At 42.4% G+C, this 186384-nt stretch carries 174 protein-coding genes, 21 tRNA genes, 1 rRNA gene, 2 pseudogenes, 1 riboswitch and 4 other annotated features (1 of these 203 running past the window's edge); of the genes and pseudogenes, 166 read left to right on the top strand and 32 right to left on the bottom strand.

What is annotated here, in order from left to right; translation table 11 throughout:
* Window positions 1–233: 233 nt before the first annotated feature.
* The 27 genes from rrf to A3M5_RS0113010 all read left to right on the top strand — a co-directional run bounded on the left by rrf (window position 234) and on the right by A3M5_RS0113010 (window position 10952).
* Window positions 234–349: ribosomal RNA gene (gene rrf, locus A3M5_RS0113140) — 5S ribosomal RNA — on the top strand.
* 21 nt (window positions 350–370) lie between these two features.
* Window positions 371–446: transfer RNA gene (locus A3M5_RS0113135), tRNA-Val, on the top strand.
* Window positions 447–461: 15 nt separating this feature from the next.
* Window positions 462–537: transfer RNA gene (locus tag A3M5_RS0113130), tRNA-Thr, on the top strand.
* A gap of 7 nt (window positions 538–544) precedes the next feature.
* Window positions 545–620, top strand: a tRNA-Lys gene (locus A3M5_RS0113125).
* A 9-nt stretch (window positions 621–629) separates the two neighbouring features.
* Window positions 630–711, top strand: a tRNA-Leu gene (locus A3M5_RS0113120).
* A 4-nt stretch (window positions 712–715) separates the two neighbouring features.
* Window positions 716–790 (top strand) — tRNA-Gly (locus A3M5_RS0113115).
* Window positions 791–805: 15 nt separating this feature from the next.
* Window positions 806–894 (top strand) — tRNA-Leu (locus tag A3M5_RS0113110).
* Between the two features lie 135 nt (window positions 895–1029).
* Window positions 1030–1103 (top strand) — tRNA-Pro (locus tag A3M5_RS0113105).
* Window positions 1104–1126: 23 nt separating this feature from the next.
* Window positions 1127–1202, top strand: a tRNA-Ala gene (locus tag A3M5_RS0113100).
* Window positions 1203–1219: 17 nt separating this feature from the next.
* Window positions 1220–1293, top strand: a tRNA-Met gene (locus A3M5_RS0113095).
* A 7-nt stretch (window positions 1294–1300) separates the two neighbouring features.
* Window positions 1301–1377: transfer RNA gene (locus tag A3M5_RS0113090), tRNA-Ile, on the top strand.
* Between the two features lie 21 nt (window positions 1378–1398).
* Window positions 1399–1491: transfer RNA gene (locus A3M5_RS0113085), tRNA-Ser, on the top strand.
* Window positions 1492–1505: 14 nt separating this feature from the next.
* Window positions 1506–1579: transfer RNA gene (locus tag A3M5_RS0113080), tRNA-Met, on the top strand.
* A gap of 5 nt (window positions 1580–1584) precedes the next feature.
* Window positions 1585–1661 (top strand) — tRNA-Asp (locus A3M5_RS0113075).
* 12 nt (window positions 1662–1673) lie between these two features.
* Window positions 1674–1749: transfer RNA gene (locus A3M5_RS0113070), tRNA-Phe, on the top strand.
* Between the two features lie 12 nt (window positions 1750–1761).
* Window positions 1762–1837: transfer RNA gene (locus tag A3M5_RS0113065), tRNA-His, on the top strand.
* Between the two features lie 22 nt (window positions 1838–1859).
* A tRNA-Gly gene (locus tag A3M5_RS0113060) sits at window positions 1860–1933 on the top strand.
* 11 nt (window positions 1934–1944) lie between these two features.
* Window positions 1945–2018, top strand: a tRNA-Ile gene (locus A3M5_RS0113055).
* A gap of 9 nt (window positions 2019–2027) precedes the next feature.
* Window positions 2028–2102, top strand: a tRNA-Asn gene (locus tag A3M5_RS0113050).
* 9 nt (window positions 2103–2111) lie between these two features.
* Window positions 2112–2202: transfer RNA gene (locus tag A3M5_RS0113045), tRNA-Ser, on the top strand.
* A 4-nt stretch (window positions 2203–2206) separates the two neighbouring features.
* A tRNA-Glu gene (locus tag A3M5_RS0113040) sits at window positions 2207–2278 on the top strand.
* 473 nt (window positions 2279–2751) lie between these two features.
* On the top strand, window positions 2752–2928 hold the full coding sequence (locus A3M5_RS24800) for an aspartyl-phosphate phosphatase Spo0E family protein (protein WP_018394230.1): 177 nt from the start codon (window positions 2752–2754) through the stop codon (window positions 2926–2928).
* Window positions 2929–3077: 149 nt separating this feature from the next.
* Window positions 3078–4955 carry a 1,4-alpha-glucan branching protein GlgB gene (glgB, locus tag A3M5_RS0113030; protein ID WP_018394229.1) on the top strand — a complete coding sequence of 626 codons (1878 nt, stop codon included), beginning with the start codon at window positions 3078–3080 and terminating at the stop codon, window positions 4953–4955.
* A 1-nt stretch (window position 4956) separates the two neighbouring features.
* Window positions 4957–6120 carry a glucose-1-phosphate adenylyltransferase gene (locus tag A3M5_RS0113025; RefSeq protein ID WP_018394228.1) on the top strand — a complete coding sequence of 388 codons (1164 nt, stop codon included), beginning with the start codon at window positions 4957–4959 and terminating at the stop codon, window positions 6118–6120.
* Window positions 6120–7133: a GlgC family sugar phosphate nucleotidyltransferase gene (locus A3M5_RS0113020; RefSeq protein ID WP_018394227.1), complete on the top strand. Its 1014-nt coding sequence runs from the start codon at window positions 6120–6122 to the stop codon at window positions 7131–7133. The genes A3M5_RS0113025 and A3M5_RS0113020 overlap by 1 nt, the downstream gene beginning before the upstream one ends.
* Window positions 7130–8581 carry a glycogen synthase GlgA gene (gene glgA, locus A3M5_RS0113015; RefSeq protein WP_018394226.1) on the top strand — a complete coding sequence of 484 codons (1452 nt, stop codon included), beginning with the start codon at window positions 7130–7132 and terminating at the stop codon, window positions 8579–8581. Before A3M5_RS0113020 ends, glgA begins: the two co-directional genes overlap by 4 nt.
* On the top strand, window positions 8571–10952 hold the full coding sequence (locus tag A3M5_RS0113010; RefSeq protein ID WP_018394225.1) for a glycogen/starch/alpha-glucan phosphorylase: 2382 nt from the start codon (window positions 8571–8573) through the stop codon (window positions 10950–10952). Before glgA ends, A3M5_RS0113010 begins: the two co-directional genes overlap by 11 nt.
* Before the next feature lie 20 nt (window positions 10953–10972).
* Here the strand turns inward: A3M5_RS0113010 and A3M5_RS22985 are convergent, their stop codons facing one another.
* Together A3M5_RS22985 and A3M5_RS0113000 are read right to left on the bottom strand one after the other, a co-directional pair.
* Complete coding sequence (locus tag A3M5_RS22985) at window positions 10973–11494, bottom strand: TraR/DksA C4-type zinc finger protein (RefSeq protein ID WP_018394224.1); 522 nt, start codon at window positions 11492–11494, stop codon at window positions 10973–10975.
* Window positions 11495–11569: 75 nt separating this feature from the next.
* A complete protein-coding gene (locus A3M5_RS0113000) occupies window positions 11570–12481 on the bottom strand; it encodes a 1,4-dihydroxy-2-naphthoate polyprenyltransferase (RefSeq protein ID WP_018394223.1) in 912 nt (303 codons plus the stop codon).
* Between the two features lie 274 nt (window positions 12482–12755).
* Between A3M5_RS0113000 and A3M5_RS22980 the strand changes: the two genes are divergently transcribed.
* The 7 genes from A3M5_RS22980 (at window position 12756) to A3M5_RS0112965 (ending at window position 20771) form a co-directional block, all read left to right on the top strand.
* Window positions 12756–14150 carry an isochorismate synthase gene (locus A3M5_RS22980; protein ID WP_018394222.1) on the top strand — a complete coding sequence of 465 codons (1395 nt, stop codon included), beginning with the start codon at window positions 12756–12758 and terminating at the stop codon, window positions 14148–14150.
* The gene (gene menD, locus A3M5_RS0112990; protein WP_018394221.1) at window positions 14143–15855 is read left to right on the top strand and encodes a 2-succinyl-5-enolpyruvyl-6-hydroxy-3-cyclohexene-1-carboxylic-acid synthase; all 1713 of its coding nucleotides are present in this window, start codon (window positions 14143–14145) and stop codon (window positions 15853–15855) included. The genes A3M5_RS22980 and menD overlap by 8 nt, the downstream gene beginning before the upstream one ends.
* Window positions 15852–16649, top strand: coding sequence for a 2-succinyl-6-hydroxy-2,4-cyclohexadiene-1-carboxylate synthase (gene menH, locus A3M5_RS0112985; RefSeq protein ID WP_018394220.1), 798 nt, complete (start codon window positions 15852–15854; stop codon window positions 16647–16649). Before menD ends, menH begins: the two co-directional genes overlap by 4 nt.
* Window positions 16649–17467: a 1,4-dihydroxy-2-naphthoyl-CoA synthase gene (gene menB / locus A3M5_RS0112980; RefSeq protein WP_018394219.1), complete on the top strand. Its 819-nt coding sequence runs from the start codon at window positions 16649–16651 to the stop codon at window positions 17465–17467. Before menH ends, menB begins: the two co-directional genes overlap by 1 nt.
* 56 nt (window positions 17468–17523) lie before the next feature.
* Window positions 17524–18969: an o-succinylbenzoate--CoA ligase gene (locus tag A3M5_RS0112975; RefSeq protein WP_026221718.1), complete on the top strand. Its 1446-nt coding sequence runs from the start codon at window positions 17524–17526 to the stop codon at window positions 18967–18969.
* Window positions 18959–20059: an o-succinylbenzoate synthase gene (gene menC / locus A3M5_RS0112970; RefSeq protein ID WP_018394217.1), complete on the top strand. Its 1101-nt coding sequence runs from the start codon at window positions 18959–18961 to the stop codon at window positions 20057–20059. The genes A3M5_RS0112975 and menC overlap by 11 nt, the downstream gene beginning before the upstream one ends.
* Before the next feature lie 253 nt (window positions 20060–20312).
* A complete protein-coding gene (locus A3M5_RS0112965) occupies window positions 20313–20771 on the top strand; it encodes a LemA family protein (RefSeq protein ID WP_018394216.1) in 459 nt (152 codons plus the stop codon).
* Here the strand turns inward: A3M5_RS0112965 and yidD are convergent.
* Together yidD and ytzI are read right to left on the bottom strand one after the other, a co-directional pair.
* The gene (yidD, locus tag A3M5_RS0112960) at window positions 20768–21007 is read right to left on the bottom strand and encodes a membrane protein insertion efficiency factor YidD (RefSeq protein WP_018394215.1); all 240 of its coding nucleotides are present in this window, start codon (window positions 21005–21007) and stop codon (window positions 20768–20770) included. The genes A3M5_RS0112965 and yidD overlap by 4 nt on opposite strands.
* Window positions 21004–21150, bottom strand: a complete 147-nt coding sequence (gene ytzI / locus A3M5_RS24795) for a YtzI protein (protein ID WP_018394214.1) — start codon at window positions 21148–21150, stop codon at window positions 21004–21006. The genes yidD and ytzI overlap by 4 nt, the downstream gene beginning before the upstream one ends.
* Before the next feature lie 111 nt (window positions 21151–21261).
* On the opposite strand from ytzI, the gene A3M5_RS0112950 reads away from it, so the two are divergent.
* Window positions 21262–21702, top strand: coding sequence for a Dps family protein (locus tag A3M5_RS0112950; protein ID WP_018394213.1), 441 nt, complete (start codon window positions 21262–21264; stop codon window positions 21700–21702).
* Between the two features lie 62 nt (window positions 21703–21764).
* On the opposite strand, the gene A3M5_RS0112945 is transcribed toward A3M5_RS0112950, so the two are convergent.
* Window positions 21765–22007, bottom strand: coding sequence for a DUF6154 family protein (locus A3M5_RS0112945; protein WP_018394212.1), 243 nt, complete (start codon window positions 22005–22007; stop codon window positions 21765–21767).
* A gap of 122 nt (window positions 22008–22129) precedes the next feature.
* Between A3M5_RS0112945 and A3M5_RS0112940 the strand changes: the two genes are divergently transcribed.
* From A3M5_RS0112940 to A3M5_RS0112925, 4 genes are read left to right on the top strand one after another with little or no spacing between them, the layout of a single operon-like run.
* Window positions 22130–22438, top strand: a complete 309-nt coding sequence (locus tag A3M5_RS0112940) for a hypothetical protein (protein WP_018394211.1) — start codon at window positions 22130–22132, stop codon at window positions 22436–22438.
* Window positions 22439–22472: 34 nt separating this feature from the next.
* A complete protein-coding gene (gene ytkD, locus A3M5_RS0112935; protein ID WP_018394210.1) occupies window positions 22473–22946 on the top strand; it encodes an RNA deprotection pyrophosphohydrolase in 474 nt (157 codons plus the stop codon).
* Window positions 22943–23710: an alpha/beta hydrolase family protein gene (locus A3M5_RS0112930; protein ID WP_018394209.1), complete on the top strand. Its 768-nt coding sequence runs from the start codon at window positions 22943–22945 to the stop codon at window positions 23708–23710. The genes ytkD and A3M5_RS0112930 overlap by 4 nt, the downstream gene beginning before the upstream one ends.
* Window positions 23710–23952, top strand: coding sequence for a DUF2584 domain-containing protein (locus tag A3M5_RS0112925; RefSeq protein ID WP_018394208.1), 243 nt, complete (start codon window positions 23710–23712; stop codon window positions 23950–23952). The genes A3M5_RS0112930 and A3M5_RS0112925 overlap by 1 nt, the downstream gene beginning before the upstream one ends.
* Window positions 23953–23990: 38 nt before the next feature.
* Here the strand turns inward: A3M5_RS0112925 and pckA are convergent, their stop codons facing one another.
* Complete coding sequence (gene pckA / locus A3M5_RS0112920) at window positions 23991–25574, bottom strand: phosphoenolpyruvate carboxykinase (ATP) (protein ID WP_018394207.1); 1584 nt, start codon at window positions 25572–25574, stop codon at window positions 23991–23993.
* A gap of 330 nt (window positions 25575–25904) precedes the next feature.
* Window positions 25905–26015: riboswitch (SAM riboswitch) on the top strand.
* A gap of 120 nt (window positions 26016–26135) precedes the next feature.
* Here pckA and metK point away from each other — a divergent pair.
* Window positions 26136–27332 (top strand): methionine adenosyltransferase, encoded by a 1197-nt coding sequence (gene metK, locus A3M5_RS0112915; protein WP_018394206.1) that lies wholly within the window; start codon window positions 26136–26138, stop codon window positions 27330–27332.
* Between the two features lie 155 nt (window positions 27333–27487).
* Here the strand turns inward: metK and A3M5_RS0112910 are convergent, their stop codons facing one another.
* A complete protein-coding gene (locus tag A3M5_RS0112910; protein ID WP_018394205.1) occupies window positions 27488–28000 on the bottom strand; it encodes a gamma carbonic anhydrase in 513 nt (170 codons plus the stop codon).
* A 106-nt stretch (window positions 28001–28106) separates the two neighbouring features.
* Between A3M5_RS0112910 and A3M5_RS0112905 the strand changes: the two genes are divergently transcribed.
* Together A3M5_RS0112905 and A3M5_RS0112900 are read left to right on the top strand one after the other, a co-directional pair.
* Window positions 28107–28916 carry an alpha/beta hydrolase gene (locus A3M5_RS0112905; RefSeq protein WP_018394204.1) on the top strand — a complete coding sequence of 270 codons (810 nt, stop codon included), beginning with the start codon at window positions 28107–28109 and terminating at the stop codon, window positions 28914–28916.
* Between the two features lie 9 nt (window positions 28917–28925).
* Complete coding sequence (locus A3M5_RS0112900) at window positions 28926–29999, top strand: tetraprenyl-beta-curcumene synthase family protein (RefSeq protein ID WP_018394203.1); 1074 nt, start codon at window positions 28926–28928, stop codon at window positions 29997–29999.
* A gap of 154 nt (window positions 30000–30153) precedes the next feature.
* On the opposite strand, the pseudogene A3M5_RS26850 reads toward A3M5_RS0112900, so the two are convergent.
* From A3M5_RS26850 to mnmL, 3 genes and pseudogenes are all read right to left on the bottom strand, one after another.
* Window positions 30154–30255 (bottom strand): annotated as a pseudogene (locus tag A3M5_RS26850) (hypothetical protein); the annotation flags it as partial.
* A gap of 45 nt (window positions 30256–30300) precedes the next feature.
* The gene (gene mnmM, locus A3M5_RS0112890) at window positions 30301–30873 is read right to left on the bottom strand and encodes a tRNA 5-(aminomethyl)-2-thiouridylate-methyltransferase MnmM (RefSeq protein ID WP_018394201.1); all 573 of its coding nucleotides are present in this window, start codon (window positions 30871–30873) and stop codon (window positions 30301–30303) included.
* Window positions 30870–31832 carry a tRNA modification radical SAM protein MnmL/YtqA gene (gene mnmL, locus A3M5_RS0112885; protein WP_026221716.1) on the bottom strand — a complete coding sequence of 321 codons (963 nt, stop codon included), beginning with the start codon at window positions 31830–31832 and terminating at the stop codon, window positions 30870–30872. Before mnmL ends, mnmM begins: the two co-directional genes overlap by 4 nt.
* A 272-nt stretch (window positions 31833–32104) precedes the next feature.
* Here mnmL and leuS point away from each other — a divergent pair, with 272 nt between their 5' ends.
* Both leuS and A3M5_RS0112875 read left to right on the top strand, forming a co-directional pair.
* A complete protein-coding gene (leuS, locus tag A3M5_RS0112880; protein ID WP_018394199.1) occupies window positions 32105–34516 on the top strand; it encodes a leucine--tRNA ligase in 2412 nt (803 codons plus the stop codon).
* 12 nt (window positions 34517–34528) lie between these two features.
* Window positions 34529–34840, top strand: coding sequence for a rhodanese-like domain-containing protein (locus tag A3M5_RS0112875; RefSeq protein WP_018394198.1), 312 nt, complete (start codon window positions 34529–34531; stop codon window positions 34838–34840).
* A 53-nt stretch (window positions 34841–34893) separates the two neighbouring features.
* On the opposite strand, the gene A3M5_RS0112870 is transcribed toward A3M5_RS0112875, so the two are convergent.
* Window positions 34894–36162, bottom strand: a complete 1269-nt coding sequence (locus tag A3M5_RS0112870; RefSeq protein ID WP_018394197.1) for a BaiN/RdsA family NAD(P)/FAD-dependent oxidoreductase — start codon at window positions 36160–36162, stop codon at window positions 34894–34896.
* Window positions 36163–36282: 120 nt separating this feature from the next.
* Between A3M5_RS0112870 and A3M5_RS0112865 the strand changes: the two genes are divergently transcribed.
* Entirely contained in the window at window positions 36283–37908 is a 1626-nt protein-coding gene (locus A3M5_RS0112865; protein WP_018394196.1) for a putative polysaccharide biosynthesis protein, read from the top strand.
* Between the two features lie 20 nt (window positions 37909–37928).
* Window positions 37929–38639, top strand: a complete 711-nt coding sequence (locus A3M5_RS0112860; RefSeq protein WP_018394195.1) for a pseudouridine synthase — start codon at window positions 37929–37931, stop codon at window positions 38637–38639.
* A 50-nt stretch (window positions 38640–38689) separates the two neighbouring features.
* On the opposite strand, the gene A3M5_RS0112855 is transcribed toward A3M5_RS0112860, so the two are convergent.
* On the bottom strand, window positions 38690–38911 hold the full coding sequence (locus A3M5_RS0112855; RefSeq protein ID WP_018394194.1) for a DeoR family transcriptional regulator: 222 nt from the start codon (window positions 38909–38911) through the stop codon (window positions 38690–38692).
* 328 nt (window positions 38912–39239) lie between these two features.
* Here A3M5_RS0112855 and pepV point away from each other — a divergent pair, with 328 nt between their 5' ends.
* Complete coding sequence (gene pepV / locus A3M5_RS0112850) at window positions 39240–40661, top strand: dipeptidase PepV (protein ID WP_018394193.1); 1422 nt, start codon at window positions 39240–39242, stop codon at window positions 40659–40661.
* 48 nt (window positions 40662–40709) lie between these two features.
* On the opposite strand, the gene cysK is transcribed toward pepV, so the two are convergent.
* On the bottom strand, window positions 40710–41642 hold the full coding sequence (cysK, locus tag A3M5_RS0112845; RefSeq protein ID WP_018394192.1) for a cysteine synthase A: 933 nt from the start codon (window positions 41640–41642) through the stop codon (window positions 40710–40712).
* A 135-nt stretch (window positions 41643–41777) separates the two neighbouring features.
* Here cysK and thpR point away from each other — a divergent pair, with 135 nt between their 5' ends.
* From thpR to trmB, 5 genes are all read left to right on the top strand, one after another.
* Window positions 41778–42326, top strand: coding sequence for an RNA 2',3'-cyclic phosphodiesterase (thpR, locus tag A3M5_RS22975; protein WP_018394191.1), 549 nt, complete (start codon window positions 41778–41780; stop codon window positions 42324–42326).
* 4 nt (window positions 42327–42330) lie between these two features.
* Complete coding sequence (locus A3M5_RS0112835; RefSeq protein WP_018394190.1) at window positions 42331–43290, top strand: NERD domain-containing protein; 960 nt, start codon at window positions 42331–42333, stop codon at window positions 43288–43290.
* Window positions 43287–45422, top strand: coding sequence for a type I pullulanase (gene pulA, locus A3M5_RS0112830; RefSeq protein ID WP_018394189.1), 2136 nt, complete (start codon window positions 43287–43289; stop codon window positions 45420–45422). Before A3M5_RS0112835 ends, pulA begins: the two co-directional genes overlap by 4 nt.
* Before the next feature lie 144 nt (window positions 45423–45566).
* Entirely contained in the window at window positions 45567–46394 is an 828-nt protein-coding gene (locus tag A3M5_RS0112825) for a phosphotransferase family protein (protein ID WP_018394188.1), read from the top strand.
* The gene (gene trmB, locus A3M5_RS0112820; RefSeq protein ID WP_018394187.1) at window positions 46378–47025 is read left to right on the top strand and encodes a tRNA (guanosine(46)-N7)-methyltransferase TrmB; all 648 of its coding nucleotides are present in this window, start codon (window positions 46378–46380) and stop codon (window positions 47023–47025) included. Before A3M5_RS0112825 ends, trmB begins: the two co-directional genes overlap by 17 nt.
* 243 nt (window positions 47026–47268) lie before the next feature.
* Here the strand turns inward: trmB and A3M5_RS0112815 are convergent, their stop codons facing one another.
* On the bottom strand, window positions 47269–47592 hold the full coding sequence (locus A3M5_RS0112815; RefSeq protein ID WP_018394186.1) for a PepSY domain-containing protein: 324 nt from the start codon (window positions 47590–47592) through the stop codon (window positions 47269–47271).
* Window positions 47593–47737: 145 nt separating this feature from the next.
* On the opposite strand from A3M5_RS0112815, the gene A3M5_RS0112810 reads away from it, so the two are divergent.
* From A3M5_RS0112810 to murC, 4 genes are all read left to right on the top strand, one after another.
* On the top strand, window positions 47738–48808 hold the full coding sequence (locus tag A3M5_RS0112810; RefSeq protein ID WP_018394185.1) for a M42 family metallopeptidase: 1071 nt from the start codon (window positions 47738–47740) through the stop codon (window positions 48806–48808).
* A gap of 17 nt (window positions 48809–48825) precedes the next feature.
* Window positions 48826–49626 (top strand): DUF1444 domain-containing protein, encoded by an 801-nt coding sequence (locus A3M5_RS0112805; protein WP_018394184.1) that lies wholly within the window; start codon window positions 48826–48828, stop codon window positions 49624–49626.
* A gap of 154 nt (window positions 49627–49780) precedes the next feature.
* The gene (locus A3M5_RS0112800; protein ID WP_018394183.1) at window positions 49781–52003 is read left to right on the top strand and encodes a DNA translocase FtsK; all 2223 of its coding nucleotides are present in this window, start codon (window positions 49781–49783) and stop codon (window positions 52001–52003) included.
* 158 nt (window positions 52004–52161) lie between these two features.
* A complete protein-coding gene (murC, locus tag A3M5_RS0112795) occupies window positions 52162–53460 on the top strand; it encodes a UDP-N-acetylmuramate--L-alanine ligase (protein WP_018394182.1) in 1299 nt (432 codons plus the stop codon).
* A gap of 59 nt (window positions 53461–53519) precedes the next feature.
* On the opposite strand, the gene A3M5_RS0112790 is transcribed toward murC, so the two are convergent.
* Window positions 53520–54635, bottom strand: coding sequence for an aminopeptidase (locus tag A3M5_RS0112790; RefSeq protein WP_018394181.1), 1116 nt, complete (start codon window positions 54633–54635; stop codon window positions 53520–53522).
* Window positions 54636–54789: 154 nt separating this feature from the next.
* Between A3M5_RS0112790 and A3M5_RS0112785 the strand changes: the two genes are divergently transcribed.
* The 5 genes from A3M5_RS0112785 to ccpA all read left to right on the top strand — a co-directional run bounded on the left by A3M5_RS0112785 (window position 54790) and on the right by ccpA (window position 58725).
* Window positions 54790–55284 carry a DUF948 domain-containing protein gene (locus A3M5_RS0112785; protein ID WP_018394180.1) on the top strand — a complete coding sequence of 165 codons (495 nt, stop codon included), beginning with the start codon at window positions 54790–54792 and terminating at the stop codon, window positions 55282–55284.
* A 21-nt stretch (window positions 55285–55305) separates the two neighbouring features.
* Entirely contained in the window at window positions 55306–55986 is a 681-nt protein-coding gene (locus A3M5_RS23800) for a YtxH domain-containing protein (RefSeq protein ID WP_018394179.1), read from the top strand.
* A 51-nt stretch (window positions 55987–56037) separates the two neighbouring features.
* Complete coding sequence (gene ytxJ, locus A3M5_RS0112775; RefSeq protein WP_018394178.1) at window positions 56038–56358, top strand: bacillithiol system redox-active protein YtxJ; 321 nt, start codon at window positions 56038–56040, stop codon at window positions 56356–56358.
* Window positions 56359–56568: 210 nt separating this feature from the next.
* The gene (locus A3M5_RS0112770; RefSeq protein WP_018394177.1) at window positions 56569–57645 is read left to right on the top strand and encodes a bifunctional 3-deoxy-7-phosphoheptulonate synthase/chorismate mutase; all 1077 of its coding nucleotides are present in this window, start codon (window positions 56569–56571) and stop codon (window positions 57643–57645) included.
* A 78-nt stretch (window positions 57646–57723) separates the two neighbouring features.
* Window positions 57724–58725 carry a catabolite control protein A gene (ccpA, locus tag A3M5_RS0112765; RefSeq protein WP_018394176.1) on the top strand — a complete coding sequence of 334 codons (1002 nt, stop codon included), beginning with the start codon at window positions 57724–57726 and terminating at the stop codon, window positions 58723–58725.
* A 53-nt stretch (window positions 58726–58778) separates the two neighbouring features.
* On the opposite strand, the gene A3M5_RS0112760 is transcribed toward ccpA, so the two are convergent.
* The 3 genes from A3M5_RS0112760 to A3M5_RS0112750 are packed head-to-tail and all read right to left on the bottom strand — an operon-like array spanning window position 58779 to window position 61238.
* Window positions 58779–59939 carry an acetoin utilization protein AcuC gene (locus A3M5_RS0112760; RefSeq protein ID WP_018394175.1) on the bottom strand — a complete coding sequence of 387 codons (1161 nt, stop codon included), beginning with the start codon at window positions 59937–59939 and terminating at the stop codon, window positions 58779–58781.
* Complete coding sequence (locus tag A3M5_RS0112755) at window positions 59936–60583, bottom strand: acetoin utilization AcuB family protein (RefSeq protein ID WP_018394174.1); 648 nt, start codon at window positions 60581–60583, stop codon at window positions 59936–59938. Before A3M5_RS0112755 ends, A3M5_RS0112760 begins: the two co-directional genes overlap by 4 nt.
* Window positions 60584–60605: 22 nt before the next feature.
* Complete coding sequence (locus A3M5_RS0112750) at window positions 60606–61238, bottom strand: GNAT family N-acetyltransferase (RefSeq protein ID WP_018394173.1); 633 nt, start codon at window positions 61236–61238, stop codon at window positions 60606–60608.
* A 185-nt stretch (window positions 61239–61423) separates the two neighbouring features.
* Here A3M5_RS0112750 and acsA point away from each other — a divergent pair, with 185 nt between their 5' ends.
* Both acsA and tyrS read left to right on the top strand, forming a co-directional pair.
* A complete protein-coding gene (acsA, locus tag A3M5_RS0112745) occupies window positions 61424–63142 on the top strand; it encodes an acetate--CoA ligase (RefSeq protein WP_018394172.1) in 1719 nt (572 codons plus the stop codon).
* A 151-nt stretch (window positions 63143–63293) separates the two neighbouring features.
* Window positions 63294–63503 (top strand) — a binding site (T-box leader).
* A 45-nt stretch (window positions 63504–63548) separates the two neighbouring features.
* Window positions 63549–64808 (top strand): tyrosine--tRNA ligase, encoded by a 1260-nt coding sequence (tyrS, locus tag A3M5_RS0112740; protein WP_018394171.1) that lies wholly within the window; start codon window positions 63549–63551, stop codon window positions 64806–64808.
* Between the two features lie 91 nt (window positions 64809–64899).
* Here the strand turns inward: tyrS and rpsD are convergent, their stop codons facing one another.
* The 3 genes from rpsD to hisJ all read right to left on the bottom strand — a co-directional run bounded on the left by rpsD (window position 64900) and on the right by hisJ (window position 67035).
* Window positions 64900–65502: a 30S ribosomal protein S4 gene (gene rpsD / locus A3M5_RS0112735; protein ID WP_018394170.1), complete on the bottom strand. Its 603-nt coding sequence runs from the start codon at window positions 65500–65502 to the stop codon at window positions 64900–64902.
* A gap of 238 nt (window positions 65503–65740) precedes the next feature.
* The gene (gene msrC / locus A3M5_RS0112730) at window positions 65741–66220 is read right to left on the bottom strand and encodes a free L-methionine (R)-S-oxide reductase MsrC (RefSeq protein WP_018394169.1); all 480 of its coding nucleotides are present in this window, start codon (window positions 66218–66220) and stop codon (window positions 65741–65743) included.
* Window positions 66221–66222: 2 nt separating this feature from the next.
* The gene (hisJ, locus tag A3M5_RS0112725) at window positions 66223–67035 is read right to left on the bottom strand and encodes a histidinol-phosphatase HisJ (RefSeq protein ID WP_018394168.1); all 813 of its coding nucleotides are present in this window, start codon (window positions 67033–67035) and stop codon (window positions 66223–66225) included.
* 206 nt (window positions 67036–67241) lie between these two features.
* On the opposite strand from hisJ, the gene ezrA reads away from it, so the two are divergent.
* From ezrA to A3M5_RS0112690, 7 genes are all read left to right on the top strand, one after another.
* Window positions 67242–68945 (top strand): septation ring formation regulator EzrA, encoded by a 1704-nt coding sequence (ezrA, locus tag A3M5_RS0112720; RefSeq protein WP_082193912.1) that lies wholly within the window; start codon window positions 67242–67244, stop codon window positions 68943–68945.
* Window positions 68946–69035: 90 nt separating this feature from the next.
* Window positions 69036–70175: a cysteine desulfurase family protein gene (locus tag A3M5_RS0112715; RefSeq protein ID WP_018394166.1), complete on the top strand. Its 1140-nt coding sequence runs from the start codon at window positions 69036–69038 to the stop codon at window positions 70173–70175.
* The gene (gene thiI / locus A3M5_RS0112710) at window positions 70172–71365 is read left to right on the top strand and encodes a tRNA uracil 4-sulfurtransferase ThiI (protein WP_018394165.1); all 1194 of its coding nucleotides are present in this window, start codon (window positions 70172–70174) and stop codon (window positions 71363–71365) included. Before A3M5_RS0112715 ends, thiI begins: the two co-directional genes overlap by 4 nt.
* A 77-nt stretch (window positions 71366–71442) precedes the next feature.
* Window positions 71443–72348 carry an EamA family transporter RarD gene (rarD, locus tag A3M5_RS0112705; RefSeq protein WP_018394164.1) on the top strand — a complete coding sequence of 302 codons (906 nt, stop codon included), beginning with the start codon at window positions 71443–71445 and terminating at the stop codon, window positions 72346–72348.
* 74 nt (window positions 72349–72422) lie between these two features.
* Window positions 72423–72923, top strand: a complete 501-nt coding sequence (gene tpx / locus A3M5_RS0112700) for a thiol peroxidase (protein WP_018394163.1) — start codon at window positions 72423–72425, stop codon at window positions 72921–72923.
* An 86-nt stretch (window positions 72924–73009) separates the two neighbouring features.
* Window positions 73010–74008, top strand: a complete 999-nt coding sequence (locus tag A3M5_RS0112695; RefSeq protein ID WP_018394162.1) for a class I SAM-dependent methyltransferase — start codon at window positions 73010–73012, stop codon at window positions 74006–74008.
* 5 nt (window positions 74009–74013) lie between these two features.
* Window positions 74014–74859, top strand: a complete 846-nt coding sequence (locus tag A3M5_RS0112690; protein WP_018394161.1) for an EcsC family protein — start codon at window positions 74014–74016, stop codon at window positions 74857–74859.
* Between the two features lie 18 nt (window positions 74860–74877).
* Here A3M5_RS0112690 and A3M5_RS0112685 read toward each other — a convergent pair whose 3' ends face one another.
* Window positions 74878–75198, bottom strand: a complete 321-nt coding sequence (locus A3M5_RS0112685; protein WP_018394160.1) for a hypothetical protein — start codon at window positions 75196–75198, stop codon at window positions 74878–74880.
* Window positions 75199–75438: 240 nt separating this feature from the next.
* On the opposite strand from A3M5_RS0112685, the gene A3M5_RS0112680 reads away from it, so the two are divergent.
* Both A3M5_RS0112680 and argH read left to right on the top strand, forming a co-directional pair.
* Complete coding sequence (locus A3M5_RS0112680) at window positions 75439–76641, top strand: argininosuccinate synthase (RefSeq protein WP_018394159.1); 1203 nt, start codon at window positions 75439–75441, stop codon at window positions 76639–76641.
* A gap of 2 nt (window positions 76642–76643) precedes the next feature.
* Window positions 76644–78020, top strand: a complete 1377-nt coding sequence (gene argH / locus A3M5_RS0112675; RefSeq protein ID WP_018394158.1) for an argininosuccinate lyase — start codon at window positions 76644–76646, stop codon at window positions 78018–78020.
* A gap of 167 nt (window positions 78021–78187) precedes the next feature.
* Here argH and A3M5_RS0112670 read toward each other — a convergent pair whose 3' ends face one another.
* Window positions 78188–78637: a universal stress protein gene (locus A3M5_RS0112670; RefSeq protein ID WP_018394157.1), complete on the bottom strand. Its 450-nt coding sequence runs from the start codon at window positions 78635–78637 to the stop codon at window positions 78188–78190.
* A 192-nt stretch (window positions 78638–78829) separates the two neighbouring features.
* Here A3M5_RS0112670 and A3M5_RS0112665 point away from each other — a divergent pair, with 192 nt between their 5' ends.
* Both A3M5_RS0112665 and A3M5_RS0112660 read left to right on the top strand, forming a co-directional pair.
* Entirely contained in the window at window positions 78830–79510 is a 681-nt protein-coding gene (locus A3M5_RS0112665; RefSeq protein ID WP_018394156.1) for a metal-dependent hydrolase, read from the top strand.
* Between the two features lie 159 nt (window positions 79511–79669).
* On the top strand, window positions 79670–80983 hold the full coding sequence (locus A3M5_RS0112660) for a DRTGG domain-containing protein (RefSeq protein WP_018394155.1): 1314 nt from the start codon (window positions 79670–79672) through the stop codon (window positions 80981–80983).
* 39 nt (window positions 80984–81022) lie between these two features.
* Here the strand turns inward: A3M5_RS0112660 and A3M5_RS0112655 are convergent, their stop codons facing one another.
* Window positions 81023–81331 carry a YtpI family protein gene (locus A3M5_RS0112655; RefSeq protein ID WP_026221714.1) on the bottom strand — a complete coding sequence of 103 codons (309 nt, stop codon included), beginning with the start codon at window positions 81329–81331 and terminating at the stop codon, window positions 81023–81025.
* Window positions 81332–81426: 95 nt separating this feature from the next.
* Here A3M5_RS0112655 and A3M5_RS0112650 point away from each other — a divergent pair, with 95 nt between their 5' ends.
* From A3M5_RS0112650 to pyk, 8 genes are all read left to right on the top strand, one after another.
* Window positions 81427–82362 (top strand): DHH family phosphoesterase, encoded by a 936-nt coding sequence (locus A3M5_RS0112650; protein WP_018394153.1) that lies wholly within the window; start codon window positions 81427–81429, stop codon window positions 82360–82362.
* Between the two features lie 94 nt (window positions 82363–82456).
* Window positions 82457–85714, top strand: coding sequence for a DNA polymerase III subunit alpha (gene dnaE, locus A3M5_RS0112645; RefSeq protein ID WP_018394152.1), 3258 nt, complete (start codon window positions 82457–82459; stop codon window positions 85712–85714).
* A 96-nt stretch (window positions 85715–85810) separates the two neighbouring features.
* The gene (gene ystJ, locus A3M5_RS0112640; protein WP_018394151.1) at window positions 85811–87049 is read left to right on the top strand and encodes an NADP-dependent malic enzyme; all 1239 of its coding nucleotides are present in this window, start codon (window positions 85811–85813) and stop codon (window positions 87047–87049) included.
* On the top strand, window positions 87050–87589 hold the full coding sequence (locus A3M5_RS22965; protein WP_018394150.1) for a FadR/GntR family transcriptional regulator: 540 nt from the start codon (window positions 87050–87052) through the stop codon (window positions 87587–87589).
* A 37-nt stretch (window positions 87590–87626) separates the two neighbouring features.
* Window positions 87627–88487: an acetyl-CoA carboxylase, carboxyltransferase subunit beta gene (accD, locus tag A3M5_RS0112630; protein ID WP_034299315.1), complete on the top strand. Its 861-nt coding sequence runs from the start codon at window positions 87627–87629 to the stop codon at window positions 88485–88487.
* Complete coding sequence (gene accA / locus A3M5_RS0112625; RefSeq protein ID WP_018394148.1) at window positions 88484–89455, top strand: acetyl-CoA carboxylase carboxyl transferase subunit alpha; 972 nt, start codon at window positions 88484–88486, stop codon at window positions 89453–89455. The genes accD and accA overlap by 4 nt, the downstream gene beginning before the upstream one ends.
* A 173-nt stretch (window positions 89456–89628) precedes the next feature.
* On the top strand, window positions 89629–90588 hold the full coding sequence (gene pfkA, locus A3M5_RS0112620; RefSeq protein WP_018394147.1) for a 6-phosphofructokinase: 960 nt from the start codon (window positions 89629–89631) through the stop codon (window positions 90586–90588).
* Window positions 90589–90611: 23 nt separating this feature from the next.
* The gene (gene pyk / locus A3M5_RS0112615) at window positions 90612–92381 is read left to right on the top strand and encodes a pyruvate kinase (protein WP_018394146.1); all 1770 of its coding nucleotides are present in this window, start codon (window positions 90612–90614) and stop codon (window positions 92379–92381) included.
* On the opposite strand, the gene ytvI is transcribed toward pyk, so the two are convergent.
* Window positions 92368–93396: a sporulation integral membrane protein YtvI gene (ytvI, locus tag A3M5_RS0112610; protein ID WP_018394145.1), complete on the bottom strand. Its 1029-nt coding sequence runs from the start codon at window positions 93394–93396 to the stop codon at window positions 92368–92370. The two genes, pyk and ytvI, sit on opposite strands and share 14 nt — an antisense overlap.
* A gap of 69 nt (window positions 93397–93465) precedes the next feature.
* On the opposite strand from ytvI, the gene A3M5_RS0112605 reads away from it, so the two are divergent.
* The 22 genes from A3M5_RS0112605 to A3M5_RS0112500 all read left to right on the top strand — a co-directional run bounded on the left by A3M5_RS0112605 (window position 93466) and on the right by A3M5_RS0112500 (window position 115411).
* Entirely contained in the window at window positions 93466–93918 is a 453-nt protein-coding gene (locus A3M5_RS0112605; RefSeq protein ID WP_018394144.1) for a DUF441 domain-containing protein, read from the top strand.
* A gap of 94 nt (window positions 93919–94012) precedes the next feature.
* Window positions 94013–94243 (top strand): hypothetical protein, encoded by a 231-nt coding sequence (locus A3M5_RS0112600; protein ID WP_018394143.1) that lies wholly within the window; start codon window positions 94013–94015, stop codon window positions 94241–94243.
* A 304-nt stretch (window positions 94244–94547) separates the two neighbouring features.
* A complete protein-coding gene (gene citZ, locus A3M5_RS0112595; protein WP_018394142.1) occupies window positions 94548–95666 on the top strand; it encodes a citrate synthase in 1119 nt (372 codons plus the stop codon).
* Window positions 95667–95778: 112 nt separating this feature from the next.
* Window positions 95779–97047, top strand: coding sequence for an NADP-dependent isocitrate dehydrogenase (gene icd / locus A3M5_RS0112590; RefSeq protein WP_018394141.1), 1269 nt, complete (start codon window positions 95779–95781; stop codon window positions 97045–97047).
* A 65-nt stretch (window positions 97048–97112) separates the two neighbouring features.
* Window positions 97113–98054: a malate dehydrogenase gene (gene mdh / locus A3M5_RS0112585; RefSeq protein WP_018394140.1), complete on the top strand. Its 942-nt coding sequence runs from the start codon at window positions 97113–97115 to the stop codon at window positions 98052–98054.
* A 149-nt stretch (window positions 98055–98203) separates the two neighbouring features.
* Window positions 98204–98920, top strand: coding sequence for a response regulator transcription factor (locus A3M5_RS0112580; protein ID WP_018394139.1), 717 nt, complete (start codon window positions 98204–98206; stop codon window positions 98918–98920).
* Window positions 98917–100692 carry a two-component system histidine kinase PnpS gene (pnpS, locus tag A3M5_RS0112575; RefSeq protein WP_018394138.1) on the top strand — a complete coding sequence of 592 codons (1776 nt, stop codon included), beginning with the start codon at window positions 98917–98919 and terminating at the stop codon, window positions 100690–100692. The genes A3M5_RS0112580 and pnpS overlap by 4 nt, the downstream gene beginning before the upstream one ends.
* A 244-nt stretch (window positions 100693–100936) precedes the next feature.
* Window positions 100937–103558 (top strand): DNA polymerase I, encoded by a 2622-nt coding sequence (polA, locus tag A3M5_RS0112570; RefSeq protein ID WP_018394137.1) that lies wholly within the window; start codon window positions 100937–100939, stop codon window positions 103556–103558.
* 12 nt (window positions 103559–103570) lie between these two features.
* On the top strand, window positions 103571–104413 hold the full coding sequence (gene mutM / locus A3M5_RS0112565; protein ID WP_018394136.1) for a DNA-formamidopyrimidine glycosylase: 843 nt from the start codon (window positions 103571–103573) through the stop codon (window positions 104411–104413).
* The gene (gene coaE, locus A3M5_RS0112560) at window positions 104410–105006 is read left to right on the top strand and encodes a dephospho-CoA kinase (RefSeq protein WP_018394135.1); all 597 of its coding nucleotides are present in this window, start codon (window positions 104410–104412) and stop codon (window positions 105004–105006) included. Before mutM ends, coaE begins: the two co-directional genes overlap by 4 nt.
* Window positions 105007–105154: 148 nt before the next feature.
* Complete coding sequence (locus A3M5_RS0112555; protein WP_018394134.1) at window positions 105155–106186, top strand: glyceraldehyde-3-phosphate dehydrogenase; 1032 nt, start codon at window positions 105155–105157, stop codon at window positions 106184–106186.
* 218 nt (window positions 106187–106404) lie between these two features.
* The gene (speD, locus tag A3M5_RS0112550) at window positions 106405–106788 is read left to right on the top strand and encodes an adenosylmethionine decarboxylase (protein WP_018394133.1); all 384 of its coding nucleotides are present in this window, start codon (window positions 106405–106407) and stop codon (window positions 106786–106788) included.
* Window positions 106789–106891: 103 nt separating this feature from the next.
* Entirely contained in the window at window positions 106892–107350 is a 459-nt protein-coding gene (nrdR, locus tag A3M5_RS0112545; RefSeq protein ID WP_018394132.1) for a transcriptional regulator NrdR, read from the top strand.
* 54 nt (window positions 107351–107404) lie between these two features.
* Complete coding sequence (locus A3M5_RS0112540) at window positions 107405–108796, top strand: replication initiation and membrane attachment family protein (protein WP_018394131.1); 1392 nt, start codon at window positions 107405–107407, stop codon at window positions 108794–108796.
* Entirely contained in the window at window positions 108783–109712 is a 930-nt protein-coding gene (dnaI, locus tag A3M5_RS0112535) for a primosomal protein DnaI (RefSeq protein WP_018394130.1), read from the top strand. Before A3M5_RS0112540 ends, dnaI begins: the two co-directional genes overlap by 14 nt.
* 333 nt (window positions 109713–110045) lie before the next feature.
* Window positions 110046–111977: a threonine--tRNA ligase gene (gene thrS / locus A3M5_RS0112530; protein WP_018394129.1), complete on the top strand. Its 1932-nt coding sequence runs from the start codon at window positions 110046–110048 to the stop codon at window positions 111975–111977.
* 122 nt (window positions 111978–112099) lie between these two features.
* Window positions 112100–112234: a sequence feature (ribosomal protein L20 leader region), on the top strand.
* 76 nt (window positions 112235–112310) lie between these two features.
* Window positions 112311–112829 carry a translation initiation factor IF-3 gene (infC, locus tag A3M5_RS0112525; RefSeq protein WP_196803591.1) on the top strand — a complete coding sequence of 173 codons (519 nt, stop codon included), beginning with the start codon at window positions 112311–112313 and terminating at the stop codon, window positions 112827–112829.
* A 23-nt stretch (window positions 112830–112852) separates the two neighbouring features.
* Window positions 112853–113050, top strand: coding sequence for a 50S ribosomal protein L35 (gene rpmI, locus A3M5_RS0112520; RefSeq protein ID WP_018394127.1), 198 nt, complete (start codon window positions 112853–112855; stop codon window positions 113048–113050).
* 33 nt (window positions 113051–113083) lie between these two features.
* The gene (gene rplT, locus A3M5_RS0112515; RefSeq protein WP_018394126.1) at window positions 113084–113440 is read left to right on the top strand and encodes a 50S ribosomal protein L20; all 357 of its coding nucleotides are present in this window, start codon (window positions 113084–113086) and stop codon (window positions 113438–113440) included.
* Window positions 113441–113570: 130 nt separating this feature from the next.
* Window positions 113571–113822: a DUF1294 domain-containing protein gene (locus A3M5_RS0112510; RefSeq protein ID WP_034286817.1), complete on the top strand. Its 252-nt coding sequence runs from the start codon at window positions 113571–113573 to the stop codon at window positions 113820–113822.
* Window positions 113819–114304, top strand: coding sequence for a dUTP diphosphatase (locus A3M5_RS0112505; protein WP_018394124.1), 486 nt, complete (start codon window positions 113819–113821; stop codon window positions 114302–114304). Before A3M5_RS0112510 ends, A3M5_RS0112505 begins: the two co-directional genes overlap by 4 nt.
* An 18-nt stretch (window positions 114305–114322) precedes the next feature.
* The gene (locus A3M5_RS0112500; protein ID WP_018394123.1) at window positions 114323–115411 is read left to right on the top strand and encodes a M42 family metallopeptidase; all 1089 of its coding nucleotides are present in this window, start codon (window positions 114323–114325) and stop codon (window positions 115409–115411) included.
* A 10-nt stretch (window positions 115412–115421) separates the two neighbouring features.
* Here A3M5_RS0112500 and asnB read toward each other — a convergent pair whose 3' ends face one another.
* Together asnB and sspI are read right to left on the bottom strand one after the other, a co-directional pair.
* The gene (gene asnB, locus A3M5_RS0112495) at window positions 115422–117302 is read right to left on the bottom strand and encodes an asparagine synthase (glutamine-hydrolyzing) (RefSeq protein ID WP_026221713.1); all 1881 of its coding nucleotides are present in this window, start codon (window positions 117300–117302) and stop codon (window positions 115422–115424) included.
* A gap of 105 nt (window positions 117303–117407) precedes the next feature.
* On the bottom strand, window positions 117408–117611 hold the full coding sequence (gene sspI / locus A3M5_RS0112490) for a small acid-soluble spore protein SspI (protein WP_018394121.1): 204 nt from the start codon (window positions 117609–117611) through the stop codon (window positions 117408–117410).
* A gap of 92 nt (window positions 117612–117703) precedes the next feature.
* On the opposite strand from sspI, the gene A3M5_RS0112485 reads away from it, so the two are divergent.
* The 3 genes from A3M5_RS0112485 (at window position 117704) to pheT (ending at window position 122249) form a co-directional block, all read left to right on the top strand.
* Window positions 117704–118459 carry a TrmH family RNA methyltransferase gene (locus A3M5_RS0112485; RefSeq protein WP_018394120.1) on the top strand — a complete coding sequence of 252 codons (756 nt, stop codon included), beginning with the start codon at window positions 117704–117706 and terminating at the stop codon, window positions 118457–118459.
* A 45-nt stretch (window positions 118460–118504) separates the two neighbouring features.
* Window positions 118505–118736 (top strand) — a binding site (T-box leader).
* A gap of 45 nt (window positions 118737–118781) precedes the next feature.
* Complete coding sequence (gene pheS, locus A3M5_RS0112480; RefSeq protein WP_018394119.1) at window positions 118782–119816, top strand: phenylalanine--tRNA ligase subunit alpha; 1035 nt, start codon at window positions 118782–118784, stop codon at window positions 119814–119816.
* 18 nt (window positions 119817–119834) lie between these two features.
* Window positions 119835–122249 carry a phenylalanine--tRNA ligase subunit beta gene (gene pheT, locus A3M5_RS0112475; protein WP_018394118.1) on the top strand — a complete coding sequence of 805 codons (2415 nt, stop codon included), beginning with the start codon at window positions 119835–119837 and terminating at the stop codon, window positions 122247–122249.
* 52 nt (window positions 122250–122301) lie between these two features.
* Here pheT and rnhC read toward each other — a convergent pair whose 3' ends face one another.
* Window positions 122302–123219 (bottom strand): ribonuclease HIII, encoded by a 918-nt coding sequence (rnhC, locus tag A3M5_RS0112470; RefSeq protein ID WP_018394117.1) that lies wholly within the window; start codon window positions 123217–123219, stop codon window positions 122302–122304.
* 91 nt (window positions 123220–123310) lie between these two features.
* Between rnhC and zapA the strand changes: the two genes are divergently transcribed.
* The 11 genes from zapA to uvrC all read left to right on the top strand — a co-directional run bounded on the left by zapA (window position 123311) and on the right by uvrC (window position 135583).
* Window positions 123311–123589 carry a cell division protein ZapA gene (zapA, locus tag A3M5_RS0112465; protein ID WP_018394116.1) on the top strand — a complete coding sequence of 93 codons (279 nt, stop codon included), beginning with the start codon at window positions 123311–123313 and terminating at the stop codon, window positions 123587–123589.
* 70 nt (window positions 123590–123659) lie between these two features.
* Entirely contained in the window at window positions 123660–125366 is a 1707-nt protein-coding gene (gene polX / locus A3M5_RS0112460) for a DNA polymerase/3'-5' exonuclease PolX (protein WP_018394115.1), read from the top strand.
* Window positions 125367–125390: 24 nt separating this feature from the next.
* Window positions 125391–127745, top strand: a complete 2355-nt coding sequence (locus A3M5_RS0112455) for an endonuclease MutS2 (protein WP_018394114.1) — start codon at window positions 125391–125393, stop codon at window positions 127743–127745.
* An 18-nt stretch (window positions 127746–127763) separates the two neighbouring features.
* On the top strand, window positions 127764–128171 hold the full coding sequence (locus A3M5_RS0112450; protein ID WP_018394113.1) for a DUF350 domain-containing protein: 408 nt from the start codon (window positions 127764–127766) through the stop codon (window positions 128169–128171).
* A 201-nt stretch (window positions 128172–128372) separates the two neighbouring features.
* The gene (locus tag A3M5_RS0112440; RefSeq protein ID WP_018394112.1) at window positions 128373–130070 is read left to right on the top strand and encodes a long-chain-fatty-acid--CoA ligase; all 1698 of its coding nucleotides are present in this window, start codon (window positions 128373–128375) and stop codon (window positions 130068–130070) included.
* 95 nt (window positions 130071–130165) lie between these two features.
* Entirely contained in the window at window positions 130166–130759 is a 594-nt protein-coding gene (fadR, locus tag A3M5_RS0112435) for a fatty acid metabolism transcriptional regulator FadR (RefSeq protein ID WP_026221712.1), read from the top strand.
* A 1-nt stretch (window position 130760) separates the two neighbouring features.
* The gene (locus A3M5_RS0112430) at window positions 130761–131534 is read left to right on the top strand and encodes an enoyl-CoA hydratase (RefSeq protein WP_018394110.1); all 774 of its coding nucleotides are present in this window, start codon (window positions 130761–130763) and stop codon (window positions 131532–131534) included.
* A gap of 18 nt (window positions 131535–131552) precedes the next feature.
* Window positions 131553–132326, top strand: a complete 774-nt coding sequence (locus tag A3M5_RS0112425; RefSeq protein WP_018394109.1) for an electron transfer flavoprotein subunit beta/FixA family protein — start codon at window positions 131553–131555, stop codon at window positions 132324–132326.
* A gap of 28 nt (window positions 132327–132354) precedes the next feature.
* Window positions 132355–133335: an electron transfer flavoprotein subunit alpha/FixB family protein gene (locus tag A3M5_RS0112420; RefSeq protein ID WP_018394108.1), complete on the top strand. Its 981-nt coding sequence runs from the start codon at window positions 132355–132357 to the stop codon at window positions 133333–133335.
* Window positions 133336–133432: 97 nt separating this feature from the next.
* The gene (gene trxA, locus A3M5_RS0112415; RefSeq protein ID WP_018394107.1) at window positions 133433–133747 is read left to right on the top strand and encodes a thioredoxin; all 315 of its coding nucleotides are present in this window, start codon (window positions 133433–133435) and stop codon (window positions 133745–133747) included.
* 60 nt (window positions 133748–133807) lie between these two features.
* On the top strand, window positions 133808–135583 hold the full coding sequence (uvrC, locus tag A3M5_RS0112410; RefSeq protein ID WP_018394106.1) for an excinuclease ABC subunit UvrC: 1776 nt from the start codon (window positions 133808–133810) through the stop codon (window positions 135581–135583).
* A 73-nt stretch (window positions 135584–135656) separates the two neighbouring features.
* On the opposite strand, the gene A3M5_RS0112405 is transcribed toward uvrC, so the two are convergent.
* Window positions 135657–136091 (bottom strand): YslB family protein, encoded by a 435-nt coding sequence (locus A3M5_RS0112405; RefSeq protein WP_018394105.1) that lies wholly within the window; start codon window positions 136089–136091, stop codon window positions 135657–135659.
* A gap of 220 nt (window positions 136092–136311) precedes the next feature.
* Between A3M5_RS0112405 and A3M5_RS0112400 the strand changes: the two genes are divergently transcribed.
* From A3M5_RS0112400 to A3M5_RS0112345, 11 genes are all read left to right on the top strand, one after another.
* The gene (locus A3M5_RS0112400; RefSeq protein ID WP_018394104.1) at window positions 136312–136920 is read left to right on the top strand and encodes a succinate dehydrogenase cytochrome b558 subunit; all 609 of its coding nucleotides are present in this window, start codon (window positions 136312–136314) and stop codon (window positions 136918–136920) included.
* A gap of 76 nt (window positions 136921–136996) precedes the next feature.
* On the top strand, window positions 136997–138763 hold the full coding sequence (sdhA, locus tag A3M5_RS0112395) for a succinate dehydrogenase flavoprotein subunit (RefSeq protein ID WP_018394103.1): 1767 nt from the start codon (window positions 136997–136999) through the stop codon (window positions 138761–138763).
* Window positions 138763–139530, top strand: coding sequence for a succinate dehydrogenase iron-sulfur subunit (gene sdhB / locus A3M5_RS0112390; RefSeq protein ID WP_018394102.1), 768 nt, complete (start codon window positions 138763–138765; stop codon window positions 139528–139530). Before sdhA ends, sdhB begins: the two co-directional genes overlap by 1 nt.
* A gap of 212 nt (window positions 139531–139742) precedes the next feature.
* Complete coding sequence (locus A3M5_RS0112380; protein ID WP_018394100.1) at window positions 139743–139949, top strand: helix-turn-helix domain-containing protein; 207 nt, start codon at window positions 139743–139745, stop codon at window positions 139947–139949.
* 173 nt (window positions 139950–140122) lie between these two features.
* A complete protein-coding gene (gene racE / locus A3M5_RS0112375) occupies window positions 140123–140917 on the top strand; it encodes a glutamate racemase (RefSeq protein ID WP_018394099.1) in 795 nt (264 codons plus the stop codon).
* A gap of 77 nt (window positions 140918–140994) precedes the next feature.
* Window positions 140995–142014, top strand: a complete 1020-nt coding sequence (locus tag A3M5_RS22960) for a GerMN domain-containing protein (protein WP_018394098.1) — start codon at window positions 140995–140997, stop codon at window positions 142012–142014.
* A gap of 69 nt (window positions 142015–142083) precedes the next feature.
* Complete coding sequence (rph, locus tag A3M5_RS0112365; protein ID WP_026221710.1) at window positions 142084–142839, top strand: ribonuclease PH; 756 nt, start codon at window positions 142084–142086, stop codon at window positions 142837–142839.
* On the top strand, window positions 142836–143444 hold the full coding sequence (locus A3M5_RS0112360; protein WP_018394096.1) for an XTP/dITP diphosphatase: 609 nt from the start codon (window positions 142836–142838) through the stop codon (window positions 143442–143444). The genes rph and A3M5_RS0112360 overlap by 4 nt, the downstream gene beginning before the upstream one ends.
* Window positions 143441–143950 (top strand): metallophosphoesterase, encoded by a 510-nt coding sequence (locus A3M5_RS0112355; RefSeq protein WP_018394095.1) that lies wholly within the window; start codon window positions 143441–143443, stop codon window positions 143948–143950. The genes A3M5_RS0112360 and A3M5_RS0112355 overlap by 4 nt, the downstream gene beginning before the upstream one ends.
* Before the next feature lie 152 nt (window positions 143951–144102).
* Window positions 144103–144179 (top strand) — tRNA-Arg (locus tag A3M5_RS0112350).
* Window positions 144180–144337: 158 nt separating this feature from the next.
* The gene (locus A3M5_RS0112345) at window positions 144338–145336 is read left to right on the top strand and encodes a tyrosine-type recombinase/integrase (RefSeq protein WP_018394094.1); all 999 of its coding nucleotides are present in this window, start codon (window positions 144338–144340) and stop codon (window positions 145334–145336) included.
* A gap of 642 nt (window positions 145337–145978) precedes the next feature.
* Here the strand turns inward: A3M5_RS0112345 and cotR are convergent.
* Window positions 145979–146935, bottom strand: a complete 957-nt coding sequence (cotR, locus tag A3M5_RS0112340) for a sporulation hydrolase CotR (RefSeq protein WP_018394093.1) — start codon at window positions 146933–146935, stop codon at window positions 145979–145981.
* A gap of 1650 nt (window positions 146936–148585) precedes the next feature.
* Between cotR and A3M5_RS0112325 the strand changes: the two genes are divergently transcribed.
* The 11 genes from A3M5_RS0112325 (at window position 148586) to yihA (ending at window position 162445) form a co-directional block, all read left to right on the top strand.
* Window positions 148586–149623: a hypothetical protein gene (locus tag A3M5_RS0112325; RefSeq protein ID WP_155894711.1), complete on the top strand. Its 1038-nt coding sequence runs from the start codon at window positions 148586–148588 to the stop codon at window positions 149621–149623.
* A gap of 523 nt (window positions 149624–150146) precedes the next feature.
* Window positions 150147–150272, top strand: a complete 126-nt coding sequence (locus tag A3M5_RS26455) for a hypothetical protein (protein WP_018394089.1) — start codon at window positions 150147–150149, stop codon at window positions 150270–150272.
* Window positions 150273–150638: 366 nt separating this feature from the next.
* The gene (locus A3M5_RS0112315; protein ID WP_026221708.1) at window positions 150639–151001 is read left to right on the top strand and encodes a P-II family nitrogen regulator; all 363 of its coding nucleotides are present in this window, start codon (window positions 150639–150641) and stop codon (window positions 150999–151001) included.
* A 1-nt stretch (window position 151002) separates the two neighbouring features.
* Window positions 151003–152307, top strand: coding sequence for an ammonium transporter (locus A3M5_RS0112310; protein WP_018394087.1), 1305 nt, complete (start codon window positions 151003–151005; stop codon window positions 152305–152307).
* 661 nt (window positions 152308–152968) lie between these two features.
* Window positions 152969–154708 carry a GAF domain-containing protein gene (locus A3M5_RS23795; protein ID WP_018394086.1) on the top strand — a complete coding sequence of 580 codons (1740 nt, stop codon included), beginning with the start codon at window positions 152969–152971 and terminating at the stop codon, window positions 154706–154708.
* A 12-nt stretch (window positions 154709–154720) separates the two neighbouring features.
* A complete protein-coding gene (locus A3M5_RS26180; RefSeq protein WP_082193909.1) occupies window positions 154721–154903 on the top strand; it encodes a histidine kinase dimerization/phospho-acceptor domain-containing protein in 183 nt (60 codons plus the stop codon).
* Window positions 154904–155515: 612 nt separating this feature from the next.
* Complete coding sequence (locus tag A3M5_RS0112290) at window positions 155516–156475, top strand: hypothetical protein (RefSeq protein WP_018394083.1); 960 nt, start codon at window positions 155516–155518, stop codon at window positions 156473–156475.
* 120 nt (window positions 156476–156595) lie between these two features.
* Window positions 156596–157882, top strand: a complete 1287-nt coding sequence (tig, locus tag A3M5_RS0112285) for a trigger factor (RefSeq protein WP_018394082.1) — start codon at window positions 156596–156598, stop codon at window positions 157880–157882.
* Window positions 157883–158076: 194 nt separating this feature from the next.
* The gene (gene clpX, locus A3M5_RS0112280) at window positions 158077–159342 is read left to right on the top strand and encodes an ATP-dependent protease ATP-binding subunit ClpX (RefSeq protein WP_018394081.1); all 1266 of its coding nucleotides are present in this window, start codon (window positions 158077–158079) and stop codon (window positions 159340–159342) included.
* 155 nt (window positions 159343–159497) lie between these two features.
* A complete protein-coding gene (gene lon / locus A3M5_RS0112275; protein WP_018394080.1) occupies window positions 159498–161822 on the top strand; it encodes an endopeptidase La in 2325 nt (774 codons plus the stop codon).
* Window positions 161819–162445, top strand: coding sequence for a ribosome biogenesis GTP-binding protein YihA/YsxC (gene yihA / locus A3M5_RS0112270; protein WP_018394079.1), 627 nt, complete (start codon window positions 161819–161821; stop codon window positions 162443–162445). Before lon ends, yihA begins: the two co-directional genes overlap by 4 nt.
* 196 nt (window positions 162446–162641) lie before the next feature.
* Here yihA and A3M5_RS0112265 read toward each other — a convergent pair whose 3' ends face one another.
* On the bottom strand, window positions 162642–163148 hold the full coding sequence (locus A3M5_RS0112265) for a hypothetical protein (protein ID WP_018394078.1): 507 nt from the start codon (window positions 163146–163148) through the stop codon (window positions 162642–162644).
* Between the two features lie 190 nt (window positions 163149–163338).
* On the opposite strand from A3M5_RS0112265, the gene hemA reads away from it, so the two are divergent.
* The 7 genes from hemA (at window position 163339) to A3M5_RS0112230 (ending at window position 170384) form a co-directional block, all read left to right on the top strand.
* A complete protein-coding gene (gene hemA / locus A3M5_RS0112260; protein ID WP_018394077.1) occupies window positions 163339–164685 on the top strand; it encodes a glutamyl-tRNA reductase in 1347 nt (448 codons plus the stop codon).
* 13 nt (window positions 164686–164698) lie between these two features.
* Complete coding sequence (locus A3M5_RS0112255; RefSeq protein WP_018394076.1) at window positions 164699–165532, top strand: cytochrome C assembly family protein; 834 nt, start codon at window positions 164699–164701, stop codon at window positions 165530–165532.
* 31 nt (window positions 165533–165563) lie between these two features.
* Window positions 165564–166490: a hydroxymethylbilane synthase gene (hemC, locus tag A3M5_RS0112250; RefSeq protein ID WP_018394075.1), complete on the top strand. Its 927-nt coding sequence runs from the start codon at window positions 165564–165566 to the stop codon at window positions 166488–166490.
* Between the two features lie 2 nt (window positions 166491–166492).
* Entirely contained in the window at window positions 166493–167260 is a 768-nt protein-coding gene (locus tag A3M5_RS0112245; protein ID WP_034298600.1) for a uroporphyrinogen-III synthase, read from the top strand.
* Between the two features lie 5 nt (window positions 167261–167265).
* Window positions 167266–168240 carry a porphobilinogen synthase gene (hemB, locus tag A3M5_RS0112240; RefSeq protein WP_018394073.1) on the top strand — a complete coding sequence of 325 codons (975 nt, stop codon included), beginning with the start codon at window positions 167266–167268 and terminating at the stop codon, window positions 168238–168240.
* Window positions 168241–168261: 21 nt separating this feature from the next.
* Complete coding sequence (hemL, locus tag A3M5_RS0112235) at window positions 168262–169551, top strand: glutamate-1-semialdehyde 2,1-aminomutase (protein ID WP_018394072.1); 1290 nt, start codon at window positions 168262–168264, stop codon at window positions 169549–169551.
* A 179-nt stretch (window positions 169552–169730) separates the two neighbouring features.
* Window positions 169731–170384, top strand: coding sequence for a hypothetical protein (locus tag A3M5_RS0112230; protein WP_018394071.1), 654 nt, complete (start codon window positions 169731–169733; stop codon window positions 170382–170384).
* Here the strand turns inward: A3M5_RS0112230 and A3M5_RS26175 are convergent.
* Window positions 170344–170526, bottom strand: coding sequence for a YszA family small membrane protein (locus A3M5_RS26175; protein WP_081897985.1), 183 nt, complete (start codon window positions 170524–170526; stop codon window positions 170344–170346). The two genes, A3M5_RS0112230 and A3M5_RS26175, sit on opposite strands and share 41 nt — an antisense overlap.
* Before the next feature lie 202 nt (window positions 170527–170728).
* On the opposite strand from A3M5_RS26175, the gene A3M5_RS0112225 reads away from it, so the two are divergent.
* The 19 genes and pseudogenes from A3M5_RS0112225 to obgE form a co-directional block, all read left to right on the top strand.
* Window positions 170729–173374, top strand: coding sequence for a valine--tRNA ligase (locus A3M5_RS0112225; RefSeq protein WP_018394070.1), 2646 nt, complete (start codon window positions 170729–170731; stop codon window positions 173372–173374).
* 70 nt (window positions 173375–173444) lie between these two features.
* Window positions 173445–174746: a bifunctional folylpolyglutamate synthase/dihydrofolate synthase gene (locus A3M5_RS0112220; RefSeq protein ID WP_018394069.1), complete on the top strand. Its 1302-nt coding sequence runs from the start codon at window positions 173445–173447 to the stop codon at window positions 174744–174746.
* A 385-nt stretch (window positions 174747–175131) separates the two neighbouring features.
* Window positions 175132–175293: pseudogene (locus A3M5_RS24080) on the top strand (type II secretion system protein); the annotation flags it as partial.
* A gap of 8 nt (window positions 175294–175301) precedes the next feature.
* Window positions 175302–176045, top strand: coding sequence for a prepilin peptidase (locus A3M5_RS0112210; protein ID WP_034298596.1), 744 nt, complete (start codon window positions 175302–175304; stop codon window positions 176043–176045).
* 276 nt (window positions 176046–176321) lie between these two features.
* Entirely contained in the window at window positions 176322–176888 is a 567-nt protein-coding gene (locus A3M5_RS0112205; protein WP_018394066.1) for an SPOR domain-containing protein, read from the top strand.
* A 97-nt stretch (window positions 176889–176985) separates the two neighbouring features.
* Complete coding sequence (locus A3M5_RS0112200) at window positions 176986–177567, top strand: Maf family protein (protein WP_018394065.1); 582 nt, start codon at window positions 176986–176988, stop codon at window positions 177565–177567.
* Between the two features lie 21 nt (window positions 177568–177588).
* Window positions 177589–178296: a RadC family protein gene (gene radC / locus A3M5_RS0112195; RefSeq protein ID WP_018394064.1), complete on the top strand. Its 708-nt coding sequence runs from the start codon at window positions 177589–177591 to the stop codon at window positions 178294–178296.
* A 134-nt stretch (window positions 178297–178430) separates the two neighbouring features.
* Window positions 178431–179441, top strand: coding sequence for a rod shape-determining protein (locus A3M5_RS0112190; RefSeq protein ID WP_018394063.1), 1011 nt, complete (start codon window positions 178431–178433; stop codon window positions 179439–179441).
* A gap of 103 nt (window positions 179442–179544) precedes the next feature.
* Window positions 179545–180438, top strand: a complete 894-nt coding sequence (gene mreC, locus A3M5_RS0112185) for a rod shape-determining protein MreC (RefSeq protein WP_018394062.1) — start codon at window positions 179545–179547, stop codon at window positions 180436–180438.
* Window positions 180435–180947, top strand: a complete 513-nt coding sequence (gene mreD / locus A3M5_RS0112180) for a rod shape-determining protein MreD (RefSeq protein ID WP_018394061.1) — start codon at window positions 180435–180437, stop codon at window positions 180945–180947. The genes mreC and mreD overlap by 4 nt, the downstream gene beginning before the upstream one ends.
* Window positions 180948–181014: 67 nt before the next feature.
* A complete protein-coding gene (gene minC / locus A3M5_RS0112175) occupies window positions 181015–181692 on the top strand; it encodes a septum site-determining protein MinC (protein WP_018394060.1) in 678 nt (225 codons plus the stop codon).
* 1 nt (window position 181693) lies between these two features.
* Entirely contained in the window at window positions 181694–182500 is an 807-nt protein-coding gene (gene minD / locus A3M5_RS0112170) for a septum site-determining protein MinD (RefSeq protein ID WP_018394059.1), read from the top strand.
* An 84-nt stretch (window positions 182501–182584) separates the two neighbouring features.
* A complete protein-coding gene (locus A3M5_RS0112165) occupies window positions 182585–183034 on the top strand; it encodes a hypothetical protein (protein WP_018394058.1) in 450 nt (149 codons plus the stop codon).
* The gene (locus tag A3M5_RS0112160) at window positions 183027–183842 is read left to right on the top strand and encodes a M50 family metallopeptidase (protein WP_018394057.1); all 816 of its coding nucleotides are present in this window, start codon (window positions 183027–183029) and stop codon (window positions 183840–183842) included. Before A3M5_RS0112165 ends, A3M5_RS0112160 begins: the two co-directional genes overlap by 8 nt.
* 47 nt (window positions 183843–183889) lie before the next feature.
* Window positions 183890–183963: a sequence feature (ribosomal protein L21 leader region), on the top strand.
* Between the two features lie 12 nt (window positions 183964–183975).
* Window positions 183976–184284 (top strand): 50S ribosomal protein L21, encoded by a 309-nt coding sequence (gene rplU, locus A3M5_RS0112155; protein WP_018394056.1) that lies wholly within the window; start codon window positions 183976–183978, stop codon window positions 184282–184284.
* 12 nt (window positions 184285–184296) lie between these two features.
* Window positions 184297–184629, top strand: a complete 333-nt coding sequence (locus A3M5_RS0112150) for a ribosomal-processing cysteine protease Prp (RefSeq protein ID WP_018394055.1) — start codon at window positions 184297–184299, stop codon at window positions 184627–184629.
* A gap of 13 nt (window positions 184630–184642) precedes the next feature.
* Window positions 184643–184927 carry a 50S ribosomal protein L27 gene (rpmA, locus tag A3M5_RS0112145; protein ID WP_018394054.1) on the top strand — a complete coding sequence of 95 codons (285 nt, stop codon included), beginning with the start codon at window positions 184643–184645 and terminating at the stop codon, window positions 184925–184927.
* A gap of 164 nt (window positions 184928–185091) precedes the next feature.
* Complete coding sequence (locus tag A3M5_RS22950; protein WP_018394053.1) at window positions 185092–185628, top strand: Spo0B C-terminal domain-containing protein; 537 nt, start codon at window positions 185092–185094, stop codon at window positions 185626–185628.
* A gap of 15 nt (window positions 185629–185643) precedes the next feature.
* A protein-coding gene (gene obgE, locus A3M5_RS0112135; RefSeq protein WP_018394052.1) for a GTPase ObgE crosses the window boundary here: on the top strand, window positions 185644–186384 show its 5' portion. 549 nt of this gene lie beyond the right edge of the window; the window shows 741 of its 1290 coding nt (coding positions 1–741); the start codon lies at window positions 185644–185646; its stop codon lies off the right edge, out of view.

The following is a 186384-nucleotide window of genomic DNA, read 5'->3' as shown; positions in this document are numbered from 1 at the left end:
TTCGGGGTGGAAGTGTGGCGACACATGGAGCTGACGAATACTAATCGATCGAGGACTTAACCAATAACGAAAAGTGCCAGTTGGCCTATTTGGGCTGGCTGGGGCTGGACAACACGAAACAATACTTGGTGTTATACGTATCATACGAATCCCTTATATCCAGTTTTGAAAGAACAAAAAAAGTTCTTGCAATATCTGCTCAATATGTTATAATAATAAATGTCGTTAAATAGTCAGGTGGCATTAGCGAAGAGGTCACACCCGTTCCCATCCCGAACACGGCAGTTAAGCTCTTCAGCGCCGATGGTAGTTGGGGGTTTCCCCCTGTGAGAGCAGGACGCTGCCTGGCGATTTATAATTATACATATGTGGAGGATTAGCTCAGCTGGGAGAGCATCTGCCTTACAAGCAGAGGGTCGGCGGTTCGATCCCGTCATCCTCCACCATTTATTCTTTAAAATGCCGGTGTAGCTCAACTGGTAGAGCAACTGACTTGTAATCAGTAGGTTGGGGGTTCAAGTCCTCTTGCCGGCACCATTTTGAAGAGCCATTAGCTCAGTTGGTAGAGCATCTGACTTTTAATCAGAGGGTCGAAGGTTCGAATCCTTCATGGCTCACCATTTTATATTGCGGGTGTGGCGGAATTGGCAGACGCACCAGACTTAGGATCTGGCGCCGCGAGGCGTGGGGGTTCAAGTCCCTTCACCCGCACTTTGCGGAAGTAGTTCAGTGGTAGAACATCACCTTGCCAAGGTGGGGGTCGCGGGTTCGAATCCCGTCTTCCGCTCCAATAATTGAATGATGTGCCGGGGTGGCGGAACTGGCAGACGCACAGGACTTAAAATCCTGCGGTAGGTGACTACCGTACCGGTTCGATTCCGGTTCTCGGCACCATTTATTATTAAGAAAAGTGAATAGCTGTGAACATAGCCTAATTTTGATAGAGAATTTGGCTGATTTTCAAAAATTTAGGGATAATACATTTCTTGAGTGCGACAATACATGTTTGAAAAAAATCATTTTTAACATCGGGAAGTAGCTCAGCTTGGTAGAGCACTTGGTTTGGGACCAAGGGGTCGCAGGTTCGAATCCTGTCTTCCCGATCTTTTATTTAATATAACTAAATGGGGCCTTAGCTCAGCTGGGAGAGCGCCTGCTTTGCACGCAGGAGGTCAGCGGTTCGATCCCGCTAGGCTCCACCATTTTTAAATTTTACAGGGGCGGTGTAGCTCAGCTGGCTAGAGCGTACGGTTCATACCCGTGAGGTCGGGGGTTCGATCCCCTCCGCCGCTACTTTAAAGGACCTTTAGCTCAGTTGGTTAGAGCAGACGGCTCATAACCGTCCGGTCGCAGGTTCGAGTCCTGCAAGGTCCACCACTCGACTTAATTATATATTTCGGAGGGATACCCAAGTCCGGCTGAAGGGATCGGTCTTGAAAACCGACAGGGGAGTCAAATCCCGCAGGGGTTCGAATCCCCTTCCCTCCTCCATTTTTTATTATTATCGCGGGGTGGAGCAGTCCGGTAGCTCGTCGGGCTCATAACCCGAAGGTCACAGGTTCAAATCCTGTCCCCGCAATCGTTGGTCCGGTAGTTCAGTTGGTTAGAATGCCTGCCTGTCACGCAGGAGGTCGCGGGTTCGAGTCCCGTCCGGACCGCCATTTTTTTAAAAAGGCTCAGTAGCTCAGTTGGTAGAGCAAAGGACTGAAAATCCTTGTGTCGGCGGTTCGATTCCGTCCTGAGCCACCATTTATAATATTGGCGGCTATGGCGAAGTGGTTAACGCATCGGATTGTGGCTCCGACACTCGTGGGTTCGATTCCCATTAGTCGCCCCATCTGATTTAATTTACTAGCTTCGCGGGTGTAGTTTAATGGTAAAACCTCAGCCTTCCAAGCTGATGTCGTGGGTTCGATTCCCATCACCCGCTCCATTATATATAATGGGCCTGTAGCTCAGCTGGTTAGAGCGCACGCCTGATAAGCGTGAGGTCGATGGTTCGAGTCCATTCAGGCCCATTAGTTTATTCCGCAGTAGCTCAGTGGTAGAGCAATCGGCTGTTAACCGATCGGTCGCAAGTTCGAGTCTTGCCTGCGGAGCCATATTCATTTGGGGAAGTACTCAAGAGGCTGAAGAGGCGCCCCTGCTAAGGGTGTAGGTCGGGTAACCGGCGCGAGGGTTCAAATCCCTCCTTCTCCGCCAGTTTGGCCCCTTGGTCAAGCGGTTAAGACACCGCCCTTTCACGGCGGTAACACGGGTTCGAATCCCGTAGGGGTCATCAATTTAAAAAACGCTTTAAGGAATTGTAATAATTCCTTAAAGCGTTTTTTTGTTTCATATTATTAAATTCATAAAAACTTTACATGATTAAGATTGTTATTTAAATAGGAATTAGAGAATATAGTAATAGTTGGTCTTTCGAAGATGGCTTTTCTTGTGATGGAAGTAAGATTAATAGAATATTAATTTTAAAAAAACAGACAAATAGAAGAGACGATTTTTATGAGTAACGAAGGGAGAATTATATACTTAGCATACATAATAAAAACTTAACTTCACGAAAGATGCCCCTATTAGTTGCAAACACTAATTAACGGCTAGGTAGCACCCTGGCCTTTTATCCCTTCTTTAATTCCTCAAAAGAATGTAATGTTTTTAGAGTTTTTGTCGAACGTATGGTAATTCTTTTGAGATTATTTTATGATATTCCCTGTTGTGTTAGTGAAAATAAACTTACGCAGGGGAGATGTAATGGTATCTACTCAATTAAGTTTAGAAGACTTATCCGTTCAAATTAATGATATGCGTAAGTTACTGATAGCCGCTGGTTTAAAAAAGGGATTCACAGATAGTGAAACTCTTAAATATAGCGAAGAACTGGACAAGTTAATTATGCAATTTCAATTACAAAGATGCCTTTATTTTTAATTGGAAAAATAGATTTAAATAATTAATAAAATGAAGGAAGGAAATTTATCATTTATACAGAATACTAAAACTATTAGAAAAATACGGAATTATTCGAAATTTCCTCTTTTTCCACTTCATCAAGAATACATAACAAAAGGGTGTGGACCATGTCATCGAATTCATTTTATCCAAGCGATTTTGATCTTCATTTGTTTCATGAAGGAAATTTATTTAAAGCTTACAATTTATTTGGAGCACACGTTCGAAATGGAAAGACTGTTTTTGTTTTATGGGCGCCAAATGCAAAAAAAGTACGGGTAATAGGCGATTTTAACGAATGGAATGGACATACAGCAGAAATGAAGCGAACAACAAACGAAGGTGTGTGGTTTCTTGAGTTGCCAGAAAACCTAGAAGGATCTCTTTATAAGTATGAAATTGTTTCAGAAAGCGGAAGAGTAATTCATAAAACGGATCCATTTGCCTTTATGACGGAGTTACGTCCCAGAACAGCAGGTATTGTACATACACTTGACGGGTACATATGGCACGATGAAAAATGGCGCAGCCATCATCGTCCTTCTCATATATATGAAGAACCACTGGCTATATATGAAATGCATTTAGGTACATGGAAGAAAAAAGGTAAAGGAGAAGATGATCTTTATACGTATCGTGAATTAGCGGATATGCTGATCCCTCACGTAAAAGAGCAGGGTTTTACACATATTGAGGTAATGCCGGTCACAGAACATCCATTTGACCGTTCCTGGGGTTATCAAAGTACCGGCTATTTTGCAGCGACACGCCGATATGGAACACCCGAAGATTTTATGTACTTCGTCGATGAATGTCATCGCTATGGTCTTGGCGTTATTATGGACTGGGTGCCAGGTCATTTTTGTAAAGATTCGCATGGACTTCATAATTTCGATGGCGGATTTAGCTACGAATATGAAAACAATTGGGATCGTGAAAATTATGTATGGGGAACAGCAAATTTTGATTTGAGCAAAACGGAAGTGCATAGCTTTTTAATTTCAAATGCGCTTTTCTGGATGGATTATTATCATATAGACGGTTTTCGTGTCGATGCGGTATCAAATATTTTTTATTGGCCTAATCGGGATGGATTGGAACCAAATCCGCACGGTGTTTCTTTTTTACAGAAATTAAATAAAGCAGTGTTTGCATTTAAACCAGAAGCACTTATGATCGCGGAAGATTCAAGTGACTGGCCGCAAGTTACAGCCCCGGTACATCAAGGCGGCATTGGATTTAATTATAAGTGGAATATGGGCTGGATGAATGATGTACTTGATTACATGGAGACACACTGGAATGAACGTTCAGATAAGCATCATCTGATGACATTTTCCCTCATGTATGCATATTCGGAAAACTATATTTTACCTTTTTCACATGATGAAGTCGTTCATGGGAAAAAATCATTGCTTGATAAAATGCCAGGAGATTATTGGCAAAAATTTGCGCAGCTTAGGCTCTTGCACATGTTCATGATGGCGCATCCTGGTAAAAAACTGTTGTTCATGGGTACGGAGATAGCTCCTTTTTCCGAGTGGAAAGACCTTGAAGAAGTAGACTGGCACTTGATGGATTACGATATGCATCGCAGCTTTAATGATTATTTTAAACAGCTTATGCATGTATATAAAACAGTTCCTTCTTTATATGAATTGGACCATAGTCCAGATGGATTTCAATGGATTGATGTACACAATCAAGATCAAAGTGTTTTTTCCTTTGTACGAAAAGATAAAGAAGGAAATGCAGTTGTTGCCGTTTGTAATTTTGGAGATTACGGATACAGTGATTATAAAATAGGCGTACCTGAAATAGGTACCTATGAAGAACTATTAAACAGCGATGAAGCGGCTTTCGGCGGCTCAAACCAAGTGAATAATAAGAAGATTGAAGCGGTTGCGGAGGTAATGCATGGACAGCCTGCTTATGTCGATATAAATTTACCACCATTTGGCGCAGTATACTTACGACGTATAGAAGAAGATAAGGGGAGGAACTAATATGGCAAAACAAAAATGTGTAGCGATGCTTCTTGCTGGAGGGAAAGGCAGTCGTTTAAAAGAATTGACGGAGAACTTGGCAAAACCAGCTGTACCATATGGTGGAAAGTATCGTATTATTGATTTCCCACTTTCTAATTGTGCAAATTCTGGTATTCATACGGTCGGCGTACTGACTCAGTATCAACCGCTCGTCTTAAACTCATATATCGGTATTGGCAGCGCATGGGATCTGGACCGGAGAAGTGGCGGTGTGACGGTTTTACCTCCGTATAGTGAGTCATCGGAAGTGAAATGGTATTCTGGTACAGCAAGTGCGATATATCAAAACTTAAATTATATTAAACAGTATGATCCTGAGTATGTACTTATTCTGTCCGGAGATCATATTTATAAAATGAATTATGATATTATGCTAGATTATCACATTGAAAAACAGGCAGATGTGACTATATCGGTTATTGAAGTGCCATGGGTTGAAGCAAGCCGTTTTGGCATCATGAAAACGGATGAATCTTTCAATGTGACACGCTTTGATGAAAAACCAGAAAAGCCGGAAAGCAACCTAGCTTCAATGGGTATTTACATTTTTAAATGGTCGGTACTGAGCAAATATTTAGAAATGGATGAAAGTAATCCAGATTCATCGAACGATTTCGGGAAAGATGTCATTCCAGCGATGCTGTCAGATGAGTTGAAATTGGTGGCTTATCCATTTGAAGGCTACTGGAAAGACGTTGGAACGGTGAAAAGTTTGTGGGAAGCAAATATGGATTTACTGGATGATGAACAGGATTTGAATTTATTTGAACACTCGTGGCGCATTTATTCCGTTAATCCAAATCAGCCGCCACAAATTATCGGCAGCGATGCTGTTATCAAACATTCGCTTGTAAATGAAGGATGCGTCATTGACGGTGAAATTCAGAATTCGGTTATGTTCCAAGGTGTTGAAGTAGAGAAAGAAGCGGTTGTGAAAGAGTGCGTTGTGATGCCGAATGCACGTATTGGACGAGGATCTTTCATTGAACGGGCAATTGTCATGAGTGATCTTGAAGTGCCAGAAAATACGATTATTCACAATAAATCAGATGATATTTTACTCATTACAGAAGCTTTCTTAGTAGAGCATGCACAAGAACGGACGAAATTGGAGGAAGCTTAATGAAAAAATCAATGCTTGGCATTATAGATGTTACAATGTATCCGGGAGAATTGGGTAAGTTATCTGCTCATCGTTCACCGGCAGCAATTCCATTTGCGGGCCGATATCGGTTAGTAGATTTTATTATATCTAACATGGTTAATTCAGGGATTCAAAGTGTCGCTATTTTCCCACCTTCACCATCTCGTTCGTTAATGGATCATCTTGGATCAGGGAAAGACTGGGATTTAAACCGAAAGCGTGATGGATTATTTTTCTTTCCATCATTGTCCAAAGATGGACAATTAGGCCGCCTTGACGAGCACCGTGATTATTTTGAGCGAAGCGAACAAAAATACGTGCTCGTGTCAAACTGCACGACGGTTGCAAATATGGATTTTACACCGGCACTGGACCGTTTTATTAACCAGGAATGTGACTTACTTGAAATTACGCATAAAGGCAAGTCAGCGGAAATGTATATTATATCGCTTCCTTTACTGATGGAAATCATTGATAATCGTCATGAAACGGGTTATGAATCTGTAAAAGATGCAGCAGAAGATGAAAATTCGCCTTATACAAGATGCAAATATGAATATGATGGTCTTTTAAAGTGTATTAAAACGATCAAAGACTATTATCAAACGAGTATGAATTTGCTTGAAAAAGAAAAATGGAGCCAATTATTTAATGAATTCCAGCCTGTTTTTACAAAAGTAAAAGATGAACCACCGACAAAATACATAGATGGTTCACAAGTTACTAATTCAATGATTGCAAATGGCTGTAACATTGAAGGGGAAGTGGACCATAGCATTATTTTCCGTGCAGTGTATATTGGAAAAGAGTCGACAATTCAAAATAGTATTATCATGCAAAAAAGCAAAATCGGTAATAACTGTGTGCTTGAGCATGTCATTCTTGATAAAGATGTAGTCGTTGGAGACGGAGTTGTTTTGCGTGGAACAGCGGAAGAACCGCTTGTTGTGAAAAAAGGATCGGTTGTTGAGAATGCGGTGACAAGCTCATGAAGGTGATGTTTGTTGTATCTGAATGTGTACCGTTCATTAAATCGGGAGGGCTTGCCGACGTGGCAGGCGCCCTTCCGAAAGAATTGGCGAAGCTAGGTGCGGATGTCCGGGTCATTATGCCAAATTACAGTATGATACCGGAAAAATACCGAGATAAAATGAAAAAAGTTGCCGTGTTTACTGTGCCGGTTGGATGGCGTAATCAATATTGCGCTATTTTTGAGCTTGTACAGAATGGGATCACATATTATTTCATTGACAATCTTTATTATTTTAGACGAGATAGCTTATATGGTCATTATGATGATGGCGAGCGCTTTTCTTATTTGACACGTGCAGTGCTGGATTCACTATATCATCTTGATTTTTATCCGGACATTCTGCATTGTCATGACTGGCACACAGGAATGATTCCATTTATGCTCAAAGTTGAACATCAGCATCGTCCAGGATACGAAAAAATAAAGACTGTGTTTACGATTCATAATTTAATGTTCCAAGGGATTTTTCCTCCGCAAACTGTAACCGACTTGTTGAATTTACATAGCCAGCATTATCAAACAGGTCAGCTTGAATTTAACGGCAATACGAATTTCATGAAAGGTGGTATTGTAGCCTCTGATGAGATTACGACAGTAAGTCCAACGTATCGCAATGAAATTTTAAATCCGTATTATGGAGAACAAATGGATGGTATTTTGCAGGAGCGGCAAGGGAATTTAATAGGCATTTTAAATGGCATTGATTATTCGATTTATAGCCCAGAACAAGATGAGTCCATAGTACCATATAAAGTAGGTGACATGGCTGGAAAAGCAGAAAACAAACAGAAATTACAAGAATTTTTCCATTTGCCGGTTCGCGAAGATATACCCATTATCGGTTTAATTTCACGTTTGACAAAGCAAAAAGGACTGGACCTTATTACACGAGTGTTCCATCAAATAGTTGAAGACGATGTACAGTTTGTTTTACTTGGGAGCGGCGACACTGAATTTGAAAACTTTTTTAGAGAAATGGAATGGCGATATCCGGAAAAAGTTCGTTCGTATATTGGTTTTAATGAAAATTTGGCACATCAAGTATATGCAGGGACAGACCTCTTTTTAATGCCTTCGCAGTTTGAACCGTGTGGTCTTGGTCAAATGATTGCGATGAAATATGGTTCGCTTCCGATCGTTCGCGAAACAGGTGGCTTAAACGATACAGTCCGTTCCTATAATATGGAAACGGAATCAGGCAATGGATTTTCATTCAGCAACTTTAATGCGCATGATATGCTGCATACGATACGCCGTGCGATACACTTATATCAGAAAGAGCCGGATACTTGGGCGAAAATTGTCGAAGAGGCAATGAATGAGGATTACAGCTGGTCGCAGTCGGCTCGGGAGTATATGCGTTTGTATGAAAATGTATCGATTAGGAGGGAAAGCCATGTTTTCTGAAAAAAATGCGTTTCAGGAGTCGTTTAAAAAACGGCTTGAGCAATCGTACAGTATCAGTTTTAATGATTCAACCCGTGCCCAGCAGTTTGTGACGTTAAGCCAGATGGTTCGCGAGCATATTAGCAAGGAATGGATTGAAACAAATGAACGGTATCGCCAAGGTAAAAAACAAACGTATTACTTATCAATTGAATTTTTACTTGGGCGTTTGCTCGGTCAAAATTTAATTAATCTTGGCCTGTATGAAACGCTTGAAACGTGGCTTGGTGATATTGGCATACCTCTTGAAGAATTAGAAAATGTTGAGCCGGATGCGGGATTAGGGAATGGTGGACTTGGCCGCCTAGCTGCTTGTTTTCTTGATTCTCTTGCATCACTCGGCTTGCCTGGACACGGCTTCGGCATTCGCTATAAACATGGCTTATTTGAACAGAAAATGGTTGACGGCTTCCAGATGGAGCTTCCAGAAAATTGGCTTCGCTACGGATACGTATGGGAAGTGCGCAAATCAGACCTAGCTGTAGAAGTGCCATTTTGGGGAAGCGTTGATGTGGTTGAACGTAAAGAAGGCATGAAATTCCGCCATGTCGATGCAGAGTATGTAAAAGCAGTACCATACGATGTACCGGTTATTGGCTATGGCGGTGAGACGGTCAACACACTCCGTCTTTGGACTGCAGAGACATCAAGTTTTTCACTGAATCAAGATGTTCTAAAGTATAAAAAAGAGACAGAAGCCATTTCTGAATTTTTATATCCGGATGATTCAAATGATGACGGGAAAATTTTGCGTTTAAAGCAGCAATATTTCTTAGTATCAGCAAGTATTCGCTCGATTTTGCGCCAACATTTAAATAACGGAGGCGAGCTGCACAGTTTGCACGAGCGCGTGGCGATTCATATTAATGATACGCACCCGGTGCTGGCGATTCCAGAATTGATGCGTGTATTGATGGACGATTATCAGATGTCCTGGGAAGATGCGTGGCATGTAACGGAAAACACATTTGCTTATACGAATCATACAACATTATCAGAAGCGCTCGAACGCTGGCCTATTCGTATTTTCAGACCGCTGTTGCCGCGTATTTTCATGATTGTTGAAGAAATTAATGAACGTTTCTGTAAAAGCTTGTGGGAGCATTACCCAGGTGATTGGGAACGTATTGAGAAGATGGCGATTGTTGCAAAAGACGAAGTACGGATGGCGCATCTTGCTATTGCAGGCAGCCACAGTGTCAATGGAGTAGCATGGCTGCATACGGAAATTTTGAAAAACCGTGAAATGAACGATTTTTATCAATTTTATCCGGCGAAGTTTAATAATAAAACGAATGGGATTACGCACCGCCGTTGGCTCTTAAAAGCGAATCCGGAGTTGACTGCGCTCTTGACAGATACGATTGGCGACGGCTTTAAAAAGGATGCATCAGAATTATCAAAACTTGCGCCGTTTGCGGATGATTCAGCGTTTCTTGAAAAACTGTGGGATGTGAAGCTGAAGCGAAAAGAAATTTTAGCGAAACGCATTTTTGAACAAAACGGCATTAAAGTCGATCCGACATCGATTTTTGATGTACAGGTAAAACGGTTGCATGCGTATAAACGTCAACTCTTAAATGTCCTTCATATTTTGTCATTGTATAACAAAGTGAAAAATGAGCCATCGTATCATATGCCACCGCGCACGTTTATTTTCGGTGCCAAAGCATCGCCGGGTTATTTTTATGCAAAACGCATTATTAAATTAATTCATTCTGTTGCTGATCTTGTCAACAATGATCCGAATACGAAAGGCTTAATTACCGTCGTCTTTATGGAAAATTATCGTGTGTCGCTTGCAGAGGATATTATTCCGGCAGCAGACATTAGCGAACAAATTTCCACAGCAAGTAAAGAAGCCTCGGGTACAGGGAATATGAAGTTTATGATGAACGGTGCCGTGACGATGGGGACGCTGGACGGAGCAAATGTGGAGATTTTAGAGCAAACAGGACCGGATGATATTTTTATTTTCGGTTTGAAAGCAGAAGAAGTGATGGCTTATGATCGAGACGGAGGATACCGTTCGATGGATTATTACCATCATGGTCCGCTTATTCGCCGTACATTGGATCAACTTGTTGATGGCACACTTGATGATAAAGGATTATTCGGTGTTATTTATGACTCACTGCTAGCTGAAAACGATCAATATTTTGTCTTAAAAGACTTTGAAGCCTATCGTATAGCGCAGGAAGAAGCAGGACGCATTTATGAACAGGATCCTGAGCGCTGGCGCAAAATGATGGTCAAAAATATTAGCGGTTCAGGTATTTTCTCAAGTGATAGGACTATTAAAGAATACGCAAATGAAATCTGGAACATCTAATAAAAAAGCCGGTGCATACATTACCGGCTTTTTTGCTGTTTATCTTCGTCGTCTTTATAGAATTCATTGTAATTGTCTTTATCTTCTATAAAATCGGACGGTGTTTCCGATGTACCATAATTAGCTGCATCATTGAAACTGTCAATGCCGTCATCGGGGTGCGGCAAACGGTCTTCCAGGACGCGATCGGTTTCAAGTGTTTGGTCCGGTGTATGTTCGACCGAGTAAAGTGTTGTCGGTACAGCTTGAAGCCGTTCGAACGGAATGTCTTCACCGCTTTTTTTACAAACGCCATACGTACCTTCATTTATTGCATTAAGAGCGGCCACTACTTTTACGAGTTCATTGCGGCTATGTTCATCTAATGCAATATCCCGTTCATGTACATATAGTTCTGTTCCTATATCCGCAGGATGATTATCATACGAAGACAATTCACCTGTATCTTTACTGTCATCGTCCTGTTCAATATGTTTCGTTAATCGTTCTTTCTGACGGAGCAATTCTTTTTTTAATTCAGCTAATTGATCGGTTGTTAACATGAGTTCTCATCCTTTCATTATAGTATAGATATAACCGTTTTTGCCTATGAAAAAACCCGCTCATGTGAGAGCAGGTTAAAAAAGATAACTTAAACATAAGCCGATTGATAAAAGAAAACCGTACATCGTATTCGTTTGAGCCGTTGACTTCATCGCAGGCATCATCTCAATTGGATTCTTTTTTCCTTTAAATCCATTCACTGCTCTCATTGCTTTCGGAATGCTTAAATAGGTTAAAAACAGCAAGTAAGAACTGTAAACGCTGAAAAACAGTATGAACACCCATAGATAAGCGATAATAAACAATGTCGCAAGAAGCATGACAGCACGATCATGACCAATTAAAATGGCAATCGTTTTCCGTCCTGCTTCTTTGTCGCCAACACGGTCACGGATATTGTTGGCCAGATTGATTCCGCCAACTAAAAGAATGATCGGAATCGAAAATGAAATGACGGCATTTGAAATGAATCCGGTTTGAATATAAAACGAAATATAAATAATGACGCCACCCATTAAAAAACCGGATGCAAGTTCTCCAAAAGGTGTGTATGCAATCGGAAGAGGACCGCCTGTGTATAAATAACCGACTGCCATACAGATCACACCAACCAGACCAATCCACCAAGTTGTCACAGAACAAATAAAAATACCGAGCAAAAGCGCAATACCGAAAAACAAAAATGCCATATTTAATACGGTTTTTGGCTTAACACCATTACGCACAATGGCGCCGCCAATGCCGATCGATTCTTCGGTATCAAGCCCGCGCTTATAATCGAAATATTCATTGAACATGTTCGTCGCCGTTTGAATAAGTAGAGACGCAATCAACATTGCCAAAAATAAAAAGACATGTAATTCGGTATGCTCAAGTGCAAGCACAGTCCCGAGAAAAACAGGGACAAATGCAGCTGTCAGCGTATGAGGGCGCATAAGCTGCCACCATATTTGAAAGCCCGTATCCGCGGAAGGGATTTGTTTCATTATATAAGTCTCCCCTAATCAATCATTGTGAACAATTAAACATATGTCCTTTATCAAGTGTAGAAAACGAAATTAAAAGTGTCAATCTTTTTTCACAAATTAAAAGAGAAAGAAACCAATTTCGGAAAACTCGAACAATGTTATTCGAAATGAAAATCGATGTTAAGTGGTATATAATAAGGAAGAAGAATGCGAATCGTTGACACTCTGTTGAAAACAGGTGTATCTTAAAAGAAGTTTGACCGTTTTTGGTCTGCACAATGGAGGGATTTCATTGGCTAAGATAAAAGGGCATCCGCTAAAAGGGGCCTTTATTAATTTTATACAGGAAATAAACGGATCGACGCTGTTTAGCTACGTTGAAAAAGTGGAAGCAGCCGATCCTATTCGTTTTTATGAAAAAGGGAAAGAGTGGTATAAAGGCGAGCGGTTTTATTTTAAAGACCGTGATGGTGAAATGACGCTGGCCGGGCTTGGCAGTGTTCATACTATTCAGCATGGACCAAAAAATCGGTTTGCCGGAGTGGAGTCAGATTGGGATGCTTTAATGAAACAAGCGTCTGTCCATAATCCATATGACGTATATGGAACAGGTCCGGTTGCATTCGGTGGCTTTTCATTCGATCCAGCGCAACAAGAAGGAGAAGAATGGTCCCGCTTCGCTCCCTCTTTTTTTTATGTGCCAGAGATGATGATGACCGTGTATGGCGGAGAAACATATGTGACGGTAAACATGCTTTGTGATGGGGCAGAATCTGAGCCTTTGTTTGATTATATTGAAAAACGAAAGAAATGGATTTTAGCGCGAAATGATTTGCAGTTTGATAAAGAAGCCGTTTTGAAAAAAATTCTTTCTGGTGATTCAAGTGTATGGAAGAAATCTATTCAATCGGCCATTCAAGCTATTGAATCGGATAATGAATTAAAGAAAGTCGTTCTTGCCCGTAAAGTGACGGCCGTTTTTGATCAAGCGATTGAACCAGATCGTGTCCTGCGCCGTCTTGATGAAGGGCAGCCGGATAGCTTCATCTTTTCTATTGAAGCGATGGACAGTTGTTTTCTCGGGGCTTCTCCGGAGCGGCTCGTTAAAAAGCGCAACAGTACGTTATTGACGACGTGTCTAGCCGGTTCTACTGCACGCGGTAAGACGGAAGAAGAAGACCAACGTCTGGAAACGGCGTTATTAACGGACGATAAAAATCGAATTGAACATGATTATGTCGTTCAGATGATTCGCCGCGAAATGCAGTCGATGTGCGAAGAGGTAATGGTGCCGAATGAACCGATTATTATGAAAGTACGTGATATTCAACATTTGTATACACCGGTTATCGGAACAGCTGATGAACATGAATCGGTTTTACGATTCGTGGAGCGGTTTCACCCGACACCAGCACTTGGTGGATTGCCGGCGCAGAAAGCACTTCATGTCATCCGAAAACTAGAACCCATGGACCGCGGATTTTATGCGGCACCGATTGGCTGGATGGATTACCGGAAAAATGGTGAGTTTGCCGTTGCAATCCGTTCAGGTTTACTTGTGAAAAATGAAGCATTTTTATACGCAGGATGTGGAGTCGTACCCGATTCAAATCCAGAAACAGAGCTAGAGGAAACAAATATGAAACTTCGGCCGATGCTTCGGGCGATTGGAGGAAGCGATGAATAATCATCAAGAAAATATGACACAGTATAACGCTCATTTTATTGACAGCCTCAATCGTTCAGGCGTAGAGCATGCAGTCATCAGTCCAGGTTCTCGCTCGACACCGATGGCTATATTAATGGAAGAGCATCCAGATTTAACGACTTTTATTCAAGTAGACGAGCGGTCAGCCGGTTTTTTTGCATTAGGTCTAGCAAAATCAACACAAAAACCAGTGGCACTTCTTTGTACGTCAGGCACAGCAGCGGCTAATTACATGCCGGCAGTTGCTGAAGCGGCTATTTCGCGTGTACCGCTTATCGTCTTGACGTCAGATCGTCCCCCTGAACTGCGGGACGTCGGCGCACCACAGGCGATTGATCAAATTCATCTATACGGCCACACGGCAAAATGGTTTGCAGAGATGGCCATTCCGGAATCAACTGAAAATGCACTAAGATATGTCAGAACGCAAGGTGCACGTGCTGTGTTTGAAGCGACTGCAGCACCGGGGGGACCGGTTCATCTTAATTTTCCATACAGAGAACCGCTTTTGCCGGATTATGATGGGATTTATGAACGCATCCATATTCCTGCACCAATCCGGTTAATTACGGGGAAACAAATGCCGGATGAGCAGCAAATGAACGAAATTGCAGACACGATTCACGTTGAAAAAGGTGTCATTGTTGCCGGTGAATTAGTGAATATGAAAGCATTACCAGCTATTCTTTCACTTTCTGAAAAAAGTGGCTGGCCCATTATTGCCGATCCGCTTTCGCAGCTCCGTAAAAACGCGGATGTCATTGATAGCTATGATGCGTTTTTACGCGATGATGACATTAAAGATGCATTAAAGCCGGAAGTGATCATCCGGTTCGGAGCATTGCCTGTGTCAAAATCGCTCATGCTTTATATGGAGCGACACAGCAATGTTCCGCATGTCATTGTGGATACGGACGGCGGTTGGCGTGATCCATTTCATCTGGCAACGCATATGGTACGTGTCAATGAAGCCGCTTTTTGTATAGAAATGATGAAGCGGCTGCCCGAACAGTCATCGAACTGGACGACATGCTGGCAAAAAGTGAATGCAGCGGCACGGACTGTCATGAAAGAAGCGGATGGAATGGATGAAGGAGCTTTGTTCAGCCGGTTTTTACAGGCCGTTCCAGAGGGTGCCTCTATCTTCACAGGAAACAGCATGCCGATCCGCGATCTTGATTCATTTTTATTTGCGGGTGAACAGCATGTTCGTCTGTACGGAAACCGTGGTGCGAACGGCATTGATGGGCTTGTATCCACGGCGCTTGGTATTGCCGCAAGTGGTGAAAATGTGTATGCCGTCATAGGAGATCTTTCCTTTTTCCACGATGTGAACGGATTGCTTGGGGCGAAAATGAACAGGCTATCGATGACCGTTCTTGTCATGAATAATGACGGCGGTGGCATTTTCTCCTACTTACCGCAGTCAGGTGAAAAAAAGCACTTTGAGCGGCTGTTTGGCACACCGACAGGACTTAAGTTTGAACATGCAGCGGCATTGTATGACTGCCATTATGTGCGTATTGACAGTGGAGACCAACTTGTAAAAGAACTGAATGAGTCACGCGACGGTGTGACGATTTTAGAAGCGTTCACGGACCGGGCTGCAAATACATCGGTTCACCGGGCGTTATGGAAAGAAGCCATTCAACAGGCAAAACAGGCACTGGAGGAAATGAGATGAACGATTTTTCCTTCTACCGAATTGAGAAGAAAGGTGAGGGGGAACCCGTTTTATTTTTGCACGGTTTTACGGGTACAGGGGACACATGGAAAGAAATCGCATCGTCTATTCCCTGCCATGCGGTCATGCCGGATCTTGCCGGGCACGGACGAACGCTATCGGCTACATTTAATCTGGAAGCAGAAGCAAAAGCAATGAAACAAATCATGGACGATGCAGAAATCCTGTCTTTTCATGTCGTCGGTTATTCAATGGGTGGCCGGCTGGCGCTTGCATTGGCTATTTTATATCCAACATCTGTCCGCTCACTGGTCCTTGAAAGTGCTTCACCGGGATTTGATACAGAAGCAGAACGTGAATTACGCCGCCAGTCTGATGAGAAGCTTGCACAAAAAATTGAGCAGGACGGGATTGAAGCATTTGTAGACTTATGGGAAAATATACCTATGTTTGAAACGCAAAAATCATTGTCTGCTCCAATCCGTGAATCGATGCGCCGCGAGCGGTTGAGTCAGTCTAAATCAGGACTTGCTTCGTCGCTTCGTGGAATGGGTACCGGGGCACAGAAATCCTACTGGAATCGACTCCATGACCTAACGATGCCTGTTCTATTATTGACGGGTACGCTCGACCAAAAATTCACAAACATCGCCCGCCGTATGAAAACAAGCATACCAAACTGCAAATGGATTGAATTTGATGGGGCAGGCCATGCAGTTCATGTGGAGCAACGCGAAAAATTTGGTACAATAGTAAAGACGTTTTTGTTTGATATAAAAGGGAGGCAATTTTGATGGCTGTGAATTGGGTAACTGAACGTGAGTATGAAGATATTATGTATGAAACGTATAACGGCATTGCAAAAGTGACGATTAATCGTCCAGAGGTACATAACGCATTTCGTCCGAAAACGGTCATGGAAATGATCGATGCTTTCTCACGTGCGCGTGATGATTCTAAAGTAGGTGTCATCGTTCTTGCAGGTGCAGGCGGCAAAGCATTTTGCTCAGGCGGCGACCAATCTGTACGGGGTCACGGCGGCTATGTTGGTGATGATGAAATCCCGCGCTTAAATGTGCTTGATCTGCAGCGTTTAATCCGTGTGATTCCAAAACCCGTCATCGCGATGGTATCAGGCTATGCAATCGGCGGCGGCCACGTTCTGCATGTCGTCTGTGATTTAACGATTGCGGCAGATAATGCTGTATTCGGTCAAACAGGTCCGAAAGTCGGTTCGTTTGATGCAGGTTATGGTTCTGGTTACCTTGCTCGTATTGTTGGACATAAAAAAGCGCGCGAAATCTGGTTCCTTTGCCGTCAGTATAACGCACAGGAAGCACTCGATATGGGTCTCGTAAATACAGTCGTTCCGCTCGATAAACTAGAAGATGAAACGATAAAATGGGCGGAAGAAATGCTTGAAAAGAGCCCGACAGCGCTTCGTTTCATTAAAGCAGCGATGAATGCTGACACAGACGGTCTTGCTGGCCTTCAGCAATTCGCAGGTGATGCAACACTTCTTTATTACACAACAGACGAGGCAAAAGAAGGACGCGATTCATTTAAAGAAAAACGTGATCCAGACTTCGGTCAGTTCCCAAGATTTCCGTAAACATACGCAAAAAGGGTGTCCACTCAAACAGGACACTCTTTTTTTCAATTGAAAGGATGACTATTATGAACATGCCAAACTGGTTAAAACAGCGCGTGTTTTTAACACCGGATCGAAAAGCACTTGTTTTTGAAAACAAAACGTGGACATTTGCGGAGCTGTACAATGAAACGCTAAAAAAAGCATCAGTACTTAGCCTGTCGGGCATAAAAAAAGGGGATTTTTGCGGTGTGCTTGCTGCTAATCGTCCAGATATGATTTTCACGATTCAGGCACTTCAACAAATTGGAGCGGTTGCTGTTATGCTAAACAGTCGACTCACAGCGGAAGAAATCGAGTGGCAGCTGCGAGATGCCAATGCATCGCATTTATTATTCGACTCTTTACATGAAAAAAAAGCATCAGCCATTTCCAGCATTCCATCTATTTCTATTTCAAGTAATTCCACTAACGAACAATTTACACCGCGAGACCTATTTTCAATGGGTGAAATATGTTCGATTATGTACACATCTGGTACAACGGGACGTCCAAAAGGCGTTATACAAGCATATGGAAATCATTATGCTAGTGCGACTGCTTCAGCACTCAATCTCGGTCTTCACGTCGATGATTCATGGCTTTGTACCGTGCCGCTGTTTCATATTTCGGGTTACTCCATTTTAATGAAAAGTGTTCTGTATGGAATGGAAGTCCGTCTCGTTGAAAAATTTGACGCCTCAGTTATTAATGAATCGCTTCAAAATGGAGAAGCAACGATCATTTCCGTCGTGTCAGCGATGCTAAGCAATATGATAAACAGACTTTCGGGTACGTATAGTCCACGGTTTCGCTGCATGCTTCTCGGCGGCGGGCCGGCACCGGTATCGATTCTAGAGCAGTGCAAACAAAAAAACATACCTGTTTTTCAAACGTACGGGATGACAGAAACATCATCTCAAATTGTGACACTTGCACCTGAATATGCCATGGAGAAACTCGGTTCTGTCGGCAAACCGCTTTTCCCTTGTGCTGTGAAAATTGATGGAGAAAACGAAGGTGAAATACTCGTCTCCGGTCCAAATGTGACAACAGGTTATTTAAACCGCCAGGAAGTAAATGAATCGTCATTTCAAGACGGATGGTTCCGCACCGGGGACATCGGCCGTCTCGACGCAGATGGATTTTTGTACGTACTTGATCGACGTTCGGATTTAATCATTTCCGGCGGTGAAAACATTTATCCAGCTGAAATCGAGTCGGTGCTTACCTCGCATCATGCCATTCGTGAAGCCGGTGTGGCAGGTGTAGCAGACGAGAAATGGGGCAGTGTGCCGGCAGCTTTTTATGTCGCCAATCATCCAGTTACATCGGAAGAATTAGCCGCATTTTGTATAGAAAAGATGGCCCGCTACAAAGTGCCAGCTTATTTTATTGAGACGGCTGAATTGCCGCGCAATGCATCAAATAAATTGATGCGCCACGAACTCGCCGCAAGATGGAGAGATGATCATGCTTATTAAAAAGTTAACGATGCGCGTAATCGAAATGCCGCTGAAACAGCCCTTTTACACACATCTTGAAACAGTGTCCGTCCGTCAAGCGATTATCATTGAAGCGGAAGACGAACAAGGGATAACAGGGTGGGGAGAAGCGTCGGCTTTTTCCACACCGTGGTACACAGAAGAAACGGTACAGACAGAATGGCACATTATAAAAGATGTGCTCTTTCCCCTTTTACAAGGAAAAACAATTGATCATCCAAAAGACGTACATGCCCTCTTTAGAACGATTCGGGGCAATCGAATGGCAAAGGCAGGTGTGGAGTGTGCGATCTGGGATTTATATGCGAAACAGCAAAACAAACCGCTTCATGAACTACTCGGCGGAACACGCACATCGATCCCGGCCGGTGGGGTGGCAGCCGGCAAAACAACGGCGGATATGATCGCGAGAATAGAGACACTCGTTCAATCCGGGTACGAACGTATTAAAATTAAAATCAATCCGAAAACAGATCGAATCATGCTGACGGAGATTCGCCGTCAATTTCCCGACGCGCCCATCATGGCGGATGCAAATTCTGCGTATAGGCCGCAAGATATCGATCAATTAAAAAGTCTTGATGAATTTAAATTGCTGATGATTGAGCAGCCGTTTCACGTGGAGGATTTGTGGGAGCACTCGAAGCTGCAAAAGCAATTGAATACCGCTGTTTGTCTCGATGAAAGCATTCGGTCTGTGCATGATGCGAAGTGTGCGATTCAAATGGAGGCATGCCGGATCATCAATGTGAAATTCAGCCGGGTCAGCGGCTTGACAGAAGCTGTTCGCATTCATGACGAGTGTAAGGTTGCACGTACAGGGCTATGGGCAGGTGGAATGATTGAGTTCGGTATTTCTCGCGCTCATAATATGGCACTTGCTTCACTGCCAGGTTTTACGATCCCTGGCGACATTGTCTCATCGAATCATTACTGGGACGAGGACATTATTGAGCCGGAAATTTTGGTGGAAAACGGGCGAATCCAATTATCAAGCAAACCTGGAATCGGTTATGACGTCAATCGAAAAAGGCTTGAGATTGTAGGAAAAGAGATATATTTTATTTGAAATTTGGTTTAAGTGAAACTATTTAAGGGGAAAAAGAGTATAAAGCGGTAACGAATAAATAAGGGAACCATTCTTTATTCAGTGAAGTTTTCTTCATCCCAACGTAGTCTTTTTTTGCGAAGTTTTACTGCCCATTAATGTGGGGATAAAGCAGGAAAGAGGTGGAGCATTGGAAAACGGATTGTGGATCATTTGTGCGGGGGCCGGTCCCACTCTTCTTCTGTTTGTCATGACCCATAGGAGACTTAATGGTTTGCAAAAAAAAACAGATCGATCGTTTCAAGACGTGGATCGGTTCATGGCAGTTTGTGTCAACTTGTATGGGAAGTGGGCGGAAATCGTGGCGGCATATGATTTAAATGAGCAGGGAATGCTGGCTGAAATAATGACTATTCGCGACACGTTTGCAAAGATGACAGTGGAAGAAAAGCTGCGAGTATGTGGACAGCTCGACACCTTTTATGACAGAATGACGGCATCTGCTGTGAAGTGTCCACGTCTTCGAACGTCCTCGATGTATATTCGCCTTCATGCGCAAGTGAATGAAATGATCGAGCAAATGCCGAATGCATGCAGTCATTATAATGAACTTGCCGGGCAACTGAACGATGAAATCAGTCGTTTTCCAGCAAATATGACTGCTTTGCTGTTCGGATTTGAAAAAAAGGAACTGCTCACCGGGTCGGAAAAATCGGATATTTCTGCCATCTAGCAGTCCGATTTTCTCCTCGGCCATTGATCAGGTACGTAATCAACGCCGCCTGAATGAAACGGGTGACATTTACAAAGGCGGATGATGGTCATCAATCCGCCTTTTAATGTGCCGTGTTTTTGTATGGCTTCATATCCGTAATGAGAGCATGTCGGATAAAAGCGACACGTTGGCGGCTTAAGCGGTGAGATGCCTTTTTGATAAAAATGGATTAAACTGAGAAACAACTTTTTCACTTTGTCTCACGCGTTTCTTCCTGCTTTTCGCTAGCAGGTGGATCGATCGTATGTTTATGATCATAGCCTTTATTAATTGTCAGAACCGATAAGACAAGTATAATGAGAACGATAATGACGGAAATAATGATAATAGTTGTCAAAAAAACACCCCCCTTTACTTCTCTAGTTTATCACGATTATGTTTACTTTTGAACAGAGAGGGAAGTAATATAATATCAAGATTAATTACATATTTGGAGGTATTTTTTTTTATGGCAAAGAAATTAACAAGCAGCGTAAACAAGCAAATTGCAAACTGGACTATTTTATACACGAAGCTTCACAATTATCACTGGTATGTAAAAGGACATCAATTCTTTACACTGCATGCAAAGTTTGAAGAGCTTTACACTGAAGCAAGCCTTCACATTGATGAGCTGGCTGAACGCCTTCTTGCTCTTGACGGTAAGCCGATTGCGACACTTAGAGAATCACTTGATAAGGCAACGGTAAAAGAAGCGGAAGGAAAAGAGTCGGCGGAAGAAATGGTGAAATCGATTATCGATGACTTTTCAACCATGACAGCTGAATTGAAAGAAGCGATGGGTCTTGCCGATGAAGTAGGCGATGAAACAACAGGTGATATGCTTCTTGCTATTCATCAAAGCCTTGAGCAGCATATTTGGATGCTTAAATCATTTCTCGGAAAATAAGACAAAAATCGAGCCTACTCAAGGCTCGATTTTTGTTAGGTTTCTTCCTTCTTTTGTATGTATTAATGAAACTGGCTGTTTTTCCGTACAGGTATTTGATCCTGATTAAACTTTTCTTTCAAGCCTTCGTGCAAATAAACACGGAACAGCCAGGCCAGTTCTTCTTGTGGCATATCTTGAATGACTTTCAAAATATCCGCTTCAGACATTTCACCAAGTACCGTCAGCGTAATCATATCAAGATCATCTTCCGTCCCCTGCAGCCTTCCTCGGTACAATTCGAACAGCTCATCCACGAAATTCATCCCTGTCCCTCCTTAAATAGAATATATATATAGTTATACATGAAAACGCTATCATATTCCAACTTTTTTCAGTGGATGAAAAAAGTTTTAACGGGCATTCTACGGGAAAAGGAGGGATTCATATGGAAAAACAGGCCTATTATATACAGATGGCAAACGGTGAAATTCAGTCAAGATCGGATGTTTCACCATGGAACTTTCGTATTTTTGCAAATGAAAAAGAAATTCAAGGTTTACGTGAATTGTTTAACGAAATGAATGGAGCAGATTCTCGCACGTTCTGGCGGGCACATGTACCGTATATTCCGTATCATATGGACAAAGACAATGATCAATACGATAACAGAATGATGGAGGTGTATGATAAATTGTACGAACTCGGTGACGAGGATGCTCGTACACATATAAAAAAGCTGCGTAATGAAGTATAATAGAGTGATATGAAGCAGAGATGAGGGGTCATGGGTGCATACTTTTATAGACAAAAATGGATTTTCTGTAAATATGACATTTGAGCGCGGTGCTTTCAGGGAGTCACCGACGCATGTCTTTGTTATTTGTCGGTATATGGAGGGGTGGCTGTTAACGAAACATCGGAAGCGTGGTCTTGAATTTCCAGGTGGAAAAAAGGAACAAGATGAAACGTTGGAAGAGGCAGCGCGTCGGGAAATATGGGAAGAAACTGGTGCCCATGTTGCCGAATTGCACTTTATAGGTGAGTATTGTGTACACGTTCCAGAAAAACCGTTTCTAAAAGCGGTTTTTTTTGCACGTGTAACGGATATAGAAAAGAAAGAGGATTATTTGGAAACGGATGGTCCATACAATGAAACGGGCGATTTATTACACGTGCGTTTCCAAGAATCTTATTCATTTTTAATGAAAGACGATGTAATTGCCTGCTCGTTTCATGAGCTGGAAAGGAAAGGACTTTTATGATAGAGCGTACGCCTTATCCATCGCCAAATCCACATGTACGTCTGTATACAGTCGTATATAAATCAGGTGGACTACGCGTCAAAGGGTTTCTAGCGGAGCCTTTGGACGACGAACAGCATGATGGTCTCTTGTACTTGCGCGGTGGCATCAAAAGTGTTGGTATGGTGCGTCCGGCCCGTATTGCGGAGTTTGCAGCGGAAGGATTTATTGTCTTCGCACCATTTTACCGAGGCAACCGTGGTGGTGAAGGAAATGAAGATTTTGCCGGGGAGGATCGGGAAGATGCATTTTCTGGGTTTGACTTGTTACAAGACAATGAACGTGTAAGAAATGGACGTGTTCACGTATTCGGGTTTTCAAGAGGAGGGGTTATGGCGATATTAACGGCCATTTACAGGCCAGTTTCATCACTAGTGACATGGGGCGGCGTATCAGATATGATCCTCACCTATAAAGAACGAAGCGATATGCGTAGGATGATGAAACGTGTCATAGGCGGCAGTCCGAATAAAGTACCTGAGCAATATGATTGGCGTACGCCGTTAAACGAAGCAGCGATGATAACAGCTCCTGTGTTCATTATTCACGGGAGGCTTGATGACAACGTATCCGTAGAACATGCATATCGTCTTGAGAAAAAGTTGGATAAGGCAGATATATTATATTTTAACGAGTATGATCATTACATACCACCTGCTGTAAATCGCAAAATTGTCGGGAAAATTGCAGTATGGATGAAAGAAAAAGGGAAGGGGAATGTATGATGGGCATGCCAATGGAATTAAACACAATGATTGTCACGAAAGGAAATGAAACGAGAGAAGAAGAAAACAGATTTGTATTAACAAAGAACGGCTACCGTCTGTATCCAATAGGCATTCCGATTGCCGTATACAAAGTGAAAGACAGTGAGCAAAGCGGGATAGCAATTATTGAAAAAGTGGAGTGGCAAAATGATACGACAACCATTACGTATACACTTGTATCATTAAAATCAACGAATTAATATGAAAACCCTCCTGACGAACAGGAGGGTTTTCATATTTACATTTTAGGTCCGCCAAGTACTTCGATGTCAGAAGGAACACCGGTGAATTTTTTGAAATTAGCACGGAATTTAGCAGAAAGTTCCTGTGCTTTGACCATGAACGCTTCCTGATCAGCCCATGATTTACGTGGAATTAATACATCATCAGGCACGCCTGGTACTTGAACTGGAATATTGAGACCGAATACTTTTGTTGTGTATGTTTCAACGTTATTTAGTTCTCCTTCAAGTGCTGCTTGAATCATCGCACGTGTGTATGAAAGCTTCATACGTTGTCCTGTCCCGTATTCGCCGGCTGTCCAGCCTGTGTTCACAAGGAATACCTGCACGTTATGCTCGTCAATTTTTTTGCCAAGCATTTCTGCGTACACGGTTGCAGGAAGCGGAAGGAACGGTGAGCCAAAGCATGTTGAGAATGTAGCTTCCGGGCTTGTAATGCCGCGTTCTGTACCGGCAAGTTTTGATGTGTATCCACTCAAGAAATGGTACATAGCCTGCTCTTTTGATAACTTGCTGATTGGAGGCAAAACGCCGAATGCATCAGCTGTTAAAAAGATAATTGTATGTGGGTGACCCGCGATGCTTGGATCAATAATATTCTCAATTGATTGAATCGGGTAAGCCGCACGCGTATTTTCAGTTAACGAGTTATCAGCGTAATCTGGAATGCGTGTATCATGATCAAGGATAACGTTTTCGAGAACAGAGCCGAAACGGATCGCATCGTAAATTTGCGGTTCTTTTTCACGTGTCAAGCCAATTGTTTTTGCATAGCAGCCACCTTCAATATTGAACACACCGTTTGCAGACCAGCCATGCTCATCATCCCCAATCAAGCGTCGGTTCGGGTCAGCAGAAAGCGTCGTTTTGCCTGTGCCGGAAAGACCAAAGAACAGGGCGACATCACCTTCGTAGCCGACATTTGCCGAGCAGTGCATGGACAATACGTTGTTTTCTGGCAAAAGGTAGTTCATCACGGAGAAGATCGATTTTTTCATTTCTCCAGCATATTCTGTTCCACCGATTAACACGACGCGTTGTTCAAATGAAATAATGATGAACGTTTCAGAATTAGTGCCATCCACAAGAGGATCAGCCTGGAACGTCGGAGCAGATAAAACCGTGAATCCCGCTTCATGCGAGCGGAGCTCTTCTTCTGTCGGACGGATGAACAATTGGTGAGCAAACAGGTTGTGCCACGCGTATTCATTGATGACCTGAATGGGCAGGCGATGTTTATGATCTGCACCGGCAAAGCCATTGAAAACGAACAGTTCATCTTTTTCTTTTAAATGGCGTAGGACTTTATCGTACAAGTTATTAAACTTTTCTTCAGAGATCGGTTGGTTCGAGCCCCAATCGATTTTATCCTTTACGGCCGCTTCTTTGACGGTAAATTTGTCTTTTGGAGAGCGTCCTGTATATTTGCCTGTTTCGGCGCAAACCGCACCGGATGCGGTTAAAATACCTTCAGCGCGTTTGAGTACCTTTTCTACGAGTACAGGTACAGAAGGCTGTTGTAATACATTTGAGCCTTTCAGCAGCTCGACGATTTCGCTGGAAACAGTTAGAGAGTTCATATTTGTACAACCATCCTTTTCGAAATTTTTATATGTGTTGTGATTAAGATGAAATTAGTATAACACATTAATATTAATAATCTATACTAATTAAAGAGATTTTTATATTTTAATGAATTTTTTTGGTTTTTGGGGTTTAATCAGTGTACTATATTAATAAGAAAGGGTGATATTGGATCATATAAAGTTTCTCTTCCGTCCGATTCAATGGGAATTTACTGACCGTTCATCTGCGACAAATGATGCTGCACATATAACTTATCTTTTTTTCTAAGGAAAATCGGTTGACATGATGAATGATCTTTCGTAACATTGACACTTGAACGGATACTCTTATCCTGAGCCGGTGGAGGGACAGGCCCTGTGAAACCCAGCAACCTGCCGTATAAAACGCGGAAAAGGTGCTAAACCTGAGCAAGGATCAACCTTGGACGATAAGAGTGAAAGGCCCGAGTAAAAACAACCTTTCCTCTCTCTATGCCGGGAGAGTTTTTTTATTTTCCGGATCATCGGGGGAATATGAGTACCGTACCCATACTGATTTAAAGGAGGAATTTTTTCATGACAAAACAGCGTCGCCTGTTTACATCAGAATCTGTAACAGAAGGACATCCGGATAAAATCTGTGATCAAATTTCCGATGCGATACTTGATGCGATTCTTGACAAAGACCCGAATGCCCGAGTAGCAGCGGAAACATCTGTCACAACGGGGCTCGTACTCGTTGCCGGGGAAATTACCACTTCATCTTATGTGGATATTCCAAAAATCGTTCGTGAAACGATAAAAGAAATTGGGTATGTACGTGCAAAATATGGATTTGACTACGAAACAGCTGGTGTATTGACATCGATTGATGAACAGTCACCCGATATTGCAGCCGGTGTAAACGTAGCACTCGAAGCACGTGAAGGCCAGATGACGGATAAAGAAATCGACGAAATCGGTGCCGGTGACCAAGGCTTAATGTTCGGTTACGCATGCAATGAAACAGCGGAATTAATGCCGCTGCCCATTTCACTCGCACATAAACTTGCACGTCGTCTGACACAGGTACGTAAAGATGAAGTGCTTGAATACCTTCGTCCGGATGGTAAAACGCAAGTAACGGTTGAATACGATGAACATGGTCAGCCGGTTCGTGTGGATACAATCGTTATTTCAACTCAACATCATCCAGAAATTACACTTGAGCAAATTCAAAAAGAAGTTCGCGAACATGTCATTAATGAAGTCGTACCGGCTGAATTGATCGACAGTGAAACGAAATTTTTCATTAACCCGACAGGCCGCTTTGTGATCGGCGGACCACAGGGGGATGCAGGTTTAACAGGCCGCAAAATCATCGTTGATACGTATGGCGGATATGCTCGTCATGGCGGTGGGGCATTCTCTGGTAAAGATCCGACGAAAGTAGACCGTTCTGCGGCCTATGCAGCTCGTTACGTGGCAAAAAATATTGTGGCTGGGGGTCTTGCGGATAAATGTGAAGTTCAGCTTGCATACGCAATCGGTGTAGCACAGCCGGTATCGATTGCTGTTGACACATTTGAAACAGGTACAGTGTCAGAAGAAGTTCTTGTTGACCTAATTCGCAAAAACTTCGACCTTCGTCCAGCAGGAATTATTAACATGCTTGATCTGCGCCGTCCTATTTATCGTCAAACAGCGGCATACGGCCACTTTGGGCGTACGGACGTGGATCTTCCATGGGAACGTACGGACAAAGCTGAGCTTTTGAAATCAGAAGCAAAATAATAAAAAGCTGCCTGAAAGTTATTTGACTTTCAGGCAGTCTTTTTTTTATGATGGTATGCTTTTATGACAGCTGATGGGATCTACCAATAAATGATCGGATCACAGGTTAAAAACGCAACGTTCATTTCCATACTTTTGTTAGCATATCTTGTACATCATTTTTGAATGGATTTATAATATTGTCCTTTTTCCGCATACTCGCGGACGATTCGTTCCATATCTTTCCGGTCCTCTTCAGTAACATCGCGAATGACTTTAGCGGGACGCCCGAATGCCATTGTGTTCGGTGGGATGATTTTGCCAGGCGGAACGAGGCTGCCGGCACCAATGAACGCACCTTCACCAATTTCAGCATTATCTAAAATGATGGACCCCATGCCGATGAGTGCACCTTTTCTAATTTTGCAGCTATGTAAAAGAACTTGGTGGCCGATCGTCACATGATCTTCTAATACGAGCGGGTTGTTTGGACTTTGATGCAGGACGGAATTGTCTTGAACGTTGACTCGATTTCCAATAACAGTTGGGGCGACGTCGCCGCGAATCACGGTATTGTACCAAATGGTAGATTCCTCTCCGATGCTCACATCACCGGTAATTGTGACATGATCTGCAATAAAAGCAGACTCTGCAATCTCTGGTTCTTTGTCTTTATAAGGATAAATCATCTATGAAACTCCTTTCTTTTTTTATATGTACCGTTTTATTTTATCGAAAGCCAAAAGATTTGTATAATAGAAAAAACGATTGCCGTTTGTGAAGGAGAGAGCAACTATGTGGAAATGGGAGTGTGAAGGGCGACCAAAAGGTGTGATCGTCATCGTGCACGGTGCACTTGAACATCACGGACGTTACGGCTGGCTTATTGAAATGTGGCGGCAGAATGGGTTTAATGTCGTTATGGGCGACCTGCCAGGACAAGGAATGACATCACGTGCCAAGCGTGGTCATATTTCGTCCTTTACTGAATATACAAATGAAATTTCTGACTGGGTCAATGCAGCCTATCAGTTTGATGTGCCGGTTTTTTTACTCGGTCACAGCATGGGCGGACTGATTGTTACTCGTTATTTGCAGGAACAGAAGCCTGAACTTGCGGGTGTCATTTTATCATCACCACTATTTAAAATGAAACACGTGCCGCCAAAGCATTTAAACATGATGTCACACGGGCTTAATACTATGACGCCATCGCTAAAATTTGACTCGGGTATTACCGTCGATATGTCGACGCGGAATGAAGAGGTGCGGGCGTTCGACATGGAAGATACAATGTTTGTCCGAAAAGTGTCGGTCCGCTGGTATCGTGAAGTCATCCAGGCGATTAAAATGGTTGCTGCGGGGCCCGGTGAAATACCCGATATTCCTCATCTTATTATGCAGGCCGGCGATGATAAAATAGTTGACAGCAGTGCTGTCCGCTTATTCACGAAAAAAATCGACGTATCCGAGCTGCAGTATAAAGAATGGCCTAAATTGTATCATGAAATTTTTAATGAACCAGAGCGGGAAGATGTATTTCGCTATGCGATTGATTTTGTTCATAACCGATTGCGCGCACTCGGTTTTATTATTGAAAAGTGAGGTAACTTAATGAATGTCCCTAAAAATTCGCTATTATTAATGCGAAAAGCATATAAAAGCATTTATCCAGCAGTAAAGACGGAATGGAGTAAATGGAAAGGGATGGCGGAACGTATTCCGGATCCGGAGCTTCGTCAACAAGCGCTGGATGTATATGAAAAAAAATATTTTCATTGTGAAGCCGGTGGTATTATTTCCATGCTTGCAGGTGAGAAATCAGTAGATGCCATTGCATTTATTGTTCCGTATCAGCTCATTTGTGATTATCTTGATAATTTGTGCGATCAAACGAGGTCGTTTAATCCGGATGATTTTGCGGCGCTGCATGAAGCGCTGCACGACTGTTTCTTTCCCGGCGAGGCAAAAAGTGATTATTACCGCTTCCGCGAGACGAAAGACGATGGCGGCTATTTAAACGCGCTCGTTGATGGATGCCGGCGTATTGTTGCGAATACCCCATCATTTTCGGCCGCAAAGCCGCATGTGCTTGATTTAAGCCGGTATTACAGTGAATTGCAAATTCATAAGCATGTGCGAGAAGAAGAGCGGGAAGAGCGGCTGATCCGCTGGTTTGAAAGCTATAAAGCAGATTTGCCAGATATGACATGGTATGAATTTTCTGCTTGCACCGGTTCAACGGTTGGTGTGTACTGCTTAATGTCGTGTGCAATGGGATCAGCATTTACGCCGACATACGCTAAAATGGTGCGTGACTGCTACTTTCCATACGGTCAAGGCATTCATATTTTACTTGATTACTTTATCGATCAAGAAGAGGATCAAGAAGACGGCGAGCTGAATTTTTGTACTTATTATGAAAATGAATCGGTGATGATGGATCGCTTCTTACACTTTTTACAGCAAGCCAAAAAAGGAACAGAATCGCTTCCTCACGCAAAGTTTCATTCATTTTTAATTGAAGGTATCGTGGCGGTTTATTTGTCCGAAGAAAAAGCAACTGAGAAGAAAAGTGTACAAAACCAGTGCCGAAAGCTCGTTCATACAGCGGGATTTTCGAGTGTTTTCTTTTACTGGAATGGTCGAACGTATAAAACAATCCGGAAAATGTACAAAGCTGAGTAATAGATTTTTTTCGTGTTCCGAAATAAAGTGAGACTTCATTAAAAACAAGCTCGTAGACTTCATCGTCTCCGGGCTTTTCGATTTTTTAGCTTGTTCGCACACAACGTTACAAAAACAGGCAGCCTCCTCGTTGGAAGACTGCCTTTCACTTAAATTATGCTTTTTCCCTCATCCATTTCGATAGCGTTTCATATACAATGGGGACAATAACGAGCGTTAGTAACGTCCAGCCTGTCAATCCACCGATGACCGTCACGCTTCATCTTATCCTTTTAAAATCAATTCACATACTTGTTCACACTCACCGCTTCTCGATCGCGATGATAAATGGCGGATTGTTTGCTTGATTGATAAATTCGTAGCGCATGACGTGAGCGTGCTTTTGATCCAGCGTCTCTGTGAATAACACGACTGCTTCGCGTTCAGCAGCGCCTTCTTCGTGTCCGTGGTAAATGACGAGCACAATGACACCACCGGTTTTCAACATCGTAAATAATTGCTGCACCGCTTCGATCGTTGTATTGGGTTTTGTTACGATTGATTTGTCACCTTTTGGCAAATAGCCAAGATTGAAAATAGCAGCAGATAATCGGCCGTGATAGTCAGCCGGAATGAGCTTTGCTGCTTGCTCATGACCAGAATGATAAAGCGATACACGGTTTGAAACACTCGCCTGTTTCAAGCGTTCGCCTGTATTTTTAATTGCCTGCTCTTGCACATCGAATGAGAAAACGTGTCCAGATTCGCCAACAAGCTTCGCTAAAAAGAGTGTATCGTGGCCGTTGCCTGCTGTAGCATCGACAGCGAAACTGCCGGCAGACATTGTTTTTTCAAGCAGAATTCGTGCGAATGGTAAAATGCCGTCGAGTGTCATGGTTGCAACACGGCCTTTTTGTATAATTTCCCTTGCCAGCTGCTACGCCGGACGAGTTCGGCGTCAATAGCGTTCAACACTTTCCATTTGTTTACACTCCACATTGGGCCGACCATTAAGTTAATGGGACCGTCGCCTGTAAGGCGGTGAATGACCATTTCTGGCGGCAATATTTCAAGCTGATCGCACACGAGATGGACGTAGTCGTCAAATGATAAAAAGTTGAGCAGTCCTTTTTCATACTGTTTCACAAGAGGTGTCCCTTTTAATAAATGCAACAAATGAATTTTAATTCCCTGTACATCAAGATCAGCTATCGCTTGAGCCGTTTCCATCATCATCTCTGGCGTTTCGAGCGGGAGTCCATTTATAAGGTGGGAGCAGACACGGATATTATGTTTACGCAGTTTTTCAACACCTTCAACATACGTTTGGAAGTTATGTGCACGGTTGATCAATTGGGCCGTTTGTTCGTGCACCGTTTGCAGACCAAGCTCGACCCATAAATAAGTACGTTCATTTAGTTCGGCTAAATAGTCCACGACGTCATCTGGCAGGCAGTCTGGACGTGTTGCAATCGATAATGCAACAACATCATCTTGCTTCAATACCCGTTCGTATTTCGCGCGAAGCACATGAACGGGTGCATGTGTGTTTGTGTATGCTTGAAAATAGGCCATATATTTGCCATCTTTCCATTTTTGATGCATTTTGGCTTTTATGTCGTTAAACTGTTTTTCAAGTGGATCAACACGATCACCAGCGAAGTCACCGGAACCGGCCGCACTGCAAAATGTACAGCCGCCAAATGCCACAGTGCCATCACGGTTCGGGCAGTCAAAGCCTCCGTCAAGTGCTACTTTAAACACTTTATGACCAAAATGCTCACGTAAATGATAATTCCACGTAAGGTATCGCTTATCATCACTTGCGTAAGGAAATGGGTTTGTCATGATCATTCCTCCTTTCATGCTCCATCCAAGGTAAAATTTTAACATGAACGTGGTCCCGGGTAAAATGCGCTTGCATATTAACCGAAATTTTTTTACAATGAGTGTTAAAGGTTTATAATGAAGAGAGCCGGCGGATGGATGGTGCAGTCCGGTATACTCAACGCGTACAATCACAATTGGGTGGTACCACAGGAAGAGACAATTCTCTCCTGTCCCATATTTTGGGGCGGGGGTTTTTTCATTTGTAGATTACATAAGATGGAAGGCAGGTTCAACGAATGAATTTCGATCATAAGCAAATTGAACAGAAATGGCAGCAATACTGGGAGCAAAATAAAACATTTAAAACGAACGAAGAACCGGAAAAACCGAAATTTTACGCGCTTGATATGTTTCCATATCCATCTGGCGCAGGACTTCATGTCGGCCATCCAGAAGGCTACACAGCAACGGATATTTTAAGCCGTTTCAAACGTATGCAGGGCTACAACGTCCTTCATCCGATGGGCTGGGATGCATTCGGACTTCCTGCAGAACAGTACGCGCTTGATACAGGAAATGATCCCGCTGAATTTACGGAACAGAACATTAACAATTTCCGTCGTCAAATTAAATCACTTGGTTTCTCTTATGACTGGGACCGCGAAATTAACACGACAGATCCGAATTATTATAAATGGACGCAATGGATTTTCTTACAATTGTATAAAAAAGATCTCGCGTACGTTGATGAAGTGCCGGTTAACTGGTGCCCGGCGTTAGGTACAGTACTTGCGAATGAGGAAGTTATTGATGGAAAATCAGAGCGGGGCGGTCATCCCGTCGAGCGCCGTCCGATGCGTCAATGGATGCTGAAAATCACGAAATATGCGGATCGTTTACTTGAAGATTTAGACGAGCTTGATTGGCCGGAAAGCATTAAAGAAATGCAACGAAACTGGATTGGCCGCTCTGAAGGTGCTGAAGTAACGTTTGCGATTGATGGATACAATGAGACGTTCAAGGTCTTCACGACGCGTCCGGACACATTGTTTGGCGCAACGTATGCGGTACTCGCGCCTGAACACCCATTTGTCGATAAAATAACGACAGCGGAGCAAAAATCAAAGGTTGAAGCGTATGTGAATCAAGTGAAATCGAAAAGTGATCTGGAGCGTACGGACCTTTCGAAAGACAAAACGGGTGTGTTCACAGGGGCATATGCAGTCAATCCAGTCAACGGCGAAAAAATGCCGATCTGGATTGCCGATTATGTATTGATCACATACGGAACAGGTGCGATTATGGCCGTACCTGCACATGATGAACGAGACTATGAATTTGCGCAGAAATTTGAACTGCCGATTACAGAAGTTGTTGCTGGCGGAAATGTTGAAGAAGCAGCCTATACAGGCGACGGTAAGCATGTGAATTCTGGCTTTTTGAACGGATTAAATAAAGAAGACGGTATTCAAACGATGATTGAATGGCTTGAAAAAGAAGGAGTCGGCACGAAAAAAGTGACGTATCGTCTGCGCGATTGGCTGTTCAGCCGCCAGCGCTACTGGGGTGAGCCGATTCCAATTATTCACTGGGAAGATGGTACATCAACAGCCGTTCCAGAATCCGAACTGCCGCTCGTCTTGCCGAAAACGACGGAAATTCGTCCATCCGGTACAGGTGAATCACCACTTGCAATCATTGAAAACTGGGTGAATGTTGTCGATCCCGCCACCGGTAAAAAAGGACGCCGCGAGACAAATACAATGCCGCAATGGGCAGGAAGCTGCTGGTATTATCTCCGTTTTATCGATCCGGATAATACGGAAGCACTTGCTGATCCGGAAAAATTAAAACGATGGCTGCCAGTTGATATTTACATCGGCGGCGCAGAGCATGCCGTTCTTCATCTTCTGTATGCGCGTTTCTGGCATAAAGTGTTGTACGATCTCGGTGTGGTTCATACGAAAGAGCCTTTCCAAAAATTGTTTAACCAAGGAATGATTCTCGGTGAAAATAATGAAAAAATGAGTAAATCAAAAGGAAACGTTGTGAATCCGGATCAAATCGTTGAAAGCCATGGTGCAGATACACTGCGTCTATATGAAATGTTCATGGGGCCGTTAGACGCTTCTGTTGCGTGGAGTACAACCGGTATTGACGGCGCACGCCGATTCCTTGATCGAATTTGGCGCTTGTTCGTAACGGATGATGGATCGTTGACTAAAAAAGTGACAGAAAGTGGTACAGAGCTTGAAAAAGTGTATCATCAAACTGTGAAAAAAGTAACGGATGACTATGCCGGTCTTCATTTTAATACGGCGATTTCACAAATGATGGTGTTTGTGAATGAAGCGAATAAGGCGGAAACGATTCCAGCTGATTTTGCGTCCGGCTTTGTGAAATTATTGGCGCCGCTCGCACCGCATCTTGCAGAAGAATTGTGGGAAAAGCTTGGTCATAATGAAACGGTAACATATGAAGCGTGGCCAACATTTGATGAATCGAAGTTAATTGATGATGAAGTGGAGATTGTGATCCAGTTAAATGGAAAATTACGGACGAAATTAATGGTTTCAAAAGATGCAACGAAGGAACAGATGGAAGAGATCGCACTGGCGGATGAAAAGTTCAAGGAAGATCTTGCTGGCAAGACGATACGTAAAGTGATTGCCGTTCCAGGAAAACTTGTGAACGTGGTTGCTAATTAATTTGAAGGGATGATGAAAGTGATTCCAACGATTACAGCAGAAGAAGTAAGACAAAAGGTTGAAAGCGGGCAAAAGATTGAACTGATCGATGTACGTGAAGAAGAAGAAGTAGCAGAAGGTATGATTCCACAAGCTGAACATATTGTTATGGGCACAATTCCTGAAAATCTAGACCGTCTCGATAAAGAAACAGAATATATTATCATCTGCCGCTCCGGTAAACGTAGCGAAAATGTATCGCGCTATTTGATCGAAAATGGTTATAAAGCAACAAATATGACAGGCGGAATGCTTGACTATACAGGTGAGATAGTACCGAAATAAAAAAGAAAAAAAGAGACTGTGCGATTTTTCGTACAGTCTCTTTTTAGATTTCGTTACGATAAAAGAGATTTACTTATGCCAGCTGCATTTGTGCCAGCAATATGACCGGTAATCAGTGCGGAAGTAATGTTGTAGCCCCCCGTGTAGCCGTGAATGTCGATAATTTCCCCACAGAAAAAGAGGCCGGGTTTCTTTTTTGATGCCATTGTTTTTGGTTCGATTTCTTTTACAGATACGCCGCCGCCGGTGACAAATGCTTTTTCAAGTGGCAGCGTGCCATTGACGGCAATTCTAAATGATTTCATCAATGAAGCGAGTTCACGAATCGCGCTGTCTGCCACTTGATTACCGGGTGTTTCTAAATCAATGTTTGCACGTTCAAGCAAAAAGTGTAAATAACGTTCCGGAAGCAGGCCTTTCAAGCTATTTTTTATAGATTTTTTTGGCTCTTCTTTTAAGCATTTGCGAATTCGGACGCCTACTTCATGTTCATTGCCATCTGGCCATGCGTCAATGGACATGTAGACAGGGGATCCATTTTTCTTTAATTCTTTCACGACGAATTGGCTGCATCTAAGCGCTGCAGGCCCCGATAATCCGAAATGGGTAAAGAGCATATCCATCCGGTGCGTCACGAGTGTTTTGCCCTTTTTATTTAGCACGGATAAGCTGACGTCACGAAGCGCCAGTCCTTGCATCGAACGGTTGACGATAAATGGTTCTTTTGACGTAATCGGTACTTCTGTCGGAAAAAGTTCCGTTACCGTATGTCCAGCGCGTTCTGCCCACGGATACCCGTCGCCCGTTGATCCGGTTTGCGGAACCGCTTTGCCTCCGGTTGCGAGTACAATAGCCCCAGCGCGAATTTCTTCGCCAGATTTGAGCCGGACACCGATCATTCGGTCGTCACTCATCAATAATTTTTTCACAGGTGATTCAAGCCGCAAATCTACACGAAGACGTTTTAGTTCATCAAGCAGTGCTTCAACGACATCCTGCGCCCGATCGGACACGGGAAACATGCGGCCATGATCTTCTTCTTTTAATTTTACACCGAGATTTTCGAAAAAGCGGATAATGTCTTCGTTGCTGAAGACGGAAAAGGCACTGTACAAAAATCGTCCATTGCCCGGTATATGGCGAATGATTTCTTCCACTGGCAGCCGGTTCGTTACATTACATCGGCCGCCGCCAGAAATTTGCAGTTTGTTGCCTGGTTTTTTCCCTTTATCAATTAACAGTGTGCGTGCACCCGCGCGTCCAGCTGCAATAGCCGCCATCAGTCCAGCGGGCCCACCGCCTACAACGATTACGTCGTACATAACGTCATCTCCTAATTCAAACTTTGTTCATTATAGCAGACGTGAAAAAAATTGTCAGAAACAAATGAAAGAGTTACACTATTAATTGGTGCTCTATTTATAAGAATGAGGGATTAAACGATGTCATCCAATTTAATACGCGGAACGTTCATTTTAACGATCGGAACGTTCATCTCAAAGTTTCTTGGTCTTTTTTATGTTATTCCATTTTATAAAATTATAGGTGGAGAAGAAGCGGCTGCTTTGTATAGCTACGGCTACGTGCCATATACCATTTTTATTAGCATCGCAACTGCAGGTGTGCCACTTGCCGTATCCAAGTACATAGCGAAATATAATGCGATTGAAGAATATGCGGTTGGGCGAAAGCTTTTTAAGTCAGGTCTTTTATTGATGACATTGACGGGTTTTTCCGCTTTTCTTATTATGTATATATTTTCGCCATTTTTTGCAGAATTGTCTATTCCAGACAGTGAGCAAGTCTATACGGTTGAACAAGTGACGACCGTCATTCGCGCTGTGAGTTTTGCACTCATCATCGTCCCGTTCATGAGTTTAATGCGTGGCTTTTTCCAAGGGCATCAATCAATGGGACCATCCGCTGTATCAACGGTTGTGGAGCAAATTGCCCGCATAGCCTTTTTGCTTACTGGTGCATACATTGTGATTCATTTAATGGGTGGCTCCGTTGTCACAGCGATAAGTGTAGCAACATTCGCTGCCTTTATTGGAGCAATTTTCGGTCTTCTTGTTTTATTCTGGTATTTTTTCAAGCGGAAAAAGCAATTGGATGAACTGGTGAAAAAAGACAAAGGGCAGACAGATGTGTCCTTGTTCGGTATGTATTCAGAAATTGTGCTTTATGCGATTCCGTTTGTTTTTGTCGGCATAGCCATTCCGCTTTATCAGCTCATTGACCAAGTAACCTTTTCACGGGCCATGTCAGAAATTGGCCTAGCGGATCAGGCGGTCGTCGCGGCATTTGGTGTGTTGAACTTCAGTACACAAAAACTAGTCATTATTCCGGTTTCACTAGCGACTGCTTTTGCGATGACACTAGTGCCAATGATAACGAGTTCATTTGTAAAAGGTGATCAGCATACTGTGAAGCGGCAGCTTGATCAAACATTTGAAGTATTGCTTTTCTTAACGATACCGGCAGCGATCGGGATTGCGCTGCTGGCAGAGCCGCTTTATACGGTATTTTACGCTCATAGCGAGCTTGGAACGGACGTGCTGCGTGTCTACGCACCGGTGGCCATTTTATTTGCGCTCTTCTCGGTTACAGCAGCCATTATGCAGGGAATCAATGAGCAGCGATTTACCATATTAAGTTTGCTGACAGGTATTTTAGTGAAACTGTCGCTTAATATTCCGCTTATAAAAATGTTTGAAACAGAAGGAGCGGTCTATGCAACAGCACTCGGATTTGTGTCATCGATTACGATTAACTTATTTGTTATTCGTTACTTTGCTGGCTATTCACTCCGATCGATTGGAAAAAAAATCAGCTTGATTGTTTTGTTTAATGTCGTGATGTCCATTGTCGTGTTCGGTCTATATAGCTTGCTGTCACTCGTTCTTTCTCCAGCTTCATTGTGGCCGTCTTTCTTGACTATTATCATTTGCGCAGCTACGGGAGCGATTGTGTATTTTGCCTTGAGCAGTAAATCAGGGCTTTTAGATACTTTATTTGGCTCACGCTTGGATGGAATTAAACGAAAACTACGCTTGAAAAAAGCTTAATTTTAGAAAAGAGGAACGATATGCGTCTTGATAAAATGCTTGCGAATTCAGGGGTTGGCACTCGTAAAGAAGTGAAAAAACTGCTTAAAAGTGGCGGCGTAACGGTAAATGGAACGATGGTGAAAGATGCGAAAATCCATGTGGACCCGGTTGTGGATGATGTCCGTTTTTTCGATGAACCGGTTGAGTATCGTGAATTTATTTATTTAATGATGAATAAGCCGGATGGTGTCGTGTCGGCAACAGAAGATAAGCGCGATGAAACGGTCATTGACTTGCTCGATGAATCTCACAGACATTTCGAGCCGCATCCAGTTGGACGCCTTGATAAAGATACAGAAGGCATGCTTTTGCTAACGAATGATGGACAATTGTCTCATAGCTTGCTGTCACCGAAGCGACATGTGGGGAAAACGTATTTTGCTCAAATAAAAGGGAATGTAACGACGGAAGATGTGCAAGCTTTTGCTAAAGGTGTGACATTGGAAGATGGTTATTTAACGAAGCCAGCTGAACTCGTCATTTTATCAAACGGGGCTGAATCTGAAATCGAACTGACGATTACAGAAGGGAAGTTCCATCAAGTGAAACGCATGTTTATAGCGGTTGATAAAGAAGTGCTGTACTTGAAGCGTTTATCGATGGGGCCGCTTGCACTCGATGAATCACTTGAACTCGGTGAATACAGGGAACTGACGGAAGAAGAAGTAAATATCCTAAAAGAAAACTAAAAAAACGGCTGCCCGCATCGCGGACAGCCGTTTTTTTTAGTATGAAAGGGTTACGATGTCATTCTCACCTTTTTTTCTGTCGTTGTCCATTTTCCGCGTGTTGGACTAAAGACGAGCTCATTATAAGCTAGTACATTTAAATCGCGTTGAATGGTGCGCGGGGTGATGCCAAACTCATCTACAATATCCTGTGTTGTCACAGTACCATTTTCTTTAATATACATGTAGACGGATTTAATGCGATTTAGCATCCGATTTGTAGTCGGTTTCAAAAAACCACTCCCTCGTCTTTTTTCCCTGAGGCATAACAACAGACGGCAGCAAATGATCTTACCAATTATAATAAAGTGTCTCAGACATCTCCTTTGCAAAATAGTATAAAGTGTCTGACAACTAAAGTGTACTGTATTTATTCTTATTTAGCTAGAAAAAAAGGTTGAATTTACACTTTGTTTACCCTTTTTTAATGATATTATGCCTTTAATCGGAAAATAACACTGATTGTAAATTTATATTCAGAAAATTTACAATTTAGTGAATAAATATGAAGTTGGTTTGTCAACACGTTCCGTTGTAAAATAAAAACAAGGAGGAATCGCTATGAATAATATAAACTGGATGGGTGAAATACTGGAGCGGCGCGATGAATTTATAGCTGATCTTCAGAAACTCATTCAAATTCCAAGTGTTAAAACCGAACGGAGGACAAAAGAAGCACCGTTTGGAACTCACGTAAAAGAGGCACTCGATTATATGCTTTCACTCGGTGAAAAAGATGGATTCACAATAAAAAATACAGGAAATGTGGCTGGACACCTAGAAATAGGCTCAGGAGACGGACTTATTGGGGTATTATGCCACGTGGATGTTGTACCGGCAGGGGACGGCTGGACGCACGAACCGTTTGGTGGAGAACTCGAATCGGGTAAATTATTTGGCAGGGGAGCGATTGACGATAAAGGACCAACAATGGCGGCCTATTACGCGATGAAAATTGTAAAAGAGCTTGGCATCCCACTAGAAAAAAGGGTACGGATGATTATTGGCACCGATGAAGAAAGTGACTGGCAATGTGTCGAGCGTTATTTTGAAACGGAAGAAATGCCGGATATTGGATTTGCTCCAGATGCTGATTTTCCAATTATTTTTGCGGAAAAAGGAATTGCTGATGTCCAGATCAAGCTCTCATTGCCAGCGCCGGATGAGGCGGCTGTTACGATGATAGCATTTGAAAGTGGAGAAAGGTATAATATGGTACCTGATTTTGCCCGTGCATCTTTATTAATCGATCAAAATCATACACTTTTTTTACAAAACTACACAGAATATATAAATGAGTCCAATTTTGAAGGCAATTATCACATTGAAAACGGTGCTGTTGTTCTAGAAATGAAAGGAACATCTGCACACGCAATGGAGCCAGATTTCGGACAAAATGCGGCGCTCATGTTAGCTAGATTTTTGAGCAATCAGCGTCTTGATACAGCATCTATCGCTTATATTGATTTTATGATACGTTATTTCGATGGTGACACGCGCGGACGGGCATTAGGGATTGCGGCGACGGATCTTGAAATGGGTGACGTAACTGTGAATGCAGCGATTTTTCGTTATGAAAAAGGGAAGTCTGCTCAAATTGGCGTAAATGTGCGCTATCCGGTATCGTTTTCGTTTAATGAAGAAATACAAAAGCTGAAAAAGAGGATTCAAAAAGAAAAAGCGGAATTGTCTGTTATATCGAATAGTGAACCTCATTATGTGCAACCGGATGATCCACTTATTGAAACATTGAAGCGTGTATATGAAGAAGAGACGGGCAAAAAAGCAGATCTGCTGTCAATCGGTGGCGGGACGTATGCACGCGCTTTGAAAACAGGTGTTGCATTCGGTGCACTGTTCCCGGGACGTCCAGATGTCGCACATCAAAAAGATGAATATGCTTTTGTTGAAGACTTATTTCAAGCTGCGGCGATTTATGCACGGACAATAGTGGAACTGGCGGGCAAGAATGAGAAAGAATGACGTATATTAAAAGATCCCCCCTTTCTATTCAAAGGGGGATCCATCTTATTATTTATATTGAAAAACGTCTGTTGATAAGTATCGTTCACCGGTATCAGGTGCAATACAGATAACGATATCGTCTTTCGATAATGTTTTCGCCACTTCGATCGCTGCAAAACACGTCGCACCTCCGGAAGGGCCGACTAAAATGCCTTCCTCTGCGGCTAAGCGGCGTGTAATAGTATAGGCGTCATCATCTTCAATTTTAAAAATGGAGTCGTACACATCGATGTTTAGTGTTTTCGGAACGAAGCCAGGGCTCGTGCCGATGAGTTTATGTTTGCCCGGCTGGCCGCCTGATAATACAGGAGATCCCGCTGGCTCAACGACGTGTACCGTCAAATTGGGATACACCTTCTTTAACTCTTCACCTGTACCTGTAATGGTGCCACCTGTTCCGGAGCTGGCAATAAATGAGGCGAAGTTCTTCCCAATTTGATCAACTGCATCGATAATTTCAGCTGATGTTGTGCCGCGGTGGGCATCTGGATTTGCAGGATTATCAAATTGCATTGGAATATAACTGCCGGGAATTTCTTTTGCCAGTTCAATTGCTTTTTGGATCGACCCCATCATTTTTTTATCGCCTGGTGTTAACACGACCTTGGCGCCGTACGCTTTTAAAATATTGATACGCTCTTTCGTCATTGTATCGGGCATAACGAGAATCGTTTTGTAACCCCGGGCTGCGGCATTCATCGCAATGCCAATACCAGTGTTGCCGCTTGTTGGTTCGATAATGGTCGCACCAGGTGTCAGTTTTCCTGATTTTTCTGCTTCAATTATCATATTATAAGCGGCACGGTCTTTCACGCTTTTACTCGGGTTATAAAATTCTAATTTTACGTATACGTCCGCTCCATGTTTAGGCGACAGACGCTGCAATTTGACGACAGGCGTGTCGCCAATCAAATGTGCGATATTATGAACCACTTTCATTAAAAAGTCATCCTTTCTATACCTTTTATTAAATCACATCATTCAAATAAATCCAATCCATACACAATGATTTAAAAAACATAATAAATGATATATACTTTTTTGTTAAACTAAAGATAAACTCAGGGGGAGAAAATGAAACCGCATTATTTTTTCGCGATTGTAATACCCGATGATATGAAAAAGGCTATTTTTCATGAAATGAAGCAGCATCAATTACCATTTAAGAAATTTACACATCCAGAAGATTATCATATTACACTGGCGTTTATCGGTGATTCAGAAGAAAGGTTACTTGAAGAAGTATGCGCCCAGCTGGAAGAATCGTTAAAAGAGACACATTCATTTCCACTAAGGCTCACTTCTTTTTATACATTTGGTCTGCCAGCATCCCCACGTATTTTCTGGATAGGCACGGACGAACCAAGAGAATTGTACCAATTGCAGTCGATTACTGTGAATGTTTGCACAAAAGCGGGATTCAAACTTGATGAAAGACCATACCGTCCTCATTTGACAACGGCGAGAAAGTGGAAGGGGGATAAACCATATAAACCTGTTGTTGCACCAGAATGGAATAATATTACAATAAATGAAGTGGCGTTGTATGAAACAAATCGTTTAGAAGAGCCTAAATATACAAAAAAATGGTCATACTTGTTAAACGAAACGAGAGAGGACTAATCTCATGGCGCAGTTAATTAAATTACAAAATTACATATCCCGTTATGAAAATGATTTGTTTCATTATCCAGCTCGCTATGTCCGTTTGAAAAAACAGGAATGGAGAAGGTTTCAAGAGAAATGGGCGCATCATCAAGCGGTATCATTCATAGAGCCTATTCAATTAGAAGATGACTGGATGATTGAACCGGAAAAAGAACGAACCGGTTTTTTTCGTTCATTCTTTTCAAAAAAAGAGTGTCAACTATCGGGGGAAGAATCGATTCAGAAAGCGGAAGATACACCGATGTTTTCTATTAATGAGACAGAATCGACATTTTTACACACAGAAGAGGATGCGAAGAAGCTATTCGTTGAAAAAATGTATCAATTTCAGGTGAAATGGGCGAGTTCGACGCTGCTTCATAAATCACCTCTTGATCATAAATACTACGTTGATGAACGGTTGAAATTTTTATTGCAGCGTCTGCCAGATACATTTCTCGTCTTTTACGAACCTGTTTTACGTTTTCAAAAAGCAACTGTTGAACTTGATATCGTCATCATGACGCCGATTGAAGTGTGGTGTCTTACTTTTTTAGAAGAACAAAATGATGCCGTTTTTTCAGGAACTGCGGAGCGCTTCTGGACGAAACGATACGGCGAGGCCGAATCAAAGCTGCTTAGCCCGGTCGTATCGCTGTCGAGAACAGAGACGCTCGTCAACAAGCTTTTGCGATATGAACAGATTGATCTTCCAGTTCGAAAGGCGATTTTATCCCGCAATGGCTATATTGATTATCCCAGCGCGCCGGCAGGTATTGACTACATTGATAAACGTGCGTTTGACACTTGGTTTCACTATATGAGAAAGGTGTCATCGCCACTTAAGATGATTCAGCTAAAAGCCGCTAAAGCATTGCTGGATCATGCAGACACGATCAGCATCCGCCGCCCAGAATGGGAAGAGGAGGAATCAAAATGATGAACACCCGTCCATTTAATGCGTATTTAGATAAATTAAATGAAGTGACCATTTTGTTACCTAAGCACTACTACGATGGAAAATCTGCTTTTTTCTATATCGAAAGTGGGCATGACGTGACAAAAATGACGATTGTGGAAAAGCAGGAATTTGAGATGATGGTGAAATATGTTTGCCACATATCCGAGACTCCGGATTTTGGGTCCGTGCATATTATTCTCGATGAACGGTTGATGCGGACTGATTTGCAAATGGGATCTGTCATTCGAACAGAAGAGTTTGATCATTTATTTTATTACGATGGTGAGCTCGGGGCGATGTATAGTCCGGAAAAAACAAACTTTCGCGTATGGGCGCCAACGGCCACAGAAGCATTCGTGAAGTTTAAAGAACGATCTGACAGTCCGCTTCGCTACATTACGATGAAGCGAGGACCCCGCGGTACATTTGAAGCCACATTGCCTGAACAGGCAGAAGGTTACTATTACCAGTATCAAGTGCGTATTAATAATATTTGGCATGAAGCGGTAGACCCGTATGCGAAAATGGTGTCTGTCCATAGTGAATGGGCGCGTATTGTTGATGAAAATCATATGCATGTCCCACAAAACAAATTGCCGCCGTTTTCATCACCGATCGATGCGGTTATTTATGAAGCATCTATTCGGGATTTATCTGTTCAGCCAGAAAGCGGCATTAAACAGCGTGGAAAGTACCTTGGTTTAACGGAAGAAGGAACGCAAAGTCCAGACGGACAGCCGACAGGACTGGATTATGTAGCATCGCTCGGCGTGACACATATTGAATTTTTACCTTTTTTTGATTTTTTCGGTGTTTCGGATGTTGATGCATCTGTCAACTATAATTGGGGATACAACCCGCTTTATTTCAATGTTCCTGAGGGCAGTTTCAGTACGAATGCCGCTGATTTATATGCTCGTACAGTGGAACTGAAGAGGATGATTGAAGCGCTTCATAAAAAAGAACTACGCGTCATTATGGATGTCGTCTACAATCATGTATTTATTCGTGAAACGTCTTCATTTGAACGGCTTGTTCCTGGTTATTATTTCAGGCAAGGGCCAGATGGTATGCCATCAAACGGATCAGGATGCGGTAATGATTTTGCATCGGAGCGGAAAATGGCGAGGAAATTCATTCTCGATTCGCTTGAATACTGGTTAACGGCGTACAATCTTGATGGATTCCGATTTGATTTAATGGGACTGATCGACGTAGAAACGATGCAGGAAGCGGTAAAGCGGATACGTGCAAAGAAACCTGATGCGGTCATTCTCGGAGAAGGATGGGATTTAAACACAGCGCTTTCAGCAGAGAAAAAAGCAACGATTCAAAATGAACAGCAGCTGCCGGGCACGGCCTTTTTTAATGATCGGTTTCGAGATTCTATTAAAGGAAGCACGTTTCAATTATTTGAACCGGGCTTTGCTTTTGGGAATAGACAATTGATGGATCATGCCTTTGCGGCGTATACAGCAAATGTAGGGTGTGCAGGTATAGACCGTCTATTTCATTCACCCGCACAATCGGTGAATTATGTGGAATGCCATGATAATTACACACTTTGGGATAAACTTGAAGCTTGTTTTCCGGGAGATACTTTGCAAAATAAACGAAAACACCGGCTCGCAACCGCATTTGTCTTATTGTCGCAAGGTATTCCATTTTTACACGCTGGACAGGAATTTTGCCGGACGAAGCATGGTGTCGAAAATAGCTACACGAGTTCTGATATAATTAATCAAATCGACTGGCGCCGACGCGGGGAATACATTGATCAAGTGGAGTACGTGAAAGGTTTAATCAAGCTCCGTAAATCACACGGTGCATGGCGGATGCGGACAGAAGAAGAGATTTGTCATCATATTGTGAGATGGCCATCAAATGTCGATACATTGTCGATCTGGTTAAAAGATGTCGGCCTCTATGGTGCATGGCACGATATACTACTATCATTCAACACCGGTGCCTCCATCTCGAGCTTCATTCTTCCAGAAGGCGACCCATGGGATCAAATTGTATCCGGTTCAATTGTTGGTACTACACCAGTTGCAAAAGGGCTTGTAACCGGCTATATAGACGGATTTAGCTGTGCAGTCTTTGTTCGGTAGCTTTGTCTTGAAATGAACTGGTGGAAAGCGCGTATTCGTGATACAATACTTCAGACAATAAAGAGTACGATATTATAAATTAAAAAGACAGTAATTGTTTTTCAAAGCGGCTGCTGTCTTTTTCTGTGAAACAGGTGAGGCATTGTGGAACACTTTCTTGGTGGAGACTGGGAGATAACACCAGCAGGCGGCATAACCGGAAAAGCATTTTTTGCAAGACAGGGGGGACAAGAGCTGTTTTTAAAACGGAACTCATCTCCTTTTCTTGCTATGCTCTCGGCTGAAGGGGTCGTTCCGAAACTCGTCTGGACGAAGCGGCTTGAAAATGGGGATGTTATCTCAGCGCAGCATTGGATGAATGGTCGAGAGCTTACGCCGGAAGAAATGAAATTCGACCGTGTCGCAAAACTAATGGGAAAAATTCATTCTTCAGACCCGCTATTGTCCATGCTGAAGCGGCTTGGTAAAAAGCCTTTTTGGCCATCAATGATGCTCGATGAAGTTCATGCGACAATCGACGTGATGTATACGCACCCTGAGGTGGCAGCAGCAGTCCGATTCCTCGAAACACAGCTTCCATCAGTGCCGGAATCCCAGCTTGTCGTCTGTCATGGTGATGTAAATCATCACAACTGGCTTTTGTCTGATGAGGATGAACTGTTTTTAATCGATTGGGATGGAGCGATGATTGCCGATCCGGCAATTGACCTCGGTACCCTGCTGTTTGGCTACGTTGAACGGGAAAAATGGACAAGCTGGCTCACGCAGTATGGTATCAGATTAACACCGTCTTTTTTTCGGCGGATGAAATGGTATGCGACCGCGCAACTGTTATTGTCGATTGAATGGGATGGTGAAAAAGGCCGCTTCCACGACATGAACAAAAGCATTGCTGCGTTGCATCGGTTAATGATTGAAGAGAAGAATTTATACGGAAATGGAGAGACGAGGCACGATGCGTTTAAGAAATAAACCGTGGGCACGTGAGAAAATCGATGCTCATCCGCAGTACATTATTCCAGAATCGTCCAATGTGAAAGGACACTGGCATGACATTTTCGGCAACAATAATCCGATTCATATTGAAGTTGGCACAGGGAAAGGCCAATTTGTGACCGGTATGGCGAAACAAAATCCAGACATTAATTACATCGGCATTGAACTGTATGAAAGTGTCATTGTCTCTGCACTAGATTTATTAATGGAAGCAGAGGTACCGAATTTGAAATTATTAAATGTCGATGGTTCTGATCTTCTGAATTATTTTGAAAAAGGGGAAGTAAAGCAAGTGTACTTAAACTTCTCCGACCCGTGGCCAAAAACGCGCCATACGAAGCGTCGTTTAACGTATAAATCATTTTTAAACCTGTATGAAGAACTTATGCCAGAAGGCGGCGAAGTGCATTTCAAAACGGATAATCAAGGCCTTTTTGAATATTCACTGAAGAGTTTTTCAGAATACGGTATGATGCTTACATATGTCAGTCTAGACTTACACAACAGTGAGTTTGAAGGCAATGTGATGACGGAATATGAAGAAAAATTTTCAGCAAAAGGCCAGCGTATTTACCGGTCAGAAGCGAAATTTCAGCCGCGCCTATAAAGTGAAACTTCATTCAATGGGGGGCTTTATTCCCGCTGAATAAGGAGGAACACAGGTAAAAAGCGCCGCTTCCTGCAGCAATACTTGAGTGACCAGGCTCAGCCGGTCCAAACTAATCGGGCTTTTACGGGCAGTTGATCGCCAAGTGGAGCCTTCTTTTCATAGTCTTGAAGTAGAGGTCTTACTGTCCGTTACTGCGGGATAAAAAAGCTCAAACGGTGATGACCGTTTGAGCTTTTTATATTAATGAATGGAATGTACGTTTAAAAGTGTACCTGTTTTTGCATCAGCTGCAAATTCAAATTGTTCATTGCTAGTTTTACCTTGGCGGGAAATACCGCCTTTATACACTAAAACCTGAAAACCATTATGTGTGTAATCTTCCGGTTTCATTTGAATCCATGAGCCGTTGATCGGACCTTGCTGTTTAAATGTTTCTTTAATTTGTTTCAAGACTTTCTCAGGCGGTGCATTCTTCGACTCGGACGTTTGTTTTTGAATTAAAACGGCTGCGGCTGCTCCAGCGGCCACACCGATCAAAAAAGCTGTACGATCACACTTTATCATGTTTTATCCCCCCTGTCTCTCCATTTGTATACTTCTAAAGTATACAGGATTTCATCATTACGGAAAACTAAAAGGCACTTCATTCCAAACTGAGGACCATTTCCGGTATAATGAACGAAAAAGACGTGCCGGGAGGAGATCGATCATGAAACAGGAAACGAAAGATATGTTTAAAACTTTAACAGAATTGCCGGGTGCACCAGGAAATGAGCATGCAGTGCGTGCATTTATGAAGAAAGAAATGGAGCCATATGCAGACTCGATTATTCAAGACGGGCTCGGCAGCCTGTTCGGCGTAAAAGAAGGAGATGAAAATGGGCCGCATGTGATGGTAGCGGGTCATATGGATGAAGTTGCTTTTATGGTGATCGCTATTACCGATAACGGGATGATTCGTTTTCAAACGCTTGGCGGCTGGTGGGGCCAGACGATGCTTGCTCAGCGCGTTCACATTTTTACGAAAAAAGGGCCAGTAGAAGGTGTTATTTCATCGACACCACCGCATTTGCTGACAGAAGATCAGCGCAATAAACCGATGCAAATTAAAAATATGCAAATTGATATCGGTGCAGATGATAAAGCGGACGCTGAAGCGATTGGTATTAAGCCAGGTCAGTCTATCTTGCCTGTATCCGCCTTTACACGACTCGCTAACCCGAAGAAAATCATGGCAAAAGCATGGGATAATCGATATGGATGTGGGCTTGCGATTGAGCTTTTAAAAGAATTACATGGAAAAACTGTGCCGAACATGCTTTATTCAGGTGCGACTGTACAGGAAGAAGTTGGCTTGCGCGGTGCACAAACAGCTGCACACTTAATTAATCCTGATGTATTTTTTGCACTTGATGCGAGTCCAGCGAACGATACAACCGGCGATAAAAATGAATTTGGCCAGCTTGGCAAAGGAGTATTGCTGCGCATTCTTGACGGAACGATGGTGACGCATAGCGGCATGAGAGAGTTTGTTCTTGATACAGCCGAATCTAATAGTATTCCATATCAATATTTCGTCTCACCGGGTGGAACGGATGCCGGCCGCGTTCATACGACAGGAAACGGCGTACCGAGTGTAGTAATAGGCATTTGTTCCCGATATATTCATACGCATTCATCGATTATTCATACGGATGATTATGATGCGGCGAAAGAACTGCTCGTGAAACTTATCACAAAACTAGATAAGACGACGGTTGATACGATTAAAAATAGCTGAAAGAAGGAATTACGTATATGCAAACAAACAAATTGAGAAAAAAGCTGGAAGAAGAATTAAAGAGGGACAACCGGAGGATCGTGTTTGATCGTGAAAAAGAAGAAATGCGTTTTGAAAATAGTGATACAAAAAAAGGTGTAACGGTTACGCTTGGCGGTATCCTCGCTAAATTTGAAGGAAATGTAGAAAAAGCAGCGGAAGAAACGATTTATTATGTAAATGAAGCATTAAATGCATTTGACGGTTCTGGAAAAAAGGAAGAGAAAGAGAAACGTATCTATCCGGTTATTCGCGCGGCCTCGTTTACGAAAGAAGCAGAAGAAGGCGTACCACTTTTTTACGATGATCATACAGCGGAAACACGTATTTATTATGCCGTCGATCTCGGCACAACGTACCGGCTTATTGACGAAAAACTGATGACAAAGGAAAAATGGACAGCGGAGCAAATTCGGGAAATTGCTCGATTCAATCTGCGCTCACTTCCGCTAGAAATGAAGCAGGACACAGTTGCTGGCAACGTCTTTTATTTCTTGAATTCAAATGATGGCTACGATTCAAGCCGTATTTTAAACGATCGATTTTTAAAAGAGATGAGTGAAAAGGTGGAGGGAGATATGACCGTGTCTGTTCCTCATGGCGATGTGCTTATTATCGGGGATATTCGCAATGTGACGGGTTATGATATTCTCGCTCAGATGGCGATGAGCTTTTTCGCTGCAGGACGCGTTCCGATTACGGCTCTTTCGTTCATTTATGAAGATGGCCATCTTGAACCGATTTTTATTATGGCACAAAATCGTCCGCAAAAAGACTGATCTCTTTTTACGGGCGGTCTTTTTTTATCCGATAAAAGCCTAAATGAAGATTTACTTTATCCCCATCCAATTTCCCAAAATGCTGTTTTTCTGTTAACAAATTTCATAATGCTGTTACAATGGAGAAAACTTCAAGTGGAAAGAGTGGTCAAAAATGAACATGTTTAAAAAAATCCTCTCTTATTTTAGAGAAGAAATTTACATAATTGAAGAAGAAGAAGAAACTGAACAACTGAAGAGTAAAGAAATAAAACGCGATGAACAGGAAATGAAAAATGATGTAACCAAGCAGCGTTTGCTAGAGCCAGAAGCAAAATCAAAAAGGGAGCGGTATGTACCGTTGATCAATGCGGCACCATCTGCTCAGCAAATTTCAACGCGTGTCGCTTATCGCTATCCGACTGTAAAGCGCGGCGGTGAACAGGCACTGCCACGTAAAAGACAACGTGATCATGATATTAAAGCCGAAGTAGAAGAGTCTGTAAAGCGTTATGAACAATCGACGTCTGCACCAGCAGCGCGTATTACACCGAGGCCATTTAGGCCAACTGAAATTCCATCGCCGATTTATGGATTCCGCACGCGTCCTACCGAAGAAGATGTACGAATCGTTCGCGGTGAAGAACAGGAGGAGCATGAGAAGCCGCTTCTTTTATTTACGAAAGAAACCGCAAACCGTCCGCCCGAACTGGAAAAGCCGGCTCCGGTGAAAATGAAGCAGGAAGAAAAGCCGCTGGAAATAGTGAGTAAACGAGCGCCCGTTGATAACGAAGAGGGAAAACTGCCGTCAGCTGACCGTCGGGAACGATCGCGTGAAAGACGACACTCTCCGTTTAATGTTATCATGCTGAAAAAGGATCGTGAAAAAATAGCGGAATCAGCAATGAAACCAGTCTCGGCTGTAAAACCCGTCCCGGAAACAGTTGTGAAAAAGGCAGCACAAGTCGTTATCGAAGCAGCCATTGACCGTCCACCGCTGTCTATTTTGACACCGCCATCGAAAAAGCCAATCGATGATGAATGGGTTTCGGAAAAAACAAAGCGATTAAATGAAACGTTTAAAAGTTTCAATATTGATGCTAAAGTAACGGGTGTCACGACTGGACCAGCAATTACCCGATTCGAAGTCACACCGTCAATCGGTGTAAAAGTGAGTAAAATCTCCAGCTTAACAGACGATATAAAGCGCAGTCTGGCGGCGAGAACACTCCGGATTGAATCACCGATTTCGGGTACTGAAGTGGTCGGCATTGAACTGCCAAACGACAAAAGCCGCTCCGTTTTTATTAGTGAAATTATCAGTCATAGTAAATTTCAGTTAGCTAAATCTCCGCTTGCGTCCGCACTCGGCCTTGATATTGCAGGGGAACCCGTCGTATTGGACCTGCAAAAAATGCCACATGGTCTTATCGCCGGTGCAACGGGTTCAGGAAAAAGTGTGTGTATTAACTCGATATTAGTCAGTCTTTTGTATAAAGCAGCGCCGCACGAATTAAAGCTGCTTCTCATTGATCCGAAAATGGTCGAGTTGACGCCTTACAATGGTATCCCACATTTGGCTAGCCCCGTCATTACCGACGTTAAAGCGGCTACGGCGGCATTGAAGTGGGCCGTTGAAGAAATGGAGCGTCGCTATCAGCTGTTTGTTCATGCCGGTGTACGCGACATCACTTCCTATAATGTGAAAGTAGAGAAGTCGGAATTTAATGAACCGCATTTGCCGTATCTCGTAATTGTTATCGATGAACTCGCTGATTTAATGATGATGGCACCATCGGAAGTGGAAGAAGCCATTTGTCGAATTGCTCAAAAAGCGCGTGCATGCGGTATTCATTTAATCGTCGCCACTCAGCGTCCGTCGGTTGATGTTATTACCGGTCTTATTAAAGCAAATATTCCGACGCGAATCGCTTTCTCTGTATCATCGCAAATTGATTCTCGTACAATATTAGATAAAGTAGGGGCAGAAAAGCTGCTTGGCAAAGGCGATATGCTATTTTTAGACAACGGGGCCAGTGAAGCAGTTCGTTTGCAAGGAACATTTGTTACAAATGAAGAAATTGATGAAGTTGTCCGATTCGTCAAAGAACAGCAAAAACCAGATTATTTATTTAAACAAGAAGAACTTCTACAAAAAGCAGTCGTACAAGATGAAGAGGATGAATTGTTCCGAGAAGCTTGTGAATTTGTTGTCCGGCAGGGGGGGGCATCGACATCGATGCTGCAGCGAAAGTTAAAAGTTGGATATAACCGTGCAGCCAACTTGATTGAAATGATGGAAGAACAAGGACTCATCTCAGGTCAGCGTGCCGGACGTCCGCGCGAAGTGCTCGTATCTGAAGAAGAACTTTTTGCTTTTTTTAAGGAGACAAACTAAGAAACCGGTGCCTTAGCATCGGTTTTCAAGTGGCATAGTCACGTTTTGAAAAAAGTGCTATAATGTACAAATGCAATGATTTGACTGCCATTCGTTTCAAAATAAACGATGATACATATACTGTATGTAGCAGGCTAGAGAATGTTGGAGGTTTAATGATGACAACCTATCATTTTGTTGGAATAAAAGGCTCGGGAATGAGCGCCCTTGCGCATATTCTTCACGATAAAGGATACGCGGTACAGGGTTCAGATATCGAAAAAACGTTTTTTACACAAAAAGCACTTGAAGATGCAGGCATTTTAATTATGCCATTTAACGCAGATAATATTCAAGAAGGTATGACAGTGATTGCCGGCAATGCGTTCAGTGATGAGCACAAGGAAATTAAGCGTGCAGAGGAGATCGGGGTGCCGCTTATTCGCTATCACAAGTTCTTAGGAGACTTCATTCAAAATTTTACGAGTGTAGCAATTACCGGATCACATGGCAAAACATCAACGACTGGTTTAATGGCACATGTCATTAGCGGTGCAGCACCGACATCATACTTAATTGGAGATGGAACAGGATGCGGGGTAAAAGATGCACAGTATTTTGCATTTGAAGCGTGTGAATATCGCCGCCACTTTTTATCATATGCACCGGATTATACGGTTATGACGAATATTGACTTTGATCACCCGGATTATTTTGCTGATGTTGATGACGTATTTTCCGCTTTCCAGGAAATGGCGAAGCAGGTGAAAAAAGCGATTTTTGCATGTGGTGATGACGAATATTTACAAGGTATTCAAGCGAACGTACCGGTTGTATTTTACGGTTTTGGTGAAGAAAATGATTTTCAGGCCCGTAACGCTGCGTTTGACGAAAATGGTACAACATTTGATGTCTTTGTACGCAACGAATACTATGCAAATTTCCGAATTCAAGGGTATGGCGACCATAATATTTTAAATGCGCTCTCCGTCATTGGTCTCTGTCATTATGAAGAAATTGATACAAATATCGTAAAAGAACGTCTTCTAACATTCTCAGGTGTGAAACGGCGTTTTACTGAAAAGAAAATCGACGCTCAAGTGTTGATTGATGACTATGCACATCATCCAACCGAAATTCGGGCAACAATTAATGCGGCTCGTCAAAAATACCCAAACCGTGAAATTGTTGCCGTCTTCCAGCCGCATACATTCTCACGGACACAAACATTTCTTGATGAATTCGCGGATGCTTTAAATAAAGCAGATGCGGTTTATTTATGCGATATTTTCGGCTCAGCCCGTGAAAATCATGGCAAGCTGACGATTGAAGATTTGCAGAAGAAAATTCCGGGAGCAAGGTTGATCAAAGAAGATGGCACAGAAGTGCTTGAAAAGCATGAAACGAGCATTCTCATCTTCATGGGCGCCGGTGATATTCAAAAGTTCCAGGCTGCGTACGAACAACATAGTGTATAAAAGAAAAACGCCCTCGCCGGTTTTGGCGAAGGGCGTTTTTCACTGCCAGCTTCAAATATTTACTTCAAGTTGTCTGGATTCAAGCCATCTAGCTCAGGTAAAACGAACAATCCGTCTTTTCTGATCAAAACATCGTCAAACCAGATTTCACCGCCACCGTATTCTGGACGCTGAATGTTCACCATGTCCCAGTGAATATTTGAGTGATTGCCGTTGTATGCTTCTTCATAACATTCACCCGGTGTAAAATGGAAGCTGCCGGCGATTTTTTCATCAAATAAAATATCCTGCATCGGATGTAGTATGTGTGGATTGACGCCAATCGCAAATTCACCAACAAAACGAGCTCCCTCGTCCGTATCAAAAATCGTATTAATTCGTTTTACATCATTTGCATGGGCGTCAATAATTTTTCCGTTTTCAAACCGTAACTTCACATTTTCAAATGTAAAGCCGTTATAAGGAGACGGTGTGTTGTATGAAATAACGCCATTCACGGAATCGCGAACTGGTGCCGTATACACTTCGCCATCTGGAATGTTTAAACGGCCGGCACACTTAATCGCGGGAATATCTTTAATGGAAAACGTTAAATCGGTTCCCGGTCCTTTCAAATGAACTTGATCCGTCCGGTTCATTAACTCGACGAGCGGGTCCATCGCGGCCGCCATTTTCCGATAATCAAGATTGCACACGTCAAAATAAAAATCTTCGAATGCATCTGTGCTCATTTTGGCCAGCTGCGCCATTGATGTTGTAGGATACCTTAAAACGACCCATTTCGTTTTCGGCACACGAATATCACGATGTACTTTTTTGCCAACCGTATTCCCTTGAATTTTTATTTTTTCTGCTGGAACATCTGCGTGTTCATTAATATTATCGCCAGCACGCAGCCCGATGTATGCATCCATTTCTTTCATCACATTTGCTTCAAAATCCGCCATTAAATCAAACTGTTTGTCGATCGCTCCCATTAAAAGTGAACGATCGACACGGTGATCTTTCAATAGAACAAACGGCCATCCGCCTGCTTTGTACGTTTCTTCAACAAGTGCCGTTATAAGCTCACGCTGAAGACCAAAATTTTCAATTAACACTTTTTCACCCGGCTGAATCTCGCACGAGTAGTTGATTAAATTGGCTGCCAATGTTTGAATTCTTGCATCTTTCATAAAAAACGCCTCCTTTTCATCCATTTCATTGTACGACGATCGCTATTTTTGTGCAAAAGAAGGAAAAAAGAGTGTTTTAAAGAATTATATTAGTGTTTAGATTTAGCGAAACAGGGTAATTTTATTAAATATAACATGCAGGAGGTGTCACGGAGTGGAAATCATTCTTTACTTAAGCGCAGCCGTTGCGGCAATTGCGTTTCTTATTTTGGTCATCAATTTGTCCAAAACATTAAAATCAGTCGATAACACGCTCGACACGCTTTCCAGGACAGTAGACCGTCTAGAAGGACAATTGAAAGATGTAACAGCGGAAACAGCGGAACTGCTACATAAAACAAATGTATTAGCTGAAGATGTCCAACACAAAACGGAGCAGCTGAACACAGTGGTTTATGCAGTGAAAGATGTTGGTTCATCAGTTCATAATTTGAACCAATCTCTGAGAAAAGTAACGACAACAGTTGCTTCACAAGTCGAGAAAAATCAGTACAAAATTTCGCAGGCTGTTCAGTGGGGAAACGTTGTAAAACAAATGGTGGACAAGTTTAAAGAAGAGAAAGGACATGCGAAACAGGCTTCGCCTGCCAGTAGTAACGAAATACTTCCTGTCAGTACAAACACAAATCAGTATCAAAATAATCTATAAAACAAGAGGAGCGATTTATTTATGAGAAATAATAACACATATGATCAATTCAATATTAAAAAGAACGATGCAACCGCACCACAGCAAACACAATATGAAAATTTAGATTTGAATACAGACCGCTATAATTATAATGATTCAATTAACACAAAAGATTTTATCATCGGTGCATTGTGTGGTGCGTTCATTGGCGCGACGACGGCACTCATGGTCGCACCGAAATCAGGACGTGAACTGCGTGATGATTTGAACGTGCAGGCAGGTTCATTAAAGGAACGCGCAAGCTCCTTGACAGATACAGCTAAAGACAAAACATCTACTTTAACAAAAACAGTTCAGGAGCAGTCTACAGCGATCGTTGATAAAGTAAAATCGCTCAAACCAAGCGGAAGCTCAACAAATTCGGAAACAGCAGAAGGAAAAAAAGAAGAAGCAAAATCTGTTGTTGAAAATGTGTTAGACGCAGTGACGGACAAAGTGGACACAACAGCTGACACGGCAAAAACAAAACTGGATGAAGCGAAAAAAGCATTTGATAAAGTGGAAGAATCAACTAATTCACCATCTGTCACAGGCAATTCTTCTAAGCCGGCCTCTGAAGCTCCAGCAAACCCGGCTGATAAAGGCATCAATGAGAAGAAAAACGATGGTTTCAGCAGTAATACGAATAATAACATGAACAAAAAAACATATAATAAGTAATGAAAGAGCCGGGCTGATCCCGGTTTCTTTTTGACTAAAGGAGTTTTTACTATGGAAAAGATTGATGGGATTGTTCAATTTGAACAGCTGCTTGAAGAAAAAAAAGGCTTTTTTTTCTTCAAACATAGCATGACATGCCCAGTAAGCGCAGCGGCATTTGATGAGTATGAAGCATTTTTAAGTGCAGAAGAAACCGACCAAATAGGATATTACCTGACTGTACAGGATTCGCGTGAACTATCTAATCACATTGCAGAAACAGCAAACATTCGCCACGAGTCGCCACAAGTCATCTATTTTAAAGATGGCAAGCCGGAATGGACCGAATCTCACTGGAAAATCACGAAAAATAAATTAGCGTCGATTTATTAAAAACGTTATCCAGACGCAGTTTGTCTGGATTTTTTTAAACGAAAACACTTTAGTGCTTAAAAGCGTTTAATTAATAAAGCAAGTTTTCCGTGACATTTCGAAATGGATGATTTATAATAACGATAATAACTCGCATCGGCTTTTAAACGGTATTTTTTGCAGTCAAATGCGAGAATAATTTGAATTTCTACTTGCGGAAGGATGATAAATGTGAGCAATCAAGAACTGGACCAACTAAGAGGAAAAGTGGACGAGATGAATGTCCAAATTTTAAAGCTAATTAATGAGCGTGCTGAGCTTGTACAAGACATCGGCCGCATTAAAGAAAAACAGAGCGTGAATCGTTATGATCCAGTCCGCGAGCGTTCAATGCTTAACACTCTTTTAGAAAAAAATGACGGACCGTTTGAACGTTCAACGGTTGAACATATTTTTAAAGAAATTTTCAAAGCGAGTCTTGAATTGCAAGAAGATGATCATCGAAAAGCACTTCTCGTTTCTCGTAAAAAGAAACAGAGCGATACGATCGTTACTGTTCGCGGTCATCAGGTGGGCAATGGCACACCGACGTTCGTATTCGGTCCATGTTCAGTAGAGTCATACGAACAAGTTGCTGAAGTGGCAAAAGCGATTAAAGGCAAAGGCTTGAAAATGATGCGCGGTGGGGCTTTCAAACCACGTACATCACCATACGACTTCCAGGGTCTTGGTCTTGAAGGATTGAAAATCTTGAAACGTGTAGCCGATGAATTCGATCTTGCGGTTATCAGTGAAATCGTTAGTCCGGCTGATGTTGAAATGGCATGCGAATACATTGACGTCATTCAAATCGGCGCGCGTAACATGCAAAACTTTGAGCTTTTAAAAGCAGCAGGTTCTGTTAAAAAGCCGATTCTTTTGAAACGTGGTCTTGCTGCAACAATTGATGAGTTCATTAATGCAGCAGAATATATTTTAGCACAAGGCAATGATCAAGTTATTCTTTGTGAGCGCGGTATCCGTACGTACGAGCGTGCAACACGTAATACACTCGACATTACAGCTGTGCCGATCTTGAAGCAAGAAACACATCTTCCAGTCTTTGTTGATGTAACGCATTCAACAGGACGCCGTGATCTTCTTCTTCCGGCAGCGAAAGCAGGACTTGCGATTGGTGCAGATGGCATCATGGCAGAAGTTCATCCAGACCCAGCCGTAGCACTTTCAGATGCGGCTCAACAAATGAATTTACAACAATTTGATGAATTTTACACTGAAATTCTTAAATCCATGCCAGTAAAAGCGTAAAATTTAGACTCCTGTGTTTGCACAGGAGTCTTTTTTCGTTAATATAGAAAGAAAGAGACAAGAAGGAGTGAAAGCCACATGAATATTACCATTTATGATGTAGCACGTGAAGCAAGTGTATCGATGGCAACCGTATCGCGCGTAGTAAACGGAAATCCAAATGTAAAACCTGCAACGAGAAAGAAGGTCAATGAAGTTATTGAACGTCTTGGCTATCGTCCAAATGCAGTTGCGCGGGGACTTGCGAGTAAAAAAACAACGACAGTCGGGCTGATTATTCCAGATATCTCAAATATTTTTTATGCAGAACTTGCGCGCGGAATTGAAGACATTGCGACAATGTATAAGTACAATATTATTTTAAGCAACTCGGATCAAAATGAAGAGAAAGAAATGCGTCTTATTCAAACGATGCTTGGCAAACAAGTAGACGGCCTTATTTTCATGGGAAATCACATTAATGATGAGCATGTGAAAGAATTCGATCGTTCTCCCGTACCGATTGTACTGGCTGGATCAGTAGAACAGACAGGCAAGGCACCATCTGTTAATATCGACTATAAAGAAGCAGCGCGTGAAGCTGTTCAGCTTTTAATAGATAAGGGACATAAACGTATTGCATATGTGGCTAGCCCGTTTCATGATGTGATCAATACAGCATATGCGCTTGCTTCGTATAAAGAAGTTCTTAAAGGAGCAGGAATTTATGCAGAAGAGCTTATTATAGAAGGAGACTACACGTATGATTCCGGTATGGAGGCGTGGCAGAAGCTTAATGATGTGAACGATCGTCCGACAGCTGTTCTTGTCTATAACGATGAAATGGCGCTTGGTGTCGTCCATGGGGCACAGGATGATGGATTAAATATACCGAACGATTTGGAAGTGATCAGTTTTGATTCAACAAAACTATCGCTTATGGTACGTCCGCAGCTAACAGCGGTTGTGCAGCCATTGTATGATATTGGGGCTGTAGCGATGCGCCTATTGACGAAATTAATGAACAAGGAAGAAGTCGATAATCCGGTTGTTGTCTTACCGCACCGTATTGAAAAACGGGGTTCAACGAAAGCTGAATGAGGGAAAGAGGATGATGAGGCGCAGTCCCGGGTATAACCCGGGCTGCGCTGTCTTTATTTTTTATGATCGCGCAGCGGATACAATAGCTTTTCCACTGTTAGACGATTTTTCTCGTTAATCTCTTCTTTTCTTGGAATAACGGGATACATATTGTCCGGATCCGTCCAACTAACAGGAAGAGTATAAGGTGCTTTTGGTTGCCACTGTTTGGCCCAGTCCTCAGGAAAGCGATTTATCAAATGAGACTGACCGCTCATTTCCAACCAGAGAAGTGACCATGCACGAGGAACGACCCGCCATATATCATAACCGCCGCCACCGACTGCTATCCAGCGACCATCGCAATATTCATGTGCTAATTTGTGCGCCAGTTCCGGAATACGTTTATAAATATTCATCGATGCTGATAAATGAGTGAGTGGATCATAATAATGAGAATCGGCACCATTTTGCGTTAAGATAACATCAGGCTTAAAAAAGTGTGTCACTTCACTAAGGGTTGTTTCGTACGAATCGAGCCATGATTCATCCTCTGTAAACGCATCAAGAGGTACATTAAATGAATATCCATATCCTTGCCCATGGCCACGTTCATTTACGTTCCCTGTGCCAGGAAAAAGGTAGCGGCCTGTTTCATGAATAGAATATGTACATACATCGGGATCATCGTAAAAAGACCATTGAACGCCGTCACCGTGATGTGCATCTGTATCAACATACAGTACGCGCACTTTGTATTTATCCTGCAAGTATTTAATGGCCACTGAGCTATCGTTATAAATACAAAAGCCTGAAGCTTTGCCGCGGAAGCCGTGATGAAGTCCACCGCCTAAATGAACGGCGTGATTTGCCTTATCCTGCATGACTTGATCCACTGCGGTTAATGTACCGCCGACAAGGAGAGAGCTTGCTTCGTGCATTCCTTCAAACATCGGCGTATCTTCTGTACCAAGTCCATAACTTTCACCGTCTGATTCAGATAATTCACCTCGACTTGCTTTTTTGACTGCGTCCACGTACTCACGATCGTGGATAAGCGCTAATTCGTCATCCGTTGCGTTGTGAGGTTCAACGATATCGGTGTCATTTAGTGCACCCATTTTACGAAGCAAATCAATCGTCAACGTAAGCCGAAACTGATTGAAAGGGTGATTTTCTGAAAATCGATAGCTTAGTAATTGATCAGAATGTACGAAGACGGCATCATGTTTCATAAACAAACTCCAGGCATATTTGGCCAGAGAACATGATGTCCTGCTTTTTTCAAATCGTCGATCACCCCGACTGGATTCATCGTCCGGACACGAAATGCAATGACCTTATAGTTTTCATCATTTCGATCCGGATAAATGAGAACACTGTGAATATTCGCACGCCGTTGATTAAGTACTTGCAAAATTTCAAACAGCATACCGGCTTTATTCGGCACTTTTACTTCAACGCGTGAGCCGGGCAGATTAACGCCCGTTAGCTCAACAAATGTGTGCAATACGTCAGTTTCGGTTAAAATGCCAACCACGTCACCATTTTGAACGACTGGTATGCAGCTGATGTTATGTTCATAAAGCGTCGTAGCAGCATCTTCTACAAAATCGAGTGGGTGGCCGGTAATGACATTTTTCTTCATAATTAAACGGAGCGGTTTATTTAATTCGTCTTTGCCCGTTTCTTTTTGCAAAATCGAAGGCGTTGCATCTTTAATATCACGGTCGGTCACAAGCCCGACAAGTGCACCTTCTTCATTCGTAATGGGGATATGGCGAATTTTATGATCACGGCAAAGCTGAAGAGCTGTCGCGATCGTATCATCCGGTGAAAGCGTATGTACGTTTATTTGCATAATTTCCTCTACAACCATCTGTCATCCCTCCCTCATTCAATTAATACATAAACCGATTCATGAACCTTATTTGATCAAACTTTTGAATCGAGTCTTGATTAACACGCGCACCGATTCTCACCATTAAGCAGTTAGCAGGGTGGGAGCTGATTTCAGGATCATCGGTTGCATACCAAATAAGGCCGCCGGCGCCCATCATTTTTTCCATTATTTTTCTGTATTCCCACACATTCAAACCGGTACCCTTCAGGTCCCAGTGCCAGTAATATTCGGTTGTGATGACAATGTAATCTTCCATTTGATCATCCATCATGGCTACTCTAAGCATGTTTTGGCCGACACGTGCACCGCGAAATTCAGGAGCTACTTCAATCGCCCCAAGTTCGATCAAACTATCCAATTTCGCTTCAGCCCAGCGTTCAAGCGGGTCTGGGTATAAAAATGTCACATACCCGACAATGGTATTCCCGCTTCGTGTAATAATAATTCGTCCCTCGGGAAGTTCTGCAATTTCAACGAGTGCTTTGTGTTGTTGTTCGGGTTGACGAAATGCGACAAGTCCTTCATGAAAATCATATTGGGAAAGTGATTCTGGCGTGACAGGCCCTTCAATAAATAGCATTCCAGCCGGTGTCTCCACTTCTGTTGAATAATACGTTCTACTATGTTCCATTAAATCACCACCTTTACAATGATCTGCATTTAACATTATACTTCATTATTTATAAAAAAAAGCGTTATCAATAAATATTCAAAGAATCAACATAATCTTGACAAAAAGAATTTTGAAAAAATTGAGAAAAGATTAAAAGTATTATATAATATTTTTGTTAATCTATACATAAGGGGGAATCGATTATGAGATTGGAAGCGCTCCCAGCAGGCCAGGGGAATTATAATTTAAAAAGTTATGAAGATACATATGCTTCTTTTGATTGGAAAGAAGCAGAGAAGGCTTTTTCATGGTCTGAAACAGGAAAAGTAAATGCTGCTTATGAAGCGATTGACCGTCATGCTGAATCTGGCAAAAAAGACAAAGTGGCCCTTTATTATCGCGATGCAAATCGGAATGAGAAATACACATTTGCAGATATGAAAGCGAACTCAAACAAAGCAGCTAACGTGTTAAAAGAGTACGGAAATGTAGAAAAAGGAGACCGTGTTTTTGTTTTTATGCCGCGATCACCGGAACTTTATTTTGCCGTTATCGGAGCGATTAAAGCGGGTGCCATCGTAGGCCCATTATTTGAAGCGTTTATGGAAGGGGCTGTCCGTGACCGTCTGGAAGACAGCGAAGCGAAAGTGATCATTACGACACCAGATTTGCTTGAACGTATTCCAGTGAGCAAATTGCCGCATCTTGAAAAAGTATTTGTCGTGGCAGGTAGTGTAGAAGAAGACGACAAACATATTGATTTTCAATCGAAATGGAACGAAGCATCAGATGAGTTTGATATTGAATGGGTAGATCGTAACGACGGCTTGCTTCTTCATTACACATCAGGTTCAACAGGCAAGCCAAAAGGTGTTTTGCACGTACATAATGCAATGATTCAACAGTATCAATCAGCGAAATGGGTACTGGATTTACAGGAAAATGACGTCTATTGGTGTACAGCTGATCCGGGCTGGGTAACAGGGACAGCTTATGGCATCTTTGGACCATGGCTGACAGGTACAACAAACGTCATTGTTGGAGGACGCTTCAGTCCAGAAGCATGGTATGGAACAATTGAAGAATATAAAGTGACAGTCTGGTATAGCGCACCAACGGCATTCCGTATGCTAATGGGTGCAGGCGATGAAGTCGTGAAAAAATTTGATCTATCTTCACTGAGACACATTTTAAGCGTTGGCGAGCCGCTTAACCCGGAAGTCGTCCGCTGGGGCAAAAAAGTATTTGACTTGCGCATCCATGACACATGGTGGATGACTGAAACAGGCGCACAAGTTATTTGTAACTATCCGGCAATGGATATTCGTCCAGGTTCAATGGGTAAACCGATTCCAGGTGTGAAAGCAGCGATCGTTGATGATCAAGGAAACGAATTGCCGCCAAACCGGATGGGGAACCTCGCAATTAAAAAAGGCTGGCCATCTATGATGACGGCGATTTGGAACAACGAAGCGAAATATGAGTCCTATTTTATGCCGGGTGACTGGTACGTGTCAGGTGACTCTGCATACATGGATGAAGACGGCTACTTCTGGTTCCAAGGCCGTGTTGACGATGTCATTATGACAGCGGGTGAGCGCGTAGGACCGTTTGAAGTGGAAAGCAAACTCGTTGAACATCCTGCTATTCAAGAAGCAGGTGTGATCGGGAAACCAGATCCGGTTCGCGGTGAAATTATTAAAGCATTCATCGCGCTTCGTGACGGCTATGAGCAGTCAGATGAATTAAAAGAGGAAATTCGCCAATTTGTGAAAAATGGACTTGCAGCACACGCCGCACCACGTGAAATCGAATTCCGTGACAAGCTTCCAAAAACACGTTCCGGCAAAATTATGCGCCGTGTCTTGAAAGCGTGGGAACTCGATTTACCAACAGGTGACCTTTCTACAATGGAGGATTAATGAGTTTTTAGCTGCCCTGATTTTTGGGACAGCTTTTGTTTTTGTGAATGGTCAGAAAATACGCTGAACGGTCATAAATCAAGATGAGTGGTCGCAAATTCAGTTTGACAAACAGAAATAAGCCGGCTACAATGTTTCTGTGTATAAAATAAACAAAGCGTTGAACGGAATAAGTAGTCCGCTGTCACTGTTCTTAGAGAGCTTTCGGCCGGTGAAAGAAAGCACAAACAGATGGATGAATTACCTCCCGGAGCTTTCACCGTGAACTTTTAGTAGCGGTTGACGTAACCGTCGTTACCGGTTTAAGTGGAGAAATCAAATTTCTCAAGTTTGGGTGGTACCGCGCGTTAGCGTCCCTGCATAATGATGCAGGGACGTTTTTTGTTTGAAAAAAGGAGAGATAAACATGGAATTGTTAGAAGATTTAAAGTGGAGAGGCATCGTCTATCAGCAAACAGATGAAGAAGGTATTGAAAAATTACTTAAAAAAGAAAAAATTGCGCTATACTGTGGTGTCGATCCGACAGCTGACAGCATGCATATTGGCCATTTGCTCCCATTTTTAACGCTGCGCCGTTTTCAAAAGCACGGCCATAAACCAATTGTATTAGTCGGTGGGGCAACAGGTACGATCGGCGACCCGAGCGGTAAAAAAGAAGAGCGCACATTGCAGACGATGGAGCAAGTGCAAAAAAATGTTGATGGTTTGAGTATACAGCTGGAGAAAATTTTTTCGGTGGAAGGCGATAACGGTGCGCTCTTAGTGAACAACTATGACTGGATCGGTTCGATGGATGTTGTCACATTCCTTCGTGACTTCGGAAAAAATATTGGCGTCAATTACATGTTGGCGAAAGATACTGTATCATCACGCCTTGAGAGCGGCATTTCATTTACAGAATTTGCGTACACGATTTTGCAGGCGATGGATTTTTACTACTTGAATAAAAATCATAACTGTCGCATGCAAATTGGCGGAAGCGACCAATGGGGCAACATTACGACTGGACTTGAGATGATCCGGAAAATGAACCCGGAAGCGGAGCAGGCGTATGGATTTACAATTCCGCTTGTCACAAAATCAGACGGAACAAAATTTGGCAAAACAGAAAGCGGCGCAATCTGGCTCGACCCAGAAAAGACATCTCCGTACGAATTTTATCAATTCTGGATTAACACGGCAGACGCGGATGTGGTTCGATACTTGAAAATTTTCACCTTCTTGGAGCAGGCTGAAATTGAAGCGCTCGAAACATCTGTAAACGAAGAGCCGCACCTTCGCAAAGCGCAAAAAGCACTCGCAGAAGCAATGACGCGTCTTATTCATGGTGACGATGCATTAAAACAGGCAGAAAGTATTACGAAAGCGTTATTCAGCGGCGATATTAAATCATTATCAGCGAATGAAATTGAGCAAGGATTGAAAGATGTGCCGACATATGTGCAAGAGGGAGAAATTCCAGCCATCGTGGATCTTCTTGTTGCAGCGGGTATTTCACCATCAAAACGCCAGGCGCGTGAAGATGTGCAAAATGGCGCTGTTTCAATCAACGGAGAGAAAATGACAGATACAGCATATGTATTGTCGAAAGAGGACAAAGTGGATGGCCGTTTCACAGTCATCCGCCGTGGGAAAAAGAAATACTACTTAATTCAATATAAATAATGAAAAGAGCTGCTCAGAACATTGGGCAGTTTTTTTGTTACATAATAAAACCGCCAATCCTAAACGGAAAGGCGGTTTTATAAGCTTGCTATTAACGAGAGTAGAACTCAACGATAAGTGCTTCGTTAATTTCAGCAGGAAGTTCTGAACGCTCCGGAAGGCGCGTGAATGTACCTTCAAGTTTGTCAGCGTCAAACGTCAAGTAATCAGGTACGAAGTTGTTTACTTCTACTGCTTCTTTAACGATTGCGAAGTTGCTTGATTTTTCACGCACGCCGATTGTTTGACCAATTTTCACACGGTAAGATGGGATGTCAAGACGTTTTCCATCAACAACAACGTGACCATGGTTAACAAGTTGGCGGGCTTGACGACGAGTGCGAGCAAGACCAAGACGGTAAACAAGGTTATCAAGACGTGTTTCAAGAAGAATCATGAAGTTCTCGCCGTATACACCTTTCATTTTGCCAGCGCGATCGAACAAGTTACGGAATTGACGCTCAGTCACGCCGTACATGTGACGAAGTTTTTGCTTCTCTTGAAGCTGCATTCCATATTCAGACAATTTTTTACGCTGATTCGGACCGTGTGGACCTGGAGCGTAAGGGCGTTTTTCGATTTCTTTACCTGTACCACTTAGTGAAATGCCGAGTCGGCGGGATAATTTCCAGCTTGGACCTGTGTAACGAGCCATAATATGACTCCTCCTTTAATGTTTTTATTTTGTTGTAAAATAAAAACCGGTGTGAATTAACTGCCAGCACATTTTGTTTTCATGCACCATCGCCCTGCAGCAACGGGTTACACGATGCCCCTTTTCCGGATCATGCCGGACAAAGAAACAAAATGAAATCAAAACAGCATACACATAGGCTGCATTTATTTTACACAAAGAATAGTATATAACGCACAAATACTACTGTCAATCTTTTTTAAAGGAAACGAGTCAGCACGTTTGCAAAGTGCATCAGACCAATTTCATCATCTTCTTCGAATCGGTTCACTTCCGGACTGTCAATATCAAGTACACCGATCAGTTCACCATCTTTTACAAGAGGCACGACAATTTCCGAACGAGATGCCGCGTCGCACGCAATATGTCCGGGAAATTCATTCACATCAGCGACACGAATCGTTTTTTGTTCAAATGCAGCCGTTCCGCAGACCCCTTTTCCTAATGGAATACGGACGCAGGCAGGTAATCCTTGAAATGGGCCAAGGATAAGTTCATGGCCATCATGTAAATAAAATCCGACCCAGTTGATTCGGTCCAGAAATTGGCCGAGAAGTGCAGATGCATTGCTTAAATTCGCTATTTTGTTTGGCTCGCCTGCTAAGAGTGCTTCCAGCTGCTTCGTAACAAGTGCATATTGCTCCTGTTTTGTACTAGAATAGTGAATGTATTGAAACAAGATTAAACACTTCCTTCTATTAATGTAAGATCTATTTTGTCGAAACCTTGTCCGATTCCAGCTGCTGCATGCGCATCAGATCCATAAATAAGGGGGATACCGAGTGAACGGGCCGAGCGCGCAATGTGCTCGGGAGGATAGGATTCAAGACAAAGCGGTTTGACGGTGCCAGCTCCATTATAATCTAATGAATAGCCGTTTTTTTTCACTGCTTGTAAAATCGCCGTGATACGGTCATCAAATGATACATGGCACGGATACATACGCTGAAATTTATGAACAAGAGTCATATGTCCAATGCGGTCTGGTTTAAATGCGCCAAGATTTGCCTCGACTGATTGCAACAATGTGTCATAGTACGATGTATAGACTTCTTCAACTGATCCGAATCGTTCTACTATGATACGAAACTCATCTTCGCTAAAATCAACACAGTAATAGCGGTCTGCATGGCGCAAAAAATGCACCGATAAAATGCTATCATCAAGGTGTGGTCCATATTCATTAAGTAGATTAGTTGTATCTTGCTCAAAACCTTCGATAAAATCAACTTCAAGACCTGTTCGAATACGGATTGACGATTTATACTGTTTTTTCGCTAATTCGACATCTTTTAAATATGATTCCAAATCGATCCAGTCCATTGCACTGTCCCGTTCAGGTGCGGGATCGATGAAGTTTTTCGGAAGCGGCGCGTGCTCGGTGAAGGTAATATCGGTAAATCCGCACTCAATTGCGCGTTCAACATATTGATTAAGTGAATCTTTTGATCCATGCGGACAATAGATAGTATGAATATGTCCATCTCTAAACATATGCTAAATCTCCTTTTTAAAAAATTTGTTGGCCTTTTTGACATTTTTTTGCGAAAACTATGCGAAAAAACACAAGTTCCCATCCAAAAAATGTGTAGTCGTGCTATTATTAATACTAGTGAAATTATACGTAATTGAACTAAAGGACGCAATGTGTGGCGTCTATTTTACATATATCTTATTTATTCGTTGTTACGAGGGGGCTTATGATGGTGAAATTCGTCATTGGAGCGGTAGTTGTCGTATTGATTTTACTCACTTACATAATAATGACTAGGAAAAAAAATGCGACGGAAATTGATCGACTGGATATGAAAAAGACGGAGCTTCTGCATCGTCCTGTGAATGAAGAATTGACAAAAGTAAAACGGCTCAACATGACCGGACAGACGGAAGAACTGTTTGACAGATGGCGTGCAGAATGGGATGAAGTTGTAACGGTTGATATCCCTGCTATCGATGAAATGTTATTTGAATCTGAAGGAAAGATAGATCAATTTCGGTTCGGTACAGCAAAAAAGACGAATGCTGACATTGCCAGCCAACTCGATCAAATTGAGAAAAAAGTGGATGGGATTTTAACTGAACTTGACCAGCTTGTGGGCAGTGAAGAAAAAAACCGGGCTGAAGGGGAAGACATGCATGCGCGGCAGCGTGATGCTAGAAAGCGGCTTCTTGCTCATCGTCATACGTTTGGGAAAGCAGCATCTGTTCTTGAAGTGCAGTTAGATGTATTAACAGGGCGTTTTGAAAAATTTGCTGACTTAACAGAGGATGGGAATTATCTGGAAGCGCGTGAATTGTTGATGGAAATTCAAGTAGAAATGGATAAGATCCAGCATAAAATGGAACGAATTCCGGTATTGATGACAGAAGTAAATCACATATTGCCGGCACAATTGAATGAAATTGAAAACGGCTATAAAGAAATGAAGCAGGACGGTTATTTACTTGACCACTTGCAAATTGAAAAAGAATCGGCTGGGTTAAAAGAAGATCTTATCCGTTGTCGTGACTTTCTCGTAAAAACGGAAGTGGAAGAAACAGAACTCATCGTAACAGATGCGAGAGACAGCATTGAATTTTTCTATGATTTGCTTGAAAAGGAAGTCATAGCTCGGCACAATGTTATGAAAGATGAAGGGCAAACTGGTTTAATCATTGATGAGATAAGAGGATATAATAGCGATTTAATTGAAGAAACAGATGTTGTGAAACAAAGCTATCAGCTGGACGAGGAAGAGTCAAGCGTACCGCGCCATCTGGAAGAAGAAATTTATCATCTCGAAAAACAATATGAAATTTTACATGGACGGATTGTGGAAGAAAAAACGGCTTATTCGTTTTTATACGATGAATTGAAAGATATTCAAGCACGGATTAACGAAATGAAAAAAGAGCAGGAAGGATTTACAGCCTTTTTGCAAACGCTCCGAAAAGATGAAATAGAAGCAGGAAAAGAATTGCAGTCATTGAGGCTGCATGTACAACATATTACACGTAAAGTGAAGCAAAGCAATTTGCCTGGGCTGCCGGATTATTACCGTGATATGACGGAAGAAGCACGCCTTCGATTAAAGGAAACGAACACCTATTTAAATGAAAAGCCGCTTAATATGAAAGCGGTCCGTGAGAAACTGGATGCAGCGAAAGGCGCGATCGATCATTTGGCGAATAAAACAGATGAATTAATTGAGCAAGTTGCGCTGTCTGAGCGAATGATCCAGTTTGGCAACCGATACCGGCGGACACATCCATCAATCGAGTCAAAGCTAAATGAAGCAGAAATAGCTTTCCGTCATGCGGATTACGGAAAAGCACTTGAATTATGTGCCACGGCGATTGACAAAGTCGATTCAAAGGGATTAAAAAAATTCGATGCGCAATATAACGAAGAGCAAAAAAAATAAAGAAACAGCCGCCTCGAAATAAAAGAGGCGGTTTTTTTTTAGTTGATGTGCTAACATGGATAGGTGAAAAAAGATGAGGGGTCTTAAACAATGATTTATTATGATAATAGTGCGACGACGATGCCGGATGCGTCGGTCATGGACACGTTTATGAAAGCAGGCATTCGTTTTTTTGCAAATCCGTCTTCTTTGCATTCACCAGGGATGGAAGCGGAGCGATTAATAGAAAAAGCACGTGAACAAATTGCTCAATTAATGGGCGTGTCTGCAGATGAAATCATATTTACTTCCGGAGGCACAGAATCGAACAATCTGGCGATAAAAGGGGTTGCCTCTTTTTATAGAGGCCGCGGCCGCCATATCGTCACGACGATGATTGAGCACCCGTCTGTATTTGAAGCATGTCGTGACCTTGAAAAAGGCGGATACAGCGTTACATATGTAACGCCAGATGAAAATGGATTGGTCCGAAAGGAAGATATTGAACAGGCGATCACAGATGAGACGATTCTTGTATCCGTTATGCATGTGAATAACGAAACAGGTGCTGTACAGCCAGTCAAAGAGATTGGGGAGCTATTGAAAAAATATCCGTCTGTTCTATTTCATGTTGATGACGTACAAGGATTTGGGAAAGTGCCGCTTGATTTACAGGCAGCGGGTGTGGACTTATTGTCTGTATCTGGTCATAAATTACATGGCTTAAACGGAACAGGTTTTTTATTTAAGCGACATGGTGTACATGTTGCCCCTCTTTTTTCTGGTGGCGGACAGGAGCGGGGTGTTCGGAGCGGTACAGAAAATGCAGCGGGAATTGCATCACTAGCAAAAGCGATTCGTCTTCTGCAACAAAGTGATCCAGAAAAAATAAGAGTGCTGACGGAATTCATTCGCGGTCAGCTATTAAAGCGTGAATGGGTTGTTATTCATACACCGCTTCAGTCAGCCCCGCACATACTTCATTTTTCCATACCTGGTATAAAAGGAGAAGTGCTAGTTCATGCGCTTGAGAAGGAAGAAATTATTGTTTCTACAACGAGTGCATGTTCGTCAAAGCAAAATAAGCCAAGTCGGATACTTGAAGCGATGAATGTAAGTAGAGAACATGCCGCGTCTGCTATTCGAATCAGTCTTTCGCGGTATAATATAATCAAAGAAGCAACACAATTTATTGACGCATTGGACCGCATCGTGCCGGTTCTGGCGAAAAAAAGGAATGAACGAACATGAACTATGACCGCATTTTAATCCGTTACGGTGAAATGTCGACAAAAGGGCGCAATCGGAGCAAATTTACAAATAAAATGAAATCAAATATTAAGCGGCTGCTCGCGGATGACCGTATTCAAGTGGAGGCGCAGCGTGACCGCATGTTTATTTATTTAAATGGTGCCTCATTTCACGAGGTGAAAGAACAGCTTTTGCACGTGTCGGGCATTCAATCATTCAGTCCAGTTGTGAAAACGTCTCAGGACCTTGATGAAATGAAAGAAGCGGCACTTGAATTGATGAAAAGAGCAATGATCGGTACGACGACATTTAAAGTCGAAACACGCCGAGCTGATAAAACATTCCCGCTCGATACACACGCGTTAAATCATGAAATTGGCGGTCATGTATTACGAGGAACAGAAAATTTAACAGTCGATGTACATCATCCGGATCTCACACTTGTTGTTGAAGTACGTCAGGAAGCGGTCTATTTGTCTTGTGAATCGTATCCAGGAGCAGGCGGGTTGCCAGCAGGTGCTGCAGGTAAAGCAGTCTTGTTATTATCTGGCGGTCTCGATAGTCCTGTCGCAGGCTATATGATCATGAAACGTGGTGTCGAAATTGAAGCAGTCCATTTTTTTAGTCCACCGTATACGAGCGAACGGGCGAAGCAGAAAGTGATTGATTTAGCGGACGTATTAACGAAGTATGGCGGCCATGTACGCTTGCATATCGTCCCATTTACACACATTCAAGAAACGATACGTAAGCAAGTACCGGAAAATTATACGATGACGTCAACGCGCCGCATGATGATGCGAATTGCCGACCGTATTCGTGAACAGACAGGTGCACTTGCTATTGTGACGGGGGAAAGTCTTGGGCAAGTTGCAAGCCAGACGATGGAAAGCATGGCGGCGATTAATGATGTCACAAATACACCGGTCTTGCGTCCGCTTATTGCGTCAGATAAGCTTGATATTATGGAAGTGGCCCGTAAAATTGGTACGCATGATATTTCCATTTTACCGTATGAAGACTGTTGTACGATTTTCACACCGGCCGCACCAAAAACACGGCCAAGAACAGAGAAAGTCCAATATTTTGAAAGCTTTCTCGATTTTGAGCCGCTTATTGAGCAAGCTATACGTGATACAGAAACGATCATGTTGCCGAAAAAAGAAACAGAAATCGATGACTTATTATAAGATTAAATCCCGTCTGAAATATGGCGCGGATTTTTACTGAAAATGATTTTAAGTATGGAAGGAAATCAGGTGCAAATATGCAACATGAAATGAAAGCAGGTATTTTGTTTACAGCCGCTTCTTATGTGATGTGGGGGCTTATTCCAATTTACTGGAAAATGGTCACGCATGTGTCAGCATATGAAATACTGGCCAACCGAATAATCTGGTCGTTCGTTTTCATGATCGTCCTGCTTGTCGTCTTAAAAAAGTTAGCCCCATTGCAGAACGTATTAAAAGAAATAAAAATGTATCCGAAAAAAGCACTCGCTCTCGCCGCTGCTTCATTTTTAATTAGTATAAACTGGTTCGTTTATATATGGGCAGTAAACCATGATCAGATTATTGAAACGAGTATGGGGTATTATATTAACCCGCTTATGAGCGTGTTGCTTGGCATTGTTGTGTTAAAAGAAGCGCTGTCGAAAACGCAGATTTTGTCGTTTCTTCTTGCTGCAGGGGGTGTGCTTATTATGACATTTTCATATGGTTCTTTTCCATGGGTATCGCTTTCGCTGGCGACCTCATTTGCACTATATGGTCTCGTGAAAAAAATAATTAAAATGGATGCATCAGTCGGATTAACAATTGAAACGGCTGTTGTAACACCGCTAGCCCTTCTTTATCTTGTATACGAATCGATGCAAGGCAGTATTCACTTGTTTTCAGGTAATCTAAAAACGGATTTGTTTCTAATGGGCGGCGGGGTATTGACAGCTATTCCATTGTTGTTATTTGCAAATGGCGCGCAAAAGATACCGCTGTATATGATTGGATTTTTGCAATATATTGCCCCGACGATGACATTGTTACTTGGCGTGTTCGTGTACAAGGAGACGTTTACCCAATCACAAATGCTGTCATTTGTCTTTATATGGAGCGCGCTCGCTATGTTTACATACGCTCAAACGAAGGGAATACAAAAGAAAAAAGCAGTGGCTTAACCCTTTTCCGTTGCAATCGCTATAACATGTTCTGTATGATGTATGTATACTGCTGAATTTGGAGGGAATTATACATGGCAAAGGTAACATTTAAAGGAAATCCAATGACATTGATTGGCAACGAAGTGAAGGTAGGAGACAAAGCACCTGATTTTAACGTACTTGCAAACGATCTATCTTCAGTAACTCTTGCAGATACAACTGGCAAAGTCCGCTTGATCAGTGTTATACCTTCGATTGATACAGGTGTATGCAGTACTCAAACGCGCCGTTTCAACGAAGAAGCATCAAAGGTGGACAATGTTCAAGTATTAACCATCTCTGCTGATCTTCCATTTGCTCAAGCACGCTGGTGTGCAGCTGAAGGTCTTGAAAATGTAAAAACTTTGTCTGACCATCGCGATTTCTCTTTCGCTGAAGCATATGGTGTTGGCATGAAAGAACTTCGTCTGCTAGCACGTTCTGTATTCGTTGTCGACTCAAATGATACTGTTACATACGTAGAGTATGTCGGTGAAGGAACAGATCATCCAAACTACGATGCAGCGATCGAAGCAGCAAAAGCAGCAAACTAATTCAGTTCAGGCTCGTTTTCTTAGCCGGCTTTGACATTTTGTCGGAGCCGGCTGTTTTTTGCGAAAAGAAAGAGAGGATTTTAATTATGAATCAAGAAGTATCCATTGAACAATTATTTTCAGTGTTCGATGAATCGGCTGTACTACTGGGCCATGCACTGTCGATTACATACTTGGAGGCACTCGGTGAAACGGCAGAAAATTTGTTTCATGGCTATGTCATGCAGGAAGAATTAAACGATGTAGATGAAAAACGTCTTCAAAAATTATATGATAATGTGAATCTGGAACGCTATTCATATTCAAAAGAATTGATCCGTAAATCATATCAGCTGTCGATTTTAAAAGGTATGAAAGAGCATGTACAGCCGAACCATCAAATGACGCCTGATTCAATCGGTATATTCATTTCCTATTTAATGCGAAAAAGTAACGGCAGCAAAAGAACGTTTACACTTCTTGACCCGGCGGTTGGAACAGGTAATCTTGTGATGACTGTACTAAATGAATTTGATGAAATGGTGGAAGCGCATGGGATTGATCTTGACGATGTCTTATTAAAGCTTGCGTATGCAGGAGCGAATCTGCTGCAACATCCCATTACGCTTCACAATCAGGATGCACTTGAACCACTATTAATCGATCCAGTTGATGTTGTCGTCTGTGATTTGCCGATCGGCTATTATCCGAATGACGTGCGATCAGCGGCATATCGTTTAAAAGCAGATAACGGTCATTCGTATGCACATCATTTATTTATTGAGCAAAGCTTGAACCATATAAAGCCTGGCGGACAACTATTTTTTATTATCCCGAATGGACTATTTGAATCGGCAGAAGCAAAAAAACTGCAGTCATTTTTAACAGAAGAAGCGTACATTGAAGGAGTCATTCAGCTGCCGGAATCATTATTTAAAAACAAGCAGGCAGCTAAAAGTATTTTAATGATGCGTAAAAAAGCACCGGGGGTGAAAAAACCGAAAGAAGTACTGCTTGCGTCCATGCCATCTTTGACCGATAAAAAAGCGATAGCGAATATTATGCAAAAAATTGACCGCTGGTTTAGCGCTCAACAGAAAGGATGACGTCGATGTGGACAGAACGTGACCGTGCTTACTGGGACAGGCTTATGAGCTGGGAGCAGCAGCTTATTTCATATGAAGGAAATGATATTGAATATTCTACGGCCAGTGTAATTGAGCGACTTATGCAGGAAATTCCGGAAAACATGCGTGACCGGGTATTTTCACAAATAGACAATGTATTGTTTAATGTGCATTCTCTATTGCAAGGTTCGCAGTTGCAAACAGAAGCACGTGAACGCATTTTAACATCGGCGCGTATTTTTCGAGATGATATTGAAACGGTGGTGGATTTACGCAAGTTGACGATCGATCAACTTAGCTACATAAACCGCCAGCAAATGGCAAGAAACCGGTTTTATTCTGCGGTGCAAGGAGCGGTCACTGGAACAGGCGGCGTACTGCCTGTTGCTGCAGATTTTCTCGCAATGGCTGCAGTCAATTTACGTGCGGTGCAGCTCACAGCACTTTCATACGGCTATGACGTCGAGTATCCATTTGAAATGACGGCTTCATTAAATGTATTTCATGCTTCGATGCTGCCAGACCGTTTAAAAGCAGAAGGGTGGGCACAGTTAATAACAGACGTGGAGGATGGCAAAGAACCTTTTTATTTTTATGAAGGAACAGAACATATAGCGGATGAAACGTGGCTGGAAGAACCGCTCCGTCAAAGTGTGAAGCTCGCTGTGGTTATGGCGCTCCGCAATAAAAAAGTATCAGGTATTCCACTCCTGTCTGTGGCAATTGGTGCTGGCGTGAATTACCGTTTAACGAAAAAAGTGACCGAATTTGCGGAAAGCTATTATCAATACCGCTATTTAAATGAAAAAAAAGAAAGAACCGGGAGATAATGCCGGTTCTTTCTTCAGTTAGGAATGAATTTTTTGTCGTGCATCAACTCCATTTACATCTGGCACTGTACGAAACCAGAGCCATAGGTCATTAATGATGGAGGCAAGTTCGCTAATCTCCGTGTTCAACTGGCATGAAGCAGCAAAACTATCTTCATTATTTAATGCATCCTGTTTTTCGTTGATTGATCTTTCCAGCTCTTGAATCCGGTCAGGAATCGTTCCTCGTTCTGTTTCCCATTTATGCATAATCAGCTGCTGTTCTTCAAGTCGGTATTCGGTCCATTCACGTATCAGAATAGGAATGGAAATACCGAGCCGATCGTCATACTGAAACATCATATCACCTACTAAAATATTTCTTTCTATCTTAATAGATGTCACGGGAAATGGCAAAATCGGTGTTTATCCCGCTTATACATGGATTCTACATAAATACACAAAAAGGTGTATTTTTTTCTGAAAAGCACTTGAAAGGAAGGGGATAACATGATATTCTTTATACATGTTAACAGAATAAAAATAAAAATTAATGAATATTTATACTAGCTTTCGCAACTTAGAGGAGGAAAAAAGTAAATGAGTAATAAAGTCGTTCTGGCTTATTCAGGTGGTCTTGATACATCCGTCGCGATTCCGTGGCTGAAAGATAAAGGATATGACGTTGTGGCAGTATGCCTTGATGTTGGAGAAGGAAAAGATCTTGAATTTATTAAAAACAAAGCGCTTCAAGTTGGTGCTATTAAAAGCTATATGATCGACGCAAAAAAAGAGTTTGCAGAAGATTTCGCGCTTGTCGCTCTTCAAGGGCATACATGGTACGAAAACAAATATCCGGTTGTATCCGCATTGTCTCGTCCGCTTATCTCCAAAAAATTGGTTGAAATCGCGGAGCAAGAAAATGCAACAGCTGTTGCCCATGGCTGCACAGGAAAAGGAAACGACCAGGTTCGTTTTGAAGTAGCTATTCGCGCATTGAATCCGGATCTTGAAGTGTTAGCACCTGTTCGTGACTGGGCTTGGTCACGTGAAGAAGAAATTGAATACGCGAAGCAGCACAATGTTCCGGTTCCAATTGGAAAAGAAAGCCCATTCTCAATTGATCAAAATCTTTGGGGGCGCGCGAATGAGTGTGGCGCGTTGGAAGATCCGTGGGCAGCACCGCCGCTTGACGCATACGACTTAACGGCTCATTTAGAAGATACACCGAATACACCAGATATCATTGAAATCGACTTTGAAGAAGGCATTCCAACAGCTGTAAACGGTGAAAAAATGGAATTGGCCGAATTAATTCTTCATTTAAATGAAGTGGCAGGCAAACACGGTATTGGTCGTATTGACCACATTGAAAACCGTCTTATTGGTATTAAATCACGTGAAGTGTACGAAACGCCAGGCGCGACAACACTGATTACAGCACATAAAGAGCTTGAAGATATTACGCTTGTAAAAGAACTTGCTCACTTTAAACCAGTTATCGAAAAGCGTTTAACTGAAATCATTTATGATGGTCTTTGGTTCAACCCGATTCGTGAATCACTTGTGGCTTTCTTAAAAGATACGCAGAAATATGTAACAGGGACAGTGCGTGTGAAACTCTTTAAAGGCCACGCTATTGTTGAAGGAAGAAAATCGCCATATTCATTGTATGATGAAAGCTTGGCAACTTATTCTAAAGACGATGCGTTTGACCATGCATCAGCAGTTGGCTTTATCAACCTATATGGCCTTCCAACAGTTGTAAGCTCACGTGTTCATAAAGAGAAGGGGCTTAAGTAATCATGACGAAAAAGTTATGGGGCGGCCGGTTCCAAAAATCAGCGGAAGAGTGGGTAGACGAATTTGGAGCGTCCATCACATTTGACCAGGAGCTCGTTTTCGAAGATATCGAAGGCAGCATCGCCCACGTGACCATGCTTGGTGAAACAGGCATTTTAACAAAGGAAGAAATGGATCAAATCAAGACTGGACTTGAGGTTTTAAAGAAGAAAGCTGAAGCCGGTGAAATCGAATATTCGACTTCTCTTGAAGATATTCATTTAAATTTAGAAAAAGCATTGATTGATTCAATTGGTCCGGTAGGAGGAAAGCTTCACACTGGACGGAGCCGTAACGACCAGGTTGCAACCGATATGCATTTGTACTTGAAGAAGCAAGTCAAAGAGATTATCGGCCTTATCAGCCAGTTCCAGTCTGTTTTAGTGGAGAAAGCAGACAAACATAAAGAAACAATCGCGCCAGGCTACACTCATTTACAGCGTGCGCAGCCGATTTCATTTGGACATCATTTAATGACGTACTTCTGGATGCTGCAACGTGATAAAGAACGGTATCAAGAAGCGTTGAAACGTATCGATGTGTCTCCGCTCGGGGCAGGGGCACTTGCTGGTACAACGTTTCCTATTGATCGTAAACGTTCAGCTGAATTATTAGGCTTCTCTGCTGTGTATCAAAATAGCATTGATGCTGTCAGTGATCGTGATTTCATTTTAGAATTTTTAAGTGCTTCATCGATTTTAATGATGCATATGTCCCGTTTTGCGGAAGAGATTATTCTCTGGTCGAGTCAAGAGTTTCGCTTCGTCGAGATGGACGATACGTTCTCAACCGGTTCAAGTATTATGCCGCAAAAGAAAAATCCGGACATGGCGGAGCTTATCCGTGGCAAGACAGGACGTGTCTATGGCAACCTGTTCAGCTTGCTGACCATTTTAAAAGGCATTCCACTTGCATATAACAAAGATATGCAAGAGGATAAAGAAGGCATGTTTGATACCGTACATACGGTTCTTGGCTCTCTTAAAATTTTCACCGGCATGGTCGATACAATGACGGTAAATGAAGACCGCATGAAAGACGCTGTGAACAATGATTTCTCAAATGCGACTGAATTAGCGGATTATCTTGCTGCAAAAGGTATTCCGTTCCGCGAAGCGCATGAAATTACCGGCAAACTTGTCTTCACGTGCATTCAAAAGAACTGCTTCTTGCTCGATCTTTCAATGGAAGAGCTGAAAGACGCGTCCAATGTGATCGAAGAAGATATTTACGGTGTTCTATCTCCTTATGAAGCGGTTAAGAGAAGGAAGTCTCTTGGCGGCACTGGTTTCGATCAAGTCGAAAAACAGATTCAAGCGGCGAAAGAACTACTTAAATAAAACAAAAATCCGCCAAAGGAGTGGCGGATTTTTTTGATGCTGGAAATGATGGCGATTCGTTATATCCAGAGAGAATGGCTCAGGACTATTGGAATTTATTCACGCTCAATTCCAGTTATTCAGATAAAAAATCGCCGTCCATTTTGTGGACGACGATTTTTTTGCGGTTATTCAGCTGCTTCATCTGTACGAACGATTAGCACATCGCATTTTGCAGCACGTGTAATATGTTCAGAAACACTTCCAATTAAGAACCGTTCCATTGCATTCAAACCTGTTGCTCCACAGACGATGAGATCAGCTTGTACTTGTTTAGCTATATCTTTTGGAATAATGACTTTTGGGGAACCGAATTCTGTAAATGTATTGACTTGCTTGACACCGGCATCTGTAGCTTCTTTTTTGTACTCATCAAGAAGTTCTTTGCCGTATTTTGTTGCACGTTCTGCAATCGAGCGGTCATAGGCTTCAATTGCGGCGAATGAGCGTGTGTCGATGACGTGAACAAGATTTAAGGCAGCTTCATTCCGCTTGGCAATTTCAACGGACTTTTTAAATGCCCATTCTGCTTCTTTTGAACCATCAACCGCTACTAATACATTTTTGTACTTTAACATAAGTCATTCCCCCTTCTATCTTTATTGTACAATAAAACAGATAAATAGAAAGCAAAAACTACGAAAAGTTCCACAATTTTACTGATTCATTTACAGTTTTTTACCAAAAATAAAAAAGTGTGTGTCCGGTTTTATTGACTAAATAAAGGGAAAAAGAAAATGATAAGAGACAAACTAAAAGGGGATTGAAAAATGAAAATATCATTTCACGGACATTCAGTCGTTAAAATTAAATCAAACGGTAAAAAGATATTGATTGATCCGTTTATTACCGGCAATGAGCTGACCGATTTAAAGGCAGAAGAACAAAATCCGGATTTTATTATTTTGACACACGGTCATGGCGATCATGTCGGGGATACGGTTACGATTGCGAAACGAAGCGGTGCGCTCGTTATTGCAGTAAATGAGCTGGCACTTTATTTACGGCATCAGGGCTTAAATACGCATCCAATGCACATTGGCGGCAGCAGGGAGTTTGAATTTGGCAAAGTAAAATTTACACAGGCATTTCACGGTTCTGGTCTGGAGCAGGAAGACGGTACATTCTTATACATGGGCATGCCGGCGGGTGTCCTCGTTATGAATGATGGTAAAACGGTTTATCATGCAGGAGATACAAGTATATTTTTAGATATGAAATTAATTGGCGAGCTTCATCCAATTGATCTGGCATTCTTGCCAATTGGTGATAATTTCACGATGGGACCTGATGATGCGGCGCTCGCAGCAGAGTTTTTAAAGGCGAAAATGGTTGTGCCTGTTCATTATAATACGTTCCCACCAATTAAACAGGATCCAAACAAATTTATAGCAAAATTAAAAGCAAGTAATGGAAAAGTAATGAAACCAGGGGACTCTATTCAACTGTAAGGAGAAGGCTGTCTCATTTGAGGCGTCTTCTTTTTTTTGACGCTCTTTTGTTCTATAATAGAATATAAAGATCAAAGGCTATATTTGCGGCATCATGCCGCAACACCTTTGTGACCCATATCTTGTGGGCCCAAGTGCGGAAAGGGACGGGTGGATCAGTTGGTAACTAAACACGAACAAATTCTTCAACACATCGAGGAATTGCCGATCGGTGAAAAAATTTCCGTCAGGCAGATCGCGAAGGTACTTTCATTAAGTGAGGGGACAGCTTATCGAGCGATTAAAGACGCGGAGACAAAAGGGCTTGTCAGTTCAATAGAACGGGTCGGGACCATCCGGATTGAGCAAAAAAAGAAAGAAAATATTGAAAAGCTGACGTTTGCTGAAGTCGTCAATATTGTCGATGGACAAGTACTAGGCGGACGAAATGGATTACATAAAACATTGAATAAATTTGTCATTGGCGCGATGCAGCTCGAAGCGATGATGCGCTACACGGGACCTGGCAATTTACTGATTGTTGGAAACCGTGTAAAAGCACATGAGCTTGCTCTTCAGGCAGGGGCAGCTGTCCTTATTACAGGCGGATTTGAAGCAGGGGAGGAAGTAAAGAAACTTGCTGATGATCTTGAACTGCCAGTTATATCAACAAGCTACGATACGTTTACTGTTGCAGCAATGATTAACCGGGCGATTTACGATCAGCTCATCAAAAAAGAAATTGTCCTCGTCGGCGACATTTTTACACCGGTAGAAAGCAGTGTTTTTTTAGAACTCGGTGATACGGTTGGTCACTGGCTCGATAAAAACCAGGAAACGTCGCATAGTCGTTTTCCAGTTGTAGATGAAAATTTGAAGGTATTCGGCATCGTGACGGCGAAAGATATTATGGGAAATGGCCGTGAAATCATGATTGATAAAGTAATGACGAAGCATCCAATTACGGTCACGATGAAAACAAGTGTGGCGTCTGCTGCTCATATGATGATCTGGGAAGGCATTGAATTATTGCCGATTGTTGATGAGCAGAGCCGGCTGCAAGGTATCATTAGCCGCCAGGACGTGTTGAAAGCGATGCAAATGGCGCAACGTCAGCCGCAAACAGCGGAAACACTCGATGATACGATCGCGAAACAGCTTATCCTGCCCGAAGATCGAGAAGCAGGAAACATATATCAATTTGAAGTGACACCGCAAATGACGAATCATCTCGGGACGATATCCTATGGTGTTTTTACAACTATTGTGACAGAAGCAGCGAAAAGGGCGCTCCGGGCACATAAGCGCGGAGATCTCATTGTAGAAAATATCACCATATACTTTTTGAAGCCCGTGCAGATGGAATCAAAACTAGAAATTTATCCAAAAGTGATGGAAATTGGACGGAAATTTGGGAAAGTGGATGTAGAAGTGTACAATGCGGGTGTTCTTGCTGGCAAAGTCATGATGATGTGCCAGCTTATTGACAGATAAAAAAGCAGACTTTGAATCAGTCTGCTTTCAGAGCGAATATTAGCGGTCCAATTCATCTGCTTCAGATTGAGCAAATGGCAAGTAATGCTTGTACATTTTATATCCCGCAATCATGCTGGCAAATCCGTATAAAATGAAAACCGCGGCGACGATATAAGCAACGGTTGTTTGCTGAATGAGCAATGTGTTAATACCGAAAAAGCCGACGAACAGTCCGAGCGCCATGCTTGATTTGGCGGATAGCCATTTTCGCTCCATCGGGCGTCTGCTGCGGACATACTGTACTTTGTAAAAAAGGTAAAAAACAAACGCTAATACAATGATAACGACAAAAAAGAAATTGGGCATGAATAAAGTACCTCCGTTTTTAAACTCTTGTTCATTGTAACGGGAAAACAGAGGGATTTCCACCCAGAATCCACCTTTAGACAAGGAGAAATCACGTGAAACAACACATTATTGACAAAATTAAAGAGTACGATACGATCATACTTCACCGTCACGTGCGCCCAGACCCGGATGCATACGGCTCACAAGGAGGACTGGCGGAGATTATAAAAGCAACATTCCCGGAAAAAACAGTCTTTACAGTCGGTGAAGAAGAACCGACACTTTATTTCATGCGGCGTCTCGATCAAATTGATGACAGCGTATATGAAGGAGCACTGGTTATTGTGTGTGACACAGCAAATCAAGCGCGCATTTGCGACCAGCGTTTTAAACTAGGCAAAGAAGTGATTAAAATTGACCACCATCCGAACGAAGACCCTTACGGGGACCTGCTCTGGGTTGATACGGACGCCGCTGCGTGCAGCCAGATGGTTTACGAGTTATATAAAACATCTGACGGTCAGTTGAAAATGAGTAATGAAGCAGCCCGTCTTTTATATGCTGGTATTGTAAGTGATACAGGCCGTTTTCTATATTCTTCAACAACGATTGAAACGATGCAATATGCCGGTGAATTAATGCAATATGACTTTAATCGTCAAGAACTATTTAACGGTATGTATGAAAAAGAAGCACATGTACTGAAAATGGAAGGCTATATTTTGCAAAACTTTAATATGGATGAGTCGGGTGTAGCGGAAGTACGAATATCAAAAGAGCTGCTTGAAAAGTTCAATGCGACGCAAGCTGAAACATCGCAGCTCATTAGTATTTTAAATGGTGTAAAAGGCATTCGGGCATGGGTATTTTTCATTGAAGAGGATGATCAAATCCGTGTTCGCTTCCGTTCAAAAGGAACGGTTATTAACAGTCTTGCTGTGAAATATGGCGGCGGCGGTCATCCACTGGCAGCCGGTGCAAGTGTTTATTCATGGGAAGAAGCTACAAATATCTTAAACGATTTAAAAGCATTGATTATAGAAAGATAAAGTGAAACTTCATTCAAGTAAGGAGGATTCTGTCTCCTTCTTTTTTTACGAAAGCAAGAACGACATTCACTATATATGGAAAGGAGCGGAGGATGTGTTTATTCATCTTGAAACAGAAACAGCTTTTAGCTTTCGGTCATCGACCTTAATGCCTGAATCACTGGCTAGAAAAGCGAAACAATCCGGATGCAGTGCTGTCGCATTGACAGATTACAACACCCTTCACGCAGCCATTCCATTTTACCAAGCATGTTTAGCATTAGGCATTAAACCAATTCTTGGATTGAAAGCTATTATTCAATCGAAATCTAGGAGCGATCAGTCGTTTCCGCTCCTTTTATATGCGAAAAACGAAAAGGGATTTTCCCAACTTGTGAAAATATCGAGTGCCATTCAAACGAAGGCGAAAGATGGGCTCCCATTAAAATGGTTGGAGGCCTATGCTGATGGATTAGTAGCGGTACTCCCAGGAATAGACGGTGAAGTGACAGAAGATGCGGCGGCTTATTTCAATGAGTTATTTGAGCACTTTTATATCGGTATTCGCGGTCGTACATCTGAACAAAGAGTAAGAGAGATCGCGGCAACTTTTACGATCCCGCTTGTAGCGATCGGTGATGTTCAATATACAGAAAAAACAGGTGCATTCGCATCGAGCTGTTTGCAGGCTATCCGTGACAATAGACTGCTCGAAATAGAAGATGAAATAACAGAACCAGCCAATGCATTTGAATCATTTAATGAGATAAAAAGGAAGTTTCAGGACAATCCTGAAGCGATTAAAAATACAGAGGAAATTGCGCGGTTATGTGAAGTTAAGCTGTCATTTGATGAGCGACTTATTCCATCAATTCCACTCAAAAATGGAGAAACGGCAGATTCTGTACTAAAAAAATTATGTCTTGAAGGATTAAAACAGCGAGATGACGTGTACATGGACCGGATTAAATATGAACTGTCAGTCATTAGCGAGATGAAGTTCAGTGACTATTTTTTAATTGTTCATGACTTTATGTCATACGCAAAAAAACAAGGCATTTTAACTGGGCCGGGCCGTGGTTCTGCTGCGGGTTCACTTGTCGCTTATGCACTCGGGATTACAACGGTCGATCCGATTGAGTTCGGTCTTTTATTTGAACGGTTTTTAAATCCGGAGCGTGTGACGATGCCTGATATTGATATTGATTTTCCAGACAACCGGCGGGATGACGTGATTCAATACATTGTCGACAAGTATGGCGCGCTTCATGCAGCACAAATTGTCACGTTTGGCACATTATCGGCAAAAGCAGTCATGCGGGATGTGGCACGTGTATTTGGATTTGGGACAGCGGAACTCTCTCGTCTTTCGAAGCTCATCCCATCTACTTCGGGGACAAAGCTTTCGGATACGGACTTAACAGATTGGATAAATGAGTCACCTGTTCATGAACGTATTTATAGGACATCTTTACTGCTTGAAGGACTGCCACGCCATACGTCGACGCATGCAGCGGGTATGATTATATCGGAAGAACCGCTGACAAACCGCGTGCCGATCATGGATGGGCATGATGGTGTATATTTAACGCAATATGCGATGGACGCACTCGAATCAATCGGGCTCTTGAAAATTGATTTGCTTGGGCTGCGTAATTTAACCATTATCGAACGCATTCAATCGTCCATTAAACGTGCGACAGGGAAGTTAATTGATTTCAATTCGCTGCCGCTACATGATGAATTGGTGTTTAAACTGCTTGGTAAGGGGAAAACAGCAGGTATTTTTCAGTTTGAATCAGATGGTATGAAAAATGTACTTATGCAATTAAAACCGGACCGTTTTGAAGATATGGTGGCCGTCAATGCTTTGTACCGGCCGGGTCCAATGAGTCAAATCCCTGTTTATATAAAACGACGCCATGGTGCGGAGCAGGTCAGCTATATGCATCCAGTTTTAGAAACCATTTTGAAGCCAACGTACGGCATTATTGTATATCAAGAGCAAATTATTCAAATCGCGGTTGAACTGGCTGGTTTCACGCCCGGTGAAGCGGATATGCTTCGCCGGGCTGTCAGCAAAAAGAAAAAAGAAACGCTGGAAGAAGAGCGACGCCATTTCATTAACGGTGCACGCCAAAAAGGAATTGGAGAAAACATTGCATCCACTGTGTATGATTTCATTGTCCATTTTGCTGATTATGGATTTAATAGAAGCCATGCAGTCGCCTATAGTATGATCGCTTACTGGCTTGCCTGGCTGAAAGCACACTATCCTGCACATTTTCTGGCCGAGCTTTTACAATCTTCTGTTGGCAATGAAGATAAGTTTCGACAATATATGGCGGAAGCAGCTGAATATTCGATTCCGTTTCTCGCACCGTCTGTTAATAAAAGTGGCTATTCATTTCAAACGGCGAAAGAAGGAATCCGATTTGGACTTGTCCCGGTGAAAGGTATCGGTCAGTCTGCCGCCAAAGCTATTATTGATGCAAGACGAAACGAGTCGTTTAAAGATTTATTTGACTTTTGTCTGCGCGTACCGCTCCATATCGTCAACCGGAATGCCATCAAATCGCTTATTGTCTCCGGCGCAATGGATGAGTTTGGAAAAGATCGGGCTGTCTTGCTTGCGAGCATTGATGCGGCACTTGAACATGCGGCGCTTTTAAATCCGGATGAAGGGAGCTTGTTTGAAGGGCTGGACCTCTCGTTTAAACCAAAATATACGGAGGCAGACGAAATGCCAGTGGATGTGAAACTAGAAAAAGAGAAAGACGTGCTCGGCGTCTACATTTCTGATCACCCGATTGCAAGACGCCGGCCATCGTTAACAGCGGCTGGTGCAGTTCCGCTCATAACCATTCCAATAAACCGCCAGGTTCAAGCTGGCGGATTGATCGGTGCCATTCGTGAAATTCGGACGAAAAAGGGCGATAAAATGGCTTTTATAAACGTAATGGATGAGACAGGAGAGCGGGACGCGGTCCTATTTCCAGAAATGTATCGGAAATACGCAACGACTATTGAAAAAGGGACTGCCGTGTTCATTACTGGTTCAGCAGAAGAACGAAATCATACGGTGCAGCTTGTTGTCCAAATGATTCAGCCGCTGGACGAAGGTTTGAATCAAGCGCTTGAAGAGAGGCAGACATTGTACATTAAAGTGCCAGAAGGACCTGGAACGGATCAACTGGCAGAGCGAGTATATGAATTATTGCTCGATTCTCCGGGGCGTGCGTCTGTTGTCATTCATTATGAACGAACGAAAGAAACGGTGCGGCTCGGTAAAAAATATTTTGTTTCACCAGGAGAACATCTTGTGCATGCATTGAGTAAAGAATGTGGGACAGAAAATGTCGTGCTGAAGTAGCTGTAACTACTTTACAATTTTACGATAATCGTATAAAGTGTTATAGTAAATCATGTGGTCTGACCACTTGAATGAATATACGGGAGAGATGAGAAAATGTCCAATCGCGAAGATGCCCTGCACATGCACAGAGAGAACCAAGGGAAACTGTCCACAGGTATTAAAACACCAGTGAAAAATGCACATGATTTGAGTCTAGCATACTCACCAGGTGTGGCAGAACCATGTAAAGAAATTTATGAAAAACCAGAAACCGTGTATGATTATACGATGAAAGGTAACATGGTAGGGGTTGTTTCCAATGGGACAGCTGTACTTGGGCTAGGCAATATTGGTCCCGAAGCAGCTTTGCCGGTTATGGAAGGGAAAGCTGTTTTGTTTAAAAGCTTCGCGGGGGTAGATGCATTTCCAATCTGTTTAGATACGATAGATCCTGAAAAAATTATTGAAACAGTCAAATTGATGGAGCCAACATTTGGCGGTATTAATTTAGAAGATATTGCAGCACCGAACTGCTTTATTATTGAAGAGCGGTTGAAAAAAGAAACGAATATTCCTGTTTTCCATGATGATCAACATGGTACAGCGATTGTTACTACGGCAGGACTTATTAATGCGCTTAAAATAACGGGACGTAAATTGGCTGATATTAAAGTTGTTGCAAATGGTGCGGGAGCTGCAGGTATTGCGATTATTAAACTATTGACAGGTTATGGCGTGCAAAATATCATTATGTGTGATTCACGTGGAGCGATTTATGAAGGCCGTCCAGAAGGAATGAATCCTGTCAAAGAAGAAGTCGCAAAATTCACAAACCGTGAGAAGCAAGCAGGAAATCTGGCGGACGTTATTCAAGATGCAGATGTCTTTATCGGGGTATCGGTTGCCGGTGCGCTTACGAAAGAAATGATCGAAACGATGAACAAAGAACCAATTATTTTTGCCATGGCGAATCCGACGCCGGAAATTATGCCAGAAGAAGCAAAAAAGGCTGGTGCAAAAGTAATCGGAACAGGTCGTTCAGATTTTCCAAACCAAGTCAATAATGTACTCGCATTTCCAGGCATTTTCCGCGGTGCATTAGATGCACGCGCAACGCATATTAATGAAAAAATGAAGCAGGCGGCTGTCGAAGCAATCGCTGGACTTATTGAAGAACATGAACTTCATTCAGATTATGTCATTCCAAGTCCGTTCGATGCACGCGTGGCACCAGCTGTTGCAGCAGCAGTAGCAAAAGCCGCGATGGAGACGGGTGTCGCTCGTTTGAAAGTGGACCCAGAAGAAGTGCGTGAAAAAACGATTCAATTATCGTTAATTGGCAAAGGCGAATAAATGACGGAATCAAAGCGTCCGCCATCAAAGTTTGTGGCAGCTATTTCACATATTCAAGAGATAATTAAAGCGGATCGGATCAAACGGGGAGATAAACTCCCATCCGAGCGTGAATTATCAGAGCGGCTATCCATTGGCCGCTCTTCTGTTCGCGAAGCATTACGTGCACTTGAACTTCTCGGCTTGATTGAAACAAGACGAGGAGAAGGAACATACCTTCGTGATTTTAAAGACCATCAACTTGTTCCGTTAATCGGTACATTTATTTTTAACGATGATCAAAAAAAAGAACACATTCACGATATGAAAGCCATTTTAGAAATGGGTTGCCTCGCCCTATTGGCCGTGCAGCCTGATTTTAATCAAAATTCATTTAACTATACAGAGGCGGCATTTCATGAGTTGATGGATGCTTCGGGCAATAGCTTGCTGAAAAAAATGTGGCTGATCATTTCTGACTATGGCGGTGATAGCGGTGGACAAGCAGATGAACGTTTAACCAAGCTTTTATCAGGAATTAGACACATCAATCACTCATAAGGATTATTAAAGGGGTGGGACAGTGGCAATAAAAGATATGTTTACAAAACAAAAACCAAAAAAGAAAAAGTATGCAACAATTCCATCAGAGGCGGCCAAACAGGATGTACCTGAAGGCATTATGCAAAAATGCCCGAAGTGTAAAAAAATTATGTATAAGAAAGAATTGAAGAAAAATCATCAAGTTTGTCTCGGCTGTGGCTATCATTATCAAATGACTGCGTATGGGCGTATTGAATCACTTCTCGATGAAGGATCATTCCGTGAACTAGATAAGGACCTTTCAACAACCAATCCGCTTAATTTTCCAGGCTATGATGAAAAAATAGCAGGTGACCAGAAAAAAACGGGTATGAACGAAGCGATTGTGACCGGTGTCGGTTCGATTGACGGACGCGAAGCAGTATTTGCGATTATGGATGCGTCTTTCCGAATGGGCAGCATGGGTTCAGTCGTCGGTGAGAAAATTGCCCGCGCTGTTGAAGAAGCCATTTGTCTTCATATTCCATTTATTATTTTTACAGCTTCAGGCGGTGCACGTATGCAGGAAGGCATTTTGTCCTTGATGCAAATGGCAAAGACTGGTGCAGCATTAAAACGGTTCAGTGACCGCGGAGGACTTATTATTTCTGTTATGACTCATCCAACAACAGGTGGTGTGTCCGCAAGCTTTGCATCACTAGGTGATTATAACTTCGCAGAACCTGGTGCATTAATTGGCTTTGCCGGCCGCCGCATCATCGAACAGACGATTCGAGAAAAGCTGCCGGAAGACTTCCAAACAGCTGAATTTTTATTGAAATGTGGACAACTGGATGCGGTTCTTCACCGCAGAGATATGAAAGAAAAGTTATCCTTTTTACTCGACATTCATCAACCAGGCGGTGATAAAAAATGACGGGACTTGAATTTGAAAAACCGGTCCGTGATCTGCAAGAAAGAATTGCGGAACTCAAAAACTTTACTTCCACGACTGACATTGATTTGTCAGATGAAATTAACAAGCTTGAGCTCCGGTTAAAAAAGCTAGAAGATGATATTTATAACAGTATGACACCTTGGGATCGTGTTCAAATGGCGCGTCATCCAAATCGTCCGACAACACTTGATTACATATCGCACTTATTTGAAGATTTTTTTGAACTACATGGCGATCGGACGTATGGGGATGATGCAGCGATTGTCGCTGGTGTCGCCAAATACCATGGCATTCCTGTGACAGTGATTGGTCATCAGCGTGGGCGTGATACGAAGGAAAATATTAAACGTACATTTGGCATGCCTCACCCGGAAGGATACCGGAAAGCTTTGCGCTTGATGAAGCAGGCGGAGAAATTTAACCGTCCGATTATTTGTTTAATTGATACGAAAGGAGCGTATCCTGGTAAAGCAGCAGAAGAACGCGGACAAAGCGAAGCCATTGCCCGCAATATTTTTGAAATGGCCGGTTTCCGCGTTCCGATTATATGTATTGTTATTGGTGAAGGTGGAAGTGGCGGAGCGCTTGCGCTTGGTGTCGGAGACCGTTTGTTTATGCTTGAAAATTCCACGTATTCCGTGATTTCACCGGAAGGCGCAGCAGCTCTATTGTGGAAAGATGCATCACTTGCAAAACGAGCTGCGGAAACGATGAAAATTACTGCACTAGATTTGCATTCACTTGGTATTATCGATAAAATTATTCCTGAAGTGCGCGGTGGTGCACATCGAGATGCATTAGGCCAGGCCTTATTGATTGATGACGTGCTAAAGCCGGCGCTTCATTCGTTGCAGATAATTGATTCAGATACGCTTATCGAACAGCGATATGAAAAGTATAAGCAGATCGGCGGTTATGCCGAAGAAAAAACCGGCCCAAAAGGATAACCTTTTCGGGTCGGTTTTTTGGGTCTTAAAACGTCCCGAAAATTGTTTTTTTTTCGTTGTGAACGCTTACTTTTTGAGTAAAGATTGTGAAGCAGAAAACGTTCTGTTATCTTAAAAGAAGATGTGCATAAGAGAATTGTGACTGACAATAATGAACTAGAGGTGAAAGAGTGATGAAAAGAATTGGTGTATTAACAAGTGGCGGGGACGCTCCAGGAATGAATGCAGCCGTACGGGCGGTTGTTCGTAAAGCGATTTATCATGAAATGGAAGTGTTCGGTGTGTATCAAGGGTATCTTGGCTTGATGAATGGACAAATTCAACAATTGGACAGGGGTTCTGTTGGTGACATCATTCACCACGGTGGTACAGTACTTCGTTCTGCGCGCTGTCTCGAATTCAAGACGCTCGAAGGACAAAAAAAGGGAATTAAGCAACTTGAAAAGTATGGAATTGAAGGGCTTGTCGTGATCGGCGGTGATGGATCATACCGTGGCGCAAAAGCATTGACCGAGCACGGATTTCCGTGCGTAGGTGTTCCAGGTACAATTGATAATGATATTCCAGGAACAGAATTTACAATTGGTTTTGACACAGCACTCAATACCGTTATTGATGCGATTGATAAAATTCGAGATACAGCAAGTTCTCATGAACGTACGTTTGTTGTCGAAGTAATGGGCCGTCACGCCGGCGACCTTGCTCTTTGGAGCGGGCTTGCTGGAGGCGCAGAAACGATTTTAATTCCAGAAGCATCATACGACATTAATAGAATTGTTGCAAAGCTGAAGCGAGGACAGGAGCGAGGCAAGAAACATAGTATCATTGTCGTAGCAGAAGGGGTCACGGATGGTAGAGAACTTGGTAAAGTTATTGAAAAAATGACAAATTTCGATACGCGTGTATCTGTGCTTGGTCATATGCAACGCGGCGGTGCACCATCAGCAGCGGATCGTGTTCTTGCTAGCCGTCTCGGTGCCTATGCAGTAGAACTGCTTATGGAACATAAAGGCGGACGTGCTGTTGGCATAGAACGAAATCAAATTGTTGATTATGATATTATAGAAGCGTTAGCAAAACCACATAAAATTGATCAACGTATGTATGAGTTGTCGCAAGAACTGTCGATTTAATGAAAAAACAGGAGGAACTATCAATGCAAAAAACGAAAATTGTCTGTACGATCGGTCCGGCAAGTGAAAGTCTTGAAATGTTGCAATCGTTAATGGAAGCCGGCATGAATGTTGCCCGTTTGAATTTTTCACATGGCAGCCATGAAGAGCATGGAGCTCGCATCCAAAATATTCGCCAAGCAGCAAAAAACACAGGAAAATCAATTGGAATATTACTTGATACGAAAGGACCGGAAATCCGCACACATAATATGGAAAACGGTTCAATTGAAATGGTCAGCGGTACAAACGCCGTTATTTCGATGACAGAAGTGACGGGTACTCCGGAAAGATTTTCAATTACGTATCCAGGGCTTATTGATGATGTAGAACCAGGTTCAAGCATTTTGCTTGATGATGGGCTAATTGGTCTTTCAGTAACAAGTGTTAACCACGAAAAAGGCGAAATTGCGGTCCGTGTGTTAAACAGCGGCACATTGAAAAATAAAAAAGGCGTAAATGTACCAGGTGTATCTGTTAAATTGCCAGGTATTACGGAAAAAGATGCAGCAGATATCCTTTTTGGTGTTGAACAAGACGTTGATTTTATCGCAGCATCGTTCGTGCGCCGTGCATCAGACGTTCTTGATATTCGCCAACTTCTTGAAAAACATAATGCAACACATATTCAAATCATTCCGAAGATTGAAAACCAGGAAGGCGTCGACAATATTGATAGTATTTTAGAAATATCAGAAGGATTGATGGTTGCCCGTGGAGATCTCGGTGTAGAAATTCCAGCTGAGGAAGTACCAATTGTTCAAAAAAAGCTGATCAAAAAGTGTAATATGCTTGGGAAACCAGTTATTACAGCGACTCAAATGCTCGATTCAATGCAGCGAAACCCTCGTCCGACACGTGCGGAAGCAAGTGACGTCGCCAATGCTATTTTCGATGGAACGGATGCGATTATGCTTTCCGGTGAAACAGCAGCGGGTAACTATCCACTCGAGGCCGTTCAAACGATGCAGAACATTGCGATACGTGCAGAAGAAGAACTTCCAATGAAAAAAGACATACCGGCGCGCCGGCGCAACAATACAGGCCGCTTAACGGTAACAGATGCAATCGGTCAATCTGTTGCAAAAATAGCGGAAGCACTCGAAGTTCGTGCCATTATTGCACCGACAGAAAGTGGTCATACAGCACGAATGATTTCACGCTATCGTGCAAAAGCATCTGTTATTGCCGTTACAGAAAGCGAGCGTATATCTAGACGTTTATCACTTGCTTGGGGTGTATTTCCTGTGCTTAGTCCTAATAAAGTGAAATCAACAGATGAAATGCTTGAAATGGCCGTTGCACGCTGTCTAGAAGAGAAATTGATCAGCCGCAGTGACCTCGTAGTCATTACAGCAGGTGTACCAGTCGGTGAATCGGGTACAACGAACTTAATGAAAATCCACATTGTCGGTGATATTTTAGTGAAAGCACAAGGAATTGGCCGTCATTCCGCTTATGGTAAGGTCGTAACAGCAAAAACAGCAACAGAAGCACTGCAAAAAGTAGAACAGGGCGATATTCTTGTCACGTACGGAACAGACCGCGATATGATGCCTGCTATTGAAAAATGTGCAGCGATCATTACTGAAGAAGGCGGTTTAACAAGCCATGCAGCAGTTGTTGGAATCAGCCTCGGTATTCCAGTCATTATTGACTTGAAAGAGGCGCTTACAAAGCTTGAAGACGGTCAGGAAATTACGGTTGACGCAGCACGCGGTATTATTTATAACGGTCATGCTAACGTTTTGTAAAAAGCATATGCAATAAGCCGGAACGGTGAACGGACAGAATGGCTAAAAGTAAAAAGGGTCCAGCTGCCATGCCCGCTGCGCCAAAAAAGGTGAGCCCGGCAAACATAGAAAATAAAACGGCAAGTGGATGAAGACCGACAGCACCTGATACGAGCTTCGGCTCTAGCAGCTGACGCATGATCATCAGTACAGTGTAAAGAATGGCTAATAAGGCGGCGGAAACAGGTTGGCCGATTAAAAGAAAAAACGCGATCCATGGTAAAAAAATAAGACTGGATCCGACAATTGGAATAAATTCAGCCACCGCAGCTAAAAAAGCAACTTCAACTACATGTGGGGTTCGCAGAAGAAGCAGCCCGAGTGCTGCTGTCATAAACGTTGCCGAAAACAGGATGCATTGTGCCTTTATAAATGAACGGAAAGAGGATGAAAAGTCTGTAAACGTAAACAGAAGACGCTCGTGTACGGAAACCGGCAGCCTCTTTATCATGTGGCCTCCATCTTTTGCGATGAAAAAAGCAGAAAGGGCTGCGACAATGATTTCGGTGGCGGCGCCGGGAATGCTTAGCATAAAAGAAGTACCAGAGAGAATCCATGTTTCTGCATAATCACCGGTTATTTTCGATACAGATCCATTCAATGTTTGGATAAGTTGGATGATGGTTTCTTCCTGTGTATTTGACAGGCGTGCGGAAATGATATCCATTCCATGTTCAATATGAAAAGCGGCAATGTCCATATAGCTTGGAATAACAGCGATGAGATGAGAGACTGTTCGAGCGGCGATAAGCAGGACGATGAAACATCCGGCGCCAAAAAGAAAAGCGACAAAAATTAATGCTGAAACAATGGATAATGAAGATGAAAACCTGCCTTTTTTCTGAAGAAAGTGGGCCGGTTTTTGAGCAGCAGCGGCAAAAAATGCCCCTATAATAAATGGTTTTAAAACAGGCATGAACCAATAAAAGGCTAGTCCAATGGCCAATAACACGATGAAATGATGAATGAATCGCATGGCGTCCCCCCTTCTTTACTCGTATGAAGAAATGGAGATGGCCATGCGTCTTTTTTTTAGGAGGATAACATGCAGGCTTATTTATTTTTATTTTTATTGCTGGCGATCAGTCTTATCGCCAAAAATCAATCGCTCCTCATCGCGTCCGGACTGCTTATTGCATTAAAAGCAATCGGCCTTGATGCGAGGTGGTTTGATATTATGCAAAAAAATGGAATTAATTGGGGTGTAACCGTGATCACGATTGCCGTACTTGTACCGATTGCAACCGGTGCGATCGGGTTTAAGGATCTTAGTGCTGCGCTTAAGTCTCCTTATGCGTGGATTGCACTGACTGCGGGTATTCTTGTTGCGCTCATTGCAAAAAATGGAGTTGTGTTGCTTGCGGAAGATCCACACATTACAACTGCACTTGTTTTCGGAACGATTCTGGCCGTTGCTCTTTTCAACGGTGTGGCGGTTGGACCGCTTATCGGTGCCGGCATCGCATACTATGCGATGAAATTATTTTCTTTCTTTTAATGAAAAACAGATTTTTTATAAAGATTAATGAAACTATTACAATGATTTCGTCGTATAGTTATAGTGAGAAAACAGAGAAAGGAGCAATATGAATATGATGAAAAATCCTGGTATCGCTGCTGTGTTAAGCTTTTTCTGGGCAGGCGTTGGCCAAATTTATAATGGGCAGATTATGAAAGGACTTATCTTGATTGTTGTACAAATGATCAATGCAGCGCTTATGTTTGTACTAATCGGCTTCATTACGTATCCAATCGTCTGGATCTGGGGTATTTATGATGCGTATAAAACAGCCGAACGACATAATAAAAGTTCAAGTTTTTAGATGAAACTCCTTATAATAACATAAATCAAACACGTGTCGTGTTCGAAATTCAAACGATTCATAATAAAATTTCGAACTTTTTGACACGTTTTGATTCACAAACAGGTGCTTATTGTTTATAATAAGCAATGTAAGCGTACACTTTTTCAAACGTTACATCTATTTTTTTTCTTCAAAAAAGTGTATATAAAGAGCTAAGCTTTTTTATTTTTCAAAATGGTACTGAGCAGTTGCTCAGTTATGTGCATACATAAATAAAAAAGTGGATAATGGGGAAATTAAAAGGCGAAGGAGAGATAATCTTATGACAACTGCACGCGGACTCGAAGGAGTAGTTGCTACGACGTCATCTGTCAGCTCCATCATTGATGACACACTTACATATGCAGGCTATGATATTGATGATCTGGCCAAAAATGCGAGCTTTGAAGAAGTAATTTATTTACTTTGGCACCGCAGCCTTCCAACACAGGCACAGCTTGATGAGTTGAAACAACAACTTAAGGAAAGCTATGACATACCTCAAGAAATTATTGAACATTTCAAAATGTATCCTATTGAAAAAGTTCATCCAATGGCTGCTCTTCGTACAACTGTTTCACTACTCGGCCTTTATGACGACGAAGCAGATGTGATGACAGACGAAGCAAATTACCGGAAAGCCGTTCGTATTCAAGCTAAAATTCCAGCACTTGTTACAGCTTTTGCGCGCATTCGTAAAGGCCAAGAGCCCGTTGCGCCTAAAAAGGAATATGGCATCGCAGCAAACTTTTTATACATGTTGTCTGGCAAGGAGCCGACAGCTGTTGAAATTGAAGCATTTGACAAAGCGCTCGTTCTTCATGCAGATCATGAATTGAATGCATCTACATTTACAGCGCGTGTTTGCGTTGCAACTCTTTCTGACATTTATTCAGGTGTGACTGCAGCTCTTGGCGCATTGAAAGGCCCGCTTCATGGCGGCGCAAACGAGCAGGTGATGAAAATGTTGATTGAAATCGGTTCTCCGGATAATGTAGAACCGTATATTCTCGAAAAATTAAACAAAAAAGAAAAAATCATGGGATTCGGCCATCGCGTATATCGCCAGGGAGATCCACGTGCGAAGCATCTTCGTGAGATGTCGAAGCGTTTAACAGAACAGACAGGTGAGCCACAATTGTATGATATGTCTGTGGAAATTGAACGGCTTGTGACAGGACAAAAAGATCTTCCGCCAAATGTTGATTTTTATTCAGCTTCTGTTTACCACAGTCTCGGAATTGAACATGACTTGTTCACACCGATTTTCGCGGTAAGTCGTGCATCAGGCTGGCTCGCTCACATTATGGAGCAGTATACGAATAACAGACTGATCCGTCCGCGTGCTGAGTATACAGGTCCGGATATGCAAAAATACGTGCCGATCAACGAGCGAGGCTAATGAAGTAAGATTTGCAACTAAGCTGAAAATTAGTGTACTATAAATGTGGCAAACGAAGGTTAGAAAATGTAGTTTCTAACCTTTGATCATGGAACTTGGAGGGAATAGTAAGATGACTCAAGGCGCAAAAATTACTATGCAAAATGGAGAACTAAACGTACCAAACAATCCGGTCATTCCTTTTATCGAGGGAGATGGAATTGGTCCTGATATTTGGGCTGCAGCATCACGCGTATTAGATGCAGCAGTTGAAAAAGCATACAGTGGTGAAAAGAAAATCGTTTGGAAAGAAGTTCTTGCAGGCGAAAAAGCATTTAATCAAACAGGCGAGTGGCTTCCAAAAGCAACGCTAGAAGAGATTGATCAATATTTAATCGCAATTAAAGGTCCTCTAACAACTCCAGTTGGCGGTGGTATTCGTTCATTGAACGTAGCACTTCGTCAAGAATTGGATCTTTTTGTATGTCTTCGTCCAGTTCGCTACTTTGACGGTGTTCCTTCTCCTGTTAAGCGTCCTGAAGACACAGATATGGTTATTTTCCGTGAAAATACAGAAGATATTTATGCTGGTATCGAGTACGCAGAAGGCTCTGATGAAGTGAAAAAAATGATTGGTTTCCTTCAAAATGAAATGGGCGTAAGCAAGATCCGTTTCCCAGAAACATCCGGTATCGGTATTAAGCCTGTATCAAAAGAAGGAACTGAACGTCTTGTGCGCGCAGCGTTGAACTACGCGATTAAAGAAGGACGTAAATCGCTTACACTCGTCCATAAGGGCAACATTATGAAATTTACAGAAGGCGCGTTCAAAACATGGGGCTACGAGCTTGCTGAAAAAGAATTTGGCGATCAAGTATTTACATGGGCTCAGTACGATAAAATTAAAGCTGAACAAGGCACAGATGTGGCTAATAAAGCACAATCTGACGCTGAAGCAGCTGGCAAATTGATCGTGAAAGATTCAATTGCAGACATCTTCTTACAACAAATTTTGACTCGTCCAAAAGAGTTTGATGTTGTCGCAACAATGAACTTGAACGGCGACTACATTTCCGATGCCCTTGCCGCGCAAGTAGGCGGAATTGGTATCGCTCCTGGTGCGAACATTAACTATGAAACAGGTCATGCTATTTTCGAAGCAACTCATGGTACAGCTCCTAAATACGCAGGTCTTGATAAAGTAAATCCATCTTCTGTTCTTTTGTCAGGCGTTCTTCTTCTTGAGCACCTTGGATGGAACGAAGCAGCAAGCATGATCACAAAATCAGTTGAGAACACGATTTCTTCTAAAGTGGTAACATATGACTTTGCCCGTCTTATGGATGGTGCAACAGAAGTAAAATGCTCTGAGTTTGCTGACGAATTGATCAAAAATCTTTAATCATTAAAGCTCCCTTTTGAGGGAGCTGTTATACATATGCAAGCTAAATAAGGAGGATCTTTATTATGACAACATATAATCGTAAAAAAGTATCTGTAATCGGCGGCGGTTTCACTGGTGCAACAACAGCTTTCCTTCTTGCTCAAAAAGAACTTGGCGATGTTGTTCTCGTCGATATCCCACAAGCTGATGGACCAACGAAAGGAAAAGCGCTTGATATGCTAGAAGCAAGCCCTGTTCAAGGCTTTGATGCAAATATTACGGGTACATCTGATTATGCAGATACAGCCGGCTCTGATATCGTCATCATTACAGCGGGTATTGCGCGTAAACCAGGCATGAGCCGTGACGACCTTGTTCAAACGAACCAAAAAGTAATGAAATCTGTTACAGCTGAAATCGTCAAACATTCTCCGGACTGTATAATCATCGTATTGACAAACCCAGTTGATGCCATGACGTACACTGTATTGAAAGAATCAGGATTCCCGAAAAACCGTGTAATCGGTCAATCAGGTGTTCTAGATACTGCCCGCTTCCGCACATTCGTAGCGCAAGAATTGAAAGTGTCTGTGAAAGACGTAACTGGATTTGTTCTTGGCGGCCACGGTGACGACATGGTACCACTCGTACGCTACTCTTACGCAGGGGGTATTCCGCTTGAATCATTGATTTCGAAAGATCGTCTTGATGCAATTGTTGAACGTACACGTAAAGGCGGCGGCGAAATTGTTCAGCTTCTTGGAAACGGATCTGCTTACTACGCACCAGCTGCGTCACTTGTTGAAATGACAGAGGCTATCTTGAAAGATCAACGCCGTATTTTGCCGGTGATCGCTTACCTTGAAGGTGAGTATGGCTACAATGAATTGTACCTTGGTGTTCCAACTATTCTTGGCGCTAGTGGTATCGAAAAAATTATCGAGCTTGAATTGACTGCAGATGAAAAAGAAGGTCTTGATAAATCGGCTGAGGCTGTTCGCAATGTCATGTCTGTTCTTACATAAATATAAAATGTAATAGAAAAAGGGCCTGCCAATTTACTGGCAGGCCCTTCTTAGTGATGTAATTTCGGTATCGACAAGCAGAACGGCTCTTTCTCAAGCGAAACAAATTCGCTATAATAGAAGGTAGATATTTAACGAGGGAGGATGAAATGAAGAAAATTTTAGTCGTAGATGACGAGTCATCGATCGTTACGTTAATTAAATACAATTTAGAGCAATCTGGGTTTATGGTGGAAACAGCATTTGACGGGGAAGAAGCACTTCAGCGTGCAGAAGAAGTATCACCGGACTTGATTATTCTTGACTGGATGCTTCCGAAGTTTGATGGAATGGAAGTGTGTAAAGATTTACGGCAACGCCGTGTGACAACACCCATATTGATGTTAACGGCAAAAGATGAAGAGTTCGATAAAGTGCTTGGCCTTGAACTAGGTGCAGATGATTATATGACGAAGCCGTTTAGTCCGAGAGAATTAATTGCCCGTGTAAAAGCAATCTTACGCCGTGTGCAGCAGCCGTCATCTGAGCCAATTGAAGTGGAAAGTGAAACGGATCAATATATTGAAGTAGCAGATTTAACGTTATTTCCTGAAAAATACGAAGCGTATTACAAAAATAACTTGCTGGATTTGACGCCGAAAGAATTTGAGCTTCTTTTATTTTTAGCTGAAAATAAAACACGTGTCTTGACGAGAGATCAATTGCTTAGTGCGGTCTGGAAATACGACTTTGTCGGAGATACACGTATTGTCGACGTTCACATTAGTCATTTACGTGAAAAAATAGAGGAAAATACAAAAAAACCGCAATATATTAAAACAATTCGCGGTCTTGGATACAAGCTGGAAGAACCGAAAGACGCATGACCAATTCCCGGACGCGACTCTTTTTATCACTCGTTACACTTATTGTGATCGTGCTCCTGGCACTTGGTATATCGCTCGGTCAGTTATTTAAAATGTATTATTTAGAGACAATCAATGAACGGCTTGAAAAAGAAACCGCGCTGTTCGCAGATGTAATTGGAAATGCGGGAGGCATTGCCTTTACCAACCCCATCATACTTAATGAATGGGGTGAGCAAATGGGGACGCGATTAAGTGTAGCGGACAGTGATGGAACCATATTATATGACAGCGGCGGCATTGATAAGCGTAACAATGAAATACATCTGGATGTCGTCAAGCGAATCGCGAGATCGGTTAATCCGGAAACGTATCAAAATTCACTGCGTCGCAAAATGGATGTGCAGTACCATTGGCGAGACATTGTCAACGTAAATGGGGAAAAAGAAGGATACATCGTCACGAGTATGCGTGTAGATGCTCTAGATGGTCTATACAAACAAATATGGCTTATATTATTAGCCACTCTCGGCCTGTCACTTATATTAATCGCATTGATTGGAATGAAGATCACACGCAATTATATTAAACCTATTGAGTCTGCAACCGCTGTTGCCATTGAGCTGGCCAAGGGGAATTATCGGGCGCGTACGTATGAAATGCCGCCAGATGAAATTGGCATGCTGAATACGTCGGTTAATATCCTTGCACGAAACTTGCAGGAAATGATGCAGGCGCAGGAAGTTCATCAAAATCGGTTAACAACATTAATTGAAAATATTGAAAGCGGCCTGCTGCTTATTGATGACCGAGGCTATATTATTATGGCTAATCGCGCGTTTAAAAAAATGTTTGTCAACGGGCGGATTATCAAAAAACGGTATCATGAAGCGATAGCACAAAAAGAAGTGACAGGTATTGTGGAAGAAGTATTTATGACGGAAAAAAGTGTTCGCCGGCAAATGATGATTCCGTTGCAGTTAGAGCAAAAAGAATTTGAAGTGTCAGGGGCGCCCATCATCGGGACGAATGATGAATGGAAAGGTATTTTAGTTGTTTTTCATGATATTACCGAATTGAAGCACTTGGAACAAATGAGAAAAGATTTTGTCGCGAATGTATCACATGAACTGAAAACACCAATTACATCCATTAAAGGGTTTTCGGAAACATTGCTTGACGGTGCCTTAAATGATCCAGATGCAGCAAACTTGTTTCTTGATATTATTTGGAAGGAAAGCGGACGGATGGAAACACTCGTCGCCGACTTATTAGATTTGTCGAAAATTGAACAAAAAGGACTTGTACTGAATGTCTCCTCTATTTCGTTAAATAAACTGCTTGAAGAAGTTATTATGACGCTTGAGAATAGAATGGAAACAAAGCAAATTGACTTGCATGTTGAACTGAAAGAAGACTTGCTAATTCCAGGAGATGAATATCGTTTAAAACAAGTGTTTTTAAATTTAATTACGAATGCGATTTTGTACACACCGCAGGGCGGATCGATCATCATTAAAGGCTGCGATGCAGGGGAGACCGTCAATGTAACCATTTCTGATACAGGCATTGGTATTGAAAAAGTAGAACTGTCTCGTATATTTGAGCGCTTTTATCGCGTGGATAAAGCAAGAAGCCGTGATTCAGGTGGAACCGGACTTGGCCTTGCGATTGTGAAACACATTATGGAAGCACATCATGGGAAAGTTAGTGTGGAAAGTGAAGTAAGTAAAGGAACATCTTTTACCGTTTCTTTTCAAAAAAAATTCTCGAATGATTTTACAAAATATTAATGAAACGTTTATATTCCCTTTATAATTAACGGTTATAGTATAAATATCAACCCCCTTTATCCAGCTTTTTGTTGGAGAGGCCCCCTTTTTACAAACTTTTTGTTTGAAGGGGTCCCTCCCTTTTTTAATCGGGGCTGATGAAAGAAGCCGTTGTTTTCTTTTTTTGTTCTGCACATGGTAGAATAAGAAAAGAAAACAACGGCTTTTTTTGATGGGCACTTATCTAGAGTGCAAAGGAGGATCTATGGAAAAAAAACTTGTACTGATTGACGGAAACAGCATTGCGTACCGGGCGTTTTTCGCGCTGCCGCTTTTGAGCAATTCAAAAGGTGTGCACACGAATGCCGTATATGGATTTGCGATGATGTTAAATAAAATTGTGAAAGACGAACAGCCGACGCACATTCTCGTTGCATTTGATGCCGGCAAAACGACATTCCGTCATGAAACATATAAAGAATATAAAGGAACGCGTCAGAAAACGCCGCCGGAATTATCGGAGCAATTTTCATACGTACGCGAACTATTGAAAGCATATGGGATTCCGTATTACGAACTTGAAAATTACGAAGCAGATGACATTATCGGGACGCTGTCGCTTGAAGCAGAAAAAGAAGATTTTCTTGTAAAAGTGTACTCGGGCGATAAAGATTTAACGCAGCTGGCAACGGATAAGACGACAGTGTGCATAACGCGAAAAGGCATTACTGATATTGAAGAATATACACCAGAGCATGTACAGGAAAAATATGGACTGACACCTAATCAAATTATTGATATGAAAGGGCTGATGGGTGACACATCTGACAACATTCCAGGCGTGCCAGGCATTGGCGAAAAAACAGCCATTAAACTGCTAAAGCAATTTTACACAGTAGAAGCACTGCTTGAATCAATTGATGACGTGGGCGGTGCAAAATTACAAGAAAAATTGCATGAACATAAAGATTTGGCACGCTTAAGCAAAGAACTGGCGACGATTATGCGCACCGTGCCGCTTGATGTGACAATAGACAGGCTCATTTATAATGGGGCAGACGAAGATCAACTATACAACTTGTTCCGTGACCTTGAATTTAAAACACTTCTTGACGGGTTAAATCGATCAGAAGAAAAAGTAATGGAAGATGTTTCATTTGATATCATCCATTCACCGGAACCGGCTCATTTTGAACAGGTGAACGCAATATATGTCGAAATGATAGATGTAAACTATCATAAATCACCTGTCACAGCAGTCGCTGTTTCAGGACGGAATGGCACTTGTTTTATGTCAGCTAAGACAGCTATTGAATCTGATGTGTTTAAACAGTGGGCAGAGAATAAGTCCATCCGCAAAACGGTTTTCGATGCAAAGAGAACCATCATTGCCCTGCGTCGTCATGGAATTGAACTCGCAGGCATTGATTTTGACGTGTTTCTTGCTTCGTATTTAATCAATCCATCTGAGTCCCCAGAAGATTTTGCGGCCGTTGCCAAACTTCATGGTGAAACAGGAATCGCATTGGATGAAGCTGTTTATGGAAAAGGAGCTAAGCGAGCGCTGCCGGCTGAAGAGATATATGCCAAACACGTCAGCGCAAAAGCGGAAGCGCTCAGCCGGCTTGATGATACGTGCCGGAGAGAGCTATCTGAAAACAGTCAGAATAAATTGTTTGATGAGCTTGAGCTTCCACTCGCACTTATTTTAGCAGATATGGAATCAGAAGGCGTCCGAGTTGATATGAATCGTTTAGAGGAAATGGGTGTCGAACTGAAAAAACGACTCGCTGAAATGGAGCAGACAATTCATAGTCTTGCGGGCACTGACTTTAATATTAATTCACCAAAACAGCTCGGGGTCATTCTATTTGAAAAGCTTGGATTGCCGCCATTGAAAAAAACGAAAACAGGCTATTCTACATCAGCGGACGTACTAGAAAAACTGGCGCCGTCTCATGAAATCGTTCAGTATATTCTGGACTATCGCCAAATCGGCAAGTTGCAGTCGACCTATATCGAAGGGCTTTTGAAAGTGGCTGATCCAGATACAAATAAAATTCATACGCGTTTTAATCAAGCATTGACACAGACTGGCCGTCTAAGCTCGACAGAACCGAACTTGCAAAACATTCCAATCCGTTTAGAAGAAGGACGGAAAATTAGACAGGCATTCATTCCTGAAAAATCAGACTCTGTTATATTTGCAGCCGATTACTCACAAATTGAACTGCGCGTTCTCGCTCACATTTCCGGTGATGAAAAATTAATCGAGGCGTTTCGTCAAGATATGGATATTCATACCGCAACAGCAATGGAAGTATTTCATGTTGACAATGACGCTGTAACATCGAATATGCGCCGCCAGGCAAAAGCCGTCAATTTTGGCATCGTATACGGGATCAGTGATTACGGATTATCGCAAAATCTTGGCATTACGAGAAAAGAGGCGGCCGAATTTATTGAACGCTATTTAAAAACGTATCCGGGTGTAAAAGAATATATGAGCAATGTTATTCGTGAAGCGAAAGAAAACGGGTATGTGACGACGCTGTTAAATAGACGGCGCTATATTCCAGAAATGACGAGCCGCAACTTCAATTTGCGTTCATTTGGTGAACGGACGGCAATGAACACGCCCATTCAAGGAAGTGCAGCGGATATTATTAAAAAAGCGATGATTGATGTCGCAGCACGGCTTGAAAAAGAAAATTTAACGTCAAAACTTCTATTGCAGGTGCACGATGAATTAATTTTTGACGTACCAAAAGAAGAAATTGACAAAATGAAAAGCATTGTTCCAGACGTCATGGAGCATGCCTTTAAACTTGATGTACCGCTCAAAGTCGATTATTCATTTGGGCCGACATGGTACGATGCAAAGTAAGGAGTGAACAATATGCCGGAATTACCGGAAGTAGAAACAGTTCGGCGTACATTAATTGATCTGGCTGCGGGTAAAACAGTCGTTAAAACCGATGTCCGCTGGCCTAAAATCATTAAACGTCCTGAAGAACCGGCGCAGTTTCAAGACGCACTTGCCGGTGAGACAATTCAAAATATCACACGGCGCGGGAAGTTTTTAATTTTCCATCTGGATCATTACACACTCGTCTCCCATTTGCGAATGGAAGGGAAATTCAGTGTAAACGCACAGTCCGAACCGGAAGCACCGCATACGCATGTTGTGTTCACATTTACAGATGGAACACAGCTGCGCTACCGGGACGTACGCAAATTTGGCACGATGCATCTGTTTGAAAAGGGAACGGAAAATGACTTAGCGCCACTTAGCGGTCTGGGCCCCGAACCGTTTGATGTGACATTCACACCAGATTATCTGTACGAGCGGCTGCAGCGGACGTCGCGCCAGGTGAAAACGGCCTTGCTCGATCAAATCATCGTCACTGGGCTTGGCAATATTTATGTGGATGAAGTATTATTTCGTTCGCATATACATCCGCACCGTGTATCGTCTACGATTACAGAAGAAGAAGCGGAGCACATCCATCATTACACAAAAAGCGTGCTCGCTGAAGCGGTTGAACGTGGCGGAAGCACAATTCGAACATACGTGAACAGCCAGGGACAAAAAGGAACATTTCAGGAAGTATTAAACGTATATGGGCGCACCGGTGAAGCGTGTGTGGAATGCAGAGCGGAAATTGTCAAAATAAAAACAGGCGGACGAGGCACGCATATTTGTCTCCAATGTCAGCCGTTGCCGGAGGCTCTGTCATGATTATCGGACTGACTGGCGGCATTGCAAGCGGGAAGAGCACAGTGAGCAATCTATTGAAAGAAAAAGGATTTACAGTTATTGATGCAGATATAGCGGCACGCGTCGTTGTTGAGCCTGGACAACCAGTGCTAGAAAAAATTATTGAAGTGTTTGGTCCGGGTATACGAACATCAGACGGTGCCCTTGATCGTCCGGCATTAGGTAAAATGGTTTTCCGTGATGAGGAAAAACGAAAGCAGTTAAATGAAATCATTCATCCAGCAGTACGTGAATGGATGATTGATCAAAAAGAAAAAGCGATCATAGCCGGTAAAAAAACCATCATTTTAGATATCCCACTTTTATTTGAGAGTGACCTTACTTGGATGGTTGAAAAAACATTGCTCGTTTATGTAGATCCGGAAACACAGATGAAGCGGTTAATGGAGCGAAACAATTACCTAGAAGAGGAAGCGAAAGCGAGAATTCAATCGCAGATGCCAATTGATGAAAAAAGAGCACGGGCAGACGATATTATTAATAATAATGGAACGATAGATGAAACGGAAAATCAAGTAAATAAATGGATTACCCAATTAAGGATACAACCTTGATTGGGTCTTTTTTCGTCCTGATATGATGAAGATGAAAGAAATGATAAAATGGGTCATTTTATTGTTCCATTTTGCGATTAATATGTTATACTAATCTTAAATAATTCAAATATAGAGTATAACATTAAAGCGCAGGGGGACATGAGTTATGACAAAGACGAAAATAGCGATTAATGGATTTGGCCGTATTGGCCGTATGGTGTTCCGTAAGGCGATTTTGGACAATGAACTTGATATTGTAGCGGTAAACGCCAGCTATCCGGCGGAAACGCTTTCACATTTAATTAAATACGATACAAATCACGGGAAGTTTGAGGGAGAGGTACAAACAGAGGAGGACGCACTCATCGTTAATGGCAAACGTGTACAACTGCTTTCAAGCCGCGACCCTCTTGAACTTCCATGGAAGCAACTAGGCATTGACATTGTGATTGAAGCGACAGGTAAATTTAATGCGCGAGAAAAAGCAGCACTTCATCTGGAAGCGGGTGCAAAAAAAGTAGTGCTGACAGCCCCAGGTAAAAATGAAGATGTCACAATTGTCATGGGTGTGAATGAAAATGTACTAGATGTAGAACATCATGATATCATTTCTAACGCCTCATGCACAACAAATTGTTTAGCACCGGTAGTGAAAGTACTTGATGATCAATTTGGCATTGAAAACGGGTTAATGACAACCGTTCATGCTTATACAAATGATCAAAAAAATATTGATAATCCACATAAAGACTTGCGTCGTGCTCGTGCATGTGCACAATCAATTATACCAACATCAACAGGAGCGGCAAAAGCATTATCACTTGTGCTGCCGCATTTGGAAGGCAAACTTCATGGAATGGCACTTCGTGTACCTACGTCTAATGTTTCACTAGTGGACCTCGTTGTTGATGTGAAAAGTCCGGTAACAGTCGAAGAAGTAAATGCGGCATTTATTAGGGCATCACAAAATGAATTGAACGGCATTCTTGATTTCACGCTAGAACCGCTTGTATCGATTGATTATAATACAAATCCATACTCGGCTACGATTGATGGATTAACGACGATGGTAATGGGTGAAACGAAAGTGAAAGTGCTAGCTTGGTATGATAACGAATGGGGCTACTCGTGCCGCATTGTTGATCTTGTCCATTTCGTGGCAGATGAAATGAGAAAAAAAGTGAAGAACTTCGTATAATATAGACGTCGACGGACTCCGACAAATGTCGGGGTTTTTCTATTATATAAAAAATTAAAAGAAACCTGTTGCAAAATATGTCGGCAGATCGTATACTCAATTTTGTGAAATAAGTTCTGCTTAAAGGGTTAGGACCTCTTCGGACTAACTTTCCCCCGTGGCAGTGATCACTTTTACAATTTTTCCAAAAATTTACTTTGTAAAAGGGGGAAACGATCATGGAAACAATGGGTCGTCATGTTATATCAGAATTATGGGGCTGTAATTTTGACAAATTAAACGATATGGAAGTAATCGAGAGAATTTTTGTCGACGCCGCTCTTAAATCAGGTGCGGAAATCCGCGAAGTCGCGTTCCACAAATTTGCTCCGCAGGGAGTAAGTGGAGTCGTCATCATCTCCGAGTCACATTTAACGATTCACAGTTTTCCTGAACATGGATATGCTAGCATTGACGTATATACATGCGGGGATCTTGATCCGAATATTGCTGCGAACTATATTGCAGAAGCACTCGAAGCTGATACACGTGAAACAATTGAACTGCCGCGTGGTATGGGACCAGTGCGTTCACAACTTAAACAAACAGTAAGCGCTATGTAACAAAACGAGATGTATGATCTTCATACATCTCGTTTCTATTTTCATAGTGCCTTTTTTTTAGTATGATAAAGAGTAAAGACAGAAAAATCGGAGTTGATTTGACATGATTTGCCCTGATTGCCGCTATAACGGGACGAAAGTAGTTGATTCACGTCCTGCAGATGAAGGGCATTCCATCCGCCGCCGTCGAGAGTGTGAAGCGTGCGGTTACCGGTTTACGACATTCGAACGGGTAGAGCATATGCCGCTTATTGTCGTTAAAAAAGAAGGAATGCGCGAAGAGTTCAACCGTGACAAAATGCTGCATGGATTAATTAAAGCATGTGAAAAGAGGCCGGTTCCACTTAGCACGCTTGAAAAAATGACAGCTGATATTGAAAGAGATATACGAGCAAAAGGCATTTCGGAAATTCAATCAGAGTGTGTTGGCGAAATGGTGATGGACCGGCTGGCTGACATTGACGAAGTGGCATACGTCCGATTTGCGTCTGTATACCGCCAGTTTAAAGATATTAGCGTCTTTTTAGATGAGCTAAAAGATATTATTAACAAAGAAAAATAAGAACCCGGGAGAAACTACTCCGGGCTTTTTTTCTTCTAGCAGGGAGTGGACAGCATGAATAGACACTGGAATGAAATACAACCTTCAGATGCTTATACGATTTCGATCTCGGGATGCATTGATAGTTTGGAACGGAAAGTAATCACTCTTTTGTATCAACCACTTGTTGGTGCGCAAGCGCTTAGTCTGTACATAACGATGTGTGAGGAAGTAGAAGATGGCAAACTTTCGTCAGGCGGAGCGCCGCATTATCATTTAATGAATACGCTTTGCTGCAACTTGCAACAAATTTATGAAGACAGATTAAAGCTTGAAGGAATCGGTCTCTTAAAAACGTATGTGAAAAAGATAGATGAAAGCCGAGAATTTTTATATGAAATTCAGCAACCTCTTGCACCGGATCAATTTTTTTCGGATGGATTGCTTAATGTGTTTTTATACCGAAAAATTGGAAAACCGCATTTTCTTCGTTTAAAGCATATGTTTTGTGATAAAGAAGTAAAGACAGCTGAATTCCGTGATGTGACCCATGATTTTACGGAAGTGTTTTCAACGGGTTATACAGACAGTCAAGAAGCAGAGAAAGACAGCACCCCGCAGCAGGACAGCCGATTTGCGAGAAAAGGAGAAAGTAGTAGTCCTGTATTAACGGATTCATTTGATTTTTCAGAGCTTGAATTGACATTAAAAGATGCGCTCATTCCAAAGACAGCTTTAACGCCATTTTTAAAAGAAACGATTGAAAAGCTATCCTTTCTCTATGGCATTCAACCGTCCGAAATGAAAAATTTTGTGTTGTCCGCCATCAATGAACAGGACGAAATAGATGTCGAAGAATTACGAAAATCCGCGCGTGATGCGTATCAATTTGAATCAGGCGGACGTTTGCCGGATATGACACCGCGTATTCAAACGGCACCGTCTAGCACTGCTGCACCGGAGCTGAAAACGCAGGAAGAAAAACTTATACATTATTTGGAGACGGTATCGCCACGCCAATTGTTAATCGACATTTCTGGCAGTGTACCGTCAAAAGCGGATATGCAGATCGTGGAGCAAGTGATGCTGCAGTATAAATTAGCACCAGGTGTTGCCAATGTACTAATTCAATATGTTATGCTGAAAACAGATATGAAGCTTTCGAAAAGCTATGTTGATAAAATTGCTTCTCACTGGGCGCGTAAAAAAGTAGCGACAGTACTTGAGGCAATGAATTTGGCGAAAAGCGAGCAGCGTCAATACGACGATTGGGCCCAAAATAAAGATAAGCCGAAAACGACGAAACGAAAAACGACGCGACAGGAAAAATTGCCTGCGTGGTTTACGAATACGAACAAAAAAGAAGAGAAACAAACTGTCGATCAAAGCTTTGAAGAAGAAAAACGAAAACTGGAAGAAGCGTTGAAAAAACGTACAGAAAGGGCGTCCGCCGGTGAAAAAGATTAACGATGCACTTAGGAATATATCAACAGCACCCGGGTTCAATGAACGATATGAACAGATGAAGCGGGAATTGTTGGATGACCTGTTGATCCGTTCATTTATAAAAGAAAACGAATTAAGCAAAACGGACATCGAAAAAGCACTTGTTAAGCTGTATGAATATAAATCGCAAAGTCATAAGTGTGATAAATGCCCATCGCTTAAAGAATGCGTAAATGACGTGATGAATGGCTATGAACCGGAGCTTGTCTTTCGTCACGGAGCAGTAGAGCTTGATTACAAGCGCTGTCCGCGAAAAGTAAGAGATGATGAGATGAAGCATTTACACCGCCATGTAAAAAGTTTATACGTACCAAAAGATGTACTGCAGGCAACATTTACTGAAGTGGATCTCGACAACCGGAGCCGTCTTGATGCAGTGAAGGCGGCAAAAGATTTTGTCGATCAATATGACCTAGAAAATAAACCGAAAGGACTATACATATATGGGCCATTCGGTGTTGGGAAATCATTCTTATTTGGTGCGATTGCGAATGAACTGGCGGAAAAAAATATAGCATCATTGATCGTCTATTTCCCGGAATTTGTAAGAGAGATGAAGCAGTCACTCAATGATCAATCGACCGGTTCGAAAGTGGATGCGGTGAAGTCTGCACCTGTACTGATGATTGATGATATTGGTGCCGAAACGATGTCGAGCTGGATTCGTGATGATATTCTCGGAACCATTTTGCAATACCGCATGCTTGAAGGACTGCCGGTTTTGTTTACATCGAATTTTGACCATGCCGGACTTGAACATCATTTAACGTATTCGCAGCGGGGCGAATCAGAAGCTTTAAAAGCAGCACGCATTATGGAACGTATTAAATATTTGACTGTACCAGTTGAAATGAACGGCGTAAACCGCCGTAAGTAAATCACGCTTGATTTTAGCGTGGGGAGATACTATAATAACGTCATATGAAAAGTGATGACAGGGACACGTTTGATTTGGAACGTCTTCAGAGAGGGGAAGCATCTAGGCTGTAACTTTCCCGGCGCGAACAATCTATTCACCACCCTCGAGCTCTGTTTGTGAACGCAAATTTTTTTGCCAGTAATAAACGGCGGCACCAGACCGTTATCTGACTGCAATGAGCCGGGGAAAATTTCTCGGAAAGTCGGGTGGAACCGCGATTTAAACCTCGCCCCTTCGTAATAGAAGGAGCGGGGTTTTTTGACGTTTTTTAATAATAAGGAGGAAACAATCATGTCGATTCAATTAACATTTCCAGATGGCGCCATAAAGGAATTTCCATCGGGAACAACAATGGAAGATGTCGCGCAGTCGATCAGTCCGGGACTTCGCAAAAAAGCGCTTGCCGGTAAACTATCGGGTACACCGATTGATTTGAAAACACCGATCGAACAGGACGGAGCCATTGAAATTATTACGCCTGACCATGCGGATGCATTGGAAATTCTGCGTCACAGCACAGCGCATTTAATGGCCCAGGCGATTAAGCGTGTATACGGCGCAGACAAAGTAAAGCTTGGTGTAGGTCCGGTTATTGAAGGCGGGTTTTATTACGATATCGACATAGACGAGTCGATCACGCCGGAAGATTTGCCAGTGATTGAAAAAGAAATGAAAAAAATCATCAATGAAAATGTGCCAGTCATTCGTAAAGAAGTCACACGTGATGAAGCGAAGAAATTTTATGAAGAAATCGGCGATGAGTACAAAATTGAGCTTCTTGAGGCGATTCCGGCTGATGAAACGGTTACGCTTTATGAGCAAGGAGATTTCACTGACCTTTGCCGCGGTGTGCACGTACCGTCAACAGGCAAGCTGAAAGAATTTAAATTGTTGAACATTGCCGGTGCATACTGGCGCGGCAATTCCGACAATAAAATGCTTCAGCGCATTTATGGAACAGCCTTTTTCAAAAAGGAAGAGCTCGAGCATCATTTAAAAATGTTGGAAGAAGCAAAAGAGCGTGACCACCGCAAAATTGGGAAAGAACTCGATTTGTTTACAAACTCACAAAAAGTGGGCCAGGGACTTCCGCTTTGGCTGCCAAAAGGCGCGACGATTCGCCGCATTATTGAACGCTATATCGTCGACAAAGAAGTTAGCCTCGGCTATGATCATGTGTACACACCGGTACTTGGCAGCGTGGAGCTGTACAAAACAAGCGGCCACTGGGGGCATTACCAGGATGGCATGTTCCCACTCATGGAAATGGACAACGAGGACCTTGTTCTTCGTCCGATGAACTGCCCACATCATATGATGATTTATAAAAATGATATTCACAGCTATCGTGAGCTGCCGATCCGTATTGCTGAACTTGGCACGATGCACCGCTATGAAATGTCAGGCGCGCTTGCCGGCCTTCAGCGCGTTCGTGGCATGACGTTAAACGACGCACACATTTTCGTTCGTCCGGATCAAATTAAAGATGAACTAAAGCGTGTGGTTGAATTGGTTCTTGCTGTATATGAAGATTTTGATTTAACCGATTACTCATTCCGCTTGTCTTACCGTGACCCGCAGGATACAGAAAAATATTATGACGACGATCAAATGTGGGAGAAAGCGCAGGGCATGCTGAAAGAAGCAATGGATGAGATTGGCATTGACTATGTGGAAGCGGAAGGCGAAGCAGCGTTTTATGGACCAAAGCTTGATGTGCAGGTGAAAACAGCGCTTGGCAAAGAAGAAACACTTTCGACCGTTCAGCTGGATTTCCTCATGCCGGAGCGTTTTGACTTAACATATGTAGGAGAAGACGGCAAACAGCACCGCCCGGTCGTTATCCACCGCGGTGTCGTTTCCACAATGGAACGGTTTGTTGCGTTCTTGATTGAAGAATACAAAGGCGCATTTCCAACGTGGCTGGCACCTGTGCAGGTTCAAATTATTCCGGTATCAAATGAAGTTCATTATGATTATGCGAAACAATTAAAAGATCAATTGAAAGCAGCGGGTATTCGCGTTGAAATGGACAACCGTGAAGAAAAACTCGGCTACAAAATCCGCGAGTCGCAAATGAAGAAAATTCCGTACATGCTCGTTGTGGGCGACAAGGAATTGGAATCCGGTTCTGTCAACGTTCGCAAATATGGCGAACAAGATTCAGATACAATGTCATTTGATGACTTCCGTGACCATGTACAGCAAGAAGGCAAAAGATAAAAATAAAAGTTGTTTTTTTCAGCAGGTAATGGTATTATTTAAAACGTTGGTTCTTTCAATTGCTCTTCTAGACATTTGAGAGAATATATGATACAGTTACTTAGGTGAATAGAACACACGATAAAAGAAAGCAGAAGCGCCCGCTTCTCACCTCGTCTGACAAATTTGTTGGCAGGTTGACATGGTAAATGACAAAGCTATTTAAAAGCTTTTTACTGGCGGGGCATCTACTTCAGATGCCTCGTCTTTTTCATGCAGGCAGCGCTCTGTTTTCCCATGGGAACCCCGTTCTTTTAAAGATACGTGTTTTCTAAAATTACCTGGAGGTGGCTTATTATTAGCAAAGATATGAACTTAAACGAAGGCATCCGTGCCCGTGAAGTACGCCTGATTGATCAAAACGGCGAACAACTCGGCATTAAACAAAAACGTGACGCTCTTGACATTGCAGCACGTGTTAATCTTGATCTTGTGCTTGTTGCACCGAACGCGAAACCACCTGTAGCCCGTATCATGGATTACGGAAAGTTCAAGTTTGAACAGCAGAAGAAAGAGAAGGAAGCCCGCAAAAACCAAAAAATCATCCTATTGAAAGAAGTGCGTCTCAGTCCGACGATTGATGAGCATGATTTCAATACAAAACTTCGCAGTGCAATTAAGTTTTTGGAAAAGGGTGACAAAGTAAAAGCTTCGATCCGATTTAAAGGACGTGCGATTACGCATAAAGAAATCGGCCAACGTGTACTTGACCGCTTTGCAGAAGAGTGTAAGGAAGTTGCGACAGTTGAGTCTAAGCCGAAAATGGATGGCCGTAGTATGTTCCTAATTATGGCGCCGAAAAACGAAAAGTAAACCAGTTTGAGGAGGAAGTCGAAATGCCAAAAATGAAAACTCACCGTGGTTCTGCCAAACGTTTCAAGAAAACAGGTTCGGGTAACCTGAAACGTTCAAAAGCTTATACAAGCCACTTGTTCGCGAATAAATCTACGAAGCAAAAACGTAAATTGCGTAAAAGCACAATGGTTTCTAAAGGCGATTTCAAACGTATTCGTCACATGCTCGACAATCTGTAATAAAATTATGTAACATCATTAGGAGGGAATAGTATGCCACGCGTAAAAGGCGGTACTGTAACACGCAAACGTCGTAAAAAGGTTCTTAAGTTAGCAAAAGGTTATTTCGGTTCGAAACATCGTTTATATAAAGTTGCCAATCAACAAGTCATGAAATCCCTGCAATATGCATACCGGGATCGTCGTAACAAAAAACGTGACTTCCGTAAATTGTGGATTACACGTATTAACGCAGCTGCTCGTATGAACGGTCTTTCTTATAGCCGTTTAATGCACGGTTTGAAACTTGCTGGTATTGAAGTAAACCGCAAAATGCTTGCTGAACTCGCTGTTAGCGATGAAAAAGCATTCACGCAGCTTGCTGATGCAGCTAAAAAACAACTCGGTTAATTGTAACTAAAAAACTGTCCTGAATCTATTTCAGGGCAGTTTTTTAATTTATGTGAAGACTCTATTTTTTACCTTTTCCGTTTAATTTTGATAAAATAAGAAGAGAGGTGCATCGGTGTCGATTTTATTTATGTATTTTATAATGATCAACTTTGTCGCCTACATCGTGATGGCAGGGGATAAACGAAAAGCCCGGCAGAAGAAGTATCGGACGAGTGAACAGACACTCTGGCTGCTGGCGCTGCTAGGAGGTGCACCTGGCAGTTTTGTTGCGATGCAGACACATCGTCATAAAACGAAACATGTGTCGTTTAAATATGGAATACCGGTGCTTGCGGTCATTGATCTCGTCATATTGGGTATAATAGGGGGAGTAATGTGAATATTGAAAAGTTGTTTAATATGCAGCGAGGGCTCGATCGTTACATAGAAGAGGGGCATAATCTGGCAGGTAAAGATTTATTTGATCAAAAAACATTGGCGTTACTCGTTGAAATTGGCGAACTGGCAAATGAAACACGCTGCTTTAAATTTTGGAGTACGAAAGGGCCATCTGAGCGAAACATTATTTTAGAAGAGTTCGTTGATGGGGTCCATTTTATTTTATCGCTCGGGATTATGGCTGGCTTCGATCAAAATAAGCCGGTATTTAAAGCGGGAGCCGTGGATCAGACGAAACAATTCATCCTTGTGATAGAGTCAGTTCATGCGTTCCATAAAGAGAAAACAAAATCGAATTATGAGCAGTTAATGAACCGGTATTTTGCGCTTGGAGACCTGCTCGGATTTTCACCGGATGAAGTGGAAGCAGCGTATGTCGCAAAAAATGAAGTAAATTATGAACGGCAAAAATCAGGTTATTAAAAAAGGGGGCATATTAAAATGAAGAAACTTGATGAAACATTAACGATGTTAAAAGAATTGACAGATGCAAAAGGGATTGCAGGCAATGAGCGTGAAGTGCGTCAAGTCATGCAAAAATACATTGAACCGCACGCTGATGTTGTGACAACAGATGGATTAGGCAGTTTAATCGCGAAAAAAACTGGCAACGGGGACGGGCCGAAGATTATGGTCGCCGGTCACCTCGATGAAGTTGGATTTATGGTGACGCGTGTTGACGAAAAAGGATTTATCCGTTTTCAAACGGTAGGAGGCTGGTGGAGCCAGGTGATGCTGGCACAGCGCGTGACGATTGTGACGAAAAAAGGGGATGTAACAGGTGTCATTGGCTCAAAACCGCCGCATATTTTGCCTCCGGAAGCGCGTAAAAAGCCGGTTGATATAAAAGACATGTTCATTGATATAGGAGCATCAAGCCGTGAGGAAGTAACAGAATGGGGTGTACGTCCAGGCGATATGATCGTTCCCTATTTTGAATTTACGGTTATGAACAATGAGAAAATGCTTCTCGCTAAAGCATGGGACAACCGGATTGGCTGTGCCATTGCGATTGATGTGATGAAATATGTGAAAGATAAGAAGCATGAGAACATTGTATACGGTGTTGGAACGGTACAGGAAGAAGTCGGTTTGCGTGGTGCGAAAACGTCCGCTCATATGATCGAGCCGGATATCGCATTCGGTGTTGACGTCGGCATTGCGGGTGATACCCCGGGCGTGACTGAAAAAGAAGCAATGGGTAAAATGGGCAAAGGCCCGCAAATTATTTTGTATGATGCATCGATGGTATCACATAAAGGACTGCGTGATTTTGTAACAGATACAGCGGATGAACTCGATATTCCGTATCAGTTTGATGCGATGGCGGGCGGCGGAACGGATTCTGGAGAGATTCATAAATCAGCAAATGGTGTGCCAACATTGTCTGTGACAATCGCAACGCGCTATATTCATAGTCACGCGGCGATGCTCCATCGTGATGATTATGAAAATACGGTGAAATTACTCGGTGAAGTTATTCTTCGTCTCGATCGCAATACAGTGAACACGATCACATTTGAAGCATAAGAAAAGCCGCTCACGATACTGTGAGCGGTTCTTTTTTGACTTCTGTTGCAGATTCTTCAATAAATAGCTTGTGCCATTGCATAAAAATAAGCAGAGTCCACAATTTGCGGCTGTTATCTTCTTTTCCTTCAACATGATCGTCAAGTAACTGATGAACGTATGATTTGTTAATTAAATGATCGACTTCACTTTCTTGAATCATCGTACGTGCCCAGTCGTACAGTTCATTTTTCAACCAGACGCGGATTGGCACAGGAAAGCCAAGCTTTTTCCGTTCGAGCACATGATCAGGAACGATGCCTTCAGCAGCTCGTCGAAGTAAGTATTTCGTCGTTTTATTTGATGTTTTGTCTTTTGTGTTTAGGCGGCGGGCCACATCAAATACTTCTTTATCAAGAAATGGAACACGCAATTCAAGCGAATGCGCCATCGTCATTTTATCAGCTTTTAACAAAATATCTCCGCGCAGCCACGTTTGCATATCAATATATTGCATTTTTTCCACATCATCCGATGATTGGCAATCTTTATAATAAGGAGATGTGATATCCGTGTAAGGGACATTCGCGTTGTAATGCTGCATAAATTGCTTTTTTTCACGCTCTAAAAACATTTTCGCATTGCCGACATACCGTTCTTCAATCGATGTACAACCGCGCAATAAATAGTTGCGGCCTTTAAAACCGGCCGGCAGCTTTCGAAATGCTTCTTTCAAACTGGGTTTTAACCCATCCGGCAAGTAGCGGAAAACCGAGAGTGCCTGTGGTTCGCGGTAAATATTGTAGCCGCCAAACAGCTCGTCAGCCCCTTCTCCTGAGAGAACAACCGTTACGTGTTTTTTCGCTTCTCTTGCGACAAAATAAAGAGGAATGGCTGCAGCATCTGCAAGCGGATCATCCATATGCCAGACAATATTTGGAAGTTCTTGTAAGAATTCTTCTGGTGTAATGTTGTACGTATGGTGATGAACACCAATTTTATCCGCCGTCTCAGCTGCAACATCTATTTCACTGTAGCCATCAATCTTAAACCCAACAGAAAACGCATGAAGGTCTGGATTCATTTCTTTTGCAATGGCTGTCGTAATCGACGAATCAATCCCACCTGATAAAAAGCAACCGACCGGAACATCACTGCGCATATGATATTTTACGGAATCATATAAAACATCTTGAATCGCTTTGATCTTTTCCGACTCTGCCTGCATAACCGGCTGGAAAGATGGCTTCCAGTAGCGTTCAATATGCATCGGCTCATTTTTTCGCATTGTAAAACACGTGCCTGGCTCCAGTTTTTGAATCCCTGTGACCATTGTTGTAGGCTCTGGTACATATTGAAACGTTAAATAATGCTGAAATGAATGATCATCGACTTCTTTTTGAGGTAAAAATGCTTGGAAGCTTTTGCTTTCCGATCCAAACAGACAATAGCCATCCTGCTCACTATAGTAAAATGGTTTTATGCCAAACCGGTCACGTGCGCCAAATAATACCTCTTCGTGTTTGTCCCAAATTAAGAAAGAAAACATGCCACGGAGTTTTTCTACAGCGGCACTGCCCCAATGACAGTAAGCAACAAGAAGCACTTCTGTATCCGAGTGTGTATGAAACGTATAACCGAAATCTATCAACTCGTTGCGAAGTTCAATATAGTTATAAATTTCACCGTTAAAAATAATCCAGTAGCGCTCATTTTCATGTGAAAGCGGCTGATGGCCGTTTTCCGTATCAATAATGCTAAGGCGTCTGAAAGCAAATTTCACTGTATCATCACTAAAATATCCTTCATCATCCGGACCTCGATGGAAAATGGAATGATTTGCTTTTTGAATTGTTTCATCATTAAAGATCGTATTTTGATTATGGTGAAATACACCAACAAAACCACACATTATTTTCACCCCGTAGTATATTCGTTTATAAAGAACGAGTATACGCTTTTTTGGATGATTTTGCAAAAAAGTCCTCTTTTCTAAAATAGAAAAGAGGACAAAGTACTACGATTGAAGGGCAGAGGCCATTTTTTGAAGAACCGCTTGTTTTTCATCATTCTGGCTATTTTTCCAGAACAATTCAAACATCACACCGAGACCAGGCAGCGTCTTTTCTTCACCTTGCGCCACTGCATCTTGAATCGTGGCGGACAGCTGATTTTCATTTTGACCGTGTAAATTTTGAATAATCGCATTTCGTAAATTCATTTTATCCCCTCCTTGTTACTCTTATTTTGACCGGAGCGGCTTATGTTATACAGAAAAAATGCTATAATAAATCGACGAAAGGGGATTTGAACGTGAATTATATCCAATCGGCGAACAATCCACACATAAAACAGCTCAAAAAGTTACTGACAAAAAAAGAGCGCGACAAAACGGGGCAATACCTTTTAGAAGGTTTTCATCTCGTCGAAGAAGCGCTTTGTCATAAAGAAATGATCGATGAATTGATTTTTTCAGAAGCAGCAGTCATTCCATCCGCATGGAATACAGATGATCTCGAACTGACGATTGTGTCGCCGGAAGCGGCAGCAAAATTGTCTGATACAGAAAACGGACAGGGTGTCTTTGCAGTGTGCCGGAAATCGGATCAAACCGCACTGCCTGATGGAAGCATGTTTTTATTAATTGACGCTGTACAAGATCCAGGTAATATAGGCACAATGATCCGTACTGCCGATGCGGCAGGCGTTGATGCGGTTGTTCTCGGCGCTGGTACTGCCGATGTGTACAATCCAAAAGTACTCCGTTCTGCGCAGGGAAGCCATTTTCATGTGCCGGTCGTCAGCATAGATTTGGGTCAAGCAGTGCAGCAGCTGAGAGAGCGAGACATCCCCGTTTACGGAACAGCGCTTGATGGTGCATCTGATTACCGTAGTGAATCACCCGGCCCATTTGCGCTGTTAGTCGGCAATGAAGGAAGCGGTGTTCGATCTGAATTGCTGCAAGAAACGACGAAAAACGTGTACATTCCGATTTTTGGCCGAAGTGAATCGCTCAATGTAGCTGTTGCTGCCGGTATTCTTCTATATCATTTTCGGGAAAACAATTGAATTTCAAAAACGGGTTGTCTATAATAATGAGTGTGAATTTGATAATGAAAGGCGATGACGGAGAAAAGTACGCCGCGCCTCTTTTTTTTAGGAAGAAAATGCCTTGACTGAAAGCATTTTTAAAAAGAGACGGCAGAAGTTCACCTCCTGAGCCGGTGCCAGGACCGTTAGACGTAAAGGCACACCGGTTTTAAAAAGCCGTTATCCGAATGAAGTGAATGCGTATATTTATGCGTATTAAAAAGGGTGGTACCGCGATCAAAGCCTCGTCCCTTTCCGGGAACGGGGCTTTTTTTATTTGTCAAAAAAAGGAGGAGTAAACGTGGAACAACAGCTAAAAGAATTGCAAAGTCAGGCGCTTGAAAAAATTGCGGCTGCAGCAAACTTAAAAGAATTAAACGATGTGCGTGTCGCCTATCTCGGCAAAAAAGGGCCGGTGACAGAAGTATTAAAAGGAATGGGTAAGCTTTCGGCAGAAGAACGCCCGAAAATGGGGGCGCTTGTAAATGTAGTACGTGAAACCATTTCGAAAAGTATTGAAGAAAAACAAGAACTGCTTGAAGCAGCAGCGATTGAGCAGCAACTTGCGCAGGAATCAATCGACGTGACACTGCCAGGTCGTCCGGTGAAGCAAGGCAGTCATCATCCATTGACACGTGTTGCAGAAGAGATTGAAGACTTATTTATCGGTATGGGGTACACGGTAGCAGAAGGACCGGAAGTCGAACAGGATTTTTACAATTTTGAAGCGCTCAATTTGCCAAAAGACCATCCGGCACGCGATATGCAAGATACGTTTTACATTACACCGGAACTGTTAATGCGTACGCATACGTCACCGGTGCAAGTAAGAACGATGCAGAAGCACGAAGGCCGCGGCCCAGTCAAGATCATTTGCCCTGGTAAAGTGTATCGCCGTGACAGCGATGACGCGACACATTCACATCAATTCGCACAAATTGAAGGGCTTGTCGTTGGCGAAAACATCCGCATGAGCGACTTGAAGGGTACACTTGATGTGTTTGCGAAAAAAATGTTCGGCGAAGACCGTGAAATTCGTCTCCGTCCAAGCTTTTTCCCGTTCACGGAGCCATCTGTTGAAGTCGATGTGAGCTGCATGTGCGGCGGCAAAGGCTGCTCGATTTGTAAAGGAACAGGCTGGATTGAAGTACTTGGCGCAGGTATGGTGCACCCGAACGTGCTCGAAATGGCCGGTTTTGATTCAAATAAATATACAGGATTTGCATTCGGTATGGGACAGGAGCGCATTGCGATGCTGAAATACGGCATTGATGATATCCGCCATTTTTACACGAATGATCTTCGATTCTTAAAGCAATTTTCAGTACATGAATAAATAAGGAGGAGTATACACATGTTTGTTTCATATAAATGGCTCGCGCAATATGTCGATCTGTCAGGCCAAACTCCACAGGAACTGGCGGAAAAAATTACCCGTGCCGGTATTGAAGTCGAAGGAGTCGAAATCCCTGCTACTGAAATGAAAAATATTGTAGTTGGCTACGTAAAGACACGCGAACAGCATCCGAATGCTGACAAATTAAGCAAATGTCTTGTTGATGTTGGAGAGGAAGAACCTGTACAAATTATCTGTGGCGCGAAAAATGTCGGTGCAGGGCAATATGTTGCTGTGGCAAAAACAGGAGCAGTCCTTCCTGGAAACTTTAAAATTAAACGAGCGAAACTGCGCGGTGAAGAATCAAATGGCATGATCTGCTCGCTATCTGAACTTGGCATTGAAAGCCGTCTCACGCCGAAAGAATACGCAGAAGGTATTTTCAACTTCCCGAATGATGTTACACCAGGAGAAGATGCACTCGTAGCATTAAACCGTGACGATGCCATTCTTGAATTGTCATTGACACCAAACCGCTCTGACGCATTAAGTATGATTGGTGTTGCCTATGAAGTGGCGGCAATTTTAGACCGTGATGTGAATCTTCCTGCACCAAATCCGACTGAATCCGAGGAAAAAGCCTCTGACGCGATTCAAATTCGCATCGATACGCCGAAGGATAATCCGGTTTACATCGCACGCGTTGTGAAAAATATTAAAATTGGCCCATCGCCGATCTGGATGCAAACGTATTTAATGAATGCAGGCGTCCGCCCGCATAATAATGTCGTTGATATCACGAACTACGTCTTGATGGAATACGGTCAGCCGCTTCACGCATTTGACCTGGACCGTCTCGGCTCAAATGAAATCGTTGTTCGTCGCGCGTCTGAAGGCGAAAAATTTGTCACACTCGATGATACAGAACGCACATTGTCTGCCGATCAGCTTGTAATCACAAATGGCAAGGAGCCAGTTGCACTCGCAGGTGTGATGGGCGGAGCCAACTCGGAAGTACATGACGGCACTGTCAATGTGTTAATCGAATCGGCTTATTTTGAAGGCCAGATTGTTCGCACAGCATCGAAAGCACATAGCCTTCGCTCCGAAGCAAGCGCCCGCTTTGAAAAAGGGGTTGATCCGGCACGTATTCAAGCCGCATGTGACCGCGCTGCTGAATTAATGGTGGAACTAGCAAGCGGTACCGTCCTTTCGGGAAGGGTTATAGCCGGTGAATTAGCTATTGAACCAAAACGAGTGTCTATTACGCTTGAAAAATTAAATATGAGACTCGGCACGGATCTTCAAATGGGAGATGTGGAAGATATTTTCCGCCGTCTGCAATTTGAAACAGAAACGAATGGCAATGAGATTACGGTAACAGTGCCAACACGCCGTGGGGATATTACGATTGCCGAAGATTTGACGGAAGAAGTGGCGCGCCTCTACGGGTATGATCACATTCCGCTTACATTGCCGGAAGGAGCTGTGAAGCCAGGTTCGCTTACATCGTATCAATTAGGCCGCCGCGTCGTGCGCCATTATTTAGAAGGAACGGGATTCAATCAGGCAATTACGTATTCTCTTACATCGGCAAAACGCGCATCTGAATTTGCGCTTGAACACCGCGCTCCAGTGGCGCTATCCATGCCGATGAGTGAAGAACGTGCGTATTTGCGTCAAAGCTTGATTCCACATTTAATTGAAGCTGCGGCATACAATAACGCCCGCCAAATACCATCTGTTGCTTTGTATGAAACAGGCTCTATTTATTTAAATGAAGGCGAAAACGTTCAGCCGAAAGAAGAAGAGAGACTTGCGGGTATCGTAACGGGCGTGTGGCATGAACATTTGTGGCAAGGTGAAAAGAAAGCCGTTGATTTCTTTACGGTAAAAGGGATTGTTGAAGGACTTACGGAGCGGATTGGTCTTGCGGAGCGAATCACGTTCCAAAAAGCGGCACCTGTTGGGTTCCATCCGGGTCGTACAGCGGAAGTATTGCTCGACTCTGAATCAATCGGATTTGTCGGGCAGCTTCACCCAACAATCTCTAAAGAAGTGGATGTGAAAGAAGCGTATTTGTTTGAATTGAAGCTTGATGTTTTATTGAATGCATCGCGTGAAGATCTGGCATACACGGCCATTCCACGTCATCCATTTATTAGCCGCGACATCGCGCTTGTTGTCGACAGCACGGTTGAAGCTGCTGCTCTTGAGGCAGTCATTAAACAGGCAGGCGGTACACTTTTAACAAGTGTTCGGGTGTTTGATGTATACGAAGGCGAACGGATGGAAGAAGGCAAAAAATCGGTCGCATTTGCACTAACGTATGCCGACCCAGAGAAAACATTAACAGATGAAGAAGTGACCGCTGTACATGAAAAAGTACTTGCTGCACTAAAAGAACAAGCAGGCGCTGACCTGCGCGCATAATGAGAAAAAGGACTCGATCATGACGATAGGGTCCTTTTTTTGACGCGTTTTTTTACATTCCACGCAGTATATTTTTTGCTTTACCTGTATTGGCAAAATGAAGCTTTGTGAAATGACGCAGCACGCTTTCATCATACGTTTTCATCAATTGGGCAGCTGCTTTATCAACAATGGTCCCGGCGCCTTTCGGAATAGTAAAGCCAGCTTCTTCAGACAGCTTATCCATTTCCTTTAAAAAGGCATAGCGGGCTAGAATCGATGCCGCTGCAACGGCCAGGTGGACGCTTTCGCCTTTCGTACTGAAAAAAACATTTTCACGCACAATATTTTTTTGTTCGTTTAAATAACGATAATACACTGTTTTTTCAGCGAATTGATCGATAAGTACTGCATCTGGTTGTACCGGCGCTATTTTTTCATGCAGTTTGCCGAGTGCCTGATTGTGTAAAATGGCTTTTATTTTTCCTTGTGACATCCCGCTTTCCTGCAAATCGTTGTATTTTTCATTGCGTAAAATAAGCAAGCTGTACGGAATATCTTTCAGTAATTTTTTCGCCACTGACACAATTTCAGGATCTTTCATATCTTTTGAATCACGTACGCCAAGTTCTTTTAATTCCGCAATTCGGCTTTTTTCAACATAAGCAGCAACGACTGTGATCGGACCGAAATAATCACCTGTTCCGACTTCATCGCTGCCTATGATGGACATCGATGCAAATCCATCCGGCAGCACAGTGCTTGACACTGATTTTTTCTTTGGCTCAGCGGTTTTACCGTCCCATTTTGATGATTCTTGAGCGGCATTTTTCCCTTGAAATAGTACTTTTCCAGAACGGTAACCGGTCACAGAACAGCCGTCAACTTTTGCTGAAAAGATGGCACCAGCCGGTAATTTTGCCAAGACTCCATAATGATTTTTCATTTTTTTCAATATTTCATTTGTAACAATTAATACGGTATGACTCAATTCAACAACCTCCAGACTTTCTTCCTTTTCACACTAAAACAGTCGTGGTATGATTAATAACAGGATTTCATGAGAAATGGGGGCCGTACAATTGTCGGACGGACAAAAAACTCGCCTAACAGTTGACATCTACGGATATCAGTACACCATTGTGGGAACTGAATCAGAATACCATATTCGTCGTGTAACGGAAATGGTTGATGATAAAATGCGTGAAATCGGCAACCGTAACGCTACACTGGATACGCAAAAAATTGCGGTGCTGACCGCTGTCAATATGGTGAATGATTACTTGAAGATGGAAGAAGAACTGCACGAAATGAAAATGGAATTAAGCCGTTTGAAAAACAGAACAGCCGTCAATGGCTGAAAAAACTTCTCTCGATTTGGTAGAGAAGTTTTTTTCTGCTACTATTAATAAGGAAAAGCAGGTGACATAGATGGTCAATAAAAAAGATATTATTCGGTTACTTGAAAAAATTGCAGTCTATATGGAATTAAAGGGAGATAATCCGTTTAAAATATCCGCGTTTCGCAAAGCGGCAGCAGCACTAGAAACGGATGACCGCAGTTTGTCTGAAATTGATGATGTGACAAAATTATCAGGCATCGGCAAAGGCACAGCCGCGGTGATTACAGAATACATCGAAACCGGAGAATCAACAGTATTGACAGAACTTGCAGGCGAAGTACCAGAAGGACTTGTTGCGCTGCTAGGGCTGCCGGGACTCGGCGGAAAAAAGATTGCCAAACTATATAAAGAGCTCGGCATTACCAATATGGAAGAATTAAAAGAAGCATGCGAGCAGCATCGTGTACAGGAGCTTGCCGGATTCGGCGCGAAAACGGAAGAGAAAATTCTCGCAGCTGTTGAAAAAGCAGGTACACAGCCGGATCGTCTGCCAATTATGTATATGCTGCCGGTTGCCGAAAAAGTGGAAGCCTATTTAGCTGATCTGCCGCAAGTGACTAAATTCTCGCGTGCAGGCAGTTTGCGCCGCTTGCGTGAAACAGTGAAAGATCTTGATTTTATTATTGCGACAAAAGAACCGGAAAAAGTAAAAGAGAAGCTACTCTCGATTCCGAATAGGAAAGAAATCATTGCGGCCGGACCGACGAAAGTGTCGATCATCATTGACGGCGAGTTTGACGTGTCAATCGATTTTCGCATTGTTGCACCGCCACAGTATGCGAGTGCATTACATCATTTTACCGGTTCAAAAGATCATAACGTGAAAATTCGTCAGATCGCCAAAGAGCGCAATGAAAAGGTGAGCGAATATGGCGTTGAGCAGCGGGACGGTTCGGTAAAAACGTTTGATTCAGAAGAAGCGCTTTACAATCACTTCGACTTGCCTTGGTTTCCGCCTGAAATTCGTGAAGACGGAACGGAAACGGATAAGTATAAAAAAGGTACACTGATCGAGTTGTCTGATATTAAAGGCGATTTGCATATGCATACGGCCTGGTCAGATGGTGCATTTTCGATTGAAGAAATGATTGAAGCATGCCGTGCACGAGGATATGAGTACATGGCCATAACAGACCACTCGCAGTATTTAAAAGTAGCGAATGGGTTGACTGTTGATCGCCTCCTACGTCAAAATGCAGAAATAAAAGAGTGGAATGAAAAATACAGTGATATCGAAGTGTTATCAGGCATTGAAATGGACATTTTACCAGATGGAATGCTTGATTATGAGGACGATGTGCTAAAAGAGCTCGACTTTGTGATCGCATCGATTCATTCAAGTTTTTCACAGCCGCAAAAAAAGATTATGGACCGGTTAAAAACGGCCTTGAATAATCCATATGTAAAATTGATTGCTCACCCGACTGGCCGGATTATTGGCCGCCGTGATGGCTATTCAGTTGATATGGAAGAACTTGTGAAGATTGCTGCAGAAACGAATACAGCACTTGAATTGAATGCAAATCCACACCGTCTCGATTTATCCGCCGATCATTTGAGATGGGCACAGGATGCAGGTGTAAAGATATTCATTAATACAGATGCTCATGCGATTGAGCACCTTAATTTTATGGAAACTGGCGCAAGTGCAGGGCGAAAAGGATGGCTTCGGTCGGAAACGGTTGTGAATACGTGGCCGAAAGAGCGGTTTCTTTCTTTTATACGCGGCCAATGATGTCAATAGAGGAGTGAACCAGATTTGAATAAAAAGGTGCTGGCAACACTTGAATTTGATAAAATTATCCAACAGTTAGCACGTCATGCATCGTCGGATGTCGGGCGAAGCTTTGCAGAAGGTTTAAAGCCCTCTCTTCATGCAGAAGAAGTACAAGTTTGGCTTGATGAAACGGAAGAAGCGGCAGCGGTCCTCCGCATAAAAGGCAATGTACCGCTTGACGGTATTTATGACATCCGTCCGCATGCAAAGCGGGCTCAAATTGGCGGTGTATTAAGCGGCATCGAGCTTGTTCGAATTGCAAGTACGATTTTTGCGAGCCGGGTGATTCGTCAATTTATAGAGGATGTTCGTTTGGAAGGACAGGTGACGTTGCGCATCTTACCGGAGAAAACAGCGGTCATTCCAGTTTTGACAGATCTTGAACATAAAATTAAACGGACGGTTGATGAAAACGGACGAGTTCTTGATTCAGCGAGCGATGAACTACGGCATATTCGTCATGGCATTCGGTCAGCAGAATCGCGAATACGCTCCAAACTCGAAAGCTTGACGCGCGGGCAAAGCGCACAGAAAATGCTGTCGGACGCGATTGTGACGATCCGGAACGACCGTTACGTCATTCCGGTCAAGCAAGAATACCGCTCTCACTATGGCGGCATCGTTCATGATCAGTCTTCATCCGGACAGACGTTATTCGTCGAACCGGCTTCAGTTGTGAATTTAAACAATGAGCTGCGTGAATTGACGGTTAAAGAACAATATGAAGTGGAGAAAATTTTGGGTGAATTAACGATGGAAACAGCAGAACACGCGCCATCATTATTCACAATGACAAAAATGCTGTCGGAAATCGATTTTATTTTTACAAAAGGGAAATTTGCTCATTCGATGAAAGCGACAAAGCCACTCATTAATGAGAATGGTTACATACGTTACATCCAGGCGCGTCATCCACTTTTGCCGACTGATGAAGCGGTACCAAGCGATATTGAAATTGGTCAAGATTATACAGCGATCGTCATTACCGGACCGAATACAGGTGGTAAAACGGTAACGCTAAAAACGACGGGCTTATCCGTTTTAATGGCGCAGTCCGGCTTATTTATTCCGGCTGAATACGGCTCAGAGACGGCTATTTTCCAATCCGTTTTTGCTGACATTGGCGATGAGCAGTCGATTGAGCAAAATTTAAGTACGTTCTCGTCTCATATGGTGAACATTTCTGGTATTTTAAAAGAAGTCGACGATAAAAGCCTTGTGCTATTCGATGAACTCGGTTCTGGAACGGACCCGCAGGAAGGTTCAGCACTGGCCATCTCCATATTGGATGAGGTGATTGCCAGAGGAGCAAGGATTATTGCGACAACGCATTATCCGGAATTGAAAGCATACGGATACAATCGTGAACAGGTTATTAATGCAAGTGTAGAGTTCGATGTTGAAACGCTTAGTCCGACATACCGGTTATTAATCGGAATTCCAGGACGAAGCAACGCATTTGAAATTTCAAAACGAATCGGCCTTGACCCCGAAATTATTAAACGGGCACGTAGTTTAATCGGAGCGGATTCACATGAAGTCGACAATATGATTGCTGCACTTGATACAAGCCGCCGTCAGGCAGAAAAAGATGCACAAGATGCACGCGATTATTTACGCGAAACGGAGAAGCTACATCGTGATCTGCAAAAAGAAGTGATTGCTTATCATGAACAGAAAGAGAAAATGGAAGAAAAAGCGCGTGCTGAAGCGGCTACTATTATTGAAAAGGCAAAAGCAGAAGCGGAAGAAGTGATGCGTGACCTGCGCGCTATACGCTTAGCAGGCGGAGCGAACGTAAAAGAGCATGAACTGATTGAAGCGAGAAAGCGGCTCGAGGGGGCGATACCAGAACAAAAGCAGAAAAAACCGGTAATTGAACCGGCAAAGCGTTCATGGAAACCGGGCGATGAAGTGAAAGTAATCAGTTTCGGCCAAAAAGGCAACATTATTGAAAAAGCAACGGGTGACGAATGGGTTGTTCAAATGGGGATCATTAAAATGAAAGTCGCGGAAAGCGATATGCAATTTATTAAATCAGAAAAAAAGAAAGAGCCAAAACCAATTGCGACCATTCGTGGCAAAGGCCATCACGTATCATCGGAACTTGATTTACGAGGTGAACGATATGAAGATGCACTCAACCGTGTGGAGAAATATTTGGATGACGCACTGCTGGCGGGCTACCACCAAGTATCGATCATTCACGGAAAAGGAACGGGTGCGCTTATGAAAGGGGTGCGCGGTTATTTAACGAAGCACCGGATGGTCTCAAGCATTCGATTTGGCGGGTCTGGAGAAGGTGGACTTGGCGTCACGATCGCTGAATTGAAATAATGAGGAGGCCCCTACTACATGACTGGTTTTTGGGAAAATCAATTTGTACAGCTCGCCGGCTATTACAGCATCGCAACCATTTGTATCATTTTATGTCTGGCTGTTTTTGAACTTGTCACATCCTATCGCAACTGGGAAGAAATAAAGAGTGGCAATATGGCCGTCGCACTGGCAACCGGTGGGAAAATCTTTGGAATCGCGAACGTGTTTCGGCATTCGATCTTAAACAATGATTCGGTGCTGACGATGGCGGGGTGGGGCATTTTTGGATTTATTTTACTTCTCATCGGCTACTTTATGTTTGAATTTTTAACGCCAGGGTTTAATGTTGATAAAGAAATTGAGCGTGATAACCGGGCAGTCGGTTTTCTTTCGTTTATTATTTCAGCAGGGTTGTCGTATATGATTGGCGCGGCGCTTCTGTAAAGAGAAAAGAGGAATTTTCAAATGGAAACATTGGCAAAAGTACTGCTCGGTTTTTGCGCTGCTTTTTTGCTGGTTGGGATTCTATATATGTATTTAAATTAAAGCTGTCGCCACGGCAGCTTTAATTTTCTTGTATAATGAATCAGTATTCATTATACTGTAATGAGAGTACTAATTCTTCTGACAAAGGGGTGGATGAAGATGACTGAAAAACCGTGGCTTGCGCATTATCCGCCGGAAATCCCAGCGACGATTCATTATCCAGAACAGCCGCTTCCGCTTTTTTTAACGAAAGCTGCCGCTGAATATAGGGACAAAATAGCGATTGAATTCCTCGGGAAAAAACTGACCTATAAAGAATTGTATGATTCCGCATTAAAAATGGCTGCCTATTTAAAAAAAATTGGTATCAAAAAAGGAGATCGTGTAGCGATTATGCTGCCGAATAGTCCGCAGGCTGTCATTAGTTTTTACGGTGTTATGTATGCCGGTGCTGTTGTCGTACAATTTAATCCACTATACAAAGAACGGGAAATCGAATACCAGTTGAAAGACTGTGGCGCGAAAGTTATGATTGCGCTCGACCTGTTATATCCACGCATCCAACACATCATCAGCAATACTCAACTTGAACACACTATTGTAACCGCTATCAAAGATTACTTACCATTTCCGAAAAACATTCTGTATCCATTTATTCAAAAGAAACAAACCGGTATGGTTGTCCACATTGAAAACCGGAACAACAATCATCATTTCACCAAAATTATGGCGGGGCCAGCCGTAAAAGAAGAGCTACTAAATATAAATATTGAAAATGATCCTGCTGTTTTGCAGTATACAGGAGGGACGACGGGCTTTCCAAAAGGGGTTATACTGACGCATAAAAACCTTGTGGCGAATGCATCGATGTGTGTCGCGTGGATGTACAAATATCGTCCGGGTGCCGAAATTCTTCTTGGGATCATTCCATTTTTCCACGTGTACGGGATGACGACGGTGATGATTTTATCTGTTATGCAAGGCTATAAAATGGTTTTGCTTCCGAAGTTTGATTCAAAAACGACACTGAAAACGATTCAAAAACAAAAGCCGACGATTTTTCCGGGCGCGCCGACGATTTATATTGCACTTTTGAATGATCCGAACATGACAAAATACGATTTGTCTTCTATTGATGCCTGTATTAGCGGCTCTGCACCGCTTCCTGTAGATATACAGAAAAAGTTTGAGAACGTGACAGGCGGTAAGCTCGTTGAAGGATATGGATTAACGGAAACATCGCCGGTCACTCATGCAAATTTCATCTGGGGCGACCGGATAAAAGGAAGCGTCGGCGTTCCATGGCCGGATACAGATGCTGCTATTTATTCTATGCAAACGAATGAACTGGTGGAAAAACCCGGTGAATTAGGTGAAATTGTCGTGAAGGGTCCGCAAGTAATGAAAGGTTACTGGAACCGTCCTGAAGAAACAGAGCAGTCATTTAAAGACGGCTGGTTGTTAACCGGGGATATTGGCTATATGGATGAAAATGGATTTTTTTATGTCGTCGACCGAAAGAAAGACATAATTATAGCCGGCGGATTCAATATTTATCCACGTGATGTAGAAGAAGTGCTGTATGAGCATGAATCGATTCAAGAAGCCGTCGTTGCGGGTATACCAGATCCATATCGCGGAGAAACGGTAAAAGCGTACATTGTATTAAAAGAGGACCATCATGTTACAGAAAAAGAACTCGATGATTATTGCCGCAAAAATCTTGCTGTATACAAAGTGCCACATGTTTATGATTTCCGAGATGGACTGCCTAAAACAGCTGTCGGGAAAATTTTACGGCGCGTGCTTGTAGACGAAGAAAAGAAAAAACAGGAAGAGAAGGATAACCCTAACTGATGGTCTGCTTGACGAAGTGAAATATTGGTTGTAAGATAAGAACATGAATGAATAGTCATTCATTTCATTTCGGTCAGGAAGGCGACTTGTTTATTATGAAAAAAAACAAACCAAAATATCATCAAATCATCGATGCAGCTGTTATTGCCATTGCTGAAAATGGATACCATCAGACGCAAGTATCCAAAATTGCCAGGCAAGCTGGTGTAGCGGATGGAACGATTTATTTATATTTTAAAAATAAAGAAGACATTCTTATCTCTCTTTTTCAAGAAAAAGTGGGGACGTTCGCTGTAAAGATGAAAGAAAGTATTCAAATAAAAGCGAAAGCAGCTGAGCAATTGAGGATGCTTGTTGAAAATCATTTTACAATGCTGACAGAAGATCCGTATTTAGCCGTTGTGACACAGCTTGAACTGCGTCAGTCTAATAAAGAGCTTCGATTGAAAATTAATGAAGTGCTGAAAGAATATTTGCTGTTAATCGATCAGATTTTACAGGGAGGGATCGACGACGGTGAATTCCGAAGCAATTTAAATATTCGTCTTGCCCGGCAAATGATTTTTGGAACACTTGATGAAATGATTACAACATGGGTTATGAATGATCAAAAGTATGATTTGACTGCATCCGCATCGGACGTTGTAGAAATGCTTTTGAATGGATTTTCAGCTGAAAAGAGGAGATGACATGCTGTATATATCTGTAAGGAAGGAAAGGCGGGTAGCAGAAGTCGTCATGAACCATGCGCCGGCTAATGCACTTGCAAGTGTAGTCATCGCTGAAATGGAACAGGCACTGGATATAATCGAACATGATAATGACGTGCGGGCCGTTATTTTATACGGAGAAGGCCGTTTTTTCTCAGCCGGGGCCGATATAAAAGAATTTACCGCCGTTTCGTCCAAGGGAGAATTTGTAAAAATATCCACAAGAGGACAGCGTTTGATGGAGCGGATCGAAACCTTCCCGAAGCCGATAATTGCCGCGATTCACGGTGCTGCACTCGGCGGCGGATTGGAACTTGCAATGAGCTGTCATATTCGTTATGTCACAGAAAACACGAAACTCGGTTTGCCCGAACTACAGCTCGGTCTTGTGCCGGGCTTCGGCGGAACACAGCGGCTTACCCGATATGTTGGGATGGCGAAAGCGGCGGAAATGATGTTGACAAGTGAACCAATATTAGGTCGTGATGCTGTTCAGTGGGGCCTTGCGAATGCCGCATTTCTAGAAGAGGAATTACTTCAGGAAGCGAGAAGATTAGCACAGAAAATCGCAGCGAAAAGCCCAGTTAGTGTAAAAGCGGCCATGAGCTTACTTCATTATGCAAAACACACCGAATATTATAAGGGGATTGAAAAAGAAGCAGATGTTTTTGGAACCGTTTTTTTATCGGATGATGCGAAAGAAGGCATTAACGCGTTTATTGAAAAACGTTCACCTGACTTTAAAGGCCATTAATAAATGGGAGGGCTGACGATGAACATTTACGTTTTGATGAAAAGAACATTTGACACAGAAGAAAAAATTTCGATTAATGGCGGTCAAATTGAAGAGGATGGCGCTGAATTTATTATTAACCCGTATGATGAATATGCCGTGGAAGAAGCAATTCAAATTCGTGATGCGCATGAAGGTGAAGTAACGGTCGTCTCAGTCGGCAGTGAGGAAGCGGGAAAACAGCTGCGTATGGCTCTTGCGATGGGGGCTGATAAAGCCGTTTTAATCAATACAGAAGATGATCTTAAAGAAGGCGATCAATTTACGACGGCTAAAATTTTAGTGGAATACTTTAAGGATAAAGAAGTGGACCTCATTTTAGCCGGAAACGTCGCGATTGACGGCGGAAGCGGGCAAGTCGGGCCGCGTATAGCAGATATGCTAGGCATTCCATATGTGACGACAATTACGAACATCGATATCGATGGACCAAACGTCTTCGTCACGCGTGATGTTGAAGGTGATTCGGAAATGATTAAGACGTCACTGCCCTTGCTTGTCACATGTCAGCAAGGTTTAAATGATCCGCGTTATCCATCTCTCCCGGGCATTATGAAAGCGAAGAAAAAGCCACTCGAAGAATTGGAACTAGATGACTTGGATCTTGAAGAAGAAGACGTTGAATCGAAAACGAAGATATTGGATATTTTCCTACCTCCAGATAAAACAGCCGGGCGCGTTCTCGAAGGCGACTTGACCCATCAAGTACAGGAACTCGTCAGCTTACTTCGGTCAGAAGCAAAAGTCATTTAATGTTCACTTACAAGAGGGAGGGTTTTTCATGGGAAAGAAAGTACTCGTATTAGGTGAAACCCGTGATGGACAGTTGCGCAACGTGTCGTTTGAAGCTGTTGCTGCCGGCAAAAAAGTGGCGCAAGGCGGTGAAGTGATCGGTGTGTTAATTGGTGAATCTGTCAGTATGCTTGCAAACGAACTCATTCAATACGGTGCAGATCGTGTGCTAACAGTCGAAGATGCAAAACTGTCTCAATATACACCTGATGGCTATTCGCAGGCGTTTATGGCAGTGGTGGAGCAGGAACAGCCTGAAGGGATTGTGTTCGGCCATACGGCACTCGGAAAAGATCTATCACCCAAAATAGCAGCAAAACTTAATGCCGGTTTAATTTCCGATGCCACGTCTGTGGAAGAAGAAGACGGTGCAATTGTGTTTACGCGCCCAATTTATTCCGGAAAAGCATTTGAGAAAATCAATGTAAAAGACAGACTCATATTTGCGACTGTGCGTCCGAATAATATTCAATCGCTTGAAAAAGATGAATCACGTTCAGGTGACGCTACGAGCGTCTCTGTATCCATTACCGATTTGCGTACTGTCATTCAAGATGTCGTCCGTAAAGCAGCTGGCGGTGTGGATTTGTCGGAAGCAAAAGTAATTGTTGCCGGCGGACGTGGTGTGAAAAGCGATGAAGGATTTAAACCTCTCAAAGAACTGGCAGGCGTTCTAGGAGGAGCTGTCGGCGCCTCGAGGGGTGCGTGCGATGCGGGATACTGCGATTATTCCATGCAAATTGGTCAGACAGGTAAGGTTGTGACACCCGATTTATACATTGCATGCGGCATCTCTGGTGCGATTCAGCACCTTGCAGGTATGTCCAACTCCAAAGTGATCGTAGCAATCAACAAAGATCCGGATGCAAATATTTTTAATGTGGCGGATTACGGCATCGTCGGTGATTTGTTTGAAGTTGTGCCGATGTTGTCAGAAGAAATTAAAAAATTGAAAGCGGCTCAACTTTAAATAAAGGTTATTTTCTTCTGTAAGCAAATTAATAGCATCCACTAAAAAACGATGATATACTTTCCTTATTAGTTAGAAACATAGGAGGTATGTATACATGACAATCGTAAAAGCAACTGATCAAAACTTTGCAACTGAAACAGGCAGCGGCCTCGTGCTCGCTGATTTTTGGGCACCTTGGTGCGGGCCATGTAAAATGATCGCTCCGGTTCTTGAAGAATTGCATTCGGAACTTAGTGAAAAAGTGAAAATCGTTAAGCTTGATGTTGACGAAAATCAACAAACAGCAGGCGAATATGGCGTCATGAGTATCCCAACATTGATTCTTTTTAAAGATGGACAGCCAGTTGACAAAGTCATCGGTTACCAGCCAAAAGAAGCACTTGAAGAGCTTATAAATCGCAACGCATAATTAACATGAGGCGTCCCGCTTTAACGGGGGCGCTTTTTTTGTATGAAGGAGGTGATCGTAGTGAATGAACGAATCCGGCATAAATTATCTCTTTTGCCAGATGAACCAGGCTGTTATTTAATGAAAGATCGGCATGGTACGATTATTTATGTGGGCAAGGCAAAAGTATTGAAAAATCGTGTGCGATCCTATTTTACTGGCTCAAATGACGTGAAAACGACTCGTCTCGTCAGTGAAATTGTTGATTTTGAATATATTATAACGTCATCGGATTTAGAAGCGCTTATTTTAGAGCTAAATTTAATTAAAAAACATGATCCGAAATACAACATTATGTTGAAAGATGACAAAAGCTATCCGTTTATTAAGCTGACAGCTGAACGTCATCCGCGCTTAATGATTACACGAAAAGTTAAAAAAGATAAAGCGAAGTATTTTGGTCCTTATCCGAATGCGTATGCCGCAAATGAAACGAAAAAGCTGCTCGATCGCCTTTATCCGCTTAGAAAATGTTCGACGCTGCCAGATCGCGTCTGTCTTTATTACCATATGGGACAGTGTCTCGCACCATGTATAAAAGATGTACCAACCACGACGTACAAAGAAATGGCGGCAGAAATTACTCGGTTTTTAAATGGTGGCCATCATGATGTGAAAAAAACACTTACCGATAAAATGAATGAAGCAGCTGAAAAGCTGGAATTTGAGCGGGCAAAAGAATATCGTGACCAAATATCACACATCGATACGCTTATGGAAAAGCAGAAAATTAACATGGCTGATTTTACGGACCGTGACGTCTTTGGCTACACCGTTGATAAAGGTTGGATGTGTGTACAAGTGTTTTTTGTCAGGCAGGGAAGATTGATCGAGCGCGACGTGTCCACATTCCCTATTTACAGTGAACCGGAAGAAGAATTTTTAACATATCTTGGGCGTTTTTATGAAGCCCCGGAACATTTTAAACCGAAAGAAATTTTACTGCCAAATGCAGTAGACGAACACTTAGCGGAACAACTTATTGGAGTGCCGATGATCAAACCGCAAAGAGGGAAGAAAAAAGAGCTTGTGAAGCTTGCTGAAAATAATGCGAAAGCATCGCTGAGTGAAAAATTCGCATTGATCGACCGGGACGAAGAACGCACCATTAAAGCAGCTGAACAGCTCGGCGAAGTGATGAATATTCATGTACCTTTGCGCATCGAAGCATTTGATAATTCAAACATTCAAGGAACGGCCCCTGTTTCCGCAATGGTCGTATTCATCGACGGGAAGGCGGAGAAAAAAGAGTACCGAAAATATAAAGTTAAAACGGTGATAGGGCCGGATGATTACGGGTCAATGCGTGAAGTCATCCGCCGCCGTTACGCACGTGTTCTGCAGGAACATTTGCCGCTGCCTGATTTAATTATTATCGATGGTGGAAAAGGGCAGATTGAAGCAGCACGTGATATTTTGATGAATGAATTTGGACTCGATATTCCGATTGCCGGCCTTGCGAAAGATGACCGGCACCGTACATCGCAGCTATTATACGGAAACCCACTACAAATTGTACCGCTTAAACATAATAGCCAGGCGTTTTATTTGCTTCAGCGTATTCAAGACGAAGTGCATCGATTCGCGATTACCTTTCACAGACAAATCCGTGGGAAAAGTGCATTTCAGTCTATACTCGATGATATTGAAGGTGTTGGCCCACAGCGGAAAAAGCAGCTATTAAAAACATTCGGGTCATTAAAAAAGTTAAAAGAAGCAACGAAAGAAGAAATTGTTGCAGCGGGCATTCCGGACAAAACAGCGGATGCTGTGTTGAATGCATTGAGAGAAGAATAATGGCTTTCGTTTGGACAATCACGCTGTCGTATCATAGCAAAGCAGGCTGTCTATTGTGGACAGCCCGCTGTATTTATTCCCATTTCACAGTAATATCAACATGCTTACCGCGTTTATTTAAATGGCAGATCGCTTCCGCTGGAGCATCAAATCGTGCCGCAATCTGCTCAGCTAAGAATCCACTTTCAAGCGTAAAAGCAGGATCAGTTTGAACATCAAATCGTCGTTTCGTCAACCCACCGGATAAGCGATAAATCAATTCTTTTTTATTTTCTTTCACAAGTGCAATCTGTCCCCAACCGGCTTCTATAAAAAAAGCGGATAACTCGTCCACGTCTGCACAAGGAAAACGACGGGCTAGTGATTTGCCGCCCCAGTATAAAATATCAGCGGCATCGCTTCCTAAAATATCGCCGAGAAGCACATCGCGAATTAGTTCATAACCAAAAACGGAGACGGACGAATCCGGCTGTACAATCTGTTCCTGCTCTTCATTTTCTTTCGTCAAAATAAACTCCCCACTTTCTCTCTGATATTATATACAATTGCAAGACTTGAAAAAAGCAAATTCTGTTCCGGGGTATGGACAAAAATGTGCCCACCTTTCCTTGACGCTTATACTTTATGAGAGTAAAATGAAGCTTGTCACATCGTAATTTAAACATGTGAAGCAGTATACGAATAATGAAAATATTTGTGTTGTGCTTCAAGAATAAGGAGGGAAAATGATGGCTGACAATCGAGAGTTTTTTTACCGCAGGCTGCACTCATTGCTCGGTGTCATTCCGATTGGGTTGTTTATGACGCAGCACTTAGTCGTCAATCATTTTGCGACGAAAGGAGAAGATGAGTTTAATCAAGCAGCTGACTTTATGGCAAATTTGCCATTTGTTCTAATACTTGAGTCACTCGTCATCTTCTTGCCGCTGTTGTTCCACGCTATTTACGGTTTATACATTGCGTTTACAGCGAAAAATAATGTTGGAACACATGGCTATTTCCGAAACTGGATGTTCATGCTTCAACGTGTGTCAGGCGTTATTACACTCGTATTCATTGCATGGCACGTTTGGGAAACAAGAGTCCAGGCAGCACTCGGGGCAGATGTAGATTTTCAAATGATGGAGAATATTTTAAATAATCCATTCATGCTCGTATTTTACATAGTCGGTGTACTATCAGCTATTTTTCATTTTTCCAATGGTCTATGGTCGTTTTGTGTTGGCTGGGGAATTGCTGTATCACCACGTTCGCAACAAGTCGTTACATATGCAACACTAATTGTTTTTGTCGTTTTATCTATCATCGGTTTGCGTGCAATCTTCGCATTCGTTTAATTATATCGGCAATCAATCGGTTTCTGTAAATAGAAAAATATAATGCAGAACTGGAAAAAAGGGAGTGAATCTCACAATGAATAAAGGTAAAGTTATCATAGTCGGTGGAGGTCTCGCTGGGTTAATGGCTACGATTAAGGTGGCGGAAACGGGTACACCCGTTGAGCTGTTTTCAATTGTTCCGGTAAAACGATCTCACTCCGTTTGTGCACAGGGCGGTATTAACGGTGCTGTTAATACAAAAGGGGAAGGGGATTCTCCGGCGGTCCACTTTGATGATACAGTTTATGGCGGCGATTTTCTTGCCAATCAGCCACCTGTAAAAGCAATGGCAGAAGCTGCACCGGGAATTATTCACTTGCTTGACCGCATGGGTGTTATGTTTAATCGGACACCGGAAGGGCTTCTTGATTTCCGTCGTTTCGGCGGTACACAGCATCACCGGACAGCATTTGCTGGTGCGACAACGGGACAGCAGTTATTGTATGCGCTTGACGAGCAAGTGCGCCGTTACGAAGTAGAAGGTCTTGTGACGAAATATGAAGGCTGGGAATTTCTCGGTTCGATTATTGATGATGAAGGCATTTGCCGCGGGATCGTTGGACAAGACCTTTCAACGATGGATATTCAGTCATTCCCGGGCGACGCAGTTATTATGGCAACCGGCGGACCTGGCATCATATTCGGCAAATCAACGAACTCGATGATCAATACAGGTTCTGCGGCATCCATCGTTTATCAGCAAGGTGCTAGCTACGCAAATGGCGAGTTTATCCAAATTCATCCGACAGCGATTCCAGGCGATGACAAACTTCGTTTAATGAGTGAATCCGCGCGTGGTGAAGGCGGCCGTATTTGGACGTATAAAGATGGGAAGCCGTGGTATTTCCTTGAAGAAAAATATCCGGCATACGGAAACCTTGTGCCGCGTGATATCGCAACACGTGAGATTTTTGATGTGTGTATAAATCAAAAACTCGGTATTAATGGTGAAAACATGGTTTATCTTGATCTTTCTCATAAAGATCCGCATGAACTTGATATTAAACTGGGCGGTATTATTGAAATCTATGAAAAATTCATGGGAGACGATCCGCGTAAAGTGCCGATGAAAATTTTCCCTGCGGTCCATTATTCAATGGGCGGGCTATGGGTTGATTATGAACAGCAGACAAGCATTCCTGGTCTATTTGCAGCTGGTGAGTGTGACTATTCACAGCATGGAGCAAACCGTCTCGGTGCGAACTCGCTTCTTTCCGCTATTTATGGTGGTATGGTCGCAGGACCGAATGCAGTGCGTTATATTAGCGGTTTAGAGAAAAGTGCAGATTCCATCTCTTCTTCTATATTCGACAACCATGCGAAACAGCAAGAAGAAAAGTGGAACGACATTATGTCACTAAACAAAGGGTCAGAAAATGCATACGTTCTTCACAAGGAATTAGGTGAGTGGATGACGGCGAACGTAACGGTTGTCCGCTATAATGATAAACTGCAGAAAACAGACGATAAAATCGTCGAATTGCTTGAGCGTTACAAAAACATCGATATTAATGACACGGCAAAATGGAGCAATCAAGGTGCGATGTTTACGCGTCAGCTGAAGAATATGCTTCACCTTGCCCGCGTTATTACGATCGGTGCATTGAACCGGAATGAAAGCCGCGGCGCGCATTACAAGCCAGACTTCCCGGACCGTAACGATGATCAGTTCATGAAAACAACAATGGCAGCATTTACAGGTGAAAATACTGCGCCCGCTTTTCATTATGAAGACATTGATGTGTCGCTAATTCCGCCTCGTAAACGTGATTATACGAAGACTAAGGAGGAGAAAAAATAATGAACGAGCAAAAAACAGTCCGCTTCATAGTTACACGCCAGGATACGGCTGATTCTGCTCCGTACAATGAAGAGTTTGAAATACCTTACCGCCCGAATATGAATGTTATTTCCGCACTGATGGAAATTCGCCGTAATCCGGTCAATAAAAAAGGTGAAAAAACGACTCCAATTACATGGGATATGAACTGTCTTGAAGAAGTATGCGGCGCATGTTCAATGAATATTAATGGCAAACCGCGCCAGTCCTGTACGGCACTTGTCGATCAGCTCGAGCAGCCGATCCGTCTCGCACCGATGAATACATTCCCGGTTACGCGTGACTTGCAGGTCGACCGTAGCCGTATGTTTGACACGTTGAAACGCGTCAAAGCATGGGTGCCAATTGACGGGACATATGACCTCGGTCCCGGACCGCGTATGCCAGAGCGTAAACGCCAGTGGGCTTATGAATTGTCTAAGTGCATGACGTGTGGGGTGTGCCTTGAAGCGTGCCCGAACGTAAATAGCAAATCTAACTTTATCGGAGCTCAACCGCTTTCACAAGTAAGATTATTCAATGCTCATCCAACAGGTGCAATGAATCGCGATGAACGTCTGGAAACAATTATGAGTGAAGGCGGCCTTGAGGGCTGTGGTAACTCGCAAAATTGTGTGCAATCTTGTCCAAAAGGTATTCCATTAACAACATCGATTGCTGCACTAAACCGTGAAGCAACAGTTCATTCATTCCGTAGATTCTTTGGAAGTGACCATGCAGTTGATTAATGATCAAAAACCTTCAGCAAACGCTGAAGGTTTTTTGTATGTACAGCAGATTTATCTCATTTTAACGGGCAGTAAGACTCCTGTTTCAAAATTTTAAGAGACGCTCATAAGGATAAGTGGAAATGGCCGCGACCAATTTGAGACCATAAGCATATGATATGGTAGCGACGGCTAACCGATAAAGGCCGGCTTGTGAAAGGGTGACATTGTGTGTGGCTGCATCCATCTTAACGAAACGGGAAAAAGAGGTCTTTGACTGGCTTATTGTCGGAAAATCGACATATGATATTGCACAGCTTCTCGGAATTAGCGAAAAAACGGTGCGAAACCATATTTCGAATGGGATTCAAAAACTTGGTGTAAAAGGACGTGCACAGGCGATTGTAGAACTGCTGCGGCTTGGTGAAATTAATTTATGAGCAGTGCTGGTAACCAGCACTGCTTTTCCCTTTTTCCGTTCTCTTGCATTTTAGACGAAAAACAGGGAAAATATACGAGGAAAGATGAATTTTTTTTATGAAGAAGGGAACAGACTAAATTGTCTTCTTCGTAAAAGTATAAGTTGAAATGAAAGTGGAACGAGGCGGAATTGTTGAACAAACCAATTGGCGTAATTGATTCGGGTGTCGGAGGGCTGACAGTAGCGAAAGAAATGATGCGTCAGCTCCCGAAAGAAATGATTTATTATGTAGGTGATACGGCTCGTTGTCCGTATGGGCCGCGGCTGCCAGGTGAAGTACGGAAGTTCACGTGGGAAATGACGCGTTTTTTGGAACGTTACGATATAAAAATGCTTGTCATTGCCTGTAATACAGCGACAGCTGTTGTATTAGAAGAGATCAGAAGAGAAATGCCGATTCCGGTTGTCGGTGTCATTCAGCCGGGGGCACGTGCGGCGATTAAAGAGACGAAAAATCGCCATATAGCAGTCCTTGGAACGATAGGAACGATTAAAAGCGGTGCGTATGAAAAAGCAATTAACGCGACAGATTCAGATGCGAAAATTTATCCGCTTGCCTGTCCAGATTTTGTGCCGCTTGTTGAAAGCGGTGAGTATAGAAGTGAACGGGCAAAAGAAATTGTAGCCGCAACGTTGCAGCCACTGAAAAAAACGCCTGCTGATACGGTTATTTTAGGATGCACTCACTATCCACTATTAGAACCGATTATTGCTGAATTCATGGGACCAGATGTATCGGTCATTAGTTCTGGCGATGAAACAGCGTATGGTGTCAGTTCGATACTTGAATTTAATGATATGATGGCTGAAGGTGAAATGCCGGCACATCGTTTTTTTACAACAGGTCGTACAAAATCGTTTTATACAATTGCCTCTGACTGGCTCGGGGACACATCCATTCAAATTAAGAACATTCAGCTGGCGTAATGCCGGCTTTTTTTTTGTTCTGCGAAAAAAAGCGGTTCATATACATGTACCATTGCATATTCAGGAGGGCGATCTGTGTGCGTTTATTTCGGAAAGCAGCATTTGTTGCCACGATTATGGTCATGTCAGGCTGCAGTTATCCATTTGGACAGGACAGCGAAACAGATGAGTTGCCGAAGCGCGTTGTCTATTCAGAATCAGAAGTGGACAGTCCGGCATCGGCAGACGAGACGATCATGGCCGAACTGTATGTAATCGACGAGAATAATCTTGTTGTCCCACAGGCAGTGCCTATTGAACAGGCTGATAACGAAGAAAAAGCAGCCTTACAGTACATGGCTGCAGGAGAAATTGGGAATGGATTCCGCACACCGCTGCCTGAAGGGACGGTTATTGAAAATGTAGAAATAAAAGGGAAAGAAGCTGTTGTGAGCGTGTCGGGAGCGTTTGCGGATTATGCACCAGAAGATGAAGCGAATATTGCAGCAGCGATCACATGGACAGTGACAGGTTTCGGGAAAGCAGACCGCGTTCAAATTGAATTGGACGGAAAAAGATTGCAAACGATGCCGATCGGTGGAATGCCGATTGCAGCGTCGGGTATGCAGCGGGAAGATGGTATTAATATGGGGGCAAGCTATGCCAAAACAGGTGCAACGAAACCATTAACCGTCTATTTTTCTGCACAAAATGAACAGGGGCCGTATTATGTGCCGGTGACGCGTCGAATTTCAGCTGATACAAAGGATCTTGTTTCAGCAGCAGTAGCTGAACTATCAAAAGGACCAGATGCGGGAAGCGGCCTTGCTTCCGAGCTCATGCCAGGAACGAAACTCGTCGAGGCGCCTACTGTACAAAAAGGACTGGCTGTGTTGCATTTTAATGATGCCATTCTAGAAAACAACGGAGAAGCGCTTCTTTCCAGCCGTGTACTAAAGCCGCTTGCGTTAACACTTGCCGAATCAGCTGGCATTGAGAGCATGGCCATTCATGTAGATGGGAAATCAAATGTAAAGCTTGAAACGGGTGAACAAGTACCAGCTTCTATCACGGCTCCATTGTTTATCAATCAACAAAGTATTGTTTCAGCAGAATGAAGATTTGACAGATGCGCGCAAATTCCGGAAAATGGACAACGGACGAAGTAAAAACGGAGGTTATGAATGATGCGCATAGATGGACGAACGGAATATGAACTGAGACCAGTAACGATTGAACCCCATTTTCTAACACATCCGGAAGGATCGGTTTTAATTTCAGTCGGTCAAACGAAAGTGATCTGTACAGCGAGCATTGAAGATCGTGTACCTCCTTTTATGCGGGGGAGCGGCAAAGGATGGGTAACGGCCGAATATGCCATGATTCCTCGTGCGACAGGACAGCGCAACATGCGTGAATCGACGAAAGGAAAAGTAACCGGACGAACGATGGAAATTCAGCGTCTAATCGGCAGAGCGCTCCGGGCTGTCGTCGATCTTGACGTCATTGGCGAACGTACTGTGTGGATCGACTGTGATGTCATTCAAGCAGACGGTGGAACGAGAACAGCGGCCATTACCGGTGCATTTATAGCGATGACTTTGGCACTTCATAAACTTGCCATTGAAAAGGATTTTCAGGCGTATCCAATTACTGATTTTTTGGCAGCGACAAGTGTGGGAATCATCAAAGAGCACGGTGTCGTGGTAGATTTAAATTATGAAGAAGACAGCACGGCTGCAGTCGATATGAATGTCGTCATGACGGGATCAGGACAATTTGTCGAAGTGCAGGGAACCGGAGAAGAGGCGACATTTTCGATGAATGAACTACAGCAGCTACTCGAAGCCGCGCAATCTGGAATGAAAGAACTTTTCGAGACTCAGTCAGACGTTCTTGGCGTTGCGGCAGACCTTATTAATGAAAGGAAGGCCGAGCAGTGAACGAAGTTATAATTGCCACGAAAAACAGTGGAAAAGCAAAAGAATTTGTACAATTGTTCGAATCATATGGAATCACTGTCAAAACATTAATCGACTACCCAGAACTGCCGGACGTAGAAGAAACAGGCGAAACGTTTGAAGAAAACGCGCTCTTAAAAGCAGAATCAGCCGCCCGCTTAACTGGCCAGCCAGCCATTGCGGATGACTCCGGACTCGTCATCGATGCCTTAGACGGCAGACCAGGCGTCTATTCCGCTCGATATGCAGGGATTGATAAAGATGACAAAGCGAACAATAGGAAAGTTCTTAAGGAAATGGCTGGAGCAGTAGATGATCGCCGAAGCGCCCGTTTTAAATGTGTTCTCGCGGTTTCATTTCCAGACGATCGGGAACCTATAATAGTAGAAGGTAACTGTGAGGGCCGCATTGCTTATGAAGAAAGCGGCACAAATGGATTCGGATATGATCCGTTATTTATTCCAGATGGATTTGATCAAACAATGGCGCAACTTGAGCCAGATGTAAAAAATAAGATCAGCCATCGGGCAAATGCCCTTCGAAAATTACAGGTATCCTTAACCGAATTGGAAGGTGAACTGAAATGAAACTGCTTGTTGTCAGTGATAGCCACGGATGGAATACAGTTTTAACAGATTTGAAACGCCGCTATGCAAACAAAGTCGATGCGATGATTCATTGCGGCGACTCGGAGCTTAACGCAGACGATCCTGCTCTAGAAGGCTATACGATTGTGCGAGGGAATTGCGATATGGAAGATCAGTTTCCAAATGATGTGTTAGAGAGCATTGAAGATGCCCGCGTATTCGTCACGCATGGTCATCGATATGATGTGAAAATGACACTCTTGAATCTATCGTATAAAGCGAAAGAAAACAGTGCTGAATTCGTTTTCTTCGGTCACACACATACAGCGGGCGTCGAACAGCAGGATGGTGTCATATACTTAAACCCAGGCAGTATCTCGCTCCCTAAAGGCCGCCGTGAAAAAACGTATGCCATTGTAGAAGTGGACAAGAAAAAAACGGTCGTCCGCTTTTATGATGAAAAACATCATGAAATTGAAGAAATGCAAACAAAATTTAACCGCTGATTGATAGGAAGCGGGTGCCCCGCACGTTTCATGCGGGGCTTTTTAAAAACGAGTGGTCAGAATCAAGATAAAGTGCCCTTACCGCATTTATATTTAAATTCCTATTGACATCTCTTCCACTCATTGCTATTATAAATATTGTCTTTAAGGATGTCTCAGTAGCTCAGCTGGATAGAGCAACGGCCTTCTAAGCCGTCGGTCGGGGGTTCGAATCCCTCCTGGGACGCCATACATAAGAAATCAAGAAGGCGGTCTGACACGTAATGGTGCGGATCGTCTTTTTCTTTAACATACACTTTCATTGTTTGAAGTGAAACGGTCGGTGATACGGTCAACTGAGAATTTTGCCCGTTATTGACTTCACTTAAAATGGAGGTGTTTTTTGTTATGACGAAGAAGAAAGGGATACTTGATGTAAATGTCGATGTAAGAAAGATATGGACTGAAACAGCCAAAAATACGCCTAAAAAGGATTCTAAACAATCTGGAGTATTAAGTGATTCTATGACGGTTAAAGCCGCTATCGAAGTCATTATACGTCAAATGAAGATAAGTGGAAACAGAGCCAGAACAATTAGCGATTATGTCCTTCATGTGGAGCATTTTCAGACTGTCACAAAGGTGGAAAATGTATCTGATATTACAGTCGAAAGCATTTATCAATGGCTGGATAGCATGAAGGTCAGCAATCAAACGAAACTAACCAGATTAAAATGCTTTAAAGCCTTTCTTTCAAGATGTTTTGATAATGGATGGATTAAAACAAAGTTTTGGAAAACGGTGAATATAAAAGTCGATCAGAAAGTAAAGGAAGGGGCTACAGACAGCGAAATAAACGTTTTGTTGTCTGTGTTAGACCTAAACAGCTTTATCGAGCTAAGAGACGCTGTAGCGGTGCTTATGATGTATAAAACAGGCATTAGAATCAATACACTTTCACAACTTGAAGAGCGACATATTAATTTAAATGAAAATGTATTGATGCTTGATGGCGGCATTATGAAAAATCATCAAAGTTTAAAACTGCCATTTGACGAAATGTTGGGAAACCTTCTGGGTGTTTTGATTAAACAAAATCCGATTATTCGTAAAGAGTACCGTAAACATAATCAACTTTTATTTATCACAAAATATGGGGATGCCATTTTTACTTCACCGACACATAACAACATTCAAAAGAGGTTGCATAAATACAGCAAAATGTATGGATTGAAGAATATTAATCCTCACGCTTTGCGTAGGGGATTTGCAAAGAATTTATTAGATAAAGGGGCAAACGTTGCAGTTATTTCTAAAGCACTTGGTCATTCTGATATTGCGGTAACGACAAAATATTTGTATTTAGACATGAACGAAGTAGTGGATAATTTGCGGCGATATTTGTGAATACGAAGCGCAATCATGACACGTCAATTAATGGCGTGTTTTTTCTTTTTCATTAGTTAGAAATGAATATATAAGTGAGTAGGGCGCGCTTTTCACCCATTGACCCAATGCTCTTTATTGAGAGGATTACAGCACTATCATCCGTCGAGTCTGTGTTAAATAACGTTCGTATGCTCAATTTAAAAACTATTAGAAATCCCCTTAAAAGAGAGGGTTTTTGCGTATGTTTTGTGTATGATAAAATTCTGATTTTATCTTACCAGCCCACAGATGTTGAAAAATAGGACCGTAATTTATGCACTAAATCAGAGCATTTTTTACATATTGTTTTGAATATAGTGAAACGAAATAAAGATAGAAACGATTAGTCGCTACGCTCTATCCTACCTTTTTTCGCTTGCGCTCTTCTATTGTTCGCTGCGCTCACTACCTCAATCCGTTCGGTGGGCTTCGCTCTTCCCTCACAGGAATTTTTCTTTTAGATAGGCTCTGTTAAATAGTGTTGTTGATTTTCTTATTGAACTAACGGGCAGTTTAGTTGAAGAAGAACTAAATAAATAAAAACAGCCAGTTTGGCTGTTTTTTATAAAAAATCCAAATGCTTGCAATAAAAAAATTAATCAGATTTATGGGATAATTATATTAATTCCAGTTTTTCTCTATAAATTGAACTGCAGGTTGTAAATTTGTTTTGTTAGCAATTGAAATGACAGCGGGAACCACAGAAGGGTCCGTTTTGGAGAAATTAGGGATCCGTGGATTTAACCGAAAAAAACGATTTCCTAGAAGCTGAGAACTGACCATGGATTCATAGTAACCGGATCCACTAGAGATAATCTGAAGAAATGGCAGTAAGGGTTCATTGGGCGATCGGTCCAAAAGAACTCCCCAATTTGGGGGAAGGTTCTTCATATTTTCGGGGCGTATGTTATCTGCACTCACCATCCCCCACCCCCTCGTATCTCTTCTTAATTGAGTCGGCTCTTCACCTGTTCCAATGGATAATACCGCAATTTGATCCAACGGCTGTTTGGCTTTCCCCACTGCAAACGCGATACTGGCTGTACTGGGGTTAGTTGCTACTGTATACCCATCCACGTAGTTTTGATAGGCTCTTTGCGTCGCGGGAGCACCACTGCTCCGTAGTATTACATCACTCGCTTTCTCATTAAAATAGGGAGAGCCAGGAAAGTTGTGGAATAACACAGGAGTCCAACGATTCAGCTCCGGTGAGAATAAATGAAATGCAGGAACAACAATTCGTCTTTTTAAGTCTTTGAGGAGAAGGTCTGGTGGAAAAAATGTTCGTACTGCTTTAATGAAACCAGAGTATGGTAATTGTTGGTTAAAAACAGGTCCACCTGGTCGGGAAACGCTGAATGCCGGCAGGACTTTATCCTTAAAAAACTGGAGTGTCTCCTTCGGCGATCTTCCACTTGCTAACGCAAGGGCAGTGAATGAACCGATTGAATTTCCCGAAAAAACATTGGTTCGACTAATTAATTTTGGGTTTTGCTGAGCCAGTCTGTTCAAAAGTTGTAAACTTAAAGCACCTAAGGTGCCGCCTCCATCAAAGGACATGATCCGATATTTTGTCAAAGCTGATTTCTCCTTTCTAATCTGGTCACAAGTATCATTCAGTATATGTTTATTTTTCAGGAGCCGGATTATGTAGCTAAACATCCAAGGAAAGACTTCATCGAATATATAAAAAAACTACGGCGAGGATAGAGGAGACTACGTTTGAGTGGCAGTACGGGCAAGCTAAACGGGAATTATTATGCACGTACTTTGTTTGTAATGGGTGATGAGAAAGTCAGAAAGTACAACCAAAAAAAACTTGAAAGAAAATAAAAAAGCCATAGCGGTGGGCTACGGCTTCCTAGCATGCAAGATTTTAGCGGGGTGACAATCCCGATCTCCAACGAGGGCGACAGCTACCTATTCCGTCCTCAAACAGGTTATTTTGCAACCTTGTGCACAAAAGGTTATTGATTATTATTATTAAATATCGTGCGATCCTTCAAGATGGAGGTCGCTTTTCCAACAACAGGATTGTGAAGAATATGCTTACAAGAAGAACTCATAAACGCGTTCTTTTTTTGATGAAATATTAATCCTAACGTTTGACAGAACCTTTAGATAAAACTTTTTATTAAGTCTTTAGAAAGAATGGAGAAAAATTTCATAAAATACCCTTAAAAGAGATGGTTTTTGACATAACATTAATTTATTGTATTGTCAATAATTATGTAAGAGGAAATTGGACGAAAACTGAAAAAAATGGTATAATTATTACAAGGTCAAGGGTTCTACTTGACTGAAAAACAATTATAAATTAATTCAGAAGAAGAATAAGTTGTGAAGGTTTGCATAACATAATCTCTTGTCTTTTTTCTGGGAACAAGGGTCAAGAAATGTAAGCGCTACAAAGTAAACATGACTCAAAGTCATGTTTTTTTATTATAACCATGAAAGAAAAGCAACCACGCACCGAATCCACACGTATTAGTGTAAAACATATCATCCTCAACACAAACCTACAAACACAAATTCACGTTAATCGTCACAACGAGGACAAACTGGATAACCGAGCCGAAAACCTATGTTGGACACAAACATAGCCGTAGAACAAGTATTGGATACAGAAAAAGAAAGAGTGATTAATGATATTTGTAAAAGAACCTATGAGCCGAAGGTGAACTAATCTTTGGCGCAAGCCAAAAACGATACAAAGGGCGCAAGCCCGATACTAGGGCGTAGCCCGCTATTTCTTTAGTATGTATTGTCTTTAACATGTATTGTCTGTATACTCTATCCTTTTTGTGCATATAGCGACAAAAAGGATAGAGGTAACGGAAAAAAATGCTGTATATATACAAAAAGGATAGAGGTGTTCTGTCATAAATGCTGTATATATGCAAAAAGAACAGAGGTAAATTGAAAGAAAATGAAAATGATGAAAGAAAAACTTACGGGGCAAGACTTCTTCTTTTGTTATAGCCCAAATTTTATGATTCACCTAGTCAATGATAAAGGATTGCGCTTTATACTCTGTGCAAGACACGAGCGCACGAACAACAAATTCTGGCTGTTTCAACAGTGTGAGGAGCTTGCCAAAGCAATAGAAAATTACGAGCCAAGAGAAAAATAATAAAAGGATTAATAATCAAGGAGTTTATTTAAAATGAAAGATTCAAAACAGCTATTTACAATGGTATCAAATGATGCCTTGTTTATACAGTAATAATGAGAAATGAATTAGGCGCGTCGTGGATTTCACATGATTTAGTACAACACACAACTAACCTATTAAATGATAAGACAAGTAGCCGCCACATAGCAAAAGTTAAAACGATTGCACAATCACTTGAATCCAAAGGATACATCAAGATTGTTGAGGATGAAGATAGGTACATGAGAGTTGAATACATAGATAGGGTTAATAAAAACTTCACTAAAGTTTGTCACAGTGAATTTGAAAGGCTGAATAATCCATATGACCTTTACACCTATGTGAGTGTAAAAAAGTGGGAGAAAGGCGCTGTTTACCCTTATAGCATCTGGTGCGGATTGCTTGGTGTGAAAGAGAAAAGAGCAATTGCGATTATCAAAGATGCGATTGAAAGAAAAGTCATCTATAAGATGGATGGTAACTGGAATGGCATGAATAGCAAAGACCCTAACACATACTCAACTAAGCCATTCGTCAAGAAACTAAGTGAACTTGAAGAAACGGCAGTTGCAGAAGAAAAATCACCAGTAGTACAAAAGATTATTGAAGAAGAAAAAGTGCATGATGTACTTAGCATCGCTGAACATAATCACCAATGGTTTAATAAACAGCGCACCGATTATACAGTTGATGATTTTGTGGTCTACCTTACAACAGACGATAAAAAGATTATCACAGCCGCAGAGAAAGCTATTGCTCGTGTCTCTAAATCAGATAAAGGTAAGTGGATTATGGAAAATTTGAGAAGCGAAGCGGAAGCACAAATTAAAAGAGATGCGCAGAAGTTTGAAGAAGCTAAAGAACAAGAGTTGGAACCAGTGGCTCAACAAATGATTGAAGAAAGCAAAGATATTGTATTGCTAGTGGATGATGTACTGATTAAATACGCTGATTATGACAAATCCTCACCACCGCAGAAAGTTTTCTTCTACCAAGTGACTGATATTCAGGGGCATGGTTATGCGCCAATGTTTGAAATAAAAAATAATCCATCTAACATTGAGAAATACAGAAAAGAAAATGGCGAATGGAAACATGAATGGCAGTTGTAAGAAACACTCCTAACATAAACTACACAAAACCTCATAGCGGTCATATCCATCCAAACACAAACCGCTACAAACACAAATCCAAACTGAAATTTTAATAAAACTAGTTACATAATCTATTGATTTAGACTTTTCAATTGTGAACAAGTTATTGCAACTATATTGAGTATTTACACTAGTTACCGCTTTTTTCAGCAATTATTCATATAAAATAAAGCATTTATTAACTTATGTGAAAGTGTTTGAATACAAAGAAGGAAGCATAGCTCTGTACAGAAATAATAAGACGAAATTTATAGGAATTAAAACTTATTAATGATTTAATTAGATCATGAGACGTAAACAGAAATGTTAGCATAGAATTTGTTTCTGTTATTTCTGTAGAGCCCTTGCTTAAATTCATTTTGTGAAAAAAATCTAGGTGCGCTCAGACAAACCTCCTCGATAAGAGAATTTTGAAACTCTGCTGATTTGTTGGAATAATATTATAATATTTGTTCGGAGAACGAGCTTTGGGGGAATTTCTATGCTTAAAGAACTTTTAATGTTAAAGCATTTGAACATAAACGGTGCTCTGATAAATTTTATTGCTGAAAACTTTTCTAGTGAGGATATGGCTTCATTGTTTAAAGGAAGTCAATCAACGGTCTAAGTTTGTAAAATGACCGTATCACTTCCCAATTGAAAATGTACAGTAAAATCAATAGATGCCTGTGTATGGTGGCGAAAGTCATAGTGGTAAGCTAAGCCGTCGGTCGGGGGTTCGAATCCCTCCTGGGACGCCATCCATAAGAAATCAAGAAGGCGGTCTGTCACGTAATGGTGCGGATCGTCTTTTTTCTTTTCCTGTTAGCACTTTTATCTTCAACTTGTCGCCAAGTTAATCTTCATTCTCATTCAATTTGATTACTGTTTCCCAAATAAGATGATTTAGATATCAAAAAGACATTGTTTACATGCAGATTGATAATTAATATAGATGTATCGGAAGAAATTCAAAAAAGTGGATGTGATTATTTTGAAAAAAGTAGAAGCGATTATTCGTCCTCAAATGTTATCAAACACGATTAATGGACTCAACGACATCGGTGTAACGGCTTTTACAGTCACCCAAGTCGTGGGACGAGGTCAACAAGTGGATGGCAGCGGAGTATACAGGGGACGAAATTACAAAGTTAATTTGCATCCAAAAGTAAAGATGGAAATTATCGTATCCGATTTTATGGTGGAAGGCGTTATCAAAACGGTGATGAACGCAGCGTACACTGGTGAAGCCGGCGATGGGAAAATTTTTGTGTATCCTGTCATGGAAGCATACAATATTCGGACAAAACAAATTGATACAACGATTACGGAACTAGCAGAAGATGGGGTGGAGTAAGATGGAACTTATTTATTTGAATACCGTCTGGGTTATCATTGCAGCAGCGATGGTGTTATTAATGGAAGGCGGATTTAGTTTACTTGAAGCAGGTCTTGTACGGACGAAAAATGCAGTAAACGTAACGATGAAAATTTTCGTCGACTTGACGATTGCAGTACTTACATTCTGGGTAGTTGGATTTGGCATTATGTTTGGAGAGGATGCCGGCGGATTCATTGGCACAAGTTTATTCGGTGCACCAGAACAAATTGAATTAGGAATGGAACTTCCAGGTGCAGCATTCGTATTATTCCAAATCGGCTTTGCGATTGCTTGTGTATCCATTGTTTCTGGGGCACTTGCAGAACGAATGAATTTTAAAGCCTATATAGTAACAGCTATACTCCTTACGTCGATTGTCTATCCGCTTTCCGGTCATTGGGTATGGAATGCAGACGGCTGGCTCGCCAAGCTCGGTATGAAAGATTTTGCAGGCTCAGCGGTTATTCACGGCATGGGTGGCTTTTTAGCACTCGCCATGGCGATTGTACTTGGGCCACGTCAAGGCCGATTTAACGGCGACGGCAGTGTCAATGTCTTTGTACCAAGTAATATTCCACTCGCATCAGCGGGCGCCTTCCTTTTATGGTTCGGCTGGTTCGGTTTCAATGCCGGCAGCACACTTGATGCCTCCAACGCGTCACTTGCCGTCATCGCACTCAATACCATGCTCGCTGGTGCATCTGGTGGTACGATGGCCCTTTTATTGACATTGTTCCGTTATGGAAAAACGGATCCAAGTATGACGATTAATGGGATTTTATCCGGATTGGTTGCGGTAACAGCAGGCTGCGCGTTCGTTGCGCCAATGAGTGCCATCTTAATCGGCGCAATCGGTGGTGTAATCGTTGTCTTCGGTACATTATTAATTGATCGAATGAAAGTAGATGACCCGGTTGGGGCAGTTGCGGTACATGGCTTTAACGGATTATTCGGTACAATCGCAGTTGGTTTGTTCGATATAACAGATGGTCTTTTCACAACAGGTCAATCTGAGCTTTTGCAAGTTCAGCTAATCGGCGCATTTACTGTATGTGCGTGGGGCTTTGCCAGTGGACTATTCATTGCGTATCTTGCTAAAGCAACAGTTGGTCTTCGTGCGACGAAAAAAGAAGAAATCGAAGGACTCGATATGTCGTACCACGGTATCCCGGCTTACAACGAACTCGAACGTTTCATAGACGTTCCAGTCAACTTGTATAATTTTGAAGAAACGACAGGTGTTACTGTCGTCGCACCAAAAGCAAAAACAATTAATCAATAATGAAAGAATGCTCTCAGTTATGCTGAGAGTCGATTTTTGTTATTTGTTTATTCGATCATGCAGTGTCTCTTTTGTAGGCTTTCTTCCCTTCAAGATCTGTTTGTAACTTTAGCACAATGATATCCTCCCTTTTTTACACGGATAAATTAAGAAGGCGGTCTGACATGTAATGGTGCGGATCGTCTTTTTTCTTAAACGCACTTTAATTTATTTATGGAAACGGTCCATATAACGGTCATCTATGAAATTTATCCGTTAATGACTTCCCTACTGATGGAGGTTTTTTTATTAGACAAAAAGAAAAGGGATACTTTTTCTTTTGAAAAAGCTGGCCAATGTAGTGTTGACAATCCAGAAAGATGGATAGAAAATAATGAATTGATAACGGAAAAGAGAGAAAAGCTGCTTGCCTAAGGTTTAGATTTAAGATAAGGTGTTAGTCTAGAAAACATATTAAATTAGGACTAGAAACATAGTATTCTGCTTCGTAAGGGACGCCTCTTTTCTTAAATGTTTGTGGTACTTACATTTTACTTACAAGAGTGTGTCCTTTTTATCGTTTGTTTATGGAATATTAATCCTGACGAACATATTTCATCTCTTTAATTTACTAATTAAACCAATGATCTCAGAACAAAGCTTTATAGAAAGGTGATCACTCATGATTCCATTGCAAAAAAAACAGTCTATTATAGTCACTATAATTTATGTGTTAATTTTCTATACGTGGATTTCACTAAGGCACGATTTAAAACTAGTTGGGTTTATTATAGCCATTACAGGGCCTATGCTTACACTCATAATTATAGGATCCTCTTTACAACGGATAAAGGAAAAAGAGGAGAAAAACTTTTGGGGTATTATTTTTATTGGGTGTTTTGGTTATTTGATTGGTGAGTTAATATGGAGATACCGTGAATATTATTTGGGAATAGATGATCCATTCCCAGGATGGGCAAATTTGTTTTACAATGTATTTGTATTCATGTACAGCATTGCTGTTTTTTATAAAGTATATGTAGCAGGAAAAAAGTATCGCATGATTCAAGTCTTTTTCGACTGCTTTATAATAATGACCTTATTAACAACCATTGGTTGGGTTTATTTCCTAAATCCCTTATTATCTCAGGCATCCACAAGGTTTGAACTTATAGTTTCATTAAGTTATCCAGTAGCTATTTTAGGCGTATTGCTAGGTATTATTTTACTGTTTCTCACTTCTAAGTCATTATTTCCAAATGTTTTATTAATTTTAAATACAATAGGAATAACTATTTATACAATGGCCGAAACCTATTATGTATATCAGTCTATATATTACACGTATAGCGATGATATTACCTATTTAAGTCCGGTCTGGAACATTTGTCTATTGTTAATAGGCATTTCTAGTTTTTATAGTGGGAAAGTTAACAATGTCCCTCAAAAAGAAAATAAGTTCTCGAAACTATTTTACATCAGTCAAACACTGTTACCATTCTTAAGCTTACTAATTTTACTTTTTCTTGCATTAACTAAAAAAGAATCCATTTTAAGTTTTTTTATCGGTGGAGCAATTCTTTTATGTTTAATTATTATTCGGCAAGTAATTACGATTTTTGAAAATGACATATTAGTTCGTAAGCTTAAAGAGAGAACGGAAGAACTGGAAGTTGTACAGCTTCAATTGATGGGTTTAAAAGATAGTGCAGAGGAACAGAGCTGGTTAAAAACGAAAATTGCTGAAATTGCCACTATGTATTCTGGAATAGATAACATAGAGACGTTAGCCCGCCAGCTTATCACCAAGATTACTCCTATGGTACGCGCAACGTATGCCGTGATCTATGTGAAAGATGATAAGGGGATCTTTCAGAAGCTTGCTGCCTATGCCGATACTCGACAAGGGGATATAGGGGCCAGCAGCTTTCATCTAGGGGAAGGAATCGTCGGACAATGTGCACTGGAAAATCGCATAATTGTTCTTAATCGAATTCCGAAAGACTATATAAAAATCACGTCTGGCCTGGGTTCAAAGCAGCCCTCCCATGTAACAGTTATTCCAGCAGAATTTCAAGGAGAAGTATTGGCTGTTATTGAATTAGCCTCCTTTCAATCGTTTAGTCATCTAGAAGAAATGTTGCTACAAGAGGTAGTGAGTAATCTGGGTATCAACATACAAAGTATTTTAGGGCATATGCAAGTAGAAAAATTGCTTCAAGAATCACAGGCTTTAACAGAAGAATTACAGAGCCAATCGGAAAAGCTTCAATCCCAGCAACCGCAGCTAAGAGCCGTTAATGAACAATTAGAAGAGCAATATCAAAAATCGGAACAGAAAGCAAAAGAAGTAAAAAAAGTAAAAAACATTCTAGAAGAAAAAGCAAAACAGTTAACGTTAAGTTCGCAATCCAAATCGTAATTCCGGCCCAGTGTGTTTCATGAATTGCGAACGCCTCTTAACAGTTTGTTAATCCTTGCTCAAATGCTCATTGAGAATATCGACGGAAACCTTACTCCAAAACAGGTCGATTATGCAAAAATCATCTTCTCATCGGGAAGTGCTTTATTGCATTTAATCGAGGAAAAATGTTTGCGAATAAAAACCCTATGTTAGTGTTAACTTTGTAAATATATAAAATATACCTGTATATATGTAGGGGAATTGAGGAACATTTTAAACTTGTCTTCTATGACAACAATTATTTTTGATGGAGAATGTAATGAAGAAGCTATTTATTTTAAAAATGTAGAAGCTAATTCTTCTATTTATAATAGAAACGCCGTCACGCTCAAGGAATAATGTGCGGTATAGGCATTACACATTCTGTACTAAGAACAGTGGAACTAAGAGAACGAATTTGTAAATTAGACAGTTGCCAGTAATTTTTTAGACAAGACATCGTTCTATTTGGAAGTACTAACAATTTAATAGGCACGGATGATTATGGCGGGAGAGTATAAAGGTATATGCCGCCGAATGGTCAATAACATGTGCCCGCGCATTTTTCAGAAAAGTCCTTTTTTCGGCGTGAACTGTGACATTATTTAAATCTGTTAGAAGTATTGCTTCTCTTACCGTCATCATTTGCGTTCCTCCTTTATGCGAAAATAACAATTTAAAAAGGTGGTCTGTCACTTAATAGTGCAGAGCGTCTTTTTTCTGTTCTTTCGATTTATCACGTGCTACACTTTAATTATTAAAAATCCGGAACGGGTGACGAATAAAATGAAGAAGAAAAAGCGGATCAAAGACGGCAATGTGATTCAATTTCCGGGCACGCTAGGTCATCTGGAGAGAGAGGGACAGGCGGCACTTGAAGAAAAGCGGTTTGGTGATGCGATCCGTCTATACACAGAAGCACTCCGTTTTGAAACTGACCGTGTCGAAGAGCTCAAAATGGCACTGCTTATTGCGTATCATGAAAGCGAAAGCTATGATGAGGGGATTCAATTGTCACGAGGTATGCTTCATGCTGGTGAAGGGCACTATTTTGATGTTCTCGATTTACATGTATTGATGCTTATTCAAAAAAAATGCTATCAAGAAGTGGGGGATACGTTAGGAGTGCTTCTTGAAGAAGGGCTGCCCCCAGATCGGTATGAACATTTCGCTCATTTAAAAGCGCTCGCTGATCGGATGAGTACGAAACAGAATTCCCCGGCAGCCGTACTGTTTCAACAAGAAGACACGATGCAGGATAAAATGATGAAACTTGCGGAACTTGCGTCGCCGGGTGCATCGCCTTATGAAAAAGAATTGATCATGATGCTTGCAAATACGAAAGAGCATCCATTTGTTCAATCGATGTCGCTTGGACTGCTTCGTGAAATGGGCACTGCTCAAAATGTAACCGTTCGGAAATTTCATTTTGAAAAAGAGGTTATTCCAGTGCTGACAGACGAAGTGTTCAGTCGGCCTTTTTATAAGGAAACATCTGCACATCTTGATCAAACGATTGGCCAGGAAAATCCGGTTTTATTTGAGCAAGCAATAGAACTAATTAAGCAGCAGTTGTTTTTAATGCATCCATTTGATCCAGAAGTAGAACCATCTGTCTGGGCGAATGCTGCTGTTCTCCACATTGAATCGCTCTATCGTTCCGTGAGCGATCTCTCTAATATTGACCCAGAGATAGGCAAGGCACTGTCGTTTATGAAAGAACTCGATGAAATTTTATCCTTTTAGTTGAAAGAAAGTGGCTATATGGTATAATGTAAAAGTCGTATTGTGTCCTTTTTGTATCAGAAAGAATATACATAAGGCGAACGTTCATCTTTATTAATAGATTGTTGGAGGGAATTTTTTATGTCTGCAAAGTGGGAAAAATTAGAAGGGAACCAGGGAGTACTTACTGTTGAAGTTGATGCTGAAACAGTGAAAAAAGGACTTGACGCTGCGTTCCAAAAAGTCGTAAAAACAATTAATGTACCGGGCTTTCGTAAAGGGAAAATGCCTCGCCCGTTGTTCGAACAACGTTTCGGCGTTGAATCACTTTATCAGGATGCGATCGATGCGATTCTTCCAGAAGCGTATGGAAATGCGATCGACGAAGCGGGTATTGATCCTGTTGACCGCCCTGAAATCGATGTAGAGCAATTCGAAAAAGGCAAACCATTCATCTTCAAAGCGACTGTTACAGTGAAGCCTGAAGTGAAACTTGGTGAATATAAAGGCCTTGAAGTAGAAAAAGCGAGCACAGATGTAACAGATGAAGATGTTCAAAACGAACTTCAAGATCTTCAAAAACGTCACGCTGAGCTAGTTGTAAAAGAAGAAGGCACTGTTGAAAATGAAGATACTGTTGTGATCGATTTTGAAGGATTCGTTAACGGTGAAGCGTTTGAAGGCGGACAGGCTGAAAACTATTCAATCGTTATCGGTTCTGGTACATTCATTCCGGGATTTGAAGAACAGATTATCGGCATGAAAACAGGTGAAGAAAAAGAAGTGGAAGTGACATTCCCTGAAGAATACCATGCGGAAGAGCTTGCGGGTCAACCTGCTGTATTCAAAGTGAAACTTCATGAAGTAAAAGCACAGGAATTACCTGAGTTAAATGATGATTTCGCGAAAGAAACAGACGAAGAAGTGGAAACACTCGATGCGTTGACAGCAAAAATTAAAGAACGACTAGCTGAGCAAAAGCAAAACGCTTCTGAACAAAAGTTGCGTGATGACCTTGTTGAACAAGCGGTAGCGAATGCAGAATCTGATATTCCTGATGTCATGATCGACAGTGAAATCGACCGCATGCTTCAAGAGTTTACACAAAACCTTTCAATGCAAGGTATGAACCTTGATCTGTACTACCAGTTTTCAGGTCAATCAGAAGCAGACCTTCGTGCACAAATGAAAGAAAATGCTGCAACGCGCGTGCGCACAAGCTTAACGCTTGAAGCAATCGCTGTTGCTGAAAATCTTGAGCCAACAGATGAAGATGTAGAAGCTGAAGTAAATAAAATGGCTGAGCAATTTGGTCTTTCAAAAGAAGATATTCAAAAAGCGCTTGGCAGCCTTGATGGCATGAAAGCAGACTTGAAAATTCGCAAAGCAGTTGAATTTCTTGTCGAAAACAGCAAAACTAGTGCATAATAAAAGGACAAGCTGACAAGGCACGACTTGATCGTGCCTTGTTTTCTACCATAAAACAAGGGGAAAATGCTTTTTCGTTTTTGTTTTATGGCAAATGTGCTACAATGCGATACATAACTTAATTAAGGGGTAGTCAAAAAGTCGGTCTACTGAATTTTTCCGGCTGCACCAACATAGCATAAGGGGTGAACTAGGTGTTTAAATTTAATGAAGAAAAAGGACAGTTAAAATGTTCGTTTTGCGGAAAATCACAGGATCAGGTGCGTAAACTCGTAGCTGGGCCGGGGGTATATATTTGCGACGAGTGTATTGAGCTCTGCACAGAAATCGTGGAAGAAGAACTTGGTACAGAAGAAGAAGTTGAGTTTAATGATGTGCCGAAACCGACGCAAATTCGTGAAATTTTAGGCGAATATGTCATCGGTCAGGAACGAGCGAAAAAATCACTCGCTGTTGCAGTTTATAATCACTATAAGCGTATCAACTCCAACAGCAAAGTGGATGATGTAGAATTATCTAAATCAAACATTTGCCTAATCGGGCCGACAGGAAGCGGTAAAACACTTCTTGCGCAGACGCTTGCCCGTATTTTGAATGTGCCATTTGCGATTGCAGATGCAACATCTTTAACAGAAGCAGGATACGTTGGTGAAGACGTTGAAAATATTTTGTTGAAGTTAATTCAAGCGGCTGATTATGATGTGGAAAAAGCAGAAAAAGGCATTATTTATATCGATGAAATTGATAAAGTAGCCCGTAAATCGGAAAACCCGTCCATTACACGAGATGTTTCCGGTGAAGGGGTACAGCAAGCGCTTCTCAAAATTTTGGAAGGTACGGTCGCAAGTGTGCCGCCTCAAGGTGGACGCAAACACCCGCACCAAGAATTTATCCAGATTGATACGACAAACATCCTTTTCATTTGTGGAGGAGCATTTGATGGTGTTGAGCAAATTATTAAACGCCGTCTCGGTCAAAAAGTGATTGGTTTTGGATCTGATACGAAAAAAGAAGAAGTAGCAGATAAATCACTTCTTTCTCAACTTCTCCCAGAAGATTTGCTTCGTTTCGGTTTAATTCCAGAGTTTATTGGTCGTCTTCCGGTTATTTCAAGTCTTGAGCAGCTTGATGAAAGTGCGCTTATTGAGATTTTGACGAAACCGAAAAATGCGCTTGTGAAGCAATATGAGAAAATGCTTGAGCTTGATGATGTTGAGCTTGAATTTGAAGATGAGGCACTTCGCGAAATTGCAAAAAAAGCCATTGAGCGTAAAACAGGCGCACGTGGACTTCGTTCCATTATTGAAAGCATTATGCTTGAAGTGATGTACGAATTGCCTTCGCGTGATGATATTAAAACATGTGTCATTACAAGCGAAGCAGTGACCGATCATACATCGCCGCGTCTTTTGGACGAAAATGGTAATGAAGTCGATTCAGCTGATAAAACATCTGCATAATGAGGTGTTTTAAAAAGGGGCAGTGCCTATTTAGGCGCTGTCCCTTCTTTTCAATCGACATCATTAGTCATTTTACGATAAGATAAGATAAAAGAAAGAGAAGCACCCCGCTTACATACGCTGGGATGGTTTTTTTTTGCAGGGAGGGATATGTCATGAAGGAAGAAACAATCTACACAGTACCGCTTTTGCCGCTCCGCGGGATGCACGTGTACCCGACAATGGTACTTCATCTCGATGTTGGCCGCGATCGTTCCATTGAAGCGTTAGAGGCCGCAATGATGAACGATCAGCTTGTTTTCTTATCAGCACAAAAAGATCCGGAACTCGATGATCCATCTGGAGACGATGTATATGAGGTCGGCACCCTTACAAAAGTGAAACAAATGTTAAAGCTTCCGAACGGGACGATTCGGGTTCTCGTAGAAGGACTTAATCGTGCGAAATTAATTTCCATCGTTGACCAGACATCTTTTTACGAAGCGGTCGTTGAAGTTCACGAAGAAGAAAACGAAAAAGATGCCGAAACAGAAGCGCTCATGAGAATGCTGTTGAAGCAGTTTGAACAATACGTAAAACTGTCGAAAAAAGGTTCTTCTGATACGTTAAGCTCCGTTTCAGATATTGAAGAACCAGGCAGACTTGCTGATATTGCTACATCGCATATATCACTTAAAGTGAAAGAAAAACAGGAAATTTTAGCGACATTTTCAGTAAAGGCACGTCTTGAGCATCTCATCTCACTTTTACAAAATGAACGTGAGGTACTGAATTTAGAGAAAAAAATCGGCCAGCGCGTGAAAACATCGATGGAAAAAACGCAAAAAGAATATTATTTACGTGAGCAGATGAAAGCAATCCAGCAGGAACTGGGCGATAAAGAAGGCAAAATGTCTGAAGTGGAAGAGCTGACAGTGCGCATTTTAGCAGCGACTATGCCGGAACATGTTGAAAAAGCAGCAATGAAAGAACTGGAACGCTATGAAAAAATCCCACAAAGTGCAGCGGAAAGTGCTGTCATTCGCAACTATTTAGAGTGGCTTATCGTGCTGCCATGGTCAAACGTGACCGAAGATGATCTGGATGTAATCAAAGCAGAAGGTATCTTAAACCGCGATCATTATGGTCTTGAAAAAGTGAAAGAGCGTGTGCTTGAGTTTTTAGCAGTTCGTCAATTAACGCAGTCGCTGCGCGGTCCAATCCTTTGTCTTGGAGGGCCTCCAGGTGTAGGGAAAACAAGTTTGGTCCGTTCCATTGCTGAATCACTTGGACGTAACTTTGTTCGCATTTCACTTGGCGGTGTTCGCGATGAATCGGAAATTCGCGGCCACAGACGTACATACGTCGGTGCAATGCCAGGCAGGATCATTCAAGGAATGAAAAAAGCAGGTACTGTCAATCCGGTTTTTTTATTGGATGAAATTGATAAAATGTCGAATGATTTTCGCGGCGACCCGTCATCCGCGCTTCTTGAAGTACTCGATCCGGAACAAAATGCGAACTTCAGCGATCATTACATTGAAGAAACATATGATTTATCGAATGTAATGTTCATTGCGACAGCGAATGATTTAAGCGCGATTCCGGGACCTTTGCGCGACCGGATGGAGATTATTTCAATTGCTGGTTATACAGAAGTCGAGAAAGTTCATATCGCAAAAGATCACTTATTTCCGAAGCAAGTAAAAGAAAATGGATTGACAGGTAATCAAATTCGATTAAAAGAAGAAGCCATCTTTGATGTCGTTCGTTATTACACGCGTGAGGCGGGTGTTCGTAGTCTTGAGCGTCAGCTGGCGGCTATTTGCCGGAAAGCAGCAAAGAAAATTGTGTCCAATGAGAAAAAGCGGATCACCGTTACTGATAAAAATTTGCAGGATTATCTTGGCAAACGCATTTTCCGTTACGGTCAGGCCGATACAGAAGATCAAGTTGGTGTGGCGAATGGTCTGGCGTATACGACGGTCGGCGGCGACACCTTGCAAATTGAAGTATCACTTTCACCTGGAAAAGGCAAACTGATTTTGACCGGTAAGCTTGGTGATGTGATGAAAGAATCGGCGCAGACTGCATTCAGTTATGTGCGTTCTAAAGCAACTGAACTTGGGATTGAAGCAAATTTCCATGAGCATCATGATATTCACATTCACGTTCCGGAAGGCGCAGTCCCAAAAGACGGTCCATCTGCCGGTATTACGATGGCTATTGCACTCATTTCTGCTTTAACAGGCCGTCCTGTGCGCCGTGACGTTGGGATGACGGGTGAAATTACATTGCGTGGACGTGTCTTGCCAATTGGCGGTGTAAAAGAAAAATCACTCGGTGCGCACCGTGCGGGACTAAAAACAATTATTTTGCCAAAAGATAATGAAAAAGATATCGATGATGTGCCGAAAAGTATCCGCGAGGGGCTGACATTTTTAACAGTTTCGACGATGGATGAAGTGCTGGACATCGCGATCGGAGGAAGCAATAAATGAAAGTAAATAACGTAGAACTGGTCATCAGTGCCGCAAAACCACATCAATATCCGGATATCGGATTGCCTGAGTTTGCACTGGCTGGCCGTTCAAATGTTGGGAAGTCATCATTTATTAACCGAATGATCGGCCGAAAAAGTATGGCGCGTATTTCATCGAAACCAGGAAAAACGCAGACACTCAATTTTTATAAAATTGAAGACACTCTGTTTTTCGTCGACGTTCCGGGTTATGGTTATGCGAAAGTGGCAAAGACGGAACGAGCATTATGGGGTCCGATGATTGAAACATATATGGCGGATCGCCCACAGCTTGCGGCTTGTATCCACATTGTTGATTTGCGACATGCGCCGTCAGCAGATGATGTCGTTATGTATGACTTTTTGAAGCACAACGAAATTCCAGCGATTGTTATTGCGACGAAAGCGGACAAAATTCCAAAAGGCAAGTGGCAGAAGCATTTAAAAGTCGTCAAAGAAACACTCGACTTTGATCCACTTGATGAAATCATCATCTTTTCATCGGAAACAGGACTTGGAAAAGAAGAAGTATGGAAAGCTGTCAAGAGAAGAATGTACAATGATAAAGAATATGAAAAAGCAAATCTTGAAGAAAGTGAATAAAAAAAGCTGTTCCCGTTCACGAATGGGAGCAGCTTTTTCTTACTAGTCAGAAAGCGACTTGAGCAGTTAAATAGTTGCTTTAGTGAGCAGAAATAGTAATAAATCGGTCATAAAAGAAACTAAATAATCCGAAAGGACAGTAAGTGGTCACAAATCTATGCATCTGATCAGAAATAAGCATAAACGACATGCGTGATCAATATTTCGATGATTTTCCGACACTCTTCTTTACAAACAGTAAATATCCGCCGGCTGCAATTAAAATGAACGGCCAGAACTGCCAGATAGAGAACGCTTTTTCTTCAAGAAGTCCGAACCAGCTCGTGATGGTACCGTAAAACAGCGCTATAGCAGCCAACGTTAAAAAAAGAATGCCATGAAACAAGCCGCTACCTGTTTTTTGATACTGCAATAAAAAACCAAGTGCGATAATTAAAATAAACACGCCGGTGTCATTGGCCCACCAGCCGAGGTAGTCGATTACATAAAAATGAATGCCAAATCCAGTTAATACGGTACCTGCTAAAATGCCGTTCCCGTCACTTTTATAGCCTTCTGCCAAAAAAGCGATACCAGTAATGAGCAAAAGTGCCGGCCAGCCAAGGTAAGGTTTCACCCATAAAATGGCGGACTGCTGGAAAAAAAAGTACAAGCCGAATCCGATTAAAATAAAGCCTGGAAAAATACGCTGTCCATTCATCATCAAAGTCCCCGCTTTCCAAATGATTCTATTGCAAAAATCGTTTCTTTTTGATAATGTTTATAATGTAGATATATACATGAAAAAGTGCTATCTTTAATGTTAGCATATGTTCACAATTCGTGAATGAGAAAAATGATTTAAGTGTGGTATAATACGAACAACAATGATTCGTTTTCGGGGGTGCAGTAACATGCATATCATTACGGTGGGATTAAACTATAAAACAGCCCCGGTAGAAATTCGCGAGCGTCTTTCTTTTCAAGAAGATGTAATTGAAACAGCGATGACAGAGCTCCAAAAACAAAAAAGTGTGCTCGAAAATGTCATTATCTCGACGTGCAACCGTACTGAAATTTACGCGGTCGTTGATCAGCTGCATACCGGTCGTTATTACATTAAAGAATTTTTATCCAAATGGTTTAACATAGAACAGGAAGAATTTACGCCTTACTTGTTCATTTACGAGCAGGAAGCAGCGGTCGAGCATCTTTTCCGCGTCACAGCAGGTTTAAATTCAATGGTGCTTGGTGAAACACAAATTCTTGGGCAAGTTCGTCAAAGCTTTTTGCAATCGCAAGAAATAGACGCAACTGGCACTGTGTTTAATCAATTATTTAAACAGGCTATTACGCTTGCTAAGCGTGCACATGCAGAAACAGAAATCGGTGCGAATGCCGTATCGGTAAGTTATGCAGCAGTTGAACTCGCAAAGAAAATTTTCGGGAAACTTGACGGGCGTCATGTACTCGTTATCGGTGCCGGAAAGATGGGCGAACTTGCGATTAAAAACTTGCACGGAAGCGGTGCAACAAAAGTGACGGTTATGAATCGGACATTTGAAAAAGCAGAAGTGCTTGCTGATCGTTTTGACGGACAGGCCAAAACGATGAATGAACTGCAATGTGCGCTCGTTGAAGCGGATATTTTAATCAGTTCAACTGGTTCAAAGGAATATGTCATTACGAAAGAATTAATGACAAGCGTGCAAAAAATGCGGAAAGGGCGCCCGCTTTTTATGGTGGATATTGCGGTTCCGCGTGATATTTCGCCAGAACTTTCCGATCTCGATAGTGTCTTTTTATACGATATTGATGATCTAGAAGGCATTGTGCAGGCGAACCTGGCTGAACGCGAAAAAGCGGCGGCAAACATCGGTCTTATGATTGAAGAAGAAATCGTCGAGTTTAACGAATGGGTTAATCTGCTTGGTGTTGTGCCTGTTATTTCTGCACTCCGTCAAAAGGCATTAGCGATTCAGGCAGAAACGATGGAAAGCCTTGACCGCAAACTGCCGCATATGAGCGATCGTGACCGGAAAGTGTTAAGCAAGCATACGAAAAGCATCGTTAATCAAATGTTGAAAGATCCTATTTTGCAGGCGAAGGAACTTGCAGGCGATAAGCGTGCAGCAGAGAAGCTTGATCTATTCATGCAAATCTTCAATCTTGAAGAAGACGTGAAAGGACTAAAGCAGTCGCAGGTAAAAGAAAAGGAATGCGTCCAGGCAGTTCATGCAAAGCCTTTACTCCAGTTTTAAGTGAGGTTACGCAATGTTTGAACAAGGAATGACCCGGCTTCATGAACTAATGATTATTTTATATGCAGTAAGTGTACTTCTCTATTTCCTTGATTTTGTACAACGAAACCAGAGGGCGAATAAAATCGCCTTCTGGATTTTATCGATTGTTTGGAGTCTTCAAACAATTTTTTTATGTCTTTACATGTATAATACAGGCAGATTTCCAGTCCTCACATTATTTGAGGGACTTTATTTTTATGCATGGGTACTGCTGACAATGTCGCTCATTTTAAATAAGTTACTTCGAATGGACTTTACCGTTCTTTTTACGAATGTAATCGGCTTTTTAATTATGACGATCCACACATTTGCGCCCGTACAAGTCGAATCGCAGGCGGCGGCGGAAAAGCTTGTTTCGGAACTTTTACTTATACACATTACGATGGCGATTTTGTCATACGGCGCTTTTTCTCTTTCATTCATTTTCTCAGCACTATATTTACTTCAATATCGTCTGCTAAAAACGAAAAAATGGAATGAGCGTCTCTGGCGTCTCGGCGATCTCGGTCAGCTCGAAAAGTTGTCGGTCATCTTAAATGCAATGGGCGTACCGCTTCTCTTGCTCAGTCTCATTCTTGGACTCGTTTGGAAAACACTTAAATTACCGGATGTCAGTTGGTTTGATTTGAAAATTATTGCGTCATTTGTTTTACTATTGATATACAGCATTTTTTTATATGTAAAAGTAAGAAAAGAATGCTCAGGAAGAACGCTTGCATTTATTAATGCGGCAGCGTTTCTCATTATTTTAATTAACTTTTTCCTCGGAAGCCGGCTGTCCACATTCCATTTCTGGTATTCGTGACATCCGGCTTTCGGTCTAGATGGAGGGTATTATGCGAAAAATTATTGTCGGATCAAGAAGAAGCCGTCTCGCGTTAACGCAGACGAATCAAGTCATCGATCAGTTGAAAAAATTGTCACCTGAGACCGAATTTGAAGTAAAAGAAATTGTGACAAAAGGCGACCGGATTTTAGATGTCACATTATCTAAAGTCGGCGGTAAAGGCCTTTTTGTGAAAGAAATCGAGCAAGCGATGTTTGACCATGAAATCGATTTGGCCGTTCACAGCATGAAAGATATGCCGGCTGAACTTCCCGAAGGACTTGTGATCGGTGCGGTACCAGAACGCGAGGACCATCGAGATGCCTTTATTTCAAAAGGGCATGTAAAATTTCGAGACTTACCAGCGGGTTCAATTATTGGCACAAGCAGCCTTCGCCGCAGTGCTCAGCTCCTTGCCATGCGTTCTGACATTGAAATTAAATGGATTCGCGGCAACATTGATACGCGTCTTCAAAAGCTAGAAAATGAAGAATACGATGCGATTATTTTAGCAGCAGCCGGTCTCGCACGCATGGGCTGGTCATCTGATATCGTCACAGAATTTTTGGATGAAGACTTATCAGTTCCCTCGGTTGGACAAGGGGCGCTTGCGATTGAATGTCGTGAAAATGATGTCGAACTTCTTGATTTGCTAGCAAAATTCACATGTGAAAACACGAAGAAAACGACGACAGCAGAGCGTGCTTTTTTAACAGCCGTCAATGGCGGATGCCAAGTACCGGTTGCAGGCTTTGCGACAGCAGATGGTGAAACACTCTCTTTAACAGCACTTGTTGCGTCACCAGATGGCAAGACGATTCTAAAAGAAACCGTTGAAGGCCATGACGCAGAGCAAGTTGGTTTAGAGGCCGCTCGCCTATTAAAAAAACGTGGTGCTGTTGACTTAATTGAAGCAGCGAGAGCAGAATCAGAGTGAATATGGATCAACCGTTATCAGGAAAACGAATTGTTGTAACGCGTCCTGCAGGACAGGCAGCACCGTTTATTGGTAAAATAGAAAAAGCGGGCGGCACAGCATACGCGGTGCCGCTTATCGCGTTCAGAATGTATGAAGACATTCAGGACGAAGCTGTATTGAATCAGCTATTTACATATGACTGGATCATCATCACGAGTAAAAATGGTGTTGATTTTTTTATGAAGAAAGTGGAAGAGATGGGCGTGGATATAAAAGATATTCCGGCTAAATTTGCGGCGATCGGGACGAAGACGGCTGAATCACTTGAGCGGTACGGTCTAATGGTTTCCTATATTCCGAAGCGATTTTCAGCAGATGATCTAGCGAAAGACATAGAAACAGGACGGTTTGCGCCCAAAAATGCGCTTATTCCAAAAGGAAATCTTGCCCGTGACTTAATTGGTGAGACGATTCGCAAAACAGGAGCGGCAGCAGATGACTGGATTGTGTACGAAACGTATTTTCCAGAAAAAGAAAAAGAAGCACTGCTTCATCTCATCCGTCATGAACAAATCGATATGTATACATTTACAAGCCCATCGGCTGTCCGACATTTTATTTCTACGTTAAACGAAGCAGAAGAGCCGATTCCAGAGGCTGACTTTGCCTGCATTGGACCGGTAACGAAAAAAGAAGCAGAGAAATATGGAATGACGATTTCGATCTGTCCGGATGAGTATACGACTGATTCGCTCGTTTCTGACATGATCTATTATTACAAGGAGTGAAGAACATGACAAACGAATTTGCGAGACATCGTCGTTTGCGTCAAAGCGCCAATATGCGTGCATTAGTACGAGAAACGGTGTTAAGTGTGAATGATTTTATTTATCCTTTATTTATTGCAGAAGGAGAAGGTGTTCGAAATGAAGTATCTTCAATGCCAGGTGTATTCCAGCTTTCCATCGATAACTTGAAAGAAGAATTCGATGAAATCGTCAGCCTTGGCATTAAAGCGGTCATTTTATTCGGTTTACCGGTTGAGAAAGATGATGTTGGAACAGGTGCCTATCACAATCATGGGATCGTTCAAGAGGCGACACGTTATATTAAAGAACAGTATCCTGATTTACTCGTCATCGCGGATACGTGCCTTTGTGAATACACAGACCATGGCCATTGCGGCGTTGTGGAAGACGGTAACGTGTTAAATGATCCGTCGCTTGAGTTGCTTGCGAAAACGGCGGTAAGCCAGGCAGAAGCAGGTGCAGATATCATCGCGCCTTCGAACATGATGGATGGCTTCGTGACGGCGATCCGCCAAGGGCTTGATGCAGCGGGCTATACGGAAATTCCGATTATGTCCTATGCCGTCAAATACTCATCTGCGTTTTACGGACCGTTCCGTGAAGCAGCGGATTCTACACCGCAGTTTGGCGACCGGAAAACGTATCAAATGGACCCGGCAAACCGTCGTGAAGCGATGCGTGAAGCAGAAGCTGATATGGAACAGGGCGCAGATTTCTTAATTGTCAAGCCCGCTCTCTCTTATCTTGATATTATTCGTGACGTACGCAATGAATTTGATGCACCGGTTGTGGCGTACAACGTAAGCGGCGAATATTCAATGGTGAAAGCAGCGGCATTGAATGGATGGGTGGATGAAAAAGCGATCGTTCTGGAAAAATTAACGAGTATGAAGCGGGCAGGCGCAGACTTGATCATGACGTATCACGCAAAAGATGCGGCGCGCTGGTTAAGCGAATAATAATTGGAAGGGGATATATGGATGCGTTCATTTGAAAAATCGAAAGCAGCGTTTGAAGAAGCAGTCAAAATGATGCCAGGTGGTGTAAACAGTCCGGTTCGTGCATTTAAATCAGTTAATATTGATCCGATCTTTATGGAGCGAGGCAAAGGGTCACATATTTATGACATTGATGGCAATGAGTACATTGATTACGTTTTATCATGGGGTCCCCTTATTCTCGGCCACACGAATGAACGTGTAGTGGAGGCATTGAAAAAAACAGCAGAAACAGGTACAAGTTTCGGTGCTTCGACATTACTTGAAAATGAAATGGCTGAACTTGTCATTGAACGCGTTCCATCGATTGAAGTTGTCCGTATGGTTTCAAGCGGTACAGAAGCAACGATGAGTGCACTTCGCCTTGCACGCGGCTATACAGGGCGAAATAAAATTTTGAAATTTGAAGGATGCTATCACGGACACGGCGATTCGCTGTTAATTAAAGCGGGTTCAGGCGTGGCAACGCTCGGTTTGCCAGACAGCCCGGGCGTTCCTGAAAGTGTTGCGAAAAATACGATTACAGTGCCATATAACGATTTAGAAAGCGTTCGTTACGCGTTTGAACAATTTGGGGATGATATTGCCTGTATCATTGTTGAACCGGTTGCCGGCAACATGGGTGTCGTTCCGCCTCAGCCAGGTTTCCTTGAAGGGCTGCGTGACGTCACGGAACAATATGACGCACTTCTCATTTTTGATGAAGTGATGACAGGTTTTCGTGTCGGTTACAATTGCGCACAAGGTCATTTTGGCGTGACGCCGGATATTACGTGTCTCGGCAAAGTAATCGGCGGCGGTCTGCCTGTTGGAGCATACGGCGGGAAAGCAGAAATCATGAATCAAATTGCTCCGGCCGGTCCGATTTATCAAGCCGGTACATTATCCGGTAATCCGATGGCGATGACAGCAGGGCTTGAAACACTTCGCCAGCTCACACCGGAAATGTACGACGAATTTGCGCGTAAAGCAGACTCGCTTGAAAAAGGATTGACGGAAGCAGCACGAAAACACGGCATTCCAATTACATTCAATCGTGCTGGCTCGATGATCGGCTTCTTCTTCCATGAAGGACCTGTTCGCAACTATGACGATGCGAAAAATTCTGACCTAGCCTTATTTGCGGATTATTACCATGAAATGGCGATGGAAGGTGTTTTCCTGCCACCGTCTCAATTTGAAGGACTGTTTTTATCAACAACTCATTCAGATGAAGACATCGAAAAAACAATTGCAGCTGCTGAAAAAGCATTTAGCCGTTTGAAAAAATAGTTTGGCTAAAGCAGCAACGGATTGATCCGGGGCTGCTTTTTTACCGTTTAAATGTTCCATTTCTTCCCTATAGTATTCATTACGCATCTTTGACTTGTCCGATCGTTGAAAAAACAAGGGCATGATAACGCAGCTCCACTCATAAAATAAGCAGCAGGATAAAAAAGGAGCTGATTTTGGTGGATGAATTATTTTTCGTATCCATTGAAGAAGGTGTCGTGTTCCCTGATGGAGAAAGTGTGGAAGAACTGCTGTCGATTTCGCTTGACCCGCAACTGACAATGGACTCAAGAGACGAAGGCACGGCACTTACTGGTACAATTGAGGTGACAGGTGAATACTGCATTGTGACGGAAGAAGAAGAGAACATCCGGCAATTTTTCCGGCACATACCAGTTCATGCGTTTATCCCGCCAGACCGCCGGATAGCGGATGACACGGATATTCAAATTCACTCATTTGATTATGATGTACAAAAGCCCGACCGTTTAGTGCTTGCAGCTGAGCTTGCCGTTGTGGTTTCTCTTAAGGAAGAAGAGACGGTGTTTGAATTTGACTCAAATTCAAATGAAGTGTACGAAGATAGTGTAGAAGAAGCATCTGTCGAAGAGCACGTTGAAGTTGTAGAAGAAGCATCTGTCGAAGAGCACGTTGAAATTGTAGAAGAAGCAGCGTCTGTACAAGTTCAAAAAGGACATACAGAAGAGCCATCTATATTTAGCTGGCTCGAAGAACGCTCTGAACATCAGGCTGAATGGCGATTTTCAATTGAGCCGTCGGGTGATGTTGCGCTTATATCCACTCAAGATGAAGCGCCGCTGCAAGAAGAATGAGAAGGGCTAGCAAAATGACGTCCATCGTGGTCGGGAAAATTAACGTGCGAATTCCTTGAAAGCAGCAAAACGGAATAATGATCCCGCATGCGATGCGACGGCATCGTCGGAGCCAGGGGGGCCATCGATCATAATGGCGCATCATATTATACACCTGCCTTTTTTCATATTGTATGTAAAAAAGGGGGAAAACGTGTGTGCAAGCATTGACGGGCTTCGTCTATTTCGGATAAGATAATGGTATCAAAAAGAAAAGTGTGGACCTGGAAAAGGTGGTACCGCGAACAATCCTCTTCGTCCTTTTCAAGACGAGAGGCTTTTTTTCGTTAAGGAGGAAAAAATGAATGTTACAACAAAATGAAACAACGATGCCGACAAAATACGATCCAAAGACAATCGAAAAAGGACGTTATGACTGGTGGACGGCTGGCCAATTTTTCGAAGCGAAAAGTGATGAAACAAAAGAGCCGTATACAATCGTTATTCCGCCGCCAAACGTAACAGGGAAACTGCACCTTGGCCATGCGTGGGATACGACGCTGCAAGATATTTTAACGCGCATGAAGCGAATGCAAGGCTACGATGTACTCTGGCTGCCGGGCATGGACCACGCAGGTATTGCAACGCAGGCGAAAGTCGAACAAAAGTTGAAAGAAGAAGGAACGACACGTTATGATCTCGGCCGCGAGAAATTTTTAGAAGAATCGTGGAAGTGGAAAGAAGAATATGCGGCTCACATTCGCGAGCAGTGGGCGAAACTAGGCCTTGGTCTTGATTACAGCCGCGAGCGCTTTACACTCGATGAAGGCTTGTCAAAAGCGGTTCGTGAAGTATTTGTAAAGCTATATGAAAAAGGATTGATTTACCGGGGCGAATATATTATTAACTGGGACCCGTCAACGAAAACGGCGCTGTCAGATATTGAAGTCATTTATAAAGACGTACAAGGTGCCTTTTATCATATGAAATATCCGCTTGAAGACGGTTCAGGTCACATTGAAGTTGCGACGACGCGTCCGGAAACGATGCTCGGTGACACAGCGGTTGCCGTTCATCCAGAAGATGACCGTTACAAGCATTTAATCGGCAAACATGTCGTGCTGCCAATTACAGGGCGTATTATTCCGATTGTTGGGGATGATTACGTTGATATGGAATTTGGAAGTGGCGCGGTGAAAATTACGCCAGCGCATGATCCGAATGACTTTGAAATCGGTAACCGTCACAATTTGCCGCGCATTCTTGTCATGAATGAAGATGGCACAATGAATGCGGAAGCGGGCAAATATAATGGCCTTGATCGTTTTGATTGCCGGAAACAAATTGTGAAAGACTTGCAGGAGGAAGGCATTCTATTCAAAATTGAAGATCATCTTCATTCAGTCGGTCATTCCGAGCGAAGCGGAGCGGTCGTTGAGCCGTATTTATCGACACAATGGTTTGTGAAAATGGCGCCGCTCGCTGGTGCTGCTGTTGATTTGCAAAAAACAGAAGAAAAAGTGAATTTCGTGCCGGATCGTTTTGAGAAAACGTATTTGCACTGGATGGATAACATTCGTGATTGGTGTATTTCTCGTCAATTATGGTGGGGCCACCGTATTCCGGCCTGGTATCATAAAGAAACAGGCGAAGTGTATGTCGGGCATGAGGAACCAGCTGACGCGGAAAATTGGGAACAAGATAACGACGTACTGGATACGTGGTTCTCATCTGCACTATGGCCATTTTCAACGATGGGCTGGCCGGATACAGAAGCGGTTGATTTCAAACGCCATTACCCGACTGCCGCACTCGTAACAGGCTATGATATTATTTTCTTCTGGGTATCACGCATGATTTTCCAGGGACTTGAGTTTACAGGTAAACGTCCGTTTAATGATGTACTAATTCATGGTCTCGTCCGTGATGCAGAAGGCCGCAAAATGTCGAAATCGCTAGGCAATGGTGTTGATCCGATGGAAGTCATCGATCAATATGGCGCCGATTCACTTCGTTATTTCCTTGCGACAGGTAGCTCGCCAGGTCAGGATTTACGTTACACAACGGAAAAGGTAGAAGCGACTTGGAACTTTGCCAATAAAATTTGGAATGCCTCCCGTTTTGCTTTGATGAATATGAACGGCATGGCATATGACCAGATTGATTTATCTGGCAAAAAATCCGTGGCAGACGAGTGGATTTTAACCCGTTTAAACGAAACGATCGACAACGTGACGCATTTGTCTGAGAAATATGAATTTGGTGAAGTCGGTCGTACACTTTATAACTTCATATGGGATGATTTCTGTGACTGGTACATTGAAATGGCGAAATTGCCATTGTACGGAGAAGATGAGCAAGCGAAGCAAATGACGCGTTCCGTTCTTGCATACGTGCTTGATCATACGATGCGTTTATTGCATCCATTTATGCCATTCATTACAGAAGAAATTTGGCAAAACTTGCCGCACGAAGGCGAAACGATCGTTGAAGCGAAATGGCCTGTAGCCGATCATTCTTTAACAAATAAAGAAGCGGCTACGGACATGAAACTACTTGTTGATATCATTCGTGCCGTGCGTAACATCCGTGCGGAAGTAAACACACCGATGAGCAAAAAAGTGCCGCTCGTCATTAAAGCGAAAGACGAGTCTGTTTTGTCTACATTGACAGAAAATCGCTATTACATCGAGCGCTTCTGTAATCCGGAAGAGCTTGTCATTGAGCTCAATCCAGAAACACCGGAGAAGTCGATGACCGCTGTTGTCACAGGAGCCGAATTATTTATGCCGCTTGCTGGACTTCTCAATTTAGACGAAGAAATTGCTCGTCTTGAAAAAGAAAAAGCAAAATGGCAGTCAGAAGTAGACCGCGTGTTGAAAAAACTGGCAAATGAGCGGTTTATGTCAAAAGCGCCTCAAAAAGTGGTAGAGGAAGAACGTGCAAAAGAATTAGATTACCGCACGAAACTTGCCGCTGTTGAAACACGCATTGAAGATTTAAAGAATTAAGAAGCAGAAAAAGACGGATCGGCTCATGCGGGCGGATTCGTCTTTTTCGTACATAGAGGGAGAAATTTGAATGAACACATATGAAGAAGCATTATCATGGATACATGGACGGCTCCGCACAGGGATCAAACCAGGGCTGTCACGGATGGAATGGATAATGGAGCGCCTCGGTCATCCAGAACGGAGACTGAAAGCTGTTCATATTGGCGGCACGAATGGGAAAGGCTCGACAACAGCCATGCTTCGGTCTATTTTAAGTGAAGCCGGGTATGAAGTTGGGACGTTTACATCGCCGTACATTGAGCAGTTTAACGAGCGAATCAGTATAAATGGTACACCGATATCTGATCATGAGATTACATTATTAGCTCAAAAAATCCGTATATTAGCTGATGAAATGGAAGACATGTCGTTCGGCGGACCAAGTGAATTTGAAATCATTACCGCAATGGCTTTTTACTATTTTGCCTACGTGCGGCCTGTTGATATTGTATTATTTGAAGTCGGCCTTGGCGGCCGTTTGGATTCCACCAATATCGTACACCCGATCCTTTCCATTATTACGACAATCGGTATGGATCACATTCAATTTCTAGGCGATACACTGGCCGAGATTGCCTTTGAAAAAGCGGGAATTATTAAAAACGGCGTGCCGGTCATCACAGCGGTTGAGCAGCCGGAAGCACTTGACGTCATTGAACGAGTTGCAAAAGAGAAAAAAGCGGCTGTTTACTTGAACGGGCGTGAATTCAGCGGAACATGGCTCTCATCAACGGAACATGGTGAACAATTCGGGTTCCAATCCTCATTTAGCATACATGGACAGCTTGAAACGGGTTTAGCGGGGCTGCATCAAGTTAACAATGCTGCACTAGCCATAATGGCCGCCGACTATTTGCGCGCCTTTTATTCGTTTTTTATTGAAGATGAACATGTCGAAAAAGGGCTGGAAAATATACATTGGCCGGGCCGATTTGAAACACTTTATGAAAAACCGCTTATTATTGCGGACGGCGCGCATAACGAAGAAGGGATAAACGCGCTCGTTAAAACGATTCATCAGCGATTTTCTGATCGAAATATCACTATTTTATTTGCGGCAATGAAAGACAAGCCGCTCGATAAAATGATCCAACAATTAAAAGGTGTCGCGGATCAATTGTATTTCGCACCGTTTGATTTTCCGAGGGCCGCAAAAAAAGAAGATTACGAGCCATTTGTGACAGAATACGCTTCCTTGATGGCTTCATATGAAACAATGATCCAATTATTTAAAAACGATGCACAGCAAGATGAAGTTCTCATCATTACCGGATCATTATATTTTATTTCATCAGTGAAAAATGATATAAAATCCATTCTTCCCAAATAAATTTAGGTAATATATAATAGTGAAAAAGAATTAAAATAAGAAACGATAAAAAACGTTGAGAAAACAATGAGCTGTACAAATCATACTGTTTTTGGCGATGCTTTTTGTATTATGATCCATTTCATATAAAACAGAGGCAGTGTCCTCATCGTCACAAAATATTGTTTTCAATTGATCTTAGTCAAGCATACTCGCATCAACAGAAGCAGATGAATGGCTTCAATTGATAGGCTTTCAAGAACCATACACATTCAGCATGGCAAGTACTAGTTCAAAGCCGATAATTAAAATGGCACCCGTATCTGAGGAACTTATAGATGACAGCGGAAAAAATAAGATATTTGTGATACGGCAAAGATAAATGAAAAAGTCAGGAGGAAAAAACATGGTACAAGCAGTAAAGCGAAAAATGAAAAACGAAAGAGGCTTAACGCTTATCGAATTGCTCGCTGTCGTCATTTCCGGTATAATTTCAGCAATTTTTGTCCCGTCTATTGGTGGTTTAATTAATAACTCAAAAAAAAACGCTCATGTAGCACTAACACAGATACAATAATGATTTCGACACTAACTTTTCTATACGGTCTCGTCTTCGGCTCGTTCTATAACGTCGTTGGTCTCCGGGTTCCGGTCAGGAAGTCAATTGTCAAACCGCGCAGCGCTTGCTCGCTGTGCGGTCATCAATTGACCACACTGGATTTAATTCCGGTCGTTTCATACATAATACTCAAGGGACAGTGCCGCAAATGTGAGGCTCGCATATCTCCCATTTATCCTTTAACAGAGCTGATCACGGCCCTGTTATTTTTGTATGCGTATCTCTATTTCGGGTTGACGATGAATTTTTTTGTTGCCATTCTTTTCATCTCAATGTTGATCGTGATCGTCGTCTCCGATCTGGCGTATATGCTCATACCGGATAAAATAATGCTGTTCTTTTTTAGTTTGTTTCTCATCGCTAGAATCATTCATCCACTCACGCCGTGGTGGGACTCGCTATTTGGTGCTGTGGCAGGATATTTGCTTCTTTTGATTATTGCCATCGCTTCAAAAGGCGGAATGGGTGGCGGCGATGTTAAATTGTTTGCTGTTCTTGGCTTTGTGATGGGGGCGAAGCTCGTGTTGCTGACGTTCTTTTTATCTTGTGTATTTGGTGCTGTAATCGGACTTGTTCTCTTGATTTTTGGTATAGTGAAAAGAGGGAAACCGATGCCGTTTGGGCCGTATATTGCGATGGCAGCGATTGTATCTTATTTTTACGGTGGCGAGATGATCCACTGGTATCTCCAGTTTTTTTGATGAAGGAAAATTTTGATTGGCAATGCGATTATTTTCAAAAGAAGATAAAATGATCCATCTCGTTTATACGGACTAATGAAGAGTGAAAGTAAGTGTGTGCCAACGTGTACCGGAATGCTGGGTAATAAAAAGAACAGAACGCCTGCCGTTCTGTTCTTTTTATGGCGAAAAACCGTATATATAATAAAGTGAAACTTCATTTATCCCCCACTCCGCCTTCTTTTCGATGTCTTGAAGTGGGGATCTTACTGCGGGATAAACATGGGAGGGATGAAGATGGACGAGCTGGACTGGACACGGCCAAACAGTGATGTTCTCGTCTGGCAAATGCCAGGAGAAGAAGGGCCCGCTGTCTCGAAAAAAAAGAAATCCATCATTCGGCCGGCTGCTGGAGCGACAATCGTCTTATCCGCGCTGATTACCGGTACACTATTTGGCGTGACGATGATTCGTGCCGTGAATGTGGAAGAGATAAAACCGCCGGCAGCAGCTGTGAGCGAGGTACCTGTACAGGAAACGAAACGAGTGGATGTGACGGTTTCGGTCATTCAAGGGGGTCTTTTTTCGACGGAAGAAGCGGCGAAAAAAGGTGTTGAAAACGCAAAAGCAAAGAAAATTACGGCAAACTATGTTTCATCAGAGGGGCAATATATGGTCCTTTACGGTGTGTTTTCGTCACCGGATGAAGCAAAAAGTGCTGCCGGGCTGTTAGAAGAAAAAGGAACGGCTGTTTATGTGAAAGACGTGACTGCTTCGATGACAGAAGCCGCTGCAAAAACGATGACAGAAGAAACCGATCCGCAAAAAAAAATAAATCAATTAAAAGAAGCCATGTCACGATAACCTGCCCTCTTTTGGCAGGTTTTTATTGTTGGATTTACGTACATTTGATATGATGAATTTGTATTCTCCCAATCCTTTAACAGAAAGGTGATCCTCTTTGACAAACATCGTTCTTGCTTCATCGTCGCCCCGTAGAAAAGAATTGCTTACTCAAGTTTTCATTCCATACACTGTTCATGCTGCTGATACAGACGAAACGATTTTAGAAGGAACCACGCCGTCGGCTGCGGTTGAACAACTCGCTCTCCGTAAAGCGGAAGCTGTTTTTGCGCTCTATCCGGATGCAGCTGTGATCGGTGCAGATACAGTCGTTGTCCATAACGGACGTATTCTCGGCAAACCGGCAGATGCAGCGGAAGCCCGTGCGATGATTGCCGCGCTGTCTGGTACCATTCATTCTGTCTATACAGGCGTCGCGATCGTGACGCAAAATGAAAAGATCATATTTCATGAAAAAACAGATGTTGAATTTTGGGAACTATCAGAGGAAGAAATAGCTGGCTACATCCAGACGGGCGAACCGTTTGATAAAGCGGGTGGCTACGGCATTCAATCAGCTGGTGCGCTGTTCGTTAAAGCGATTCAAGGCGATTATTTTACCGTTGTCGGCCTCCCGTTATCCTCTTTGTATCGCCATCTAAAACGTCTCGGAATCGTAACAGGCACCTTTTCTTCTTAAATGAGAAAGGAGAACGAACGAATGACAAATGATCAACAGTTGCCAGCGAAGCCTATAATGATTAGAGACGTACCACCCCATGACCGCCCGCGTGAGCGAATGATCGCGAACGGGCCGCAAAGTTTATCCACCCACGAACTCCTTGCTATCCTACTCAGGACAGGAACGAAAGAAGAGTCGGTCCTGCAGTTATCCAACCGCATATTAAACGAATTTGAAGGGCTACGTCTATTAAAAGATGCTTCTCTTGAAGAAATAACCTCTATCCACGGAATCGGCAGTGCAAAGGCCATTCAATTGATGGCCGCTGTCGAAATCGGCCGTCGAATCGGGCGATTGAAATATGAAGATCGGTTTATGATCCGTTCTCCTGAAGATGCAGCGAATTATATGATGGAAGAAATGCGTTTTCTTAGTCAAGAACATTTTGTATGTCTATACTTAAATACGAAAAACCAGGTCATGCATAAGCAAACATTGTTTATTGGCAGCCTAAATGTCAGTATCGTGCATCCGCGCGAAGTATTCAAGGAAGCATTTAGACGTTCCGCTGCATCAATCGTGTGTTTGCATAATCACCCGAGTGGTGATCCTGCACCGAGCCGGGAAGATATTGATGTTACGAAGCGTCTCGTAGAGTGCGGTAAAATACTAGGGATTGACGTACTTGACCATCTCATTATAGGAGAGAAGAAATATGTGAGCTTGAAAGAAAAAGGTTATTTATAACGCTATGCTTTTTTTTTTTGTTCCGCTATAATATAAGTTATGGTTTTTGAGACGCTTTTCATACAATTTAACAACCATCAATAGAGAAACAATTACGATAAAAAGGATCTGCTGAGGAAAGGGAGATACACTACATGTTTGGAATTGGGAGCCGTGATTTAGGCATCGACCTAGGGACTGCAAATACACTTGTTTATGCGAAAGGAAAAGGAGTCATCGTTCGTGAACCATCCGTTGTCGCATTGCAGACAGATACGAAGCAAATTGTCGCTGTTGGGAATGACGCGCGAAATATGATCGGAAGAACGCCAGGTAATATTATTGCCACACGTCCGATGAAAGACGGCGTTATTGCTGATTACGAAACGACTGCTACGATGATTAAGTACTACATTAAACAGGCAACAAAAGGCACATCGGGTTTTCTTTCAAGCAAGCCATATGTTATGGTGTGTGTGCCATCAGGGATTACAGCGGTTGAAAGACGTGCGGTTATCGATGCGACACGTCAGGCTGGTGCGCGTGATGCGTATCCGATTGAAGAGCCATTCGCTGCAGCAATCGGTGCGAATTTACCTGTATGGGAACCGACAGGCAGTATGGTTGTTGACATTGGCGGCGGGACAACAGAAGTAGCGATTATTTCACTTGGCGGCATCGTGACAAGTGAATCACTTCGAATTGCAGGCGATGAGATGGATGATGCGATCGTGGCATACATTCGCAAGCAATATAACTTGTTAATCGGTGATCGTACATCGGAAATGATCAAGATGGAAATCGGCTCAGCTGGTGATACGGATGATATTCCGAATCTGGAAATTCGCGGCCGTGATTTATTGACAGGATTACCGAAAACAATTGAAATTACGGCGAAGGAAATTGCGGATGCATTGAAAGATACCGTATATGCGATTGTCGATACGGTGAAAAGCACGCTTGAAAAAACACCGCCTGAACTGGCAGCAGACATTATGGACCGCGGCATCGTGTTAACGGGCGGCGGCGCACTTCTTCGCAACATGGATAAAGTGATCAGTAAAGAAACGAATATGCCAGTGATTATCGCAGAAAACCCGCTTGACTGTGTAGCCATTGGGACAGGTCTTGCGCTAGATCATATTCATTTATTTAAAAACAAATAATTTATGACGATGAGGCCGGTTCTCCGCGCGTTCTAACCGGTTTTTTCTGGTGCGCTGAACCTGCCTCACCGTTTTGAATGCTTAGAAAACTGAGGTGGAATTCATGCCGCAATTTTTAACAAACAAGCGCTTGATCATTTTGCTCGGCAGCATCATTATTCTTGTGGCATTGATCGGCTTTTCCATTCGCGACCGCGGGAATATTACATGGCCTGAAAAGTTTGTAAAAGATGTGACCGGCTTTGGACAGAACATTATATCGAAACCAGTTAGTGCAACAGAAGAGTTTTTTGACAATGTCGGGCGTTTGCGGAATACATACGAAGAAAATGAAAAACTGCGAACGCACTTAGATAAGTTAGCTCAGTTGGAAAGCGATGTTACCCGCTTAGAAAAAGACAACGTGGAACTGCGGAAATTACTTGAAAAAGAGGATAGTTTAGCAGATTACGAGCCGGTGCAGGCAACCGTTATTGCCCGCAATCCTGATCGCTGGTATGACCTGATTACGATCGATCAAGGTGAATCAAATGGCATTGAACCGGATATGGCTGTTATGACAGCAAGCGGCCTCATTGGAAAAGTAAAAAATACGTCTAAATTCACATCAACGGTGCAGCTGCTATCGTCAAATGACGCGCAAAATCGTGTCTCGGCTTTAATTCAATCGGATAAATCGAATTACGGATTGATTGAAGGGTATGACGAAGAGAAAAGAATGCTCAAAATGACAAAAATTCCATCTGATGCAAAAGTGGAAAAAGGACAGTTTGTGACAACGTCAGGTCTCGGCGGTGTGTTTCCGAAAGGGCTTGTCATTGGAAAAGTAATGGAACTTGTTCCAGATGAATTTGGCCTAACACAAACGGCACTTGTAGAACCTGCCGCAAGCTTCTATGATCTTGAGCATGTCATGGTGTCCAAACGTACGATGACGAAAGTGCTTCCGGAAGAAGATAACCGTCAGCAAGTATTAATAGAGGAGGAAGGGCTGTGAAAAAAGGACTTCTTCCTCTTTTGATGATTGCACTTTTTTACAGTGACAGTGTCTTTATGCTCTTTTTCCCAGAAAATGCATTTGATGGTGCATACGTACCGGCACCGCATTTCTTTATTATCGGGCTTTTATTTATGTCGGTCTTCTATGATCGGAATACGGCGATTAAATATGGCTTCTTATTCGGCTTTTTATTTGATCTGTTTTATACAGAGCTGCTCGGTGCCTATTTGTTTTTCTTGCCGTTAATTGTCTATATTACGTCAAAACTAACAAAATGGCTGCAAAGCACGTTCGTCATTTTTTTCATTATTATCTTATTTGATATTGCGTTGTTTGAAATGATTGTGTATGGATTGAATCTGCTTGTTCAGCGGACAGAAGTATCATTTGAACCATTTGTTTCTATGCGTCTCTACCCAACACTTGCATTAAACGCACTCTATTATATTCTGTTCGCCATTCCGCTCCGAAATGCCTTTCAAAAATTTAAAAACAAATTCGGCTAACTCGTTAAAAAAAGGAACTTGGCATCGTGTTGTCGAATAATGAGACGTACAGAGGTGGAAACTAGCTATGAAAACGGGACAAAACGTAGTCATTAAAGGCACGAAAGACGGCCTCACTCTTCAATTAAATGATAAATGTGCGTATAATGAATTAATAGAAGAATTAGTAGAAAAACTGGATACCGTTACAAATGATGGGCAGGACGCGCTTATTACCGTAACGGTGCAGACTGGTAATCGTTACGTAACAGAAGAAGACAAAGAAGTATTAAAAAATGTCATTCGAAAGCGTCAGCACCTCGTAGTTGAGGACATTAAATCAAATGTGATAACGCTTGATGAAGCGGTGCGCTGGAAAGAAGAAGAAGAGATTGTCTCTTATGCGGGCCGGATACGTTCGGGACAAGTTCTTGAAGTGCCGGGTAATCTATTATTAGTCGGGGATGTAAACCCGGGCGGCACGATCAAGGCTGGGGGAAGTATTTATGTGATGGGCGCATTAAAAGGCGTCGCGCATGCCGGATGCTATGGAAACGACAGGGCTGTTATTGCAGCAGCGAAAATGATGCCGACGCAACTTCGCATCAGTAATCATTTGACAAGATCTCCTGACCGTTATGACGAAGAAGAAATAACAGAATCTGAATGCGCTTTTATTAATGAAGCGGATCAACTTGTCATTGACCGGCTGCAAGTGCTAAAATATTTGCGGCCTGATATATCGACGTTTAAAGGGGGCTTTTGAAGTGGGTGAAGCAATCGTCATTACTTCTGGAAAAGGTGGTGTCGGCAAAACAACAACGACAGCCAATCTAGGAACAGCGCTCGCGCTGCAAGAAAAGAAAGTGTGTCTCATAGATACAGATATTGGTCTTCGGAATCTCGATGTGGTCATGGGGCTTGAAAACCGAATTATTTATGACCTTGTCGATGTTGTCGAAGGGCGCTGCAAAACACATCAGGCACTTGTCAAAGATAAGCGTTTTAACGATCTTCTTTACTTGCTCCCAGCTGCACAGACGACGGACAAGTCAGCCGTAACACCGGAGCAGATGAAGAAGTTAATAGAAGAATTAAAGCAAGATTATGATTACATATTAATCGACTGTCCGGCCGGCATTGAACAAGGCTATAAAAACGCCGTAGCTGGTGCAGATCATGCGATCGTTGTGACGACGCCTGAAAAGTCCGCTGTACGCGATGCAGATCGCGTCATTGGCCTTCTCGAAAAAGAAGAAGGCATGGCACCGCCGAAACTCGTCGTCAATCGGATTCGCAGTCACATGGTGAGAGAGGGAGACATGCTCGATGTCGATGAGGTAGCATCACATTTGTCGATTGAATTAATCGGTATAGTTGCAGATGACGATGAAGTGATTAAATCATCCCATAACGGAGAGCCAGTTGCTCATAATCCGAATAACCAGGCATCCATTGCATACCGCAATATTGCCCGGCGCATTTTAGGTGAATCTGTGCCGCTCCAGCAGCCGGATCAACAGCAAGAAACCATTTTCACGAAATTTAAACGATTTATTGGCATAAGCCGATAATAGAGGAAACCGCTTATTAAAGCGGTTTTTTTCGTATTTTCTCCTGCTTTTGCATACACTTAAGAAAAGGCAGGAGGAGTCATTGTGAAGAAGAAAATAGCGGGTTCATTGCTTCTATTTTTATTCGTGTACGCAAATCGAGATCATGCGGCTGTCATTTGGTTGTTTACGGATGATTTCACATTTGCCCGTACTGCTTCTATGTATGAACAGCATCTTGGTATATTGCTACCATCTTTAGATAAAGAAACAGATCGAGCTATTATGGCTGCCAATGTTTCACATGGGTTAAAAGCAGATAAAGAAGGCATGGTCGTACGAATCAATCGAAAAGATCATTTAATTGTGCTCCAGCATAAAGATGACAGCGAAACGGAAGTGAATGGTCTGTATGTACATGATTTTCGGCTGTTTGAAAAAGTGAATAAAGGAGAATGGATCGGGGAAGCGGCGATGGAATCGGTCCATATTATCGTACGCAAAAATGGACAGGTAATTTCAGAAAAAATAATGGAGCCTGCAGAAATTGATTAGCGTTCATCCGCTTACGTGGCTGCTGGCCGCTGCCGCTGCTGCGATTGGAATGTTTGCAGAAGCTCTTTGTTTATTAATAATTGTTTTTATACATGAACTCGGTCACGCGGCAGCGGCAAAATATTGCGGCTGGCGTATTGTCAAAATTGAATTGCTTCCGTTCGGCGGAAAGCTGGAAACGAGTGAACATGCCGGCCGGCCGCTCACAGAAGAATGGCTTGTCGTCCTGGCCGGTCCAATGATGCATATTCCGATGACGTGTATAGCCATTTTACTTGTGAAAGCAGGCATGATGGAACCGGCGATCTATGCGTTGTTTTTTCAATTAAATGTTCTTATTCTTTTCTTTAATTTATTGCCAGTTTTGCCGCTTGACGGTGGGAAAATGGTGTTGCTTCTGTTATCAGCTGTCCGGCCTTATTATGCTTCGTATAGGCTGGCCATCCATTTTTCTTTTTTTATGCTTGTTTGTCTGTTTGGTGCGGCGGTCTATTTTCTTCCATTTTATATACAATTAATTTTGACCGTTTCTTATGTTGCAGTACAGCTTCTTGTCATGTGGAAGGAAAAAGAGTATATGTTTATCCGATTTTTAACTGCACGTTTTTACGAACCTGTACCCCTCCGAGTAAAGCGAATTCATATTGACAACCAGCAGTCTTTACTTGAAATGGTTCGCATGTTTCGACGAAATCGAACACATCTTTTTATTGTGAACCAAAAAGAGAACATCACGGAATCGCGGCTATTGGCACATTATTTTAAAGGCAATAAAAAGGTCGATGAAATCATGGAAAATAACGATTGACATAGAAATACGAAAGTGATAGAATTCATATGTTATTGTTTGTAGCACCCGTGCTACAACCGCACACAGCAGGTTCAAGCATCGAAAGATCACCTGTCACGTGGCGAGTCTGAGTAACTAGGGAGGTGCAGGAATGTACGCAATTATTGAAACAGGCGGCAAGCAGATCAAAGTTGAAGAAGGCCAAGAAATCTACATCGAAAAATTGAACGTAGCAGATGGTGACTCTGTCACTTTTGATAAAGTTCTTTTCGTTGGCGGCGATGACGTAAAAGTTGGAAGCCCGATCGTAGAAGGTGCAACGGTAACGGCGAAGGTTGAAAAGCAAGGACGCGCGAAGAAAATCATCGTTTTTAAATTCAAAGCGAAGAAAAACTACCGCAGAAAGCAAGGACACCGTCAGCCTTACACAAAAGTAGTCATTGAAAAAATCAACGCATAAGGCGATGATCCGATGATTTATGTAAATGTCAAAAAAGATCAATTCGGCTTTATTTCATCGTTCACAATGGAAGGACATGCCGGTTACGCTGAAAAAGGCGAAGACCTTGTCTGCGCTGGTGCATCGGCTGTTTCATTCGGTTCACTGAATGCAGTCATAGCACTGACAAACGTAACGCCTGACATTGATCAAGGCGAAGATGGCGGTCTACTTTCATGCTTCATTCCGGAAGACTTGCCGGTTGAAGTCAGAGAACAGGTGCAGCTTCTTTTAGAAGGTATGGTCGTTTCATTGCAGACGATTGAACGCGAGTACGGACAGTATATTCAAATAAACTTCCAATAGGAGGTGAAAACACATGTTGAAATTAAATCTTCAATTTTTCGCATCCAAAAAAGGGGTAGGTTCTACTCGAAACGGACGTGACTCTCAGTCGAAGCGTCTTGGCGCTAAGCGTGCAGACGGTCAATTCGTAACAGGCGGATCTATCCTTTACCGTCAACGCGGTACGAAAATTCACCCGGGTGAAAACGTAGGACGTGGCGGAGATGATACATTGTTCGCAAAAACGGACGGTATCGTTCGTTTCGAACGCGTTGGACGCGATCGTAAAAAAGTAAGTGTTTATCCAGCTGCTCAATAAGCAGACGGACAAATGGAGGTGTTCTGAAAGTCATACTTTCGGAACACCTCCATTTTTTTATGCATTGCAGACTATCTTTCCCGTTCAAACTGTAAATTTTTCTGCTATACTAACAGAAAGGAATTTGTTGTTTTGGAACGGACACGGGAGGTGCACAAGTACAGATGAAAGAAAAAGATTGGACCATTATAGATGTACTCCGTCATGCGCGGCATGACTGGATGAATGACATACAGCTGATTAAAGGTTTTCTAGCTTTAAATAAAATAGATGAAGCGGCCCGTGCAGCCGATCATATTATTGTCAAAGCTGTGCAGGAAGCGAAACTGTGCAATCTTGGTATGCCAGGGATGGCGGAGATGTTCATCACATTTAACTGGGAGAAACATAAATTTTTGCTTGAATTTGAAATAAATGATGAAATCGTTATAGAAAAAGTGGATGATCAACTTGTGACCCGTTTTTTTCAATCCATCTTTTCATTGTTGGACCGGCACATTTCACAATATAGCGGTCAACATGTATATACTGAGTTTTTTGAAAAAGAAGGACGTCTGGCTGTAAGGATTGAATGGGCCGGTGAGCTTGTCGACCGATCTCGTTTAATAGAACAGATCCTGCAATTGCTTCAGTCTGATGCAATGTACGGCGAAATCATGAAATCAGATGATCAGGATATACTAATAGAAGTGAACTTTTAGGAGGAAAAAAACAATATGTTTGTAGATCAGGTTAAGATATATGTAAAAGGCGGCGATGGCGGGAATGGCATGGTTGCATTCCGCCGTGAAAAATATGTGCCAAACGGGGGTCCGGCTGGCGGTGACGGTGGAAACGGAGCGAATGTTGTATTTGAGGTGGAAGAAGGTTTACGCACGCTGATGGATTTCCGTTATCAGCGTCATTTTAAAGCGCCTCGAGGAGAACACGGCATGAGCAAAGGGATGCATGGTAAAAATTCAAAAGATATGATCGTTAAAGTACCGCCAGGAACGGTCGTGACAGATGATGTAACAGGCGAAGTCATTGCGGATTTAGTCGAGCACGGACAGCAGGCCATTATTGCCCGCGGTGGACGCGGTGGACGCGGCAACAGCCGTTTTGCGACACCGGCAAATCCAGCACCGGAAATTTCAGAGAATGGTGAGCCTGGTCTTGAACGCGACATTACACTAGAATTGAAATTGTTGGCAGATGCCGGTCTCGTAGGCTTTCCAAGCGTCGGTAAATCAACGCTTTTATCGGTCGTCACAGCAGCGAAACCGAAAATTGCAGCGTATCATTTTACAACGCTCGTGCCGAATCTCGGCATGGTAGAGACGGAAGATGGACGCAGCTTTGTTCTCGCTGATTTACCGGGATTAATTGAAGGAGCGCACGAGGGAACAGGCCTTGGACACCAGTTTTTGCGCCATATTGAACGGACGCGTGTCATCGTTCATGTACTGGATATGTCT

This window comes from Bacillus sp. 37MA, from assembly GCF_000372765.1.
GTDB lineage: Bacteria > Bacillota > Bacilli > Bacillales > Domibacillaceae > Domibacillus > Domibacillus aminovorans.
Note: the sequence above shows the minus strand (reverse complement) of the source record. Positions and strands in the feature narration are given on the sequence as shown.

Excerpts from the sequence above, each read along its gene's own strand:
- A3M5_RS24800 (WP_018394230.1), top strand. The coding sequence starts at position 2,752 with ATGGTATCTACTCAATTAAGTTTAGAAGACTTATCCGTTCAAATTAAT.
- glgB (WP_018394229.1), top strand. The coding sequence starts at position 3,078 with ATGTCATCGAATTCATTTTATCCAAGCGATTTTGATCTTCATTTGTTT.
- A3M5_RS0113025 (WP_018394228.1), top strand. The coding sequence starts at position 4,957 with ATGGCAAAACAAAAATGTGTAGCGATGCTTCTTGCTGGAGGGAAAGGC.
- A3M5_RS0113020 (WP_018394227.1), top strand. The coding sequence starts at position 6,120 with ATGAAAAAATCAATGCTTGGCATTATAGATGTTACAATGTATCCGGGA.
- glgA (WP_018394226.1), top strand. The coding sequence starts at position 7,130 with ATGAAGGTGATGTTTGTTGTATCTGAATGTGTACCGTTCATTAAATCG.
- A3M5_RS0113010 (WP_018394225.1), top strand. The coding sequence starts at position 8,571 with ATGTTTTCTGAAAAAAATGCGTTTCAGGAGTCGTTTAAAAAACGGCTT.
- A3M5_RS22985 (WP_018394224.1), bottom strand. The coding sequence starts at position 11,494 with ATGTTAACAACCGATCAATTAGCTGAATTAAAAAAAGAATTGCTCCGT.
- A3M5_RS0113000 (WP_018394223.1), bottom strand. The coding sequence starts at position 12,481 with ATGAAACAAATCCCTTCCGCGGATACGGGCTTTCAAATATGGTGGCAG.
- menD (WP_018394221.1), top strand. The coding sequence starts at position 14,143 with ATGAATAATCATCAAGAAAATATGACACAGTATAACGCTCATTTTATT.
- menH (WP_018394220.1), top strand. The coding sequence starts at position 15,852 with ATGAACGATTTTTCCTTCTACCGAATTGAGAAGAAAGGTGAGGGGGAA.
- menB (WP_018394219.1), top strand. The coding sequence starts at position 16,649 with ATGGCTGTGAATTGGGTAACTGAACGTGAGTATGAAGATATTATGTAT.
- A3M5_RS0112975 (WP_026221718.1), top strand. The coding sequence starts at position 17,524 with ATGACTATTATGAACATGCCAAACTGGTTAAAACAGCGCGTGTTTTTA.
- menC (WP_018394217.1), top strand. The coding sequence starts at position 18,959 with ATGCTTATTAAAAAGTTAACGATGCGCGTAATCGAAATGCCGCTGAAA.
- A3M5_RS0112950 (WP_018394213.1), top strand. The coding sequence starts at position 21,262 with ATGGCAAAGAAATTAACAAGCAGCGTAAACAAGCAAATTGCAAACTGG.
- A3M5_RS0112945 (WP_018394212.1), bottom strand. The coding sequence starts at position 22,007 with ATGAATTTCGTGGATGAGCTGTTCGAATTGTACCGAGGAAGGCTGCAG.
- A3M5_RS0112940 (WP_018394211.1), top strand. The coding sequence starts at position 22,130 with ATGGAAAAACAGGCCTATTATATACAGATGGCAAACGGTGAAATTCAG.
- A3M5_RS0112930 (WP_018394209.1), top strand. The coding sequence starts at position 22,943 with ATGATAGAGCGTACGCCTTATCCATCGCCAAATCCACATGTACGTCTG.
- A3M5_RS0112925 (WP_018394208.1), top strand. The coding sequence starts at position 23,710 with ATGGGCATGCCAATGGAATTAAACACAATGATTGTCACGAAAGGAAAT.
- pckA (WP_018394207.1), bottom strand. The coding sequence starts at position 25,574 with ATGAACTCTCTAACTGTTTCCAGCGAAATCGTCGAGCTGCTGAAAGGC.
- metK (WP_018394206.1), top strand. The coding sequence starts at position 26,136 with ATGACAAAACAGCGTCGCCTGTTTACATCAGAATCTGTAACAGAAGGA.
- A3M5_RS0112910 (WP_018394205.1), bottom strand. The coding sequence starts at position 28,000 with ATGATTTATCCTTATAAAGACAAAGAACCAGAGATTGCAGAGTCTGCT.
- A3M5_RS0112905 (WP_018394204.1), top strand. The coding sequence starts at position 28,107 with ATGTGGAAATGGGAGTGTGAAGGGCGACCAAAAGGTGTGATCGTCATC.
- A3M5_RS0112900 (WP_018394203.1), top strand. The coding sequence starts at position 28,926 with ATGAATGTCCCTAAAAATTCGCTATTATTAATGCGAAAAGCATATAAA.
- mnmM (WP_018394201.1), bottom strand. The coding sequence starts at position 30,873 with ATGACACTCGACGGCATTTTACCATTCGCACGAATTCTGCTTGAAAAA.
- mnmL (WP_026221716.1), bottom strand. The coding sequence starts at position 31,832 with ATGATCATGACAAACCCATTTCCTTACGCAAGTGATGATAAGCGATAC.
- leuS (WP_018394199.1), top strand. The coding sequence starts at position 32,105 with ATGAATTTCGATCATAAGCAAATTGAACAGAAATGGCAGCAATACTGG.
- A3M5_RS0112875 (WP_018394198.1), top strand. The coding sequence starts at position 34,529 with ATGAAAGTGATTCCAACGATTACAGCAGAAGAAGTAAGACAAAAGGTT.
- A3M5_RS0112870 (WP_018394197.1), bottom strand. The coding sequence starts at position 36,162 with ATGTACGACGTAATCGTTGTAGGCGGTGGGCCCGCTGGACTGATGGCG.
- A3M5_RS0112865 (WP_018394196.1), top strand. The coding sequence starts at position 36,283 with ATGTCATCCAATTTAATACGCGGAACGTTCATTTTAACGATCGGAACG.
- A3M5_RS0112860 (WP_018394195.1), top strand. The coding sequence starts at position 37,929 with ATGCGTCTTGATAAAATGCTTGCGAATTCAGGGGTTGGCACTCGTAAA.
- pepV (WP_018394193.1), top strand. The coding sequence starts at position 39,240 with ATGAATAATATAAACTGGATGGGTGAAATACTGGAGCGGCGCGATGAA.
- cysK (WP_018394192.1), bottom strand. The coding sequence starts at position 41,642 with ATGAAAGTGGTTCATAATATCGCACATTTGATTGGCGACACGCCTGTC.
- thpR (WP_018394191.1), top strand. The coding sequence starts at position 41,778 with ATGAAACCGCATTATTTTTTCGCGATTGTAATACCCGATGATATGAAA.
- A3M5_RS0112835 (WP_018394190.1), top strand. The coding sequence starts at position 42,331 with ATGGCGCAGTTAATTAAATTACAAAATTACATATCCCGTTATGAAAAT.
- pulA (WP_018394189.1), top strand. The coding sequence starts at position 43,287 with ATGATGAACACCCGTCCATTTAATGCGTATTTAGATAAATTAAATGAA.
- trmB (WP_018394187.1), top strand. The coding sequence starts at position 46,378 with ATGCGTTTAAGAAATAAACCGTGGGCACGTGAGAAAATCGATGCTCAT.
- A3M5_RS0112815 (WP_018394186.1), bottom strand. The coding sequence starts at position 47,592 with ATGATAAAGTGTGATCGTACAGCTTTTTTGATCGGTGTGGCCGCTGGA.
- A3M5_RS0112810 (WP_018394185.1), top strand. The coding sequence starts at position 47,738 with ATGAAACAGGAAACGAAAGATATGTTTAAAACTTTAACAGAATTGCCG.
- A3M5_RS0112805 (WP_018394184.1), top strand. The coding sequence starts at position 48,826 with ATGCAAACAAACAAATTGAGAAAAAAGCTGGAAGAAGAATTAAAGAGG.
- A3M5_RS0112800 (WP_018394183.1), top strand. The coding sequence starts at position 49,781 with ATGAACATGTTTAAAAAAATCCTCTCTTATTTTAGAGAAGAAATTTAC.
- murC (WP_018394182.1), top strand. The coding sequence starts at position 52,162 with ATGACAACCTATCATTTTGTTGGAATAAAAGGCTCGGGAATGAGCGCC.
- A3M5_RS0112790 (WP_018394181.1), bottom strand. The coding sequence starts at position 54,635 with ATGAAAGATGCAAGAATTCAAACATTGGCAGCCAATTTAATCAACTAC.
- A3M5_RS23800 (WP_018394179.1), top strand. The coding sequence starts at position 55,306 with ATGAGAAATAATAACACATATGATCAATTCAATATTAAAAAGAACGAT.
- ytxJ (WP_018394178.1), top strand. The coding sequence starts at position 56,038 with ATGGAAAAGATTGATGGGATTGTTCAATTTGAACAGCTGCTTGAAGAA.
- ccpA (WP_018394176.1), top strand. The coding sequence starts at position 57,724 with ATGAATATTACCATTTATGATGTAGCACGTGAAGCAAGTGTATCGATG.
- A3M5_RS0112760 (WP_018394175.1), bottom strand. The coding sequence starts at position 59,939 with ATGAAACATGATGCCGTCTTCGTACATTCTGATCAATTACTAAGCTAT.
- A3M5_RS0112755 (WP_018394174.1), bottom strand. The coding sequence starts at position 60,583 with ATGGTTGTAGAGGAAATTATGCAAATAAACGTACATACGCTTTCACCG.
- A3M5_RS0112750 (WP_018394173.1), bottom strand. The coding sequence starts at position 61,238 with ATGGAACATAGTAGAACGTATTATTCAACAGAAGTGGAGACACCGGCT.
- acsA (WP_018394172.1), top strand. The coding sequence starts at position 61,424 with ATGAGATTGGAAGCGCTCCCAGCAGGCCAGGGGAATTATAATTTAAAA.
- tyrS (WP_018394171.1), top strand. The coding sequence starts at position 63,549 with ATGGAATTGTTAGAAGATTTAAAGTGGAGAGGCATCGTCTATCAGCAA.
- rpsD (WP_018394170.1), bottom strand. The coding sequence starts at position 65,502 with ATGGCTCGTTACACAGGTCCAAGCTGGAAATTATCCCGCCGACTCGGC.
- hisJ (WP_018394168.1), bottom strand. The coding sequence starts at position 67,035 with ATGTTTAGAGATGGACATATTCATACTATCTATTGTCCGCATGGATCA.
- ezrA (WP_082193912.1), top strand. The coding sequence starts at position 67,242 with ATGATGGTGAAATTCGTCATTGGAGCGGTAGTTGTCGTATTGATTTTA.
- A3M5_RS0112715 (WP_018394166.1), top strand. The coding sequence starts at position 69,036 with ATGATTTATTATGATAATAGTGCGACGACGATGCCGGATGCGTCGGTC.
- thiI (WP_018394165.1), top strand. The coding sequence starts at position 70,172 with ATGAACTATGACCGCATTTTAATCCGTTACGGTGAAATGTCGACAAAA.
- rarD (WP_018394164.1), top strand. The coding sequence starts at position 71,443 with ATGCAACATGAAATGAAAGCAGGTATTTTGTTTACAGCCGCTTCTTAT.
- tpx (WP_018394163.1), top strand. The coding sequence starts at position 72,423 with ATGGCAAAGGTAACATTTAAAGGAAATCCAATGACATTGATTGGCAAC.
- A3M5_RS0112695 (WP_018394162.1), top strand. The coding sequence starts at position 73,010 with ATGAATCAAGAAGTATCCATTGAACAATTATTTTCAGTGTTCGATGAA.
- A3M5_RS0112690 (WP_018394161.1), top strand. The coding sequence starts at position 74,014 with ATGTGGACAGAACGTGACCGTGCTTACTGGGACAGGCTTATGAGCTGG.
- A3M5_RS0112685 (WP_018394160.1), bottom strand. The coding sequence starts at position 75,198 with ATGTTTCAGTATGACGATCGGCTCGGTATTTCCATTCCTATTCTGATA.
- A3M5_RS0112680 (WP_018394159.1), top strand. The coding sequence starts at position 75,439 with ATGAGTAATAAAGTCGTTCTGGCTTATTCAGGTGGTCTTGATACATCC.
- argH (WP_018394158.1), top strand. The coding sequence starts at position 76,644 with ATGACGAAAAAGTTATGGGGCGGCCGGTTCCAAAAATCAGCGGAAGAG.
- A3M5_RS0112670 (WP_018394157.1), bottom strand. The coding sequence starts at position 78,637 with ATGTTAAAGTACAAAAATGTATTAGTAGCGGTTGATGGTTCAAAAGAA.
- A3M5_RS0112665 (WP_018394156.1), top strand. The coding sequence starts at position 78,830 with ATGAAAATATCATTTCACGGACATTCAGTCGTTAAAATTAAATCAAAC.
- A3M5_RS0112655 (WP_026221714.1), bottom strand. The coding sequence starts at position 81,331 with ATGCCCAATTTCTTTTTTGTCGTTATCATTGTATTAGCGTTTGTTTTT.
- ystJ (WP_018394151.1), top strand. The coding sequence starts at position 85,811 with ATGTCCAATCGCGAAGATGCCCTGCACATGCACAGAGAGAACCAAGGG.
- A3M5_RS22965 (WP_018394150.1), top strand. The coding sequence starts at position 87,050 with ATGACGGAATCAAAGCGTCCGCCATCAAAGTTTGTGGCAGCTATTTCA.
- accD (WP_034299315.1), top strand. The coding sequence starts at position 87,627 with ATGTTTACAAAACAAAAACCAAAAAAGAAAAAGTATGCAACAATTCCA.
- accA (WP_018394148.1), top strand. The coding sequence starts at position 88,484 with ATGACGGGACTTGAATTTGAAAAACCGGTCCGTGATCTGCAAGAAAGA.
- pfkA (WP_018394147.1), top strand. The coding sequence starts at position 89,629 with ATGAAAAGAATTGGTGTATTAACAAGTGGCGGGGACGCTCCAGGAATG.
- pyk (WP_018394146.1), top strand. The coding sequence starts at position 90,612 with ATGCAAAAAACGAAAATTGTCTGTACGATCGGTCCGGCAAGTGAAAGT.
- ytvI (WP_018394145.1), bottom strand. The coding sequence starts at position 93,396 with ATGCGATTCATTCATCATTTCATCGTGTTATTGGCCATTGGACTAGCC.
- A3M5_RS0112605 (WP_018394144.1), top strand. The coding sequence starts at position 93,466 with ATGCAGGCTTATTTATTTTTATTTTTATTGCTGGCGATCAGTCTTATC.
- A3M5_RS0112600 (WP_018394143.1), top strand. The coding sequence starts at position 94,013 with ATGATGAAAAATCCTGGTATCGCTGCTGTGTTAAGCTTTTTCTGGGCA.
- citZ (WP_018394142.1), top strand. The coding sequence starts at position 94,548 with ATGACAACTGCACGCGGACTCGAAGGAGTAGTTGCTACGACGTCATCT.
- icd (WP_018394141.1), top strand. The coding sequence starts at position 95,779 with ATGACTCAAGGCGCAAAAATTACTATGCAAAATGGAGAACTAAACGTA.
- mdh (WP_018394140.1), top strand. The coding sequence starts at position 97,113 with ATGACAACATATAATCGTAAAAAAGTATCTGTAATCGGCGGCGGTTTC.
- A3M5_RS0112580 (WP_018394139.1), top strand. The coding sequence starts at position 98,204 with ATGAAGAAAATTTTAGTCGTAGATGACGAGTCATCGATCGTTACGTTA.
- pnpS (WP_018394138.1), top strand. The coding sequence starts at position 98,917 with ATGACCAATTCCCGGACGCGACTCTTTTTATCACTCGTTACACTTATT.
- polA (WP_018394137.1), top strand. The coding sequence starts at position 100,937 with ATGGAAAAAAAACTTGTACTGATTGACGGAAACAGCATTGCGTACCGG.
- mutM (WP_018394136.1), top strand. The coding sequence starts at position 103,571 with ATGCCGGAATTACCGGAAGTAGAAACAGTTCGGCGTACATTAATTGAT.
- coaE (WP_018394135.1), top strand. The coding sequence starts at position 104,410 with ATGATTATCGGACTGACTGGCGGCATTGCAAGCGGGAAGAGCACAGTG.
- A3M5_RS0112555 (WP_018394134.1), top strand. The coding sequence starts at position 105,155 with ATGACAAAGACGAAAATAGCGATTAATGGATTTGGCCGTATTGGCCGT.
- speD (WP_018394133.1), top strand. The coding sequence starts at position 106,405 with ATGGAAACAATGGGTCGTCATGTTATATCAGAATTATGGGGCTGTAAT.
- nrdR (WP_018394132.1), top strand. The coding sequence starts at position 106,892 with ATGATTTGCCCTGATTGCCGCTATAACGGGACGAAAGTAGTTGATTCA.
- A3M5_RS0112540 (WP_018394131.1), top strand. The coding sequence starts at position 107,405 with ATGAATAGACACTGGAATGAAATACAACCTTCAGATGCTTATACGATT.
- thrS (WP_018394129.1), top strand. The coding sequence starts at position 110,046 with ATGTCGATTCAATTAACATTTCCAGATGGCGCCATAAAGGAATTTCCA.
- rpmI (WP_018394127.1), top strand. The coding sequence starts at position 112,853 with ATGCCAAAAATGAAAACTCACCGTGGTTCTGCCAAACGTTTCAAGAAA.
- rplT (WP_018394126.1), top strand. The coding sequence starts at position 113,084 with ATGCCACGCGTAAAAGGCGGTACTGTAACACGCAAACGTCGTAAAAAG.
- A3M5_RS0112510 (WP_034286817.1), top strand. The coding sequence starts at position 113,571 with ATGTATTTTATAATGATCAACTTTGTCGCCTACATCGTGATGGCAGGG.
- A3M5_RS0112500 (WP_018394123.1), top strand. The coding sequence starts at position 114,323 with ATGAAGAAACTTGATGAAACATTAACGATGTTAAAAGAATTGACAGAT.
- asnB (WP_026221713.1), bottom strand. The coding sequence starts at position 117,302 with ATGTGTGGTTTTGTTGGTGTATTTCACCATAATCAAAATACGATCTTT.
- sspI (WP_018394121.1), bottom strand. The coding sequence starts at position 117,611 with ATGAATTTACGAAATGCGATTATTCAAAATTTACACGGTCAAAATGAA.
- pheT (WP_018394118.1), top strand. The coding sequence starts at position 119,835 with ATGTTTGTTTCATATAAATGGCTCGCGCAATATGTCGATCTGTCAGGC.
- polX (WP_018394115.1), top strand. The coding sequence starts at position 123,660 with ATGGTCAATAAAAAAGATATTATTCGGTTACTTGAAAAAATTGCAGTC.
- A3M5_RS0112450 (WP_018394113.1), top strand. The coding sequence starts at position 127,764 with ATGACTGGTTTTTGGGAAAATCAATTTGTACAGCTCGCCGGCTATTAC.
- A3M5_RS0112440 (WP_018394112.1), top strand. The coding sequence starts at position 128,373 with ATGACTGAAAAACCGTGGCTTGCGCATTATCCGCCGGAAATCCCAGCG.
- fadR (WP_026221712.1), top strand. The coding sequence starts at position 130,166 with ATGAAAAAAAACAAACCAAAATATCATCAAATCATCGATGCAGCTGTT.
- A3M5_RS0112430 (WP_018394110.1), top strand. The coding sequence starts at position 130,761 with ATGCTGTATATATCTGTAAGGAAGGAAAGGCGGGTAGCAGAAGTCGTC.
- A3M5_RS0112425 (WP_018394109.1), top strand. The coding sequence starts at position 131,553 with ATGAACATTTACGTTTTGATGAAAAGAACATTTGACACAGAAGAAAAA.
- A3M5_RS0112420 (WP_018394108.1), top strand. The coding sequence starts at position 132,355 with ATGGGAAAGAAAGTACTCGTATTAGGTGAAACCCGTGATGGACAGTTG.
- trxA (WP_018394107.1), top strand. The coding sequence starts at position 133,433 with ATGACAATCGTAAAAGCAACTGATCAAAACTTTGCAACTGAAACAGGC.
- A3M5_RS0112400 (WP_018394104.1), top strand. The coding sequence starts at position 136,312 with ATGGCTGACAATCGAGAGTTTTTTTACCGCAGGCTGCACTCATTGCTC.
- sdhA (WP_018394103.1), top strand. The coding sequence starts at position 136,997 with ATGAATAAAGGTAAAGTTATCATAGTCGGTGGAGGTCTCGCTGGGTTA.
- sdhB (WP_018394102.1), top strand. The coding sequence starts at position 138,763 with ATGAACGAGCAAAAAACAGTCCGCTTCATAGTTACACGCCAGGATACG.
- rph (WP_026221710.1), top strand. The coding sequence starts at position 142,084 with ATGCGCATAGATGGACGAACGGAATATGAACTGAGACCAGTAACGATT.
- A3M5_RS0112355 (WP_018394095.1), top strand. The coding sequence starts at position 143,441 with ATGAAACTGCTTGTTGTCAGTGATAGCCACGGATGGAATACAGTTTTA.
- A3M5_RS0112345 (WP_018394094.1), top strand. The coding sequence starts at position 144,338 with ATGACGAAGAAGAAAGGGATACTTGATGTAAATGTCGATGTAAGAAAG.
- A3M5_RS0112325 (WP_155894711.1), top strand. The coding sequence starts at position 148,586 with ATGAGAAATGAATTAGGCGCGTCGTGGATTTCACATGATTTAGTACAA.
- A3M5_RS26455 (WP_018394089.1), top strand. The coding sequence starts at position 150,147 with ATGCTTAAAGAACTTTTAATGTTAAAGCATTTGAACATAAACGGTGCT.
- A3M5_RS0112310 (WP_018394087.1), top strand. The coding sequence starts at position 151,003 with ATGGAACTTATTTATTTGAATACCGTCTGGGTTATCATTGCAGCAGCG.
- A3M5_RS23795 (WP_018394086.1), top strand. The coding sequence starts at position 152,969 with ATGATTCCATTGCAAAAAAAACAGTCTATTATAGTCACTATAATTTAT.
- A3M5_RS0112290 (WP_018394083.1), top strand. The coding sequence starts at position 155,516 with ATGAAGAAGAAAAAGCGGATCAAAGACGGCAATGTGATTCAATTTCCG.
- tig (WP_018394082.1), top strand. The coding sequence starts at position 156,596 with ATGTCTGCAAAGTGGGAAAAATTAGAAGGGAACCAGGGAGTACTTACT.
- lon (WP_018394080.1), top strand. The coding sequence starts at position 159,498 with ATGAAGGAAGAAACAATCTACACAGTACCGCTTTTGCCGCTCCGCGGG.
- yihA (WP_018394079.1), top strand. The coding sequence starts at position 161,819 with ATGAAAGTAAATAACGTAGAACTGGTCATCAGTGCCGCAAAACCACAT.
- A3M5_RS0112265 (WP_018394078.1), bottom strand. The coding sequence starts at position 163,148 with ATGATGAATGGACAGCGTATTTTTCCAGGCTTTATTTTAATCGGATTC.
- hemA (WP_018394077.1), top strand. The coding sequence starts at position 163,339 with ATGCATATCATTACGGTGGGATTAAACTATAAAACAGCCCCGGTAGAA.
- A3M5_RS0112255 (WP_018394076.1), top strand. The coding sequence starts at position 164,699 with ATGTTTGAACAAGGAATGACCCGGCTTCATGAACTAATGATTATTTTA.
- hemC (WP_018394075.1), top strand. The coding sequence starts at position 165,564 with ATGCGAAAAATTATTGTCGGATCAAGAAGAAGCCGTCTCGCGTTAACG.
- A3M5_RS0112245 (WP_034298600.1), top strand. The coding sequence starts at position 166,493 with ATGGATCAACCGTTATCAGGAAAACGAATTGTTGTAACGCGTCCTGCA.
- hemB (WP_018394073.1), top strand. The coding sequence starts at position 167,266 with ATGACAAACGAATTTGCGAGACATCGTCGTTTGCGTCAAAGCGCCAAT.
- hemL (WP_018394072.1), top strand. The coding sequence starts at position 168,262 with ATGCGTTCATTTGAAAAATCGAAAGCAGCGTTTGAAGAAGCAGTCAAA.
- A3M5_RS26175 (WP_081897985.1), bottom strand. The coding sequence starts at position 170,526 with ATGCGCCATTATGATCGATGGCCCCCCTGGCTCCGACGATGCCGTCGC.
- A3M5_RS0112225 (WP_018394070.1), top strand. The coding sequence starts at position 170,729 with ATGTTACAACAAAATGAAACAACGATGCCGACAAAATACGATCCAAAG.
- A3M5_RS0112220 (WP_018394069.1), top strand. The coding sequence starts at position 173,445 with ATGAACACATATGAAGAAGCATTATCATGGATACATGGACGGCTCCGC.
- A3M5_RS0112210 (WP_034298596.1), top strand. The coding sequence starts at position 175,302 with ATGATTTCGACACTAACTTTTCTATACGGTCTCGTCTTCGGCTCGTTC.
- A3M5_RS0112205 (WP_018394066.1), top strand. The coding sequence starts at position 176,322 with ATGGACGAGCTGGACTGGACACGGCCAAACAGTGATGTTCTCGTCTGG.
- radC (WP_018394064.1), top strand. The coding sequence starts at position 177,589 with ATGACAAATGATCAACAGTTGCCAGCGAAGCCTATAATGATTAGAGAC.
- A3M5_RS0112190 (WP_018394063.1), top strand. The coding sequence starts at position 178,431 with ATGTTTGGAATTGGGAGCCGTGATTTAGGCATCGACCTAGGGACTGCA.
- mreC (WP_018394062.1), top strand. The coding sequence starts at position 179,545 with ATGCCGCAATTTTTAACAAACAAGCGCTTGATCATTTTGCTCGGCAGC.
- minC (WP_018394060.1), top strand. The coding sequence starts at position 181,015 with ATGAAAACGGGACAAAACGTAGTCATTAAAGGCACGAAAGACGGCCTC.
- rplU (WP_018394056.1), top strand. The coding sequence starts at position 183,976 with ATGTACGCAATTATTGAAACAGGCGGCAAGCAGATCAAAGTTGAAGAA.
- A3M5_RS0112150 (WP_018394055.1), top strand. The coding sequence starts at position 184,297 with ATGATTTATGTAAATGTCAAAAAAGATCAATTCGGCTTTATTTCATCG.
- rpmA (WP_018394054.1), top strand. The coding sequence starts at position 184,643 with ATGTTGAAATTAAATCTTCAATTTTTCGCATCCAAAAAAGGGGTAGGT.
- A3M5_RS22950 (WP_018394053.1), top strand. The coding sequence starts at position 185,092 with ATGAAAGAAAAAGATTGGACCATTATAGATGTACTCCGTCATGCGCGG.